At 67.6% G+C, this 206052-nt stretch carries 176 protein-coding genes and 2 pseudogenes; 70 read left to right on the top strand and 108 right to left on the bottom strand.

The annotated features are described in order from the left end of the window. Positions 1 to 307: 307 nt before the first annotated feature. On the top strand, positions 308 to 1276 hold the full coding sequence (locus AC07UK_RS16610; protein ID WP_494688339.1) for a chemotaxis protein: 969 nt from the start codon (positions 308 to 310) through the stop codon (positions 1274 to 1276). 278 nt (positions 1277 to 1554) lie between these two features. Here the strand turns inward: AC07UK_RS16610 and AC07UK_RS16605 are convergent, their stop codons facing one another. Both AC07UK_RS16605 and AC07UK_RS16600 read right to left on the bottom strand, forming a co-directional pair. After that, positions 1555 to 2211: a peroxiredoxin gene (locus AC07UK_RS16605; protein WP_432261260.1), complete on the bottom strand. Its 657-nt coding sequence runs from the start codon at positions 2209 to 2211 to the stop codon at positions 1555 to 1557. A 94-nt stretch (positions 2212 to 2305) separates the two neighbouring features. Further along, positions 2306 to 2743, bottom strand: coding sequence for a universal stress protein (locus AC07UK_RS16600; protein ID WP_436224748.1), 438 nt, complete (start codon positions 2741 to 2743; stop codon positions 2306 to 2308). Between the two features lie 212 nt (positions 2744 to 2955). Between AC07UK_RS16600 and AC07UK_RS16595 the strand changes: the two genes are divergently transcribed. Continuing rightward, entirely contained in the window at positions 2956 to 4629 is a 1674-nt protein-coding gene (locus AC07UK_RS16595) for a SulP family inorganic anion transporter (protein ID WP_494693885.1), read from the top strand. A 1-nt stretch (position 4630) separates the two neighbouring features. Here the strand turns inward: AC07UK_RS16595 and AC07UK_RS16590 are convergent, their stop codons facing one another. From AC07UK_RS16590 to AC07UK_RS16570, 5 genes are all read right to left on the bottom strand, one after another. Continuing rightward, positions 4631 to 4825 carry a hypothetical protein gene (locus tag AC07UK_RS16590; protein ID WP_018308668.1) on the bottom strand — a complete coding sequence of 65 codons (195 nt, stop codon included), beginning with the start codon at positions 4823 to 4825 and terminating at the stop codon, positions 4631 to 4633. Positions 4826 to 5007: 182 nt separating this feature from the next. Continuing rightward, positions 5008 to 6126, bottom strand: a complete 1119-nt coding sequence (locus tag AC07UK_RS16585) for a dihydrolipoamide acetyltransferase family protein (protein WP_436224750.1) — start codon at positions 6124 to 6126, stop codon at positions 5008 to 5010. Between the two features lie 34 nt (positions 6127 to 6160). After that, the gene (locus AC07UK_RS16580) at positions 6161 to 7138 is read right to left on the bottom strand and encodes an alpha-ketoacid dehydrogenase subunit beta (protein WP_114133110.1); all 978 of its coding nucleotides are present in this window, start codon (positions 7136 to 7138) and stop codon (positions 6161 to 6163) included. Between the two features lie 45 nt (positions 7139 to 7183). Beyond that, the gene (gene pdhA / locus AC07UK_RS16575) at positions 7184 to 8269 is read right to left on the bottom strand and encodes a pyruvate dehydrogenase (acetyl-transferring) E1 component subunit alpha (protein ID WP_436224751.1); all 1086 of its coding nucleotides are present in this window, start codon (positions 8267 to 8269) and stop codon (positions 7184 to 7186) included. Positions 8270 to 8524: 255 nt separating this feature from the next. Beyond that, positions 8525 to 9346 (bottom strand): MetQ/NlpA family ABC transporter substrate-binding protein, encoded by an 822-nt coding sequence (locus AC07UK_RS16570; RefSeq protein WP_436224752.1) that lies wholly within the window; start codon positions 9344 to 9346, stop codon positions 8525 to 8527. 184 nt (positions 9347 to 9530) lie between these two features. Here AC07UK_RS16570 and AC07UK_RS16565 point away from each other — a divergent pair, with 184 nt between their 5' ends. Together AC07UK_RS16565 and AC07UK_RS16560 are read left to right on the top strand one after the other, a co-directional pair. Next, the gene (locus AC07UK_RS16565) at positions 9531 to 9887 is read left to right on the top strand and encodes a hypothetical protein (protein ID WP_494687602.1); all 357 of its coding nucleotides are present in this window, start codon (positions 9531 to 9533) and stop codon (positions 9885 to 9887) included. 294 nt (positions 9888 to 10181) lie between these two features. Then, on the top strand, positions 10182 to 11141 hold the full coding sequence (locus tag AC07UK_RS16560; RefSeq protein WP_494687601.1) for a lysylphosphatidylglycerol synthase domain-containing protein: 960 nt from the start codon (positions 10182 to 10184) through the stop codon (positions 11139 to 11141). 105 nt (positions 11142 to 11246) lie between these two features. Here AC07UK_RS16560 and AC07UK_RS16555 read toward each other — a convergent pair whose 3' ends face one another. The 7 genes from AC07UK_RS16555 to AC07UK_RS16525 all read right to left on the bottom strand — a co-directional run bounded on the left by AC07UK_RS16555 (position 11247) and on the right by AC07UK_RS16525 (position 18757). Further along, positions 11247 to 12518, bottom strand: a complete 1272-nt coding sequence (locus AC07UK_RS16555; RefSeq protein WP_436224755.1) for an O-acetylhomoserine aminocarboxypropyltransferase/cysteine synthase family protein — start codon at positions 12516 to 12518, stop codon at positions 11247 to 11249. Between the two features lie 231 nt (positions 12519 to 12749). Then, on the bottom strand, positions 12750 to 14123 hold the full coding sequence (locus tag AC07UK_RS16550; RefSeq protein ID WP_436224756.1) for an LLM class flavin-dependent oxidoreductase: 1374 nt from the start codon (positions 14121 to 14123) through the stop codon (positions 12750 to 12752). A 31-nt stretch (positions 14124 to 14154) separates the two neighbouring features. Next, complete coding sequence (locus tag AC07UK_RS16545) at positions 14155 to 15117, bottom strand: TauD/TfdA dioxygenase family protein (RefSeq protein WP_436224757.1); 963 nt, start codon at positions 15115 to 15117, stop codon at positions 14155 to 14157. Between the two features lie 30 nt (positions 15118 to 15147). Next, positions 15148 to 15942 carry an ABC transporter ATP-binding protein gene (locus AC07UK_RS16540; protein ID WP_436224758.1) on the bottom strand — a complete coding sequence of 265 codons (795 nt, stop codon included), beginning with the start codon at positions 15940 to 15942 and terminating at the stop codon, positions 15148 to 15150. 33 nt (positions 15943 to 15975) lie between these two features. Further along, positions 15976 to 16773 carry an ABC transporter permease gene (locus AC07UK_RS16535; protein WP_494687600.1) on the bottom strand — a complete coding sequence of 266 codons (798 nt, stop codon included), beginning with the start codon at positions 16771 to 16773 and terminating at the stop codon, positions 15976 to 15978. A 12-nt stretch (positions 16774 to 16785) separates the two neighbouring features. Continuing rightward, the gene (locus AC07UK_RS16530; protein ID WP_436224759.1) at positions 16786 to 17622 is read right to left on the bottom strand and encodes an ABC transporter permease; all 837 of its coding nucleotides are present in this window, start codon (positions 17620 to 17622) and stop codon (positions 16786 to 16788) included. 4 nt (positions 17623 to 17626) lie between these two features. Beyond that, the gene (locus AC07UK_RS16525) at positions 17627 to 18757 is read right to left on the bottom strand and encodes an ABC transporter substrate-binding protein (protein WP_436224760.1); all 1131 of its coding nucleotides are present in this window, start codon (positions 18755 to 18757) and stop codon (positions 17627 to 17629) included. A gap of 215 nt (positions 18758 to 18972) precedes the next feature. Here AC07UK_RS16525 and soxC point away from each other — a divergent pair, with 215 nt between their 5' ends. The 7 genes from soxC to AC07UK_RS16490 all read left to right on the top strand — a co-directional run bounded on the left by soxC (position 18973) and on the right by AC07UK_RS16490 (position 25531). After that, complete coding sequence (gene soxC / locus AC07UK_RS16520) at positions 18973 to 20214, top strand: sulfite dehydrogenase (protein WP_436224761.1); 1242 nt, start codon at positions 18973 to 18975, stop codon at positions 20212 to 20214. Continuing rightward, positions 20201 to 20788 carry a c-type cytochrome gene (locus tag AC07UK_RS16515; RefSeq protein ID WP_436224762.1) on the top strand — a complete coding sequence of 196 codons (588 nt, stop codon included), beginning with the start codon at positions 20201 to 20203 and terminating at the stop codon, positions 20786 to 20788. The genes soxC and AC07UK_RS16515 overlap by 14 nt, the downstream gene beginning before the upstream one ends. 153 nt (positions 20789 to 20941) lie before the next feature. After that, entirely contained in the window at positions 20942 to 21871 is a 930-nt protein-coding gene (locus AC07UK_RS16510; RefSeq protein ID WP_436224763.1) for a TauD/TfdA dioxygenase family protein, read from the top strand. A gap of 81 nt (positions 21872 to 21952) precedes the next feature. Next, entirely contained in the window at positions 21953 to 22963 is a 1011-nt protein-coding gene (locus tag AC07UK_RS16505; protein WP_494687599.1) for an ABC transporter substrate-binding protein, read from the top strand. 2 nt (positions 22964 to 22965) lie between these two features. Continuing rightward, entirely contained in the window at positions 22966 to 23802 is an 837-nt protein-coding gene (locus tag AC07UK_RS16500; RefSeq protein ID WP_436224765.1) for an ABC transporter ATP-binding protein, read from the top strand. 16 nt (positions 23803 to 23818) lie between these two features. Continuing rightward, positions 23819 to 24700: an ABC transporter permease gene (locus AC07UK_RS16495; protein ID WP_436224766.1), complete on the top strand. Its 882-nt coding sequence runs from the start codon at positions 23819 to 23821 to the stop codon at positions 24698 to 24700. A gap of 60 nt (positions 24701 to 24760) precedes the next feature. After that, entirely contained in the window at positions 24761 to 25531 is a 771-nt protein-coding gene (locus AC07UK_RS16490; RefSeq protein ID WP_436224767.1) for a class I SAM-dependent methyltransferase, read from the top strand. A 2-nt stretch (positions 25532 to 25533) separates the two neighbouring features. Here the strand turns inward: AC07UK_RS16490 and AC07UK_RS16485 are convergent, their stop codons facing one another. Further along, complete coding sequence (locus tag AC07UK_RS16485) at positions 25534 to 25899, bottom strand: helix-turn-helix domain-containing protein (RefSeq protein ID WP_436224768.1); 366 nt, start codon at positions 25897 to 25899, stop codon at positions 25534 to 25536. 161 nt (positions 25900 to 26060) lie between these two features. Next, the gene (locus AC07UK_RS16480; RefSeq protein WP_010810922.1) at positions 26061 to 26294 is read right to left on the bottom strand and encodes a hypothetical protein; all 234 of its coding nucleotides are present in this window, start codon (positions 26292 to 26294) and stop codon (positions 26061 to 26063) included. Positions 26295 to 26741: 447 nt separating this feature from the next. Between AC07UK_RS16480 and AC07UK_RS16475 the strand changes: the two genes are divergently transcribed. Both AC07UK_RS16475 and AC07UK_RS16470 read left to right on the top strand, forming a co-directional pair. Then, entirely contained in the window at positions 26742 to 27491 is a 750-nt protein-coding gene (locus AC07UK_RS16475; protein ID WP_494687598.1) for an IclR family transcriptional regulator, read from the top strand. 204 nt (positions 27492 to 27695) lie between these two features. Further along, a complete protein-coding gene (locus tag AC07UK_RS16470) occupies positions 27696 to 28940 on the top strand; it encodes a GGDEF domain-containing protein (RefSeq protein WP_494687597.1) in 1245 nt (414 codons plus the stop codon). Positions 28941 to 28945: 5 nt separating this feature from the next. On the opposite strand, the gene AC07UK_RS16465 is transcribed toward AC07UK_RS16470, so the two are convergent. From AC07UK_RS16465 to nfsB, 3 genes are all read right to left on the bottom strand, one after another. Beyond that, positions 28946 to 29830, bottom strand: a complete 885-nt coding sequence (locus AC07UK_RS16465; protein ID WP_436224771.1) for a citryl-CoA lyase — start codon at positions 29828 to 29830, stop codon at positions 28946 to 28948. Beyond that, the gene (locus AC07UK_RS16460) at positions 29827 to 31026 is read right to left on the bottom strand and encodes a CaiB/BaiF CoA transferase family protein (protein WP_436224772.1); all 1200 of its coding nucleotides are present in this window, start codon (positions 31024 to 31026) and stop codon (positions 29827 to 29829) included. The genes AC07UK_RS16465 and AC07UK_RS16460 overlap by 4 nt, the downstream gene beginning before the upstream one ends. Before the next feature lie 146 nt (positions 31027 to 31172). Next, the gene (gene nfsB / locus AC07UK_RS16455) at positions 31173 to 31826 is read right to left on the bottom strand and encodes an oxygen-insensitive NAD(P)H nitroreductase (RefSeq protein ID WP_436224773.1); all 654 of its coding nucleotides are present in this window, start codon (positions 31824 to 31826) and stop codon (positions 31173 to 31175) included. Between the two features lie 251 nt (positions 31827 to 32077). On the opposite strand from nfsB, the gene AC07UK_RS16450 reads away from it, so the two are divergent. Further along, positions 32078 to 33337: an Hsp70 family protein gene (locus tag AC07UK_RS16450; RefSeq protein WP_436224774.1), complete on the top strand. Its 1260-nt coding sequence runs from the start codon at positions 32078 to 32080 to the stop codon at positions 33335 to 33337. 18 nt (positions 33338 to 33355) lie between these two features. On the opposite strand, the gene AC07UK_RS16445 is transcribed toward AC07UK_RS16450, so the two are convergent. From AC07UK_RS16445 to AC07UK_RS16430, 4 genes are all read right to left on the bottom strand, one after another. Beyond that, entirely contained in the window at positions 33356 to 34042 is a 687-nt protein-coding gene (locus AC07UK_RS16445) for a phosphorylase (RefSeq protein WP_494687596.1), read from the bottom strand. Continuing rightward, positions 34039 to 36057: a squalene--hopene cyclase gene (gene shc, locus AC07UK_RS16440; protein ID WP_494687595.1), complete on the bottom strand. Its 2019-nt coding sequence runs from the start codon at positions 36055 to 36057 to the stop codon at positions 34039 to 34041. Before shc ends, AC07UK_RS16445 begins: the two co-directional genes overlap by 4 nt. Before the next feature lie 59 nt (positions 36058 to 36116). Beyond that, positions 36117 to 36986, bottom strand: a complete 870-nt coding sequence (hpnD, locus tag AC07UK_RS16435; RefSeq protein WP_494687594.1) for a presqualene diphosphate synthase HpnD — start codon at positions 36984 to 36986, stop codon at positions 36117 to 36119. A gap of 227 nt (positions 36987 to 37213) precedes the next feature. After that, complete coding sequence (locus AC07UK_RS16430) at positions 37214 to 37417, bottom strand: cold-shock protein (protein ID WP_010810931.1); 204 nt, start codon at positions 37415 to 37417, stop codon at positions 37214 to 37216. A 1015-nt stretch (positions 37418 to 38432) separates the two neighbouring features. On the opposite strand from AC07UK_RS16430, the gene AC07UK_RS16425 reads away from it, so the two are divergent. The 10 genes from AC07UK_RS16425 to AC07UK_RS16380 all read left to right on the top strand — a co-directional run bounded on the left by AC07UK_RS16425 (position 38433) and on the right by AC07UK_RS16380 (position 56596). Beyond that, complete coding sequence (locus AC07UK_RS16425) at positions 38433 to 41339, top strand: bifunctional glycoside hydrolase/polysaccharide deacetylase family protein (protein WP_494687593.1); 2907 nt, start codon at positions 38433 to 38435, stop codon at positions 41337 to 41339. After that, on the top strand, positions 41302 to 45384 hold the full coding sequence (locus tag AC07UK_RS16420) for a tetratricopeptide repeat protein (protein WP_494687592.1): 4083 nt from the start codon (positions 41302 to 41304) through the stop codon (positions 45382 to 45384). The genes AC07UK_RS16425 and AC07UK_RS16420 overlap by 38 nt, the downstream gene beginning before the upstream one ends. Before the next feature lie 59 nt (positions 45385 to 45443). Beyond that, positions 45444 to 46010 (top strand): transporter, encoded by a 567-nt coding sequence (locus AC07UK_RS16415; RefSeq protein ID WP_041228943.1) that lies wholly within the window; start codon positions 45444 to 45446, stop codon positions 46008 to 46010. A gap of 66 nt (positions 46011 to 46076) precedes the next feature. Continuing rightward, positions 46077 to 47516 carry a PelD GGDEF domain-containing protein gene (locus AC07UK_RS16410; RefSeq protein ID WP_494687591.1) on the top strand — a complete coding sequence of 480 codons (1440 nt, stop codon included), beginning with the start codon at positions 46077 to 46079 and terminating at the stop codon, positions 47514 to 47516. Beyond that, the gene (locus AC07UK_RS16405) at positions 47509 to 48495 is read left to right on the top strand and encodes a tetratricopeptide repeat protein (RefSeq protein WP_436224780.1); all 987 of its coding nucleotides are present in this window, start codon (positions 47509 to 47511) and stop codon (positions 48493 to 48495) included. The genes AC07UK_RS16410 and AC07UK_RS16405 overlap by 8 nt, the downstream gene beginning before the upstream one ends. Further along, positions 48492 to 50090: a GT4 family glycosyltransferase PelF gene (gene pelF, locus AC07UK_RS16400; protein ID WP_436224781.1), complete on the top strand. Its 1599-nt coding sequence runs from the start codon at positions 48492 to 48494 to the stop codon at positions 50088 to 50090. The genes AC07UK_RS16405 and pelF overlap by 4 nt, the downstream gene beginning before the upstream one ends. A 2-nt stretch (positions 50091 to 50092) precedes the next feature. Next, positions 50093 to 51463: an exopolysaccharide Pel transporter PelG gene (pelG, locus tag AC07UK_RS16395; RefSeq protein ID WP_436224782.1), complete on the top strand. Its 1371-nt coding sequence runs from the start codon at positions 50093 to 50095 to the stop codon at positions 51461 to 51463. Positions 51464 to 51773: 310 nt separating this feature from the next. Continuing rightward, on the top strand, positions 51774 to 52502 hold the full coding sequence (locus AC07UK_RS16390) for a response regulator transcription factor (RefSeq protein WP_013953800.1): 729 nt from the start codon (positions 51774 to 51776) through the stop codon (positions 52500 to 52502). Then, the gene (locus tag AC07UK_RS16385) at positions 52495 to 54186 is read left to right on the top strand and encodes a FecR family protein (protein WP_494687590.1); all 1692 of its coding nucleotides are present in this window, start codon (positions 52495 to 52497) and stop codon (positions 54184 to 54186) included. The genes AC07UK_RS16390 and AC07UK_RS16385 overlap by 8 nt, the downstream gene beginning before the upstream one ends. Further along, positions 54161 to 56596 carry a CHASE2 domain-containing protein gene (locus AC07UK_RS16380; RefSeq protein ID WP_494687589.1) on the top strand — a complete coding sequence of 812 codons (2436 nt, stop codon included), beginning with the start codon at positions 54161 to 54163 and terminating at the stop codon, positions 56594 to 56596. The genes AC07UK_RS16385 and AC07UK_RS16380 overlap by 26 nt, the downstream gene beginning before the upstream one ends. A 180-nt stretch (positions 56597 to 56776) precedes the next feature. Here AC07UK_RS16380 and AC07UK_RS16375 read toward each other — a convergent pair whose 3' ends face one another. From AC07UK_RS16375 to glnT, 4 genes and pseudogenes are all read right to left on the bottom strand, one after another. Next, complete coding sequence (locus AC07UK_RS16375; protein ID WP_494687604.1) at positions 56777 to 58150, bottom strand: FMN-binding glutamate synthase family protein; 1374 nt, start codon at positions 58148 to 58150, stop codon at positions 56777 to 56779. Then, positions 58134 to 58826 (bottom strand): GltB/FmdC/FwdC-like GXGXG domain-containing protein, encoded by a 693-nt coding sequence (locus AC07UK_RS16370; protein WP_436224786.1) that lies wholly within the window; start codon positions 58824 to 58826, stop codon positions 58134 to 58136. Before AC07UK_RS16370 ends, AC07UK_RS16375 begins: the two co-directional genes overlap by 17 nt. Beyond that, positions 58814 to 59722 carry a class II glutamine amidotransferase domain-containing protein gene (locus tag AC07UK_RS16365; protein WP_494687588.1) on the bottom strand — a complete coding sequence of 303 codons (909 nt, stop codon included), beginning with the start codon at positions 59720 to 59722 and terminating at the stop codon, positions 58814 to 58816. Before AC07UK_RS16365 ends, AC07UK_RS16370 begins: the two co-directional genes overlap by 13 nt. 15 nt (positions 59723 to 59737) lie before the next feature. Next, a pseudogene (glnT, locus tag AC07UK_RS16360) lies at positions 59738 to 61139 on the bottom strand (type III glutamate--ammonia ligase). A 152-nt stretch (positions 61140 to 61291) separates the two neighbouring features. Here glnT and AC07UK_RS16355 point away from each other — a divergent pair. Then, entirely contained in the window at positions 61292 to 61906 is a 615-nt protein-coding gene (locus tag AC07UK_RS16355; protein WP_494687587.1) for a helix-turn-helix domain-containing protein, read from the top strand. A gap of 43 nt (positions 61907 to 61949) precedes the next feature. On the opposite strand, the gene AC07UK_RS16350 is transcribed toward AC07UK_RS16355, so the two are convergent. After that, on the bottom strand, positions 61950 to 63134 hold the full coding sequence (locus AC07UK_RS16350) for an NAD(P)/FAD-dependent oxidoreductase (RefSeq protein WP_494687586.1): 1185 nt from the start codon (positions 63132 to 63134) through the stop codon (positions 61950 to 61952). Between the two features lie 144 nt (positions 63135 to 63278). Here AC07UK_RS16350 and AC07UK_RS16345 point away from each other — a divergent pair, with 144 nt between their 5' ends. Then, the gene (locus tag AC07UK_RS16345; protein ID WP_494687585.1) at positions 63279 to 64325 is read left to right on the top strand and encodes a LysR family transcriptional regulator; all 1047 of its coding nucleotides are present in this window, start codon (positions 63279 to 63281) and stop codon (positions 64323 to 64325) included. Here AC07UK_RS16345 and AC07UK_RS16340 read toward each other — a convergent pair. Together AC07UK_RS16340 and AC07UK_RS16335 are read right to left on the bottom strand one after the other, a co-directional pair. Then, a complete protein-coding gene (locus AC07UK_RS16340) occupies positions 64315 to 65688 on the bottom strand; it encodes a heavy metal sensor histidine kinase (protein WP_436224793.1) in 1374 nt (457 codons plus the stop codon). The genes AC07UK_RS16345 and AC07UK_RS16340 overlap by 11 nt on opposite strands. Beyond that, complete coding sequence (locus AC07UK_RS16335) at positions 65685 to 66380, bottom strand: heavy metal response regulator transcription factor (protein WP_436224794.1); 696 nt, start codon at positions 66378 to 66380, stop codon at positions 65685 to 65687. Before AC07UK_RS16335 ends, AC07UK_RS16340 begins: the two co-directional genes overlap by 4 nt. A 165-nt stretch (positions 66381 to 66545) precedes the next feature. Between AC07UK_RS16335 and AC07UK_RS16330 the strand changes: the two genes are divergently transcribed. Genes AC07UK_RS16330 through copD form a run of 4 tightly spaced genes read left to right on the top strand, consistent with a single transcriptional unit; the run spans position 66546 to position 70760 of the window. Beyond that, a complete protein-coding gene (locus AC07UK_RS16330; RefSeq protein WP_436224795.1) occupies positions 66546 to 68381 on the top strand; it encodes a copper resistance system multicopper oxidase in 1836 nt (611 codons plus the stop codon). Positions 68382 to 68407: 26 nt separating this feature from the next. Continuing rightward, positions 68408 to 69406: a copper resistance protein B gene (locus tag AC07UK_RS16325; RefSeq protein ID WP_494687584.1), complete on the top strand. Its 999-nt coding sequence runs from the start codon at positions 68408 to 68410 to the stop codon at positions 69404 to 69406. A gap of 34 nt (positions 69407 to 69440) precedes the next feature. Continuing rightward, positions 69441 to 69827, top strand: coding sequence for a copper homeostasis periplasmic binding protein CopC (gene copC / locus AC07UK_RS16320; protein ID WP_013953793.1), 387 nt, complete (start codon positions 69441 to 69443; stop codon positions 69825 to 69827). After that, positions 69828 to 70760 (top strand): copper homeostasis membrane protein CopD, encoded by a 933-nt coding sequence (gene copD / locus AC07UK_RS16315; RefSeq protein WP_436224797.1) that lies wholly within the window; start codon positions 69828 to 69830, stop codon positions 70758 to 70760. An 11-nt stretch (positions 70761 to 70771) separates the two neighbouring features. Here copD and AC07UK_RS16310 read toward each other — a convergent pair whose 3' ends face one another. The 3 genes from AC07UK_RS16310 to AC07UK_RS16300 all read right to left on the bottom strand — a co-directional run bounded on the left by AC07UK_RS16310 (position 70772) and on the right by AC07UK_RS16300 (position 73061). Beyond that, the gene (locus AC07UK_RS16310) at positions 70772 to 71284 is read right to left on the bottom strand and encodes a DUF6644 family protein (RefSeq protein WP_436224798.1); all 513 of its coding nucleotides are present in this window, start codon (positions 71282 to 71284) and stop codon (positions 70772 to 70774) included. A 15-nt stretch (positions 71285 to 71299) separates the two neighbouring features. Next, positions 71300 to 71671, bottom strand: coding sequence for a DUF6152 family protein (locus AC07UK_RS16305; protein WP_436224799.1), 372 nt, complete (start codon positions 71669 to 71671; stop codon positions 71300 to 71302). Positions 71672 to 71732: 61 nt separating this feature from the next. Beyond that, on the bottom strand, positions 71733 to 73061 hold the full coding sequence (locus tag AC07UK_RS16300) for a tetratricopeptide repeat protein (RefSeq protein ID WP_494687583.1): 1329 nt from the start codon (positions 73059 to 73061) through the stop codon (positions 71733 to 71735). A gap of 217 nt (positions 73062 to 73278) precedes the next feature. Here AC07UK_RS16300 and AC07UK_RS16295 point away from each other — a divergent pair, with 217 nt between their 5' ends. After that, positions 73279 to 73731 (top strand): FKBP-type peptidyl-prolyl cis-trans isomerase, encoded by a 453-nt coding sequence (locus tag AC07UK_RS16295; protein WP_013953788.1) that lies wholly within the window; start codon positions 73279 to 73281, stop codon positions 73729 to 73731. A gap of 64 nt (positions 73732 to 73795) precedes the next feature. On the opposite strand, the gene AC07UK_RS16290 is transcribed toward AC07UK_RS16295, so the two are convergent. Then, positions 73796 to 74590: an MlaA family lipoprotein gene (locus AC07UK_RS16290; protein WP_436224801.1), complete on the bottom strand. Its 795-nt coding sequence runs from the start codon at positions 74588 to 74590 to the stop codon at positions 73796 to 73798. Between the two features lie 39 nt (positions 74591 to 74629). Next, positions 74630 to 77266 (bottom strand): hopanoid transporter HpnN, encoded by a 2637-nt coding sequence (hpnN, locus tag AC07UK_RS16285; protein ID WP_494687582.1) that lies wholly within the window; start codon positions 77264 to 77266, stop codon positions 74630 to 74632. Positions 77267 to 77435: 169 nt separating this feature from the next. On the opposite strand from hpnN, the gene AC07UK_RS16280 reads away from it, so the two are divergent. After that, on the top strand, positions 77436 to 78080 hold the full coding sequence (locus tag AC07UK_RS16280) for an MlaC/ttg2D family ABC transporter substrate-binding protein (RefSeq protein ID WP_436224803.1): 645 nt from the start codon (positions 77436 to 77438) through the stop codon (positions 78078 to 78080). 13 nt (positions 78081 to 78093) lie between these two features. Here AC07UK_RS16280 and AC07UK_RS16275 read toward each other — a convergent pair whose 3' ends face one another. The 6 genes from AC07UK_RS16275 to ispH are packed head-to-tail and all read right to left on the bottom strand — an operon-like array spanning position 78094 to position 84741. Then, entirely contained in the window at positions 78094 to 79098 is a 1005-nt protein-coding gene (locus AC07UK_RS16275; protein WP_436224804.1) for a lysylphosphatidylglycerol synthase domain-containing protein, read from the bottom strand. A 9-nt stretch (positions 79099 to 79107) separates the two neighbouring features. Continuing rightward, the gene (gene hpnK / locus AC07UK_RS16270) at positions 79108 to 79911 is read right to left on the bottom strand and encodes a hopanoid biosynthesis-associated protein HpnK (protein ID WP_153953300.1); all 804 of its coding nucleotides are present in this window, start codon (positions 79909 to 79911) and stop codon (positions 79108 to 79110) included. A 38-nt stretch (positions 79912 to 79949) separates the two neighbouring features. Continuing rightward, positions 79950 to 81374, bottom strand: a complete 1425-nt coding sequence (hpnJ, locus tag AC07UK_RS16265; RefSeq protein ID WP_114133167.1) for a hopanoid biosynthesis associated radical SAM protein HpnJ — start codon at positions 81372 to 81374, stop codon at positions 79950 to 79952. Continuing rightward, positions 81371 to 82525, bottom strand: coding sequence for a bacteriohopanetetrol glucosamine biosynthesis glycosyltransferase HpnI (gene hpnI, locus AC07UK_RS16260; protein ID WP_436224806.1), 1155 nt, complete (start codon positions 82523 to 82525; stop codon positions 81371 to 81373). The genes hpnJ and hpnI overlap by 4 nt, the downstream gene beginning before the upstream one ends. 11 nt (positions 82526 to 82536) lie before the next feature. After that, on the bottom strand, positions 82537 to 83706 hold the full coding sequence (hpnH, locus tag AC07UK_RS16255; RefSeq protein ID WP_436224807.1) for an adenosyl-hopene transferase HpnH: 1170 nt from the start codon (positions 83704 to 83706) through the stop codon (positions 82537 to 82539). A gap of 21 nt (positions 83707 to 83727) precedes the next feature. After that, positions 83728 to 84741 carry a 4-hydroxy-3-methylbut-2-enyl diphosphate reductase gene (gene ispH / locus AC07UK_RS16250; protein WP_114133171.1) on the bottom strand — a complete coding sequence of 338 codons (1014 nt, stop codon included), beginning with the start codon at positions 84739 to 84741 and terminating at the stop codon, positions 83728 to 83730. A 207-nt stretch (positions 84742 to 84948) separates the two neighbouring features. On the opposite strand from ispH, the gene hpnA reads away from it, so the two are divergent. Next, a complete protein-coding gene (hpnA, locus tag AC07UK_RS16245; RefSeq protein ID WP_436224808.1) occupies positions 84949 to 85956 on the top strand; it encodes a hopanoid-associated sugar epimerase in 1008 nt (335 codons plus the stop codon). 15 nt (positions 85957 to 85971) lie between these two features. Here the strand turns inward: hpnA and AC07UK_RS16240 are convergent, their stop codons facing one another. The 9 genes from AC07UK_RS16240 to gbd form a co-directional block, all read right to left on the bottom strand. Continuing rightward, entirely contained in the window at positions 85972 to 87114 is a 1143-nt protein-coding gene (locus tag AC07UK_RS16240) for a glycosyltransferase (protein WP_436224809.1), read from the bottom strand. Between the two features lie 10 nt (positions 87115 to 87124). Beyond that, entirely contained in the window at positions 87125 to 88114 is a 990-nt protein-coding gene (locus AC07UK_RS16235; RefSeq protein WP_436224810.1) for a ferritin-like domain-containing protein, read from the bottom strand. 80 nt (positions 88115 to 88194) lie between these two features. Then, positions 88195 to 89574 (bottom strand): amino acid permease, encoded by a 1380-nt coding sequence (locus tag AC07UK_RS16230; RefSeq protein ID WP_436224811.1) that lies wholly within the window; start codon positions 89572 to 89574, stop codon positions 88195 to 88197. A gap of 407 nt (positions 89575 to 89981) precedes the next feature. Further along, positions 89982 to 90590 carry a PPC domain-containing DNA-binding protein gene (locus tag AC07UK_RS16225; protein ID WP_436224812.1) on the bottom strand — a complete coding sequence of 203 codons (609 nt, stop codon included), beginning with the start codon at positions 90588 to 90590 and terminating at the stop codon, positions 89982 to 89984. A gap of 95 nt (positions 90591 to 90685) precedes the next feature. Then, positions 90686 to 91963 carry a TRAP transporter large permease gene (locus AC07UK_RS16220; protein ID WP_153953307.1) on the bottom strand — a complete coding sequence of 426 codons (1278 nt, stop codon included), beginning with the start codon at positions 91961 to 91963 and terminating at the stop codon, positions 90686 to 90688. A gap of 16 nt (positions 91964 to 91979) precedes the next feature. Then, complete coding sequence (locus AC07UK_RS16215; RefSeq protein ID WP_013953770.1) at positions 91980 to 92480, bottom strand: TRAP transporter small permease; 501 nt, start codon at positions 92478 to 92480, stop codon at positions 91980 to 91982. 27 nt (positions 92481 to 92507) lie between these two features. Further along, positions 92508 to 93440, bottom strand: a complete 933-nt coding sequence (locus AC07UK_RS16210) for an amidohydrolase family protein (RefSeq protein ID WP_436224814.1) — start codon at positions 93438 to 93440, stop codon at positions 92508 to 92510. Positions 93441 to 93452: 12 nt separating this feature from the next. Beyond that, positions 93453 to 94433 carry a DctP family TRAP transporter solute-binding subunit gene (locus AC07UK_RS16205; RefSeq protein ID WP_436224815.1) on the bottom strand — a complete coding sequence of 327 codons (981 nt, stop codon included), beginning with the start codon at positions 94431 to 94433 and terminating at the stop codon, positions 93453 to 93455. Positions 94434 to 94516: 83 nt separating this feature from the next. Beyond that, positions 94517 to 95656, bottom strand: coding sequence for a 4-hydroxybutyrate dehydrogenase (gene gbd / locus AC07UK_RS16200; protein ID WP_436224816.1), 1140 nt, complete (start codon positions 95654 to 95656; stop codon positions 94517 to 94519). 281 nt (positions 95657 to 95937) lie between these two features. On the opposite strand from gbd, the gene AC07UK_RS16195 reads away from it, so the two are divergent. The 5 genes from AC07UK_RS16195 (at position 95938) to AC07UK_RS16175 (ending at position 100474) form a co-directional block, all read left to right on the top strand. Further along, on the top strand, positions 95938 to 96717 hold the full coding sequence (locus tag AC07UK_RS16195; protein WP_494687581.1) for an enoyl-CoA hydratase-related protein: 780 nt from the start codon (positions 95938 to 95940) through the stop codon (positions 96715 to 96717). Between the two features lie 69 nt (positions 96718 to 96786). Then, on the top strand, positions 96787 to 98019 hold the full coding sequence (locus AC07UK_RS16190) for a CaiB/BaiF CoA transferase family protein (protein ID WP_436224818.1): 1233 nt from the start codon (positions 96787 to 96789) through the stop codon (positions 98017 to 98019). Positions 98020 to 98071: 52 nt separating this feature from the next. Continuing rightward, positions 98072 to 99046, top strand: a complete 975-nt coding sequence (locus AC07UK_RS16185; RefSeq protein ID WP_436225360.1) for a Bug family tripartite tricarboxylate transporter substrate binding protein — start codon at positions 98072 to 98074, stop codon at positions 99044 to 99046. A 4-nt stretch (positions 99047 to 99050) separates the two neighbouring features. After that, positions 99051 to 99977 (top strand): amidohydrolase family protein, encoded by a 927-nt coding sequence (locus AC07UK_RS16180; protein WP_436224819.1) that lies wholly within the window; start codon positions 99051 to 99053, stop codon positions 99975 to 99977. Between the two features lie 86 nt (positions 99978 to 100063). Further along, positions 100064 to 100474, top strand: a complete 411-nt coding sequence (locus AC07UK_RS16175; RefSeq protein ID WP_013953762.1) for a thioesterase family protein — start codon at positions 100064 to 100066, stop codon at positions 100472 to 100474. 9 nt (positions 100475 to 100483) lie between these two features. On the opposite strand, the gene AC07UK_RS16170 is transcribed toward AC07UK_RS16175, so the two are convergent. After that, complete coding sequence (locus AC07UK_RS16170) at positions 100484 to 101410, bottom strand: transcriptional regulator GcvA (RefSeq protein WP_041228714.1); 927 nt, start codon at positions 101408 to 101410, stop codon at positions 100484 to 100486. Positions 101411 to 101615: 205 nt separating this feature from the next. Continuing rightward, positions 101616 to 102542 (bottom strand): LysR substrate-binding domain-containing protein, encoded by a 927-nt coding sequence (locus AC07UK_RS16165; protein ID WP_436224820.1) that lies wholly within the window; start codon positions 102540 to 102542, stop codon positions 101616 to 101618. A gap of 104 nt (positions 102543 to 102646) precedes the next feature. Between AC07UK_RS16165 and AC07UK_RS16160 the strand changes: the two genes are divergently transcribed. Further along, complete coding sequence (locus AC07UK_RS16160; protein WP_436224821.1) at positions 102647 to 103666, top strand: aldo/keto reductase; 1020 nt, start codon at positions 102647 to 102649, stop codon at positions 103664 to 103666. A gap of 15 nt (positions 103667 to 103681) precedes the next feature. Here the strand turns inward: AC07UK_RS16160 and AC07UK_RS16155 are convergent, their stop codons facing one another. After that, positions 103682 to 104584 carry a LysR substrate-binding domain-containing protein gene (locus AC07UK_RS16155; RefSeq protein WP_436224822.1) on the bottom strand — a complete coding sequence of 301 codons (903 nt, stop codon included), beginning with the start codon at positions 104582 to 104584 and terminating at the stop codon, positions 103682 to 103684. Between the two features lie 103 nt (positions 104585 to 104687). Between AC07UK_RS16155 and dkgB the strand changes: the two genes are divergently transcribed. From dkgB to AC07UK_RS16140, 3 genes are all read left to right on the top strand, one after another. After that, entirely contained in the window at positions 104688 to 105491 is an 804-nt protein-coding gene (gene dkgB, locus AC07UK_RS16150; RefSeq protein WP_436224823.1) for a 2,5-didehydrogluconate reductase DkgB, read from the top strand. 7 nt (positions 105492 to 105498) lie between these two features. Further along, the gene (locus tag AC07UK_RS16145; RefSeq protein WP_494687580.1) at positions 105499 to 106620 is read left to right on the top strand and encodes an alkene reductase; all 1122 of its coding nucleotides are present in this window, start codon (positions 105499 to 105501) and stop codon (positions 106618 to 106620) included. Positions 106621 to 106721: 101 nt separating this feature from the next. Next, positions 106722 to 107075, top strand: coding sequence for a MoaF-related domain-containing protein (locus tag AC07UK_RS16140; RefSeq protein WP_436224825.1), 354 nt, complete (start codon positions 106722 to 106724; stop codon positions 107073 to 107075). A gap of 50 nt (positions 107076 to 107125) precedes the next feature. On the opposite strand, the gene AC07UK_RS16135 is transcribed toward AC07UK_RS16140, so the two are convergent. The 12 genes from AC07UK_RS16135 to AC07UK_RS16080 form a co-directional block, all read right to left on the bottom strand. Next, positions 107126 to 110539, bottom strand: coding sequence for an adenylate/guanylate cyclase domain-containing protein (locus tag AC07UK_RS16135; RefSeq protein WP_494687579.1), 3414 nt, complete (start codon positions 110537 to 110539; stop codon positions 107126 to 107128). 96 nt (positions 110540 to 110635) lie between these two features. Further along, a complete protein-coding gene (locus AC07UK_RS16130; RefSeq protein ID WP_436224827.1) occupies positions 110636 to 111637 on the bottom strand; it encodes a Bug family tripartite tricarboxylate transporter substrate binding protein in 1002 nt (333 codons plus the stop codon). Positions 111638 to 111761: 124 nt separating this feature from the next. Beyond that, positions 111762 to 112991, bottom strand: coding sequence for a Gfo/Idh/MocA family protein (locus tag AC07UK_RS16125; protein ID WP_436224828.1), 1230 nt, complete (start codon positions 112989 to 112991; stop codon positions 111762 to 111764). Then, positions 112988 to 113971, bottom strand: coding sequence for a PDR/VanB family oxidoreductase (locus AC07UK_RS16120; protein WP_494687578.1), 984 nt, complete (start codon positions 113969 to 113971; stop codon positions 112988 to 112990). Before AC07UK_RS16120 ends, AC07UK_RS16125 begins: the two co-directional genes overlap by 4 nt. Positions 113972 to 113985: 14 nt before the next feature. After that, positions 113986 to 114846: a carboxylating nicotinate-nucleotide diphosphorylase gene (gene nadC, locus AC07UK_RS16115; protein ID WP_436224830.1), complete on the bottom strand. Its 861-nt coding sequence runs from the start codon at positions 114844 to 114846 to the stop codon at positions 113986 to 113988. 50 nt (positions 114847 to 114896) lie between these two features. Next, positions 114897 to 115886, bottom strand: coding sequence for an ABC transporter substrate-binding protein (locus tag AC07UK_RS16110; protein WP_436224831.1), 990 nt, complete (start codon positions 115884 to 115886; stop codon positions 114897 to 114899). Positions 115887 to 115953: 67 nt separating this feature from the next. Beyond that, entirely contained in the window at positions 115954 to 117273 is a 1320-nt protein-coding gene (locus tag AC07UK_RS16105; protein ID WP_494687577.1) for a Rieske 2Fe-2S domain-containing protein, read from the bottom strand. A 368-nt stretch (positions 117274 to 117641) separates the two neighbouring features. Beyond that, on the bottom strand, positions 117642 to 118154 hold the full coding sequence (locus AC07UK_RS16100; RefSeq protein WP_436224833.1) for a MarR family winged helix-turn-helix transcriptional regulator: 513 nt from the start codon (positions 118152 to 118154) through the stop codon (positions 117642 to 117644). 49 nt (positions 118155 to 118203) lie between these two features. Further along, complete coding sequence (locus AC07UK_RS16095) at positions 118204 to 118665, bottom strand: bacteriohemerythrin (protein WP_494687576.1); 462 nt, start codon at positions 118663 to 118665, stop codon at positions 118204 to 118206. A gap of 219 nt (positions 118666 to 118884) precedes the next feature. After that, complete coding sequence (locus AC07UK_RS16090; RefSeq protein WP_436224835.1) at positions 118885 to 119505, bottom strand: hemerythrin domain-containing protein; 621 nt, start codon at positions 119503 to 119505, stop codon at positions 118885 to 118887. Positions 119506 to 119756: 251 nt separating this feature from the next. Beyond that, a complete protein-coding gene (locus AC07UK_RS16085) occupies positions 119757 to 120521 on the bottom strand; it encodes a helix-turn-helix domain-containing protein (RefSeq protein ID WP_436224836.1) in 765 nt (254 codons plus the stop codon). Beyond that, a complete protein-coding gene (locus AC07UK_RS16080) occupies positions 120505 to 121428 on the bottom strand; it encodes a DMT family transporter (protein ID WP_436224837.1) in 924 nt (307 codons plus the stop codon). Before AC07UK_RS16080 ends, AC07UK_RS16085 begins: the two co-directional genes overlap by 17 nt. A 198-nt stretch (positions 121429 to 121626) precedes the next feature. Here AC07UK_RS16080 and AC07UK_RS16075 point away from each other — a divergent pair, with 198 nt between their 5' ends. Genes AC07UK_RS16075 through AC07UK_RS16065 form a run of 3 tightly spaced genes read left to right on the top strand, consistent with a single transcriptional unit; the run spans position 121627 to position 124882 of the window. Next, positions 121627 to 123216, top strand: coding sequence for a DUF1800 domain-containing protein (locus AC07UK_RS16075; protein ID WP_494687575.1), 1590 nt, complete (start codon positions 121627 to 121629; stop codon positions 123214 to 123216). Positions 123217 to 123229: 13 nt separating this feature from the next. Continuing rightward, entirely contained in the window at positions 123230 to 124555 is a 1326-nt protein-coding gene (locus AC07UK_RS16070) for a DUF1501 domain-containing protein (RefSeq protein WP_436224839.1), read from the top strand. 57 nt (positions 124556 to 124612) lie between these two features. Further along, positions 124613 to 124882, top strand: a complete 270-nt coding sequence (locus AC07UK_RS16065) for an antitoxin (protein WP_436224840.1) — start codon at positions 124613 to 124615, stop codon at positions 124880 to 124882. Here AC07UK_RS16065 and AC07UK_RS16060 read toward each other — a convergent pair. Beyond that, entirely contained in the window at positions 124847 to 127459 is a 2613-nt protein-coding gene (locus AC07UK_RS16060; RefSeq protein WP_436224841.1) for a penicillin-binding protein 1A, read from the bottom strand. The genes AC07UK_RS16065 and AC07UK_RS16060 overlap by 36 nt on opposite strands. A 310-nt stretch (positions 127460 to 127769) precedes the next feature. Between AC07UK_RS16060 and AC07UK_RS16055 the strand changes: the two genes are divergently transcribed. Then, on the top strand, positions 127770 to 128840 hold the full coding sequence (locus AC07UK_RS16055) for a porin (RefSeq protein WP_041228713.1): 1071 nt from the start codon (positions 127770 to 127772) through the stop codon (positions 128838 to 128840). A gap of 768 nt (positions 128841 to 129608) precedes the next feature. On the opposite strand, the gene AC07UK_RS16050 is transcribed toward AC07UK_RS16055, so the two are convergent. Next, the gene (locus AC07UK_RS16050) at positions 129609 to 130094 is read right to left on the bottom strand and encodes a DM13 domain-containing protein (RefSeq protein ID WP_436224842.1); all 486 of its coding nucleotides are present in this window, start codon (positions 130092 to 130094) and stop codon (positions 129609 to 129611) included. 153 nt (positions 130095 to 130247) lie between these two features. Here AC07UK_RS16050 and AC07UK_RS16045 point away from each other — a divergent pair, with 153 nt between their 5' ends. Then, a complete protein-coding gene (locus tag AC07UK_RS16045; RefSeq protein ID WP_436224843.1) occupies positions 130248 to 130481 on the top strand; it encodes a CDP-diacylglycerol pyrophosphatase in 234 nt (77 codons plus the stop codon). Then, the gene (locus AC07UK_RS16040) at positions 130469 to 131278 is read left to right on the top strand and encodes a CDP-diacylglycerol diphosphatase (protein ID WP_436224844.1); all 810 of its coding nucleotides are present in this window, start codon (positions 130469 to 130471) and stop codon (positions 131276 to 131278) included. The genes AC07UK_RS16045 and AC07UK_RS16040 overlap by 13 nt, the downstream gene beginning before the upstream one ends. A 20-nt stretch (positions 131279 to 131298) precedes the next feature. Here the strand turns inward: AC07UK_RS16040 and AC07UK_RS16035 are convergent, their stop codons facing one another. From AC07UK_RS16035 to AC07UK_RS15965, 15 genes are all read right to left on the bottom strand, one after another. Further along, positions 131299 to 132882 carry a TAXI family TRAP transporter solute-binding subunit gene (locus AC07UK_RS16035; RefSeq protein ID WP_436224845.1) on the bottom strand — a complete coding sequence of 528 codons (1584 nt, stop codon included), beginning with the start codon at positions 132880 to 132882 and terminating at the stop codon, positions 131299 to 131301. 1 nt (position 132883) lies between these two features. Continuing rightward, the gene (gltS, locus tag AC07UK_RS16030; protein WP_494687574.1) at positions 132884 to 134074 is read right to left on the bottom strand and encodes a sodium/glutamate symporter; all 1191 of its coding nucleotides are present in this window, start codon (positions 134072 to 134074) and stop codon (positions 132884 to 132886) included. Between the two features lie 177 nt (positions 134075 to 134251). Continuing rightward, a complete protein-coding gene (locus AC07UK_RS16025; protein ID WP_494687573.1) occupies positions 134252 to 135418 on the bottom strand; it encodes an ABC transporter permease in 1167 nt (388 codons plus the stop codon). Between the two features lie 15 nt (positions 135419 to 135433). Next, positions 135434 to 136588: an ABC transporter permease gene (locus AC07UK_RS16020; RefSeq protein WP_013953730.1), complete on the bottom strand. Its 1155-nt coding sequence runs from the start codon at positions 136586 to 136588 to the stop codon at positions 135434 to 135436. A gap of 6 nt (positions 136589 to 136594) precedes the next feature. After that, the gene (locus AC07UK_RS16015) at positions 136595 to 137287 is read right to left on the bottom strand and encodes an ABC transporter ATP-binding protein (protein ID WP_494687572.1); all 693 of its coding nucleotides are present in this window, start codon (positions 137285 to 137287) and stop codon (positions 136595 to 136597) included. Between the two features lie 10 nt (positions 137288 to 137297). After that, the gene (locus tag AC07UK_RS16010) at positions 137298 to 138512 is read right to left on the bottom strand and encodes an efflux RND transporter periplasmic adaptor subunit (RefSeq protein ID WP_436224851.1); all 1215 of its coding nucleotides are present in this window, start codon (positions 138510 to 138512) and stop codon (positions 137298 to 137300) included. A gap of 99 nt (positions 138513 to 138611) precedes the next feature. Beyond that, positions 138612 to 138968, bottom strand: coding sequence for an ArsR/SmtB family transcription factor (locus tag AC07UK_RS16005; protein ID WP_436224852.1), 357 nt, complete (start codon positions 138966 to 138968; stop codon positions 138612 to 138614). Then, a complete protein-coding gene (locus tag AC07UK_RS16000) occupies positions 138949 to 139413 on the bottom strand; it encodes an SRPBCC family protein (RefSeq protein ID WP_436224853.1) in 465 nt (154 codons plus the stop codon). Before AC07UK_RS16000 ends, AC07UK_RS16005 begins: the two co-directional genes overlap by 20 nt. Positions 139414 to 139516: 103 nt before the next feature. After that, positions 139517 to 140470: a PDR/VanB family oxidoreductase gene (locus AC07UK_RS15995; protein ID WP_436224854.1), complete on the bottom strand. Its 954-nt coding sequence runs from the start codon at positions 140468 to 140470 to the stop codon at positions 139517 to 139519. An 81-nt stretch (positions 140471 to 140551) separates the two neighbouring features. Next, a complete protein-coding gene (locus AC07UK_RS15990; RefSeq protein WP_436225361.1) occupies positions 140552 to 142174 on the bottom strand; it encodes a trimethylamine N-oxide permease in 1623 nt (540 codons plus the stop codon). A 361-nt stretch (positions 142175 to 142535) separates the two neighbouring features. After that, a complete protein-coding gene (locus AC07UK_RS15985) occupies positions 142536 to 142838 on the bottom strand; it encodes a CBU_0592 family membrane protein (RefSeq protein ID WP_436224855.1) in 303 nt (100 codons plus the stop codon). A gap of 39 nt (positions 142839 to 142877) precedes the next feature. Next, positions 142878 to 143768 (bottom strand): TorF family putative porin, encoded by an 891-nt coding sequence (locus tag AC07UK_RS15980; protein ID WP_494687571.1) that lies wholly within the window; start codon positions 143766 to 143768, stop codon positions 142878 to 142880. 169 nt (positions 143769 to 143937) lie between these two features. Next, the gene (gene betA, locus AC07UK_RS15975; protein ID WP_494687570.1) at positions 143938 to 145674 is read right to left on the bottom strand and encodes a choline dehydrogenase; all 1737 of its coding nucleotides are present in this window, start codon (positions 145672 to 145674) and stop codon (positions 143938 to 143940) included. An 85-nt stretch (positions 145675 to 145759) separates the two neighbouring features. Next, positions 145760 to 147226, bottom strand: coding sequence for an aldehyde dehydrogenase family protein (locus AC07UK_RS15970; protein WP_494687569.1), 1467 nt, complete (start codon positions 147224 to 147226; stop codon positions 145760 to 145762). Between the two features lie 28 nt (positions 147227 to 147254). After that, complete coding sequence (locus AC07UK_RS15965; protein ID WP_479939546.1) at positions 147255 to 148376, bottom strand: aromatic ring-hydroxylating oxygenase subunit alpha; 1122 nt, start codon at positions 148374 to 148376, stop codon at positions 147255 to 147257. Between the two features lie 236 nt (positions 148377 to 148612). Here AC07UK_RS15965 and AC07UK_RS15960 point away from each other — a divergent pair, with 236 nt between their 5' ends. The 4 genes and pseudogenes from AC07UK_RS15960 to AC07UK_RS15945 all read left to right on the top strand — a co-directional run bounded on the left by AC07UK_RS15960 (position 148613) and on the right by AC07UK_RS15945 (position 152058). Continuing rightward, positions 148613 to 149701, top strand: coding sequence for a helix-turn-helix domain-containing protein (locus AC07UK_RS15960; RefSeq protein WP_494687568.1), 1089 nt, complete (start codon positions 148613 to 148615; stop codon positions 149699 to 149701). 276 nt (positions 149702 to 149977) lie between these two features. Beyond that, a complete protein-coding gene (locus tag AC07UK_RS15955) occupies positions 149978 to 150163 on the top strand; it encodes a hypothetical protein (RefSeq protein WP_436225377.1) in 186 nt (61 codons plus the stop codon). Next, positions 150151 to 150690: pseudogene (locus AC07UK_RS15950) on the top strand (amidohydrolase family protein); the annotation flags it as partial. The gene AC07UK_RS15955 and the pseudogene AC07UK_RS15950, both read left to right, overlap by 13 nt. Positions 150691 to 150720: 30 nt before the next feature. After that, the gene (locus AC07UK_RS15945; protein ID WP_494687567.1) at positions 150721 to 152058 is read left to right on the top strand and encodes an aspartate aminotransferase family protein; all 1338 of its coding nucleotides are present in this window, start codon (positions 150721 to 150723) and stop codon (positions 152056 to 152058) included. A 94-nt stretch (positions 152059 to 152152) separates the two neighbouring features. On the opposite strand, the gene AC07UK_RS15940 is transcribed toward AC07UK_RS15945, so the two are convergent. Both AC07UK_RS15940 and AC07UK_RS15935 read right to left on the bottom strand, forming a co-directional pair. Beyond that, positions 152153 to 153310: a methyl-accepting chemotaxis protein gene (locus tag AC07UK_RS15940; RefSeq protein ID WP_494687566.1), complete on the bottom strand. Its 1158-nt coding sequence runs from the start codon at positions 153308 to 153310 to the stop codon at positions 152153 to 152155. 135 nt (positions 153311 to 153445) lie between these two features. Beyond that, a complete protein-coding gene (locus AC07UK_RS15935) occupies positions 153446 to 154540 on the bottom strand; it encodes an alkene reductase (protein WP_494687565.1) in 1095 nt (364 codons plus the stop codon). A gap of 132 nt (positions 154541 to 154672) precedes the next feature. On the opposite strand from AC07UK_RS15935, the gene AC07UK_RS15930 reads away from it, so the two are divergent. Next, entirely contained in the window at positions 154673 to 155587 is a 915-nt protein-coding gene (locus AC07UK_RS15930) for a LysR family transcriptional regulator (protein ID WP_013953712.1), read from the top strand. A 111-nt stretch (positions 155588 to 155698) separates the two neighbouring features. Further along, positions 155699 to 156157, top strand: coding sequence for a MarR family winged helix-turn-helix transcriptional regulator (locus AC07UK_RS15925; protein ID WP_041228710.1), 459 nt, complete (start codon positions 155699 to 155701; stop codon positions 156155 to 156157). Between the two features lie 15 nt (positions 156158 to 156172). On the opposite strand, the gene AC07UK_RS15920 is transcribed toward AC07UK_RS15925, so the two are convergent. The 14 genes from AC07UK_RS15920 to AC07UK_RS15855 all read right to left on the bottom strand — a co-directional run bounded on the left by AC07UK_RS15920 (position 156173) and on the right by AC07UK_RS15855 (position 172679). Then, complete coding sequence (locus AC07UK_RS15920; protein WP_494687564.1) at positions 156173 to 156796, bottom strand: flavin reductase family protein; 624 nt, start codon at positions 156794 to 156796, stop codon at positions 156173 to 156175. Positions 156797 to 156849: 53 nt separating this feature from the next. Further along, a complete protein-coding gene (locus AC07UK_RS15915) occupies positions 156850 to 157620 on the bottom strand; it encodes a maleate cis-trans isomerase family protein (protein WP_269149084.1) in 771 nt (256 codons plus the stop codon). After that, a complete protein-coding gene (locus AC07UK_RS15910) occupies positions 157621 to 158655 on the bottom strand; it encodes a carbon-nitrogen hydrolase family protein (protein ID WP_436224864.1) in 1035 nt (344 codons plus the stop codon). A gap of 52 nt (positions 158656 to 158707) precedes the next feature. Beyond that, positions 158708 to 159619: a fumarylacetoacetate hydrolase family protein gene (locus AC07UK_RS15905; RefSeq protein ID WP_494687563.1), complete on the bottom strand. Its 912-nt coding sequence runs from the start codon at positions 159617 to 159619 to the stop codon at positions 158708 to 158710. Between the two features lie 69 nt (positions 159620 to 159688). After that, the gene (locus AC07UK_RS15900) at positions 159689 to 160813 is read right to left on the bottom strand and encodes a cupin domain-containing protein (RefSeq protein ID WP_436224866.1); all 1125 of its coding nucleotides are present in this window, start codon (positions 160811 to 160813) and stop codon (positions 159689 to 159691) included. Between the two features lie 60 nt (positions 160814 to 160873). Then, positions 160874 to 163195 (bottom strand): bifunctional salicylyl-CoA 5-hydroxylase/oxidoreductase, encoded by a 2322-nt coding sequence (locus AC07UK_RS15895; protein WP_494687562.1) that lies wholly within the window; start codon positions 163193 to 163195, stop codon positions 160874 to 160876. A 61-nt stretch (positions 163196 to 163256) separates the two neighbouring features. Next, positions 163257 to 163712: an acyl-CoA thioesterase gene (locus tag AC07UK_RS15890; protein ID WP_436224868.1), complete on the bottom strand. Its 456-nt coding sequence runs from the start codon at positions 163710 to 163712 to the stop codon at positions 163257 to 163259. Between the two features lie 28 nt (positions 163713 to 163740). After that, positions 163741 to 165201, bottom strand: coding sequence for an indolepyruvate oxidoreductase subunit beta family protein (locus tag AC07UK_RS15885; protein WP_436225362.1), 1461 nt, complete (start codon positions 165199 to 165201; stop codon positions 163741 to 163743). Positions 165202 to 165280: 79 nt separating this feature from the next. Next, entirely contained in the window at positions 165281 to 167476 is a 2196-nt protein-coding gene (locus AC07UK_RS15880) for a thiamine pyrophosphate-dependent enzyme (RefSeq protein WP_436224869.1), read from the bottom strand. A gap of 137 nt (positions 167477 to 167613) precedes the next feature. After that, entirely contained in the window at positions 167614 to 168951 is a 1338-nt protein-coding gene (locus tag AC07UK_RS15875; protein ID WP_494693884.1) for an MFS transporter, read from the bottom strand. A gap of 190 nt (positions 168952 to 169141) precedes the next feature. Continuing rightward, on the bottom strand, positions 169142 to 170194 hold the full coding sequence (locus AC07UK_RS15870; protein WP_436224870.1) for a porin: 1053 nt from the start codon (positions 170192 to 170194) through the stop codon (positions 169142 to 169144). Positions 170195 to 170240: 46 nt separating this feature from the next. Beyond that, the gene (locus tag AC07UK_RS15865; protein ID WP_436224871.1) at positions 170241 to 171020 is read right to left on the bottom strand and encodes a cyclase family protein; all 780 of its coding nucleotides are present in this window, start codon (positions 171018 to 171020) and stop codon (positions 170241 to 170243) included. A gap of 26 nt (positions 171021 to 171046) precedes the next feature. Next, positions 171047 to 171574, bottom strand: a complete 528-nt coding sequence (locus AC07UK_RS15860) for a flavin reductase family protein (protein WP_494688232.1) — start codon at positions 171572 to 171574, stop codon at positions 171047 to 171049. Further along, positions 171561 to 172679, bottom strand: coding sequence for an LLM class flavin-dependent oxidoreductase (locus AC07UK_RS15855; RefSeq protein ID WP_494688231.1), 1119 nt, complete (start codon positions 172677 to 172679; stop codon positions 171561 to 171563). Before AC07UK_RS15855 ends, AC07UK_RS15860 begins: the two co-directional genes overlap by 14 nt. A 108-nt stretch (positions 172680 to 172787) precedes the next feature. On the opposite strand from AC07UK_RS15855, the gene AC07UK_RS15850 reads away from it, so the two are divergent. Next, positions 172788 to 173351 carry a winged helix DNA-binding protein gene (locus AC07UK_RS15850; RefSeq protein WP_022533717.1) on the top strand — a complete coding sequence of 188 codons (564 nt, stop codon included), beginning with the start codon at positions 172788 to 172790 and terminating at the stop codon, positions 173349 to 173351. A gap of 383 nt (positions 173352 to 173734) precedes the next feature. On the opposite strand, the gene AC07UK_RS15845 is transcribed toward AC07UK_RS15850, so the two are convergent. Beyond that, a complete protein-coding gene (locus AC07UK_RS15845) occupies positions 173735 to 174718 on the bottom strand; it encodes a tripartite tricarboxylate transporter substrate binding protein (RefSeq protein ID WP_436224874.1) in 984 nt (327 codons plus the stop codon). Positions 174719 to 174826: 108 nt separating this feature from the next. Then, positions 174827 to 175807 carry a LysR substrate-binding domain-containing protein gene (locus AC07UK_RS15840; RefSeq protein WP_436224875.1) on the bottom strand — a complete coding sequence of 327 codons (981 nt, stop codon included), beginning with the start codon at positions 175805 to 175807 and terminating at the stop codon, positions 174827 to 174829. A gap of 125 nt (positions 175808 to 175932) precedes the next feature. On the opposite strand from AC07UK_RS15840, the gene AC07UK_RS15835 reads away from it, so the two are divergent. After that, a complete protein-coding gene (locus AC07UK_RS15835) occupies positions 175933 to 177105 on the top strand; it encodes a CaiB/BaiF CoA transferase family protein (RefSeq protein WP_436224876.1) in 1173 nt (390 codons plus the stop codon). A gap of 11 nt (positions 177106 to 177116) precedes the next feature. Further along, the gene (locus AC07UK_RS15830) at positions 177117 to 177938 is read left to right on the top strand and encodes an HpcH/HpaI aldolase/citrate lyase family protein (RefSeq protein WP_494688230.1); all 822 of its coding nucleotides are present in this window, start codon (positions 177117 to 177119) and stop codon (positions 177936 to 177938) included. Positions 177939 to 178110: 172 nt separating this feature from the next. Here AC07UK_RS15830 and AC07UK_RS15825 read toward each other — a convergent pair whose 3' ends face one another. Together AC07UK_RS15825 and AC07UK_RS15820 are read right to left on the bottom strand one after the other, a co-directional pair. Then, a complete protein-coding gene (locus AC07UK_RS15825; protein WP_436224878.1) occupies positions 178111 to 179436 on the bottom strand; it encodes an MFS transporter in 1326 nt (441 codons plus the stop codon). Positions 179437 to 179503: 67 nt separating this feature from the next. Continuing rightward, positions 179504 to 180673, bottom strand: a complete 1170-nt coding sequence (locus AC07UK_RS15820; protein WP_114133244.1) for a M20 aminoacylase family protein — start codon at positions 180671 to 180673, stop codon at positions 179504 to 179506. A 121-nt stretch (positions 180674 to 180794) separates the two neighbouring features. On the opposite strand from AC07UK_RS15820, the gene AC07UK_RS15815 reads away from it, so the two are divergent. After that, complete coding sequence (locus tag AC07UK_RS15815; RefSeq protein ID WP_494688229.1) at positions 180795 to 181754, top strand: LysR family transcriptional regulator; 960 nt, start codon at positions 180795 to 180797, stop codon at positions 181752 to 181754. Between the two features lie 74 nt (positions 181755 to 181828). Here AC07UK_RS15815 and AC07UK_RS15810 read toward each other — a convergent pair whose 3' ends face one another. Continuing rightward, positions 181829 to 182449, bottom strand: coding sequence for a flavodoxin family protein (locus AC07UK_RS15810; RefSeq protein WP_114133246.1), 621 nt, complete (start codon positions 182447 to 182449; stop codon positions 181829 to 181831). A gap of 313 nt (positions 182450 to 182762) precedes the next feature. Between AC07UK_RS15810 and AC07UK_RS15805 the strand changes: the two genes are divergently transcribed. Continuing rightward, positions 182763 to 184961 carry a TonB-dependent receptor family protein gene (locus AC07UK_RS15805; protein ID WP_494688228.1) on the top strand — a complete coding sequence of 733 codons (2199 nt, stop codon included), beginning with the start codon at positions 182763 to 182765 and terminating at the stop codon, positions 184959 to 184961. Positions 184962 to 184969: 8 nt separating this feature from the next. On the opposite strand, the gene AC07UK_RS15800 is transcribed toward AC07UK_RS15805, so the two are convergent. The 3 genes from AC07UK_RS15800 to AC07UK_RS15790 are packed head-to-tail and all read right to left on the bottom strand — an operon-like array spanning position 184970 to position 189332. After that, on the bottom strand, positions 184970 to 185395 hold the full coding sequence (locus tag AC07UK_RS15800) for a universal stress protein (protein WP_436224882.1): 426 nt from the start codon (positions 185393 to 185395) through the stop codon (positions 184970 to 184972). Between the two features lie 11 nt (positions 185396 to 185406). Beyond that, a complete protein-coding gene (locus tag AC07UK_RS15795; RefSeq protein ID WP_436224883.1) occupies positions 185407 to 186426 on the bottom strand; it encodes a TerC family protein in 1020 nt (339 codons plus the stop codon). A 59-nt stretch (positions 186427 to 186485) separates the two neighbouring features. After that, positions 186486 to 189332, bottom strand: coding sequence for an AMP-binding protein (locus AC07UK_RS15790; protein WP_494688227.1), 2847 nt, complete (start codon positions 189330 to 189332; stop codon positions 186486 to 186488). A gap of 278 nt (positions 189333 to 189610) precedes the next feature. Here AC07UK_RS15790 and AC07UK_RS15785 point away from each other — a divergent pair, with 278 nt between their 5' ends. Together AC07UK_RS15785 and AC07UK_RS15780 are read left to right on the top strand one after the other, a co-directional pair. After that, entirely contained in the window at positions 189611 to 190234 is a 624-nt protein-coding gene (locus AC07UK_RS15785) for a hypothetical protein (RefSeq protein WP_436224885.1), read from the top strand. Further along, positions 190210 to 191313 carry a metal-dependent hydrolase gene (locus AC07UK_RS15780; protein WP_436224886.1) on the top strand — a complete coding sequence of 368 codons (1104 nt, stop codon included), beginning with the start codon at positions 190210 to 190212 and terminating at the stop codon, positions 191311 to 191313. Before AC07UK_RS15785 ends, AC07UK_RS15780 begins: the two co-directional genes overlap by 25 nt. Before the next feature lie 30 nt (positions 191314 to 191343). On the opposite strand, the gene AC07UK_RS15775 is transcribed toward AC07UK_RS15780, so the two are convergent. Together AC07UK_RS15775 and AC07UK_RS15770 are read right to left on the bottom strand one after the other, a co-directional pair. After that, positions 191344 to 191748, bottom strand: coding sequence for a hypothetical protein (locus AC07UK_RS15775; protein WP_436224887.1), 405 nt, complete (start codon positions 191746 to 191748; stop codon positions 191344 to 191346). A 1320-nt stretch (positions 191749 to 193068) separates the two neighbouring features. Further along, complete coding sequence (locus AC07UK_RS15770) at positions 193069 to 193308, bottom strand: hypothetical protein (RefSeq protein WP_436224888.1); 240 nt, start codon at positions 193306 to 193308, stop codon at positions 193069 to 193071. Positions 193309 to 193663: 355 nt separating this feature from the next. Between AC07UK_RS15770 and mdtD the strand changes: the two genes are divergently transcribed. From mdtD to AC07UK_RS15725, 9 genes are all read left to right on the top strand, one after another. Beyond that, positions 193664 to 195049: a multidrug transporter subunit MdtD gene (mdtD, locus tag AC07UK_RS15765; protein ID WP_494688226.1), complete on the top strand. Its 1386-nt coding sequence runs from the start codon at positions 193664 to 193666 to the stop codon at positions 195047 to 195049. Positions 195050 to 195431: 382 nt separating this feature from the next. Further along, the gene (locus AC07UK_RS15760; RefSeq protein ID WP_435384825.1) at positions 195432 to 196586 is read left to right on the top strand and encodes an IS110 family RNA-guided transposase; all 1155 of its coding nucleotides are present in this window, start codon (positions 195432 to 195434) and stop codon (positions 196584 to 196586) included. Positions 196587 to 196778: 192 nt separating this feature from the next. Beyond that, complete coding sequence (gene treF / locus AC07UK_RS15755) at positions 196779 to 198566, top strand: alpha,alpha-trehalase TreF (protein ID WP_436224890.1); 1788 nt, start codon at positions 196779 to 196781, stop codon at positions 198564 to 198566. A gap of 747 nt (positions 198567 to 199313) precedes the next feature. Beyond that, positions 199314 to 199874, top strand: a complete 561-nt coding sequence (locus AC07UK_RS15750; RefSeq protein WP_436224891.1) for a fimbrial protein — start codon at positions 199314 to 199316, stop codon at positions 199872 to 199874. A 102-nt stretch (positions 199875 to 199976) separates the two neighbouring features. Next, positions 199977 to 200747, top strand: a complete 771-nt coding sequence (locus tag AC07UK_RS15745; RefSeq protein ID WP_436224892.1) for a fimbrial chaperone — start codon at positions 199977 to 199979, stop codon at positions 200745 to 200747. Positions 200748 to 200864: 117 nt separating this feature from the next. Then, positions 200865 to 201464 carry a FimD/PapC N-terminal domain-containing protein gene (locus AC07UK_RS15740; RefSeq protein WP_436224893.1) on the top strand — a complete coding sequence of 200 codons (600 nt, stop codon included), beginning with the start codon at positions 200865 to 200867 and terminating at the stop codon, positions 201462 to 201464. Between the two features lie 970 nt (positions 201465 to 202434). Continuing rightward, positions 202435 to 203868, top strand: coding sequence for a MocR-like pyridoxine biosynthesis transcription factor PdxR (pdxR, locus tag AC07UK_RS15735; RefSeq protein WP_436224895.1), 1434 nt, complete (start codon positions 202435 to 202437; stop codon positions 203866 to 203868). A gap of 314 nt (positions 203869 to 204182) precedes the next feature. After that, positions 204183 to 205172, top strand: a complete 990-nt coding sequence (locus AC07UK_RS15730; RefSeq protein WP_436224896.1) for an alpha/beta fold hydrolase — start codon at positions 204183 to 204185, stop codon at positions 205170 to 205172. Positions 205173 to 205240: 68 nt separating this feature from the next. Next, positions 205241 to 205966 (top strand): cysteine hydrolase family protein, encoded by a 726-nt coding sequence (locus AC07UK_RS15725; RefSeq protein ID WP_494688319.1) that lies wholly within the window; start codon positions 205241 to 205243, stop codon positions 205964 to 205966. Positions 205967 to 206052 lie beyond the last annotated feature (86 nt).

Raw genomic sequence — 206052 nt, 5'->3', positions numbered from 1 at the left:
CCTTTCGAAAAACGGGTTATCCGAATCCTCGTTTTACTCCAGGGGCTTACTTGGGCCAGCCCTTCCATAGTATCTAAAGCCGATCGCCGGCGACGCGGCATCACGCAGCTTCACGATGCCGCATCACGTCGGGCATCGAGCGATGCGCCTCATGCCCATCGCTGAGGACAGGCCATGCCGCGCTCTCAACTCCCAACGGCCCGCCGCCGATATCCAGTCATGAGCCCTGCCGTCCGCCATCCGCCGCGGCCGCAGGCAGACGACAACGACGGCGGCAAACACCACACGCACGGCACGGAAGCGAAGCATGAGCAGTTCCATGAGGGACATCGACGAACGGACCAACCTCACCAACAACAACCAGTTCGAACTGCTGCTGTTCCGGCTTGGCGATGCCGAGCACTCCGGCCAGACGGAGCTGTTCGGGATCAATGTCTTCAAGGTGCGCGAGATCCTGGTGATGCCGCGCGTGACGACCGTGGTGGGGGCCGACCCGTCGATCCTGGGCATGGCGGATATCCGCGGCCAGGTGATTCCGGTGATCGACCTGCCCAGGCTGGTCGGGTGCAAGCCGCGCAGCGGCCTGGGCATCCTGCTGGTGACGGAATATGCGCGTTCGAAGCAGGGCTTTGCAGTGGAGGCAGTGGAGGAAATCGTGCGCCTGGAGTGGAACCAGGTGCATTCGGCCGAGGCCAGCGTGCGGACCGGCCACGTCACCAGCATCGCCAAGCTGGACGGGGACACCGCGGGGGGCACGGACCCGTCGCGGCTGGTGCAGGTGCTGGACGTTGAGCAGATCCTGCGCGATGTGCTGCCGACGCGGCAGCCGGACGTGGACCCGGGCACGGTCGGCCCGCAGCTGAGCCTGCGCCCGGGCGCCAAGGTCATTGCCGCCGACGATTCGGCACTGGCGCGCGGCCTGATCGAACAGGGGCTGAAGGCGCTGGGCGCGCCGGTGGTGATGACCAAGTCCGGCAAGGAGGCGTGGGAGCTGCTTGACCGCATCGCCGCCGAGGCGGCCAGCCATGGCAAGTCGGTGCAGGATGAGGTGGCACTGGTGCTGACCGACCTGGAGATGCCGGAGATGGACGGTTTCACCTTGACCCGCAAGATCAAGGCGGACAGCCGGCTGAAGTCGCTGCCGGTGGTGATTCACTCGTCACTGTCGGGAGAGGCCAGCGAGGAGCATGTGCGCAAGGTGGGCGCGGACGCCTATGTGGCGAAGTTCGTGGCCAAGGAACTGGCTGACACCATCCGCGAGGTGCTGACGCGCTGAGCGCCTGCTGGCGGAAGAATCGCAACAGGCACAAAATTCAAACGCCCGCAACCATTCCCGTACCCCGGCCGGTTGCCTATAAAACGGGCACTCCAGTGAGTTCCAGCGCCGGCGCGCCCTTTGCGGTTGTCAAGAGGGGGGATATCCACTGAAGCTGTGGATAGTTCCTGTGGACAAGTCGGGCCTCCCGGCCGTGACTGACCGGAAGGCCCGGCGGCGGCCGGCGTGACCTCCACGCCTGGCCGCACTCCCCTGGTGCTGGCGCTCCTCGCTCCCCCTTATTTGGGTTGCTCCACCGTGCGCAGGTAGGGCTTCAGGGTCTTGAAGCCCTGCGGGTACTTCTTCCTTGCATCTTCGTCCGAAACCGATGTCGGGATGATGACATCCTCGCCCGGTTTCCAGTTCACTGGCGTGGCCACCGTGTGCTTGGCATTGAGCTGCAGCGAATCGAGCAGGCGCAGCACCTCGTCGAAATTGCGCCCGGCGCTCATCGGGTACACCAGCATTGCCTTGACCTTCTTGTCCGGGCCGATGATGAACACCGAGCGGATGGTGGCGTTGTCCACCGCGGTGCGCGGGCCGCTGCCGCTGGCCTCGGGGTGGATCATGTCGTAGAGCTTGGCCACGGTCAGGTCGGCATCGCCGATCATCGGATAGTTGATCGCATGGCCTTGCGTTTCCTCGATGTCCTTGGCCCAGCGCTGGTGGTCGCCGACCGGGTCGATGCTCAGGCCGATGATCTTGGTATTGCGCTTGTCGAACTCGGGCTTGAGCCCGGCCATATAGCCCAGTTCGGTGGTGCACACCGGCGTGAAGTCCTTGGGATGCGAGAACAGGATGGCCCAGCTGTCGCCGATCCACTCATGGAAGCTGATCTTGCCTTCCGTGGTGTCGGCGGTGAAATCAGGGGCTTGCTCGCCCAGTCGAATCGCCATGGTTGCGCTCCTTGCAGTTGGCGTGGTGTGGAAACGCGCGTCGCGCGCACTGTTGCCCGCTATCTCGCTATCTCATTCTTCGCCCGACCGCCGCCTAGCGGAAGACCAGCACCGGGATCGTGCTGTGGGTCAGGACCTTGTGGGTCTCGCTGCCGATCAGCAGCGCCTGCAGCCCGCGCTTGCCATGCGACGACATCACGATCAGGTCGCAGTCGCGCTGCTGTGCGCACTGGATGATGGCCTGCCAGGGATGGTCGTCGGTGGCGGTGACGGTCTCGCAGGCCACGCCGGCCTGCGCGGCGGCGTGGCTGAGCGAGGCCAGGAAGGTATCCGCGTGGCGCGCGGCCTCTGCGGCAAAGGTGTCCTTGGTGTCCTGCAGGCTGGTCAGCCGGTAGGTCAGTACGTGGTACTCGGGAATCACATGCAGCCCGGTCACGCGGGCGCCGATGCGGCTGGCGAAGGCCATGGCGCGGGCCGCCATCGCGTCGGCGCGTGCGGAGCCGTCGGTAGGCACAAGGAGGTGCTTGAACATGATGGGCCTCCGATTGCAGAAGATTGCCGCGTCCGCCTGGGCCCGTACCCCGTGCGCCCCGGGCGAGCCAATCCAGTATAGGAATTGAGTGGCATAAGCGACAGGGCAGACGTGGCGAATATCACGGCGCAAGCCGCAAGCCGGCGGGTATTAACATGCTGTTATCATCCAATGCACCATCATCATCCTGCACGAACCCGAGGGATTGACGCATGAGCGCGCTGCGCGAAGCTTGGCTGGCCGGACTGTTCCGAAGCGGCAACTGGCTGCCGAACATCGTGTCGGGCGTGATCGTCGGGGTGGTGGCGCTGCCGCTGGCCATGGCGTTTGCGATCGCGTCGGGCGCCAAGCCGGAGCAGGGCCTGTACACGGCCATCGTCGCCGGGCTGGCGGTGTCGCTGTTCGGCGGCAGCCGGCTGCAGATCGCGGGGCCCACCGGCGCGTTTATCGTGGTGTTGTCCGCCGTGACCGCGCGCCACGGCATCGACGGCCTGCAGATCGCCAGCCTGATGGCGGGCCTGATCCTGCTGGCAATGGGGCTGACGCGGCTGGGCAGCGTGATCCGGTTCATCCCCGCGCCGGTGATCGTCGGCTTCACGGCTGGCATCGGCGTGATCATCTTCGTCGGCCAGTGGCGCGACTTCTTCGGCCTGCCGCAGGTGGCAGGCGAGCATTTCCACGAAAAATTCTGGCACCTGCTGCAGGCGCTGCCGCAATGGCACCCGGCCACCACCGCGCTGGCGCTGGGCAGCCTGGCGCTGGTAGTAGGCGCGCCGCGCGTGCGCTGGCTGCGGCGCATCCCCGGGCCGCTGGTGGCGCTGCTGGCTGCCACCGCGGTGCAGGCGCTGTTCCGCTTTGACGGCGTCGCCACCATCGGCACCGCCTTCGGCGGCCTGCCGCGCGGGCTGCCCGTGCCAGCGCTGCCGGACATCACGCTGGCGCGCGTGCTGGAACTGGCCGGGCCGGCCTTCACCATCGCCATGCTGGGCGCGATCGAGTCATTGCTGTCCGCGGTGGTGGCCGACGGCATGGCGGGCACCCGGCACGATTCCAACCAGGAGCTGGTCGGCCAGGGCATCGCCAATATCCTGGCGCCGCTGTTCGGCGGGTTTGCCGCCACCGGCGCCATCGCCCGCACCGCCACCAATATCCGCAATGGCGGCAACAGCCCGCTGGCCGGCGTGGTGCATGCGCTCACGCTGGTGATGGTGCTGCTGTTCCTGGCGCCGCTCGCGGCCAGCGTGCCACTGGCGACGCTGGCCGCGATCCTGTTCGTGGTGGCCTACAACATGAGCGAGGGGCGCCAGTTCGCGCGCATGGTCCGCCGCGCGCCGCGCGCCGACGTGGCCATCCTGCTGATCACCTTCACCCTGACCGTGCTGACCGACCTGGTGGTGGCGGTCAATATCGGCGTGATCCTGGCCATGCTGCAGTTCCTGCGGCGCATGTCGGCGTCAGTGGAGGTGGCGCGCCAGGATGCCGTGGACGTAGAGCTCGAACTGGGCGACGCCGGCGCCGGATCGGCCACGCGCATGCCGCCGGGCGTGCTGGTCTATGTGATCGACGGACCGTTCTTCTTCGGTGCTGTGGAAGCCTGCGAGCGCGCTCTGGTGCAGACCCATACCGAGCCGCGCGTGCTGCTGATCCGCCTTGGCCGCGTGCCCTTCATGGACATGACCGGCCTGCAGACGCTGGAGGCCGTGATCGTGACGCTGCAGAAACGCGGCGTGGCGGTGGTGCTGGCCGAAGCCAACGAGCGGGTCAGGGAAAAGCTGGCGCGCGCGGGCGTGCTGGCGGCGCTGGGGGAGGGCAACTACGTGGATTCGCTGGCGCAGGCGGTGCAGCGCTGCAGCGAACTGGCAGGCGAAGGTAACGCCCCGCGCTGAGTTACTTCTTCTGCCGCGTGCTGCCCGCAGGCTTGGCCTTGGTGGCGTATTCCACGCCATGCTGGGCCAGGTATTCGCGGATCAGCTGGCGCACGACCTGCGACGGTGTCAGGTCCTGCGAGGCGCACAGGGTTTCAAAGGCCTTCTTCTTGACCGGATCGATCAGGATGGTAAGGCGGGCGGTCTTGGATTCCATGAGGGGTGTCCGGCTGTCCGGATAGGTCCGGCTTGACGGCAGCGGCGATCGGAAACGCATAATATACAGGGCCGCCGCAGCGCCCGATTGGTGCCAGCACACCGGCGGTCCCCCCGCTTACGGGCGAGGGGAGCGTTTCACGAGGGGCTGCGGTGTTCGCAGACGCCCTGATCCGGCCACCCCTACACCGCCATCTCCAGATCCCCAATCACCGCCGCCAAAAACCGCGCCGCCTCCCCACCCGTCACCACGCGATGGTCAAAGGTCAGGCTCAGCGGCATCACCCGGTGCACCGCCGGTACGCCGCCGGCCGCCACCACTTCTTCGCGCACGCGTCCCGCACCCAGGATCGCCACGGTCGGCGGCACCACGATGGGTGCGGCATAGCGCCCCGCGATCATGCCGAAGTTGGACAGCGTGATGGTGTTGCCGCGCATCTCCTCCGGCGCGATGGTGCGCGCGCGGATGTCGGCGCGCATGCGGTCCAGGCCGTGGCGCAGGTCTGCGGCATCGCGGTTGCCGACGTCGCGCAGCACCGGCACGAACAGGCCTTCGGGCAGGTCCGCCGCGATGCCGACGTCGATCTTCTTCAGCACGTGGCGGCGGGCGGTCTGGCCTTCGTACCAGGCATTGAGGCCGGGCTCGGCGCGGCAACCGGCCACCAGGGCGCGCACCAGCCGGATGGTGACATCGGCGCCGCGCTGCCAGGCGTGGATGTCGGCGTCGTCCATCACGGTGGCGGCGGCCACTTCGGCTTGTGCACGCGCCATGTTCTGCGCCATCGCCCGGCGTACGCCGCGCAGCTGTTCCGGCGCGCCCAGCTCGGCCAGCGTGCTGGCTACCCGCTCGACGTCGGCGGCGGTGACCACGCCCTCGGGGCCCGATGCCGTGGCCATTGCCAGGTCCACCCCAAGCCGGCGCGCCAGCGCGCGCACTGCCGGCGTGGCCTTGACGCGCGCGGCCATGGCCGCGGCGGGTGCCGCGGTGCCCGCAGGCGCGGCTTCATTGACCACGTGCGTGCCGACCTGGACCGAGCCCACCACGGTGCCGGCGTCGGCATCCTCGCCCGCGCCCTCGAAGCCGACCAGCGGCGCGCCCAGGTGGACGATATCGCCGGGCTGCGCAAACAGTTTGCCGATGGTGCCGGCATACGGCGACGGGATTTCCACGATGGCCTTGGCCGTCTCTACTGACAGCAGCGGCTGGTCAGCGGCCACGGTGTCGCCGGTCTTGACGTGCCAGGTCACGATTTCGGCCTCCTGCAGGCCTTCGCCCAGGTCGGGCAGCTTGAAGACTCTCATCGGCACTCCTTGCCTATCGTCGGCAATTCCCGCGTTATGCCGCCATCGCCTTGCGCGCCGCGTCGACGATGCGGGCGACGCCAGGCAGGTAGGTGTATTCCAGCCGCGCCAGCGGCACCACGGTGTCAAAGCCGGTCACGCGCTGCACCGGCGCGGCCAGTGAGTAGAGGCCCGCGTCGGCCAGCTGCGCCGCGATCTCGGCGCCGAAGCCGGCGGTGCGCGGGGCCTCGTGCACGATCACGCAGCGGCCCGTGCGTGTCACCGATTCCAGGATGGTCTGCATGTCCAGCGGCTTGAGCGTGGCCACGTCGATGACAGTGGCCGTCACGCCCTCGCCGGCCAATGCGTCCGCGGCGGCGAGCGTCTCCTGCACCATCGCGCCCCAGCTCACCAGCGTGATGTCGCTGCCTTCGCGCAGCGTGAAGCAGGTGTCCAGCGGCAGCGCCGCGCCGTCGTCGGCCACTTCCTGGCGGAACAGGCGGTACAGCCGCGTGGGTTCGAGGAAGATGACCGGGTCCGGATCGGCGATGGCCGCCAGCAGCAGCCCGTACGCGCGCGCGGGCGATGAGGGCACCACCACGCGGATGCCGGGCATATGCGCGAACATCGCTTCCGGGCTTTCAGAATGATGCTCGGGTGCATGGATGCCGGCACCGCACGGCGAGCGCACCACCATCGGACACGACAGGCGCCCGCGCGTGCGGTGCCGCATGCGTCCGGCGTGGTTGATGATGTGGTCGACCGCCGGGTAGATAAAGCCGGTGAACTGGATCTCGGCGACGGGTTTGAGCCCCATTGCCGCCATGCCGATCGCCGCGCCGACGATGCCGCCTTCGGCCAGCGGCGTATCCATGACGCGCGCCGCGCCAAAGCGCGCCTGCAGGCCCGCGGTGGCGCGGAACACGCCGCCATTGACGCCGATATCCTCGCCCAGCAGCAGCACATCGGGATCGTGATCCAGCGCATGGGCCAGCGCCAGGTTGACTGCTTCGACCAGATTGATTTCCGCCATGGTTCGCTCGCTGTGGTCGCTACGTGGAGGCACAGGGTTCGCTGCTTATCCGTGCGGCGCCGGGAAGCGCCGGGCAATCTCCAGCTGCGCCTGCAATTCGGCCGGCATGGCCGCGTACAGGCAGTCGAACATCGCGGCCGGATCCGGCGGCGGCATGGCCAGGTAAGTCTCGACGGCCTGCGCCACCTGCTGCGAGCAGGCCTTGACCAGCGCCTCCTCGCGCGCCGCGTCCCATGCGTGCAGCGCCAGCAGGTGCGTGCGCAGCCGCAGCAGCGGCTCTTCCTGCCAGTGCGCCTTGACGCTGGCCTCGTCGCGGTAGCGCGAGGCGTCGTCGGCGGTGGTGTGGTCGCCCAGGCGGTAGCTGATGGCCTCGATCAGCGCGGGGCCGCCGCCATCGCGCGCGCGCGCGATGGCCTCGCCGACGCGGTGCCGCACTGCGACCACGTCGTTGCCGTCGATCTGCTCGCCGGGGATGCCGGCGGCTATGGCCTTCTGCGCCAGCGTCTGCGCCGCGGTCTGGCCGCTGCGCGGCATCGAGATTGCCCACTGGTTGTTGTTGATCACGATCACCAGCGGCGCGTGCCACGCGCCGGCCATGTTCATGCCCTCATAGAAATCGCCCTTGGAGGTGCCGCCATCGCCCAGCAGGCAGACCGCCACGCGCGGCTCGCCGCGCAGCTGGAACGCATAGGCGGCGCCGGCCGCGTGGCAGACCTGGGTGCCGATCGGCACGCAGTTGGCAAAGTCATGCGGCGCCGCCGCAAAGCCGCTGCCGCGTTCGTCGCCGCCCCAGTACAGCAGGCTCTCGGTCATGGTGACACCGCGCACAAACTGCGCTGCGTGATCGCGGTACGAGGGCACCAGCACGTCTTCGGGCCGCATCGCAAAGGCCACGCCCACGCCGATGGCTTCCTGGCCGAGTGCCGAGGCAAAGGTGCCGATCTTGCCGGTGCGCTGCAGCGCAATCGCCTTCAGGTCGAACTGGCGCGTCAGCACCATCGCCTGGTACAGCGGCAGCAGTGCGTCGGGGTTGCTGGCAAGGGGTGGGGGAGGGGATGTGGGGGAGGAGGTGTCGCCCGGCGGGGCAAGGTAGCGCGTGTAGCCGATCTCGAAGCTCGCAACCGTGGACATGGCAGGTCTCTCGATGCTTGTCTCGACAGGATCCGCAGGGACGGCCGCGAGGATCTTCGCAGCGCTGTCCGCAGCAATGATCGCGTTGTGATCCCCGCCATGCTTTTTGGGCGCGGGGGGACTTGAGCTTGAGTGTAGGGCATTTGCGCGGCGGGCGCGGCGCAAAATCGTCTTGCTGTGCACAATGCGGGTGGTGCTCCCCACAACGCAAAAAAGCGCCTGGCGGCGCTTTTCTGCTGGCAATAGCGGTGTGCCTCAGCGCTGGTACGGCGGTTGCACGAAGCCCGCAAAACGCTGCTGCGTCACGGCCTTGAACTCCGCCGACTCGTAGGCTTCGCGGATGTCCTTGACGAAGGGCTTGTTCAGGTCCGCAGTCTTCACCGCGACCAGGTTCATGTAGTAATCGGGGATCTTTTCCAGCGCCAGCGCCGAGGTCAGCTTCAGGCCGGAGGCGAGCGCATAGTTGCCGTTGACGAAGGCGTAGTCCACGTCGTCGAGCGAGCGCGGCAGCTGGGCGGCTTCCAGCTGGATCAGCTTGAGCTTATGCGGGTTGGCGTCGATGTCGCGCTCGCTGGCGCGGATCGGGTCGGTGCCCGGCTTGAGCGTGACCCAGCCGATCTGCTGCAGGATGGCGATGGCGCGCGCAAGGTTGGTGGGATCGTTCGGCAGCGACACGGTATTGCCGGGCCTCACCTCGGCCAGGCCCTTGTGCTTGCGGCTGTAGATGCCGATCGGCGCGGTCGGCACCTGGATCACGTCGGTCAGCGCCAGCTTGCGGTCGGCCGAGAACTTCTTCAGGTAGGCCACGTGCTGGAACGCATTGGCGTCGATGGCGCCGTCGGCCAGCGCCAGGTTGGGCTGCACGTAGTCGCTGAACTCAATGATGGTGACCTTGTAGCCGCGCTTTTCCAGCACCGGCTTCACGCCATAGCGGATCTGGTCGGCGTAGGGGCCGGCGGTGGCGCCGAAGCGGATTTCCTTCTTGTCCGGATCGGCCGCGCCCGCACCCTGCATCACCCCCAGCGCCAGCACTGCCGCGGCCAGCCGTGCGACGAAGCCGAATTTCCCATATTGCATCTGATGCTCCCCGTCATGTTGTTGGAGGCCTGCAGCGTCCCGCTGCGGCGTCGGGTCATTGTATGGAAAGGCAGGCAATAGGCGAACGAGTTATTCCGCATGGTCATATGCCGCTGGTGAATAAGGGTGCCGGCAGCCTGGCTGCACTACGCTGAAGGGCAGCGTCACCCGTTTGGAGGCGGCCATGCCCGAACAACTTACCCGGCATCCCGAAGTCACGATCCAGGTCTTGCGCAGCGCCGGGGCCAACTGCGGCGAGGGCGCCCCGCAGGCCATCCTCAAGGCCTGCCCGCGCGAGCGCTTCTGCAAGCTGCCGGGCGGGGAGATCTGCGTGTATGGCCTGGACGGGGCGCAGGCGATGACGCAGTTCACGGCTGCCGACTGGCAGTCGCTCGCGCCCCTTGCGCGGGGCAGTGCGGATGTGGGCGCCGCGACGGGCTGGGAGGGGACCACTGCCGTGGCGTTCATTGCCGGGCTCGCCGCCGGTGCGCTGGCGGCCGCGGCCCTGGAACGCTGGCGGCGCAGCCGTGGCCGGGGTTGAGGGGGGTGACGCACCCGCGCTGGCACGTTGTTTGCGGCTTTCTCAGGTCATGACACCGATGCAGTCCGCCTCCAATCGTTTCCACCGGCCAGGGCACGGCGCGGAGCGCCGCCTGTCGTGCGGGTTCGGCGCGAACCCGTGCGCGCGCGAAAGCGCACTGCCGGAAACTTTTATCCTGTTTGAAGCCGGGGCAGGCCAGAAATTGCATGCCGGGCTGGCGGACGCAGGCCTGCATTCCTGCACATCCCTGCCGTGGCCGGCCTTGCGGCGCGCGGCGACGAGGGGAGGCGCGCAATGATGGGCGCGACGACCTTCTCGGCCATCCGCCAGCACGCGCACTGGCCCGCGTGGCGCCGTGCCATCGGCATCCTGTTCATTGCCGCGGTGCTGGCGCTGATCGCGCGCAAGCTGGGCACCATCGACTGGGACGCGGTGCTGGCCGCGCTGCGCGGCTTCAATGCCCGCACGCTGGTGCCGGCGGCGGCCTTCGTTGCGCTGAGCGGCTTGCTGTACAGCCAGTTCGACCGGCTTGGCTGCCACTATGCCGGACACCCGTTGCCGGCGCGGCGGGTGATGGCGATCGCTTATGTCAGCTACACGCTCAGCCTCAACCTTGGGGCCACGCTGGGCGGCGCGGGCGTGCGTTATCGCCTGTACATGCGCGCGGGACTTACGCTGCCGCAGATCTGGAGCCTGTTCGTGGTGGTGGTGAGCAGCAACTGGCTCGGCTATGCCTTGCTGGCGGGGGGCATCCTGGTGGCGCAGCAGGTGGTGCTGCCGCCGGAGTGGGGCGTTCCCGCGGCACTGACACGGGTGCTGGGCGCGCTGATGCTGGCGGTGCCGGCTGCCTACCTGGCTGCCTGTGCTATCTGGCACGGCCGGCACCGGACCGTGCGCGACCATGATATCTACGTTCCGTCGGTCGGCTTCGCCGCGCTGCAAATCCTATTGTCAGCGGCCCACTGGATGGCGATGGCGGCGATCCTGTATTCGCTGCTGCATACGCATGCGGGGTACTTCACGGTGCTTGGGGTATTGCTGGCGTCGGGGCTGGCGGGCGTGGTGGTGCGGATCCCCGGGGGCCTCGGCGTGATCGAGACCGTGTTCCTGACGATGCTGGGCGGCCAGGTGCCGCACGGGCTGCTGCTGGCGGCGCTGATTGCGTATCGCGCGATGTATTACCTGATTCCGCTGATGATCGGGTCGATCGGCTATTTTGTGCTGGAGGCGCACGGCAAGCGTGGTGGGGGGTAGGTTGTGCTGGCGGTATGCCACCGCCTGCCCTCACCCCCTGCCCCTCTCCCGCTTGCGGGAGAGGGGAGCAAGCCAGCGGGTCGCTCTGACGTCTGTGCCCTGGGTTCAGGCCGCGAGCGCGCGATCCAGGTCCTCGATCAGATCGTCGATATGCTCGATGCCGACCGACAGCCGCACCATGTCCTCACTGACGCCCGCTGCCCTCAGTTCATCCGCATTGAGTTGCCGATGCGTGGTCGACGCCGGATGCGTGGCCAGCGACTTGGCATCGCCGATATTGACCAGCCGCGTGAACAGCTGCAGCGCATCCAGGAAGCGCGCGCCGCCTTCGCGGCCGCCTTGCTTCAGGCCGAACGACAGGATGCCGGGACCGCGCCCGCCCAGGTACTTCTGCACCAGCGCGTGGTCGGCATGGTCGGGCAGGCCGGCAAAGTTGACCCAGTCCACCTTCGGGTGCTGCTGCAGGTGGCGGGCGATCGCCAGCGCGTTCTCGGTGATGCGGTCCAGCCGCAGCGCCAGGGTCTCGATGCCCTGCAGGATCAGGAAGGCATTGAACGGTGACAGCGCCGCGCCGGTATTGCGCAGCGGCACCACGCGCGCGCGGCCGATATAGGCGGCCGGGCCCAGCGCCTCGGTGTAGACCACGCCGTGGTAGGACACGTCGGGCTCGTTCAGGCGCTTGAAGCGTTCCTTGTGCTGGGCCCACGGGAACTTGCCGCTGTCGATGATGGCGCCGCCGACGCTGTTGCCGTGGCCGCCCAGGTACTTGGTCAGCGAATGCACGACGATGTCCGCGCCATGCTCGAACGGACGGCACAGGTAGGGCGACGGCACCGTGTTGTCGACGATCAGCGGCACGCCGTGGTTGTGCGCCACGCGCGCAATGGCTTCGATATCCACCACGTTGCCGAGCGGGTTGCCCACCGACTCCACGAAGATCGCCTTGGTGCGCGCGTCGATCAGGTCGCCGAAGCTGGCCGGGTTGCGGCCATCGGCAAAGCGGGTCTCGATGCCGGACTGCGGCAGCGTGTGCGCCAGCAGGTTGTAGGTGCCGCCATAGAGCTGGCTCGACGAGACGATGTTGTCTCCGGCCTCGGCAATGGTCTGGATCGCATACGTGATCGCCGCCATGCCGGACGCCAGCGCCAGCGCGCCCACGCCGCCCTCGAGCGCGGCCAGGCGCTGCTCGAGCACGTCGTTGGTCGGGTTCATGATCCGGCTGTAGATATTGCCGGCCACCTTCAGGTCGAACAGGTCGGCGCCGTGCTGGGCGCTGTCGAAGGCGTAGGCCACCGTCTGGTAGATGGGCACGGCCACCGCGCGCGTGGTGGGATCGGGCGAATAGCCGCCATGGACGGCCAGGGTTTCGAGTCTCATCTTTTTCTCTCTTCGTCTCGCTGTTGGGTGCCGGACCGGTGCGACGGGGCAAGGCCTGCCGTGGCGCCGGGCATGCCGGGCGGTGCGCCGCGCGGGCACACCAGGCCGTGCGATGGTACCAGCCGGCCCGCGCACGCCCCTGCGGCGTGGCTGCTATGGTTGCCGACGGCGCTCGCGCGAGGCAAGGAAACTTATTGCATTTGGATATGCGCGGCGCCGCTGCGAGAGGGGTCAGGCCCCGACCACGAGCGGCGGTTCGACCTGCTTCCAGCGCAGGTTCTCCGGCCGGCGCAGCCCCAGGTGCTCGCGCAGCGTGGTGCCCGTATAGCGCTCGCGGAACAGCCCGCGCCGGCGCAGCTCCGGCAGCACCAGTTCGATGAAATCATCGAGCCCGCCCGGCAGCCAGGGTGGCATCACGTTGAAGCCATCGGCGGCCTCGCCCTCGAACCACGCCTGCAACTGGTCGGCGACGGACTGCGGCGTGCCGTGGATCGACCAGTGGCCGCGCGCGGTGGCCACGCGCAGGCACAGCTGGCGGATGGTGAGCCTCTCGCGCCGGGCCAGGCCGGTAACCAGCTGGAAGCGGCTCTTGGCGCCGTTCGGCTCGGCCAGGTTGTCGGGCAGCGGGCCGTCCAGCGGATAGCCGCTCAGGTCGATCCCGCCCAGGTGCTGCGACAGCAGGGCCAGCCCCACCGACGGATGGATCAGGCTTTGCAGCGCTTCGAATTTCTCCTGCGCCTCGGCCTCGCTGCGGCCCACCACCGGGAATACGCCAGGCAGGATCTTGAGCTGGTCGGGCGTGCGGCCATAGCGCGCGAGCCGCGCTTTCAGGCCGCGATAGAAGGCCTGCGCATCGGCCAGCGACTGCTGCGCGGTGAAGATGACCTCGGCCGTGCGTGCCGCCAGCTCCTGCCCCGCCTCGGACGAGCCAGCCTGCACGATCAACGGATGGCCCTGCGGCGGGCGCGCGACGTTGAGCGGCCCGCGCACCTGGAAGTGCGCGCCGCGATGGTCCAGCGTGTGCAGCTTGTTCGCATCGAAATGCCGGCCGCTGTCCTTGTCATACAGGAAGGCATCGTCCTCCCAGGTGTCCCACAGCCCGGTCACCACGTCGACAAACTCTTCGGCACGGGCGTAGCGGTCAGCGTGCGCGGGATGACGTTCGAAGCTGAAGTTGCGCGCTTCGGCATCCGACCACGACGTCACCACGTTCCAGCCCGCGCGGCCGCCGCTGAGGTGGTCGAGCGAGGCGAATTTGCGCGCCACATGAAAGGGCTCGTTGTAGGTGGTGGAGACGGTTGCCACCAGGCCGATGCGCTGCGTCACCGCCGCCAGTGCCGACAGCAGCGTCAGCGGCTCGAAGGTGGCCGCGCGCGCGGTGCGCGGCAGGGTGGCATCGTCCATGCCGCGAATGGCGACGCCGTCCGCCAGGAACAGCGCATCGAACCCCGCGGCCTCGGCGCGCTGCGCCAGCGCGATGTAGTGCGCCAGGTTGCGCCCGGCATCGGCCTGCGCGCCCGGATGGCGCCACCCGGCGACATGGTGCCCGGTGGCCTGGAGAAAGGCGCCCAGATGCAGCTGGCGCGGCGGCTTTTGCTGTGACATCGATCGTGCTCCCCGGAAGACACTGGCTGGATCAGGCCGCTTGCCGTTGCGCGGCAGCGGCGGACTGGTTGGCCGGCGCCGCGCCCTCGCTGCGCCCGCCCGCCTTCACCGCCTTGCTGCGGCGGCCATCCACGCCGACCGGGATGTCGCCGGCCACGGTGGCGCGGCGCACCACGCGGTGCGCGTCGCCATAGTCGTTGATGGCGTAGTGCTGGGTGGCGCGGTTGTCCCAGATGGCGACGTCGCCCGCGCGCCAGCGCCAGCGCACGGTGTTCTCCAGCCGGTGCACATGGCCCTGCAGCACGGCAAGCAGGTGCGCCGAATCGGCCGACGCGTAGTCCAGCAGCTTCTTGACGAAGTGGCCCAGCACCAGCGTGCGTTCGCCGGTTTCCGGGTGCACGCGGACCACCGGGTGCTCGGTCTCGTAGAGCGCCGAGGTGAAGACTTCGCGGTAGCGCTTCAGCCCTTCGTCGCTGGGGTTGACGCGCGTGGCCGCGTAGTCGTAGTCGTTGGTGTGCAGCGCCCGCAGCTTGTCGGCCAGTTCGCGCAGCGGCTCGGGCAGGTCCTGGTACGCGGCGGCGGTGTTGGCCCACACCGTGTCGCCGCCGGCGGCGGGAACGGTCACGGCGCGCAGCACCGAGACCGCGGGGTAGGCCAGGTCGAAGGTCACGTCGGTATGCCAGGAATTGGCGCGGCCGCCATGCTGCGAATCCAGCTCAAGCAGCTGCGTGCCGTCGCGCGAGGGCACGGTCGGGTGCGGCACGGTGTCGCCGAACAGGCGCGCAAAGCCCTGCTGCGCGGCATCGTCCAGATGCACCTGGTCGCGGAAGAACAGCACCTTGTGCTTGAGCAAGGCTGCGCGGATGGCGGCGAAGGTGGCGGGCGGCAGGTCGCCGTGCAGCGCGACACCGCGGATCTCGGCGCCGATGCGGCCGGCAACCGGGTGGATGTCGAGCTGGACGGTCTGGTCTTGCGTAGCGTTGGCTTGGGTCATCACGAAGCTCCGGAGGGGATCGGGGTTGGGTCAGGCGAGTTCAGGTTCAGGCGCCCGCAGCACGACAGGCTCCTGCCCGGCGAATTCGCGCAGCACGGCATCGCGCACGCGCGCGAAGGGAAGTCCGGCGCGTTCGCGCGGATGCGGCAGGTCCACCGGCAGGACGCGGCGGATGCGGCCGGGCCGGGGTTCCATCACCACCACGCGGTCGCCCAGGAAGACGGCTTCCTCGACGTCGTGGGTGACCAGGATCATGGTGATGCCCTCTGCCTGCCAGATGCGCTGCAGTTCCTGCTGCAGGTAGGCCCGCGTCATCGCATCGAGCGCGCCGAAGGGCTCGTCGAGCAGCAGGATCTCCGGCCGCGTCACCAGTGCCCGCGCAATCGCCACGCGCTGCGACATGCCGCCAGAGAGCTGGTGCGGGTGGGCCTGCTCGAAGCCGCGCAGGCCCACCAGCGCGATATGCTCGGCAACGTTGCGGTCTTTCTCCGCGTCGCTGCCCGGCGTGTTGAGCAGCGCCAGCCGGATGTTCTGTTCCACCGTCAGCCACGGGAACAGGCGGTGCTCCTGGAACACGATGCCGCGCTGCAGGCTGGTGCCCGATACGCGCTTGCCGTCCAGCAGGATCTCGCCGCGGTAATCCTCTTCCAGGCCCACCACCAGCCGCAGCAGGGTGGACTTGCCGCAGCCGCTGGCGCCGACGATGCTGACGAACTCGCCAGGGGCGATGGTCAGGGTGATGTCCTCGAGCACGGGCAGCGCCCGGCCTTCGACTTCGTACTGCTTGTGCAGGTGCGCGATGCTTAGCGTGCCGGCATGTGGCATTTGTGGTCTCCGTTCAATCAGGGGCAACGTGGCTCAGTCCGCGGCTACCGAACGCCCGCGCCAGGCGAGCAGGCGGGATTCGATGCGGCTGGCGATCCAGTTCAGCGTGAAGCCGACCAGGCCGACCACGATCACGCCGAAAATCACCAGGTCCATCCAGAAGTTCTCGCGGCCGTCGGTCATGGTGTTGCCGATGCCCTTGCCGGATACCAGCAGGTACTCCGCGCCGAGCGTGGCCAGCCACGCATAGATCAGCCCCAGGTGGATGCCGGCGAAGATCGACGGGGCCGCCGACGGCAGCACCACGCGCCACAGCACCTGGGTGCGGTTGAATCGCAAGACGCGCGCAACCTCGAGCAGGTCGGCCGGCACGGCGCGGATGCCTTCGAAGGTGTTCAGCACCACCGGGAAGAATGCGGCCAGCGACAGGAACACCACCTTGGCGGCATCGCCCAGCCCGAACCAGACCGAGATCAGCGGGATCCATGCAAACAGCGAGATCTGCTTGACCGTGTGAAAGCTCGGACCGACCATGCGTTCGAACAGGCGCGACAGGCCCAGCGCCGTGCCGAACACCAGTCCGGCGCTGGCGCCGATGGCAAAGCCGGCCAGGTCGCGCCAAAGGCTGGCGGCCAATGCCGTGGCCAGCGCGCCGCTCTGCACCTGGCGCACCGCGGTGTCCCAGACGCTGGATACCGGCACCAGCAACGGCGAAGTGGTCCAGCCAAAGCGCACGGCGGCCCACCACAGCGCGAGCAACGCGAGCGGCAGCACCCAGCCGCGCAGGGCGCGGGGCAGGCGAATACGGGGGCGGATAGCAGAAGTGGTCATCGCGGCCCCGCCTCAGAAGCCCGGCTTGCGCCAGCGCAGCACTGCGCCTTCGGCAAGCGCCAGGGTCTTGTCCAGCGCAAAGCCCACCACGCCCACCACCACCACGGCGGCCAGCACCATGTCGAGCTGGAACAGCTGGCGCCCGTAGACGATCATGTAGCCCAGCCCCTCTGAAGAGGCCAGCAGCTCCACCACCACCAGCGCCAGCCACGCGTGCGTCAGGCCGTAGCGCACGCCGTTCCACACCGGCGCGGCCGCGGCGGGCAGCACCACGCGCGACAGCGTCTGCCAGCGCGTGAGCTGCAGCACCCGCGCCACTTCCAGGTAGCGGGTCGGCACGCTGCCGATGCCCTTGTACGTGTTCAGCGCCACCGGCACGAAGGCGGCCTTGGCGATCAGGATCACCTTGAGCGCTTCGTCGATGCCGACCAGCAGCATCAGCAGCGGCAGCCAGCCCAGCACCGGCACCTGGCTGAAGGCCTTGAAGGTCGGGTAGACGTAGTCGCGCAACGTCGGCGACAGGCCCATGGCCGCGCCCAGCGCCAGGCCGCCGGCCAGGCCCACGGCAAAGCCACCGGCCACGCGCAGCGCGCTGATGGCCAGGTTGGCCTGCAGTTCCCCGCTTTGCCAGAGGTCGGCCAGCGTGCGTGCGACGTCTTCGGGTGCGGGCAGCACCTGCGGCGGAATCCAGGCATTGCGGGCGGCCACGTACCAGAGCAGCAGTAGCGCCAGCGGCACCGGCCAGGCCAGCAGCCAGCGTGTGGCGTCTTGCCAGCGCAGTGGCTTGCGTGGAACAGCCACGCGCGGTGCTGCGGCGGCGGGCAGTGAAAGCGAATCGGCGACAGCCATGATGTCAGGCTCCCAGGATCTTGCCGTTGGGTTGGTAGACGGGCCAGTAGCTCTGCAGGCTCAGGTCGGTGAGCGCCGCCTTCAGGAAGCGCTGGTCGATCCACTGGTCCACGTCAAAGCGCGCACGGCTCAGCTTGAAGCGATAGGCCTGCTCGACCGCGTCCTTGTAGCGGCTGACCAGGAAGGGATCGAAATTCGGGTTCAGCCGCACCCGCAGCGGCTCGCCGTCAAAGTCTTCCTTCCAGTGGTCATAAGGCGTACCCGCGCGCGCCCAGGTGCGCAGCACCTCCTCGCGATGGCTCTCGTCCGAGGCCCACCGCGCCGCCTCGACCGCGGCCTTCACCAGGTGCTGCGTGGCCTCCGGATAGCGCCCGGCGAATTCGTCGCTCACCAGTACGTGGCTTTGCCGTGTGTAGATCGGCGACTGGTTCTTGCTGGAGTACAGGATGCGCACCGCGCCCTTGTCGCGCAGGCGCAGGATGTCCATGGCGCCGATGGCGGCGTCGATGTCGCGCGTGGACAGCGCCGCCAGGTAGCCGGCCGTGTCCAGGTTCAGCAGGCGCAGGTCCTTGTCCGACAGCCCGTTCGCTTCCAGCAGGCGCAGCGCGGGCAGATGCATATTGGTGCCCTTGAACAGCGACACGCGCTTGCCGCGCAGGTCGCTGACCGTCTTCAGCGGCGAATCGGGTGGCACGCCCACATAGATGTTGGCGCGCACGCCGGTGGCCAGCACCAGCCGCGTCTTCAGGCCCGCGGAGCGGGCCACGATGGACGGCAGGTCGCCCTGCAGCGCAAAGTCGAGCTGGCGGTTGGCCAGCGCCTCGTTGACGGCGGGGCCGGCGCCCTTGAAGAAGAACCACTCCACGCGCGTGCCGGTCGGCTTGAACGATTCCTCCAGCCAGCCGCGCGCATGGGCAATCGCCAGCGAGCTGCCGGCAAAGCTGGGCGGGGTGCCGGTGGCGGGCTGGGCCACGCCGACGCGGATCACGTCAGGCCGCGCGGCGGGGCTGGCGCTGAACGCGGACAGCGGCGACAGCGACGCCGCCATGCCCAGCCCGGACCAGGCCGCGCAGCGCAGCAGTTCGCGGCGGGTCAGCGTGGGTGCAGCAATGGCATCGGGGCGCGGGGTCGTCATCGTGCAGACCTTCTTGAAGTGGAGGACGGCTCCACGATAAGCGGCGCTGCGCGCGGACCTGAACGAATGATTCCGGCTTTGGTTATCGGCCCCGCGCATATGGCGCGCAGAGCGGCGTTAGCATATCGGCATGCATTCTTCTTCGTTGGCCGAGCGCCGGTGCTGTCCTACAGTCTGCGCATTTTGATCCCTGGCAGGCTGACCAAGCCCTCACGATGAGCAATGACCTGACTTCCGGCCGCCGGCGCTTCCTGCAGCGCGGGGCGGTGCTGGGCGCCGCCGCGGCTGGTGCCGCCACTGCGGCGCGCGCTGAACCCCTGACGGTTGCGCCGTGGACGCGCACGCCGGGTGAACCCGTGCTGTGGCATCCGTATGGCCAGCCATCCCCGTTCGAGAAAGACGTGGTGCGCCGCAGCCGCAGCGCGGCGCCGCTGCCCGGTGCCAACTCGTCGATGACGCCGCTGCAGGACCTGCGCGGCATCATCACGCCGACCGGGCTGGTGTTCGAGCGCCATCACGCCGGCATCCCGCAGATCGACCCGGCGCAGCACCGGCTGGCGGTGCACGGGCTGGTGGCGCGCCCGCGCATCTTCACCATGGACGACCTGGTGCGCCTGCCGTCGGTGTCGCGCATCCACTTCCTGGAGTGTTCGGGCAACACCGGGCGCGAGTGGAAGGCGCCCGGTGCGAAGTCGGTGCAGATCAGCCACGGCCTGCTGTCTTGCTGTGAGTGGACCGGCGTGCCGTTGTCCGCGGTGCTGGACGAAGTCGGCGTGGCGCCGGAAGCAGCGTGGGTGCTGGCCGAGGGCGCCGACGGCGCGGCCATGACGCGCAGCGTGCCGCTGGCCAAGGCGCTGGAGGACGCGCTGCTGGTCTATGCGCAGAACGGCGAGATGCTGCGCCCCGAGCACGGCTATCCGCTGCGGCTGTTCCTGCCGGGCTATGAGGGCAACATGAGCATCAAGTGGCTGCGGCGCCTGAAGCTGGGGCGCGCGCCGTTCATGTCGCGCGAAGAGACTTCGAAATACACGGATTCCCTGCCCGACGGCAGCGCTCGGCAGTTCACCTTCCTGATGGACGTGAAGTCCGTGATCACCTTCCCCGCGCCGGATCACAAGCTGCGTGAGCGCGGGTTCTATGAGATCTCGGGCCTGGCGTGGTCGGGTCACGGGCGCATCCGCCGCGTCGAGGTGTCGGTCGATGGCGGCCGCAGCTGGCGCGAGGCGCAGCTGCAGGAGCCGGTGCTGGACCGCGCCCTGGTGCGCTTCCGCCTGCCGTGGCGCTGGGATGGCGGGCCAGTTTCGCTGGAGAGCCGCGCCATCGACGAAGCCGGCAACGTCCAGCCCACGCCGGACCAGCTCGTGGCCGTGCGCGGCGTGGCATCCACCTATCACTACAACGCGATCCAGCGCTGGCGCGTGGCCGCGGACGGGAGTATTGCCAATGCGCGCGCTTGAACGAATCAGTGGTGCCGCCGCTGTGCTGGCGCTGGCTTGCGCTGCCCAAACGGTCCTTGCGCAGAGCTACGGCATAGGCCGTCCCGCCAGCGAGCGCGATCTTGCCGCGTGGAATATCGACGTGACCCCGGACGGCACTGGCCTGCCGCCAGGCAGCGGCACGGTCGCGCGGGGCCAGCAGGTCTATGCGCAGCACTGTGCCGCATGTCACGGCGTCAATGGCGAAGGCAAGCCGGCCGATGCGCTGGTGGGCGGGCAGGGCACGCTGAAGGACGCCGCCAGGGGCAAGGACCCCGTCAAGACCATCGGCAGCTTCTGGCCCTATGCGACCACCGTATTCGACTTCATCAACCGCGCCATGCCCTATAACGCGCCGCAGAGCCTGGCGCCGGACGAGGTCTATGCCGTCACCGCGTGGCTGCTGCACAAGAACGGCATCCTGCCCGCAGATGCGGCGCTGGACGCGCGCACGCTGCCGCAGGTGAAGATGCCGAACCGCGATGGCTTTGTCGCCGACGCGCGCCCGGATACGGCCAACGTGCCGTGCCGCAGCGGTTGCCCCGGCAAGCCCTGATGGCCCGCCAATGTCGAGACATGGATATGCGATAAGCGGATAAGGGCCAGCGATATGATTCGTTGACCGTGCAATGGCCGGCTCTCTACAGTGCAAGCTTGTACGCGGCATCCCGGATGCCGCATCGGCTTCCCCCGTATGCCAGAGCTTGCCATGACGACCGCAACCGCCCACGCCAGTGTTTCGCGCCAGCAGAGCGCGCCGCTTTCCACCGCATTTTCCGCAGACGCGGGCAACTTCGAGATCCGTGCGCTGGACGCGCCGCTGGGCGCGGAAGTGATCGGGCTCGACTTGTCGCAGCCGCTGTCCGACGCGGACTTTGCCCGCATCCACCGCGCCCACCTCGACTACCACGTGGTGGTGTTCCGCGACCAGCAGATCACGCCCGCGCAGCAGATCGGCTTCAGCCGACGCTTCGGGCCGCTGCAGATCCACGTGCTGCACCAGTTCCAGCTGCCGGGCCATGCGGAAGTGCTGGTGGTGTCCAACGTGGTCGAGAACGGCAAGCCGATCGGGCTGGGCGATGCCGGCCACTTCTGGCATTCGGACCTGTCGTACAAGGAAAAGCCCAGCCTCGGTTCGCTGCTGCATGCGCGCGAGCTGCCCGCCGAGGGAGGCGATACGCTGTTCGCCAACATGCACCTGGCCTGGGAAACGCTGCCGGCTGCGCTGCAGCGCGCCGTCGATGGCCTGCAGGCCGAGCACACCTACCTGGCGCGCTACGCCGAGCTGCAGCAGCGCAGCCCGTGGCGGCCCAACCTGACGCCGGAGCAGATCGCGCAGGTCAGGCCGGTGCTGCAGCCGGTGGTGCGCACCCACCCGGAAACGGGGCGCAAGGCGCTCTTCGTCAGCGAGCACTTCACCACCCGCATCGTCGGCCTGCCCGAAGATGAAAGCCGCGAACTGCTGGAGCAGTTGTTCGCGCACAGCGTCGAACCTGCCCATATCTACCGCCACCAGTGGCAGCCGCACGACCTGGTGTTCTGGGACAACCGCTCGCTGCTGCATCTTGCCGCGGGCTGTCCGCCGGAACTGCGGCGCGTGATGTACCGCACCACCATCGAAGGCGACGTGCCGCGCTGAAGGCGGCAGCGGTATCGCAAGTCATCCCAGGGCGCTCGCAGTGGCGTGCGCCAATCCACCGTATTCCCCGGAGTCTTGATCATGTTCTCTCGTTTCTCCCGCAGGCTCGGCCTGCTGGCGCTGAGCGCCGGCCTGGCCATCACCGGCACAGCGCACGCCGAAGGCAAGCTGCGCATCGCCGAGCAGTTCGGCGTGGTCTACCTGCTGCTCAACGTGGCGCGCGACCAGCAGCTGATCGAGAAGCACGGCAAGCAGCTGGGTGTCGATATCAAGGTCGAATGGACTCAACTGTCGGGCGGCGCCGCGGTCAATGACGCACTGCTGTCCGGTGCCATCGATATCGCCGGCGCCGGCGTGGGCCCGCTGCTGACGCTGTGGGACCGCACCCACGGCAAGCAGAACGTGCGCGGCGTGGCGTCGCTGGGCAACTTCCCGTACTACCTGGTCAGCAACAACCCCAAGGTGAAGTCGATTGCCGATTTCACCGAGAAGGACCGCATCGCGCTGCCGGCGGTGGGCGTGTCGGTGCAGTCGCGCGTGCTGCAACTGGCTGCGGCAAGGCAATGGGGCGACAAGGAATACAACCGCCTCGACAAGTGGACCGTGGCGGTGCCGCACCCGGATGCGGCCGCGGCGATCATTTCCGGCGGCACCGAGATCACCGGCCACTTCGGCAATCCGCCGTTCCAGGAGCAGGAACTGGCCGGCAACCCGAACGCGCGCATCGTGCTGAATTCGTATGACGTGCTAGGCGGCCCCAGCTCCTCCACGGTGCTGTACGCGACCGAGAAATTCCGCAGCGACAACCCCAAGACCTATCGCGCCTTCGTCGATGCGCTAGCCGAGGCCGCGGCGTTTGCCACCGCCAATCCGGAAGCCGCCGCCGATATCTACCTGCGCCAGAGCAAGGCCAAGACCGACCGCGCGCTGCTGCTGCGCGTGCTGAAGAACCCGCAGGTGCAGTTCCGCGTGGCGCCGCAGAACACCTTTGCGCTGGCCGCTTTCATGCACCGCGTGGGCGCGATCCGCAACCAGCCCAAGTCCTGGCAGGACTATTTCTTCCAGGACCCGGTCACCGCGCAGGGGAGCTGAGCATGGCCACCCACAACCTGCGCGTAGTGTCGGACCGCGCCACGCCTCTGCTGCAGGTGGATGGCGTGTCGCTGGAGTACCGCACGCCCGAGCGCATCGTGCGCGCCACCCATCGCGTCAGCTTCGACGTGCATGCCGGCGACCGCTTCGTGCTGCTGGGCCCGTCCGGCTGCGGCAAGTCCACGCTGCTGAAGGCGGTTGCCGGGTTCGTTCCGCCCAGCGAGGGCGAGATCCGGTTGGAAGGCCGGCGCGTGCTGCAGCCCGGCCCGGACCGCATCGTGGTGTTCCAGGAGTTCGACCAGCTGCCGCCGTGGAAGACGGTGGTGCAGAACGTGATGTTCCCGTTGCGGCAAGCGCGCAAGCTGTCGCGGGTAGAGGCGCGCGAGCTGGCGCTGGACAGCCTGCACAAGGTGGGGCTGGCCGATTTTGCCGATGCCTACCCGCATACGCTGTCGGGCGGCATGAAGCAGCGCGTGGCGATCGCGCGCGCACTGGCCATGCGCCCCAAGGTGCTGCTGATGGACGAGCCCTTTGCCGCGCTGGACGCGCTCACGCGCCGGCGCATGCAGGAAGAGCTGCTGGCGCTGTGGGACGACGCGGCCTTCACGCTGCTGTTCGTCACACATTCGATCGAAGAGGCGCTGGTGGTGGGCAGCCGCATCCTGCTGCTGTCGCCGCACCCGGGCCGCGTGCGCGCGGAGCTCAACAGCCACCAGTTCAGCCTGGCCAGTCAGGGCGGCGCCGAATTCCAGGCCGCCGCGCAACGCATCCATACCTTGCTGTTCGACGAGCCCGCCGCCGAGGCCGCGCCGCGTGCGCGCAGCGCAGCGGGCCGCTGAACCGGGACATCGCATCATGACGCAACCGACACTGACACTGGCCGACACGCTTCGGCCCGAATACGAACGCGAGCCTGAACCCTTCACCGAGGCCCCGCTTGCGCGCGCGCTGCCGTGGCACCAGCGCCTGTGGCAACACGGCTGGCTGCGCAAGGCGGTAATCCTGCTGGCGCTGGGGCTGATCTGGGAGCTGGTGGCGCGCGTGCAGGACAACGACCTGCTGCTGCCGTCATGCCTGGCCACGATGCGCGCCTTCGGCGACACGGTGGCCAGCGGCGAGCTGCCGGGCAAGGCGGCGATTTCGCTGTCGGTGCTGCTGCGCGGCTATGCGGCCGGGATCGTGCTGGCGTTCGTGCTGACCTCGCTGGCGGTGTCCACGCGCTTCGGGCGCGATGTGCTGGACACGCTCACCGCCATGTTCAACCCGCTGCCGGCGATCGCGCTATTGCCGCTGGCGCTGCTGTGGTTCGGGCTGGGCACCAAAAGCCTGGTCTTCGTGCTGGTCCATTCGGTGCTGTGGCCGCTGGCGCTGAACATGTACGCGGGCTTCCGGGCGGTGCCGCCGACGCTGCGCATGGCGGGCCGCAACTACGGCCTGCGCGGGTTGCGCTATGTCGCGCTGGTGCTGGTGCCGGCGGCGCTGCCAGCGATCCTGTCGGGCCTAAAGATCGGCTGGGCCTTTGCCTGGCGCACGCTGATCGCGGCCGAGCTGGTGTTCGGCGCGTCGTCGGGGCAGGGCGGGCTGGGCTGGTTTATCTTCCAGAACCGCAATGAGCTCTATACCGACCGCGTGTTCGCGGGCCTGGCGGCGGTGATCCTGATCGGGCTGCTGGTGGAGGGGCTGGTGTTCACCACGCTGGAACGGCTGACCGTGCGCCGCTGGGGCATGCAGCAATAGTCTTGCCCGACGCCGGTATGAAGCGTAGGCTACGGCACCGGTACCAACCGGAGCCCACCCATGACCGCCATCCACCAGGCCGCCGCACAGGGATTCGCCAGCCAGGCCGATACCTACGCGCGCGGACGTCCCGAATATCCCGCTGAAATCGACACCTGGCTGCGCGGCACGCTGGGCCTGCGCGCGGGCCGCACCGTGCTGGACTTGGGCGCGGGCACCGGCAAGTTCACGCGCCGGCTGGTGGAGACGGGGGCGACGGTGATCGCGGTCGAACCGGTGGCGCAGATGCGCGCGCAGCTGGCCACGGTGCTGCCGTCAGTGCAGGCGCTGGAAGGCAGTGCCGAGGTTATCCCGCTGCCCGATGCCAGCGTCGACGCCGTGGTCTGCGCGCAGGCCTTCCACTGGTTTGCCAATGCGCGCGCGATGGCGGAAATCGGCCGCGTGCTGCGCCCCGGCGGCCGGCTAGGGCTGGTATGGAACGTGCGCGATGAAAGCGTGGACTGGGTGGCGCAGCTGACGGCCATCATGACGCCGTATGAAGGCGACGCGCCGCGCTTCTACAAGGGCGACTGGAGGCGGGTCTTTCCCGCCGAGGGCTTCGGGCCGCTGGCGCTGCAGCGTCTGCCCTACACGCATGTAGGGGCGCCGCAGCAGGTGATCGTGGACCGGGTGATGTCGGTGAGCTTCATTGCCGCGCTGCCGGCGGCGGAGCAAGCCCGCGTGCGTGAACGGCTGCAGGCGGTTATCGACGGGCATCCCGCGCTGGCGGGTCGTGCCGAGGTTGCTTTCCCTTATCGCACCGAGGCCTATTGCTGCGAACGGCTGGCCTGACGCTACATCGTCGCCTGCCGCACCCAGAATGCGGCGCCGTGGCGCGCAACGGCGCCGGGTTCGGGTTCCCGGGCCGTCGCGGCAGGCTGGCTGGCACGGATGCCGGCCTCGATCTGTTCCCAGATGGCCAGCATGGCGACGACCTTGGGCAGTGCGGTCACGCCCGTGGGTGTCGGCAGCCAGTCCGGGCTACAAGTGAGGAACAGCGGCTTGCCGAGCGCGGCCTCGAGGCCGCGGATGTGGTAGTACAGCCTTTGCGGATGGATGCACAGCGCTTGCGCGGCGCGGACGGCATCACGGTGCCGCATCAGTGCGACAAAGGCGCGCAACGACAGGAAGCTGACGCGCCGGTTGTTTGGGTAAGCCATGCCTGGGCCATGGCCGGGGCATGCTTGGCGCTTGACTGAAAGCACGGTGCCCGGCGAATCGAAAGTGGATCGATCGTAGCGGGACGCAGGCTGGCTGGAGGGTGCGGCTTTCTGAAATGACCCCGGGAAATTTCTGCAATGTGGGGTGGCGCGCGCCGGGCTCAGTGCATCGGCAAATGGCCGATAGCGGTCAGCGCCTGCACCACTTCGGGCGACAGGCGGCGTTCCCTGCATGGCACGCCGGCGGTCTCGAGCGTGGTCCACAGGTCTGCGTCGCCGGTGACGATACGCTGCCGCAGGTGGGCCAGGTATGTGTACTCCGCGGAGGTCAGCGGGCGCGGAGCGCTACGCAGGTCATCCAGGATGGCGCCAAGCGAGAGGGCGGGAACGGTCATACCAGGGTCGGGAAAAGCAGGGCGGTGAGACATTGCAGCGAGGGTACGGAAAGCAGCGCAGGGATTGCGCAGAGGTCAGGCAACGCATGATTTTAGCCACGCCGTGCAGCGGCTGCTTAATCAAAAGCAGGTAACTTTCCCTCTAATTCCGCTTGCAAACCGGGGAGTGGCGAGTACGCGCACGCAATGTGGCGCATGCGGTAGCCGGGGGGCCGGCGAAGGCGCTTGGGCGGCCGCCTGGGCGGCAGCAGGCGCCGGCCACGTGTTGCAGAAAAACGCCAGCGCGCCGCCCGGATCCATGAATGCGTGCGGCGTTGTTTGCGCGGCTCCGCCGCACGTGTGCTGCTTCCTTGACTCGCAACAGCTCGGATTGACAAGCCGGGATGCGTTCTATACGTTGGTGCATCGTTCCGTCCTCCGGTCCACCCAGGATCGCCGTCGTCCGCCATGCCACGCAAAGCCGCACAGGTTTCAGAAGCCGACAAGCACGCCGCCGCAGGCGGCGCCATCGCCGTGGACCGGGCGCTGTTCGTGCTGTCGGTGTTCCGTCTTGGCGATACCGCGCTGGGGCTGGCCGAGCTGGCGCAGCGCAGCGGCCTGTACAAGAGCACGCTGCTGCGCTTGCTGGCCTCGCTCGAGCACGCCGGGCTGGTGCGGCGCCAGCCGGACGGGCGCTATGGCCTGGGTCCCGAGGTGGCGCGGCTCAATGCCGTCTACGCGGCGTCGTTCTCATTGGAGGCGGTGGTGATGCCGGCGCTGCGCGAGCTGGTGCGCATCACGCGTGAAAGCGCGGCCTTCCATGTCGAGCAGGGCGAGCACCGGCTGTGCCTGTACCGCGTCGATTCGCCGCAGCCGGTGCGCGACCATGTCCGCGCCGGCGAACTGCTGCCGCGCGACCGGGGCGCCGGCGCGCGCGTGCTGCGTGCCTTTGCCGGCGAGTCCGGCACGCTCTACGAGCGCATCCGGCACGAGGGCGTGGCGGCCCTGGTGGGCGACCGCAGCCCCGATCTTGCCGGGGTGTCGGCGCCGGTGTTCGGTCCCGGCGATGTGCTGTGTGGTGCACTGACGCTGACCTGCCCGGCCTCGCGCTACCGAGAGGACTTCCGCGTCGATGTGCTGCATGCGGCGCGTGTGCTGACCCAAGTGCTGGGCGGCTCCTTTCCAGGCAGCATTGCGGACAACACCACCCCGGACTAAGCTGCGTGTGCAGCCGGCCCGACCCGGCTTGTCGGGGGTGCCACGGCCCGGCATGCGCGGGCTATCATGCGGCTGGCATTGAAAACAACGCACGTCACATGTTGTGAAAACAAGTGCGGGAGATGCCTGCTTCGCGCCCCTGTGGCCTGATGCCCGCTGCTCGATATTGACGGTGCGGCAGACGGCATCCTTGAGGAAATCCCCGTGCACCTGGACCAGCAGACCATTGCGGTGGTGATGATGGTGTTTTTCTGCAGCACGCTGATTATTGCGGCGGGGCTAGTGTTCGCGCTGCGCGCGAGCGAGGCGGGGCGGCTGTGGGCGTTCGGGCACGTGCTGGTGTCGGCCGCGGGCCTGGCGCTGGCCATCAGCGCGGCCACCGGCACGGGCCAGCTGGGCACGCTGGGTGCGTTGGCGTTCGTGGCTGGCTGGCTGCTGATCTATCGCGGCGTGCGGGTCTATTATGGGGTGCCGGCCCATCCCGCGGCGCTGGCCGCCGCGGGCGTGATCGTGCTTGGCCTGATGGCGGCCACCAGCGGCATGCCCGCCGGGCAGCAGGTGGTGCTGCGCATCGTCTACGGCTTGCTGGCGCTGGTGTCGCTGGCCACCTTTGCCACGCTGGCGCGCGCCGGGCGCGGGCGCCGCAGCATCGGCGCGCCGCTGGTGCTGGTGGCCAGCCTGGTGCATCTGGCCACCCAACTGGCCGGCTTCAGCCATGCCATGTATCTGCCCGTGGCGGGCGCCGCACCGCTGACACTGTTCTTTGCCGGCCCGGCCGGCTCGGGCTGGCTGCTGGCGCCGCTGATCGCCACGCTGCTGGGCCTGTTCGGCTTCACCATGATGGCGATGGAGCAGATCGTCGCGCACAACGAAAGTGGCGCGCGCGTGGATGCCCTGACCGGGCTGCTCAACCGCGGGGCGCTGGAGATGTCGGCACTGTCGCTGGTGGCGCGCTGGCAGCGCGACGGGCAGGCGCTGTCCTGCCTGGTGATCGACATCGATTACTTCAAGCAGGTCAACGATACGTTCGGCCACCACGCCGGCGACGCCGTGCTGCGCGAGGTTGCGCATGCGCTGGACAATTCGCGCCGCGCCTCGGACGTGGCCGGGCGCTACGGTGGCGAAGAGTTCTGCATCCTGTGCCCGCATACCGACGAGCAGCAGGCCTCGGCGCTGGCCAACCGGATCCTGCGCAAGGTGCGCGCGATTGAACTGCCCGCCGGCCATGGCCATGCCAGCGTCAGCATTGGCGTGGCGCAGCTGCGCGGCGGCGCGGGCAGCAAGGAAGCGCTGTGGCGCCTGTTGTTCGCCGATGCCGACCGCGCCCTCTACCACGCCAAGGAACATGGGCGCGACCGCTACGTGCTGGCCTCGTCCATGGCGGCGCCGGCGGCCGCGAGCGCATCGCCGGCGTCGCTGCTGGCGCCAGAGCCCGACCTGGCCGGCTGACCCCGTTATGCCTGCCGGCCTGGCTCCGGCACATCGCGCTGCGGCGCGCCGTCATAGGTCCACAGGAACTGGCGCGGCATCGGGCCCTTGTTGCGGCCGCCCTCGCAGGTCTGTTCCCAGGCATGCGCCAGGATGCCGACTGAGCGCGACAGGCAGAACAGCCCCCGCGCCAGCGGTGCGGCAAAGCCCAGTTCGGCATAGATCACCGCGGTGGCGCCATCGATATTCATCGGGATGGGTTTGCCGCGGCCGGCACCCAGCGCCGCCTCGACCGCGCGCGCGATCCCCGCGTAGCGGCCGCTGACCACGCTGTTGGCCGCGGCCTGGTCGACCAGCGCCAGCAGCCGCGGCGCACGCGGGTCGACCGGATGGAAACGGTGGCCAAAGCCGGCAATGAACTTGCCGTGCAGGTCGCGGTAGTGCTGCAGCGCGGCGGCGACGGCGTCGTCCATGGCGCTGCCCGCATCGAGCCGCTGCGCCACGTCCTGGTACAGCGCCACCGCCTGTTCGCCGGCGCCGCCATGCACGTCGCCCAGCACGTTGACGGCGGAAGCCATGGCGTTGTTCAGCCCCACGCCGCAGGTGGCCGCCATGCGTGCGATGGCAATGCTGGGCGCCTGCGGGCCGTGGTCGACCGCGGCCATCAGCGCCGCGTCCAGCAGCTCGCCCTGCCCGGGGCCGGGCAGCTCGCCGCGCAGCATCAGCCAGATCATCTGCGCAAACGAGACCCGGCCGATCAGTTGTTCGATCGGGTAGCCGCGGTAGCGGATCTCGCCCGGGCGCATGTCGATGATGCCGGTGCGCCACCAGTCCTGCGACAGGCGCTGGCCCGGGTCCATGGCGTCATCGCGGGGGTGGCCGGGGTAGTGGTCGGTGTCGATGCCGCTCATATCGCGCGCTCCTCGCTCAGTTGGTCGATGTCCGCATCGCTGTAGCCCAGGCTGGCCAGCACCTGCCGCGTGTGCTGGCCCAGCTCCGGCGGCGGCGTGTCCACGGCCGGGGCCTCGCGGTTGAGCTTGAAGCCGGTGCGCACCACGCGGATATCGCGGCCCACGCCGGGCGCGTCGGCAAATTCGCCGATCATGCCGCGCTCGCGCACTTGCGGATGGGCCAGCGTCTGCGGCACGTCCAGCACCGGGCCGGTGGGCACGCCGGCCTCGGTCAGCATCGGCCACCATTCGGTGGCCGGCTTCCTGGCCAGCTCTGCTTCCAGCGCCTGTGTCAGCTCCCCCCGGTTGGCCAGCCGCGCCTGGCGCTGCGCGAAGCGCGGATCGGCGGCCAGCTCGGGACGGCCCAGCACGCGGCACACGGCTTCAAACTGTTCCTGCTTGTTGGCCGCGATATTGAGCAGCCCGTCTGCGGTGCGGAAAGTGCCCGAGGGGCTGGCGGTCATGTTCTCGTTGCCCATCGGCGCCGGCACCTTGCCGGCGATCAGGTGGTTGGACACCACCCAGCCCATGGTGGCCAGCGTGGCTTCCAGCATCGATACGTCGATGAAATAGCCTTCGGTGCGCTGGTGGTCCGCCAGCGCAGCCGATACCGCCAGCGCCGCGGTCAGCCCGCCGATGGTGTCCGAGACCGGATAGCCGACCCGCAACGGTGCGCTCTGCGCATCGCCGGTAATGCTCATCACGCCGGCCATGCCCTGGATGATCTGGTCATAGGCCGGCAGACCGGCCAGCGGCCCGTCCTGGCCGAAACCGGAAATCGCGCAGTAGATCAGGCGCGGGTTGTCCTGCTTCAGGGTCTCGTAGCCCAGCCCGAGCCGGTCCATCACGCCGGGGCGGAAGTTCTCCACCAGCACTTCGGCGCTTTGCACCAGCTTGCGGAACACCTCCTTGCCGCGCGCGTGCTTCAGGTTGAGCGTGAGCGACTGCTTGCCGGGATTCTGGGCCAGGAACGACACGCCCATCAGGCGCTGGTTCAGTTCGGCATCGGCGCCCAGCTGCCGGGCCAGGTCGCCGGTGCCGGGGGTTTCCACCTTGATGACTTCAGCGCCCAGGTGGGCAAGCTGGTGGCAGCAGAACGGCCCGGCCAGCACATTGGTGAGGTCGAGCACGCGGATATGGCGCAGGGGTTTTTGCATGGGCTACGTCCGGCCGTGCGTTCCTTGGTGTTCCGTAGAACAGAACGACGGTCTTTAATAAAGAACAGACGCAGCATAGGAGGGGCATGCGGGCGTGTCAAGGCACGCGCCGGCCCCTGCCGGGGCCGGACTTGCAGGAACGGGAATTACAGGAACGTGAACACTTCTTCCCGCGACAGCCGCGACTTCGGCAGCGCGGCATTGAAGTCCTGCGCGCTGCGATAGCCCAGGCTGACCAGCGCCACGCTGGTCAGTCCGCGCTCGCGCAGGCCCAGTTCGAGGTCGAGCGGGCCGGTATCGATGCCTTCCATCGGCGTGGCGTCCACGCCCAGCGCGGCCGCGGCCATCAGCAGGCCGCCCAGCGCCAGGTAGACCTGATGTGTCATCCAGTGCTGCAGGTCGCGCAGGTCATAGCGGTGCAGGTCGACAAAGCCGCGGCGGATCTTGTCCATGCCGGCGCGGGCCGCGTCATCGGCAAAACGCCCGTCGCGCTGCTCGGCCGCCAGGATGCCGGCCAGGTGGGCGGCATCCATTTCCGTGCGCACGCACAGCGCGATCACATGCGAGGCGTCCTGGATCTTCTGCGTGTTGTAGGGATGGCGGTCGACGGTGGCGCGCGTCATCCGGGCCCGGCCTTCGGGCGTGGCGGTAACCACGAAGTGCCACGGCTGGGAATTGACCGAGGACGGGCTCTTGTGCAGCACGGCGAGCAGCTGGTCCACGGTGGCCTGGGGCAGGGTGCGGCCTGCCTCGAAGGCTTTGGTGGCATAGCGGGTATCGACGATGTCGGAGAGATTCATGACCAGGCTCCAGTTGGAAAGTGGGTGATGCAGGGAGCACCACGCCGAGGTCGCCATGGTCCCAGTTGCCATGTCATTGAAAAAGAGACATTTGATTAGTACTGCCTTCAATGCATGTTTGAAAATAGCTTCCCGACAACATCGTCTGCCCCTCGGGCCTCCACGGTCCGCGCGACTGCCCTACAATGACGCCCCCGCCCGCGCCGGCCTTGCGCCGCGCGGGCCACTTTGTCTTGCAGGGAACGGAATCGATGATGTCAAACGCATGCGGCCTGGACTTCGGCACGTCCAATTCAACGGTCGGCTGGAGCCATCCGGCGCGGCCGGCGGCGCTGCTGCCGCTGGAGGACGGCAAGGTGACGCTGCCCTCGGTGATCTTCTTCCACGCGGAGGATCCGCTGGTCAGCTATGGCCGCGCCGCGCTGGGCGATTACCTGGCTGGCTATGAAGGCCGGCTGATGCGTTCGCTCAAGAGCCTGCTGGGCACCTCGATGATGGACGACAGCACCGAGGTGATGGGCCAGGCGATGCCGTTCCGCAAGCTGCTGGCGCACTTCATCCTCGAGCTGAAGACGCGTGCCGAGCAGGCTGCCGGCACGGAGTTTTCGCGCGCCGTGCTGGGCCGCCCGGTATTCTTCATCGACGAGAACCCGGCCGCCGACCAGCTCGCCGAAGACACCCTGGCCGAGATCGCGCGCGACGCGGGCTTCGGCGAGATCGCGTTCCAGTACGAGCCGATCGCCGCGGCCTTCGACTACGAGGCCCGGATCACGCGTGAGGAACTGGTGCTGGTGGCCGACATCGGCGGCGGCACCTCGGACTTCTCGCTGGTGCGCCTGTCGCCCGAGCGCGCCGCGCGCAGCGACCGGCGCGACGACATCCTGGCCAATGGCGGCGTGCATATCGGCGGCACTGACTTCGACCGTGCGCTCAGCCTGGCGCGCGCAATGCCGCTGCTGGGCCTGGGCAGCGCGCTGCGCAACGGCAAGGCGATGCCGTCCAGCCAGTATTTCGACCTGGCCAGCTGGCACACCATCAACCTGGTCTATACGCGCAAGGCGTGGTCGCTGGTGATGGACAACTACCGCGACGCGGCGGATACGGTCAAGCTCGACCGCCTGGTGCGGCTGATCCGCGAGCGTGCCGGGCACTGGCTGGCCATCCAGATGGAAGCCGCCAAGATCGCCTTGTCCGATGACGGCAGCACCGACGTGGACCTGCACCGGCTGGAGCAGGGGCTGACGCTGACCATCACGCGCGACGAGTTCGATGCGTCGATCGACAAGCTGGTGGTGAAGACCGAACAGACCGTGCAGAAGCTGCTGGTGGATGCCGGCGTGGATAGCGCCGCGGTCGATACCATCTTCTTCACCGGCGGCTCCAGCAGCGTGCCGCTGCTGCGGCAGCGGCTGGCGGCGCTGTTGCCGGAAGCGCGTTGCGTGGAAGGGGACCGGTTTGGCAGCATCGGCAGCGGGCTGGCGCTGGATGCGGTGCGGAAGTTTGGCGGCTGACGCCGTCAGGGGATCCCTTCAGCCGGCCAGCGTCCGCATATCGCGCAAGCCGTATTCATCCCCAAGCGCCAGCCGGGCTGCCCGCAGCGCGCCGCGCGCGGCCGCCGCATCGCCCGCCAGCCGCAGTAGCGCCGGCAGTTCCCACGGCGCGCGCAGCAGCCCGCCCAGCACCGCGCCCACATCGGTCTTGCCGTCTTCACCCATGCCCGCCGCCGCGGCAGCCGGGACCGCGCGACTGGCCGGGTCGATCACCACGCGGCAAGCCGCGAACGGCAGCCGGCAAGCCGCCGCCATGCGCGCGGCGAGGTGCGATTCCATGTCGACGCAGAGCGCCCCCGTGGCCCGGTGCAGCATCTGCTTGGCGGCAACCGAAAGCACCGGCTGGTCCGCGCCGGCAAGCATCCCGACCCTGGCATGCGGCAGTGCCGCGTGCATTGCCCGGGTCCAGGTCATGTCGGTGTCGTAGCGTTCGCCTGCCGCGCAGACCGAGTCCGCCAGCACGAGATCGCCCGGCGCCAGGGCGGGATCCAGCCCGCCCGCCACGCCAAAGCTGAGGATGCCCATGCAGTACCGGCTCGCCATCGCGGAAACGCCTTGTTCCAGCGCAAGGCCGCGCAGGCCGTGCACCACGCGGCAATGAGGGCCGGCGGCAATGCGCGCCTCGAACGCCATGCCGGTGACGACCAGCACGAACGGTGCCCTCATAGCCCCCACGACACCTGGTGCGCGCCGCCGCGCTGCAGGTTGCGGTAGCGCGCCAGCGCCCACAGCGGGAAGTAGCGCGCATAGCCGTGATAGCGCAGGTAGAACACGCGCGGAAAGCCCACGGCGGTAAAGCGCGGCTCATGCCACAGCCCGCCGGATTGCTGGGTGCGCAGCAGGTAGTCGATGCCGCGTGCCACCGCCGGATGCCGCGCGGCGCCGGCTGCCATCAGCGCCAGCAGCGCCCACGCTGTCTGCGAGGCCACGCTCGGCGCCGGCTCGTAGCGGCGGTAATCGAGCCGGTAGCTGCTGCCGTCCTCGCCCCATCCGCCGTCGGCGTTCTGGATCTGCTCGAGCCAGGCCACGGCGCGGCGCATCTCGGGCGCTTCCGGGGCCAGGCCCGCGGCGTTCAGCGCGCACAACGCGCTCCAGGTGCCGTAGATATAGTTGGTACCCCAGCGGCCGAACCAGCTGCCGTCGGGCATCTGCTCGGCCAGCAGGTAGCGCAGGGCGCGCGCGGCGGGTTCGCTCTTGGCCGGCGTGGCGCCGATCTGGCACAGCATCGACAGGCAGCGCGCGGACACGTCCGCGGTGGGCGGGTCCAGCAGCGCGCCATGGTCGGCAAAGGGGATGTTGTTCAGGTAGAGATGCGTGTTCTCGGGCTCGAACGCGCCCCAGCCGCCGTCGCTGCTTTGCATACCGACGATCCACTCGGCGGCGCGCGCCACGGCTTCGTCATAGCGGCCCGGCACATCGTGCGCGCGCATGTAGCGGTCCATCGCGGCGGCCACCACGGCGGTGTCGTCCACGTCCGGGTAATAGGGATTGGCGTACTGGAAGGCCCAGCCGCCGGGGCGCACCCGCGGGCGGCGCACGACCCAGTCGCCGCGCACGTCCAGCACCTGCAGCGGCCTGAGCCAGTCCAGGCCGCGCCCGGCCGCGGCCGTTGCGCGCGCCTCGCCGGTTTCCAGCAGGGCGTGCGCGGCCAGCGCGGTATCCCACACCGGCGACAGGCAGGGCTGGCAATAGGCTTCGTCGCCGTGCTCGACCAGCAGCCGCTCGATGGATTGCCGCGCCACCGCGCGCGCCGGGTCGTCGGGCGGCACGCCCAGCACGTCGAACATCATCACGCTGTTGGCCATTGCCGGAAAGATGGCGCCCAGGCCGTCCTCGCCGTTGAGCCGCTCACGCACGAAGGCCTGCGCCGCGGCAATGGCACGCCGGCGCAGCGTGCGCGGGACGAGCGGCTCGGCCACGCGCAGCAGCGCGTCCAGGCCGCGGAACACGGTGTACCAGCCGGCGTGCTGGTGCGCCGCGCGCGGCGGCAGGCGCACCGTATGGCAGTTGCCGACGAACAGCTCATTGATGCCGACCCCGCGCGGGTTGCGCGCCTGCGGGCGCAGGCTGTTCAGCACCAGCAGCGGCACGATCACCGTGCGCGCCCAGTACGAGACCTTGGACAGGTGGAACGGGAACCACTGCGGTAGCAGCATGATCTCGACCGGCATCATCGGCACCGCCGACCACGGCATCACGCCGTACAGGGCCAGCAGCGTGCGCGTGAATACATTGCTGGCCTCGGCGCCGCCCAGCGCGTGGATGGTCCGGCGCGCGCGCTGCATATGCGCGGCCTGGGGATCGTCGCCGGCCATCTTCAGCGCGAAATAGGCCTTCACGCTGGCGCTGACGTCGGAGCGGCCCTCATGGAACAGCGGCCAGCCGCCATCGGGATTCTGGATGCGGCGCAGGTAGCGGGCCAGGCGGGCTTCAAACTCCAGGTCAGGGGCTTCGCCGAGGTAATGCACCATCAGCACGTATTCGGCGGGAATGGTGGCGTCGGCTTCCAGTTCATAGACCCAGTGGCCGTCGGGGCGCTGCTGGTGCAGCAGCGCGTCGATCGCGCGGCCGATGCCGTGGTCCAGTGCCTGCACGGCGTCGCGCGGCGAGGGGCTCTCGCCCGCGCTGGCCGGCGCGATCCGGGGCACTGCCGTGGCAAAGGCGGTCTCATTCATCGACATGCAGACTCCTTATGCCGGTGCGCGGCGCGGCCGCGCCCGGCATGCATCGGGTGCAGCGCTCAGCCAATGGCGTGGCGCAGCACGATCCAGAGCAATTGGGCGCGCGGCAGGCGCACGCGCTGGCGCGGCACGCGCCAGCCCTGCGTGCGCAGCCGCGCCAGGATGCGGTGGTAGACCTCGGCCATGATGCGCGGCGAGCGCACCTGCCGGGACGGGCAGCGCGCCATGATGGCATAGGCCTGGTCATAGTGCGCCTGGGCCTCGCGCGCCACGGCCGCGCAGGCCTGGCCGACGGCGGGGTGGGCCACCACGGCCTGGGGCGTGTCCGCCCCGATGCCGGCCGCGGCCAGCGCTTCCGCCGGCAGATAGAGCCGGCCGATGGCAGCGTCTTCGTCGATATCGCGCAGGATATTCGTCAGCTGCAGCGCGCGGCCCAGGTGGTGCGCAAGCGCAATGCCGCACGCTTCTTCCAGGCCGAACACGCGCACCGCGAGCCGGCCGACAGCGCTGGCGACACGATCGCAATACAGGTCGAGGGTGGCCGCGTCGGGGGCACGGATGTCCTGCACCACGTCCATGGTCATGCCGTCGATCACGGCGAGGAAATCCTGCTGCTGCAGGTGGAAGGCCCGGATCTGCGCGCTCAGCGGCTGCAGGGCGCGAGGCGGATTGCCGGCGTAGCAGGCGGCGATGTCGTGGCGCCAGGCATCGAGCGCCGCAAGGCGCTCGGCGTGCGGTGCGTTGCCGTCGGCGATGTCGTCGACTGCGCGGCAGAACGCATAGATCTCGAACATGGCCTGGCGCTGCGCTGGCGGCAGGATGCGCAGCGCGGCATGGAAGGAACTGCCGGCCGAGGCCGCTGGGCCCGCCTGGCTGCCCTGGTCGGCGGCGACCGGGGCGTCTTGCGTTGCGATTTGAGTACCGGCCACGAAACTCCTCGACACGCTGCATACCGTCCCGCACTGACCGCGCAGCATCCGTGCGCACCCACTGGCGGGAGGGTGGTTGTGGGTCGGCCGATTATAGCAATTTCACCCGTTGCAGGACCGCAGTCTCCACGGCCCCGGTGCCGGCGCGCCAATAAAAAAGCCCCGCGCCGAAGCTGCGGGGCTTTCCTTCCGGCCGGCCCGCTGGACCGGCCCGGACTCCACCGGTATCAGAGGGCCTGAATCTTGGTGGCTTGCTCGCCCTTCTGGCCCATGGCCTTGACGTAGCGTACCTTCTGGCCTTCCTTCAACGACTTGAAGCCATTGCCTTCAATTGCGGAGAAGTGCGCGAACAGATCATTGCCACCTTCATCCGGCGTGATGAAGCCGAAGCCCTTTGCGTCGTTGAACCACTTAACGGTACCGGTTTCCATATCTATCTCAACCTTGAATTTCAAAATGAGCGAAAACGCTCGTTATACACCGTGTGCAACGCACCCAGCGGATCCTTTTTATGTTCCCCGCCAGCGCATTCCATATGACTTCGATATGTCGCTGTCGTGACAACCGAAAACGTCACGGAACGACAACACCAAAAGACACACCGCATGGGCGCTGCACAAGTGGGAATCATTCTGCCGAATTTTCCCGGCGTGTCAATCAGGCTAAGCGCCTAATCATGATGAGAGGTTCCGATAGGAGATGTTAGCGTTTTCTACTTCAGCTTCAGTTCAGTGAATTCCCTGATTTTCTATTGGCGGATTTGGTTGTGCGTGCACCGTCAGCGGGCGTGATGCCACGCTCCCGTGCATAATGGCTGCCGTCCGGTGCATGGGCGTACCATCTTTTTTACAAATTCTTACGGCGCCCAATGCCTACCGCGTTCGGGGGAAGCGGGCGCGGCCCGGATATACCATTATGCTGACAATAAAGGCCAGGCCGGTGGCCGCGCTCGCGTCATGTACAGACATACATGAGCGCGCCCACTGTATGCGGGCCCATACATAAAATATCGGAACGGGGAATCCATCATGGCGTTTCAAACCTAGCTGTCCGGCATTGCGGTTGCGGACAGCTCCACCACCCGTCGTGCACGGGACCTTGACTGTTTCCGTTGTTTGCATCTGAGCTGAACCACGCTCGCGGTACGCCTGTACCGCGAGCGTGGCTGGCGCGCGCCCTGCAGCGCCGCGGCGCGCGTTAACGCGCGAGCCGGCTCAATGTCTCAGTGTTGGGACAATTGTTGACAATGTGATCCATGCGTCTGTCCTAGCATTCGTTTGCCGGATACCATCGGATTTTTCCGATTCTGAGATCCACAGTCGGACACAAGGCGGCGACGACCGCATCAGGAAATGTTGTGCGTGAGGCACTTGCCGGCGTGCGCAGAGAAGAGGAAGCAAGCCTGTGAAGCAGCTGGAGGAAGCACAAGGGAGCCGGGGCGGCCGCATGCCGTTCCGATCGGGGTGGGTAGGGATGCGCATGGCGCAGCAGGTGCAAGGCATCGCGCTGGCGCTGGCCCTCGGGGCGGCGACGGCTGCGGCCGCGCCGCCGCCCGCGGCGCAGACGGCATCCATGCCGTCGATCGCCTTGCACTACGGCGCCAGGCCGCCGGTTGACGCCCTGCAGGCCTTCGACATCGCCGTGGTCGAGCCCGACAGCGGCTTCGACCCACGCCAGGCGGCGACGCCGGCCACCGCCTGGTTTGCCTATGTCAGCGTGGGCGAGGTGCTGGAGAGCCGCCCCTACTTCAAGGACATCCCCAAGGCCTGGTTCGTCGGGCGCAATGACGCCTGGAACGCCCCGGTCATCGACCAGGCAGCCGACGGCTGGCCCGCCTTCTATGTCGACAAGGTGATCGCGCCGCTGTGGCAGCGCGGCTTCCGCGGCTTCTTCCTCGATACCCTCGATTCCTACCAGCTTGCCGCCAGGACCGACGCCGAGCGCGCGCGGCAGGAAGCCGGGCTGGTGCGCGTGATCCGCGCCATCAAGGCGCGCTACCCCGAGGCGCGCCTGGTCTTCAACCGCGGCTTCGAGATCCTGCCGCAGGTGCATGACCTGGCCTATGCCTTTGCCTTCGAATCGCTGTTCCGCGGCTGGAACCAGGCCCAGGGCCGCTATGTCGACGTGCCGCAGGCGGACCGCGACTGGCTGCTGGCGCAGGCGCGCACCATCCGCGAGCAGTACCGCCTGCCGGTGATCTCCATCGACTATTGCCCGCCGGCGGACCGCCGCTGCGCACGCGAAACCGCGCAGCGCATCCGCGCGCTGGGGATCACGCCCTATGTGGCCGATCCCGGGCTGCAGACGGTTGGCATCGGCAAGGTCGAGGTGCTGCCCCGGCGCGTGCTGGTGGTGCAGGAGCGCCGCCCCGGGGTGTCGATCGATGATTCCGAGGGCGTGCGCTTTGTCTCGATGCCGCTCAACTACCTTGGCTATCGCGTGGATTTCGCCGAGACCCGCGAGGACCTGCCCGAGATCGGGCCGGACCGCTACGCCGGCGTGGTGGTGTACCTGTCAGGCAATGTCACGGCGCAGCCGGGACGCTTCTATACCTGGGTGCAGGCGCGCATGGCGCAGGGCATGCCGGTGGTGTTCCTCAACGACTTCGGCACCAATGTGAGCGGCGCGGTGGCGCGCAGCTTCGGGCTGAAGACCGTCAAGGGCCGCGTGTCGGGCCCGGTCGAGGTGCTGGCCAAGGACCGGATGATGGGCTTCGAGATGCCGGTGGCCCCCGACCGCACCCAGGCCGAAGCGATCCAGGTGCCGGACGGCGATGGCTACCGTTCGCTGCTGCGCCTGCGCTCGGGCACGCTGACCTATGACGCCGCCGCGATCACGCCGTGGGGCGGCTATGTGCTGGGGCCGTATGCGGTGCGCCAGAGCGGCAACGGCAACGCCCAGAGCCGCTGGGTGGTGCAGCCGCTGGACTTCCTGCGCGAGGCGCTGCGCCTGCCCGCCATGCCCGTGCCCGATGTCACCACCGAAAACGGCCGGCGCCTGCTGACCATCCATATCGACGGCGACGGCTTTGCCTCGCGCGCCGAGATTCCCGGCGGCGGTTTCTCCGGCGAGGTGCTGTTCCGCGAGATCTTCGACCGCTACCGGCTGCCGATGACGATGTCGGTGATCCAGGGCGAAGTCAGCAAGGACGGCATGTACCCCAGGCTCAGCGCCGAGCTTGAGCCGATCGCGCGCAAGATCTTCGCGCAGCCTTATGTCGAGGTGGCCAGCCATACCTTCTCGCATCCATTCGAATGGTCGCGCACGGTGCCGGCACCGCCAGGGCAGGCAGCGCAATCCAGCGGGGCCGCCGTGGTCGAGGGCGACGAGGCCTTCCACCTGAGCATCCCCGGCTACAGCATGGACCTGAACCGCGAGATCGGCGGCTCCATCGACTACATCAACCGCACGCTGGCGCCGGCCGGCAAGCCGGTCAGCATGCTGCTGTGGTCGGGCGACTGCCAGCCGCCGGCCGAGGCGCTGCGCCTGACCGACAAGGCGCGCGTGCTCAACATGAACGGCGGCGATACGCTGATTACGCGCAGCAATCCCAGCTGGACCGCGATTGCGCCGCTGGGCATCAACAAGCCCGGCGGCACCTTCCAGGTGTTTGCGCCCAACCAGAACGAGAACGTTTACACCAACCTCTGGCATGGCCCGTTCTACGGCTTCGAGCGCGTGATCGAGACCTACGAGCTGACCGACAAGCCTTACCGCTTCAAGCCGGTCAATATCTACTACCACAGCTATTCGGGCACCAAGGCCGCGTCGCTGAAGGCGCTGCGCAAGGTCTATGACTATGTGCTGGCGCAGCCGCTGCTGCCGCTGCACTCGACCGACTACGTGCGCAAGGTGCTCGACTGGCAGGACATGGCCGTGGCGCGGGACGTGGGCGACGGCCAGCCGGGCAGCACCGGTGCCGAATGGATCGTGCGCGGCGACGGCAACCTGCGCAACCTGCGCTGGAGCGGCGCGGGCATGCCCGACGTGGGCGCGGCGCACGGCGTGACCGGCACCTCGCCGGCACCGGGCGGCGGCGTCTACCTGCACCTGGATGGCGGCGATGCGCGCTTTGCCGTGCGCGACACCGTCACTGCCCCGGCCGCGCCGCAACTGGCCGAAGCCAACGGCATCGTGCGCGACTGGTCGCAGCGCGATGGCGTCACGCGCTTCGCCTTCAGCGGCTACTTCAAGCCATTCTTCCGTCTTGCCAATGCCGGCAACTGCCGTGTGAGCGTCGATGGCAAGCCCGTACAGGCCGTCCGCGAGCGCAATACGCTGCGCGTGGATACCGCACCCGTCACCGATCCGAACCATGCCAGGCAACAAGTCGAAGTCCGCTGCGCCGGTTGAGCGCGAGCGGCTGCTGCCGCCGGCGCTGGTGCTGACTTTCACCGCGATGGTGGGGATCGGCCTGGCGCTGATGTTCCCGCGCGAGACCCTGCGCGAACGCCTGCTGGGCCAGGGTCGCACCATCGACGGGCTGACCATGGCCTACCTGGAAGCCTGGTGGAAGGTCACGCCCGACGACCCCGCCTTCATGGGCGTGCTGGCCGAGCAATACGCGCGCACCGGCCGGCTGGAAGAGGCGCAGGCCATGCTGGCGCGCATGCAGGCGGTGCAGGGCACCGACCTGTCGGGCCAGATCCTGCGCACCCGCATCGAGATCGCGCAGCAGCGCGCCTGGGCCGCGCTGCCGGATACGCCTGAGCGCGAGCAGAACCTGGTGCAGCTGCGCAGCCTGCTGGACCAGGCTGCCGGGCGCAGCTGGGGTCTGGCCGACCTGCAAACGCTGGCCACGCAGTCCAGCCAGGCCGGCGCCCAGGACGCCATGCGCAAGTTCTATGCGGCGCTGGCCAGCCAGGACCGCAACAACGCGGCCTTCTGGAACCGCCAGCTGGCCGACTTGGCGATCGCGGGCGGCGATTATCGTGACGCCGCCAACGCCTTGTTCGCGCAGCAGGCGGCCGCCACCACGCTGGCCGAGCAGCGCGCGCTGTTCCTGAAGGCAGTGCAGACGCTGCAGTCAGGCAACCTGCTGGATGAAGCGCTGGCACAGGCCGAGCGCCACGGCGGCAAGCTGCTGGACGATCCGGAGGTGCTGCGCTACCTGACGAAGCTGGCGCTGGCGGCCAACAAGCCGGAGCAGGCCAGCCGCTATGTCGAGCGGCTGCTGAAGGTCTCGGCGCGCACGCGCGATGCCGGGGACATGGCGCTGGCCGCGCGCCAGGCCGAGGTGCGCCGCATCGCCGCCAGCCAGCCCTGGGCCGAGCGCGGCTTTGTCTTCCTCGACGGGCCGCGCGGCCTGGCCTTGCGTGAAGCGCTGGCCGCTTCCGGCCAGCTGGGTACGCGCAAGATTGCGGCGCCCGCGCAAGCACCGGCGGAGCCAGCCGACAAGCCGTTCAACGCCGACGACTACGACCTCGCCTATCGCGTGTTCCTGTCGGCCGGCAAGCTCGACCAGGCGCAGCGCGTGGCCGAGACCGCGGTGCGCCGGCTGCCGGGCGAGGCGATCTGGCGCGAACGGCTGGCCCAGGTGGCCGAATGGAACCGCCAGCCCGCCGTGGCCCTGAAGAGCTGGCTCGACTATGCGCGCGCCACCAACGACGAGCGCGCGTGGGATGCTGTGATGCGGCTCGCCCCCGGCCTGTCCGACGACCGCGCCTACCTGGCCGCGCTGCGCCACCGCGCGGGCGGCTCGAACCTGAAGACGGTGGATGAGGTGGTGGCCGCCTACGAACGCCTGGGCGAACCGGAAGAGGCCATGCGCTTCCTCGAAGGCCTGAGCCACGGCCCCAGGGCGCGCGACATCATGGAGCGCCACGCCGCGCTGGCCGAGCGCGCCGGCAAGGACGAGCGCGCGTTCCAGATCTATACGCAGTTGCAGCAGCGCTTTGGCCCACGCTCTGCCTATGCCCTCAAGCTCGCCAACCTGCTCTATGTGCGCGGCAAGCTGGCGCAGGCGCTGGACGCCATGCTGCCGGCGCGTGCCACGGCCGGGAAGGATGACATCCTTTACTGGCGCACCTTTACCGAGCTGGCGCGGCTGAACCAGCGCGACGACCTGCTCAAGGACGGCTATCGCCAGCTGATGCTGGCGGCGGCGCAGACGCAGGACGAACACTGCCTGCAGCTGCCGGCGGGCCCGGCGCGCAACGACTGCCTGGACGAGGTCCGCGACACGCAGGAGGCGGATTTCTCCAACCTGATCGCCTACTACGACAAGACCCCGATCGACGCCGGGCGCATCGCCGAGGCCGACTGGCGCCGCAGCGGCAAGCCGGCATCGCTGGAGCTGGCGCTGTACTACTACACGCGTGCCCATGCCTACCCGCGTATCGAACGCCTGCTGCGGGACATGACGCCCGGGCAGCGCCAGGCGGCAGCGCAGTCGAGCCGCTTCCTGATGCGGCGCGCGGAGTACTACCGCGTGACCGGCCAGCGCGACCTGGCCCTGGCCGACCTGCGCCACGCCGCGGGCCTGCGCGATGCCGACAGCGAAACCCTGGCGGCGCTGCTGTGGACGCTGGTCGACCAGGGCAGCGATACCGAGGTGCGCGCGGTGATGCGCCGGGTGAAGGACGACGCGGAAGACAACCCCGACCTGTGGGGCGCCTTTGCCGCGGGCCATATGCGCTTCCAGGACGGGCGCGCGGCCCTGCACTACCTGCGCAGGCTCAATGACGGCAAGAGCGCCGATCCGCTCTGGCTCAGCCTGATGGCCGATGCCTATGAAACCATCGGCCAGACCGACATGGCCTGGCGCATGCGCCGTCAGGCCTGGATCGACCTGCATCACGGCTGGTCCCAGGGCGGGGTGCGCTATGCCCGGCTGCGGCCCGACAACACCGACGGCGACGAGGAGTACGAGAACGATTCCGGCGCGCCTTCGCGCGCGGACCTGCGCCGCCAGACCGTGGCGCTGGGGCAGAGCTTTGCCTCGGGCGATGTCTCGCGCGCGCTGGTGATCCAGATGCTGCGCGCGGACCGCGCTTCCACCGCGGCGCGCGAACTGGTGCCGCCGATGGCGGGCGCGCCGTCGCAGCTGGGCGAGGTGGCCGGGCTGCCGCCGCTGCATGAGGCGGCAACTGCGCCCGCGCCCGCGGAGGTCGTGCGCAACGCGGCCCGCCGCGATGCCGCGCTGTCCGCTGCCGGTCGCGATGCCGCCCTGGCCTGGGCGATGTCCGCGGAATCCAACGAACTGGCGCGCGGCTGGCTGGCCCGCCAGTACGTCAACCGGCTGCAGCGCCCGGCCTATGCCGAGGTGGCGATTGCGCTGGACCAGCAGGACATGAACAGCCTGGACCGCATCCTGGAGCGCCAGGCCGGCCGCGTGCCGGTGGCTAACCAGATCGAGGCCAACCAGCAACTGAACCGCATCAGCGCCGCGCAGACGCTGGCCTTCGAGACCCAGGAGCGGGCCCGTTCCGATGACACGCTGCAGGACACCTTGCAGGAGACGCTGCTCTACAACGCCCAGGCGATCGAGCCGCGCGTGAGCTTCATGCACCAGAAGCCGCTGGAATATACCGAAGGCAGCCTCGCGGGTGGCGTGCGCCTGTGGGACGGGTATGACCTGAACCTGCGCGGCACCTGGCGCGACCAGCGCAGCACCGACCCCCAGCAGCTGGTGAACGTGCCGTCGTCCGACCGGCGCGCCGACCTGTCGCTGGGTTATCGCGACAACAGCAAGCGCTGGCGTGCCACGGCAGGCTACCGCGAGGGACTGGACACGATGGCGACCGCGCGCTTCTTCGGCGAGTGGAACCAGCAGGGCCGGCTGCAGTTCAGCACGCTGGCCGGGCTGAACCAGCCGGCCGATGAATCGGCGCCACTGCGCGTGGGCGGGGCCAAGGACGTCGTGGGGCTGGGCGCAACCTGGCGCTTCAGCCTGCGCGAGTTCGTCGGCGCGCGCATCGAGTACAGCAGCTTCCGCGGGCAGGACCGCAGCGCGCTGGGGCATGGCATGGTCTATGACGTCGAGGCCGGCTACAGGATCCGCACCTCGTATCCGGACTACACCGTGCGCGTGGTCGGCACGCATGCCAACTACAGCGCCAACGGCGGCAGCCTGACACCGCGCATGGCGTCGCTGGTGCCGGCCGGCGACGAAGCCACGCCGGCGTTCTACATGCCGCAGGGCTTTACGCAGGCCGGCGTGCTGTTCGGCTTCGGCACTGAGCTGCTGGATGAGTACACACGCAAGTGGCGGCCGTTCGGTGAAGTGGGGCTGCTGCGCGACACGCGCGCACGGCAGAACTTCCGCGTGCAGGGCGGGCTGGCCGGATCGGTGTTCGGCAACGACCACCTGGCGCTGTATATCTCGCATGAGACCGCGGCGCGCAACGGTGGCAAGCCGCTGACGGAACTGGGAATGCGCTATCGCTGGCTGTACTGAGCCGGCGGCAGCGGATGGCACGGATCGGGTAACAACAGGACATGGAAAAGGGGATGAAGATGAACAAGCAAACCACGGCAGTGACAGGCAAGACGGTGGCCAGGCGGCTGGCGGCATGGTGCGGCGCGCTGGGCGCGGCACTGTGGCTGGCGGGTTGCGCGGTGACGGATGTCGGCCGCGCGCCGGCGCTGGCCCGCGGCGAGACCATCGCGGTGCTGCCGATCGTGAACTACACCGAGACGCCGCAGGCCGGCCTGCGCGCCGAGGCGATTGCCGAGAGCCTGCTGAAGACCGGCGGCGTGGCCAGCCTGAAGCGCTATCCGGCCAGCCTGAACCCGGAAACGCTGTTCGAGCCGGCCGAGCGCGAGGCCGTGGGCAAGGCGCTGGAATGGGCGCGTGCCGAGAAGGCCCGCTACGCGCTGACCGGTGCGGTGCAGGAATGGCGCTACAAGGTGGGCGTGGACGGCGAGCCCGCGGTCGGCATCTCGCTGCAGCTGCTGGACGTGGCCAGCGGTGAAGTGGTGTGGTCGGCCACCGGCAGCGACAGCGGCTGGAGCCGCGCGTCGCTGTCGGGCACCGCGCAGAAGCTGCTGCGCCGCCTGCTGGCGCCGCTGATGCAGGGCTGAGGCGGCGGCAAGCCATCAGGACGAGGCTGCACACCGATGCGGCGATGGAATGGTTGAAGCAAGGGGATGAGCGTGGCCAATACGGCTGACAAGACATATCGCGCGCGGCAAGGTCAGGGCATCGGCCTGGGTGGGCGCTATGCGCGCCTGCTGGCGCCGGCGGTCAGCGGGCGCGCGGCCGTGGTGGAACTGGTGGTGGCCATGCTGGCGGCAATGGGGCTGGCGTGGCTGGCGCTGCCGCAGAACCCGCTGCTGCTCGGCATGGGCTTTCCGTGGGCCTGGCTGCTGCCGGTGATCCTGGCGCTGCGCTACGGCACGCTGATCGGCGTGGGCAGCGTGCTGATGCTGCTGGGCGGCTGGTACTTCTACCAGCAGACCGGCGTGATGGCAGGACCTTTCCCGCGCCTGTTCTTCCTCGGCGGGCTGCTGCTGGTGCTAGTAGCGGGGCAGTTCGGCGATATCTGGGGCACGCGCCTGGCGCGTGCCCGCGCCGTGAACCGCTACCTGGACGAACGCCTGGCGGCACTGACCAAGAACCACTACCTGCTGCGCATCTCGCATGCGCGGCTGGAAAACGACCTGCTGGCGCGGCCCACCACGCTGCGCGACACGCTGTCGCAGCTGCGCAGCGTGGCGCTGGACGAGGCGGCGCGCACCGGCCAGGTGCTGGCCGGCGCGCAGCCGATGCTGCAGGTGGTAGCGCAGGCCTGCCAGCTCGAGGCAGCCGAGCTCTATGCCTGCGATGGCGAGCACGTGGACGGTGCCCCTGTCGCCAGCGTCGGCCCGGAATTCACGCTCGATACCACCGACCCGCTGGTGCGCCACTGCCTGGACACGCGCCAGCTGGCGCACCTGCGCGCCGACGGCCTGCAGCATGGCGCGCAGACGCGCTACGTGGCGGTGGCGCCGGTGCTGGCCGGCTCCGACCACCTGATCGGCTTGCTGGTGGTCGAGCGCATGCCGTTCCTGTCGCTGACCTACGAGAACCTGCAGATGCTGATGGTGCTGCTGGGCTACTACGCTGACGGCGTGGAGCACGCCGGCGCCACCCGCACCATCCAGGCGGCGCTGCCGGCCTGCCCGTACCCGTTTGCGCTGGACTATGCGCGGCTGTCGCGGCTGCGGCGCGAGACCGGCATCGAAAGCTCGGTGGTGGCGCTGGTGTTCGACGCGGATCCGGAGCGCGATGCGCTGTTCGAGCAGGTGGTACGCAGCCGGCGCGCGCTGGATGTGGCGTGGCCGGTGGTCAACGCCCATCACCGTGCCATGCTGACGCTGATGCCGCTGTCCGATGCGCAGGCGGTGGCGGCCTACCTGGTGCGCATCGAAGACATGCTGCGCGCGCAGTTCGGCACCGACTTCACCAGTGCGGGCATCGGCGTCTATACGCTGGCGGTGCCCGGCGCCGGCTCGGAAGACGCGCTGGTCAAGCTGCTACGCCGGGCCCAGGTGGATGGCGCGATCGCCCCCGCCACGCTGCCGGCCGGGGAAGCGCCCCATGTTTAAGCTCGGCGCCAGCGGGCTCGCCGCCCAGATCGCCGCGCTGGCGCTGCTGGCGCGCGCCGGCAACAGCACCGCGCTGCTGCTGGCCTTCTTCGGCATGCAGGCGGTGGCTGCCGCGCTGACGGCGCTGCTGCTGTGGCGCCTGCTGCCGCGGCGCTTTCGCGTGCCGTTCCTGTGGAGCTATGGCTTTCTCGCGCTGTTCTGCTTCTTCGTGCCGCTGGGCGGCGCGCTGGTGTGCCTGGGCAGCTACCTGTTTTCGAAGCTGTTCCCGCGGCGCGTGGACACCAGCGGCATCGGCACCGTGGGCCTGCCCGAGTTCGTCACGCACCTGATGTCGCGCGTCACCCACGGCGGCGGCGCGCGCCTGCGTGCGCAGCTGGGCAATGCGCGCGCGCCCCTGACCGAGCGCATGACCGCGCTGGTGGCGATGCAGTCGATGCCGGCGCGCACCGCCAGCCCGGTGCTGCGCGAACTGCTGGCCGACAGCGTCGACGACGTGCGGCTGCTGGCCTACGGCATGCTGGACGGCGCCGAGAAGCAGCTGACCCAGCAGATCCTGGCCGAGCTGCCGCGGCTGGAGAGCGCCAACAGCGCCAGCGAGCGCGCCGAGATCAGCAAGCGGCTGGCCGACCTGTACTGGGAACTGATCTACCAGAACCTGGTGCAGGGCGATGTCTACCGCTACACCGCCAGCCAGGTCGAGCGCTACGCCAGCGCGGCGCTGGAGTACGACGACAACAATGCCTCGCTGTGGTACATGCGCGGGCGCCTGGCGCTGGCGCGCAATGCCCCGCGCGAGGCGCGCGACTGGCTGCAGCGCGCCGAATCCCTCGGCTTCGCGCGCGAGCGCGTGCTGCCGCACCTGGCCGAAGCCGCCTACCTGGAACGCGACTACGCCGCGGTGCGCCAGCTGATGGCATCGTTTGACAGCCCCTCGCCGCTCCCGCTGGTGCGGCCCCTGCTGCGGTACTGGCAATCATGAGCGAGATTCTGGTAAAAGGGACGTCGGCCGACGTCATGCTGCTACTCGAAGGCACCTTCCCGTATGTGAGCGGAGGGGTGTCGAGCTGGGTCAACCAGATGATCCGCGCGTTCCCGGACCTGCGCTTCGGCATCGTCTTTATCGGCAGCCGGCGCGAGGACTATGGCGACATGGCCTACCAGCTGCCGCCCAACGTGGTGCACCTGGAAACGCACTACCTGTACGACTTCCCGCCGCCGCCGCTGGTCCAGGGCAGCACCGGCGATGCCAGGGCGTTCGACGCCTCGGACCGCCTGCACGAGCTGCTGCGCGACCCGGGCCGCGAGGCCGAGGCCGGCGCCATGATCCGCGAGCTGATGCCGGCGCTGCGCGAGGGCGGGGCGCTGGGCGAGGACGCCTTCCTGTACAGCCGCCGCGCCTGGCAGACCATCACCGAGCAATACCGGCGCTTCTGCACGGACCCGTCGTTCACGGACTATTTCTGGACCGTGCGCATCATGCACAAGCCGCTGTGGCAGCTGGTGCGCATTGCCGACAACCTGATCCCGGCGCGCGTCTACCACACGGTTTCCACCGGCTATGCGGGCTTTCTCGGGGCGCTGCTGCGCCACCGCAACCAGCGCCCGCTGCTGGTGTCGGAGCACGGCATCTACACCAAGGAACGCAAGATCGACCTGTTCCAGAGCCAGTGGATCCGCGACAACCGCAATGTGTTCGAGCGCGACATCTCCCAGATCAGCTATTTCCGCGAACTGTGGGTGCGCTTCTTCGAGACCATTGGCCGGGTCTGCTACGACGCTGGCGACGACATCGTCGCGCTGTACGAGGGCAACCGCCGCCGCCAGGTGCAGGACGGCGCCCCTGAGGCGCGCACGCGCAGCATCCCCAACGGCATCGACCTGCCGCGCCTGGCGCCGCTGCGCGCGCGCCGCAAGCCGGGCGTGCCGCCGGTGCTGTGCCTGATCGGCCGGGTGGTGCCGATCAAGGACGTCAAGACCTTTATCCGCGCCATGCTGACGGTGGTGCGCGAGTACCCCGACGCCGAAGGCTGGATCGCCGGCCCGGAGGACGAGGATCCCGACTACGCGCGCGAATGCCGCAGCCTGGCCGAAAGCCTGGGCCTGGGCCAGAAGGTCAAGTTCCTGGGCTTCCAGCGCATCGACGCGCTGCTGCCGCAGGTGGGCGTGCTGGTGCTGAGCTCGATCAGCGAGGCGCTGCCGCTGGTGGTGCTGGAGGGCTTTGCCGCCGGCGTGCCGTGCGTGACCACCGACGTGGGCTCGTGCCGCGAGCTGCTGTTCGGCCTGCCCGGCGAGGACGCCGCGCTGGGCTCGGCCGGCGAGGTGGTGCGCATTGCCGACCCCGCGGCACTGGCCGCGGCGGCGCTCGGGCTGCTGCAGGACCCGGCGCGCTGGCAGGCGGCGCAGGCCGCCGGCGTGGCGCGCGTGGAGCGCTACTACACCCAGGACCGCATGGTGGGCAGCTACCGCGAACTGTATCAACGGCTGATGGCGCAACCAGACGGCGCCGGGCATGGCGGACCTGAGCGGCAGGGCGGCGGCAACCCCGCGCGCTGCCCGGTCCACGGAGGAGCCTGAGCATGGCTGGCATTGGATTCGAGCTGCGCAAGATGCTGCGGCGGGACAACCTGTCGGGCATGCTGAGCGCCTACGCGTATGCCGGCATCATCAGCTCCGGGCCGTGGATCCTGTCGATCGTCGGCATCCTGCTGATCGGCATGCTGAGCCTGCCCTTCGTGGTGCCGGGCTCGCTGATCACGCAGTTCCAGGTGTCGGTGACCTACCTGATCGCTGGCAGCCTGATCCTGACCGGGCCGATGCAGCTGGCGTTCACGCGCTTCACCTCGGACCGGCTGTTCGAGAAGCGCGACCACCTGGTCCTGAGCAACTATCACGCGGTGGCGCTGCTGGCGACGGTGCTGTCGGGCTGCATCGGCGTGGCGTGCGCGGTGTTCAGCTTCGGCGAGCAGTCGGTGCTGTACCGGCTGCTGATGGTGGCGGGGTTCGTGGTGCTGAGCAATATCTGGATTGCCGCGATCTTCCTGTCGAGCATGAAGCAGTACAAGGCGATCGTGTGGACCTTCCTGCTGGGCTACGCGATCTCGGTCGGGGCCGCGCTGGCGCTGCGCGGCCACGGGCTGGAAGGGCTGCTGGGCGGTTTCGCCGCCGGCCAGCTGTGCCTGCTGACCGGCATGGTGACGCTGATCTACCGCAACTACACCAGCCGCCAGTTCATGTCGTTCGAGGTGTTCCAGCGCCGCTATGCCTACCCCAGCCTGGTCGCGATCGGCCTGCTGTACAACCTGGGCATCTGGATCGACAAGTTCATGTTCTGGTACGCGCCCTCCACGGGGCAGCAGGTGATCGGGCCGCTGCATGCGTCGATCATCTACGACATCCCGGTGTTCCTGGCCTACCTGGCGATCATCCCCGGCATGGCGGTGTTCCTGGTGCGCATCGAGACCGATTTCGTCGAGTACTACGACGCGTTCTACAACGCGGTGCGCGGCGGCAGCTCGCTCGAGCATATCGAGGACATGCGCAACACCATGGTCCAGACCATCCGGCTGGGTTTGTACGAGATCGTCAAGGTGCAGGCCATCGCGGCGCTGCTGCTGTTCGCGGTGGGCGTGTGGGTGCTGCGGCTGCTGGGCATTTCCGAGCTGTACCTGCCGCTGCTTTACGTGGACGTGATCGGCGCCAGCCTGCAGGTGGTACTGCTGGGGGTGCTCAACATCTACTTCTACCTGGACCGCCGCCGCGAGGTGCTGCTGCTGACCGCGACCTTCGTGGTGCTGAACTTCGCGCTGACGCTGCTGACGCTGCACCTGGGGCCGGCCTGGTACGGCTACGGCTTTGCGGTGTCGCTGCTGGTGGTGGTGGCGCTGGCGCTGTACCTGCTGGACCGCAAGCTGGACCGGCTGGAGTACGAGACCTACATGCTGCAATAGGCCCTGCCGGGGCCGCGCCGCCTGGCTCCCCGGGCGGCGCGATGGCGGCAAGGACGGTGCAGATCGAAAGACGATCGCGGAAGGATCGGCGCAGTTGCCGCCGCCACCCCTCGTCGGGGCATCTCGACGAAAGGGCCCGCGATTGGGTAACATGGCGGCAGCCGGCGGGCTTCGGCCTGGCCCGTCGGATCAGATCGACGGCCGCGCCCCCCTGGGGGTGAATATGAGGAATGACTTGCCGGCCGAGCCGTCGACATGCCGTGGCAGAGACCGCAGTTGCAGTCGGAAGCTGGCAGAAGGATGTAGAGGTATGCGTATTGCCTCCGTGGAGGATGATCCGGATCAGGCCGAACTGATCCGGCAGATATTGAGCGAAGCCGGCTTCGAGTGTGAGTCCTTTGCCAACGGCGCGGACTTGCTGCGCGCGCTGCGCGAGCGCGCCTATGACCTGTTGCTGGTCGACTGGCAGCTGCCGGGCACCAGCGGCTATGAGCTGGTCAGCTGGGTGCGGCAGAAGTCCGGCAATATGCCGCCGATCCTGTTCGTCACCAGCCGCACCGCTGAATCCGACATCGTCGACGGCCTGACGGTGGGCGCCGACGACTACATGCTCAAGCCCATCCGCGCCGGCGAGCTGATCGCCCGCGTGCGCTCGCTGCTGCGCCGCGCCTACCCCGAGGCCGCGCAGGAAGTGGAGCTGATCCGGCGCGGCAACTACACCGTCGATACCCACGCGCGCACCATCACCGTCGGCGGCGAGCCGGCGCTGCTGTCGCCGCGCGAATATGAGCTGGCCCTGTTCCTGTTCCGCAATACCGGGCGCCTGCTGGCGCGCGAGGTGATGGAGCAGGCCGTCTGGGGCCGCGCCATGGGGGCGGGCTCGCGTACGCTGGATACGCATATCTCGCGGCTGCGCCTGAAGCTGGCGCTGCGGCCCGAGAACGGCGTGCGGCTGACCTCCGTGTATTCGCACGGCTATCGCTTTGAAGAGGCTTCCGCGGCTGACGCGGAAGCGGATGAGGCCGGGGCGGATGCGTAAGCGGATTGGATGGGCCGCGCTGGCCCTGCTGGCCGGCGTGGCAGTTCCGGCGCACGCCGGGCCCGCGGGCGCGGAAGGCGCCGATTTTATTTACCTGGTGGAGCCGGGCGATACGCTGATCGGCCTGGCCTCGCGCTACATGGCGTCCGAGGAAGGCTGGCGCACGCTGCAGCGCCTGAACGGCGTGGCCGATCCGTACCGGCTGTTGCCCGGCTCGCGCCTGCGCATCCCGCTCAGCCAGATTCCCGAGCAGGCCGCCTCGGCGCGCGTGGTCTATGTGGCCGGCGAGGTCCGCGCCAATGGCCGGCCGGTGCAAGCCGGCATGACGCTGGACGAAACCGCGCGCATCGAGACCCCCGCGGGCGGCTCGGTCACGCTGGAACTGCCGGACCGCAGCCGCGTCACGGTGCCGCCCGCCACCACGCTCTCGGTCAGCCGGCTGCGCACGTTCGCGCGCAGCGGCCTGACCGACACCGTAATCCGCATCGACAAGGGCGCCGCCGATACGCGCGTGGCGCCGCAGGGCGGCGGCGTCGGCCGCTTCGAGCTGCATACGCCGATGATGGTGACCGGCGTGCGCGGCACCCGATACCGGGTCTCGGCCGACACCGCGGGAAGCCGCAGCGAGGTGCTGGAAGGGCGCGTCGGCGTCAGCGCGGCGCGAGGCGCCCGCGCCCGGCCGGCACCGGAGCGCGCGATGACCGCGGCGGCGTCGGTCGGTGCCGGCTATGGCATCGGCGTGTCGGCCGGCGGCAAGCTGTCGCAGCCGGTGGCGCTGCTGCCGGCGCCGGCCCTGTTGCCCCCGGCCGATACCGTGCTGGGCCCGTCCTTCGAGGCCGCCTGGCAGCCGGTGCCGGGCGCCACCGCCTACCGCGTGCTGGTGGCGCGCGATGCGGCGCTGAGCGAACTGGCCTGGACCGGCATCGTCAGTGGCGCCAAGGCGACGACCGCCCGTGTAGACGGGCTGCCCGAGGGCACGCTGTACCTGAGCGTCAGCGCCATCGACAAGCACCAGTTGAGCGGGCACGGCGCCCAGGCGCCGGTGGCGGTGCGGCTGAACCCGCCGGCGCCGTTCACGCAGCAGCCTGCCGCGGATGCGGTGCGCTATGCCGACGCCGTCGCCTTCGAATGGGCCACCGTGCCGAGTGCTGCGCGCTACGAACTGGCGCTGGCCGCCGATCCCGCCTTTACGCGCGATGCCGTGGTGCAGGCGGCCTCCGCGCCCACCGCCGCGCAAGCGCTGGTGCCGGGCCGCTGGTGGTGGCGCGTGCGCAGCGTCGATGCGGCGAGCCGGCCGGGCCCGTGGTCGGACGCGGTCTCGTTCAGCGTCGAGCCCAAGCCGCCCGTGCCGACCCTGCAGGACGACGGCGGCGCGCTGCATATCGGCTGGCCCGAGGGCAGTGGTGCCGGCGCGGGCTACCGGGTCCAGGTGTCGGCCGATGCCGGCTTTGCCACGCTGCTGGCCGACGAGCACACCACCACCAACACCATTGACCTGCCGCGCCCCGCGCCCGGCTTCTATTTCATCCGCGTGGCACGTGCGGCGCCGGGGGTGACGCCGGATCCGGCGGCGTTCTCCGCGCCGCAGCGCATCGAGGTCTCTGCCTTCCTGCGCGACTCGCAGGGCGGCGCGATCGGGTCGGGCGACCGGCCAGACGGTGGTGGCCGCGTCCGGCTCAACTGACGCGCCAGGCCCGGCACCGGCCGCGCCTACGCGGGCAGGCGGGCGGGCTTTCGGGCGGCGCACGCGGATCGAATGGTGCCTGCTGCTTGCGGCCGTGCTGGCGCTGGTGGTGCTGGCCGCGCGCCAGGGCTGGACCGAGCGCGCCGACCTGGCCGCCTACGATATCGCCATCAGCGCCCAGCACCATCCGGCCCGCGACGACATCGTCATCGTCGGCATCGATGACGCCAGCATCACCGCCATCGGCCGCTGGCCCTGGCGCCGCGCGGTGCTGGCGCAGCTGGTCGAGCGCATCGCCGCCGGCCGGCCGCGCGTGATCGGCGTGGACGTGATCCTGGCCGAGCGCGATACCCGCTATCCGCAAGACGACGCCGTGCTGGCCCGCAGCCTGGCCCAGGCCGGCAACGTGGTGCTGCCGGTGGTGGCTGAATCCGGCCCCGCCGGCATGCTGGTGCGCTACCCGCTGGCCGGGCTGGGCGCCGCGGTGGGCCATATCAACATGGTGGTCGATATCGATGGCGTGGCGCGCCAGGTCTATCTGAGCGAGGGGCCCCATCCGGTGGCCGCCGCCGGCGTGCCGCACCTGGCCGCGGTGATGGCGGCGTTCGGGCGCGCCGGAGAGCCGCCCGGCATCGCGCGCCAGGAGCCGGCCCGGATCACCGAGGCCAACGGCTGGGAGCGCAGCGGCCGCCTGCGCATCCCGTATGCCGGCCCGCCCGGCACCTTTGCCCGCGTGTCGGCGCGCGACGTGCTGGACGGCCGCGCCAATCCCGCCATCTTCGCAGGCAAGGCCGTGCTGATCGGCGCGCTGGCCACCGGCATGGGCGACGTGCTGCCGACGCCGGTGTCGCGCGATGGCCGCGGCATGAGCGGGGTGGAGATCCTGGCCAATACCGTGCAGGCGCTGACCGACGGCGACGCCATCGTGGCGGTGCCGCGCGCGTGGCAGGTCGGCGGCACGCTGCTGGCGGTGCTGCTGGCCGCATTGGCCGCGCTGCGCCTGCCCCCGCGCGGCGCGCTGGTGGCCACCGGGCTGCTGCTGGCCGCCCTGCTGGGCGGCTCGCTGTTGCTGCTGGCGCTGGCGCGGCTGTGGTTCGCGCCCGCCGCCGCGGCGCTTGGCTGCGTGCTGTTCTACCCGCTGTGGAGCTGGCTGCGCCAGGAGGCGGCCCTGCGCTTCCTTTCTGACGAACTGGCGCGGCTGGAACGCGAGCCCGGCCTGATTGCCGCGCCACTCCATACCGGCGCCACGCTCGACAGCCGCATGCGCGCCGTCTACGGCATGAGCGCGCAGCTGCGCGGCACGCGCCGCTTCCTGTCCGATGGCCTGGAAAGCCTGCCCGATGCCACCGCGATCTGCGACCTGGATGGCGGTGTGATGCTGGCCAACCGGCGCTGCGTGGCGCTGGCGCCCGCCGTGCTGGACGGCGAGCCCGCGCGCGCGCCGGGCGAGGCCGGTCCGCCGCGGGCCGCCATCCGCGCACTGATCGAGGCAATTTTTCCCGCGCCGGCACCAGCCCTAGCGTACTGGCAGTCGCTGCATGACCGCTACGCCGATGCCGGCATCGCCCCGGCCCCGGTCCCCGACGGCGGCATCGAGGTAGCCGGGCGCGGCGACCGCCGCTACCTGCTGCACGGCGCGCCGCTGCATGCCGAGGCCGGTGCCGTAGCCGGCCTGATCGTCAGCGTGATCGACATCACCGCGATCCGCATCGCCGAGCGCCAGCGCGAGCAGATGCTGCGCTTCCTGTCGCACGACATGCGCTCGCCGCAGGCATCGATCCTGGCCCTGATCGATCTGCATGAGCGCCGCGCGCGGCGCGATGAGGCAGCCGCCGGCGATGTCGCCACGGACAGCGGCGTGCTGGCCCGCATCGCCGCGCATGCGCGCCGCACGATGACGCTGGCCGACGACTTCATCAGCGTCGCACGCGCGGAGTCGAATACCCTGGCGTTCATGGAAGTGGAACTGGGTGGCCTGGTGCTGGATGCGACGGACCAACTCTGGGCACTGGCCAAGTCCGGCGACGTGACGCTGCAGATCGACCTGCCTGACGACCCCGCGGTGCTGCAGGGTGAACCGACGCTGCTGGCACGCGCCATCGCCAACCTGGTCAGCAATGCAATCAAGTTCAGCCCGCAAGGGGAGACCGTGACGGTCTCGCTCACGCGTGAGCCGGGCAGCTTTGTCGTTGCCGTCCAGGACCACGGGCCGGGGATTGCCGAGGCCGACCAGGCTCGATTGTTCGAACCGTTCGCGCGCTTACATGAGGGACAGCGGGGCGCGCCGGAAGGCGCGGGCCTGGGACTGGTGCTGGTGCGGGCCGTGGCCGAGCGGCATGGCGGCAAGGCCAGCGTGCGGAGTGCGGCTGGCGCGGGGGCGGTGTTCCGCATCGAATTGCCTGTGGCCTGAGCGGCACAGCAATGGCCGCAAGCCACGTTACGGCTGCCGACACAATTGTTGGCAGTCGTCACGGGGGGATTTGCGTAGCATCGGATTGCCGCTGGAGCCGCATCCGGTGGTCTTCGCGCCCACGCCAGCTCCCCCAATGGCCGTAACTGGCGTGGGCGGCTTTTTTGGGTGCCCCTGAACTCAGTACCCACCTTGCCCAGGCACCCACGCGGTCCCGGCAAGCGGCACCTGTGTCATCGCCGCCGCCTCGACGGTCAGGGCAACGAGGTCTTCGGGCTCCAGGTTATGCAGGTGCGATTTGCCGCAGGCCCGCGCGATGATCTGCGCTTCCATCGTCATGACCGACAAGTAGTTTGCCAGGCGCCGCCCGGCCTGTACCGGATCCAGGCGAGAAGCCAGTTCCGGATCCTGCGTCGTAATGCCTGCGGGATCCTTGCCCTCATGCCAGTCGTCGTAAGCCCCCGGAACGGTCCCGAGCTTGTGGTACTCGCTGGCATGGCGCGGATCGTTGTCTCCCAGCGCGACCAGTGCTGCCGTGCCGATGGCAACGGCATCTGCCCCAAGAGCGAGGGCCTTGGCGACGTCGGCGCCGTTGCGAATGCCGCCCGAGACAATCAGCTGCACCTTGCGATGCATGCCCAGGTCCTGAAGCGCCTTCACCGCGGGCCGGATGGCCGCGAGGATGGGGATGCCCACATGTTCGATGAACACTTCCTGCGTCGCGGCCGTGCCACCCTGCATGCCATCGAGCACCACCACATCGGCGCCGGCTTTGACCGCCAGGGCCACGTCATAGTAGGGGCGGGTGGCGCCAACCTTGACGTAGATGGGCTTCTCCCAGTCGGTTATTTCCCGCAGTTCGAGGATCTTGATCTCGAGGTCGTCGGGGCCGGTCCAGTCCGGATGCCGGCAAGCCGAGCGTTGATCGATGCCTTCGGGAAGGCATCGCATCCTTGCCACGCGCGGGCTGATCTTCTGTCCCAGCAGCATGCCGCCGCCGCCGGGTTTTGCGCCCTGTCCGATCACCACTTCGATGGCGTCCGCCTTGCGCAGGTCGTCGGGGTTCATGCCGTAGCGCGAGGGCAGGTACTGGTACACCAGCGTCTGCGACTGGCCGCGCTCTTCCGGAGTCATGCCACCGTCGCCCGTCGTCGTGCTCGTGCCGGCGATGGTGGCGCCACGCCCCAGTGCTTCCTTGGCCTGGGCGGACAGCGCGCCGAAGCTCATGCCGGCAATGGTGACCGGCGTCTTCAGGTGAATCGGCTTTTTGGCGTAGCGCGTTCCCAGTACGACGTCGGTCCCGCACTTCTCCCGGTAGCCTTCCAGCGGATAGCGGCTGACCGAGGCACCAAGGAACAGCAGGTCATCGAAGTGCGGCAGCTTGCGCTTGGTGCCGCCGCCACGGATATCGTAGATGCCGGTGGCCGCGGCGCGACGGATTTCGGCCAGGGTGGCCGGGTCGAACGTCGCGGAATAGCGCGGGGGAGTCTGGGTGGAGCTCAATGCCAGCTCCTGCAGTTGGGTCGAGGCATTCACTTCAGTAGGCTCCTGCATTATCGACATGGAAGTTGTAGAGCGTGCGGGCAGACCCGTACAGCTTGAACGACGACGGGTCGACATCCACATGGCCGGCGCGGTGGAGCAGGTCGGCCAGCACCTCGCGTTCGCGCGGGCCCATGGTCTTCTCTTCGCAATCTGCGCCCAGGCTCTTCACCTTGCCGCGCACGTAGATGGCGGCTTCGTAGAGCGAGTCGCCCAGCGCTTCGCCGGCGTCGCCGAGCACCACCAGGTTGCCAGCTTGTGCCATGAACGCCGAGAAGCTGCCGACCGAGCCGCCGACGACGATATCGGCGCCCTTCAGCGAAATCGCGCAACGCAGGCCGGCATCCCCGTCGATCACCAGCAGCCCGCCGTGGGCGGTGGCGCCTGCGGCGTTGGAAGCGAAGCCCTTGACGTGGACCTTGCCGCTCATCATGTTCTCGGCGACGCCCGTTCCGGCGCTGCCGTTGATCGTCACGGTGGCGCCTTGATTCATCCCGGCGGCGTAGTAGCCGGCATGACCTTCGATGACCACGTCGACAGGCGCATTCAATCCGGCGGCGATGGCGTGCGCGCCGTTCGGGTTGTCGATCTGCACGCGCAGGCCGCCTTGCGCAGGCACGTCCTTGTGCAGGTACTGGTTGACTTCGCGCAGCGGCGTGACCGCGAGGTCAAACTTCACGCTTTCCATACGTACATCTCCTCGGGTGCGGGTTCGAAAACATGGGCGTGCCTGACGCCGGGCAGATGGGCCAGCGAGCGGAACTCCGACGCGATGGCGACATAGTCGTCGGTTTCGGCCACCACCGCGGGCTTGCAGGCAAAGGGGTCGCGGATCAGCGCCAGTTCCGTGGGCGTTCCCATCAGAAAGGTGTAGAAACCATCCAGGACCTCAAAGCCTGCCTGCAGCGCCTGCTCGAGCGTGTCGCCTTCGCGCAGCCGCCATTCCAGGAAACGCGTGGCCGCCTCGGTGTCGTTGTCGGTGTCGAAGTGGATGCCATGGGGCGCCAGCATGCGCCGGATGCCGTTGGGGTTCGACAGGGAGCCGTTATGCACCAGGCAGAAGTCCTCGCCGGCGGTGAACGGGTGTGCGCGATCGGGCGTGACGGCGGACTCGGTAGCCATGCGGGTATGGCCGACGAGGTGGCTGCCCTGGAGTTCGGCGAAGCGGTAGCGGGCCGCCACTTCAGCCGGGGTGCCGATGTCCTTGTAGAGGTCGATACTGCGACCCGTCGAGAACACATGCAGCTTCGGGTCGTTCGCGGCGATCCAGTCCTTGACGCGCTCTGGCTCGCCCCGGAAGGTCACGATGCCATGGTTTCCCCTTGCCTGCACGGTTGCGTGCACATCGAGCGCCGCATTCAATGCGTCGGCCAGGCGATTCCAGTCATAGCGCTCGGCGTCATCGGTGTATCCGGCATAGACGCTGAGCTTCCTGTGCCGTTCTTCCACCGGCGCCGAGAACACCGCCAATCCCGCTGAATCCGGGCTGCGCTCGGTCATCCCGATCAGCATGGGTACCATCAGCTCGCCAAGCTTTTCCCGCAGTGAAGATGTCTTGACTAACAATCCAACAATTCCGCACATAGCGTGATTCCTTCTTCAAAAGAATTCCAGGTACTGCTTCACTTCCCAGTCCGAGACATGCCGTTGATATTCGAGCCACTCCATGCGCTTGAGCTTCAGGAACTCTTGCGCAACGGGTCCCAGTGCCTCGGTTATCAGCGCATCGGCTTCGAGGGCATCCAGCGCGCTGCCAAGGTTCTGGGGTAGCAGACCGATGCCGGCTTCGGCCAGTTGCGCCTCGCTCCACTCATAGAGATTGGTGTTGCGCGGTGCGCCGGGATCGAGCTTCCGGTCGATGCCGTCAAGCCCCGCCGCAATCACGGCCGCTGTGGCGAGATACGGGTTGGCGGCGCCATCGGGCAGCCGGAGTTCCAGCCGGCCCTTGGGGATGCGGATCATGCTGGAGCGATTGTTGTCGCCATAGCTGATATACGCCGGAGCCCAGGTGGCGCCGGTGAGGGAACGGCCCACCACGAGCCGCTTGTAGGAATTGACGGTGGGCGCGCAAAGCGCCGTGAGGGCCGGCGCATGGGCCAGCAGCCCGCCGAGGAAGTGATAGGCCAGCGGGGACAGGTCCAGCCCGCGCGGGTCGCTCTTGTCAGCAAACAGGTTGCGCTGCCCGTCGCCGATCGACATGTGCATATGCATGCCGTTGCCAGGGCGGTTCGCAAAGGGCTTCGGCATGAAGGAGCACACCAGGCCCAGCTCGTTGGCGATTTCCGATGCCGCCATCTTGAAGAAGATGAAATGGTCGCAGGACGTCAGGCAGTCGGTGAAGGTGTAATTCAGCTCGAATTGCCCGTTGGCGTCTTCGTGGTCGATCTGGTAGACATCGATGCCCGCGGCCCGCGGCCCGCAGTCCGTTGGACAGACGCTCCAGGAAAGTACGCGTGCGCGACAGCCCCTTGTAGTCGTAACAAGGCTTGGCCAGCGTATCGCTCGGGTCGCACGGCGCGATGCCGCCTTTGTCGTCACGGCGCAGCAGCGAGAATTCAGGCTCGAGGCCGGTATAGAGCGTGTAGCCGCGTTGCGAGAGCCTGGCGATCTGCCGCTTCAGGACGACCCGGCTGTCGTACTGCCATGGCGCACCATCGACATGCCCTTCGCATACGATCCGGGCCAGGCCCGGTTGCCATGGCACCAGCCCGATGGTGTCGAGATCCCCGCGAGCCATGAAGTCCGGGCCATGCGGTTCAATGCCAACGCCCCAGATGGCAAAGCCGGCAAAGCCGGCACCCTCCGCCAGGACCGAACCAAGATGCGCCACGGGCACCGATTTGGCCTTGGCGACGCCGTGGATATCGACGAACTGCGCGAGGACGTAGCTGACGCCGCGCGCCAGGAGATAGTCCTGCGCTTCTTCGACGGTGTTGAACCGCGGAGCGGGGGTCAACGCCCCGGCTGGCGCGGCAAGATGCGCACTCAACTCTGACTTCATGGATCGGCTCCTTCCGACTTTGGAATGCGCCTCGCAGCGCCAGGCGCAAGATTTGCTCCATCGGGAAGCAAATCTGCGATGATTCCTGTGGAGCAACAAATGTGCCTATCAGGAATCTTGCTCCTGGTGCGTCAATGACTGAGAAACCCCACATGAAGACCCATGCCGAGCCCCCTTTTGAAGCCCACTTGCCCCACATTGAGGAATCGGTGGGCATGGTCATTCGCGAACTGCGACTGCGGGAGCGGCTGACGATTGCGCAGGTCGCGGAACAGGCGGGGCTGAGCCGCGGGATGTTGTCGAAGATCGAGACCGGCGGCACCATGGCAGGCATGGATACGCTTGCACGTATCGCCCGCGCGCTGGGCGTGCCAATGGCGGTGCTGTTCAGCAAGTACGATGGCGCGTCGGCCGCCGCGCAGCATGTCAGGCATGGGGCGGGGATGGAGGTAGTGCGACGCGGCACTAAGAGCGGCCATACCTATCATCTGCTGGCTTATGACCAGGGCCCCATGAAAGCCTTTGAGCCGTTCCTGATCACGATCGAGGACGGCACCGAGCGCTATCCGACCTTCCAGCACCCTGGCACCGAATTCCTGTACATGCTGGAGGGCGTGGTCGAGTATCGCTGCGGACAGCAAACCTATACGCTCGAACCCGGCGATGCCCTGACCTTCGCCGGCGAGATACCGCATGGCCCGGTAGGCCTGACCAGGTGTCCGATCAGGTTCCTGTCCATCACCATCTATCCGCGACAAGGGGAGTGATGGTGCCCTGCGATCAGGATCGGCAGCACAGCAAAGGCGGGGCTCAGGACACCGCGCCGAGACCGTACTTGCCAGTCAGCAGCGCACCATTGCGGAAGCGCTCCAGCGAATAAGGGGCGATGTCGATCTCGGTCTCCATGCCCAGGGCTGCCTGGGCCAGCACGCGTCCGACCGCTGGGGCCAGCTTGAAGCCGTGGCCCGAGAAGCCGTAACCCACCACGAGACCCGGTACATCGGGCAGACGCCCGAGCACTGGGTTCCAGTCGGGCGTCACGTCGTAGACGCCCGTCCAGGACGAAGCAATCCCGGCCTCCGCATAGGTGGGGAAGCGCTCGGCGACTTGCGCGCCGACTTCGACCATGTAATCCATGCTGATGTCGCCTTGCTCGTTGTCCGGCGACGACAGCGTCTCACCGACGGTGCCCTCGCTGACCAGCATCTGCCTGCCGCCGTAACTGCGGCAATACAGCATGCCGGGCGAGCCGAGGTCCTTGTACACCGGCATCTGGAACGTATAGGGCGATGCCGCTTCCAGTGCCAGCACGGCATGGCGCTCGGGGACGACCGGGCTGGCAATCCCGGTCCAGCGCTCGATTTCGGTCGCCCAGATATTCTGGGTGCTGATCACTGTGCCGGCGAGGAAGGTCCCTCGCGAGGTTTCAACGCCGGCGACTTTGCCGCCGTCGAGCAACAACCGTTCGACTCCGACGCCTTCGAGGATCCTGACCCCGAGGCGGCGCGCCGCCCGCGCAAAGCCGGTGGCGACCAGGTAAGCGTCGGCAAAGCCGGCTTCCGGCTCGTAGCCGATCAGCGCGGCGTCATCGAAGCGGGCAATCGGAAGCAGGCTTTGCGCTTCCTTTGCATCGAGCCAACGCACGTCGATCCCCTGTGCCTGCTGGGCCTCCAGCGAGGCACGCAGCGGGGCCAGCTTGGGACCATCCGGCGCGGCGATCAGGTAGCCGCACTTGACCATGCCCGCGGAGGCCTCTTCGTCGCCCAGGTAAGCGGCAAAGTCGTTGAACACCTGCCACGACGCTTGCGCCAGCCGGACGTTCTCGATGACCGAGTAGTGCGTCCGCAGGATGCCACTGGATTGGGAGGTGGTTCCTGTACCGATCTGCATGCGCTCGAGCACCAGCACGTTAGTGCAGCCCTGGCGGGCGAGATGACAGGCGACGGAACTGCCGATCACGCCGGCCCCGATTACGATCGCGTCATAGCTTTGCATGGAGATTTCCTGGTGGGATCAGAAACTGGATGCAAGCCTAGGAGCGACGGCAGCGTGGAGCCTTAAATGAAGAAATATTTATAGAAAAGTTTAGATTTTCTTAAGTTATAGTGGCCGTCACCGCTCACCGTTGCAGGCAAGCACATGGCCAAGTCCGCTCCCGTGCCCTCCGCGATTTCCCCGACCCGGCGCCGCGCGTGCGTGCCCGACCTCCACGCGCTACAGGTCTTTATGGCTGTCTGCGAATCCGGTTCCATGGCACTGGCCGCACAACGGCTCGGCGTCAGCCAAAGCGCGGTCAGCCAGATGATCCGCTCGCTCGAAGTCGAGTACGGGATCCAGCTGTTCGACAGGGAAGTGCGGCCTGCCAGGCCTACGCGCGCAGGGAACATCCTGCTGGAGATGGCGGACCGCCTGCTGGCCGAGGCCCGGCATGTGGATGAGGAGTTGCGCAAGCGCGTGCGGCTGGACCACGCCCAGATACGGCTCGGTTGTGTGGACTCTTTTGCAGCGACGTTGGGGCCGGCGTTGATTCGCGGACTGTCAGGGTCTGCCCGGCAAATGCAGCTATGGTCTGGCCTGACCCCGGGCCTGAATGCCCAGCTGCTGGGCCGGGAGCTGGACCTGGCGATCTGCACCGAAGTGCCGGAAGCCGACGCACGCATTGCACAGCGACTTCTGTTTTCCGAAAGCTGGGTGGCCGTATTTCCCAAAGGCAGCCATGTACTGCCGTTGTCCGAGGCGCGAGACCTCGCCGACCGTGTTGGCGATCTGCCGCTGATCCGGTACACGCAGCGCTCGGTCATCGGCCAGCAAGTCGAGCGATACCTGCGCCACATCGGCGTGGAAGCGGCACGTCGATTCGAGTTTGATGCGACCGACCCGCTGCTGAGCCTGGTGGCTGCGGGACTTGGGTGGGCCGTCAGCACGCCCCTTTGCCTCTGGCAATCGCGGGGGTGGCTGGATCAGGTCGAGCTGGTGCCGATCCCGCCATCCCGGCTCGGCCAGCGCGATTTTTACCTGCTTTGCCGAATGGCGGAATGGTCCGGCCTCGCCGAAGACATTGCCCGCATCACGCGGACGGTGCTCACGCGGGAGCTCGTCCCCGCGATACGCGCCATGCTGCCTGGCTTGCCGGCGGATGCGATCAGCGCTGGCACGGCGGAATCTTCCTCAGTCCCTACGCCTTGAACGTCAGGACAAAGCGCGTCCTCCCTCCTGCCGACTCCACTCCAATCCCCCCACCATGCGCGGCCACAATCGCCTGCGTGATCGCCAGCCCCAGCCCCGCACCATCGGATTCTGGCCGCGCCCGCGACTTGTCCGCACGGAAGAACCGGTCAAACAGCGAGGGCAGCAATTCCGGCCGGATGGTCTCGCCTTCGTTCTCGACAACCACCGTCACCCCTTCGGCAGAGGGCAAGATCTCCACCACGATGCCCTTGCCCGCCGGCGTATGCCGCAACGCATTCGACAGCAGGTTGCTCAGCGCCCGCCGCAGCATCAGCCGGTCGCCGGTGATGCGGCCACTGCCGCGCACGGCCATGCGCACACCCTTGTCCTCGGCCAGCGCATCGTAGAAATCGAACAGCGCAGCGACCTCATCAGCCACCTCGATCGCCTCCGCGTTCGGCAGGGTGATGCCGTGCTCCATCTTCGCCAGGTAGAGCATGTCCGACACCATGCGCGACAGCCGCTGCAGCTCTTCCACGTTGGACGCCAGCACGTCGCGGTACTTGTCCGCATCGCGCGGCTGCGACAGCACCACCTGGGTCTGCGTCATCAGGTTGGTGATCGGCGTGCGCAGCTCGTGCGCCAGGTCCGATGAGAACTCCGACAGGCGCGCGAAATCGCGCTGCAGGCGTTCCAGCATGGCGTTGAGCGTCGCCGCGAGGTCGGCCATTTCCACCGGCACGGCATCGACCGGCATGCGCTCGTCGAGCTTGTGCGCGGTGACGGCGCGTGCGCGCGAGGCCATGGTGCGCAGTGGCCAGAGTCCGCGGCGCGCGGCCCACCAGCCCAGCAGCCCGCTCGCCAGCGCGGCCAGCGCGGTGTAGAAGGCCAGCGACTGGCGGAAGGCGTGCATGAAGTGGGCATGCAGCGCCGTGTCCATGCCGACCACGACCTGCAGCGGCCCCGGCTGCCCGGGCGGCACCTGCGCCAGCGCACGCATGCCGCGGTAGGTCTGGCCACCCTGTTCCCAGGTGAAGGCATGCCGCTGCGCCGGCAGTTGCGCGGCAGCGGCCTGTGCGATGCCGAAGTCGAAGTCCTGCGTGGCATACAGGCGCCTGCCGTCGGCGGCGCGCACTTCGGCGACGAATCCGGCATGGTGTTCCAGCACCGGGCCCAGGCGCTGCGGCAGCGACGCCGCCGGGCCCTCGGCCGCGATCTTCCGGATCAGCCGCACGTTGTCACCCAGCACGGCGTAGTCCTCGTCGGCGAAATGATTGTCGATCGCCAGCCAGATCAGCACGCCCAGCCCCAGCAGCACCGCGGTCGACGACAGCGAGAACAGGATGGTGAGCCGTGCCGTCAGCGACATCCGGCCCTTCACTCAGCGTCCTCCGCTGCCTCGGGGGCTTCCAGCACATAGCCCATGCCGCGCACGGTCTGGATCAGCTTGGGCTCGAACTCATCGTCGATCTTTGCGCGCAGGCGCCGGATGGCGACGTCGATGACGTTGCTGTCGCTGTCGAAGTTCATGTCCCACACCTGCGAGGCGATCAGCGAGCGCGGCAGCACTTCGCCACGGCGGCGTGCCAGCAGTTCCAGCAAGGCGAACTCCTTGCTGGTCAGCGTGATGCGGCGCCCGGCGCGCGTGGCCCGCCGGCGGCCCAGGTCCAGCACCAGGTCGGCCACCTGGATGCGGTCCAGCGCCATCTGCGCCGTGCCCCGGCGCAGCAGCGTGCGCACCCGCGCGAGCAGCTCGGAAAAGGCGAAGGGTTTGACCAGGTAGTCGTCCGCACCCAGCTCAAGCCCCTTGACGCGGTCGGCCACGCTGTCGCGCGCGGTCAGGAACAGCACCGGCACGGCGATCTCCGCCGCGCGCAGCGCCTGCACGATGCGCCAGCCGTCGACGTCCGGCAGCATCACATCCAGGATGACCAGGTCGTAGGGCTCTGTCATCGCCATATGCTGGCCGTCCAGCCCGTTGGCCACCAGGTCGACGACAAAGCCCGCCTCGGTCAGCCCCTGGCGCAGGTATTCGCCGGTCTTGGACTCGTCCTCCACCACTAGCAGTTTCACAGCACTTTCCTTGATCGATCGGCCCTTTGGGCAGGATCCGGCAACTCTACGCCGGCAACGCGGGCGCCAACATGACCGGAAGATTACCGGAATGTCATGTTCCAGTCAGACGTGCGTAGGGTGGCCTTCGCTACGCTTGGCATGCCTTCAACCAGGACTGATGACATGCGACGCCACCCCAGTACCGGCCTTGTGCTGCCCGATTTACCCCGCCGCCGCTTCGTGCAAGGGCTGGTTGCCGGCGGCGTGGTGGCCAGCCTTGCCGGCGTTGGCGGCAGCGCGTGGGCGCAGCATGCGGGCCAGCGCGCCGGGCAGGCTGCCCCGGCCGGCTCCGGCTCGGCGCCGGTCCTGCGCGGCACCGAGTTCGACCTGGTGATCGGCGAGTCGCTGGTCAACTTTACCGGCAAGCCGGCCATCGCCACCACCATCAACGGCATGCTGCCCGGCCCGACGCTGCGCTGGCGCGAGGGCGACACGGTCACCATCCGCGTGACCAACCGCCTGCGCGAGGCCACCTCGATCCACTGGCACGGCATCATCCTGCCGTTCCAGATGGACGGCGTGCCGGGCATCAGCTTCGCCGGCATTCCGCCCGGCGAGACCTTCACCTACCGCTTCAAGGTCGCGCAGACCGGCAGCTACTGGTACCACTCGCATTCCGGCTTCCAGGAAATGACCGGCGTGTACGGCGGCATCGTCATCGATCCGGCCTCCGGGCAGGAAACCGTGCGGGCCGACCGCGACCACACCGTGTTGCTGTCGGACTGGACCGACGAAGACCCGATGCGGGTGCTGACCAAGCTCAAGATCCAGGGCGACTACTACAACTACAACCAGCCGACCGTGGTCGACTTCTTCCGCGACGTCTCGCGCGACGGGCTGAAGCAGGCGCTGGACAAGCGCAGCATGTGGAACCAGATGCGGATGAGCCCGACCGACCTGGCGGACCTGTCCAGCGCCACGCTGACGCACCTGGCCAACGGCGTCACTCCGGCCGGCAACTGGACCGGGCTGTTCCGGCGCGGCGAGTCCGTGCGCCTGCGCTTTATCAACGGCTCGGGCAACACCTTCTATGACGTGCGCATCCCCGGACTGAAGCTGCGGGTGGTGCAGGTGGACGGCCAGGATATCGAACCGGTCTCGGTCGATGAATTCCGCTTCGGCCCCGGCGAGACCTGCGACGCCATCGTCGAGCCGCGCGACGACGCCTACACCTTGTTCGCGCAGTCGATGGACCGTACCGGCTATGCGCGCGGCACGCTGGCGGTCAGGGAAGGGCTGGCGGCGCCGGTGCCCGCGCTCGACCAGGCCGAATGGCTGACCATGACCGACATGATGGGCGAGATGACAGGCCACGGCGGGCATGGCGGACACGGTGGCATGCAGCACGGCGCGATGCCGATGCAGGGCATGGACCACGCCGGCATGGATCACAGCCAGCACGCCATGGCCGCCGCCGATCCGCTCAAGGTCCCCAGCAAGACCGCCCGCCACGCCCGCACCGAATACGGTCCGGGCACCGACATGCGCGTCGACATGGCCCGCACCAACCTGGACGATCCCGGCATCGGCCTGCGCAACAACGGCAGGCGCGTGCTGACCCTGGCCGACCAGCACACCATCGGCGGCGCCATGGATGCGCGCGGCCCCGGGCGCGAGGTCGAGCTGCACCTGACTGGCAATATGGAGCGCTACACCTGGTCCTTCGACGGCGTCGAGTTCGGCAAGTCGACGCCGATCTACTTCAAGCACGGCGAGCGGCTGCGCGTGATCCTGCACAACGACACCATGATGACCCACCCCATGCACCTGCACGGCATGTGGAGCGAGCTGGAAGCGCCGGACGGCAGCTTCCAGGCGCGGCGCCACACCATCCCCGTGCAGCCGGCGCAGCGCATCAGCTTCCTGGTCACCGCCGATGCGCTCGGACGCTGGGCCTGGCATTGCCACCTGATGCTGCATATGGATGCGGGCATGTTCCGCGAAGTGGTGGTGGCATGATGGCTCAACCTGAATTCGCAATCTCCATGCACAGGCACACGAAGACGATACTGGCCGCGGCGCTGGCCTTGACCGCAATCGGCGCAGCCCAGGCGCAGGACCCGCATGCCGGCCATGCGCACAAGCACGATGCCCCGGTCGCCATGCAGGGCATGGACCATGGCCAGATGCAGGGCATGGAGCAGGACGGGATCCAGACCATGGACGGTGGCGGCGCGCCGATGCCGGACATGCAGGGCATGGCCGCCCCTGCCATGGACCATGGCGACATGAAGATGCAGGGCGGCAGCGCGCCGCCCGACGCCCGCGATCCGCATGCCTATTCCGGCGGCTACCAGCTGGGCGTCGGCAAGTACGCGCTCGGCGACAAGCGCCAGCTGGTGATGGCCGACGAGCATTTGTTCGCCTCGGTGCTGGTCGACCGCCTGGAGTGGGCCCACGCCAGCGGCAGCAATGCCGCCGACTACGAGATGCAGGCGTGGTTCGGCAACAGCTATGACAAGCTGGTGCTCAAGGCCGAGGGCGAAGCGTCGAAGGGCAAGATGCACGAGGCCCGCACCGAGCTGCTGTGGGGCCACGCCGTGGCCAGCTACTGGGATACCCAGCTGGGCCTGCGCAACGACGCCGGCAGTGGCCGCCCGGCCCGCAACTGGCTGGCCTTTGGCATGCAGGGGCTGGCGCCGTACTGGTTCGAGGTCGATGCCACGGCCTATGTCGGCACCAGCGGCCGCACCGCGCTGCGGCTGTCCGCCGAATACGAATTGCTGCTGACGCAGCGCCTGATCCTGCAACCACGCATCGAAGCCAACCTCTATGGCAAGAACGACCCGGAGGTGGGCATCGGCAGCGGCTTGTCCAACGGCACCGTGGGGCTGCGGCTGCGCTATGAGTTCAGCCGGCAGTTTGCGCCGTATATCGGCGTGGAGCGCTACCAGACCTTCGGCAATACCGCCGACATGATCCGGACCTCTGGCGGCAAGGCGGGCGAAACGCGTTTCGTCGCCGGTGTCCGGGTCTGGTTCTGACACCACAACTTCATCATCCCAAGCGGAGATAACCATGCATGCCAATCGCCCCCTGATCCAGACCCTGCTTGCCGCCAGCGCCGCGCTGGCCAGCAGCATCGCCTTCGCGCACCCGAAGCTGGTGTCGTCCACGCCGGCGGACAAGGCCGAAGTGGCGGCGCCGCAGAAGATCGAACTGCAGTTCTCCGAGACCCTGGTCACCCAGTTTTCCGGCGCCAGCCTGGTGATGACCGGCATGCCGGGCATGGCCAGTCATGCGCCGATGAAAATGGCCGCGAAAGTCTCCGGCAGCGACGACCCCAAGGCCATGGTGATCACGCCGGCGCAGCCGCTGCCGGCCGGCAGCTATCGGGTGGACTGGCGGGCGGTGTCATCCGATACCCATCCCGTCAACGGCAATATCGCCTTCACGGTGAAGTAATTGCCGCAACCGGACTGGGTGGCCGCCGGGCTGCGCCTGGCGCTCTATGTCGACCTGGCCTCGCTGTTCGGGCTGCCGCTGTTCTGCACCTATGCGCTGCATCGGGGTGAGCGGGCCTCACGCTTTGCCATGCGATGCCAGGCGCTTGCGCTGGGCTGTGCCGTAGCGGGCATCGTGCTCTCGCTGGGCGCCCTCGTCGTGATGGCCCGGGCGATGACGGGGGTGTCCGACTACGCTTCGTTGCAGGGCCACGTCTTCGCGATGATCGTCACGGGCACGGATTTCGGCTTGGCCTGGTCGGTGCGCCTGATGGCCCTGCTGCTTTGCGTGCTGGCCGGCGTGTCCTGGCGCAGGCGGCCGGGCGCGCGCTGCGCTGCGCTGGCCGGGTTCGGCGGGATTGCGCTGGCCACGCTGGCCTGGGGCGGCCACGGCGCGATGCATGAGGGCGCCTTGCGCTATGTCCACCTGAGCGCCGACGTGGCGCACCTGCTGGCCGCCGGCGCATGGGTTGGCGCGTTGGCCGCGTTCGTGCTGCTGTCGCTGGCGCGGCCGGGATCGGACCAGGCGGCCGTGGCGCTGCTGAGCCGCACCTCGAACGGGTTCGCCCGCGTCGGCACCATCATTGTTGCCACGCTGCTGCTGACCGGCGTGCTCAACTACTGGTTCATCGTGGGCCCGGCGCTGCCGGAGTTCGCGCCGATGTCCTATGGCGGGCTGCTGGCCGCCAAGCTCGCGCTGTTCGTGGCGATGCTTGGCATGGCTGCCGCGAACCGCTTCCGCCTGAGCCCGCGGCTGGCGCTGGCGGTGCAGGCCGGGGAGCATCGGATGGCGGCGCTGGCGTTGCGGCGCAGCCTGCTGGTGGAGGCCGGCGCCGCCGCGCTGGTGATGGCCCTGGTGGCCATGCTGGGGATGCTGTCTCCGGTGCCGATGTGAGGGCGGCGCGATCAGACATAGGCAATCAGACGCCCGGCACAGATCACCAGCGACCACGTCACCATCGAAACTATGGCGCTCACCCGCGCGCCGGTTGGCGGTGCGACGCCGCTGTCCCAGCCCCGTTGCCCGGCATGCAGGCTGCGATATGGCACCAGGTGGAACCACAGCACATTGGCCAGCGCCAGCGCGATCAGGCACAGCTTGGCCAGGAATGCGGGATTGACGGCCAGCTCATCGGCATGGGCCAGGAACAGCAGCACGCCGCTGGCCGCGACCGCGACGAAGGCGCCGGCGGTGAAGGGCAGCGCATGGCGCAACAGCAGGCTCACCGGCAGCTGCCGGCCGAGTCCGGCCAGGCGCATGTCGACCACGAAGATGGAGCCGAACAGCAGCGCCATGCCGGCCAGGTGGACGATCTCCACTGCGGGATAGGCCCAGGCCGAACTGCGCAGGGCCATCGGGAACGGCAGCCGCGCCAGCGCGCCGGCCCATTCCGTCCATTGCGCGAACAGCACCGACATGCGGCGCGCGCCGGCTCAGCGCAACTCGACGGTCTTGCCGCCCACGGTGATGCGCTCGGCGCGCAGCTCGTCGGCCTTTTCCTTGCTGGCGTACCCGACCAGCGTGACCTCGCGCCCCACGGCGACCTTGTCGGCGGTGGCGCCGCGCGCTTCCATCCGCGACACCGGTGCCAGCACGGCCAGCCAGCGCTTGCCGCCGGCGTCGATGCGGATATGCGCGTGGGGGTTCTCGTAGTGGCTCTCGACGATCTTGCCGGTCAGCGTCAGCGGCTTGGTCTCGTCATAGGTGGACCAGCCGTGATGGGCAATGGCCGGCACGGCGGCCAGCGCCAGCGCGGCGCTGGCGGCAAAGAGGGCGGGGCGGAACAGCGCGCGGATGCTGGGCATGGGTGGTCTCCGGTCAGGACAGGTGCAGTATAGGCGCCGATCCCGGCCGTGGCAGTGAGACTTATGCGCGGCACGAGTCTGCGCGCTGCACCAGCCGGTGCAGGCTAGGGCTCATGGGCTTGAGCGCGGCGCGTTCGGCCGTGAGCGCGATCGCCAGGTTGCTGCGGCCGCCGCGCAGCGCCGCCTCGAGCAGGGTCAGGCTGATGACGTCGCGCTGCGCGTGGCTGCCGCCGAAGCGGTGGGCGATCAGGCGCACCGGCGTCAGCAGGTCGATGGCGGTGGTGTAATCGCCCTGGTCGAACGCGACCAGGGCATCGGCCACCGGCAGCCCCACATCGCGCGACATCATGGCATTGGTGCCGTTGCCGAGGGCGGCGCGCTCCAGCGCGGCACGGACCTGGTCGGCGGCCGCGGGCCGGTGCGCGCCCAGGCTGGCCATCACGGCATGGACATCGTTGAATGCGTAGTAGCCGGCCGCGCCGCGGCCCAGCCAGTCGTCCGCCACCGGCTGCCAGCGCCGGCCCACGTCCACGCCGCGCAGGTGCAGCCGCCACAGCAGCGCGGAGGCATCCACCAGGTCCAGCGCGATCGCCGGCGCGGGGCGCTTGATATAGCGGTCGTACAGCGCCAGCACCTCGTCGGTCCTGCCGTCTTCCAGCTGGAACAATGCCAGGTGCCACCAGTTGTGCACGGCCAGCATATTGTCGTCGGACCAGTCGTCGCGGCGCCCGTCCAGCCAGGCGATGCCGTCGGCCAGGCGGCCCTGCATCTCCATCACGTGCGCCACCGCGTGCACGGCCCACGGGTCGCGCGGATTGAGCTCCAGCGCGCGCCTGCCGCTCTCCTCGGCGCGGCCGTAGAGCTGGGTTTCCTCCAGGCCGAAGGCATGCATGCCGAGCAGGTAGCCATAGCCCGGCATGCCGGCATCCCAGTGCGGCAGCGCCTGCGCCACGCGGTCGCGCAGCATCGATGACTGCCCCAGCAGGAAGTCTTCGAGATGCGCGGTCTGGATCGCCAGCAGGTCGCGTGGATAGTCGATCACGATATCCCCGTAGAGCCGGACCGAGCGCTCGAATTCGCCGTCCAGCCAGGCGCGTGCCGCGGCAATATGGCGGCGCTCGCGGTCGTTGGCGCGGGTGTGCAGGGCTTCGCCGGCTTCGACGCTCTGGCGCAGCATGGGCTCGGCGGTGCCGTCGCCAGAGGTGACCATCAGCGCGGCGCGCAGCGCGTGGCCCATGGCGAAGCCGGGGTCGGCGGCCAGCGCCGTGTCGATGGCGGCGAGCGGGTCGCCGTAATAGCCGTTCAGCAGTTGCAGGGCGGTCTCATACTGCTCGACCGAGCGGGCGTTCTGGGTCGAGACCGGAAGATCCCGTGAATCCGTGAGTGCCATGGCAATCTCCGTGCGCCCGCGGCAGCGGGGCTGTCACGAACCATCGTAGACGGCAAAACGCCCGGTGTAACGGATGCGGCGGGGTGCGCCGCACCATGCCCGCCACAAGGCGCATGGCCCGGGTGCGTTGTGCGCTATATGCCGCTGCCGCCATATCGTTGCCGTGTGTCGGTTAAACTGCCGCATCCCCAATCACGACCTCACCACCAGGTTTCCCATGAAAACACTTGCGCTTTTCCTCGGCACCCTGACCTTCGCCTGCGCCGCATCCGCGGCCGCCCCGGCTGCCTCGGCCCCGGCCGCTCCGGCCGCTCCGGCCGCACCCGCGGCGGCGCCGCAGACGCTGGCGTCGGGCATGACCATCCAGCACCTGATCAAGGGCAATGGCGCCTCGCCCAAGGCCACCGACTCGGTGCAGGTCCACTACCGCGGCACGCTGGCCGACGGCACCGAGTTTGACAGCTCGTACAAGCGCGGCCAGCCGATCTCGTTCCCGCTCAACCGCGTGATCCCGTGCTGGACCGAAGGGGTGCAGGCGATGCAGGTGGGCGGCAAGGCCAAGCTGACCTGCCCGCCGGCCACGGCCTACGGCGCGCGCGGCGTGCCGGGCACGATCCCGCCGAACGCCACGCTTACCTTCGAGGTGGTGCTGCTGGGGATCGGCGGCTAGTCCACTGAATCATTGACATGGCAGGCACCGACCAATTTCAGTGATTCAGTGGACTAGGACAGCATCAGCGCGGCGCTTGCGGCTGCGCGGGCGCAGGCGTGCCCGCCGGCGCCTCCGCGGCGGGCGCGGCGGCCGCGCCGCTGTCGTCGTTTTCGTCGTAGTCCGGCAGCGACGTGTTCTCTCCCAGCAGGTAGCGGCGCCGCTGCACGTAGGCATCGCGCACAAAGGTGTACTTGTCCAGCGCCGCCAGCTTCAGCAGGTCGGTGGCGCCCAGGAGGTTGGTGCGCACGTCCACCACGTTCATCCCGAACAGCGAATTGCGCACCGCCGGCTCGGCATAGGTGGTCGGGTCGAACTGGAAATTCACATACAGGCCCACGCCGTCGCGGAATGAGCTGGGGCCAAACAGCGGCAGCACCAGGTAGGGTCCCGACGGCACGCCCCACGTGCCCAGCGTCAGGCCGAAATCCTGCGAATGCTTCTGCAGACCGGCGGGCGTGGCGATGTCGATCAGTCCGCCGAGTCCCAGCACGGAATTGATCGCGACCCGCATGAGGCTCTCCGCTGCCTCAACGCCCTTGCCTTGCAGCAGGTTGTTGGCAAAGTTGCCGATGTCCGCGATGTTCGAATAGAAATTGGTGACCGCGGTGCGCACCGGCTCCGGCGTGACCGCCTTGTAGCCCTTGGCCACCGGCACGGCCACGTACTGGTCGAGCTTGTCGTTGACGGTGAAGACCGCGCGGTTCATCGGCTCGAGCGGATCGTCGGGATTGGCTTGCGGGCCGGTGGCGCAGCCGGCGAGCAGGGTGACGGCAATGGCGGTGGTGGCAACGGATGTAGCGCGCTGGCGTAAAGGCATCGTACGAAGGGGTTCGGGTCGGCCGCGTCGGGTTTGTGATTATGACCGGGCAGCTTTGTCATGTTTGTGATGGGCGCCTTCGCGCGGGCGGCCCATCAGGATCGGCTGGAAGAACACCGCGCCGACCAGCGTGCACGCCAGCGCCAGCGCCAGCAGCTTGCCCATGCTGGCGGTGCCGGGATGCTGCGACAGCCACAGGCTGCCGAAAGCGGTGGCGGTGGTGGCCGCGCTGTACAGCACGGCGTGCGTCAGGCTGGACTGCAGCAGCTGGGTCTTGCCGTGCCGCCAGGCAATCACGTAGTAGATCTTGAACGCGACGCCCACGCCCAGCAGCAGCGGCAGCGCGATCACGTTGGCAAAGTTCAGCGCAATGCCGAACAGCACGCACAACTCCAGCGTGACGATGGCCGAAACCAGCAGTGGTATCAGCGTGCGCAGCACGTCGCCGAAGCGGCGCAACGTGATCCACAGCAGGATGGTGATCGACACCACCGCCCACGCGCCTGCCTGAGTGAAGGCGGCCAGGATGGTATCGGCCGAGCCGCGGATCGCGATCGGCCCGCCGGTGGCGGTCGGTGCCACGCGCTGCACCGCGGCGATGAAGCGGTCCAGCGCGGCCTCGCGCTGCGCGCTGGCGGGCGGCGGCAGCTTCGGGCTGACGCTGACCAGCGCGCGCCCGTCCGGCGTGATCCAGTCGCGCACCAGTTCGGGCGGCAGCGTCTGCTGGCTGACGGGCTGCGGGTCCAGCGCCAGCTTCAGCCGTGCCAGCGCCAGCTGCAGCGGCATGGCGATGGCGCGCTCGGCGCGGTCGCGCGTGGCGGCGTCGGCGGAGGCCAGCTTCTTCAGCGCGGCGGACAGGTGCGCGGCTTCGGCCGCGCCCGGACCGGGATGCTCGTCGGCGGCGATGGCCAGCTGCCGCGCGGCATTGCGCAGCGCATTGACGCGCGCGCTGTCGGTGGCGGGCGTGGCGGTGGGCTGCGTCAGCGCCGGCATCAGCGCGGCCGAAGCCTGGCCGATGGCCTGCAGCTTGGGCGGCTGGTCGCCGGGGATAAAGGTCTGCAGCGTGACCGCGCGCGCCACCTCGGGCAGCGCCGCCAGCTTGCCGGCGAGATCGCGCGCGGCCGGCAGCGAAGGCGCCAGCACGCTGACATCGTCGGTGCCGGCCTGCGGCGCGTCCCTGAGCGCCAGCAGCGTGGCCATCGATTCAGATTTGGGGTCCTTCAGATGCAGCGGGTCGAAGTCAAAGCGCAGGTGCGGCAGCAGCGGCGCGCCTGCCAGGATCGCGAGCAGGGTGACCAGCAGCACCGGCTTGCGATAGCGGTCGAAGAACCGGTCCGCGGGCGCCAGCCATGCGAAGCCCGGCGCCTCGGGCTCGCCGCCGGGCTTGAGCACGCAGATCAGCGCCGGCAGCAGCGTGAAGGTGGTGGCGAATGCCACCATCATGCCCACGCCGGCGATCAGCCCCAGTTCGGCCACGCCGCGGTAGTCGGTGGGCAGGAAGCAGAAGAATGCCGCCGCCGTGGCCGCGGCGGCCAGGGCCAGCGGCGCGCCCACGCCGCGCGCGGACAGCCCCAGCGCTTCGACGATATGGTCGCGGTCATGGCGCTCGGCGCGGTAGCGCACGCCGAACTGGATACCGAAATCCACCCCCAGCCCGACAAACAGCACCGCGAACGCCACCGAAATCATGTTCAGCGAACCGACCATGGCCAGCCCCAGCGCGGCGGTGATCAGCAGCCCGGTAAACAGGCTGCTGATCACCGCCACGATCAGCCGCGCCGAGCGCAAGGCCAGCCACAGGATCAGGACCACCACCAGCACCGTCAGCACGCCGTTGAGCACGGCGCCCTCGCTGACCGAGGCGAATTCATCGTCGGCCAGCGCCTGCGGGCCGGTCAGGCGCACCGTGGCCTGGTAGCGCTGCGCCAGCTGCAGGTCGGCCGCTGCCTGCCGGATCGCGCGCGACGCGGCGGCCCCGGCCTGCAGGTCGCTGTAGTCCAGCACCGGGCTGAGCGCGAGGTAGCTGTAGACCTGGCCGTCGGGCCCGGGCTTGAGGCTGTTGTCGAGCAGCCCTGCCCAGGACAGCGCGGCGGGCTTGCCGGCCAGCACCTGGTCCAGTGTCTGGGCACTGCTGCCCAGCAGCCTGGCCATGTCGCCCAGCTTTACCTGCCCCATCTGCAGCGGCAGCGTCAGCGTGGTGGTGAGGAGATCGGACAGGCCGCGCAGTGTCGGGTCATGTGCGAGCGCGTTGACCAGCGGACGCGCCTGCACAAGCTGCTGCGTAAGCTGGCGCACTTCCTCCGTGCTGGCGAACAGTAAGCCGTTGCGCGCGAAGAACGGGCCGCCGCCGGGCTGGCTGACCGCGGTGAAGCGTGCCGGCTGGCGGCGCAGCGCCTCGGCCAGCGCGTCGGCGGCGGCGTCGGCCAGCTCTGTCGCGGGCGCCTGCACCACCGCCAGGATCAACTGGTTGCGCTGGGGAAAGGCGTCGCCGATGGCGGCGTCGCGCACCGCCCAGGGGGCGTCGGATTCCAGCAGGCGGCCGATGTCGGTGTTGATCGCAAAATTACGGGCCACGTAGACGCCGCTGGCGGCGGTCAGCAATGCCGCGAGGATGATGACGCGCCACGGCCAGGCGGTGGCAAGCCGGACAATGCGTGTCAGCAGCGAAGTCAGCATGGGCGGATCCAAGGAGCACGAACCGCGAGTATATCGGCTGGCAGCGTGGCGCATGCGGCATGCGCGGCCCAGGCATCCGCGATTCAGGCCGATCCGCTATAAACTGTCAGCCTGGCGCCTGTGCTGCAGCGGCGGCGCCGCTTCACATTCCTTCCTGGCTCTCACATCCATGACGATTCACGGTTTGCTTCCCCTGGCGCCGCTTGCAGCGGTAGCCATGGTTTCCGTAGCGCACGCCCAGGCTGTCCAGCCCGGCGACCTGCGCGCCAGCCCCGAGCGGCTGGTGCAGGCCGCGGTAGAGGGCGTGATCGGCACCATCCAGTCCAATCCCGACACCCGCGCCGGCGACCTCGGCAAGATCACCGCCGTCGTGCAGAAGCAGTTCCTGCCTTACACGGATTTCCAGCGCACCACGCGGCTGGCAGTGGGCAGTGCCTGGCGCACCGCCACGCCGGAGCAGCAGCAACAGCTCCATGAGCAGTTCCAGATGCTGCTGGTGCGCAGCTATGCGGTGTCGCTGGCGCAGCTGCGCGAGCAGAACGTCAAGTTCCGCTACCAGCCGGTCAAGTCCGGCAGCGGCGCCACCGACGTGGTGGTGCAGACGCGCGTGATCAACAATGCCGACGAGATGCAGATCGACTACCGGCTGCAGCGCACTCCCAACGGCTGGAAGATCTACGACATCAATATGATGGGGGCGTGGCTGATCGAGGTGTACCGCAAGCAGTTTGCGGACATCGTCGCGCGCAGCGGGGTCGACGGGCTGGTGAAGTACCTGACCACCCACAACGCGCGCCAGGCATCTGACGCCTGAGCGCCGCACGCCATCATGGGGCGGCGTGACCGGTGTCCCGGTTGCGCCGCCAGTGGCGCAACTCCACCCATTGCCATGACAGCAGCGCGGGCACGCCGAACAGGATCTCGCGCGCGCGCTTGACCAGCGCCAGCGCCAGCGAGACCTGCGCATCCATCCCCAGCACCTGCCCCAGCAGCATTACCACCGCTTCCTGCACGCCCAGCCCGGCGGGCACGAAGAAGGCCACCTGGCGCGCCGCCTGGGTCAGCGATTCGATCGCGAGCGCCTGCCAGACCGGCACCGGATGGCCCAGCAGCATCAGCGCCAGCCAGATCTCCAGCGTGCCGCTGACCAGCCCTGCCAGTTGCCAGCCCAGCGCCGCCAGCAGCTCGCGCCGGCGCCGGTTGAGCGCGCGGATATGGGCATCGAGCCGCGCGCCGTCGATCATCGCGACAATGCGGTGATCTTCGCCAAACAGCTTGCGCGCCGCGCCTTCCAGTTTCTCGAATATCGCGGTATGCCGCAGCGACAGCGCGAACAGCACCGGCACCGGCAATGACAGCAGCAGCCCGGCAAGGATGACCCAGGCCCCGCCGCTGTCCTGCAGCGCGGCCACCAGCAGCAGCACCCCCATGGCCGAGAACAGGTACTGCGAGAACAGCGTCAGCATCACTTCGACCACAATGCTGGCAGTCACCGCGGTGGTGTCGCGGATGCGCAGCCGCGTCAGGCGGATGCCGACCAGTTCACCGCCGACCCCCACCGTTGGCAGCAGGCGGTTGACCGCTTCGCGCACCGTGGCGACCCACCACAGGAAACCGAGCCCCGCCTTCTCTTCGGGGTCGGCCGAGGTCAGCAGGACGCGCCAGCCTTGCGCGTCGAGCAGCAGCGGCAGTGCGTGCAGGGGCACCAGCAACAGCAGCAGCCAGCCGCCCTGCGCCACGATCGCGGCGATATCGCTGGCGCCCTGGTGGATTACCAGCGCGGTGAGCGCCAGCAGCCCGATCAGGCCGGTCAGGTAAGCAATGCGTTTCATGTTGAAAAGTCAGGGCACCAGCACGTCGGCAAAGCCGCCGCGCCGGTTGGCCGCGCGCTCCAGCGCGGCGCGCACGCGCGGCGACAGCAGCGCGGCCAGTTCGTCGGCATGGCGGTAGCCGCGCATCGATGCGGTGATGGCCGCGCCCGACACCACGGCCGGGTGCAGGTAGATCTCGCCCACGCCAGCGGGCAGGCGCGCCAGCGCCTGCAGCAGTGCTGCCTCGTCCATCTGGCCGCTGCGCGCGATGCCAACCACGTAGTCATTGTGCGCAATGCCGGCGCGGTCCAGGCGCCGGCGCAGCAGCGCCAGCCAGGGGCGCAGCAGCAACGGTGCGCCATGCTCGCGCGGCAGGCGCATTGCGCGCAGGCCGTAGTCGCGCCCGATCGACAGGATCAGCGACAGCACCGTCGGGTGCAGGTGGAAATGCTTGTGCGTGTTGACGTGGTCCAGCGGCAGGCCGGTGGCGGCAAAGGCTTCGAACTGCGCGCGGATCTCAGCCGCCAGCTGGCGGCGCACGCGCGGAAGGAAGAAGAAGCGGCAGCCGTCCAGGGCCATGGCCGAGCCGAAGCGGCCTCCGGCGTCGACCAGGTCGGGGATCTGCGCGCGCGGCAGCGTGGCCGGGCCGTCGGCCAGCACCACGTGCAGCCCCACGCGCAACGACGGCAGCCGGCGCGCGCGCTCGACCGCGTCCGCCACGGCAGGCGCGCCCACCATCAGGCTGGCGGCGCTGAGCACGCCGTCGCGGTGGGCCAGCTCCACCGCCTCATTGACGGCGGGGTGCAGCCCGAAGTCGTCGGCGGTGACGATCAGCGCGCGTTGCGAGGCACAGGAAAGCGCGTGGGCCAGGATCAGGCCTCGTGCGAGCGCAGGAAGCGGAAGAACTCGACGCCTTCACGCAGGCGCCGCTTCATCATGTCCCAGCTGCCCAGCATCTCGCGCACGATTTCCCAGATCTTGCCGGGGCGGAAGTAGAAGCGCTTATAGAAGGTCTCCACGCCGTGGTAGATGTCTTCCTTGGACAAGTGCGGATAGCTGATCGCGGCCAGCTGCACGCCCTGGTCATTGACCAGGTTGATGACCTTGTTCTCCTCGAGCCAGCCGTTCTCCACCGCCTGCCGGTACAGCGTGGTGCCGGGGTAGGGCGCGGCCAGCGACACCTGGATGGTGTGCGGATTGATTTCCTTGGCGTACTCGATGGTCTTCTCGATGGTCTCGCGCGTCTCGCCCGGCAGGCCCAGGATAAAGGTGCCGTGGATCTGGATGCCCAGCTTGCGGCAGTCCTCGGTGAAGCGGCGCGCAATGTCGGTGCGCAGGCCCTTCTTGATGTTCAGCAGGATCTGGTCGTCGCCGGACTCATAGCCCACCAGCAGCAGGCGCAGGCCGTTCTCCTTCATGATCTTGAGCGTGCTGTACGGCACGTTGGCCTTGGCATTGCATGACCACGTCACCCCCAGCTGGCCCAGCCCGCGCGCGATCTCTTCCACGCGCGGCTTGAAGTCGGTGAAGGTGTCGTCGTCGAACATGATCTCCTTGACCTCGGGCATGTTCTCCTTGATCCATTTGACCTCGGCGATCACGCTTTCAGCCGAGCGCGTGCGGTAGCGGTGCCCGCCCACGGTCTGCGGCCACAGGCAGAAGGTGCAGCGCGAACGGCAGCCGCGGCCGGTGTAGATCGACACATAGGGGTGCTTCAGGTAGCCGATGAAGTAGTTGTCGATCTTCAGGTCGCGCTGGTAGACCGGCGCCACGAAGGGCAGCTCGTCCATGTTCTCGATCATCGGGCGCTGCCCGTTGTGTTCGAGCGAGCCGTCCGGCAGGCGGTAGGAGAGGCCCAGGATGTCCTTGAGCGGCTTGCCCGCGGCCACGTCCTGGCAGGTGTAGTCGAACTCCTCGCGGCAGACGAAGTCGATGGCATCGCTGGCGCCCAGCGTGCCGCCCGGATCGACCGCGGGCTTGGCGCCGACCATGCCGATCATCACATCCGGCTTGCGCTTCTTCAGTTCCTCGGCGAACTTGGCGTCGGTGGGGAACGAGGGCGTGCTGGTGTGGATGATGACCAGTTCATAGTCCGCGGCGATATCCAGCGACTGCTGCACGGTCAGGCCGTCGGCCGGTGCGTCCAGCACGCGGCTGCCCGGCACCAGCGCGGCGGGCTGCGCCAGCCAGGTCGGGTACCAGAACGACTTGATCTCGCGCTTGGCCTGGTAGCGCGAGCCCGCGCCGCCGTCGAAGCCGTCGAAGGAAGGGGCCTGGAGGAAAAGGGTTTTTTTCATAGCGGCCTCTGGGGATGGATGCCGGTGGATGAAGGTTGGTTCGGGGTCAGCGCAGGACTGGCGTGCAGGGCATCGCGCACCGACAGCACCTGCTCGCGCCACTGCACGCGCTTGCCTGCCAGCGCAAATGCCCAGCCGGCCAGTAGCAGCGCATCGCGCAACGGTGCGCGCAGCGCGGCGGCGACGCTGCCTGCCAGCACGCTGCGCGCCAGCGCGCCGACGGCCGCCACCGCAAGTACCAGCGGCAGCGGTGCCAGCAGCACACCCAGCGCCAGCATCGGCCAGGTGAAGGTGATGAACGTAAAGGCAAAACCCGGCGGATTCAGCGAGCGGATCGTGCGCAGCCAGCGCAGTTCATGCCGCCACAGGTCGGTGAAATGGTCCTCGGTGACATCGGTCGTGACCATCACCTCCGACAGCACCGTGCGCAAGCCTTGCAGCCGCGTCAGCTCGCCCAGCCAGTAGTCATCGGCCAGCCGGCCGGACAAGGCTGCGAAGCCGCCGATGGCTTCCAGCGCGTTGCGGCGCAGCGCAATGGTCGCGCCAAAGGCAAAGCGTTGCGAGCCGCCCGCGTGGGCGATGCGCACCGACGGCGCGAACCAGTCGTTGATGAACTGCGCGCCGATGCGCGACCACAGCCCGCCAGTCGGATTGCCGCGGTAGAGGCAGGTGACCACGCCCACGCCGGCGTCGGCCAGCGGCGCGGTCACGCGCGCCAGGTAGTCGGGCGGCACGGCGATATCGCTGTCGGCGATTACCAGCACATCGTGCTTCGCTTGCGCGAACAGGTTGATCAGGTTGCTGACTTTCAGGTTGGTGCCGTGCACTTGCGGATCGACCACCAGCGCGATGTCGCATGCCGGGAAGTCGCGGCGCAGCCGTTCAACCACGGCAATGGCGGGATCGTCCGCGGCACGCACGCCGAATACCAGCTGGAACGACGGATGCCGCTGCCGGCACAGCGTTGCCAGGTTCTCGTACAGGCGGGGCTCGGCGCCGCACAGCGGCTTGAGCACGCTGACCGGTGTCGTTGCCGTGCCGCCGCCTGCCGCGGGCGCGCGGCGCGACAGCCAGGCGGCGGCCAGCGCATAGCCCGCCGACACGCAGGTCAGCGCAGCGCCCGGGAGAGTGGCGGCAAGTTCGGCGGCCATCGGCAGTGCAGTCAGTGCGTGGCCGCGGCGTTGGCCTTCGCAGGCCGCGGCCGGTTGGACGGTGGTTTCGCGCGCTGGATTTCCTCGAGCTTGATCTCGACGTGGCGCGAGAACACGTAGTCGGCCGGCCGCTGCTTGTCCAGCGCAATATCGGGCGCCATCGGCCCGCTGGTGCGCACGCCGCGCAGGCTCACGCCCAGCGCCTTGAGCGGATGGGCAAAGGTGTCGGCGACGGCGGTGGCCTCATAGCCGCTGTGCACCATGCAGTCGGCGCACTTCTCGTAGTTGCCGGTGCCGTAGGCGTCCCAGTCGGTCTCCTCCATCAGCTCGCGGAAGGTGGCGGCATAGCCCTCGCCCACCAGGTAGCACGGACGCTGCCAGCCGAATACGGTGCGCGCCGGGTTGCCCCACGGGGTGCAGTGGTAGGTCTGGTTGCCGGCCAGGAAGTCCAGGAACAGCGTCGACTGGCTGAAGGCCCAGTTCTTGCCGGCGCGGCCGCGGCTCAGGATGTCGCGGAACAGCTGGCGGGTCTTGCCGCGGTTCAGGAAGTGCTGCTGGTCCGGCGCGCGTTCATAGGCATAGCCCGGCGACACGGTGATGCCGTCCACGCCCAGCGCCTTGACCGAGTCGAAGAACTTCGCCACGCGCTCGGGCTGGGCATCGTTGAACAGCGTGCAGTTGATATTGACGCGGAAACCCCGCTCCTTGGCCAGCCGGATCGCCTCGACGCAGCGGTCGTACACGCCTTCCTGGCACACCGAGCGGTCATGCATCTCGCGGTCGCCGTCCAGGTGCACCGACCAGATGAAATACGGGCTGGGCTGGTACTGGTCCAGCTTCTTTTCCATCAGCAGCGCATTGGTGCACAGGTAGACAAACTTGCGCCGCGCGATGATGCCTTGCACGATCTCCGGCATGTCCTTGTGCAGCAGCGGCTCGCCGCCGGCGATGGACACCACCGGGGCACCGCATTCATCCACCGCCCCCAGGCATTCCTGCACCGACAGGCGCTGGTTCAGGATGGGGTCCGGATAATCGATCTTGCCGCAGCCTGAACACGCCAGGTTGCAGCGGAACAGCGGTTCCAGCATCAGGGCAAGCGGATAGCGTTTCTGTCGCGACAGATGCTTGCCGACGATGTAGGCGCCCACGCGGGCGACCTGCAGTAGCGGAATAGCCAAGGCAACTTCCTCTGGTTGGGTTCAGCCGGCGATATTCTCGTTGGCGGTGGCAGGTACGGCCGCGGCTGCGGCGGTTTCCTTGCCGGCCTTGCGCGGGGCCGGTCTCGGCTTCACGTCGGCCAGCTCGGCCGGCAGCCGGAACTCGGCATGTTCCTCGCGCCCGGCCATGGTGGTGACATCCACCGGGCCCAGCCGGCGCAGGGCGTTGATCACGTCCTCGACCATTTCCTCGGGGGCGGAGGCGCCGGCGGTGATGCCCACCACGTTGGCGTTGCGCACCCAGGCGGGGTCCAGTTCGCTGCCCTCGGCGATCAGGTAGCTGGGCACGCCGCTTTCCGTGCCGATCTCGCGCAGGCGGTTGGAGTTGGAGCTGTTGGTCGCGCCGATCACCAGGATCACGTCAGCCAGCTTGCACAGGTCGCGCACCGCGCTCTGGCGGTTCTGAGTGGCGTAGCAGATGTCGCGCGTATCGGGACCGACCAGGTTGCTGAAGCGGCGCCCGAGCGCGGCGATGATATTGCGGGTGTCGTCCACGCTCAGCGTGGTCTGCGTGACGTAGGCGACGGGGGTGTCGGCGGGCAGGTCAAGCTGCGCGACCTCGGCTTCGTTCTGCACCAGGATCACCTTGCCCGGGATCTGGCCCATGGTGCCTTCCACCTCCGGGTGGCCGGCATGGCCGATCAGGATCACGGTGCGGCCGCTGGCCGCGTACTGGCGGCCCTGGGTATGGACCTTGATCACCAGCGGGCAGGTGGCGTCGATGGCATGCAGCTGGCGCTGGCTGGCATCGGCGATGACCTCGCGCGAGACCCCGTGCGCGCTGAAGATGGTCACGGCGCCGGTCGGGACTTCGTCCAGTTCTTCGACGAAGCGCGCCCCCTTGTCCTTCAGTCCCTCCACGACGTGCTTGTTGTGCACGATCTCATGTCGCACGAACACCGGGGCGCCATGCTTGACGAGGGCGCGGTCGACAATCTCGATCGCGCGCACCACGCCGGCGCAGAAGCCCCGGGGCTGAGCAAGAATCACCTGCATAGAGTAAGCCCCCCGACCCTTTTCAACGGGTGTCAGTGTTTGGGATGGCGGGACGGGAAATGCACCGGCAACCACCGGAGATCCACCGCAGATCACATTTCCGTCGCACGGTGGTTACTATATACCCGACACGCCGGCTTTGTCTGGAGTCGCCTTGGCCAGCGCGAGGCTGGCCAAGGCGACTCCGCCTCACGGGAAAACGGGTTTATGACGAAAAACGATGACGTGCTGGTGACAGGCGCCTCGGGCTTTCTGGGCTCGGCGGTGGCGCGCAGGGCGCTGGCACGCGGCTTCCGGGTGCGCGTGCTGGTGCGCCCGCAGAGCCCGCGGACCAACCTGGCCGGGCTGCCGGTGACCGTGGCGGAAGGCGACATGCGCGACGCCAGCGCGGTGGCCGCCGCGCTGCAGGGCGTGCGCTACCTGTTCCATGTGGCCGCCGACTACCGACTGTGGGCGCCGGACCCCGAGGACATCGTGCGCACCAACGTCGACGGCACCCTGGCCGTGATGGAGGCTGCGCAGCAGGCCGGCGTCGAGCGGGTGGTCTATACCAGCAGCGTGGCGACGCTGCGGGTGGCCGGCGCGCGGGCGCCGGTGGACGAGACCGCGGCGCTGCGCCCGCACGAGGCCATCGGCGCCTACAAGCGCAGCAAGGTGCTGGCCGAGCGCGTGGTCGAAAAGCTGGTGGCCGAGCGCGGCCTGCCGGCGGTCATCGTCAACCCGTCCACTCCGATCGGCCCGCGCGACGTGCGGCCGACGCCGACCGGGCGCATCATCGTCGAGGCGGCCACGGGCAAGATCCCCGCCTTTGTCGATACCGGCCTGAACCTGGCGCATGTGGATGACGTGGCCGAAGGGCATTTCCTGGCGCTGGAACGCGGCCAGGCCGGCGAGCGCTACATCCTGGGCGGCCAGGACGTGATGCTGCAGCAGATGCTGCGTGACATCGCGCAGCTCTGCGGCCGGCGCCCGCCGACCATGCAGCTGCCGCGCTGGCCGCTGTACCCGCTGGCGTACGGGGCGGAGGCGGCGGCGCGCTTTACCGGCAAGGAGCCCTTCATCACTGTAGATGGACTCAATATGTCCCGGTACCGGATGTTCTTTACATCAGACAAGGCGCGCAAGGTGCTGGGCTATCAGCCGCGGCCATACCAGGAGGGTTTGCGGGACGCGCTGGAGTGGTTCCGGGCGCAGGGGTATCTCGACAAGCGCTAAGCTGGCAGGGAGCGCTCAGGACCGCACCGGCGCCTGCGCCCGGCCCTTCCACTGCCCGCCGCGCCGCAGCCAGTAGCGCCGTGCCGAGTCGATGGTTGCCCCCAGGTAGAACAGCGCTGTGACCGGCAGCAGCGGCGCTAGCCACGCCGGCTGCCGGTATTCGCGCAGCATCGGCAGGTAGGCCAGGGTCATCGCGCCCCAGGCCAGCCATGCCGGCCACAGCCGCCAGCCGAGCGCCAGCACCGGCGGCACCAGGTAGGTCAGCACCATGCCCGCCACCGCGCCGGCCAGCAGCAGCGGCGAATAGCGCAGCTGGGTGTAGGCGCTGCGCGCGATCATGTCCCACAGGCTGCGCCAGTCGTTGTAGGGCCGCAACGACACGCTGTCGTCGGCCAGGTCCAGGCGGATCGCGCCGCCGGGCTTGATGCGCGCGGCCAGGCTGCAGTCGTCGATCAGCTCGCCGCGGATGGCGGCAAAGCCGCCAATGCGCGCCAGCGCCGCGCGGCTGGCCAGCATGCAGCCCCCGGCCGCGGCGGCTACGCAGCTGCGGGCATCGCGCACGCGGGCAAAGGGGTAGAGCTTGGCGAAGAAGAAGACAAAAGCCGGCACGATCAGCCGTTCCCACGCGGATTCGCAGCGCAGCCGGACCATCAGCGAGACCAGGTCGCGCCGTTCGTGCTCGGCGCGCGCCATCAGACCGGCCAGCACGCCGGGGCCGTGCCAGATATCGGCATCGGTCAGCCAGACGTAGCGGGCCTGCGGGGCGATGCGGTCGGCCGCGGCCAATCCTTCGGACTGCGCCCAGACCTTGCCGCTCCAGCCGGCCGGCAGCTCGCGAGCGCCGATCACGGTCAGCCCCCGCGGGCGCGCGGTGGCCGCGGCGGCGGCGCGGGCGATATCGGCGGTGCCGTCCTGGCTGTGGTCGTCCACCACCACCAGCGCCAGCCGGCCCGGGTAGCGCTGGCCCAGCACGCCGGCCACGGCGCGGCCGATCACCTCGGCCTCGTTGCGGGCGGGGATGACCGCGACCACGTCCGGCCAGGCCGCGGGATCCGGTGCGGCAGCCGGCTTGCGCACGCGCCAGAAGCCGGCACGGGCAAAGATCAGCACCAGCCAGACCGCCAGCGACAGCAGCGACAACGCCAACGCAAGGTGCATGGGCCGGCCCCTATTTGACGAAGCGCCGCGCCAGCCGGGCCAGCCGCGGCACGGTTTCCGGGCGCAGCAGGCGCGCGTCGTAGCCGGCCATGCGCCGGTCGTTCTCGGCCAGGCACAGGTCGATCATCGCGCCCGGCGTCAGGGCTTCGCCCAGCGCCGCGGAACCGTTCATGGTGAAGTTGGCGTCCTGGGCCACGCCGTCGGTGTCGATGCCGCGCGCGATGCCGATGCGCTCCCAGACCAGGAAGGCCCACACCCGCGCCACCTTCAGCGCAAACAGCGGACGGCGCCACCACGGCAGGTTGCGCCGGTACCAGGCGGCCCAGTTGACGAAGAACAGGATATGCCGGCCTTCCTCCTGGATCACCGGCTCGAAGGTCTCGACCAGTTCGGCGGGGAAGAAGCCGGAGCGCCTGGCCGCCGCGAACAGGCCAAAGGCGAAAAAGCTGTCGATGCACTCGCTGTAGCCGGTGACCAGCCAGCCCCATTCCGGATCGTCAGGGGGCGGGTAGTCAGGCTCGGGCGCGAGCGCGATGCCATAGGCCTCGACCAGCTTCGACAGTACCACCTTGTGGCGCGCCTCCTCGCCGCCGTCCATTTCCAGCGCGCTGCGCAGCAGCGGATCGCCGACGGTATCGGCAAAGGTCTTGACGCGGATCGAGGCGCGGCCCTCGGTCTGCACGGCGATGTCCCAGATCGGCAGCGAGGTGACGCGATGCAGGGCCTCCGGCGACAGCTTCGGCCAGTCGATGACTGCGGGTTTGTAGGGGTTGTGCGTCTGCAGCAGCATATTGCAGAACATCTGCAGCTGCTGCGCGGAGCCGATGCGCACCGGCCCCGGCGTGGGGTCGGTCCAGTGGCGCATGGCATGGTCGGCCTGCTCGACGGCAGTGCGAGCGACTGTATCGGCAACCGCGATGGCGCGGGCCTCGGCATCGGCGGCGCTGTTGCGCGGCGGCGCGGCCGCCGCGTTGCCAGCAACCTCAGTGGTCTCGGACATTCGGCCCCCTGGCGTTGGATTGCCCGGGAGCCATTGTAGCGAGGCGCGCCGGCCGGCGCACCCCGCTGGCTACGTCACGCTCAGGCGCGGTAGCTGACCGGCCCGCGCGAGCGCATGTCCAGCGCGTAGTAGCACACCGTCAGCAGGACCAGCCAGCCCGGGCCCACGTACAGCGCCACGCGGGTCTCCGGGAAATAGGCCATCAGCGCCACCACCAGCGCCAGGAAGGCCAGCGCGATGTAGGAGCCATACGGCCAGAACGGCATGCGGAAGGCCAGCGCCTTGCGCTCGGCCGCCGACAGGCTGCGGCGGAAGTTGATCTGCGTGACCAGGATGATGGCCCAGGTCCAGACCGCGCCGAAGGTGGAGATCGCCGTCACCCAGACGAAGACCTGCTCCGGCACCAGGTAATTGAGCAGCACGCCGCACAGCAGCGCGGCGATCGACACCAGCAGCGCGCGGCGCGGCACCCCATTGCGGTCGACCCTGGCAAAGGCCTTTGGCGCCTGGCCCTGCTGCGCCAGGTTGTACAGCATGCGCCCGGTGCTGAAGATGCCGCCATTGCACGACGACAGCGCCGCGGTCAGCACCACGAAGTTGATGATGCCGGCGGCGGTCTTGATGCCCAGCCGCTCGAAGGTCAGCACGAACGGGCTGCCCTGGGCGCCGATCTCGTTCCACGGGTACAGCGCCAGGATCACGAACAGCGCGCCCACGTAGAAGATCAGGATGCGCCAGAACACCGAGTTGATCGCGTCCGGGATCGACTTCTTCGGGTTGCGCGCCTCGCCGGCGGTCAGGCCGATCATCTCCACGCCCAGGTAGGCGAACATCACCATCTGCAGCGACATCAGCACGCCCGAGGCGCCGTTGGGCATGAAGCCGCCGTGCGACCACAGGTTGGAGATGCCGGTGGCGACACCGCCGTTGCCGAAGCCGAACACGATCATCGCGCCACCGCCGAACAGCATCAGCACGATGGTGACGATCTTGATCATGGCGAACCAGAACTCGAACTCGCCATAGGCCTTGACCGCCATCAGGTTGACCGAGCCCATCGCCGCCAGCGCGGCCAGTGCCCAGATCCAGCGCGGCACGTCGGGGAACCACATGCCCATGTAGATGGCCACGGCGGTGATCTCCGCCACGCACGTCACCAGCCACAGGAACCAGTAGTTCCAGCCGGTCAGGTAGCCCGCCAGCGGGCCCATGTGGTCCTGCGCGTAGCGGCAGAAGGAGCCGGCCACGGGGTTGTGCACGGCCATCTCGCCGAGCGCGCGCATGATCAGGAAGATCACCGCGCCGCCGATCAGGTAGCCCAGCATGATGGCGGGGCCGGCCATCTTGATGGCATTGCCGGCGCCCAGGAACAGGCCCACGCCGATGGCCGAACCCAGCGCCATCAGCCGGATATGGCGTTCGCCCAGGCCGCGTTGCAGATGTTCTGCGCTTGCACTCATGTGTCGTTGTCTCCGTGTCATCTGAAAGGCCGCGCCGGCCTTCGTGGGGCCGGCGGGAGCAGCTATTTTCTCGTCCGTGGCGGGCCGCAAACGGAAAATAGCGGGCAGGTTAATCAGATAACAGGGGTATTTGTTGCTGAATTCGTGGTGAAAATCAGGAAAGATTGCTGACGACGGGAGCGGCGACACCCCTCGCGCAATCGTGTGGCTCGATGGTCCTGCCGTACTGGCACGGGAGCAGACCCCCCTCCGGCTCAACATGCCCCCGGTGCGCGCAGGCATATGCGCAACGCCATTCGGCATGGCGCCACGCGGGAAGAAATTCTCGAGGTGCTGCAACTCACCGTGATGGGCATTCACTCCTGCAATATGGCCATCCCGATCCTGATGGAGGAGATCGAGGCCCGTCAGTGGCTATCGCGCAGCCCCAGTACGTTTGCGCCGATCTTCGGGTCGATGCCGCGTTCCAGTTGCTGCGGATAGGCCGTCACCGTCACTTCCAGCGATCCGGTGCCGACCTCCATCGACAGGATGTGGCCGCCGTACGTGTCGAAACTGCTGTCGCCGGCCACGCCGTGTGCATGGATCGACGGCTTGCCTTCTTTCCACGCCAGGCTGCCGACGATGCTGGCCATCTCCACGTTGTGGAAGGTGCGCGGGTTGAACTGCTTCTTCGCGGCATCCCAGAAGCCGAACGTGACGTTGGCGAAGCCGATCGCGGACAGGCTCGCGCTGGGCACCTTCTCGCAGATGGCAAAGGCTTCGATCTGCTCGAACACGTTGTCGCCCATGCGCAGCACCAGCAGGTAGCCGGTGGGGGTCTTGATGTAGCGCGGCACGCTGTCGCGCGGGTAGTTCGGGTTCTGGGCACGGGCGTCCAGTGCCGTCCTGCATTCGGCGGATGGCGCCGGCTGCGCCGCGGCTGGCGCGGGCATCAGGGCGAGGCCGCCAACGGCGGTGGCCGCTGCGAGGATGGCGAGCGCCTGGCGGGCGCGCAGGGTTTTGCGAAGGTTCATCTGTAGTCTCCTGTCTGGTTTGTTTGCGGTTGGGTTTGTGGCTACGGCAAGAAAATTACGGAGCAGGCGGATGCGGCGGCGGCGCGCGGTTGGCCTCAATGCAGCCATGCGGCCGGCACGAGAATTAGCTGCGGGAACAGCACGAACAGGAACATCAGCGCGGTCAGGCTCAGCAGGAACGGCCAGACGCCGCTGATCACGCTGTCCAGGCTGCACCGGGAAGTGCCGGCCACCACATTGAGCACCGTACCGACCGGCGGCGTCAGCAAGCCGATGGCATTGTTGAGTACGAACATCACGCCGAAGTACACCGGGTCGATGCCCGCCTTGGTGATCACCGGCATCAGGATCGGGGTCATGATCAGCACGGTTGGCATCAGGTCGAGCGCGGTGCCGACCACGATCACCAGGACCATGATCACGAACATCAGCAGGATCTTGTTGTCGATGAACGGCTCGAGCAGGTCGGTCACCTGTGCCGGGATGTTGGCGATGGTGATCAGCCACGCCGAGACCAGCGCGCACGCCACCAGGAACAGCACCGTGCTGGAAGTCTTGGCCGCGGTGACGATCAGGTCCGGCAGCGCGCGCAGCTTCAGCTCGCCGTAGACGAAGCGGCCGACCGCCATGGCGTAGACCACCGCCACCACGGCAGCTTCGGTCGGCGTGAAGGCGCCGATCTTCATGCCGCCGATGATCACCACCGGCAGCACCAGCGCCCACACGCCGTCGAGCGCGGCCTTGGCCAGGCGGCGCGCACTGAACGGTTCCACCGGCGCCAGCTTCTCCTTGCGCGCGCAGAAGTGCCAGGTGACGGCGAGCGTCAGCGCCATCATGGCGCCGGGCGCGATGCCGGCCAGGAACAGCTTGGTGATCGAGACCTGCGCGACCACGCCGAACACGACGATGGCGATCGACGGCGGGATCACCGGCGCAATGATGCCGCCCGCTGCGATCAGGCCCGCGGCGCGCGGCACGTTGTAGCCGGCGTTGCGCATCATCGGGATCAGCAGCGCGGCGACGGCGGCGGTATCGGCCACCGCCGAGCCGGAGATGCTGGCCACCACCGTGGCCGCGATGATCGCCACGTAGCCCAGCCCGCCGCGCACGTGCCCGACCGCCGCATTCGCCACGCGCACGATCCGTTGCGACAGCCCGCCGGCGTTCATCAGTTCGCCGGCCAGCATGAAGAACGGCACCGCCATCAGCGGATAGTTGTTGACGCCCTCCAGCATGTTCTGCGCGAGGATCTGCGTATCGAAGTTGCCCAGGTGCAGCATCAGCGCGACACCAGAAGCGAGCAGCGCAAAGGCGATGGGCATGCCGAGCGACATCGCGCCCAGCAGCGAGCCGACAAAGACAAAGATGGTCATGATGGGCTCCTCGCGGTCATTCGCCGGTGGCGCCGGACTGCGGCACCAGTTCGTGCTGCGGCATGCGGCCGCTGACCAGCCGCCACAGCCCGTGCAGAAGAATCGCCGCCATGCCGACGCTGCATACCAGCAGGCAGGCATAGACCACGCCCAGCGGCACGCCGGTGACGGGGGCACGGTCGTCCATGCCGATCGCCACCAGCTGCCAGGCGCCGTGCGCCAGCAGCAGGCAGCAGCCCAGCGCGCCTGCATCGGCCAGCAGGCGGCAGGCGCGCTGGCCGTTTTCCCCCAGTCGCGAGACCACCGTGGACATGCCGAGGTGAGCCTTGTCGTGCATCACCAGCAGCGCGCCGGTCAGCGTCAGCCACATGAAGATGAAGCGCGAGGCTTCCTCAGAGAAGGCAATGCCGGAATTGAAGACGTAGCGCAGGACCACGTTGCCGAAGACCAGCACGATCATGGTGGCCATCATGGCGACCATGGCGCCCTGGGCCAGGCGGAGCGTAATGCGGTTCATGATGAAAAACTCCTGGTTGGACGGGCGTCAGCGCAAGCTCGCTGCGGGCGCCTCGATCCGGTAAAAGCGCATGGCGTTGTCGTGCCACACCGCTTGCGCGGCGGCGTCGGGCAGGCCTTCCAGGCCCGCGGCCACGGTGTTGACGATTTCGTGCAGCGATGCGCGCAGCCCGGAGACCGGCAGGTTGCTGGCGAACATGCAGCGCTGCCAGCCCAAGATCTCCAGCGCCTGGCGGATCACGCCGACATTGCCGGCGCGATCCCACGCCGCACCGGGCAGGCCGAACTCGGACAGCTTCAGGTGCACGCCGGGCAGGCAGGCCAGCGCCGTGAGTCCGCGCCGCCAGGCGGCCAGCCCGGCTTCCGAGCGGTCCCATGGCAGGCCGGTGTGCTCGACCACCACAGCCAGCCCCGGCACGGCCGCGATCGCCTCGGCGGCTTCCTCAAGGTGCCACCAGGGCACGCGCAGGTCCCACGCCAGGCCATGCTCGGCCAACCGCTGCAGGCCAGACAGCCAGCGCGGATCCTGCAGCGTGCCGGGCTGCCCGCGCACGCTGCCATCGGCGCTGCGGCTGGTGCGCGGCTTGCACCGCACGCCCCGCACCAGCGAAAAGGCCTGGTGCGCGCGCAACTGCGCCGCGAGCGTGTCGCTGTTGAAATCGGCATGCACCACCACGGCATTGGGAAAGCCGTGGCGCGCGTGGATCTGATGCAGCCACGCGGTCTCGGCCACCGACTCGTCGGCGTGCCGTTCGGCTTCGACATGCACGCTGGCGGCCAGGTGCAGCCCTTCCCACTGCCGCAGGTAGTCTCGCGGATCGAAGTCCTGTCGCAGCGTGGCGTAATCGCCGAGAAAGAAGGCGGCAGGGTCGTACCCTTCCTGCAGCCAGGGATGGCGCGCCGGGCCGAGGTGCCACAGGTGGTGGTGGGCATCGACGATGGCGGTGGGCATGGCGGGCATGGTGTGGCTCTCCTACCGCTGGGCGTCCATGGCGCGCAGCACGGCGTCGCCATTCTTCTGCACGAACAGCTGACGCGTTTCCTCGCGCACCACCTTGCGGATGCCGGCGTTGTCGGGATGCTCGTTGACCTGTACGCCCTTGGCGCGCAGCGTGGCGATCGCGGCCGCTTCGTTGTCGGCGTTGAGCCTGCGCTGGTAGGTGGCGGCCGCCGCGGCTTCTTCCAGCAGCACCTTCTGGTACTCCGGCTTGAGCGCATCGAACCTGGCCTTGTTCATCAGCACCACCAGCGCGGTATAGGCGTGGCGCGTCATCGACACGTACTTCTGCACCTCGTACATCTTGGCTGAGACCATCAGCGTGGGCGGATTCTCCTGGCCGTCGACCGCACCGGATTCCAACGCGCCGAAGACCTCGGCGAACGGCATCGGCTGCGGGCTCGCGCCCAGCAGCTGGAAGGCCTTGATATGCGAAGGGTTGGGCGTGGTGCGGATCTTCAGGCCGCGGATGTCCTCGGCCTTGTTGATGGGCCGTTTGTTGTTGCCCAGGCTACGGAAGCCGATTTCCCAGAAGGCCAGGCCCTTGATGCGGTGCGCGCCCAGCTCGTCGAGCAGCGAGCGGCCCACCGCGCCGTCCAGCACCTTGTAGGCCGACGGGCCATCCTCGAACTGGTAGGGCAGGTCGAGTACGTTCAGGCGCGGCACCAGACCGGTGACAAAGGGATTGCCGGTGGCACCGATGTCGATGGTGCCGCTGCGCACGCCCGTGACCAGCGTGGTGTCGTTGCCGAGCTGGCTGTTGGCAAAGACCTGGATCTCGACACCGCCCTGCGTGCGCTCCTTGACCTTCTTGCTGAAGGCGAGCGCGGCCTGATGCTGCGAATCGGTTTCCGGAACGGTATGGGCAAAGCGCAGCTTGACGGGCGTCTGCGCGGCGACCACGCCGGCGACGGACAATAGCGCCGCCAGCACGATATGCGGGATAACGTGTTTCATGGTGTCTCCTGGGTTGTCATGCGGCCCGGTCGGGTATGCCGGGCTCTGTGCTGCCCCGTGCGGGGGCGGGTGTTTCGCGCGATCTACAGAGAGGCCTGCAGCATTGCCGTGTAGTCTTCGGCGCTGGCCACGCGCGGGTTGGTCTTGTGGCAATGGTCGGCCAGCGCGTAGTTGATCGCGCGGGGGAACAGGGCAGGGTCCACACCCATCTGCCGCAAGCCTGCCGGCAGGCCCAGGCGCTGGTTCATGTCCGTGATGGCCGCGCCGATGGCGTCGGCGTCGGGCAGGCCCATGGCCTGCGCGATGCGCTCCAGCTTGGCCTCTTCCTGCATCGACGGCGCATCCGCATTGAAGCGGATTACCGCGGGCAGCAGCACCGCGTTCAGGGTGCCGTGGTGCAGCGTTGGCATCAGCCCGCCGAGCGCATGGCTCAGGCTGTGCACGCAACCCAGGCCTTTCTGGAACGCCAACGCGCCCTGCATCGATGCGCTCATCATCGCCAGCCTTGCGTCACGATCCTGCGGATCGCGGCGGGCGCGCTCGATATGCAGCCACGCGCGGCGCAGGCCATCCAGCGCGATGCCGTCCGCGGGCGGGTTGAAGGCCGGCGCCATGAAGGTCTCCAGGCAATGCGCGATGGCATCCATGCCGGTGGCCGCGGTCAGCATCGGCGGCAGGCCCAGGGTCAACTCGGGATCGCAGATCGCCACGCGCGGCACCAGGTAAGGCGACAGCACGCCCACTTTGCGGCCGTCGTCGAGGATCAGCACCGCGCCGCGGCCGACTTCGCTGCCGGTGCCGGCGGTGGTGGGAATGGCGATGACCGGAGCGGTGGCGGCGGTGATGCGCGCCACGCCGCCCTCGATCGCGGCGAACTGGCGCAGCGGGCCGTCGTGCGTGGCGCACACCGCCACGCCCTTGGCCAGGTCGATCGGCGAGCCGCCGCCCACCGCGATGATGCCGTCGCAGCGGTACTCGCCATAGAGGCGCACGGCCTCGCGCATGGCGGCTTCGGTCGGGTTGGACGGCGTGCCGTCGTAGATCACGGCTTCGCAGCCGGGGCGCAGCTGTTCCAGCACAAGCTGGACGATGCCCGCGGCCTTGACGCCGGCGTCGGTGACCACCAGCGGGCGCGTGATGCCGATGCGTTCGCATTCCTGGGCCAGCAGCCCGATCGCGCCGAAGTCGATCTGGATCTGGGTGATGTAGTTGATGAGGGCCATCTTGTCTCCGTGCTGTGTGCTGTGTGCGGTGTGCCGGGCGCCGCAGGCGGGCCGGCTGCATTGGTGACGAAGTCTAGAAACAAGGCCCGCAGGTCACAACGTGGATTTACTTGAAGGGAGCCCAAGAAAAATTCACAGCAACGAATGCCTAGTTTTTCTTGAAACGGCGCTGAGATTTTCTCGTTTTGCGGCGCGCGACGCGGGCCCTAGACTGGCGCAGACCAGCCGGATTCCGGACCACCGCCCGCACATGCCGGGCCTCCTCCACACCAACGACAACCATGAGACAACCGATCCTGATCGAGCGCGACGCGCAGGTCGCCACCATCACGCTGAATAACCCGGACAAGCTCAATGCCATGGACCTATCCATGTGGCAGGGCCTGACCGAAGCCATTCAGGGCCTGTCTGCCGACGACACGCTGCGCTGCGTGGTGCTGCGCGGCGCCGGCGACAAGGCCTTCGCCGCCGGCGCGGACATCGCCGAGTTCGACACCATGCGCGCCAACGCGGCGCAGGCGCAGCAGTATGGCGAGATCACCAACGCCACCATGCGCGCCATCGCCGAATGCCGGCACCCGACCATCGCGCTGATCCAGGGCGCGTGCGTCGGCGGCGGGCTGGAGATCGCCTCGATGTGCGACCTGCGCATCTGCGGCAAGTCAAGCCGCTTCGGCGTGCCGGTCAACCGGCTCGGACTGGTGATGTCGTATGGCGAACTGGGCGGGCTGGTGGCACTTGCGGGGCCGGCGACCGCGCTGGAGATCGTGCTGGAAGGCCGCGTGTTCGACGCTGCGGAGGCACTGGAAAAGCGCCTCGTCAACCGAGTGGTGGCGGATGAGGCGGTGCCTGACGAAGCCTACGCGACGGCACGCCGCATTGCCGCCGGCGCGCCGCTGGTGGCGCGCTGGCACAAACAGTTCGTGCGCCGGCTGTTGGACCCCACGCCGCTGCGTCCGGAAGAGCATGCCGAGTCCTATGCCTGCTTCGATACCAAGGATTTCCGTATCGGCCACCGCGCCTTTATCGACAAGACCCGGCCGCAATTCGTGGGCCGTTGAAAGCACCTTTTTTCCAAGCACCGTGGCACCGTCATTCCCATGCGGCTGCCTCAACCTCAGGTGGTATCCATGAATTTGCCGTTATCGAAAATCAAGGTCCTGGACGTCAGCCAGATCATGGCGGGTCCGTTCTGCTGCATGCTGCTGGGCGACATGGGCGCCGATGTTATCAAGGTCGAAGCGCCGGGGGCCGGCGACCAGACCCGCAAGTCAATGGGTTTCCGGCTCAAGGGCGATGACAGCGGCGGCTTCCTGGCGCTGAACCGTAACAAGCGCAGCGTCGAGATTGACCTGAAGAACCCGGCCGGCCTGGAGGCTTTCTATGAATTGGTGCGCGGCGCCGACGTGCTGGTGGAAAACAACCGCCCGGGCGTGGCCGCTCGTTTGAAGATCGACTATGCGGTGCTGCGCGAGATTAACCCGCGCCTGGTCTACGCGAGCATCTCCGGCTTCGGCCAGACCGGACCGTGGTCGCGACGCCCGGGGCTGGACCTGATCGCGCAGGCCATGTCGGGCGTGATGAGCGTGATGGGCCATCCGGACGCGCCGCCGGTCAAGGCCAGCGTGCCGATCGCCGACCTGGGGGCCGGGCTGTTCACCGCCTATGGCGTCCTGAGCGCGCTGATGGGGCGCGAGCACACCGGACAAGGGCAGTATGTGGATGCCTCGCTGTTCGAGACGGCGCTCGGCCTGTCGGTGTGGGAGTCGGCGGAGTACTGGGGCACGGGCGAAGTGCCGGTGCCGATCGGCAGCGCCAACCGCATGAGTGCGCCGTACCAGGCGGTGCGCGCCGCCGACCGGCACTTTGTCATCGGCGCGGCCAACCCCAAGCTGTGGGCCGCGCTGTGCGAGGTCATCGAGCGGCCCGACCTGCTTGCCGATCCGCGCTTTACCGACAACGCCGCCCGCATCCGCAACCGCGCCGCGCTGATTCCTGAAATTGAGGCAGAATTCGCGCGCAAGCCGGCGACGGAGTGGGTCGATGCGCTGCTGGCGGCTGGTGTGCCGGCGGCACCGATCTTCACCTACGACGAAGCGCTGGCCAGCGAACAGGCGGTGGCGCGGGACATGGTGCTGGAGATCGATCACCCGGTCGAAGGGCGGGTCAAGGCGCTGGGGTTCCCGGTCAAGCTGAGCGGCACGCCGCAGCAGGTGCGCTATCCGGCGCCGTTGCTGGGCCAGCATACCGATGAGGTGCTGGGCGAGTTCGGCCTGGACGCGGCCACCGTCACGCGGCTGCGTGCGCAGGGGGCGTTCGGCGCACCGGCCCGCGCACAGGAACTGGAACGCGGTGCCGCCTGAGCGCACCGCGGTCATCATCTATACCGATAAAAGACAGGAGACAACCATGACGATGTCAGGTTCGCTAATGCGGCGCTGGGCGATGCCGGCGGCCGTGGTACTGGGGCTGCTGGGCGGTACAGCCACGGCGAGTGCGCAAACATACCCTAGCCGGCGCATCGAACTGATTGTGCCGTGGCAGGCAGGCGGCGGGGCGGACGTGGTGGCGCGCGCGCTGTCCGCCGCGGCCGCCAGGCACCTGCCGCAGCCGATCGTCGTCATCAACAAGCCGGGCGCCACCGGCGCGGTAGGCCTGGGCGAAGTGGTTCACGCGAAGCCGGACGGCTACAAGCTGGTGCTGTCGTCCAGCGAGCTGACCTTCCTGAACTACCTCGGGCTGGCCAAGTTCACTTACCAGGACCTGATCCCCGTCGCGCGCCTGAACGCGGACCCGGCCACCGTGGCGGTACGGGCCGATGCGCCGTGGACCACGATCGAGCAGTTTGTCGCCGATGCGCGCAAGCCGGACGCCAATATCCGCGTGGGTAACGCAGGGCAGGGCTCCGCGTGGCATATGGCAGCCGCCGCGCTGGCGGACAAGACCGGCGCGAAATTCAACCACATTCCCTATGCCGGCGGCGCTCCCGCCACGCTCGCGCTGCTGGGCGGGCATATCGATGCGGTCACGGTCAGTACGGCGGAGGTCTTCACGCATGTGGCCGCGGGCAAGCTCAAGGTGCTGGCGGTGATGGCCGACAAGCGGGTCAGCGGCTTCGAGAACGTGCCAACGCTGAAGGAGCGCAATATCGACCTGTCGATGGGGATCTGGCGCGGCATCTCGGCGCCGAAGGGCACGCCGCCCGAGGTGATCGCGGTACTGAAGACGGCGATTGCGAAATCCGTGCAGGAGCCGGTGATGCGCCAGACGCTGGAGAAGCTGCACTTCAGCACCGACACCTATGCCGATGACGTGACGCTGCAGGCCGCCATGGTGAAGGAGTCGGCGCAGTTCAAGCAGCTCGCCAGCCGCATCAGCGTCAAGGAGTAGGCCCATGCGCGACACACCTGCGGAGAGCGCGGCGCCCGTCGAGCCTTTTATCGATGCGCACCAGCATTTCTGGAACCTGGCGCGCAACCCGTACCCGTGGCTGCAGGACGAAACCGTGCCGAACTTCCGCTATGGCGATTACTCGGCGCTGCGCAGGAACTATCTTCCCGAGGATCTTGCCCGTGACACGGCTGGCTGCGCGCCGGTGAAGACGGTGCACGTGGAAGCCGAATGGGCGCGCGCCAATCCTGGCGACGAGACCGCATGGCTGGCGCAGCTCGCCGCGCAGACGGGCCGGCCAACGGTGATCGTCGGCCATGCCCAGCTTGACCGAGGCGATGTCGATGAAGTGCTGGCGGGGCATGCCGCCTACGCCATGATGCGCGGCATCCGCAACAAGCCCGTGACCGCGGCGCGGCGCGAGGACGCGCGGCGCGGCGTGCCGGGCTCGATGGACGATGAGCGCTGGCAGCGAGGCTATGCCTTGCTTGCTCGCCACGGCATGTCCTTCGACCTGCAGGCGCCGTGGTGGAACCTGGATCAGGCGGCAGCACTGGCACGGGATTTCCCGGGCACGCAGCTGATCCTGAACCATACCGGGTTGCCGGCTGACCGCAGTGAAGCCGGCCTGGCCGGCTGGCGCGCCGCGATGGCCGAGCTGGCCAGGCAACCCAATGTGGCCGTGAAGATCTCTGGCCTGGGATTGCCGGGCAAGCTGTGGACGCAGGCCGACAACGTGCCCGTGATCCGCGATGCCATCGCCATCTTCGGCACGGAGCGCTGCATGTTCGCCAGCAACTATCCGGTGGACAGTCTCGTGGCGAGCTACGACACCATCGTCGCAGGCTTCCGCGCCGCCATCGCCGTCTATTCGCCAGAACAGCAGCGCGCGCTGTGGCACGACAACGCCGCGCGCTTCTATCGCCTGTAGCAGTGCATCACAAGGATCCGCCACCCGCCCGGCTTGCGCTGCGGCGGGCCGGGCGGCTTCGTCCATAAACCTGAAAGGAACCCCTGATGAAGAACGGATTGCAACCGGGCGCGACCTGCGCGCGCACGCTGACGGTCGACCGCCAGCGCACCATAGATTTTCTCGGCGAAAGCCTGCGCATCTACGCCACGCCCGAGCTGGTACGCGACATTGAACAGACTTGCCTCGACTTCGTGCAAGGCTTTCTCGATGACGGTGAAAGCTCGGTGGGCGCGGAGGTCTCGGTGCAACACACCGGTGCCACGCCGCTGGGCGGCGAGGTGCGCATCCATGCCGAGATCACGGCCGTCGACGGCCGCAGTGTCACATTCAGCGTGACCGCCGACGATGCGGTGGAGCGGGTTTGCAGCGGCACGCATCGCCGCTTCATTGTCGATGTCGAGCGTTTGCGCGCACGCGTGCAGAAGAAGACGGCGTCAATGCCGGCCGTGGCCTGAAGCCGGCGCTCAGACGGGGGCCGGCTGCTGCTGGTCCGCCGACACTTCCGCGCGGATCCAGTCAGTGAAGCTGCGGATGCGACGATCCTCCAGCCGCTCTTTCGGGAAGACCACGAAGTAAGAGAATTCGACCGGCAGCCGGATCGCTTCGAACAATCGCACCAGCCGGCCTTCCGCCAGGTCCTGCTCGATCCAGTTCTTCTTGACCAGCGCCACGCCCAGGCCATTAAGCGCGGCGTTGATGACCAGGTGGCTTGGCCAGAACGACGGCCCGCGGCTGGCATCGACATCGGTCACGCCGGCGTGCTCAAGCCACATTGCCCAGTCGGGGTTGCTCACGTCCGTGTACGTGCTGTCGTCGTGCAGCAGCGTATGGTGCTTCAGGTCGGACGGTGTTTCGAGCGGCAGAGAACCTTGCAGCAGCGCCGGGCTGCACACGGGGATGACTTCGACCGCCATGCAAAGCTCGCAGTGCAGGCCGGGGTAATCGCCGCGGCCATAGCGGATCGCCATGTCGAAATCGTCGCGCTCGAAGTCGATGCGATGGTTCGAGGTGGACACCTTCAGGTCGATATCCGGGTGCGCCTTCATGAAGCGGTCCATGCGCGGGATCAGCCATTTGACCGCGAACGTGGGCGGCATGTTGACCTTCAGCGCGGGGCGGTCCTTGCTATGCAGGCGGTGCGTGGCATCGGCGAGCTGCTTGAAGGCCAGCTGCACGCTGGGCAGGTAGGCGGTGCCGGCCGGTGTCAGGACCAGCGCCTTGGCCTCGCGGATAAACAACTGCACGCCAAGGCTTTCTTCCAGTGCCTTGATCTGGTGGCTGACCGCCGACGGCGTGACGAATAATTCCTCCGCGGCCCGCGTGAAGCTCAGATGCCGGGCAGCCACTTCGAACGCCCTGAGCGGGTTGAGTGGGGGAATCTGTCTCGACATATCGGGGGTACGCAATCCTGTAGACGCCTTGCCGGCATGCGGGGTGCTGTGGCACCGGCAAGCCGCTGCACGATAGCATTCGTGCCGGGCCATGGGAATAGGGCCTGTCCCCATGTAGGTGAATTCACGGCCGCTCCGCTTGCGGCCCGCCGGGCGGCTCGAAAAGCCCGGGCCAGCATGACAGTGCGCATGTTTAGAGGGAGCGTCAGCCCGCCTCCTGCGGCACGAGATCGGGTATCTCGCCGCTTGCCGGTACCAGCGTCTTGCGAAAGATCTCCACCAGGGGCCTCAGGTTGATCTTGTGCCAGGCCGCCCATAAAGGCGTCCGATAGTTGAGCCACGACAAATCGTGCAGTACCACACCCGCCGGCGCCTGGTGGCGCAGGCTCTGCTGGATCGTGGTGACGCCGAGTCCCGCGGCGACCAGGCCAAGGGCCGCCAGCGGTTCCGTGGCCTCCATCGTTATCGTCGGCGTGAAGCCGGCCTTCGCACAAGCCGCGATGAACGTGTCATGCCGTAGCGCGCTTTCCTTGTGCATGACACCGATCCACTTCTGCGCAGCGAGATCTTCCGGGGTGATCCGTTGCGCCACTGCCAGCGGATGCCCCTCGGGCAGCGCCAGCAGCATCGGATCATTGAGCACCTGGGCAGCCTCGAGGTCTGGATCGTCAGGTGGCGGCGGCTCGCAGACGAGCGCGATGTCGAGGCTGCGCTGGCGCAGCCCCTCCAGTTGAACGTCCGACTGCTGGTTGTACAGCGCGATATGCACCGCAGGCCGGCTGTCGCGCAGTTCGCGCAAGGCATTCGGCAGCACGCCCGAATGCATCGCATATTCCAGGTAGCCGATGCACAGCCCGCCTTCGTCGCCGCGGCCAAGCCGTCGCGCCAGCGATTCGAGCCGGTTGGCATGCGTCAGGAATGCGCGGGTCTCGGCCAGGAACGTGCGGCCGTCGCGGGTCAGGCGGATTCGTTGCTGCGAGCGCTCGAACAGCGTCAGCCCAAGTTTCTCTTCAAGCTGGGCGATCTGCCGGCTAAGTGGCGATTGGGAGATATGCAGCCGCTCGGCGGCGCGTCCGACGTGCTCATCCTCGGCGACGGCCACGAAGTAGTGAAGTTGGCGGATATCTAACATTTAAGACCTGCTCGGACTCAAGTTCTGCAAATTCTGTCTTGGACAGACTTAATTGGCAACCCTAGACTGCCTTCACCCCAACTTATTCTGCAATCGGAGCAGTCATGAGCATCAAGGACAAACTGGCCGGCAGCGTGCTCGGCTTTGGTACGGCGCCGCTGGGCAACATGTTCCGCGACATCCCGGAAGCGGAGGCGCAGGCCACCGTGGACGCGGCCTGGGCGCAAGGCGTGCGCTACTACGACACGGCGCCGTTCTATGGCGCGGGCCTGGCCGAAATCCGCCTGGGTGAGGCACTGTCCCGACACAAGCGCGACGAATTCGTGCTCAGCACCAAGGTCGGCCGCCTGATCCTGGACGAAGTCGAGGACGCCAGTGGGCGGGCCTTGGGCGAAAAAAGCGGACTGTTTGCGGCTGGCCGCCCGAACAAGCTCGTCGTCGACTACACTGCCGACGGCACGCTGCGCTCCATCGAGGACAGCCTCAAGCGCATGAAGACTGACCGCTTTGATTTTGTGTGGGTCCACGACATTGCCCAGGACTTCTATGGCGATGAATGGCTGTCGTACTTTGAGACCGCGCGCAAGGGTGCCTTCCGCGAGCTGACCCGCCTGCGCGAGGAGGGCGTGATCAAGGCCTGGGGCCTGGGCGTGAACCGGGTCGAGCCGATCGAACTGACGCTGGATCTCGCCGAAGCGCAGCCGGACGGATTCCTGCTCGCGGGCCGATATTCGCTGCTCGACCACGAGCGCGCATTGCAGCGCCTGATGCCGAAGGCGGCGGAACGCAAGACCGAGATTGTCGTCGGTGGTCCATACAGTTCCGGCATCCTGGCCGGAGGCGCGCACTTCGAATATCAGAAGGCTCCGCCCGAGATCATCGCCAGGGTAGAGCGCATCAAGGCGGTCGCTCAGCGCCACGGCGTCAGCATCAAGGCGGCGGCCCTGCAGTTCGTGCTGGCGAACCCGGTGGTGGCGGCCGTGATCCCGGGCGCGAGCCGACCGGAGCGCATCGCCGAGGACGTCGCCGCGCTGAAGGAAGTCATTCCCGCCGATTTCTGGCGCGAACTGCGTGAGCAGCACCTGGTGGCCGCGAACGCGCCGCTGCCTGTCGATCGCGTCTGATACGGACCGGTGCCACTAGCTCTCGAACGGCTTCTGGCCGAGCACCTTGACCACATATTCGACGAAGCAGGTGATGCGGGACGCCAACGCGGTGTTGCGATAGTAGACCGCGTTGATCGACTGGCGCACATCGAGGGTCTGTTTCGCAAACAGCTGCACCAGTCGCCCGTCCCGCCGATCGTCGCGCGTCATGAAGTCCGACAGGCAGACAATGCCCTGGCCGTTCAGGGCCAGGCTCCTGAGGGTCTCGCCGCTGGACGAGGCGATGGTTGGCTTGATATGCAGCACGCCGCCGTCGTCGTCGCGCAGCGGCCAGTCGTTCAGTGATTCCGGCTGGGTGAAGCCCAGCAGCGCATGCTGCGCGAGCTGCGCCGGTTTGGTGGGCGTGCCGTGGCGCTTCAGGTAGTCGGGACTGGCAAGGATGCGGATTCGGCTGGTGCCGATGGCGCGCGCGTGCAGCGTGGAGTCTTTCAGCTGGCCGATGCGGAACGCCACATCGGTCCGCTTTTCGATCAGGTCGATGATGCCTTCGTTCGAGTTGAGTTCCAGTTCAACTTCCGGGTAGCTGGCGCGAAAGCCCTCCAGTAGCGGCACGATCACATGCAGCATGAACGGCGTTGCCGCATCCACCCGCAAGCGCCCAACCGGCCGCATGCGACGCGCCGCGATCTGCTCTTCCGCTTCGTCAACCATCGCCACGATTGCGCGGGCGTGTTCCAGGAATGCCGCCCCTTCCTCGGTCAACTCCAGCCGCCGCGTGGTTCGCCGCAGCAGCGTGGTCTGCAGCTTTTCCTCCAGCCGGCCCAGGGTGCGGCTGGTGGCGGAGACCGTCAGCTTGAGCTGCTCGGCGGCCGCCGTGATCGAGCCGCTGTCCACCACGGCAGCAAAGGCCAGCAGTTCATCGATGGTCGTCTTCATTGTTGATTTCAAATCAAATGAATTTCCCTTATACACGGCTTTATCCGCAAAGGTAAGGGCGGCAAACTGCGTGCATTCGAGTTTCCTTCATAGGAGTTGCACCATGAGCGTTCCTTCATTTGGCGTTGGTACTTTCCGCCTGACCGGCCAGGCCGTGATCGATTCGGTGCGCAATGCGCTGGACCTGGGCTATCGCGCCGTCGATACGGCACAGATCTATGGCAACGAGGCCGACGTCGGCCAGGCGATCGCCGAGGCCGGTGTGAAGCGCGATGAACTGTTTGTGACCACCAAGATCTGGACGGCGAACTACGCCGCCGACAAGCTTGTGCCAAGCCTGCGTGAAAGCCTGGACAAGCTGCGCACCGACTACGTCGACCTGACCCTGATCCACTGGCCGGCGCCGGGCAACGGCGTGGAGCTGCCCGAGTACATGGCGGCGCTGGCCGAAGCCAAGGCGCTGGGCCTGACGCGGCAGATCGGTGTTTCCAACTTCAATATCGCGCTGACGAAGCAGGCGATCGATGCGGTTGGCAAGGGCGAAATCGCCACCAACCAGATCGAACTGAGCCCCTATCTGCAGAACCACAAGCTCACCGCGTTCCTGAAGGAGCAGGGCATCGCCGTGACGTCGTACATGACGCTGGCCTACGGCAAGGTGCTGAAGGACCCGGTGCTGGCGCAGATCGCGGACAAGCACCACGCCACCGTCGCGCAGGTTGCGCTGGCATGGGCGCTGCAACTCGGCTATGCGGTGATTCCGTCGTCGACCAGGCGCGAGAACCTGGCCAGCAACCTGCTGGCGCGCGACCTGAAGCTCGACGCCGACGACATGACGCAGATCGCCGCGCTGGAGCGCAACGGCCGCGAGGTCAGCCCCGAGGGCCTGGCCCCGGCCTGGGACTGAGGAGGCCATGATGTCCGATACACGCAATCCGCTGTTCCAGCCGCATGCGCTGGGTGCTCTCATGCTGCCCAACCGCATCGTGATGCCGCCGATGACGCGCTCGCGCGCAAGCCAGCCCGACGACGTGCCGAACGAACTGATGGCCGAGTACTATGCGCAACGCGCCAGCGCCGGCCTGATCGTCAGCGAGGGCACCTGGATTTCGCCGCTCGGCAGGGGCTATGCGTGGACGCCCGGCATCCACACGCCGGCGCAGGTCGCCGGTTGGCGCAAGGTCACCACTGCCGTGCATGAAGCGGGCGGGCGCATCTTCGCGCAGCTCTGGCACGTGGGCCGCCTGAGCCATATCAGTCTGCTCGATGGCCACGCGCCGGTGTCGTCGTCCGCCATCCAGGCGCACGGTGTGAACGTGTTCGTTGCCGAACAGGATGGCAAGCCGGGCTTCGTGCAGGCCTCCCAGCCGCGCGCGCTCAAGGTGGAAGAGATCCACGCCATCGTCGACGAATTCCGCCAGGCCGCGCGCAACGCGATGGCGGCTGGCTTCGACGGTGTGGAACTGCACGCGGCCAACGGCTATCTGGTCAACCAGTTCATCGACTCGGAAGCCAACAACCGTTTCGACGAATATGGCGGCCAGCTCGAAAACCGCCTGCGTTTCCTGGGCGAGGTGACGCAGGCGCTGATCGAGGGCACGGGCAGCAAGGACCGGGTCGGTATCCGCCTGGCGCCGCTGACCACGCTCAATGGCTGCGTCGACGCCGATCCGGAAACCACCTATACGGCCGCGGCAAAGCTGCTTGGCGAGCTAGGCGTGGGCTACATCCATATCGCCGAGGCCGACTGGGACGATGCACCGCATATGCCCGCCGCATTCAAGCAGCGGCTGCGCGAGGTGTATCGGGGCACGCTGATCTACGCCGGCAAGTACACCGCGGAACGTGCGCAAGCCGCGCTGAACGAGGGATGGGCCGATCTGATTGCCTTCGGCCGGCCGTTCGTGGCCAACCCCGACCTGCCGGAGCGCCTGCGCGCTGGCGCGACGCTCAACCCCCACGACCGCGACTCGCTGTTTGGTGGTGGCGCACGCGGGCTGACCGACTATCCCGCACTTGCAGCCAAGGCGGCCTGAGTGGAGGTCAGGAGATTCAGAATGAAAACACTGGCGCAAATCGCCCTGGCGGCGACCCTGCCGTTCGCCATGCAGGTCAACATCAATCCGGTAGCCATCCGATGAACACGAATACCACTCCCCAGAAGCCGCTCTTCGCCGGGCGCAGCTTCCGCGTCGACTATGACGGCCTGTCGGCGCACAACATCTACTCCGAGGATGGCGAGTCGGTCCACTACGCGATCGTCGCCGGCCCCTACGTCGGAGCGACTGGCGAGGCCCGTTGCGCGTGGCAGGAGATCTCGGAGGGCGTGTATGCGATCTCGTGGCAGGAAGCTGATGGCGCGACCGTGGTGCATGTCGACGACTTCGTGCGCGGCCGCTCCATGGCATTCTTCACCGCCGCGGACAAGGCGTTCTACCGGATGCAGGGCCCGTTGACGGCGCTGGCCGACCCGTCGGCTACCCAGCGCTGAGTGTCCTGGCGGCGGCGGTACCGTTGCCGCAGCAGTCGCAGTCATGGTCATCAACGGCATGCCGCCACGACGTCGCGCATGTCCGCGCTGTCCAGCCCCTCGGTAAACGCGCTGCGGATCTGGTCCAGCAGTTGCCTGGCCGGCTCCGGCCGGCCTTGGTGTTGCCAGAGCCGCGCAAGGCTCAGTGAGGCCCGCAACTCCAGCGACCTGGCATGCTGCCTGCGGGCTACCGCGATCGCCTGGTGAAAACACGCTTGCGCGTCATCTTCAGACAGAAGGCCATCAGAACGGCAGCCGTGAAGGATCATCTCGCCCTTGATCCGATGCCACTCAGCTTCGCAATAGTGCTCACCGGTCCTTTGCACCGCGTCTTCCGCTTCGGCTAGCGCGTCCAGAGCTGAATCGACCTGTCCCAGGCGTGCGTAGATCTGTGCCAACAGTTCCTGGAAGTGCGAATGCCCCAGCGCCGCGCCGGTGGCGTGGTACGCCGCCAGCCCCTGGCGCATCTGCGCGATGCCTTCCTCATGCTGCCCTTGCTCGGCCAGCGCCCAACCGCGCAGGACGGTCGACCAGGCAAGCCACACGGGGAAGCCCTGCTCGCTTGAGAGCGCGATGGCCGCGTCGGCGCACTCCAGCGTGAGCCTTGGGTCGCAGCGGAACTGGTGCAGCTCGGCCGCCAGGCAGAGGCCATGCGCGAGACTAAAGGGATGGGACAGCTGCCGGGCCAGCGTGAGCGAATTCTGTGCTCGCTTGCAGGCCTGGTCCGGATAGCCGAGATTCCACAGGACCAATGCCGAAAAGGATAGCGCCCGTGACTCCGGATCGACGCCATGCATATTCACGTGGACATGATCCGGTTCGGCGCCGTAGAGGGCGAGCGCATCTCGCAGGTGGCCATCGGAGGTCCTGAATTTTCCGCAGTAATACAAGGTCGTGGCGAGCGAGACATGGGCCTCGCCCAAGAGCTCCGGGTCCTGCGTCTTCCTGGCCTGCGCAAGCAGTTGTTTGCCCAGCTTGTAAGCCTTGCGATGCTCGGCGCGCAGGGAGAAATACGTGCGCAGGCCGACTAGCGTGGGAAAGAGCTGTGGGGTCTCCCCGACCTCGCCGCACAGCGCCAGGGCACGGCTGTAAGTGGCTTCGACCTCGGACGAGGCAAAGCCCCTGGCGGCGATCAGCGCCGGCCCGATGGCAAGGCGCAGCGTGAGTTCCTGGCGTGCGCGTTCGGGCGAATCGGGCTGGCGCTGGAGCAATTCCAGAGCGGCATTCAGGTGGCGGATCGCTTCGTGGTACGCGGAGCGCTGTACTGACTGCTGGCCGGTGCACTGCAGGTACTCGACGGCCTTCGGTTCGTTGCCGCTCAGGCTGTAGTGCCGGGCCAGCTCGCTGTAGTGATCCTTCAGCTGATGCCGGAACAGGGCTTCGATCGCCTGCGCCGTGCGTTGGTGCAGCGCGGTGCGCTCTTCGGTTAGCAGCGAGCTGCCGGCGACTTCCTGGGTCAGCGCATGCTTGAACATGTACTCCGTATCCGGGAATGCGGGCCGCTCGTAGATGAATTCGCCGGCCTCCAACCTGGCCAGCAGCGGCTGCAACTGTTCCTCCGGCTGGGAGACCACGCGCTGGATCAGGCTCAGGGAAAACTCCTTGCCAATCACGGCAAGGCTCTGCAGCAAGTCTTTCTCGGCGCGGGGCAGCCGGTCGATGCGCGCGGCCAGCACGCCCTGGACCGTGGTGGGAATATGCAGCGCGATAGGGGTCTGCTCGATGCGGTAGTGGCCAGGTTCGCCGAGCAGGACCTTCTCCTCGGACAAGGTCTGCACCACTTCCTCCATGAAGAAGGGATTGCCCTCGGTCTTGTCCAGGATGAGCCGCTTGAGCGGCGTCAGCGCGGGATCGTCGCCAAGCAGCGCGGCGAGCAGTTCCTGGGCCTCGGCCTGGCCCAACGGATCGAGCCGGAGCTCGGTATAGGCGTCCTGCTGGTGCCGGCCATGCTGGTACTCGGGCCGATAGTTGAGCAGCAGCAGGATCCTGGCACCTGGCAGGTGGCTGGCGAGGACATCCAGGAACGCCTCGGTCTCGCTGTCCAGCCATTGCAGGTCCTCGAAGATCAACTCGAGCGGCTGGTTGTGGCTCTCGCGGACCAGCAGGCGCGTGATCGCGTCGAACGTGCGCTGGCGCCGGATGCGGGGATCCATGTTGGGCAGTGCCGAACCCGGCTCGCTGATGCCCAGCAGGAAGAGCAGGTAAGGCAGCAGCTCTTCCAGTGTGCGGTCCAGCATCAGCATCCTGCCAGCGACCTTCTCGCGGCACCTGCGCTCATCATCGAGCGGCTCGATCTGGAAATAATTCTTCACCAGGTCGATCAGCGGCAGGTACGCGAACGACTTGCCGTGCGACACCGAGAAGGTCTCCAGCACCATGCAGCCTCGCTGCGACAGCATCTTGAACTCATGGAACAGCCGTGACTTGCCGACCCCGGCCTCGCCGACCACGCCCACGATCTGCCCGTGTCCCGCCTTGGCCCGCTCCAGCGCGTCACGCAATTGCGCCAGCTCACCGTCGCGGCCTACAAAGCGCGCCAGGCCGCGGTGTTGCGCCACCTGCAGGCGCGTGCGCAACACGCCCAGGCGCACCACCTCATACACGGCAAGCGGCTCCCGAACGCCCTTCACCTGGGTCGCGCCCAGGGCCTTGAAGTCGAAATACCCCTCGGTCAGCTTGCAGGTCGCCTCGCTGACCAGAATGGAAGACGGCGTGGCGATGCTTTCCATCCGCGAGGCGATATTGATCGTGTGTCCTACCGGATCGTAGTCGGTATGCAGGTCGTCCCGGCGGATGGACCGCACCACCACCTCACCGGTGTGGATGCCCACCCGGATCTGGAGCGGTATGCCTTGCTCCAGGCGGATGCGGTCGCTGTGGCGGCGCATCGCTTCCTGCATCCGCAGCGCCGCATACAGCGCGCGCTGCGGGTGATCTTCATGCGCGATGGGCGCACCGAACAGGGCCAGTATGCCGTCGCCCAGCGACTTGGCGACATAGCCTTCGTAGTGGTGCACGGCCTCCATCATCAGGGCGATCACGGGATCGATCAGGCGGCGCGCTTCTTCCGGGTCCAGGTCGTGGATCAGCGCCGTGGAGCCCGCCATGTCGGCGAACAGCGCCGTGATGGTCTTGCGCTCGCCGGCGGTCGCGCCCCTGGCTTCCATCGCCGCCTGCTGCGCCAGGATGCGTTCGACCAGGTGGCGTGGGGTGTAGTCGATGGGAGCGGGCGCCGCCGTCGGCTGATTTCCATCAGAAGGGCCGACAGTCAGTAAGACCAGCGATGCGCCGCATGCGGTACAAAACCTGTCGGCCGAACCCGAGTCGTGGCCACACTGCGGGCAGCGTCGGCCCAGGCGCGCTCCGCAATCCTTGCAGAACCTGGCGTCAGGAGGGTTCTCGGAACCGCAGTTTGTGCAATGCATACAGACCTCGTCACTTCAGGTCCCTTCTCTGGATGATTAGACGCTTTCTCCACTTTGGGATCAATGGGCGCCACAGCGGCGGATGGAGTGTGCTACTTACTCGGCCACGACATGCGCAACCTTGATGGCCTGCGCATAGCGAGCCGCCTCGTCGGCAATGACCTTCGCGTAGTCCGCGCTGGATCCTCCCACGGGTTCGATACCGGCAACGTGGAGCTGCGAAATCACCTCGGGCATTTTGACTGCCTCGGAAACCGCGTCGGCCATTTTCTTGACCACGGCGTCCGAGGTTCCCTTTGCGGCAAGCAAGCCGACCGTCACAGCGAAGTCGTATCCTGGCACCACCTCGGAGATTGCCGGAATCTTAGGCGCAAGAGCGGAGCGCTGCAGGGAGTTGGTGCCGAGAATCTTGACCTGGCCCGATTTGACGAAGCCTGACAGCGACGGCAAGGCAGCAAACACCACCTGGACCTGGTCCCCGATCAAAGCCGGAACGGACTGGCCGGAGCCACGAAACGGTACGTGCTTGATATCCAGCTTGAGCGCGGTTTTCAGTGCTTCCATCGACAGGTGATGGGTGCTGCCGATGCCGGAAGATCCATAGTTGAGCGTGCCAGATTTGGATTTCGCCAGCGCGACGAAATCGTTGAGTGAGTTGGCTGGAACGCGTGCATTGACGGCGAGGAAGAGCGGAGACCTGGCGGCAAGCGAGACGGGCACGAAATCGCGCTTGGGTTCATACGACAGGTTCTTGTAAATCGCCGGATTGATGGACATCATCGAGCCGTCGGTCACCAGGAACGTGTGGCCGTCGGCAGGGCTCGTCATGAGCGCCTGGGCGGCGACCACGCCATTGGCGCCGGGCCGGTTGTCAACGACGACCGGCTTGCCCAGGCGCTGGGTGAGTTGCTGGGACAAAACGCGCGCAACGGTGTCAGGCAAGCCTCCGGGCGCGTACGGAACGATAAAGCGGATGGGCTTGGTGGGCCAGGCATCGGCGCTGGCCATGGCCAATGCGGGAACGAATGCCGCGGTGAGGCCGAGGCCCAGGCTGAGGCAAAGCCTGCGTCGTGCAAGCCGGATTTGGGGGCGGTTCATGTGTTGTCTCCATTTTACGATCGTAGTGCATGCGGCGGCCCTTGACGATGCCGTTCTGACGACGGCATTCGTGGACTCGCTGCGCGGGGGTTATCCGGAAGGTGGTCTTGGGTGAGCCATGAGTTCAGGCGACCGGTGATACGTCGACCGGATGTGGCGAAGCCCTCGCCTGGCGCGTGAGCGTTACGTCCCGATCCTCGTGCGCCGAGGTCAGCATCGCCAGGCAGACCTCGAGCGTGGACCGCGCCCACGCGCCGTCATGGAGCGGGTCGAGTCCATGGACGACGGCATCGACCAGTTCGTCGATGACCTCGAAGCGGGGCACCGCCGGTGCCGGCAGGGGGATGTGCTCACGCTGCGTGTCGGCGTAGACCCAGATGCCGTCCGGCATCGGCCGGATATCGGCATGCTCGCAACTCACGATGACCGGCCCGAAGTGCTGGTTGGCGAGCGCGCGTTCCGTGCCGGCCGGGGCCTGCCACGACGGGCCGCCGTAGGTGCCATCCGTCTTCAGGCACGCCTCCGCCTGCGCCGAGCCGATCGACGCCAGCTTGCGCCGTGCGCGGCCGTAGTCCTCCTCGCGCGTGGCGAATCCCATTTCGCTGAAGCCGCCGTTCCACGGGTCCGTGTCGAAACGGCCATAGCCGCTGTAGGTCAGCGACGCGTAGGCACCGTCCTCGAACCAGAGCATGGCGCTATAGGCGCCCTCGGTCGGCCGGGCCGGGTCCCAGCTCCCCAGTGTCGCCCGCACACGTGTGGCGGGCGCGCCTGCCAGCAAGCGCACCACGTCGACCTGGTGCGCGGCCTGGCTGAACACCACGCCGCCGCCGGCCTCCGTCTGCAATTCCTCGGGGCGCCGCGGGCGATACAGGAAGTCGGTGTAGTTCAGCGCGTTGATCATGCGCACTGCGCCGAAGCGCCCTGACGCGATCAGTTGCCGCGCGTGCAGGTATGGCGAATCGAAGCTGTGGCAATGCCCCACGATTATCCGTACGCCGCCGCGCTCGCAAGCCGCGATGATCCGGTCGCACTCCGCGAGCGAGATCGCCATCGGCTTCTCCACGAGCAGGTGCTTGCCGCTTTCCGCCGCCAGGCACGCATGCGCTGCATGGTACTGATGCGGGCTCGCGATGTAGATGGCGTCAAGGTCTGGCGACGCCGCCATGGCCGCCAGGTCCTCATAGACGGGCGCATTGAAATCGCGCGCGAACTGCTGGCGTGCCGCCTCGCGGGGATCGCAGGCGGCGGCGAGGCGCACGCGCTGATCCGCGAGGAACGTAGGCAGCATCAGCGAGAAGGCCCGGCCGAGCCCGACCACGCCCAGGCGCACTTGCCGGGTTGCGTTGGCGCTCATAGGTCGATCACCAGTTCGGCGCACTTTGCCCGCGAGACGCAGATCATCACCTGGTGGTCCATCTCCTCCGGCATCAGCACCATGTCGCGATGGTCTGCCTCGCCCGACACCAGCCCGGTACGGCATGTGCCGCAGGTGCCGCTCTCGCAGGACGATGGCACATTGCAGCCATGCTGGCGCAGCACGTTCAGGATGCTCGCGCCGACCGGCACTTGGTAGCGTTGCCCGCTGCGGCTGAGCACTACGTCGAACGGCTTGTCGTCGGCATGCACGCCGCCGCCCTCGTTGAAGCTTTCGAAGTGGATCCGGGTGGCCGGCCAGTGCCCGGACATGTCGCGCACCGCCTCCATCAGGCCGCGCGGACCGCAGCAGTAGATGTGGGTGTCGCACGGACGCTCGAGCACCGGCCACAGATCGAAGGCCTTGCCAGGATCGCCGAAATCGTGGTGGATCTTCACCTTTCCCTTGAGCTCGGGCGCCTGCAGCTCGTCCAGGAAGGCGGTGCTCTCGGGCGAGCGCGTGAAGTAATAGAGCCGCCATTTTGCGGTGGAAAGCTCGCCAAAGCTGCGGATCATCGACAGAATCGGCGTGATGCCGATGCCGCCGGCGATGAAGACGAACGCCTTGGCATCCTCCAGCAGCGGGAAGGCATTGTCGGGCAAGCCGACCGGGATCAGGTCGCCTTCGCTGGCATCGTCGCACAGGCTCTTCGAGCCACCCTGTCCCTGTTCGTCGCGCTTCACGGTGATCATGTAGCGGTGAAGCTCGGCGGGGTCGTTGCACAGCGAGTACTTGCGCAGCATGCCGTTGGGCACCTGCACCTTGATGTGAGAGCCCGGCGTGAACGGAGGCAGTTCGGTGCCGTCCGCCTGCACGAACTCAAAGCTGCGGATGCCTTGCGCGGCGTCTTGGATGCGCGCGATGCGCAGCAGCATCGGCGTGTCTGCGTGGGGCTCGGGATGGAGCGGTGTGGTAGTCATGATGCGCATTCCTGTCAGTCGACGATGCGCATCGACAGGTCGATCGCGCGCACGTCCTTGGTCAGCTTGCCGCTGGAGATCCGGTCCACGCCGGTGGCGGCGATGGCCTGCAGCGATTCGAGGTCGACGCCACCGGAGACCTCCAGCAGCGCACGCCCGGCGTTCAGCGCGCAGGCGCGACGCATGTCGTCGAGGCTGAAGTCGTCCAGCAGGATGCTGGTGGCCCCGGCGGCCAGTGCCGCCGCCAGCTCCTCCAGGTCTTCCACTTCGATCTGCACCGGCACCTCGGCGCCGAGCTGCGCTGCGCGTTCGAGCGCCGCGCGCACGCCGCCGGCCGCGGCGATATGGTTCTCCTTGATCAGGATGCCGTCCCACAGCCCCAGGCGATGGTTGGCGCCGCCGCCCACGCGGACGGCGTACTTCTGCGCCATGCGCAGGCCGGGCAGCGTCTTGCGCGTGTCGAGCATCGCGCAGCCGTTCGGATTGGGCGACACCCCGGCGATCTGCTCGACGTAGCGGCGCGTCACGGTGGCGACGCCGGACAGCGTCTGCAGGAAATTCAGCGCCGGGCGCTCGGCGGACAGCAGCGCCCGTGCGTCACCGGTGATGCGGCAGACCTCGGAGCCGGCCAGCACGGTCTCGCCCTCGGCAATCCGCCACGCAATCGACGCGTCCGGATCGAGCCGCGCCACGCATGCGTCGAACCACGGCTGGCCCGCGATCACAGCGTTTTCCTTCGCCACCACGCGCGCCTGCACGCGCTTGGCCGCCGGCACGAGCTGCGCCGTCCAGTCGGCGCGCCCGATGTCCTCGCGCAGCGCGTCGTCGACGTTGCGTCGCAGCGCCTGCTCAAGGGTTTCGTTGTACTCGAACATCTTTGCTCCTGGAGGTGCGCGGGCGCGGCATGGCCCCGCCCGCGCGTTTGTCAGATGCTGTAGGACTCGTAGGTGGAGGGGTGGAACATCTCCTCCACCGGCACCAGCCGCTCGGACAGGCCCTGGCCATGGTGATGGCGGGAGAACGTCTCCAGTGTGCGCTGGTTTGCCTGCACGCCGTACGACCAGTAGTCCTCGCCCAGCGTCTCGCGCGCGGCCTTCAGCATCTCTTCCACGAACGGCATCGTCACCTTGGTCGCGGACGTATCGGACAGCTGCGCCAGCGCGTGGGCCTTGGACTGGCTGAACGCCTTGAAGACGGCGCCCGGCAACCACGGCTGCGCCTCGGCGAGGGTCTTGCGGATGCCCACCACATGCATGATGGGAAACACGCCAGTGCGCCGGAAGTAGTCTTTCGCCTCGGCGGTCGGATCGTCGAAGAGCCAGCCCACGTTCTCGTTGCGCAGCGCCGCGGCGCCCGGGGGCCGCGGCGCGATGAAGCCGTCGATCTCACCGCTGTCCAGCAGCTCGGAGATCGTGCGGCCTTCGGGCGCGGCCTCCACGCGGACATCGGCGGGAAGCTGCAGCTTCACCTTTTCCGGACGCCCCGGCGTATCGATGCCGCCGCGTACCCAGGTCACATCGGACGGGTGGATGCCAAAGTCGTCCTGCAGGACCGCGCGCGCCCACACGATCGCGGTGAGCTGGTACTCCGGAATGCCGATGCGGCAGCCCTTCAGGTCCTGGGGGCGCCCGATACGATCCTTGCGCACGTAGATGGAGGTGTGGCGGAACGCCCGCGAGAGAAAGACAGGCACCGCGATGTACGGACAGTCGCCGCGCGCATGCTTGACCAGGTAGCTCGAGAAAGACAGCTCACTGATATCGAAGTCCTGGCTGCGCATGGCGCGGAAGAACATTTCCTCCGGGTTGAGCGTCATGTAGACGGGATCGACGCCGTCGATCTGGACGCGGCCATCGAGCAGCGCGCGGGTACGGTCATAGTCGCCCATGGCGACGGAGAGGCGGAGTTTGGTCATCGGTGATGGAGTGGGGGCTCGGGGGAATGCGGGTGGCGGTCAGCGGGGGATGTGGGGGCTGTGCTCCTCATGCCGTGACGGAGTACGACGGCTCCAGCTCGGGCAGTTCCGGTCCGCCGGCCCAGACGTATTGCACGTTGAACGTACGCCAATCATCCGACTTCGGCACCACCGCCTGGAACGCGCAGACGTCGGCGGGAATCGCATTGGCACCCGTGCCGATCGCCTCGCCGCCCTGCTGGAACGCCCGGACGGCATCCAGCATCTGCTTGCGGAACTCGACGATGGCGAGGTCGCTCGCGCCCAGCCGGTCATGGCTGCGGTCGGCGATCGGGCCCATCGTCAGCCACATCGCGACGTCCTGGTTCGGGAAGCCGGCAATCCCGGTGAAGTTGCCCGCCTTCATCGCCTGGCGGTCCTGCCAGAAGCGGTTGTCGATGTTGCGCAGCGGGCGGTAGTACGCGTCCAGGTCCACGCCGACGGTCTGGCGCAGGAACTTGCGCCACGTCTCCGTTTCAGGAGTTTGCGCCGGATGGCCCCAGGCGATGAAGTAGAACGCCGTGTTGGTGTCGTCCATCGGCACGTTGATGTTGGCGACGTTGTAGAGGTTGTTCGGCGGGATCAGCGCGGTTGCCGGCGCGACGAAGACCGTGGAGCGCACGTAGTCATGCGTCTGCGCCTGCTGGATCGGCCTGCGGATGGCGGCGTAGCGGAAGCCGTAGCCGCCGCGCTGCACCTGGAGCCGCGGCGCCTTGTCGGTCGAAGGGCGCAGCCACAGGCTGTCGGTTGCCTTGGCGCAGTCCACGCGCGCCGGCACCATGTCCGAGCTGTGCAGGCTCGAGCTGTGCGCGGAATCGATCGCGCCCTCCAGCACCTGGGCCCAGTTGCAAGGCAGCAGCACCTTGGCGATGCTGACGCGGGTGTCCTCGGTCGGCGCCCAGCGTGGTGGCACGAATTCCGGCACCGCGTCCGCCGGTCCCATGTATGCCCAGACCATGCCGCCCCATTCCTTGACCGGATAGGCCTTGTGCTTGACTTTCTCTGCCATGCCGCTGGATGCGGGCTCGGAGACCATCTCCAGCACGTTCCCCTCCACATCCATCTTCCAGCCGTGATAAAGGCAGCGCAGGCCGCCTTCCTCGTTGCGGCCGAAGACCAGTGACGCCCTGCGGTGCGGGCAGTACTCGTCCATCACCCCGACGCGGCCGTCGCTGTCGCGGAACACGACCAGGTCTTCGCCGAACACGCGCGCTTTCACCGGCGCGCCATCGGGCTCCGTCACCTCCTCGAGCAGGCAGACCGGCGTCCAATGCCGGCGCATCAGCTGCCCCATCGGCGCATCGCCTTCTACACGGCACAACAGGTCGTTTTCTTCCTTCGTCATCATTTGGGGGCTCCTGGCCAGCGCATCTCCGGCGCTGGCCGGTCTGGCGTTCTGGCTTTGCTTGAAAAATACTTAGTGGCCTAAGAATAATCAGAGCAAACATCGATGGCAAGGCGGGATTGGGAAACCAAGGGAAAATACTTAGGAGGCTAATGATAAAGGGCGTGCGCCGTCACAGTCACGTGCGCAATGCGCGGACGGACGGGAAGCAAGACATCGGCTTGCCAGATGCTCGGCGGAAAGGCGAATACGTGCCGGCTGCGAAGCAGGTCGCAGCCTGGAAGATTGAGAGCGGGAAGGAGGAGGGGGGGCGGTTGGAGATGTGTTGGGGAAAACAGGACTGCCAGCCGCAGTCCTCCCCGTGCAGTCGCTTACGCTTGCTCGATACCTTGCTGGTCGCGGGTCAGGTTGTCGATCATCACCAGCAGGGCGCGGCGCGTGGTGGCGACTTCTTCCGTGGCGAGATGCTGGACCGCCACCGCATTGACCTCTTCGGCCAACGGTACCAGCGTCTTGCGCAGCCGCTTGCCCAATGGCGTGAGGAACACATAGATGTTCTTGCGATTGGTCGGCCGGCGCTCCAGCGTGACATAGCCGAGCGCCTCCATGGCTTGCAAGGCCGCGAATGTGGTCGGCTCCATCACGCCCGCTTCAATGCTGAGCTCACGCTTGGTGATGCCGTCGCGTTCCCAGAGAATGCGCAGGAAGGTCCAGTGGCCAAGCTGCACGTCATGCTGGGCGAGCCGGTGCTGCAGCGCGCGCAGGAAGACCCGCGTCGCGTCTTTCACAAGGTGCGCAAGGCGATCATTGGGCACGTCGTCGTGCCAGCGGCGCAGGACGCGCTGGGCGATTTCCTGTTCTCTGAGTGCAGAGGCTTTCGACATAGGGGGGAAGCAAGGGCAAAGGCGTATTCTGCCACGGCTTGTCTGTGCCTTACGCAGGCTCCGCGGCGGGACGGGCTTCCAGGTTCCTGCGCAGGACGACCGGCTTGGCGCCGGCGTGCTGCTTGCAGATCCAGTGCGCCAGCGCCGAATCCAGGTGCTGGACATGCGCGGGAAACCAGTGCTCCAGTTCTTCTGCCAGTCGGCGCGCAACCGCCACCTCCCCGCGTACGAGCCTTGCCTGCACGCCGGATATCGAGGCCAGCACGGCTGCATGTTCGCCGATGTGGCACTTGCGCGGCGGAAAGGCCGTTGCCTCCATAAGGCTGTCCTCATGCAGGAAATGCGTTCGTGCCAGTTGCAGCAGTTCCTCCAGCGTCTGCGCCAGGCGCTCAACAGGCGCTACGCGCAACGACTGGATGAGTGCCGCAAACCGTCGATGTTCGTCGTCAATAGCGGAATGACCGATCAGTAGCCCGTCATGCCAGTACATTGGATTGTGCGCTGCCATCATGCCTCCGGTCATATTGTTAGGAGCCTAAGTATTGTAGGATAGACCGGTTCCGTAGGCAACGACAATGAGCATGGCGAGGAGTGCTGTTGGCTGCACGGCTTGGCGAAGACGCCCGGATACCGTTCGCCGATCGCTTGCTGACGGCGGCCGGCATGTGCCCTCGCGCCGCAGGCATAAGTTCCGAGCCGAGGCCCGGCAGTGCCGCGCAGCCACCGACGTTCAGCGCATGGACGCGCTCGCTTCGCTGTCGATCTGCTTGCGCAAGGTCGCGAAGCGCTTCTCCACATTGGCGCCGAATAACGGATCGGCACTGGCCGGGTCGATGGCGGCGACCTCCGCCCAGTCCGCTTCGGTCAGGAACCGGGCGGCGCGCGGCATGACCTGTTTCTCCTCGGTGGACAGATGGTTGCGGTAGTACACCAGGTACATGGCGGCGGCCGCTTCCAGTGCCGCTCGCGAGGTGACCACCTCGCTCTGGGCTTCACGCAGGCGGTCGAGCAATTCCGCGCCGACCGTGGCGATCACGCGATGTTCCTGCAGTAACCGGCTGATGATGATCCGCGTGCCGGGATCCCGGTCCACGAGCAGCGCGTAGGCAACATCCTCACGGGGGTGGTGCACGCAATCGCCATAGTTGCGCATGTAGTGGATGATCGTGGCCATCAGGCCGTAGTCGGGCTGCTCGCCCTGATGGAAGGTGCTGACCTGCTTTTCCAGCAGGTCGAGCATTGAGGCGAAATGGATATGGTCGGTATGCCAGGCGGCAAGCGGTGTCGGGCCCGGGGTGGAAAGCGCGGCGGAAGGTGAAGTCGGAAGCGAGTTGACGAGTGTGGTGGCCATGGCGCCCTCCTGGGAAAATGGGCAAGCTGACCGTTGAGTCCCGATACGATATCGGGACTCGCGGGGCCCTCATTGACACAATAGCTTCCCTGCATGATCTAAGTCTGACGCAGATCAATGCGGCGCTGATCACGCAAGGGGCGGAAGCCTTATACGCCGCACGTTCAACCTGCGCCGCCCTCTAACTCGCCTCGAGGCGAGCGGGTCACCACGGTTAGCCCGGTGCCAGGATCGGCTACCGCGCAGGCAGGCTAGCCGCGTGCGGCCGCCCGCCACGCCCCGGGCGGCTGCCCGAAGCGCCGCGTGAAGCTGCGCGTGAAGGTGGTCTGGTCCGGGTAGCCTGACGCCAGCGCGATCTCGGCCAGCGGTAGCGTGGATTGCGTCAGCAGCTGCAGCGCGCGGTCCAGCCGCAGCCGGGTCTGGTAGCGGTGCGGGGTATCGCCGAAGGCCTCGGCAAACAGGGTCTGGAAGCGCCGCACGCTCCAGCCGAAATGCCCGGCGACTTCCGCCACGCGCAGGGGCGAGGCCAGGTTGGCGCGCAGGTAGGCATCCACGGCCATCAGCGGGAATACCTGTTCGTCGCCGGGCATGCCGAGGCAGTCTGCCAGCGCCGCGGCCAGCGTGGCCGCCAGTTGCCAGTCGGTCTGCGGCCCGCGCGCTGCCGCAGCGGCGCGCCACGCCGCCAGCGCGCGCACGCGGCTGCCGAAGGCGCCGTCCAGCGAAAACGTGCGCGGGCGCGCCATCAGCCGCGCGGGCAGCGCCACCGAACGCGCCGGGAAGTCCGCCACCAGCTGCAGGTTGCCGTCGAAGCCCAGGAATTCATGATGGCTGCCGGCCGGCACGATCAGGCCGGTGTGGTCATCCACGCGATAGACGTGGCCGTCGATCTCCAACTCGGTGGCACCGGCCAGGCCGAACAGCAACTGGTGGTAGCCGTGCTGGTGGCCGTCCGGCTGCGGGCGGTAGCGCCGGTGCTCGACCAGCGGCGAGGCGTGGGGTTCAGCGGGCTTGGGCATGCCGAAACCTGCCAGGGGTCTGGCACAGCCAGACGCCCGCCCCGGCCACCGCCATGCCCAGCGCCTGCACCGCATCCAGCCGTTCGCCGAACAGCAGCCAGGCCTGCAGCGCGGCCAGCGGCGGCGCCAGGAACATCAGCGCCGCGGCATTGGCGGCCTGGCCGCGCCGCACCAGGCTGACCAGCAGCCAGGTGCCGGCGCCCGACAGGCCGATCGCCGCCCACGCCAGCGTGGCCCACAGCGCCACGCCGCCATGCCAGTGTACCGGCGTGTCGGCGGACTGGATCGCCACCATCGCGGCGGCTACCAGCATGGCGCCCAGGTTCTGCCACGCGGAGCTGGCGCGCAGGTCACAGGCGGCGATGGCGGACTTCTGCAAGAGGGTTCCCATGGTGATGGAGACAATGGCCAGCACGCCTAGCAGCACGATCCAGGGCGACAGGGCCGGCGCGGCCGCGCGCATGCCGGCCTGCATCGCCGGGGCGACCACCAGCGCGACGCCGAGCGCACCCAGCGCCAGGCCCTGCCACGTCCGCCTGGAAGGTAGCTCTTTCAGCAGGGGGATGGCAAGCAGCGCGGTCAACAGCGGCTGCAGCGCGCCCAGCAGGGCCATGATCGCCGGCGGCAAGCCCCTGGCCACGGCGCCGTAGCCGGCGCACAGGTAGATGCCCTGCATCAGCGCGCCGGCCAGCAGGTGGCGCGGCGCCTCGCGCAACGGCGGCCAGGCCGCGCGCGCGGCCAGCGACCACGCCACGAACATCAGCCCCGCCACGGCAAAGCGGCCCAGCAGGAACAGGCTGGTATCGGCCAGCGGCACGATGGCCTTGCCGACGATAAAGCCGGTGGACCAGATCAGGACAAAGGCAACAGTGGGCAGCCAGGCGGCAGCGGACAGGGGGCGTGACATGCAAGCAGGCGTTTCCGCCGGGCGGGATCGGATGGGCAAAGCGCAAGGCTAGCCAGGCCGCGCGCCGCTGTCTTGGCAAATCCGGCAATCGGCATGCTGAAAGCATTGGTAACACTCCCGCAGCGCCTCCGGGTCAACGGATGTGCGCTTGCCACGTAACATAGTGATGGTCTGATCGAAAAAGGCGAGGAGGCGGGCATGAATCCGGCGCAGCATTCGAGACAACCCCGCCGTGGCGGGCTCGCGCCCTGGCGCGCCGCCGCGGCACTGGCACTGGCCGCATGCCTGGCCGCCTGCGCACAGATGCCGGCCGAGGCTGGCGGCAGTACCGCCGCCACCGACCTGCGCTGGCTCAACACCATCACCTACGGCGCTGACCAGGCCACCCTTGGCGACCTGCGCAGGCTGGGCCGCAAGGGCTTCCTCGACCAGCAACTGACGCTGCCGATGGCCGATCCGCCCGAACTGGCGGCCGCCATCGCAGCCTTGCCCAAGCTGCAGGCCGATGCCGCCGCGCAGGTCCAGGCCGCGCGAGACGCCCGCCAGCGCATCGACGCGCTGCCCGACGACGACAGCAAGCAGCAGGCCCGCCAGGCGCTGAACGAGCAGGGCCGCGAGATCGTGGCCGATGCCACGCGGCGTCACCTGCTGCGCGCGCTGTATTCTCCGGCGCAACTGCGCGAGCAGATGACGTGGTTCTGGATGAACCATTTCAACATCTACTCGGGCAAGGGCCAGGTCCGGCTGCTGCTGCCCGACTACGAAGAGCGCGCCATCCGTCCGCACGCGCTGGGCCGCTTCCGCGACCTGCTGATGGCCAATGTGACCGCGCCGGCCATGCTGGTCTACCTCGACAACGACCAGAGCAGCGCCAACCGCATCAACGAGAACTACGCGCGCGAGCTGATGGAGCTGCATACCATGGGCGTCGCCGGCGGCCCCAGCGGCTCCCGCTACACTCAGCAGGACGTGCAGGAGCTGGCGCGCGTGCTGACCGGCGTGGGCGTCAACCTGCGCGGCACGCCGCCGCCGCGGCTGCCGCCGGCGCGCGCGGGGCTGTATCGCAGTGAGGGCCTGTTCGAATTCAACCCCGCGCGCCACGACTTCGGCGCGAAGACGTTGCTGGGCCAGCGCATCGAGCCGGCCGGCTTCGATGAAGTGGTGCGAGCGGTGTCGATCCTGGCGCGCGAGCCGGCCACCGCGCGCTTTATCAGCGCCAAGCTGGCGGCCTATTTCATCGCCGACAACCCGCCGCCGGCGCTGGTCGAGCGCATGGCGCAGACCTTCACGCGCACAGATGGCGATATCGCCGCGGTGCTGCGCACCTTGTTCCTGGCGCCGGAACTGGGCCGGCAACTGGCCGCGCCAACGCGCAAGTTCAAGGATCCGATGGTCTATGTGGTGTCGTCGATGCGGCTCGCCTATGAAGGCCGTCCCGTGGCCAACCTGCGTCCGGTGATGAACTGGCTGAACCAGCTTGGCGAGCCGCTCTACGGCCATGTGGCGCCGGACGGCTATCCGTCGTCGGAAAGCGCGTGGGCCAGCTCGGGCCAGATGGTGCGGCGCTTCGAGATTGCGCGCGCGATCGGCTCGGGGCCGGCGGGACTGTTTGCCGGCGATGGCGCGAGGCCGCGCGGCGCGCGCTTCCCGATGATCGGCAACAAGCTGTACTACGACACCATCGAAGCCACGCTTGGCCCCGCCACGCGCGCCGCGCTGGCCCAGGCCGAATCGCAGGCCGAATGGAATACCGTGCTGCTCGGCTCGCCCGAGTGGATGCAGCGCTGACAGGGAGCAGACCATGCAACGCCGACAATGGTTGAAAACGATGGGCGGCGCCACGCTGGGCCTGGCGCTGCCCGCCATCGCCTCGCGCGTCTATGCGCTGCCGGCGCAGGCCGATGCGCGCTTCCTGCTGGTGTTCCTGCGCGGCGGCTATGACGCCGCCAGCGTGCTGGTGCCGGCCGGCAGCGATTTCTACTATGCCGCGCGGCCCAATATCGCCATCCGGCGCCCGCCCGCGGCCGGTGCGGACGCTGACCCCAACGCGGCGGTGGCGCTGGCGCCGGCCTTTGCCGCCGACAGCGCCGCGCGCGGCATCGGCGACTGGGCGCTGCACCCAGCATTGGCCGCGACCATGCTGCCGTTGTGGCAGCGCGGCCAGCTGGCCTTCGTGCCGTTCGCCGGTACGCACGACCTGTCGCGCAGCCACTTCGAGACCCAGGACGGGATCGAGGCCGGCTTGCCCGGCGAGGGCGAGGACCGCAAGGCCGTGGCCTCGCTGCGCGGCAGCGGCTTCCTGAACCGCCTGGCGCAGGCCATGGGCGGGCAGGCTGCGCCAGTGGCCTTCACCGACGGCCTGCCGATGGTGCTGTCCGGCCCGCGCGACGTGCCCAATGTCTCGCTCAAGGGCAGCGGCCGCACCCCGTTCGATGCGCGCCAGGCGAAGCTGCTGGCGCAGATGTACAGCGGAACCCGCTTTGAGTCGCTGATCGATGAGGGCTTCGAGCTGCGCGAAACCGTGGCGCGCCAGGCGCAGCCGCAGCCCGGCATGTCAGGCAGCGACGCCGGCACCATGGCAGCCACGCGCATGCAGGAAATGCAGGCCGCCAACCGCCGCTCGCTCAGCGCGCGCGGTTTCGAGGTCGAGGCCCGGCGCATGGCCGGGCTGATGCGCGAGCGCTTCAACCTGGGCTTTATCGACGTGGGCGGCTGGGACACTCACGTCAACCAGGGCGGCGCGCAGGGGCAACTGGCCGGCCTGCTCGACAACCTCGGCCATGGCCTGTCTGCCTTTGCCGCCGAGATGGGGCCCGCCTGGGACAAGACCACCGTGGTGGTGCTGTCCGAATTCGGCCGCACCTTCCGCGAGAACGGCACGCGCGGCACCGACCACGGCCACGGCACGGTCTACTGGGCCGCGGGCGGCGCGGTGCGCGGCGGCCGCATGGCCGGCGAGCAGGTGGCGGTGGAACAGGCTACGCTCAACCAGAACCGCGACTGGCCTGTGCGCAATGAGTACCGGGCGGTGCTGGGCGGGGTGTTCCGCAGGTTGTACGGGCTGGATGAGGCGCGGTTGGCGCAGGTGTTTCCGGGGGTGCGGGGGCGGGATATCGGGTTGGTGTAAGGCATTGCGATGGCAGCAGGTTTCGCGGATGCTCTAGGGCATACCAGAGAGTGCTCCATGACGATTACCGATGAGATACGCCGTGTCAGGCTGATTCGCCGTCGCGGCAATCAGACAATCCTGATCCCACCTGAGTTCGAACTGCAGGGGAGTGAAGCCGTTTTGCGGCGTGAAAAGAACCGCCTCATCATTGAGCCGGTTGTGACGATGCCATTGCGTTCGCTGCTTGCGCAATGGGAACCCATTGACGTGGACTGGCCAGATATCGAAGACCCGCCCGCTGAGGGCGAATCAGCCGGGCGCGTAGCCGTTCGGTGGCGTATTTGACGGTGTAGGGGGAACTGCCGGCGCCGCCGGCGCCTGTGGGGAAGGTGGTGTTGCGGGAAAAGTAGGTGCAGTTGGGACCGAAGGCGCCGGCGTCCCCGGCGACACCGAAGGCGCGGATCCTGCCGGTACATCCGCAGCGCTGGCAGCAGCGGTGTCCGCGGCCGAGCCCTGCGGCACCGCAATCACCGTCTCCCCCCGGTCCAGCGCCAGGCTGGAATCGTCCGGGCCGACATCCGCCGCGGCAGACGATGCCGTGCCGGCCGGCGGCGCAACCTCAGCCTCTGGCGCAGGCAAGGCCGGACGGCGCGGTGCCGGGCGCGGCGCCGGGGTCTCGCTGGCCTTGTCGCGCGTGAACAGCTGGTTGAACCAGCCGCGCAGCTGCGTGCCCAGCGATGCGAACAGGCTGGTCTCTTCGTGCTCGGCAAAGCGCGCGCGGCCGTCGACGATGCGTGAGCGCAGCGCGCGCTGGTAGAAGTCGCCCACCATCGGCAGCGCGCTGTGCGCGCCCTGGCCCCAGTAGTCGCTGCGCAGCGTGACGCGGCTGTCGTTGAAGCCGACCCAGGCGCCCGCCACCAGTTCCGGATGCATCAGGATGAACCAGCCGTCGGCGTTGTCCTGGGTGGTGCCGGTCTTGCCGGCCACGTCGGCGCGGATGCCGAAGCGCGAGCGGATGCTGGCGCCGGTGCCGCGGTCGATCACGTCGCGCATGACGTCGAGCAGGGTTTGCGTGGTGGCGGCGGGCAGCGCGTGCTCGGCGCGGGCCGGCCGGAACACCTGCAGCACATTGCCCTGTCGGTCTTCGATGCGCGTCACCATGGTGGGCGCGATGTAGTCGCCGGCGTTGGCGATGGTGCCGTAGGCGGCCACCATCTCCTTGAGCGTGACCGGGCTGGTGCCCAGCGCCAGCGACGGCACCAGGTCGAGCTGGCTGTCGCGCACGCCCATGTCGCGCGCCAGCCGCGCCACGCGGGACGGCCCCACTTCGTGCATGAGCTGCGCGGTGATGGTGTTGCGCGAATAGACCAGGCCGTCGCGCAGTGACATGGCGCGGCCGGTGGGGCGGCCTTCATCGGTGGGGCGCCAGACCTCGCCGCCGGCCAGTTCGATTTCCACCGGCTGGTCCATCAGCGTGTCGTCGGGGGTCTTGCCTTCTTCAAAGGCCGCGCCGTAGACAAAGGGCTTGAAGGTCGAGCCCGGCTGGCGGCGCGCCTGCTGCACGTGGTCGAACGCGTCCTGGGTGTAGTCGCGGCTGCCGACCCAGGCGCGGATCTCGCCGTTGCGCGGGTCGATAGCCAGGAAGCCGGCCTGGATGCGCGTCTTCTGCTGGTGCAGCGCGCGCATGAAGGCATGGTCGGACATCAGATGGCGCAGCGCCTCTTCCGGCGCGGTGCCGGCGGCGATGGCGGCACGGTATTCCGGGGTCTCGCGCACGAAGGCCTGCACCAGCGGCATGTTGGCGGCCCAGCCCGCGCGCGGCGCCCAGGCCGCGTTGGCGATGGCCTGCAGCCGGTTGCCCTGCTGCACCACGGCCTGCGTGGCCATGGCCTGCAGGCGGGCGTCGATGGTGGTATGCACCACCAGGCCATCGGCGTAGATGTCGTAGCCATTGCGGTCGGCCCAGCCGATCAGCCACTTGCGCAGCTGCTGCGCGAAGTGCGGCGCGGGACCGGGCGGCTCGGTCTGGCGTTCGAAGTCGATGCGCAGCGGGCGCTTCTTCAGCTGCTCGTAGCGCGCCGCATCCAGCTTGCCGCGCTTGACCATCTGGCCCAGCACGATATTGCGCCGGTCCAGCGCGCGCTCGGGGTTGAGCACCGGGTTGTAGTAGCTGTTGCCCTTGAGCATGCCGATCAGCGTGGCGCTCTGCAGCACGTCCAGCGAGCGGGCCGGGCGGTCGAAGTACGTGCGCGCCGCCATCTCGATGCCGAACGCGTTGTACAGGAACGGCACGGTATTGAGATAGGTCTCGAGGATCTCGTCCTTGGTATAGAGCGCCTCGATCTTCAGCGCGGTGATGGCTTCCTTGAGCTTGCGCGTCAGCGTGGGCGCGCGGCCGATTTCATCGGGATACAGGTTGCGTGCCAGCTGCTGGGTGATGGTGGACCCGCCTTGGCGGTCGCCGGAAAAGGTATGCACCGCGGCCGAGGCCAGCCGGCGCCAGTCCAGCCCGTGGTGCTGGTAGAAGCGATGGTCTTCGGTGGCGATCAGCGCAGCCACCACATTGGGCGAGATTTGCGACAGCGGCACCCAGTCGCGGTTGGCCCACTTGAACACTGCCAGTTCCTTGCCGTCGGCGGACAGCACCTGGGCCGGCTGCTCGGACTTGGCCTTGCGGATATCGCTGATGCCCGGCGTGAACGGGATCAGGACCAGCACATAGAGCAGGAAGGCGGCCGGGATGGCGGCCAGCCCCACCAGCACGCCGCGCCGCGTGGGGCGCAGCGACCCGGGCCGGGTCAGGCCGGCGCGTGCAAGGCGCGCGGCCATGCCTGACAGGCGTTGCTGGAGGGGGGCAGGCAATGAAGCCTGCAGCGAGGCGAGCAGCGGGGCAAGCCGGGTCTTGATCTCAGCCAGCCTCATGAGGCGAAGCGGTCGAGGCACAGGCACATGGCGGCACGGGGCACTGGCATTACCGTCGTCGGAAAAGCATGCATCGTACCAAAACGTTCCCCTTGGTTACAGGGAAAACCCCCATTCTCGGCTATCCGCCACTTCCTGCTGCAAAGCATGGGTCACAAAGGTTTCATATTGCGCCGCGACAATGCCGGGTCCGCAACTTGTGCGGACGATGCGCCGTTGCCGGGTTGCCCGGCTGGACCGGGTTGGCCTTGCCGACCCGGCCTGGGTCCGGCGCGGTGTCGTGCCTCAAACAGAACACAGAGAAATTACAGTGAAGAAAGCTCTCCTTGCAATGACGGCAGCAGCGGCTGCGTCGGCCGTATCCGGGGTGGCGTCGGCCCAGTCCGCGTCGAACGTTACGCTTTACGGCATCGTCGATGCCGGTGTCGAAGTGATCAGCCACGTGCCGGGCAGCAACGGCGCCCAGGGTACGGCAACGCGCCTGAACTCTGGCAACTTGTCCGGCTCGCGCTGGGGCCTGCGCGGCACCGAAGACTTGGGCGGCGACCTGAAGGGTATCTTCGTGCTGGAGAGCGGGTTCGACATCGATACCGGCACCTCGGGCCAGGGCAACCGCCTGTTCGGCCGCCAGGCCTACGTCGGCCTGCAGGGCGGCTGGGGCGCGGTCACGCTGGGCCGCCAGCAGAATTCGCTGTACGACCTGTTCGGCGCCTTCGACCCGATGGGCGTGGGCCCGCGCTACTCGCTGAACAGCGTTGACTCGGCCTTCAACGGCCGCGCCGACAACGCCATCAAGTACACCGGCAAGTTCGGCGGCCTGACCGCCACCGGCTTCTACAGCTTCGGCCGCGACAACAACGGCGAAGTCCCGGGCGAGCCCAAGGTCGCGCGCAACTTCGGCGGCGGCCTGTCGTACGCCGCGGGCGGCTTCTCGGTCGGCGCGGCTTACGACCAGTACCAGGGCGCCACCGTGGCGCTGCAGGACCGTGCCGCCAAGCGCGCCGCGGTGGGTACCGCCTATGCCTTCGGCGACGCCAAGGTGTTTGCCGGCTACCGCTGGCTGAAGGACGACGGCGTGTCGAGCGCCAGCGCCGCTTCGACCCGCAGCAACGTGTACTGGGCTGGCGCGCAGTACCGCTTCACGCCTGCCTTCCAGTTGACCGGCGCGGCCTACTACAACGACACCCGCAATAGCGATGCGGATCCGTGGATGTTCGTGCTGTCGGCGGACTACTCGCTGTCCAAGCGTACGGATGTGTACCTGAATGTTGGCTACTCGAAGAATAAGTCGGGTTCGGCGCTGGGGCTAAATGGGGTTGGTACGGTGGTGGCCGGTGAGAACCAGACTGGTGCTACCGTTGGCCTGCGTCATCGCTTCTGAGCGTAATCGCCTGATGCCCGCCTTGCAGGTTGTGATGCCTGCATGGGTGGGTGATTAACTGTCATATCGACACCTGCGGATTGCATTGCGGGGTTCGTTGGGCCGGTTGGTTTGATCGGCCCTTTTTTCCTGATCCTCGCGCTGGTTGCGGGGTGTTCTTGTTGTTGCCATGCGATCGATTGTTGCTCTTGGCGGGCGTGGGCGAGAAACGCGTCGCCTATGCGGCTGGCAATCAATTACGCGGCGTTGGTCATATAGGCGGCGGTGCTTGCCGTTTGGATGTGGTCGCGGTTCGACCCTGCTAACGCCATGTGAGTGTGTGCCAGTGCCTTCGATAACCGGCTTTTGAACAATCCCCAAGTCGGGCGGTGGCCCGCGCTCTCCAGCGATATCGCATCAACGCCTTCGGCTGCGCTCCGCGCAAGCGCCCAATGACCGTCAACGCATATTGAGCCTGCGCAGCAGCCGTAGGCGTCCCCGCGATGCCGTCGGCAGCAGGCGGCCTACGCCCTGCATGGGGATCGTCCAATAGTGGGTTATCGCAGGCACTGCCACACACTCACATGGCGTTAGCAGGGTCGAACGGGCAACCACGCCCAAACGGCAAGCACCGCCGTGCGAACCACCAACGCCGTGCAATTGATTGCCAGCCGCATAGGCGACGCGTTTTTTGGTTACTTTTTGTCGCTCGGACAAAAAGTGACTCGCCAGCTACGCCGGCGAAACAGCCACGCCTGCCAAGAGCGACAAGTAATCGCACGACGATGACTACCGATACCCCGCCGCCCCAATAAACTGCCCAAACCTCTCACACCAAATCACCACCGCCCCATACCGCGCCGGATCCACGCCAGCCGGCAACGCCACGGTGAAATTGCCAAAGGTCTTCAGCTCACCAACCTGCAGCGACCGATCCTTGATCCGAAGAAAGGCCTCCTTGTTGTCGACAAACTCCGGCGCCAGGTAAATCCGATAGTCCGGCCCCGGCGCAACGCTGCCTTCAAACGCAAGCGCGTGCGGCGAAACATGGAGCTGGCCGCTGGCCCAGTGCAGGGCGTCGCTCCCCGCTAAGTCCTTGCGGAAGGTGCCCGTATAGCGTGATTGTTGTGACACAGCCTGCACTTGCTCGGCACTGGCCCCGGCCTGCTCCGTCAGGATCGGCAGGACATAGATGCCCGCAGCGAAGCCCACGGCCAGCGCGGCAAGGTGGGTCAGCACAAGGATGGCGGGCTTGCGGAGCGGGTTGGCCGGCATGTTTTTCTCCCGAAGGCATGAGGATGCGGGTAAGTCGATGCCGGGGCGGGATCCTGACAGATCTGTGGTGCCTTAGCACATTCGCAACGGTTTCACCAATCCAACACACGGAAGTGGTTATGATTTGGTAGTCGCCTAGTCGAGAAGCTGCCTATGACCCTCCACGTCACGATCCGCACCATCCGTACCGGCACGCTGCAATCCGCCCGCTATCAGGCGCGCGTCTATCTCACCACCGATGCCGAGGCCCTGCCGTTGCTTGCAACGGATTGGAGCGAGCGCGAGGCCGATGCCTTCCGTACCGCGCAGTTCTGGGCGCAGCGCCACGCCTATGTGGTGTCTAATCCACGCGCCGGGACTTTCTACGGAGTTTCGTGCCGGCGCTGAAGCCGGCCCGCGGTTGGCGCGGTGCCCCCGCGTTGTGGCTGGCGGCCATCCTGGCCCTGGCCGGCTGCACCGCCGAAAACGTCGTCGGCTTCCTGTCGGGCGGCCGCGATGGCTTGTGGCGCAACGTGCAGCAGCGCTGCCTTGGCAGTACAGCGGCGGCGCATCCCGATTGCGCGCAAGTGGACCGGTCCCAGGGACTGGTGCTCTACAAGGACGCGATCGGCAAGTCGCATTACCTGGTGATCCCGGCACGGACGGTGACCGGCATCGACGATGCCAAAGCCTGGGACGGCACAGACGCCAACCCCTGGGCCTTCGGCTGGGCCGCGCGCGGCATCGTTGGCCGCTCGCTTGGCAAGGCCGTGCCTGACGACATGCTGGGCCTGGCGATCAATTCCCGCGCCTCGCGCAGCCAGGACCAGCTGCATATCCATCTCGATTGCATCAGCGCGGCCGCGCGCGCCGTGGTCAATGGCGCGGCCGGTCCGATCGGCACCGGCTGGACCACGCTGCGGCTCGAAGGCAAGCCGGTGCGCGCGATCTTTGTGCCGGCCGGCGCGCCGCTGCTGGCGGTCGACCCTTTCCAGCTTGTGCGTGACAGCACCAGGGGGAGCGCCGCCGCGGCGCCGCCGGACCGCGGCATCTTTGTCACCTATGTGCAGGAACGGCAGGGCGGGGCAGGCTTTGTCGTGATCGACCAGCCCGTCGACACGGCGGCTGGCAGCAACGGCCACGCCAGCGATTTCCTGGACCGGCGCTGCCGGCTGGCCGAAGGCTTGTCGAGCGCGCCGGGCTGATCGGCGGCCAGCGCCGGGCCTCACTGCGCCCGGGTGCCCGAAGCCGCAGGCGTTTCAACGGGCTTCGCAGGCGTTTCAACGGGCTTCGCGGGCATTCCGCCGGGCTTGGCGGGCGTCCCGCCGGGTGTCGCCAGCGCGTCCAGCGCCTTGGCCGCCGCAAGGTGCTGCGGGATCATCAGCCCTTCACGCGCCGTTGCCACGGCGATCTGCGCGCCCTGGGCGCTGCCGCGGGCGACAAAGTCGCGCCCGTGGCGGTAGACCAGCCGCGTCAGCTCGGCCACTTCGGTATCGGACAGGTCCGGCCCGGTCACCAGGATCGCCGCCGTGGCGATGGTGCGCACCGGCGTGTGCAGGCCGGGATAGGTGCCCGGCGCGATGGTGGCGCGGAAATAGCCCGCTTTCTGCCCGACCATCGCGGTGATGACCCGTTCATCCAGCGGCAGCAGCCGCAGCGGCATTTCGCCCAGCGCGTCGCGGATGCTGTCGGCCGGCACGCCGATCACCTGGATCACCGCGTCGACCTGGTTCTGGCGCAGCGCCACCAGCCCGGTGCCCAGCCCTACTTCCTCGGCCTTGAAGTCCTTGTCGGTCAGGCCGTGCGCTGCCAGCACGCGCAGCGCGGTCACGCGCGAGGCTGAGCCGCGCTCGCCCACGGCGATGCGCTTGCCGCGCAGCTCGGACACCGAACGGGCGGGATCGGCGTCGCGCACCAGCACGTGCACGGGCTCGGGGTAGAGGCTGCCGATGGCGCGCAGCGAGGCTTGCGGGCCGTCGGCGGCAAACGCGCCCTTGCCCTCGTAGGCTTCCAGCGCCGCATCGCCCTGCGCCAGCGCCACCGACACCTTGCCCTCGCGCAGCAGCCGCAGATTTTCTTCTCCGCCGTGCGTGACCAGCGGGATCGCGCGCACGCGCGCCCCGTCCACCAGCGCCTTCGCAAAGCGCAGGTACTGGCCGTGTTCGGCGCCGGCGGCAATGGCATAGCCCTCGTTGACCCGTGCCAGCCGCGCGCGGATGTTGGCGTGCGCGGTGGTCAGCTCCTGCTCGATCACGGCGCGCTGTGCCGGCGAGGCATCCTTCTGCACGGACTCGATCACCTTGCGCATCGCGTCCAGGATCGCCGCCGGACCCCTTTGCGCATCGGCGGCGACGGCCGGGGCTTCAGCGGGGCGGTAGCCGGCCGGCAGCACGCCGACCCAGCGCTCGCCGTCGCGCCGGTACAGCGCCGTGCCATGCGCGCGGATGATGTCGCCGGCCTTGTTGCCGCCGCTGGTGATGCCGGTGATGCCGCGCGGGCCCGCGCCCAGCGCCGACACCAACCCGGCCACGCCGGGCGAGTCCCACGCGCCGAAGTCGTAGTCGCGCAGCAGCTTCAGTTCCGCGTCGAAATACACCACCCGGCGGGTCTCGCCGGCCGGGGCCTTGGTGTCGGCCTGCGAGCCGCGCCGGTCCAGACCGGCCAGTTCCACCGTGCCCGGCGGCAGCGCCTGCGCCAGCCGCTCGTTGATGCCGGTGCGGATGCCGTCGGCGGGCGGGCCGCCGCCGCAGCCTGCCAGCCAGGCGCTGGCCAGCAAGGCAAAGAGAAGGGTGAGGAAGGCGCGGCGCATGTCAGCCTCCGATCAGCGGCAACGCCAGCAGCATGGTCAGCACGAAGGCGTTCATCAGGTCGACGAAGAACGCGCCGGCCAGCGGCGTGATCAGGTAGCTGGTGGGTGCCGGTCCGTAGCGGGACGTGATGGCGCGCATATTGGCCATGGCGGTGGCGGTCGATCCCATGTTGAAGCCGATAAAGGCGGCCGAGGTGACCGCGGCCTCGTAGTCGCGCCCCATGAAGCGGAAGCACACCAGCACCACATAGAGGATGATGAAGACCACCTGCATGGCGATGATCAGCAGGAAGGGGCCGGCGGACAGCGCCACCTCGGCCAGGTCCAGCGCCATCATGGTCATCACCAGGAACAGCGACAGGCAGACATTGGTAATCAGGTCGGTGGCGCGGTCGTCAAAGCGCAGCCCGATAAAGGGCAGCAGGTTGCGGATGGCGATGCCGAGCATCATGCACCACAGGAAGCCGGGGATGGTGATGGGACCAGCGGGCATATGCGCGGCGATCCAGCGCCCGCCGATCACCGCGGCCAGCATGCCGGCCAGCGCCGCCAGCGCGCCGACGGTGGTGATGGGCGAGATGGCGGCGGCTTCTTCCTCGGTGTCGCCCGCTTCGCGCGCGGTCGAGCGCAGCTTGTAGTGCGAGATCAGGTATTGCGCCACCGGGCCGCCGATGATGCCGCCCACGATCAGGCCGATGGTGGCCACCGTCATCGACAGGTCCATCACCGCCTGCAGGTTGTTGACCTCGGCAAAGCGCTCGGCATAGGCCGCGCCGGTGCCGTGGCCGCCCACCAGCGTGATCGAGCCGCTCACCAGCCCGAAGATGGGATGCAGGTCCAGCGTCCGGGCCATGGCCACGCCTACCACGTTCTGCACCAAGATATAGGGCAGCAGGATGATCAGGAAGATCACCAGCGCCTTGCCGCCGCGCTTGAGCATGCGCAGGTCGGCGCAGAGCCCGACGCCGCCGAAGAACATCAGCAGCAGCACCGGCTTCATGCCGGGATCGATCACCACGCGGAAGTCCGCTGCCGCCAGCGCCACCGAGGCGATGATCGCGAACAGCAGCCCGCCGGTGACAGGGTCGGGAATGTTGTAGCGCGCCAGCACGCCGACGCTGCGGTTGACCAGCGTGCCGATCAGCAGCACCACGACGGCAGTCAGCAGCGAACTCAGCAGGTCGAGGTTCATTGGGGGCGTCCTGGCGGAGAGGGTTGCGGGGTAATGCCATCGGGCGCCGCTGGCCGTGCCGGGGGTGCACTGGCCGCCGGCAGTGCCTGACGGGGAGCATGCATCACTACGGGTTGTAGACGCGCGGGTGGAATAAGGCAAGGAAAGGATGGGACGGGGGCCGCCCCGGGCGCCGGCTCAGCGCGCCCGCAACGCGTCCACGATATTCATCCGCGCCGCGCGCACCGCCGGCAGGAAGCCGCCTGCCAGCCCCATCACCATCGAGAACGCCAGCGTTTGCAGCGCGATGGCAGGGGTCAGGATGAAGCGGAACGAAAGATCCGCGAAGGTCTGGAAGTTGGTGGTCGAGAACGAGGCGAACTGCATCAGCGCGGCGCATGCGAGGCCCGCAATGCCGCCCACCAGCCCCAACAGCGCGGCTTCGATCAGGAAGGCGGCCAGCACGTTGACGCGCTTGAAACCCAGCGCGCGCAGCGTGCCGATCTCCGCCACGCGGTTGGCCACCGAGGCGTACATGGTGATCATGGCACCGATCATCGCCGCGACCGAGAAGATGGTGGACAGCGTGAAGCCCAGGATATTGATAAAGCTGGACAGCGCCTTGGACTGGTCGCTGTAGAAGGTCTGCTCGCGCTTGGCCTCGTCCGCCAGCCGCGGGTCGACGTCGATATCGGCGCGAAAGCGGTCGAACAGCGCCGTATCCGCCAGCCGCACCACCATCGACGAATACGCATTGCGCCGGAACGACTGCATCAGCTGGTCCACGTCGCCCCAGATCTCGGAGTCGAAGCCGCTGCCGCCGGCGTCGAAGTGGCCGACCACGGTCCAGTCGCGCTGGGCAAAGCGCAGGTGCTCGCCGATCTGCACCCCGGCAAAGCCGCCGGCGATGCTGCTGCCGACGATGATCTCGGACGAGCCCGGCCGGAACATGCGCCCGGCCACCAGCCGCACCTGCGGGCGCAGGTCCATGCCCGGCGCCGAGATACCGCGGATCACCACGTTGGACGGCTGCCCGGTGCTGGTCTTGGTGAGCGAGATCAGCACCACCGCCTCGCGCGAGGCCAGCGGCCGGCCCGCGCCGCTCATGGCCACGGCCGGGTGCATCTCCATGATGCTGGCCTGGTCGCGGGCGACCGCGCTCTGGATCTCGGTCTCGGCGCCCTTGCGGATCAGCACCACGTTGTTCTGCTCGCCGGTGGTGACCAGGGTCTTCTTCAGGCCGGCGTCCAGCATCAGCATGGTGGCAAAGACAAAGACCACCAGCGCCAGCCCGCCCGCGGTCAGGGCGGTGGTCAGGCGCCTGGCCCACAGGTTGCGCGCGATATAGGTCAGCGGGATCGCCACGTCAGCCTCCGTCCGCTAGCCGATGGCCCGCAGGCCCTCGACGATGCGCACGCGCGCAGCCTGCACCGCCGGCACGATGCCGGCAAAGACGCCCACCGCCAGCGCGCAGGCCGCCTGCAGCTGCATGGTCTGGGGCGACACGGTGAAGACCGGGAACACGCCGCCCACCGCCTGCTTGAAGGCGCTCGCCACCGGCGGCGTCGCCAGCATGCCGAGCGCGCCGCCGGCCACGCAGATCGCCAGCGACTCGCCGAACACCAGCAGCGCCAGGAAGCCGGGGCCGAAGCCCAGCGCCTTGAGCGTGGCGTATTCCACGGTGCGCTCGCGTGCGCTCATCGCCATGGCGTTGGCCATCACCGCCATGATGATCACGATCACCACGTAGGACACCACGCGGATCGCCGCGATGATCTGGTTGGACATGGCGACAAAGCCCAGCTGGAAGGCCTGCTCGGTCTCGGTCAGCGTTTCTGCCAGCGAATTGCGGAACACCGCATCGACATTGCGCGAGATCGCGGCGGTGTTGTCGGGGTTGTCCACGCCCAGCACGAAGACGCCGACCTGGTCGGCCTGGCGCGGGGTGCGCTTGCGCACGGTCTCGTTCAGGTATTCCCAGTGGAACACCATCTGGCGCGTGATGGTGCTCTCGTCGCGCCCCTCCATGATGCCGCGCACCACGAACTCCCAGGTGCCGGGGTAGATGGTGCCCTTGATCGGGACCACGTCACCGAGCTTGAAGCCGAACTGGTCGGCCAGCTGGCGCCCGACCAGCGCGCCCTTGCGGTCGCGCTGGTAGTCGGCGCGCTGCTGGTCGGGCACGATGAATTCCGGGTAGAGGTCGAGGTAGTTGTCGGATACCGCGAACTGCGCGAAGAAGTTCTTGGGATCACGATAGACGCCGCCGAACCAGTTGGAGCGCGCCACCGAGGCCACGCCGTCGACGCCCTTGATGCGGCTTTCATAGCTTAGCGGCAGCGGAAACACCAGCGAGATCGCATTGCGCGTCACCAGCCGCGCGCTGGATGCCGCAGACGCGCCCGCATACCAGGCGTCGATCACCGTCTGCAGCAGTCCGAACGCCAGCACCGCGATCACCAGCCCGAACACCGTCAGCGCGGTGCGCAGCTTGTGGCGCAATGCATTGCGGGTGATCAGCTTGAGCGCGTACATGACGACTTAGGCAATTTCGCCACGGATCAGCTCTCCCTTCTCCAGATGCACCAGCGACCCTGCCGCGGCCGCGGCGTGCGCATCGTGCGTGACCATGATGATGGTCTTGCCGGCATCGGCATTGAGCCGCTGCATCATTGCCAGGATCTCGGCGGCGGAGGTGCGGTCGAGGTCGCCGGTGGGCTCGTCGGCAACGATCAGCGCGGGGTCGGTGATCAGCGCGCGCGCAATGGCCACGCGCTGCTGCTGGCCGCCCGACAGCTCCGACGGGTAGTGGCTCATGCGGTCGGCCAGGTTGACCATGTCCAGCACCAGTTCCACGCGCGCGCGCCGCTCCGCGCGCGGCAGGCTGGTCAGCATCAGCGGCAGCTCCACGTTCTCGAACGCGGTCAGCACCGGCATCAGGTTGTAGAACTGGAAGATAAAGCCGACGTTGGCGGCGCGCCAGTCGGCCAGCTCGGCTTCCGGCAGCCGCGTGATGTCCAGCCCCGTTACGTGCAGCGTGCCGCTGTCGGGCCGGTCGATGCCGGCGATCAGGTTCAGCAGCGTGCTCTTGCCCGAGCCGGACGGCCCCATCAGCGCAACAAATTCGCCTTCGCCGATATCGAGCGAAATATCGGTCAGCACCGGCACGGTCTGCACGCCGCGCCGGTAGGATTTGGCGACGTGGCTGATCTGCACCAGCGGTGCGGCGTTCATGCGGTCCTCTCTACGGCTTGGCCACGGTGATGCGGTCGCCGTCGCCGAGATTGTCGGCCGGCGACAGCACCAGCACGTCGCCGGGCTTGACGCCCTGCACGGCCACCAGTTCGCCCAGCTTGGCGCCGGTCTTGACCTGCACCTCATGCGCACGGCCGTCCTTCACCACATAGGCCAGCTCCCGGCCCTGGCGCGTGACCACGGCGGCGGGCTGCACCGCCACCACCGGCTGGCGGTCCTGCGCCGAGGCTGCGCGCGACAGGAAGGCGATCTTGGCGCTCATGTCCGGCAGCACGCGCGCATCGCGGTCGACAAAGCGCACCTTGACCAGCACGGTGGCCTTGGAGCGGTCCACCGTCGGCACGATGCGCGACACCTGCCCCGCCAGCCGCAATCCCGGCAGCGCATCCAGCAGCAGTTCGCACGGCTGGGCGGCGCGGATCTTGCCGATATTGGCTTCGGCGACATCGGCTTCCACCTCCAGCGTCTCCATGTCCGCGATGGTCACGATCGCGCCCTTGGTGTCGGCGGCGGCCGAGAAGGGGGTGATGTTGTCGCCCACGTTGGCATGCTTGACCAGCACCACGCCATCGAAGGGCGCGCGCACCACGGTCTGCTCCACCGCGACCTCGGCCGCGCGGGCATTGGCCTGGGCCGAGGCGATCGACGCGCGCGAACTGTTGACCGAGGCCCGCGCCTTGTCAAAGCGCGCCACGTCGGCGTCGTACTGGGTGCGAGAGATGGCGTTCGGCACGATCAGGATCTTCGAACGGCGCAGGTTCACCTCGGCGTCCTTCAGCTCGGCCTGCTGCAGTGCCAGGTTGGCCTGCGCCACCTGGACCTGTGCCTGCGCCTGCGCGAACGAGGCGGAGACGTCCTTGCTCTCCAGCCGCGCGATGATCTCGTCCTTCTTCACATGCGAGCCCTCCAGCACGCCCAGCCATTCCAGCCGGCCCTGCGCCTTGGACGCGACCGCCGCCTTGCGCTGCGGCACGACATAGCCGGTGGCATTGAGCACGGTGAAATTCTGCGTGGGATAGGCGGAGGTGACGGTGACGGTCTGCACCGCCCGCGGCCCGGCCAGCTTCATGGCGATGCCGGCCAGGGCCAGCACGGCCAGCGCGATCACTGCGTAGCGCAGCCACCTGCGCCGGGGGCGGATGCTGGCGCCGGCCGCGGCGGCGCCGCGGTCGATTTTCAGCCTGGACAGATCATGGTCAGCCACTGCGCGCTTCCTCTCGCTGTGATGGGCGGGGCTCCCAGTATAGCGGCGAGTGAAAGGGTGTCCATTGCCCGCGAGCAACGGTGAAAACTGCCTGGGCGGCTAGTGACTGGTCTCCACCGCCAGCTTCAGCTTCGCCAGCGCGAAATCCCATTGCCGCCCGATCGCTTCCAGCGACCGGCGCGCGGCTTCGACCTGGCCGGGCTCGAACTGCCACAGGCGCTCGCGGCCGGCGCGGCTGTCGCGCACCAGCCCGGCCTGCGCCAGCACCTGCAGGTGCTTGGTGACCGCCTGGCGCGTCATGGCGCTGCCCGCGGTCAGCTGCGCGATCGACATCGCGCCGCCCGCGCACAGCGCTGCCACCAGCCGCAGCCGGGTTTCGTCGCCAAGCGCGGCGAAGACGGTCGCCGCATCGCGCAGTTCCAGCGCGGGCGGGGTTTCAGGCTGCGCCGCTGACATGCTTCCGGATATTTTCTATCTGCCCGTCCCAGCCGCCGCTGTTCATGCGGAAGGCCTCCATGCGCCGTTCGGGCGGGATCTGGTCGAAGCCGGATTCGACCACGGTCAGCAGCGTGCCGCCTTCGGCTTCCTTCAGCTCAAACACCACCAGCGTGGGCGGTTCTGCCGAATAGTCGCGGCCGCGCTCCATTGGCGCCGGATGCCAGCGCCAGGACAGCAGCCGGGGCGGCTCCATGCGTTCGACCTCTACGTCGAACTTCAGGTATTCATAGCCGGGATAGGTGATGCTGCCCACGGCCCGCTGGCCGGGCGCGAAGGTCACGCCGTCGAATTTCACGCCAAACCAGCTGCCGAAGGTGTCGGCGTCGGCCAGCGCGTGCCAGACGCGTTCGATGGGGGCGGCCAGCAGGACGCTGCGCTCAATGCGGTCGGTGGATGAAGCCATGTCCGGTCTCCTTGTTCAGGCATGAATAGGCAACTTCGTGGTGGCATGTTAGGAGACCGGACGGGGAAATGCAACCAAAAGGTTGCTAATGACCGCGGTATGGTCAGAGATCCAGCACCAGCCGCTGGCCCTTGCAGCGCGACACGCACAGCATCATCGTCTTCTGCGCGGCCTTTTCGGCATCCGACAGGTACTGGTCGCGGTGATCGGCCTGCCCTTCGACGATGGCGGTCTCGCAGGAGCCGCAGATGCCTTCGCGGCACATGCAGTCCACCTTGATACCCGCCTTCTCGATGGCGCGCAGCAGCGGTTCGTCGGCGCCGACCTGCAGCGTCAGCCCGCTTTTCTGCAACACGGCCTCGAAGGCGCCGCCGGTGGCGTCGACCTCGTTGCGGAATTGCTCGAAGTGGATGCGGCCCGCGTCCCAGCCCGCGGCGCGCGCGGCGTTGACCACGGCGTCGTTCAGCGGCGCCGGGCCGCAGACATAGACGTGCGTGTCGGCAGGCTGCGCGGCGATCAGCGCGGCGAGGTCGAGCATGGTGCCGCTGTCGCTCTCGTACAGGTGAAGCTGGCCGGGCTGCAGCGTGGCGGGCAGCAGGTCCAGGAAGGCGGCGGACTGGGCGTTGCGGAAGCAGTAGTGCAGTTCGAACGCCGCGCCGCGCGCGGCCAGCGCCTGGATATGCGTCATGAAGGGCGTGATGCCGATGCCGCCGGCGATCAGCAGGTGGCGGCGGGCGGCGTGGTCCAGGCTGAACAGGTTGCCGGGCGCGCCGATATGCAGTTCGTCGCCTTCGCTGACCTGCTCGTGCATATAGCGCGAGCCGCCGCGCGAAGCCTCTTCCAGCCGCACCGCGATCTGGTAGTGGCCGGGCTCGCCCAGCGTGCTGGTCAGCGAATAGGCGTTGCGCAGCCGGCCGCCGTCCATATGGACGACCACGTGGCTGCCGCTGTCGAAGGCGGGCAGCGCGCCGCCGTCGCAGGGTTGCAGGGTGAAGCGCTTGATGCCGGCGGCCAGCGGCTCGACGCGGCCGACGCGCACGCGGAGCGTGTCAATCATGGCGGTACCTCGGAATTCAGGGAAAGCAGGGAAATCGGGAAGGGGGGCAGGCCGGGCACCGGGCCGGCCTGCCGAAGGCCGTCAGGTGATCACCGTCAGCCTGGCGGCAATCCATACCACCAGCCCGCCGACGATCAGCGCCACGTAGGGCAGCACGCCGGCGCGCGCATTGGGCAGCTCCATGTCGCGGCGCATCGACTCGGGGAAGCGGCCCTTGTCCTGGATGTAGTGGCGGTAGACGAATACCGGCACGATCAGCAGCGCGGCGATCAGCCCGTTGCGCAGCGTGTGCTCGCCCTGGAAGTTGGCGCCGGCGCCGACGAAGGCCAGGTCGAAGAAGCCGAAGAACGCGCCCAGCGCCAGCAGCCAGTTCTTGCACTTGTAGGGCCGGGCCCAGTCCGGGCGGTCCATGCGGTGGATCCAGCCCGACTGCAGGTTCAGGAACACGAAGATCATGTAGCAGACGTTGCTGATCGACAGCACTGCCATGTAGTTCGACATCAGCAGCAGGAACAGGTTGAACACCAGGTCCGTCCACATGGCGCGCGTGGGCGAGCCGTGCTCGTTCACGTGCGAGAGGTAGCGCGGCAGCCAGCCGTCGAGCGAGGCCTGGTACAGCGTGCGCGACGAACCCATCATCGAGGTCATCACGATCAGCAGGATCGCCAGCACCAGCATCACCACGATCACGTTGAACACCACCGCGCCGCCGCCGACGAACCTGGCCATGGCCGCGCCCACGCCGGAGCCGTCGACGATGGCCGGTTCCAGCATGCCCGACAGGCCCAGCGAGCCCTGGAAGGCGATCGGCACCGCAATGAACATGAACAGGCACAGCACGCCGGACCAGAAGATCGCCTTGAAGGTGTCCTTCTGCGGATCCTTGAACTCACGCGTGTAGCACACCGCGGTCTCGAAGCCGAAGGTCGACCAGCAGGCCAGGAACATCGCGCCCATGGCGGTGCTGATGCCGGCGGCGTTCCAGCCGCCCAGCACCGGGGCCCCGGCGGCGTCATGGGTCAGCGGCAGCAGCGGCAGGAAGCTGGTGGACGGCATGTCGCCGGTGAACATCGGCACCAGCGCGATCAGCACCAGCGGCGTCAGCGAGGCAATGCCCAGGATGCGCTGCGTGGTGGCCGCGGCAGAGGCGCCGCTGTGCTGCAGCTTGAAGGTGATCAGCAGGAAGGCGGTGGCCAGGATGAAGGTGGAGTTCACCCGCAGCGTCAGGCCCTTGCTGACAACGCCCAGGTCCACCAGCGTCAGCTGCCAGGTGTTGATCACCGAGTCGGGCGGGAACAGCGCGCTCAGCATGTAGCCGGCGGCGAGGCTGGTGCCCAGCGCCAGCATCGGCGACCAGGCCACCCAGTTGCACCACACCGAGACCGGTGCAACGAACTTGCTGTAGCGCACCCAGCCGAGCGCGCCGTACACCGAGGCGCCGCCGGACTTGTGCGGATACAGACCCGAGATCTCGGCATAGACGAAGCACTGCGCAAAGCCGACCAGGATGGCGAGGATCCAGATCACCCAGGCCGGGTTGCCGATGGTGGCGGACACGCCGCCGATGGTGAAGAGCACCCCCGCGGGCACGCCGCTGGTGACCCAGAAGGCGTCCTTCCAGGTCAGGGTGCGCTGCAGTTCATGCGATTGGGTTTGCTGCTGTGGTTGGGCGGGGGCGAGCGGCGCCTGCGCGCCGATCGACAGCACGTCTTTCTGTGAATACACGATGTCTCCTTGCTTCCCGGGTTGCCGTTTATCTGGAGCTGCGCTCCGTCACGGTCTGCCGTCTGCGGTCTGGGTGGGTACGTTGCGGTACTGCCTGCCGGGGTTACGACGGTCGGGAATGTCTGGCGGGGATTCTGGGGGCGTTTCTCATCCTTGTCTCCTGTTGTCATCCCGGGTTGCCATGCGGCCCGTTACGGGTCTCAGGCTTTCCGGTATCTTGTCGATTCACCATTAGTTAATTACGTTACCAATGGTATTTCGAGGTGAGTATAGAAACGGCTGGGAGCCAAGGCAACGGAAGATTTGTATCGCGTTGCAAAGCTTCCCGGCCGCCTCTTCGTTACTGCTGCACAGGCTGTCCCGGGCGCGGCCCGCCCAGCGTTTCCACCACCGCACGCCCCGCCCGCCGGTTGCGCCACCAGCCCACCAGCGTCAGCCCCAGCCAGAAGCACTGGGTCAGGAACGAGGCCAGGTTGAAGGCGCCGGCCAGCGAGACCAGGATGCAGCTCGGCCCGATCACGTTGAGGACGACGGCCAGCCTGCCGGTCGGGGATTTGTGCAGGACCTGCACGGCAAAATGCGCGGCAACGTAGGCGGCAACGCCGACAAGTCCGGTCGCGTCGGTAAGACCCAGGGAGGCCATGGTGGTAGGAAGCGGTAAAACAGCGGTTGAAGATTGCCGTCAGAACGTCTTGGTCAGCGAGACCAGGAACGTGCTTTTCAGCGGGTTGGAAACGGACGGGTTGCCGGACGAATCCAGCGCCCCGGTGGTGTAGTTGTCGTAGACGTCGGTACGCCCCCAGCCGCGCGTATAGGCGCCGGTCAGCGTCCAGCCGCCTTCAAAGGCCTTGGACACTGCCACGCGCACGTCGCGGAAGCTGTAGGCGGCGAAGTTGCGCACGCGCTCCTGGCCGTAGTGCAGCAGCAGTGAGACCCCGTGGCCGAGGTCGAAGGTGCCGTTGATGTCCAGGTAGCCCGAGCCGCGGCTGTGCAGGTCGTTGCCGCTCAGTAGCGAGGCGCTGTTATACCCGAAGTAGTCGCGGGTATAGGTCAGCCAGTACTTGACGTTGAACCACTTGTACGTCAGCGACGCGACGGCCTCGCCGTAGTTGTACCTGGTCTGCGCGTACTGCAGCTTCGCGCCCGGGTACAGGTAGTAGTAGACCTGCCCGGCATAGGTGAAATCGCCGACGGTGCCGGTGTAGCCGGCATACAGATCCCATTCGACGGTGCCGCCCTCGATGAACTTGTCGCTGATGCTCGACATCCACGTACCCGCGGAGAAGCCGCTCGGGTGGGCGTAGTCGATGCCGCCCTGCACCGCAGGCTTGCCCCAGGTCTGGCGGAAGCCGCGCGATACGTATTGCGATGTCAGGGTCAGGTTGGCGCTCAGCGGCGCGGGCGATGCGGCCTCGGCCGGCGGCACGGTAGCCGTAACCTGTGGCACCGGCGCCACGGCCAGCGTGGTTTCGGCCTCGGCACTCGTCTGCGCCTGCGCGCTCAGCGCCTGGCACAGCAGCAGGGGCAGGGCGCCTTGCAGGGCCCGTTTTGAAGCAAAGCATTTGCGCAGCATGGAAGTCTCCTCCTTGCAGCCGGTCTGGGTTTGTTCTGGGTAGCCGGCTTCGTAGTGTGGGTGCGCGGCGCGCCGACCGGACGCACGCTGCCCGCCGGGGACCGAAGTCCCGGCAGCACATGCGTCGGTCAGGGGTTCTGGCGGGAAGCCCGCGCGCCGCGCCGCCTGGTCAGGCGGGCATCGGCATCGGCATTCGCGCAGTGGCCAACGGATGCCGCACCGCGTCTGCCTGCGACCCGCCGCGCGCGGTGGCGGCCTTGTAGTAAGGCGCCGTCGAGCGTTGCAGCGGTGCGCGGCCGCGGATCACGTCGGCCAGCTTCTCGGCCATCATGATGGTGGGCGCGTTCAGGTTGCCGGTGATGATCTTCGGCATGATCGAGGCATCGACCACGCGCAGACCCGACAGCCCGTGCACGCGGCCCTGGTTGTCGACCACCGCCATCGGGTCCGAGGCATCGCCCATCTTGCAGGTGCAGGACGGATGCAGCGCGGTCTCGGCATGCTCGCGCACGAAGGCGTCGATCTCGGCATCGCTCTGCACCATCATGCCGGGCTTGATCTCGCGGCCGCGGAACTGGTCCAGCGCCTGCTGGCCGATGATCTCGCGCGTCAGGCGCACTGCGGCGCGGAATTCGCGCCAGTCGACGTCATGCGCCATGTAGTTGAACAGCAGCCGCGGCTTCACGCGCGGGTCGCGGCTGGCCAGCTTGACAAAGCCGGTGCTGGGCGAGCGCATCGAGCCCACATGGCACTGGAAGCCATGCGACTGCACCGGGTTGCTGCCGTCGTAGTTCATCGCCAGCGGGATGAAGTGGTACTGCAGGTTGGGCCAGGCAAAGTCATCGCTGCTGCGGATAAAGCCGCCCGCCTCGAAGTGGTTGGAGGCTGCGGTGCCGGTGCCGCGCAGATACCATTCGATGCCGATCGCGGGCTTGTTCCACCATTTCAGCGCCGGGTACAGCGATACGGGCTTGGTGCATTCGTACTGCAGGTACATCTCGAGGTGGTCCTGCAGGTTCTCGCCGACGCCCTTCAGGTCTGCCACCGACTCGATGCCAAATACGCGCAGCTCGTCCGCATTGCCCACGCCGGAGCGCAACAGCAGTTGCGGCGAGGCGATGGCGCCATTGCTGACGATGACTTCGCGGCGCGCACGGGCTTCACGCACGTGGTCGCCCTGGATGTATGAGATGCCAGTGGCGCGCTGCCCCGAGAACAGGATGCGGTCCGCCAGCGCGCGCGTATGAACGGTCAGGTTGGGCCGGTCCTTGGCCTGGTCGAGATAGGCGAGCGAGGTGCTGCAGCGGCGCCCGCGCGCGGTGGTGGTGCGGTCCATCGGACCGAAACCTTCTTGGCGATAGCCGTTCAGGTCCTCGGTCTGGCCATAGCCGGCCTGCTCGCCGGCCTTGATAAAGGCGCGGAACAGCGGGCTGATATCGGGCTTGGGCGTGGTCACGTGCAGCGGGCCGTTGCCGCCATGGTAGTCGTTGGCGCCCTTGTCGTAGGTCTCGGCCTTGCGGAAGTAGGGCAGGCAGTCGGCGTAGCTCCAGTTCTCCAGCGACTCGTTCTCTGCCCAGCCGTCGTAGTCCATCGCGTTGCCGCGGATATAGACCATGCCGTTGATCAGCGACGAACCACCCAGCCCCTTGCCGCGGCCCTGCGTCATGCGGCGGTTGTTCATGTGCGGCTCGGGCTCGGTCACGTAAGCCCAGTTATAAGTCGTGCCCTGCAGCGGATACGCCAGCGCGGCCGGCATCTGGGTGCGCCAGTCCAGGCGCCAGTCGGGGCCGCCAGCTTCCAGCAGCAGCACCGAGACATCGGCATCCTCGGTCAGCCGCGCGGCCAGCACGCAGCCGGCCGAGCCTGCGCCGACGATGATGTAGTCGTACTCATGGATTGCCTGCATGGTGCAATCTCCTTGTTTGCTTGACGCCGTGCGTGGCAGCCCGGGGGTGGGTCCGCCGCACACGCGATTGCGAAGTCAGCTGCGCTCAGGCGCCAAACCAGCCCATTGCCTTGGGGGCCAGGTTGATATAGCTGTGCTTGAGTTCGGTGTACTCGTCCAGGCCGACGCGGGCCAGTTCGCGGCCGATGCCGCTCGCCTTGTAGCCGCCCCACGGCGCTTCCGGGAAGTACGGGTGGTAGTCGTTGACCCACACCGTGCCGAAGCGCAGGCCGCGCGACATCCGGTTGGCCTTGTCCAGGTCGCGGGTCCAGACCGCGCCGGCCAGGCCGTACGGGGTGTCGTTGGCGGCACGCAGCACTTCTTCCTCGGAGCGGAAGCGCTCGGCCGTGATCACCGGCCCGAAAATCTCCTCCTTCGCAATCTTCATGTCGGCCGTCACGTCGGCCAGCAGCGTCGGCTCCAGCCAGTAGCCCTTCTTGAATACGTCGCCCGCCGGCCGCTTGCCGCCGTGGACCAGGCGCGCGCCCTCGGCGATGCCAGCCTGCACCATGCCCAGGATCTTCTCGTGCTGTTGCGCCGACTGCACCGGGCCCATCTGGGTCTCGCCGTGGAAGCCGTTGCCGATCACGATGCGCGGCAGGCGCTCGGCCAGCCGGCTGATGAATGCATCATAGATGCTGTCTTCGATCATCAGGCGCGAGCCGGCGGAGCAGACCTGCCCGGCGTGGAAAAACGCGGCGTTGAGCGCGTAATCGACCGCGGCGTCCAGGTCGGCATCGGCGAACACGATGTTCGGGTTCTTGCCGCCCAGTTCCAGGCCGATGCGCTTGAAGTTGCCGGTGGCGGCCTTCATGATGCTTTCGCCGGCGAAGGCGCCGCCGGTGAAGGATACCAGGTCCACGTCGAGGCTTTCGGCCAGTTCCGCGCCGACTTCGGCGCCTCCGGTCACGAGGTTGAACACGCCCGGCGGCAGGTCCAGCTCGGCCACCAGTTGCGTGAAGTGGTGCGTGGTCAGCGGCGTCAGGTTGCTGGGCTTGATCACCACGGTATTGCCGGCGCCCAGCGCGGGCGCGATCTTCCACGCCGCCTGCAGCAGCGGGTAATTCCACGGCGTGATCAGGCCGCACACGCCAACCGGCTCGCGCAGGGTGCGGCTGATCACATGGTGCGGCGCTTCGTTGACGGCGCCCGACTCGGATGCGACCAGCCCCGCGAAGTAGCGGAAGGTGGCGGCGATATCGCCCATGTCGGTGCGGCTCTCGGTCAGCGTCTTGCCGGTGTTGAGCGACTCCAGGTGGGCGAGCTTCTCTGCGTCGCGGTCGATCAGTTCGGCAATCTTGTTCAGCAGCTTCGCGCGGTCACGGATCGTCGTCTGGCGCCACGGGCCGTCGAAGGCCTTGCGCGCAGCGGCGATGGCCAGGCGCGCGTCGGCGCGGGTGGCTTCGGCGGCCTGGGCGATCACGGACTCGTCGGCCGGGCTGAGGATGGCGCGCGTGCCTTGGTCGATGGGCGACTGCCACTGGCCGTCGATATAGAGCTGGGTCTGGATCATTGCTGCGGTTCCGGTTCGGTGGTTCGTTTCAGGCGGCCAGGGCGTCGAGCACCATTTGCTGGAAGTGCTGCACGCCGTGCTCGCCGATGGCGGAGGTCTTGTCGTCGGTGACCAGCAACGGGCCCTGCCCGTTGCGGTAGCCGCGCGACTTCAGGCCGCGCTGCACCGATTCGACGATGCTCAGGTCTTCGGGCTTGAGCACGTTCTTGTAGTACTCGATCAGCTGTTCCTGCTCGGCCGTGGGCGTGCTGTCGCGGAAGTAGAACTCGAAGTGCTGGATGGTGGTGTCGGCATCCACCGGGAACATGTAGAAGACGCCGTAGTTGCCGTCGCCCGGCAGCACGTTCAGCGTGACGTTGGGCCACAGCCAGTACGCGGCGAAGTCGGTGTTGGGGGCGTCGCTGTCATAGGTGAAGGCGTCGCTGCCCGAGCGGGTCTGGCCCACCTGGCTGGTGTAGAGGCCGCGCACTTCGTGCTTGTAGGTCTCCATGTGGATCGACTCGACCAGCACCGGGTGCGCGGTCTGGCAGTGCAGGCATTCCAGGTAGTTGTCGACCACCACCTTCCAGTTGGCCTTCATCTCATAGGTGAGCTTGTACGCGGGCACCAGCTTGTCGACGTCCGGGCAGCGCGCGCGGATTTCGTCGTTCAGGCCGGCGGCCTGCTCGGCCAGCGGCTTCGCGTCCATGTCCAGGTTGACGAAGACCAGGCCGCAGAACTCTTCCACGCGCACCGGCGTCAGGCCCGCGTTGTCCTTGCAGAAGCCCGGCACGTTCTCGGCGTTGCGCACATGGATCAGCTTGCCGTCCAGGCCGAACGACCAGGCGTGGTAGGGGCAGGTGATCACGTTCTTGGCCTTGCCGGCGCCATCCGCAAACAGCTCATGGGCGCGGTGCGGGCAGACGTTGTAGAACGCGCGCAGCACGCCGTCGCGGCCGCGCACGACGAACACGTTCTCGCCGGCCACCTTCACCGTGGCGTACTGGTTGTTCTCGGCCACCTGGCTCTTGTGCATCACGCACACCCAGCTGCGCGCGAAGATCGTCTTCTTCTCCTGCTCGAAGACTTCCTGCGAGGTGTAGTAGTGGGCCGGCAGCGTGTAGGCCAGCGGTGGGGTGGTGCCGCAGACGGGGGCGGTGGTCTCTTGCACGGGGTTGTCTCCTCGTTGGTCTCGGTGCTTTATCGATTCACTAACAGTTAATTAAATTACTGTTGGTGATGTGAGATGAAGTCTAGTAAGGAGCGCAGGGGTGCTGCAATTCAAAAAATCGATGGAAATGATCTGCTCGATGGTCCATGGCTATCAATTCGCGCGATTTGCGGTGATGGTGTAAGGTTCGAGTTACTCAATTCACCATCGGTTGAAAAAAAGCGGAGGGGATGCCCATGACGGAAGACACTTTTGCCACGCGCCTGAAGGGGGTGCTGGAAGGCAAAAGGATCATGCTCAAGCAGGTGGCAGAGGCGCTGTCGGTGTCGCCGTCGGCCGTGCACAAGTGGACCCGCGGCGGCGAGATCGAGTACGAGCGGCTGCTCGCGCTGGCGCGCTTCCTGAGCGTCAACTGGCTGTGGCTGCGCTACGGCGAGCAGGCCATCGCCGACCTTGAGACCAGCATCGCCTCTGACCCGCACATCAAGGAACTGCGCCAGAAGCACCTGGCGGAGATCATGGAGAGCGAGGCGCGCATGAAGTTCGCGCAGGAAGTCTCGGGCATCGTCACCTGGGAATGGAACGTGCTGACCGATGGCCTGACCTACTCGTCCAACGATGTCACGCTGTTCGGCCGCCATATCCGCAACATGGACGACTTCTGGGCCTGCGTGCACCCGGCCGACGTGGCGCGCCTGCGCGAGGTGCTGGCCCGCACGCTGGGCGCGCAGGAGATGCACGAGTGGGAGTTCCGTGTCGTGCACGAGGACACCACGCGCTGGATCTCGTCGCGGGCCACGCTGGTGCGCGATTTCGACCAGCGCCCGGTCAAGATGATCGGCGTCAGCCTGGACATCACCGAGCGGCGCCGCGCCGAGGCCGCGCTGCGCCAGAACGAGGCGCTGCTGGCCAAGGCGCAGGAGATTGCCCACCTGGGCGGCTGGTACTGGAATATCCAGACCGACGACTGCGCCTGGACCGATGAGGCCTACCGCATCTTCGGCTGGGCCCCGCAGGCGTTCAAGGTGACCATGGAGCGCTACCTGGCGTCGATCGTCGAGGAAGACCGCGCCCGCGTGCAGGCCGCCATCCGCGCGGCCATCGTCGACAAGGCGCCGTACAGTGTCGACTACCGCATCCAGCTGCCCGACGGCAGCCATCGCGACATCCATGAGGAAGGCGAGGTCACGCTGGACGAGCATGGCAACGCCTTGACCATGGTCGGCGCCTCGCAGGATGTCACCGGGCCGGCAGCGCCGCCGGCAAGCGGCGGCGGCAGGACCCCGCGCAAGCGTGCGGCGGACAAGCCACGCGCACCAGCCTGACAGCGCCACAGGGCGGCATGCATTGCCGCCCTTTTTTCATTGTGGCGGGGCGCCCCGACAGCTGCAACGACTGTTTCATTGGGGTTCGGGGCCGTTGCGGCAAGGGCTTTCGTGCCTGCGCTGCATGGTGAATGTTTCATCTATGCGCTTTAAGAAACAACTGTTGCATTGACTCGGACCATGCCCCTATACTGCAAACGCGTAGCTGGGTCCAACCCAGGCACTAAACGGGATATCGAGATGCAAGAGCAAAGGCAGCAGCAAAAGCGACGGTTCATGGCCACGCTGTTATGGCTGGGCGCCGCGGGCCTGGCTGGCCCGGCAGTGGCGGACAGCTATCCGTCGCGCCCGATCCGCCTGGTGGTGCCGTCCGCGGCCGGCGGCAGTCCCGACGTGCTGATGCGCGCACTGGGCGCCGAAGTCGGCAAGTCGCTGGGCCAGTCGTTCGCTTCCACGAGCTGATGCAGGAGCTTGGCCTGGACGAGGACGCGCTCTTGGCAAAGCTGCGTCCCGCGGCGGCGATCTACTTCATCATGGATGAGCGCGACGTCGAGCGCATTGCGCAGTTCCCGCTGACCATCTTCGGCTCCGACGGCCTGCCGTTCGATCCGCGCCCGCATCCGCGCCAGTGGGGGACCTTCCCGCGCATCCTGGCGCGCATGGTGCGCGAGGACCAGCTGATGACGTTGGAGGCCGCAATCCACAAGATGTCCGGACTGGCCGCGCAGCAATACGGGCTGGCAGACCGCGGCCAGATCGCGCCGGGCGCGTTTGCCGACCTGGTGCTGTTCGATGCGGACCGCGTGCAGGACCGCGCCACCTTTGAAGACCCGCTGCAACTGAGCACCGGCATCCACGGCGTCTGGGTCAATGGCGCCCGGGTCTGGGAACAGTCCGCGCAGGCGGACAGCGAAGGCAGCGCACTGCCCGCCTTCTCCGGCCGCGTGCTGCAGCGCCGCCCATCCGAAAACACTTCCGTGCGCCGCTGACGCGCGGCCAGGCAACACCACCACAACATCATGACCCACGTATTCCATCGCAATCCGCGCCAGAAGCTGCCCGTTGCCGTTGCCGGGCAGGGCATCGAGCTGATCGACAGCGAAGGCCGGCGCTATCTGGACGCTTCCGGCGGTGCCGCCGTGTCGTGCCTGGGGCACGGCCATCCGCGCGTGATCGAGGCGATCAAGGCGCAGCTCGACACCATCGCCTACGCGCATACCTCGTTCTTCACCACCGAGGTGTCGGAGACCCTGGCTGACACGCTCGTGCAAGCGGCGCCGGGCGACCTGGACCATGTTTACTTCGTCTCGGGCGGCTCCGAAGCGGTGGAGGCGGCGCTGAAGCTGGCGCGCCAGTATTTCGTCGAAGTAGGGCAGCCCAGCCGCCGCCACTTCATCGCGCGCCGCCAGAGCTACCACGGCAACACCCTGGGCGCGCTGGCCATCGGCGGCAACGCCTGGCGGCGCGAGCCCTTCCTGCCGCTGCTGGTGCCGGCGCACCACGTGTCGCCGTGCTATGCCTACCGCGACCAGCAGGCCGGCGAAACCGACGCGCAGTACGCACAGCGCCTGGCCGACGAGCTGGAAGCCAGGATCCTGGACCTGGGCCCCGACACCGTGGCCGCCTTCGTCGCCGAAACCGTGGTGGGCGCCACCGCCGGCGCGGTGCCGCCGGTGGGTGACTACCTGAAGCGCATCCGCGCCGTGTGCGACAAGTACGGCGTGCTGCTGATCCTGGATGAAGTGATGTCAGGCATGGGCCGTACCGGCTACCTGTTCGCGTGCGAAGAGGATGGCGTGGTGCCCGATATCGTCACCATTGCCAAGGGCCTGGGCGCCGGCTACCAGCCGATCGGCGCGATGCTGTCGACGCGCCGGATCTATGACGCCATCGTCGGCGGCAGCGGCTTCTTCCAGCATGGCCACACCTATATCGGCCATGCCACGGCCTGTGCCGCGGCGCTGGCGGTGCAGCGCACTATCGCCGAAGACAACTTGCTGGCCAACGTACTGGCCCGCGGCGAGCAACTGCGGGCACGGCTGCGCGAGGCGCTGGGCGATCATCCCAACCTGGGCGATATCCGTGGACGCGGCTTGTTCGTCGGCGTGGAATTCGTGGCCGACTGCGACAGCAAGGCCACGCTTGATCCGGCGCTGAAGACGCATGCACGCCTGAAAGCCGCCGCCGTGCAGAACGGCCTGCTGGTCTATCCGATGGGGGGGACGGTCGATGGCGTGCATGGCGACCACGTGCTGTTCGCACCACCGTTTATTTGCACGCCGCAGGATATCGACAGGATTGTCGAGCGCTTTGCGGCGGCGGTGCAGGCGGTGCTGCCGGCTAGCGTGACGGCTTGAGTTGCTGAAGACGTCGGCTCGCTGCCGGTTTGCTCCCCTCTCCCGCAAGCGGGAGAGGGGGCGCGCAATCAGTCAGCAATCCGCGCTGCCCGCATCAGCCGAACGCAGCAACCTGCCTGAATGCGCCATGCCCCGGCGCTTGTGCTGACGCCGGTTCCGCATCCAGCTTGAACTCGCCCACCACGCGCTGCAGCTCGGTGGCCTGGCCCGCCAGTTCGTGCGACGCACTGGCCGCCTGCTCCACCAGCGCCGCATTCTGCTGCGTCACAGTATCCATCTGCGCCACCGCCTCGTTGACCTGCGCGATGCCGGCGCTTTGCTGTTCAGATGCCGCTGTAATCTCGCCCAGCAGCCGGGTCACGCTGGCCACCGCCTGAACGATCTCCTGCATGGTCTCCCCGGCCTGGCCCACCAGCGCCGAGCCGCTGTCCACCTGCTGCACCGAATCGTCGATCAGCTGCTTGATCTCCCGCGCCGCCGACGCACTGCGTTGCGCCAGCGTGCGCACTTCGCCCGCCACCACGGCAAAGCCGCGACCCTGCTCGCCCGCGCGCGCCGCTTCCACCGCCGCGTTCAGCGCCAGGATATTGGTCTGGAAGGCAATGCCTTCGATCACTTCGATGATGTCCGTGACCTTGCGCGAGCTGGCGCTGATCGCCGACATGGTCTGCACCACATTGCCCACTACTTCGCCACCGCGCGCGGCGATGCCCGATGCGGTTGCCGCCAGCCCGTTGGCGGCGCGGGCGCGTTCGGTGTTCTGCTGCACCATCGAGGTCAGCTCGCCCATGCTGGACGCCGTCTCTTCCAGTGCCGCCGCCTGCTCTTCCGTGCGCTGCGACAGGTCGGTATTGCCCGCGGCAATCTGGTGCGAAGCGGTGGTGATCGAATCAGTGGAAGCGCGGATGCGTGTCACCAGGTCGGTCAGCATGTCTTCCATTTCGCCCAGGCCCCCCAGCAGCCGGCCAAACTCGCCGCCGCGCTCGGTGTCGAACTCCTGGCTGAGGTCGCCCGCCGCCACGGTTTCGGCAATGTAGACGGCTTCGGACAACGGCGCCTCGATGCTGCGCGCCAGCGCCCAGACCGCGCCCACCGCCAGGCATAGCCCACCCACGCCCAACGCGATCAGCAGTTGCCGCGCATCGGCCGCATCCTGCATCCGCGGCAAGGCCACCGCGATCCCGATCGCCATCAGCGACCACATGGCGCCAAACGCCGCGCCCAGGCGTATGCGAATCCCCAGGTTCTGCATGTCTCTCTCCCGTTTCCACCCCAGAAGTGCAGGCTCCGGCGTGCCGGCTGCCTGCCTTGCCAATGTCTTCGCTGGCCAACTCTTGTTTAACGGCCGGGACGGTGCGGTCTTTAGCAGATTCCTGGATAAGCCGGCCTATGCCGCCGCCGCGTAGTCCGTATACCCCCGCGCATCTCCGCCAAACAAACGCTGGCTGTCAAAACCAGCCAGCGGCAGGCCGGCTGCAAAGCGTGCCGGCAGATCCGGGTTGGCGACAAAGGGGCGCCCGAACGCGACCAGGTCGGCCAGCCCCCGGCCCAGGATGCGTTCGGCGCGGGCCTGGTCATACTTGCCGGCCACGATCACGCGTCCCTTGTAGGCGGCGCGCAGCGCATGGCGGAAGTCTTCGGGGATGTGCGGCGCGTCGTCCCAGTCCGCTTCCGCCAGGTGGATATAGGCCACGCCGGCGGCGTCGAGCCGCTGCGCCAGCTGCAGGATGGTCGGAATGATCTCCGGGCAGTCCATGTTGCGCTGGGTGATGAAGGGCGCAAGGCGGATGCCGGTGCGGTCGGCGCCGGCTGCGCCGGCCACGGCGGCGACCACTTCCTCGGCAAAGCGGATGCGGTTGGCGATGGCGCCGCCGTAGCCGTCGCTGCGGTGGTTGGAGGTGGTGCGCAGGAACTGGTCGACCAGGTAGCCGTTGGCACCGTGGATTTCCACGCCGTCAAAGCCGGCGCGCATGGCGTTGGCGGCGCCGCGGCGGAAGTCTTCGATCACGGCGCGGATATCGGCCCCGGTCATGGCGCGCGGCACCGGGCAGTCGACCATGCGGCCGACGCCGTCTTCGCCGACGACCCAGACCTGCGCATCGGGCGACAGGGACGACGGCGCCACCGGCAGTCCGTCGGCATGGAAGCTGGCATGCGACATCCGGCCGACATGCCACAACTGCAGCACGATGCGTCCGCCGGCACGGTGCACCGCATCGGTGACGCCGCGCCAGCCCTGCACCTGCGCTTCGCTATGGATGCCGGGCGTAAAGCTGTAGCCCTGGCCCTGGGGCGAGACCTGGGTGGCCTCGGTGACGATCAGGCCGGCGCTGGCGCGCTGGGCGTAGTAGGACGCCATCAGCGCATTGGGCACGTTGCCGGGCTGGCTGGTGCGGGCACGGGTCATCGGGGCCATGACCATGCGGTTGGGCAGCGAGAGCGGGCCGAGGGGCAGGGGGCTGAACAGCTGCGGGGCGGTCATGGTTGGGTTCCTCGTGGGTGCAGTGTGTCGATGCGCCATCGTCGCACCGGCCTTTCCTTTGAAAAACCCCGCATCGTTTGCTGCGGCTATCAATTAAAATTTGAAGATCACAGCCAGCCCCGGGAACAACCGATGAAGGCCCTGCAAGACCTGGATATCTTCGTGCGCACCGCCGACAGCGGCAGCCTGTCGGCCGCCGCGCGGGCGCTGGACCTGACCCCGGCCGCCGCCAGCGCCGCGCTCAAGCGGCTGGAGGCGGAACTGGGCGTCCAGCTGTTCGTGCGCTCCACCCGCACCATGCGCCTGACGCAGGCCGGTGAACTGCTGCTGGCACAAGGCCGGCCGGCGCTGGACGCGTTGCAGCAGGTCGGCCAGCAGCTGGCCACCGGCGTGCAGGCCTTTCGTGGGGCGCTGAAGCTGTCGGCAACCTCGGATTTCGGCCGCAACCTGCTGCTGCCGTGGCTCGATGCCTTCCAGGCCCGGCACCCGCAGGTGGAGATCCGACTGCACCTGACTGACCGCATCGCCAATATCTACAGCGATCCGGTGGACGCGGCGTTCCGCTATGGCGAGCCGCCGGACTCCAACCTGGTCGCCTTGCCGGTGGCGCCCGACAACCGCCGCGTGCTGTGCGCGTCGCCGCAATACCTGGCGCAGCACGGCACCCCCGACACGCCGCAGGCGCTGTCGGAGCACAACTGCCTGTGCTACATGCTCGGCGACGAGGTGCATGACCGCTGGCGCTTCTGGCGCCATGGCACCGATGCCGTCACGGTGCGCGTGCGGGCCTTCAATGTTTCCAACGACGGTGACGCGGTGCACCGCTGGGCGCTGCTCGGCAAGGGGATCGCGTACAAAGCCTATTTCGATATGGCCGAGGACCTGGCCGAAGGGCGCTTGCAGGCGCTGTGCACGGACTGGGGCACCGAGGCGTCGCCGCTGTACATGGTGGTGCCGGGGCGGCGGCAGGTGACGCCGCTGCTGAGGGCGCTGCGGGATTTCGTGGCGGAGCGGACGGCGGAGCTGGCGGCGCTCGTTGCCCGATAGGGTGGGGGTGTGCGGGAGTGGCGGCCTGCCTTGCCCTGGACGAACGCTCCCGCCGTGGTATGTTCTGCCCGTCGCGCGGCCGTCGAGGCCGCAACCCGCCCACCGGACCGCATGAACCAACCCATCGACACCGCCGACGACGATTTCGTCGACAACTACACCCCGGCCCTGCTGGCCCAGGCCAGCCAGCTGATCTCGGGGGAATTCCACGTGATCGTGCAGGCCAATGGTTTCACCATCTCAGACTGGCGCGTCCTGTCCACGCTGTCCGGCGGCAAGCCAATCAGCATCGGGGAACTGGCGCAGGTCTCGGTGACCAAGCAGCCCACCGTGACGCGCCTGCTCGACCGCATGGAGGCGCAGGGCTACGTCAAGCGCATCCCGCACGAGACCGACCGGCGCATCACGCTGGTGCGCATCACGCCGCGCGGGCAGAAGCTGACCTCCACCCTGATCGCACAGGCCCGGGCCCACGAGGACCATGTGCTGGCGCCACTCGGCAAGAAGAAGGCCGATGAGCTGCGCGCCACGCTGAAGCTGCTGATCCACCTGCACCGCCCTGCCAACTGAGGGCAGGGCCGCGCCTCAGGCCGGCCGGCGCATCTGGAACAGCGTCGACCTGCTGACCTCGTAGTAGTCGGCCGGGCCGCCACCGCGCAGGATGGGGCGTGCGGCGGCGGTGTCATAGACTCCGTCCGGCAGGAAGGCCCGGTCGATATGCACGCCGACGACCTCGCCCAGCACCATCCAGGTATCGAGCATGGCGCCGTCGGCCTGGTTCAGCTGCATGACCCTGGTTGCGCGGCACTCGAACGATACCGGGCTCTCCTGCACGCGAGGCGCCGACACCAGGCGCGACGGCATCGGCGTCAGGCCCGCCAGGCCAAACTCATCGACTTCCGGCGCCACGCCCGCGCTGGTGGCGTTCATGCGCTCGGCCAGCGGGCGCGTCACCAGGTTCCAGACAAAGTCGCCGATGTCCTCGACGTTGCGCACGGTGTCCTTGTAGCCGACGCTGGAGAACGCCACCACTGGCGGCGTGTAGTTGAAGACGTTGAAGAAGGCGTAGGGCGCCAGGTTGGCGCGCCCGGCCTTGTTCACCGTCGAAATCCAGCCAATCGGGCGTGGGCCGACAATGGCGGCCAGCGGATCGTGCCGCAGCCCGTGACCGCGCGTGGGCTCGTAGAAGTGAATGTCGTCCATGTGCATGTGCGAAGCGTCGTCCCCGCGGGAGCAGGGACGACGAAAGCGTGGGATGGCGCTCAGTACTTGCCGCTCAGCAGCTCACCGCAGCCGGCCACCTCGGCGCGCAGGTTCAGCTTGCGCAGCATCTGCCAGGTGGTGGCCACCGCCGCCGACACCGTCGGGATGCCCGACTCGTCCTGCACCTTCTGGATCGACGGAAGCGACTGCATCTGCACGCAGGCCGACAGCACGATGGCGTCGACGCCGGTGGTGTCGATGCGCTTGTAGATCTCCAGCAGGTTGGCCGGATCCTGCGCGGCGACCTGCAGGTTGTCGGGGATCTCCAGCGCGGTGTAGTCCTTGACCTCGATGCCTTCGCTCTCGATGTAGTCGACCACCATCTTCGTCAGCGGCTTCATGTACGGGCACACCACCGAGACACGCTTCGCGCCCATGGCATGCAGGCCGTCCACCAGTGCGCCGGCGCTGGTCACCACCGGCGCGGGGTTGCCGTTGTCGACGGTGCGCTGGGTCAGGCGTGCCTCGGAGACGCGGTGATAGCCCTTGCCCATGCTCATGATGGCCACCAGGCAGGCGTAGCCCAGCACGTCGACGCGCGCGTCGGAGAGCTCGATGGCGCAGCGGTCGCTGTCACGGTCCATCGCCTCCAGCTCCTCCTTCACCACCTTCTTCATGCGCATGCGGCTGGAGTGGAAGGTGAAGCGCTCGGCGAAGTCCTTCTCGCGCTCGCGCAACATGGCGGGGATTTCCGTCTCCATGGTGGTATTGGAGGACGGTACGATCTGCCCGATGCGCAGCGGCTTCTGGGGCGTCAGCAGGAAAGACATTTACTTGCTCTCGGAAAGGTCGAATGCGTTGAGTTCCGCTTCCTCGGCGTCGAGGTCGAAGGCCTGGCTGGCGCCGTCCAGGAACTGGGCGGGCTGCAGCGGGCGGCGGTCGACGCGCAGGTCGAAGATGTCGAAGCGGTTGTAGTGGCCGGTGATGTCGTGCATCTGGCGCGGCTGGATGCAGCGCGACAGGTCGATGTCGGCGTAGACGATGCCTTCCGCGTCGATCAGCGGCTCGCCGATGACGCGGCCATCGGGCCCCAGGAAGCCGGAGAAGGCGCTGTTGCGGCGCGACAGCAGTTCGCGTGCCTTGGGATTCAGCGGGCTCATCGCTTCGATGATCTCTTCCGAAACCGTCGAGCACGACACCGCGGTGAACACTTTGCCCTCGAAGCAGTGGGCGGCGGCGCGTACCTTGATGGCCTCGGCCATGTCGTAGTCGGCCGGTGCCACCGGCAGCGCAATGTAGCTGGCCACGTGCATCAGCTCGCCCTGCGACAGCAGCGAGAAGCGCGCCAGCGTGTTGGTGTTCTCGCCGCAGGCCAGCGAGCCGAGCGGGCCGACGCTGGTCTGGTGCACACGCAGTGCCGAGGCGTCGCCGTTGGCCCAGGTCAGCTTCTCGGCCCAGGTGGGCACCAGCTTGCGGTGGCGGCCCAGGATGCGGCCTTCATCGCTGATGGTCACCAGCGTATTGAAGAGGGTGCCGACGCCGGTGCGGCTGCGTTCGTTCACGCCAACGATCACGTTGATGTGGTTGGCCTGCGCCGCCTGCGCGATCTTGCGGATCTCCGGGCCGGGGATCTCGATGGAAGCCTTGACCAGCTTCTCGAACCAGGGGCTGGCGTCGACCGGGTTGGTCAGCCAGCTCCAGTACGGGTAGCCGGCCACGAACACTTCCGGAAAGGCGACCAGCTTCGCGCCGTTGTCGGCGGCTTCCCTGATCAGCCGGCAGACCTTGTCGACCGTGGCATCGGCATCGAGGAAGACGGGGGCGGCCTGTACGGCCGCGGCCCTGAACTTGGGCAGGTTGAGCATATGTGTGCCTCGCTTGCAGCGGTCATCCCCGCTTGCGCGGGGATGACGGGGTTTAGACAGCCACCACCGGGTGGCGCAGTTCGCCGATGCCTTCCACTGTGGCTACCACGGTGTCGCCGGGCCACAGCCACTCCTGCGGGGTGCGGCCCGCGCCCACGCCGTCCGGCGTGCCGGTGGCGATGATGTCGCCGGGCTCCAGCGCCATGCCCTTGCTGATGTCCGCGATCAGCGCCGGCACCTTGAACAGCATGTGGCGGGTGTTGGAGCTCTGCTTGGTCACGCCGTTGACGGTCAGCGACAGGTCCAGCGTGTGCGGGTCGGGGATCTCGTCGGCGGTGACGATGACCGGGCCGAACGGGGCATAGGTGTCCTGGCCCTTGGAGTAGATCCACTGGCCGGCGCGGCGGCAGTCGCGCGCCGAGATGTCGATCATCACGCTGTAGCCGAACACGTAGTTGAGCGCGTCGGCTTCCTTCACGCCCTTGCCGCGCGTGCCGATGATGACGGCCAGCTCGACTTCCCAGTCCATCTGCTGGGTGATTTCCTTGTTGTGCTCGATGGCATCGCCCGGGCCGATCACGGTGGTGGGCGGCTTGGAGAAGATCACTGGCTCCTTGGGCAGCTCTTTCGAGGTGTCCAGGCTGCGGCTGGATTCGGCGACGTGCTCGACGTAGTTCAGGCCGATGCCCCAGATGTTCTTGCGCGGGCGCGGGATCGGCGCCAGCAGCTTGACGTTGGAAGCCGGCACGGCCACGCCGAACGGCAGCCTGCCGCGATATTCGTTCAGCAGCGCGCTGGTCGAGCGGACTGCCTCGGGGCCCAGGTCGATGAAATCGAGCATGGTGGAGGGAATGCTCACGCCGACGGCGGCGCCGAAACGGGCGAGGTCAACGACATTGCCGTCGACGATGGCGCCCAGGCGGGCGGCGGCAGCGACTTCAGCGCGATAGGTTACGAGACGCATGGTTTGATAACTCCGGAAAAGGCCGCAATCAGTGCGGCTGCACAATTTGGAAACAGATACTGCTGAGGTTCAAAGGACCACCTGATGCCCGCCGTTCTCCGCCAGCGCCTGCTCGCGGTACAGCCCCAGCGAATGCATCACCGGCAGGTCGTTGAAGCAGAACAGCACGGCGTCATCGCTGGCCGACGCGTTCGCGTGCTCATGGAAGGCCCACGACGGCACGCAGAAGATGTCGCGCTCGGTCCAGTCGAAGCGCTGGCCGTTGATGACCGAGTAGCCACTGCCCTTAGCTACCTGGTAGATGAAGCTGCCGGTGTGGCGGTGGGCCTTGGTGGCTTCGCCCGGACGCAGCAACTGCATGCTGGCGCCGATGGTCGGCATCACCGGGCCGCCAGTGACCGGATTGACGTAGTGCATCAGCACGCCGTCGAACGGGCTGCCGTCGGTGACCTTGCTGTGGCGTACCAGCGCCTCGTAGGTCGGCGCCCATTCGTACTTGTAGAGCGGCGAATACGGCTTGGTCCAGTTGCCTTCGTGCGGGCGCAGGCCCTTGCCGCCCCAGATCGCCGGCATGTCGTCGACCGGGTGAGTCACAGCTTGCTGCAGGTCCGGATGCACGGCGTAGAAGCCGGCTTCCATGGCGTTGACCAGCGGAATGTCCAGGCCGTCCTGCCAGATGCAGGTGGTGCCTTCGGCCGCCACGCCATGCTCGTGCCAGGTGCCGTTGGGCGTGAGCACGAAGTCGTTGGCGTTCAGCGTCATCTTGTGGCCGTCGACGATGGTGTAGGCGCCGCTGCCTTCCATGATGAAGCGCAGCGCCGACGACGAGTGCGCGTGTGCCGAGGCGGCCTCGCCGGGATGCATCACCTGCAGGCCCGAATAGAGCCAGCCCACCGCCGCCGAAACGTCCTGGCGGCCCGGGTTGTTCAGGTAGATCACGCGGCGGCCGGCCTTCTCCGGCGTTACCAGGTCGACCGAGCGCAGCACGTGATCACGCAGGTCGCGGTAGCGCCACAGCACCGGCACCGATTCTGACTTTGGCTGCCACGGCTCGATCTTGTTGGCCACGGTCCAGAGCGCGCCGGTCTTGAGCGCATCGAGCTCCTTGTAGTAGGCGACCAGCTCGGGCGTGTCTTCCACGTCGGCGCGGCCGGCTACATTCTCGCGGTAGGTGTCATAGGAGGTATTCGACATCGTCTTCCTCTTTGGTCTGGTTTCTCCCTCTCCGGCGGACGAGAGAGGGGTGAGCCATCGTCAGGCCGCCGCGCGCTTGATACTGCGCTCCAGCTGATCCTTGGCGAACAGGTACTGCTTTGGCCATTCCACGCGCCGGTAGCCCAGTTGCGCGGTTTCGCGCAGCAGCCAGGCCGGATCGGCCAGGTACGGGCGCGACAGCGCGCACAGGTCGGCGCGGCCCGAGGCGATGATCCCGTTGACATGGTCGGCTTCGGTGATCGCGCCCACGGCGATGGTCGGCACGCCTGCCTCGTTGCGCACGCGGTCGGCGAACGGGGTCTGGAACATGCGGCCGTAGACCGGCTTCTGCGCCGGCGTGACTTCGCCGGAAGAGCAGTCGATCATGTCGGCGCCGGCCTCCTTGAACAGGCGCGCCATGGCCACCGCGTCGTCGGCGCTGTTGCCGCCTTCGACCCAGTCAGTCGCGGAAATGCGCACCGACACCGGCTTGTCCTGCGGCCATGCCGCGCGCACCGCGCGCAGCACTTCCAGCGGGAAGGCCATGCGGTTTTCCAGCGAGCCGCCGTATTCGTCGCTGCGCTGGTTGGTCACAGGCGAGAGGAAGTTCGACAGCAGGTAGCCGTGGCCGGCCTGCAGCTCCAGCCAGTCAAAGCCCGCGGCGGCGGCACGCCGGGTGGCGGCAACGAAGTCATCGCGCACGCGGTCCATGTCTGCGCGGGTCATGGCGCGCGGCGCCTGCGAAACGCCCGGCAGGTACGGCAGCGCGGAGGCAGAGATCAGCGGCCAGTTGCCCTCGGCCAGCGGGTGGTCCATCTGCTCCCAGCCCAGCTGGGTCGAGCCGCGGCGGCCGGCGTGGCCGATCTGCACGCCGATGCGCGCGCTGGTGTGCTCATGCACGAAGCCGACGATGCCGGCGAATGCCGCCGCCTGCTGGTCATTCCACAGGCCCGGGCAACCCTCAGTGATGCGGCCGTCCGGCGACACCGCCGTCATTTCCACCATCACCAGGCCGGCACCGCCCAGTGCGCGGCTGCCAAGGTGCACCATGTGGAAATTGCCGGGCACGCCGTCCTGGCAGGAATACATGGCGGTGGGCGACACCACCACGCGGTTCTTCAGTTCCACGCCGCGCACGGTGTACGGCGTCAGCATCGGCGGCACGGCGGTGGCATCCGTGCCGGCGCGTTCGGCCAGCCATGACTCGTAGCCTTCCAGCCAGGCCTTGTCACGCACGCGCAGGTTCTCGTGCGAAATGCGCTGCGAGCGGGTCAGCAGCGAGTAGGCGAACTGCTCGGGCTCCAGGTCTTCATAGCGCCTGACGTTCTCGAACCATTCGGTCGAGTTGCGCGCGGCGTTCTGGATCTTGAGCACTTCCACCGACCGCACGGCTTCGTAGTGCTTCAGTGCATCTTCCAGCGGGCCGTCGGTGTTGCGGAGGGTGCGCGCCAGCTCGATGGCATCTTCCAGCGCCAGCTTGGTGCCGGAGCCGATCGAGAAGTGCGCGGTGTGGGCGGCGTCGCCCATCAACACCACGGGCACCTTCTTCTCCAGGCCGCTGTCGTCGGCCAGTTTGTTCCAGTGCACCCACTTCTCGCAGATCACGCGCGGGAACTGGATCCAGATCGCCGAGCCGCGCAGGTGGCCGGCGTTGCTGATCAGCGGGTTGCCGTCCAGGTACGGGGCGAACAGCTTCTCGCAGTACGCGATGCCCTCTTCCTGGCTCATCTGGTCGATGCCGGCGGCCTTCCAGGTTTCTTCCGGGGTCTCGACGATAAAGGTCGAGGTACCGTCCTCGAAGCGATAGGCATGCGCCTGGAACCAGCCATGCTCGGTCGGCACGAAGATGAAGTTGAAGGCGTCGAACACCTTCTTCGTGCCCAGCCAGACAAAGCGGCAGTTGCGCGTGTCGATGTCGGGGCGGAAGGTGTCGGCATAGCGCTTGCGCACCACGCTGTTGAGGCCGTCGGAAGCCAGCACCAGGTCGGCGTTGTACTTGCGCGCAATGGCCTGGTCGTCCTCGACGTAGTTCTCGAATACCAGTTCCACACCGACTTCCTCGCAGCGCGCCTGCAGGATGTTCAGCAGCTTCTTGCGGCCGATGCCGATGAAGCCGTGGCCGCCGCTGCGCACCGCGCGGCCCTTGAAGTGGACTTCGACATCGTCCCAGCGGTTGAACGCATCGCCGATGGTCTCGGCCGAGACCGGGTCGGCCTCGCGCAGGTTGTCCATGGTGGCGTCGGAGAACACCACGCCCCAACCGAAGGTGTCATAGGGACGGTTGCGCTCCACCACCATGACCTTGGTGGCGGGATCCTGGAGCTTCATCAACAGGCCGAAATACAGGCCGGCGGGGCCACCGCCGATACATACAATGTTCATGGCTGTTCCAATTTGGTTACTACCGGAGCCTGCGGCACCCCCGCAGCGGGTACGTCGGCATTCAGACGGTGGTTTCGGGAATAGGCCGGCCTGCGGGCGCAGTGCCGTGTTCGATTGCGGCCCGCAGGTCATCGGGCACCGGGATCGCCAGGTGCGTGTCCAGCGAGGTCATCACGATGGTCTGCGTGGCCGCCATGCGCAGCTCGCCGTCCGCGCCAGTGCAGCGCCAGGCCAGCGCGATCGACTTGCCCCCCAGGCGCACCACATCCAGTTCCAGCCAGACCTGGTCGCCAAAGCGGCTGATCGCCTTGAAGTCCACCTCCAGGTGCACGGTGGGCATGCCCAGCCGGCGCGCGCCGATCACGCCGTGGTAGCCGTCCGGCAACAGGGTGTCGACCCAGCGTTCGATCAGGTCGTTGAACAGCACGAAGTACTGCGGGTAGAAGACGATGCCGGCCGGGTCGCATTCCGAGAAATGGATCTTGTGCTGGCGCCGGAAGGTATGCGTAGTGCTCATGGTCTGCGGTTCCTGGGTTTGCGAGTGATCACGCCAGCGCGTGGCGGGCGAGGGCTTCCTTCAACTTCTTGCCGTGCTCGTCGGCCAGCGCGGCTTCGCGCAACTCGCGCAGCGTGGCCGGGGCCAGGCGGGCACCCGCGCGCACCACGGCGTTCATCAGGATCTGGTAGTTGGTCAGGCCGCGCACATGGGTGTCGCTGTAACCCTTCACCAGCCGCTGGCACTGCACCACTTCCAGCGCCAGCGCAGGGTTAAGGCGGGCGGCGGCCAGCACCTGGGCCAGCCAGCCTTCGATACGCTCGGTTTCCAGCGCATAGCGCAGCGTGCTGCGGCGGATGCCGCGCAGGCGCGACACCGCCCACAGCATCAGGTAGCCCCGCAGCGAACTGGTCGTGACCACGCGGCCCGAGGTGGTGAAGCGGCGCACCAGTCTGTGCACGAAATGCGGCTGCATCAGCCAGCGGCCGAGCCCGGCCGGCAGCGTCTCGCAGATTTCTTCCAGGCGCGGGTGCATGAACTCGTTGATCGCCAGCAGCTGCTTGTCGCCGGCGCGCACCTCGCCCCGTACCCGCGCGAAGCGCGAGTCGCGGGTCTTCAGGTCGGCCACGCGAATGGTGTCTTCGTACGACATCCACAGCGCCAGGTGGCGCGCGGTTTCGCGCAGCAGCGCAGTATCGCCGTTGCCAACGGCCCGGCGCACGGCCGCCAGCCGATCCAGGTACAGGCCGGCGTAGGCCACGTCCTGGTAGTCGATCATGCGGCGCACGCCTTCGACCACGACGGGCCAGTTCTCGGCCGGTTGTTCGGCGCGGGCGCGCTGCAGCAACTGCGCAACCCCGGGATCCCGCGGCTTGAGTTCGCCCAGCGGCTTTGCAGCTTCCGCGGCGGGCGTCTCGGCGGCCTCGGCTGTGGCGAACGCCGCGCCAAAAGCGCGCAGGCTGGGCTTCACGCCCACGCCGCCGCGCTCGATCGTGGCTTCAAACTGCGCGCGGCTGAACGGCAGCACGCCGGTGCCAGCCAGCGCGCCAAGCAGCACGGCGCTGATGACGCTGCCGCTGGCTTCGGCGGCCTGCGCCATGTCGAAGCGTACAAAGCGTTTGGCGGCCTTGCCGGCATGGGCGATCAGCTCGTTGCTGTCGACCCGCCCGTCGCCCATCGCGGATTTCTCCGCGATGGAATACACGCGGTGGGTGGAAGACACCAGCGTGGTGCGCTCCGGCGTCACCAGTCCGCGCTGCACGGCGCGGCCGGCTTCCATCAGTTCCGAGGCGAGTACCACATCGACATCGCCAGGGGTGGGCATCAGCGCCAGCACCGGCTGGCGGCCGGCCTGTTCGGCCAGGTCGCGCGGGAACAGCTCGACGTAATAGATGGTGGCGCCGGTGCGCTGCGCCACGCCGGGCACCGACGTGGTTTGCGCGATATAGCCGTTGTGCTCGCCCAGATCCACGATCCAGTCGGCCAGCACGCCGCCGCCTTCGCCGCCCATGGCGAGGATGGCGACCTTGATCGGCTTGGCGCTGAGGTTGTTGGGTGCGTTCACGATTGAACCTCTCGAAGCTTGGTGTTCAGAATGCAAGGCGGGTGCGGCGCGCGGCATCGCGGCGCTGCAGGAAGCCGATCACGCCGTCGCGCAGGCGCTGGCGCAGCTTGTCGATGCGGGTCGGGTTGGTGACGATCTGCGCACGGTAAAAGGACGGGCACAGCACCGCCGCGTGCGAGACCTCGCCGCACAGGCCGCAGCCCACGCAGCTGTCCAGCACGGAGGCGACCGGATCGGTGCGCAGTGGGTCCGGGTTGGGCTTGATCGTCAGCGAAGGGCAGCCGGACAGCCGGATGCACGAGTGATCGCCGGTGCAGGTGTCCGAATCCACCCCAAAGCGCTCGCGCACCACGCGCTGGCCGTCGGCGATCGCCTTGCGCGTCTTCGGCTTCTCGCGGCGCTGCTTGTTCAGCATGCATTCGCTCTGGGCGATCAGTACCTTGGGGCCCTTGGCGCCAGTGGTCAGCGCTTCCTTGAGGGTGGCCTTCATCGCCTTCAGGTCATAGGTGCGGCGGATGGTGCGCACCCACTTGACGCCCACGCCCTTGACCGCGTCCTCGATGGCGTGGCCGGTGCTGCGGGTGTCGTTCAGCGCGGTCGAGGACAGGATGTCCTGCCCACCGGTGGCGGACGTGTAGCTGTTGTCGACCACGATGGTCAGGTTGTCGCTCTTGTTGAACACCGCGTTGGCGATGCCGCTGGTCAGGCCGTTGTGCCAGAAGCCGCCGTCGCCCATCACGGAGATGGCGCGCTTGCCGCCGGGCGCGTTCAGGGCCGCGGCGCTGGCGCTTCCCAGGCCGTAGCCCATGGTGGTGTTGCCCAGGTTGAACGGCGGCAGGATCGAGAACAGGTGGCAGCCGATGTCGGCGCTCACATGGTGCTCGCCGATCTCGCGCTCGACCAGCTTCATCGCGGTGAAGATCGGGCGCTCCGGGCAGCCGGTGCAGAAGCCGGGCGGGCGCGCATGCACGCTCTCGTCGACCAGCTTCTGCGGTTCCAGCACTTCGGCTGCCACGGCGTCGACGGTGGCGGCGGGCGCCTGCACCAGGGGGATCACCTTACGTGCAGGCTTAGGTTCCGGCAGCGGTTCGATCTTGCCGTACTGCTCCAGGAAGGCGCGCAACCCCTTGAGCACGGTCGCAGTGTTGTATTCGCCAGCGAGCGGCAGCAGGTCCTTGCCATGCAGCGCCGCGGTGGCACCGGCCATGCGCAGGATGTTGGCGGCGTTCTGCTCGACAAAGTTGGGCTGGCCTTCTTCCAGCACCAGCACCGCGCGCTTGCCCGCGCAGAAGCGTTCCCACTCCGAATCGATCAGCGGGTAGGCCACGTTCGTCACGTACAGGGGGATCTTCGACTCGCCGAACACGTCGGCCAGGCCGAGCTGCTCCAGTGCGCGGATCAGCGTGTTGTAGCTGCCGCCCTGCACGGCGATGCCGATGTCGTCCATCTCGCCCTGGAAGAACTCATTGAGCTGGCGTTCCTCGATGAACTTCACGGCGGCGGGCCAGCGCTGCTTGATCTTCTCGTGCTCGTGCACGAAGCTCGCCGGGGGCAGCACGATGCGGCTGAGGTCGCGCGTGGGATTGTCCAGCGCGTCCTGGATGGAGAACTTGGAGCGGCGGTTGTCGGAAGCGACGAACTGGCCATGTACGTGGCATGAGCGCACACGCAGCTGGAGCATCACCGGTGTATTGGACGCTTCGGACAAGTCGAAGCCGTCCTTCACCGCCTGCACGATGCACGGCAGGTTGGGGCGCGGATCGAGCAGCCACATCTGCGACTTCATCGCAAACGCGTGGCTGCGCTCCTGCATGATCGAGGAGCCTTCGCCGTAGTCTTCGCCGACGATGATCAGCGCGCCGCCGGTGACCCCGCCCGAAGCCAGGTTGGCCAGCGCGTCCGATGCCACGTTGGTGCCCACGGTGGCCTTGAACGTGACCGCGCCGCGCAGCGGGTAGTTGACCGAGGCCGCCAGCGATGCAGCCGCGGTGGCTTCGCTCGCGCTGTTCTCGAAGCGGATGCCATGCTCGGCAAGGATGTCCTGCGCATCGGCCAGCACGTCCATCAGGTGCGAGATCGGCGAGCCCTGGTAGCCGGCCACGTAGGCGACGCCGGATTCCAGCAGCGCCTTGGTGACCGCGAGGATGCCCTCGCCGCTGAATACCTCGCCGGAACCCAGGCGCAATTTCTTGACTTCTTCGGCAAACGAACGCTCAGCCATGGCTTTTCTTCCTGACGCTCACGTTGGGGTGAGACGAATATAGTTTAAGCAGAAACATTTCCATAATCATATATATGCACGGAGCTCGAGGTCACGGGGACGGCTTCCGTGGAAGCCGAAGTCCCTCCTCAGGCGATCTATGCGTTGCTTTGCTGGCCGGCGCGGGCCACGACGACTGGTTGCCGTGCCGATGGCAGCAGCGCCACAGCCAGCGCAGCGGCAAGGCCGGCAATTGAGAACGTGATGAAGTTCCAGCCGAAACTCAGGCCTGAGCCGGCCACGTAGCCGCCGACGAGCGGGCCGCTCATGGCGCCGAAGCGCGCGAAGCTCAGGGCCCATCCTGTTGCCGCGGCCCGTGCGTGTGCCGGGTAGTAACCGGCCAGATAGCCGGTAAGGATCAGGGATGCCGAGACGCTCCCCACGCCTGCCAGTGCGACCAGCAGGTAGTTGACGGCAATGGAGTTGCGGAACATCAGCGCGCCGATGGCGAGAGCGCCGATCAGGTAGAAAACCGCAACGGTGCCACGTGCGCCTATCCTGTCGGCCGCGCTTCCCAGGAAGAGGCCGCCTACCGCGGAAGCAAGGCTGAAGATAACCAGGAAGGAAAGGCTGGAGCCGAGGTCGTAGCCATTCTTGCGCATGATGGTCGGCAACCACGTATTGAGGCCATAGACCAGCAGCAAGCCGAAGAACAGTGCGATCCAGAAGCACGCCGTCGCACGTAGCTGCTTGCGCGCGAACATGCTCGACATCACGTCGCGCCAGGTGGCGCGGGCGGCGCTGTTGGCGGGCCGGGCTTGTGACGGCAGCTGGCCATTGCCAGTGCGATCGGCCAATGCCTGCGCTTCAGCGATCCGCCCTTGCCCCACCAGGTACTCCAGCGACTCAGGCAACATCCACGCCATCAGCGGTATCAACACCATGGGCACGGCACCCAGGCCAATCACGCCACGCCAGCCAAGACTGGGCAACAGCCACATCGCAACGAGCGCGGCGCAAAGGATGCCCACGGAATACCCCGAGTACATCAGCCCATAGTTGAAGCTGCGGCGGTGCGGCGACGAGTACTCGATGGTCAGGGCGGCGGCGACGGGAATGACGCCACCGAGGCCGAGCCCGCCGATGAATCGCAGGATGCCGAAGATGGCGGGCGTCGGCGCATAGGACGCGCCCAGCATGGTCAGCGAGAACAGGGAAACGCAGAGCAGCAGCATGCGGCGGCGGCCGATCATCTCGCTCAGCGTGCCGATCAGGAAGGCGCCAAAGAACATGCCGACCAGGGCATAGCTGCTGAGGGCACCGAGTTCCAGCGGCGTCAGGTTCCAGTTGCGGTCGTCGGCAAGTGTGGGCAGTACCGCTCCCATGACGCCGACGTCATAGCCTTCAAAGAGAATCGCAAGGAAGCATACGAAAAGTACGGTATAGGTCGCGCGAGAAGCGGGGCGCCAGGGCTGAGCGGTGCCAGCTGGGGTCATTGTCTGTCTCCTGATGGGTGGCGGATGGTGAACCGGAGAAGCCGCCAGGGAACCTGTTTCGCGCGATCGTCGCCACGCGCTCGTTGTCGTTCCACATAGTTTAGGCATAAACATATGATTGTGGAAATATTTTTTTTGGGGCGACCAAGAAAATCTGATCGGCGCCTCGAAGTGAGGCGCCGGGCTCCTGCTAGAACTTGTGGCGCAGGCCCAGCCCGAAGGTGTTGCCCGGATTCAGGTCGGTCACCTTGTCATAGCGCCAGGCGGCGTAAAGATCAGTGCGCTTGGAGAACGGGTAGTCGTAGGCCAGCGTGGTCGTGTCGCGGCGGGCCGAGCCCAGCGTTTCGCTGCCGCCCTGCCAGGTACGCACCCACGTTGCCATCAGCGAGCCCGGTCCCAGCGGCGCGCTCGCGCCCACCTGCATGGTGCGGTTGCGCTGGCGGCTCAGCGCGCTGAAGCTGTTGTCCGACTGCGCGTACTGGCCGAACAGCTTGACCACCTTGAAGTCATAGGACAGGCCGGCCAGGTAGGCCATCTGGTAGCTGGCGCCGCTGGCCGCGAATTCCGGCGCATTGACCCCCACGCGCTGCACCGCCAGCGTGGCGCCAAAGTTGCCGTTGAAGTAGGTGGCATTGCCGCCGTAGTTCTGCTTGCCCTGGTGGCCGGCGCTCTCGCCGGTCGAGTAGATCGCATTGAAGCGCAGCCCGCCGAAACCGGGGCTCTGGTACAGCACCGAGTTGTCCCAGGCGGTGTCACCCGCGACCGAGTTGCCGACCGGCGAGCCAGGCGGCGTGGTGTAGGCATGCAGGAACATCGGCGAGAACACGGCCGAATCCGCCAGCGGGTTGAACAGCAACATCGACACGAACCACGGCGTGGTGTTGCGGCCGAGCTTGATCGCGCCAAAACCTCCGTTCAGGCCAACATAGGCATTGCGCCCGAACATGACGTCGCCGTCGAAGCGGCCGACCTTGCCATTGTCCGTACGGAAAAAGCTCTCCAGCGTGAACTCGGCGTTCAGGCCGTTGCCGAGCGCTTCCTGCCCGCCAATGCCCCAGTAGGAGGTGGTCAGGCCGGAGCTGTCGACGACCGCGGTGCTGTGCGCGTCGCCACTGGCGCGCACGGAGCCGGCAAAGGCGTCGATCGTCCCGTAGAGCTGCACGGCGCTCTGGGGCTGTGCGGCGCCGGAGGCGAGGCTGCCGGCGGCCGCCACGGCGGCCAGGATCCTGCGTTGGTGCTTCATTTGTCTTCCCTTCCTCTCTCTTCTTTTGTGGACGTCCTCGGCCCTGTCAGGTGGCCGCGATCGCCAGTACCCGCAACGGACTGCCCGACCCGTTCTGGATCTTCAGCGGTGCCGCCACGATCAGCGTGCCGGTAGGCGGCAGCCGGTCCAGGTTCTTCAGGCATTGCAGGCCGTACTTGTTCGCGCCGTGCATCAGCGTGTGGCACGGGTAGGGCAGCGGCCAGGCGTAGGACTGGCCGGCATCGGTGTTGATGGTTTCGACGCCGAAGCCGTGGACGTTGCGTTCATGGATCAGCCATTCGACCGCAGCCTGTTCCGGGCCGGGAGTATGGGCACCGTCCTCGCGCAGGCCGAGGAACTCGGCGGGGTCGGTCTTCTTGCTCCAGTCGGTGCGCAGCATCACCCAGGCGCCGGCGGGAATGCGGCCGTGTTCAGCTTCCCAGCGTTGCAGGTGCGCCACCGTCAGCACCCAGTCGGGGTTCTCCGCCACTTCGGCGCTGGCATCGACTACTACCGCGGGGGCAATGAAGTTGGCCGGGTCGATGGTGTCCACGGTGTTGTTGGCGTGGTCCTTGCCCGAGATCCAGTGCACCGGCGCGTCGAAATGCGTGCCGGTATGCTCGCCGCAGGAGAAGTTGTTCCAGTACCAGCCCGGTCCCTTGTCGTCATACTGGCTGATGCGTTCCATCTTGAACGCCCACACCTGCCCGAATTCGGGGGGCAGCACCAGCGCGGGGAAGTCCGGCGACAGGGTCTGCGTCAGGTCGATAATCCTTGCCTTGCCGCTGGAAAGGTCCGCGGCAAGCTGTTGCACGGTGTTGCTCATGGTGTCTCCTTGTTGTGTGCGCCGTGTCAGGCCGACGCGTGTGTCAGCCGCGTGTACCGCCCCTGCCAGTAGAGCAGCGGCGCCGGGGCCTGCTCGGCCACGTGTACCGCCCGCACCCGCCCGATGATCAGGATGTGCCCGTGGCGCTCCAGTAGTTCCTCCGCTTCGCAATCCATGGCCACCACGGCATCGGCCAGCACCGGGGCGCCGTCGCGGGTGAGCTGGGTCCAGGCGTCGCTGCCGTAGCGCGCGGCGCCGGCCTCGCCGCCAAAGCCGGTGAAGCGCTGCGCGATCGCCTGCTGCTCCACGCGCAGCAGGTTCACGCCGAAGCGCCGCGTGCTCTGCAGCAGCCCGGCCGACGAGCTGGTCGCCTTCATCGACGCCACCACCATCGGCGGCTCGGCCGAGAACGACGACACCGAGGTCGCGGTGAAGCCGCTGCGCTCTTCGCCTTCGGCCACCGTCACCACGGTCACCGCGCCGGCGAAGCCGCGCATCGCCTGCTTGAACTGCTGCTGCAGCGCCGCCATCGGGTCGTGCTTACTGGCCGCCATTTTTCGACCCTCCGGGCTGGCGCAGGCCGCGTGCCTCCAGGATCGGCAGCACCGTGTCGCGGAAGTACGGGAACTCCTTCACGTAGTCGACGAACGACAGCGTGGTGCCCTTGAAGCCGGCTTCGGCCAGCGCACAGATGCCGTCGGCCACCTGCTCGGGCGTGCCCACCAGCGGGAAGCCGCCGTGGCCGGCCGCCATGCGGTCGCGGATCAGTGCCAGCAGGTCGTGCGGGAACGACTGCGCGTTGGCAAACTGCAGCGCTACCAGGTTGTCCACCGCGGCCCAGTCGGCGTTGTCCTGCGCAAAGTGGCGCAGGTAGTCGCGCGCTTCCCGCTCGGTCGGGCGGCACACCACGTGCGAGAAGGTCAGCACTTGCACCGGCTTGTCTGCCGCACGGGCCTTGGCTTTCAGCTCGGCCACTTCCACTTTGGAACGCGCCAGGTCGATCGCCGGCGTGAACAGGAAGTTGGCGTTCTGGATGGCGAAGTCGCGGCCTTCGCCGGAACCCGCGGCGTTCAGGACCGGCGGGCGCTCGCCGTGCCACGGCTTGGGCAGGCCGTAGATGCCCTTCAGGTGGAAGTTCTCGCCGTCATAGTTGAAGGCGCCGTCGCGCTCCCAGATCTGCTTGATGACGTCGAACCACTCCTGCGCATAGCTGTAGCGCTTGTCGTGGCCGGCGGCCAGCGGCAGGCCCAGGGCTTCGTACTCGGGGCGGTTCCAGCCCGCCACGATATTCAGGCCCGCGCGGCCCTGGCCGATCTGGTCCAGCGTCGCGATCTGCTTGGCCACCACCGCCGGGTGGTTGGCCGCGGTGTGGATGGTCGCGAATACCGTCAGGTTCTTGGTCTGCGCCAGCAACCCGGCAGCCCACGTGATCGTTTCCAGCACCGAGCCGTGGAAGTCGGTCTCGCCGCCGTAGCCGATCCAGCGCGCGATCGGCAGCATGAAGTCGATGCCGGCGTCGTCCAGCATCCGGGCCAGCTTCGCGTTGTTTTCCCACGAGTTGTCCCAGCGCTCGCCGATCTTGGTCACCGACATGCCACCCGAGCAATTGGTCGCAAACGTGCCCAGTACAAAGTCCTTCGTGTTCAGAATTTTTCTCATGCGTATCTCCCGGCCAAGTAGAATCCCTGAAGCAGGCGCCGCACGCGGATAATGCGGCGCCCGTACTGCCCTGATAAACCCACGCACGCAACGTGCGTCGAGCTGACAATGCCCAAGACCTCGAGTAACTCCACGCCATCCGCGAAAATCGACCGCACTGCCGAGCAACATCGCTGGCACCTGGCGACGGATGATTTCAGCGTCGAGATCACCGACCTCGAATACGCCGTGATGCGGGCTTATCAGTCGTTCCTGCGGTGGCAGTCCGAATGCCTGGCTGCCGTGACCGGGATTACGCTGAGCGGGCAGGAAAATACCCTGCTGCACATCATCCGGATGCACGAACGGCCCAAGACCATCAAGGACCTGCTGCACATGACCAATCGCCAGGACGTGCCCAACATGCAATATGAGTTGCGCAAGCTGCTCAAGGCCGAACTGGTCGACAAATACGGCAGCGCACGCACGGGCATTTACTACTTCGCCACTGACGAAGGCATAAGGGTGTGCGACGAATTCGCCCGCTTGCGGCGCGAGACACTGCTCGAGACCGCGCAAGGCGAATTCGGCCCTAAATCCGGCGCCCTGAAGGCGGCCGGACAGCTGGAACAACTGGAAAAGGTCTACGAGATCGCGACGCGCGAAATCGCAACCTATCACCGCCGTCGCTAGAGAGAGTGGTTTTGGAAACTCATCGGGGGCGCTGTCTCCTGGTGGCGCGTGACGTATCGCGCGCATCGAATAAATAATCAAATAAAAGATTTATTTGATTCGAATGTAGCGCACTGTCGCGGGCTTCGCCAAGGCTTTTTGCCCTAGGGAAAACACCAAGTGGGATGGCCCTGGCGGCTCGCCGTCATGGGGGCTGTCTGGCCCGACGATTAGCCGAAGGCAGGAACTACCTGTTGAGGAAAGCTGCTGGAAGGGGTCTTGTCGCAATAATTTCGCGACCGGCGGGTGCTGGAGCTGGCGGCGCTCGTTGCCCGATAGGGTGGGGGTGTGTGCGGGAGTGGCGGCATGCCCGCTGGCGTGCCGCCTGGGTGCCTGTTTTGCGCTTAGTCCACCTGCGCGCCCGATGCCTTCACGATGCGGGCCCACTTGTCCATGTCGGACGCCAGCATCTTGCTGAACTGCTGCGGCGTGCCCGTCATGACTTCGGCGCCCTGTGCCGCCAGCTTGTCGCGCAGGGTCTTGTCCGCCAGGATCTCCTGCATGGCCTGGCCGAGCTTTTGCGTCACGTCCTTCGGCGTGCCCTTGACCGCGAACAGGCCGACCCAGAGGTCGCCGCTATAGCCGGGCACGGTTTCGCTGATCGCGGGAATGTCCGGCGCGAACGGCGAGCGCTTGGCAGAGCTGACGCCTAGCGCGCGCACCTTGCCCGCCTTGATATGGGCCAGCACTGACGGCAGGCTGGCGAAGGCCAGCGGCACCTGGTTGCCCAGCACATCGTTCAGCGCCGGCGCGACGCCCTTGTAGGGCACGTGTTCGAGCTTGATGCCGGCCATGCTGTTGAGCATCTCGCCCAGCAGGTGGTTCAGCGTGCCATTGCCGGCGGAGGCATAACGGTAGTAGTCCGGCCTGGCCTTGGCCATCGCGATCAGCTCGGGCAGCGACTTGGCGGGGAAGGCGGGGTTGGCCACCAGCACGTTCGGCACGCTTGCCACCGGGGCGATCGGCTCGAAATCCTTGACCGGGTCGAACGGGATACTGCGGTACAGCGACGGGTTGATGGCCTGCGTGCTGCTGATGGTCATCAGCAGCGTGTAGCCGTCCGGGGTGGCGCGGGCCGCTGCCTGGGTGCCGATATTGCCGCCGGCGCCCGGGCGGTTTTCCACCACCACCTGCTGGCCGAGCCGTTGCGACAGGGTCGCGGCGACCAGGCGCGCGACGATATCGTTGGTGCCGCCCGGCGCCTGCGGCACGATCATCTGGATGGGCTTGGACGGATAGGGGTCGGCGGCAAGGGCCCTGGCGCTGAACAGCGGCAGGCAGGCGGCCAGGGCAGTGGCGGCTGCCAGGGCGCGGCGGGTGCGTTGCATGGTGTCTCCTGGAGTTGCGGGGCCGTGAATGGCCGGCCCAGGCTGCTGGCAACTCTAGCCGACTGCCGCGCCGGCGTGAAATTCAATCGCCGACTACGGGCATAAGTTTTATTGATCGGCCGCAGGCGGCGGAATGAGCGGCGGCTTGAGCGACCCGCCCGCCGCAATGCGTTCGGCCACCAGTTCACGCAGCACCTCCGCCACGGCCTCGGCCGCGCTGGTGCGCGGCAGCGCGCGTGGCCAGCACAGCGACAGCGTGCGGCGCAGTTCCGGCACGATCAGGTGCCGCGGCACTTCGCTGTCCGCGTCGGACAGCGACGACGCGGGCAGGATGGTGCAGGCCAGGCCCTCGCGCGCGGTCGCCAGCAGGAAGGGCAGCGAATCCAGGTCGGCCACCACGTTCAGCGGCACGCCGGCCTGCGCGAAGGCAAGCTCGACCACTTCGCGCAGGCCCTGCGAGCCGCTTGGCAGCACGAGTGGCAGCTCGCCCAGTGCCTTGATCGCGACCGTAGCGCCTTCCGCACCGGCCTGCGCCCGAGGCTTCGCTTTCGCCTTTGCGCGCCCGCGCGTCACCGGAAGCGTCCCGACCAGGTATAGCGATTCGCTCGCCAGCCGCTCCAGTTCCACCGCGCGCGACGGCACATCGCGGAACAGGATGGCAAAGTCCAGCCGGTTGTGGTCCAGCAGCTCCGAGATATATCCGCTCATGCTCTCGAACAGCTGCAGCCGGATCTGCGGATAGCGGGCGCGCACGGCGCGGATCAGCGGCATGCCGAATGCCGCCGCCGCCGTGGTGGGCAGGCCGATGGCAACCATGCCGGTGACATCCGTGCCCGCCACCCGGGCCTCGGCGCCTGCGATCTCCACCTGCCGCAGGATATTGCGGGCGTGGCGATAGAGCGTGCGGCCGGCTTCGGTGGGCCTGACGCCCTTGGCGCCGCGGTGGACCAGCGGCACGCCCAGCTCTTTTTCCAGCGCCGCCAGTTGCTGGCTGAGTGCGGGCTGCGCCACGCAGACCACTTCGGCTGCCCGCGTCAGGCTGCCCTGGTCGACGATGGCGATGAAATAGCGCATGGCGCGCAGGTCCATGACAGGCTCCGGGAAAATTCCAAAGTATTCATTTTACTTATGATCCCCTCGGCAATCGGTATTTCCCAGGTGCGGCGCGCTCCGGTAGATTGCCGTCAGGACATTGCGCCAAACCGGATACCACCATGCCCCATCCCCTCGAAGGCATCACCGTCGTTTCCCTGGAGCAGGCGATCGCGGCCCCGTTCTGCACCCGCCAGCTGGCGGACCTGGGCGCGCGCATCATCAAGATCGAGCGGCCTGGCAGCGGCGACTTTGCCCGCGCCTACGATACGCGCGTGCGCGGCTTGTCTTCGCACTTCGTCTGGACCAACCGCTCCAAGGAGAGCCTCACGCTCGACGTCAAGCACGCCGCGGCCGGCCCCGTGCTGGCCGGACTGCTCGAGCGCGCGGACGTGCTGGTGCAGAACCTCGCGCCCGGCGCGGCCGCGCGCCTGGGCCTGGACTTCGACAGCCTGAGCGAAAAGTACCCGCGCCTGATCGTGTGCGATATCTCGGGCTATGGCAGCGACGGCCCGTACCGCGATAAGAAGGCCTACGACCTGCTGGTCCAGAGCGAGTCCGGCTTTGTCTCCGTGACCGGCACGCCGGAGGATGGCGTCAAGGCCGGTGCCTCGGTGGCTGACATTGCGGCCGGCATGTATGCCTATACCAATATTCTGGCCGCGCTGCTGGAGCGCGGCAAGACCGGGCGCGGCAAGCGCATCGACATCTCGATGCTGGAATCGATGGTGGAGTGGATGGGCTTCCCGCTCTACTACGCCTTCGATGGCGCCGAGCCGCCGCCGCGCGCGGGCGCGGCACATGCCACCATCTATCCCTATGGCCCGTTTCCGACCGGCGATGGCAAGACCGTGATGCTGGGACTGCAGAACGAGCGCGAGTGGGTTGTGTTCTGCGAGGCAGTGCTGGGCGAACCCGATCTCGCCACGCATCCCGACTTTGCCAGCAACAGCCTGCGCAACCAGAACCGCGCGGCGCTGCGCGCGCGCATCGTCGAAAGCTTCTCGGGCCTGACCGCGACCGAAGCGGTCGACCGGCTGGAGGCCGCCAGGATCGCCAATGCGCGCGTCAACACCATCGCTGACGTATGGGATCACCCCCAGCTGGCGGCGCGCCAGCGCTGGCGCCAGGTCGACACGCCGGTGGGTCCCGTGCCGGCGTTGCTGCCCCCGGGTATGACCGAGGCACGCATGGACCCGATTCCGTCGCTCGGCGCAAACACCGATGCCATCCTCGCCGAGCTGGGCCAGACCGCGGCGCAGATCGCCGCGTTGCGCTCGGCCGGCGCAGTCTGAAAGGAGCAGCCATGCCGATCGCCAATCCGCGCAGCTACCTGTTTGTCCCGGCCTCGCGTCCGGAGCGCATCGCCAAGGCGATAGTCTCCGGTGCCGATGCCGTCATTGTCGATTTCGAGGATGCGGTCGCGCCCGCCGACAAGGGGCAGGCCCGCGACGGGCTTGGCGCCCCATGGGCGGGGCTGGGCGCGCAGGCAGCGGCGGCTGGCGTCGCCATGCTGGTGCGCATCAACGGCGCCGATACCGCGTACTACGAAGACGATCTCGCCTGGTGCCGCGCACAGGGTGTCTCGGAAATCGTACTGCCGAAGGCCGATCCGGCCGGCGTCGATGCGCTTGCTGCGGCATTGCCCGGCGTGCGCTGTTTCCCGCTGGTCGAGAACGCCACCGGCTTCGCCGGCTTGCGCGAGCTGGCTCGTGCCGGCGGCGTGGTCCGGCTGCTGTTCGGCAGCATCGACCTGATGTTCGATCTCGATGTGCAGGACGACGGTGAAGCGTTGCACTACTTTCGCAGCCGGCTGGTGCTTCATTCCCGCGCGGCGGGTTTGCCCGCGCCAGTGGATGGCGTCTGCACCGCAATCGGCGATGATGCCGCACTTGCCGCGGAAACGCGCCGCGCCCGGGCCTTCGGCTTTGGCGCCAAGCTGCTGATCCACCCGGGCCAGGTCCGCGGCGTGCACGACGGCCTGGCGCCGTCGGCCGATGAACGGCACTGGGCCGCGCGCGTCATGGCCGCGGCCGCCGCTGCCGATGGCGCCGCGGTGGCGGTGGACGGCAAGATGGTGGACCGTCCGGTGCTGGAGCGCGCGCGCCGGATCTTGTCCTGCGCTTAGTGTCCTGTTCCGCAGATACCTTGCCATGAAATCGCCCAGTTGGCCGCCATGCGTCGTTGCTCGTCGTTACCATAGCTATGGCTATGGCGCCTCCTCGCGCCTAGCCTGACAGCTAACTGGACGATTTCATTTTGGCAAGCTATCTGCGGAACAGGACACTAGTCCGCCACCGTCAGTCCAGCCGCTTGCCCGCCGTCTCCGGCACCATCGCCAGCCCGACCAGCGAAATCAGCCCGCAGCCGATCACATACAGCGCTGGCGCGCTGGCATTGCCGGTCAGCTCGATCAGCCAGGTGGCGATCAGCTGCGCGAAGCCGCCGAACACCAGCACGCCGATGCAATAGACCACCGACAGCCCGCTGGCGCGGATGCGGCGCGGGAACAGCTCGGTGATCAGTACCACGGACGGCACCACGTTCAGCACCAGCGGCAGGGCCAGCATCGCGACCACGGCCAGCAGCGTGCCGAGCGACGGCCGTGCGTTGAGCAGCAGGAAGGCGGGGTAGACCAGCACCAGCATCGCCACGCGCGACCACAGGATGGCGGGCTTGCGGCCGATCCGGTCGGACAGCCTGCCGGCATACGCGGACAGGGCCACCTGCACCAGCGCGGCGACGCAGCCGGCGGCCATGCTGAGCCCGAGCGGGATCTTCAGCACCGTCACCGCGTAGCTGGTCATGTAGTGCAGCACGATATAGGTCGCGGAGGTGCCGCCGATGGTCACCAGCACGCCGGCCACCACCACGTGGCCGTGTCCGCGGAAGATTTCAGTCAGGCCTGCACGTTCATGGCCCGGCGCGCCGGCGGCCGGCGTTTCGGCGGTTTCTTCCAGGTGGCGGCGGATATAGAGGCCGAGCGGGATCACCAGGATGCCGATGGCGAACGGCACGCGCCAGCCCCAGCTGTGAAGGGCGTCAGGCGACAGCCCGTTGGTCAGCGACAGCCCGACCACCGCCCCCAGCAGCACGCTCACGCCCTGGCTGAACAGCTGCCAGCTGCCGTAGTAGCCGCGGGAATGGTCGTCGGCATACTCCATCAGCAGCGCCGTGGAGGCCCCGACTTCGCCGCCCAGCGCAAAGCCCTGCAGCAGCCGCGCCAGCACGATCAGCAGCGGCGCGGCCAGCCCGGCCTGCGCATAGGTGGGCGTGACCACGAACAGCAGCGAGCCCAGCCCCATCAGCCACAGCGTCAGCGCCATCGCCGGCTTGCGCCCCACGCGGTCGGCATAGACCCCGATCAGCAGGCCGCCGAGCGGGCGCGCGACAAAGCCCACGCCAAACGTGGCCAGCGACAGCATCAGCTGGCCGAAGCTGCCGGTCACGGGAAAGAACAGCTTGCCGATCAGTACCGCGAAGAAGCTATAGACGGTGAAATCGTAGAACTCCAGGCCGTTGCCAATGGTGATGGCTGCGATCACGCGACGGCGCGGTGCGGCGCGGCTGGCCGGGGGCGCGGCATAAGCGCCGTCCAGCGGCTGCGCGGGCAGGGAAGTGGGCATTCGGTGTCTCCGTGGGTGGGGGGGGCGCCGGCCTTGGGGCCAGTCATTGTCGATGGCGGAGCGTGGCTCAGCGCAGGTAGCGCTCGACCAGCTTGACCCAGTAGGTGGCCGCAAGCGGCAGGCAGGCGTCGTTGAAGTCGTAGCCGGGGTTGTGCACCATGCAGCCGCCCTCGCCATCGCCATTGCCGACGATCAGGTAGCAGCCCGGGCATTCCTCCAGCATGAAAGAGAAATCCTCGCTGCCGGTCAGCGGCACCATGTTGTCGATCAGGCCGTCCTCGCCCAGCCATTCACGCGCGACCTCGCGCGCCATCCCGGTGGTGGCCGGGTCGTTGACCAGCACCGGGTAGCGGCGGTCGTAGTGCACCTCGGCGCTGGCGCCGAAGCTCTCGGCCTGGGCATGCGCCAGCGCGGTGATGCGTGCCTGCAGCAGGTCGCGCACCTCGGCCTTCAGCGCGCGCACCGACAGGCGCAGCTCGGCGCTCTCGGGGATCACGTTGGGCGCCTTGCCGGCTTCGATCGCGCCGACGGTCACGATGGCCATGTCGAGCGGGTTCACATTGCGCGCCACTACCGACTGCAAGGCCATCACCATCGACGCGCAGGCCACCACCGGATCGACCGCCCGGTGCGGCACCGCGCCGTGGCCGCCGCGGCCGGTGACGCGGATCGTGACGGTATCGGACGAGGCCATGAACGGCCCGCCCAGGAAGCCGAACTTGCCGGTCGGGTGGCCGGGCATGTTGTGCAGCGCGAACACCGCGTCGCAGGGAAACAGGCGGAACAGGCCGTCCCGGATCATCTCGCGCGCGCCGCCCATGCCTTCCTCGGCCGGCTGGAAGATGACATGCAGCGTGCCGCGGAAAGGCTTGTGCTCGGCCAGGTAGCGGGCCGCGGCCAGCAGCGTGGCGGTGTGGCCGTCATGGCCGCACGCATGCATCTTGCCGTCGATCTTGCTGGCATACGGCAGGCCCGTGGCTTCGCGGATCGGCAGCGCATCCATGTCGGCGCGCAGGCCGATGGCGCGGCCTTCGCCGTGACGCAGCGTGCCCACCACGCCGGTGCCGCCCAGGCCGCGATGCACGGCATAGCCCCAGGCCTGCAGGCACTCCGCCACCAGGTCGCTGGTGGCGAATTCCTCGAAGCCGAGTTCGGGATGGGCGTGGATGCGGTGACGCAGGTCCACCATCTCGGCTTCGATGGCGCGGATGCCGGGCAGGACGGGATCTGGGTGCATGGGGTCTCCGGGGGCTTGGTCGGGGGGATTGCGTGGGGCGATCTTATGCAGGGCCCGCGCGTGCCGATAGCCGCAATACTGTTATCCTGACAACCACTGGTTGTCACCATCCCGAATCGCCATGACGATGAAACTCCACCAGATCCAGGCGCTGGTCGCCGTTGCCGATGCCGGCAGCATCCGCGCCGCCGCCCGGCTGGTCGGGCTGTCGCAGGCGGCGGTCACCAAGGCGCTGCGCGAGCTGGAAAGCGAGGCGCGGCTGCCCTTGCTGTCGCGTACCGCCAGCGGCGTGGCGCTGACCGAGGCGGGGCAGCGCATGCTGGGCCACGCCCGGCTGGTGGTCGGGCAGCTCGCCCGCGCCAGTGAAGAACTGGCCACGCTGCGCGGCGAAGGGGTGGGGCGGCTGAGCATCAGCGTCACGCCCTGGGTCATGCTGACTTTCCTGCCGCGGGTGCTGCTGCGCTTTCGCGAACGCATGCCGGGCGTGCAGGTGGAGATCTTCGAAGGCCTGACCGCGGTGGCCTTGCCCCGCTTGCGCGAAGGCACACTGGACTTTGCCGTGGGGCCGTTCACGGCGGCGATGTCCACGCAGGAATTCGAGTGCGAGCCGCTGCTTGCCTACACCTCGTGCGTGATCGCGCGGCGCGGGCACCCGTGCGCGGATGCGCGGTCGCTGCACGGGCTGCTGGAGCAGGACTGGGTCGTCAACTACACCGCGGCCAGCTACGAGTCCTTTATGCGCAACCTGTTCTGGCAGCATGAAGCGCGCATCGACCCGGCGCGGCTGCATTGCGCGCACTCCACCGCGCTGCTGCTGGAGTTGATCCGCAATGCCGGCATGATCAGCTATTGCCCGCGGCCGCTGTTGCTGACCGAGTCGATGCGCGGCTGGGTCCACGTCTTTGCGCTGGCCGAGCAGTTCGAGACCAGCCGGCTCGGCATCATCACGCGCCACAACGCGGTGCGCAGTCCCGCGGCGCAGTGCTTCACCGACTGCCTGCTGCAGGAAATCCGGCGCCGCGCGCGCTCGGCGGCGCAGAAGGACAGCGAGTTGTTCGACGAGCTGGAAGTCTTGTACTGACCGCCCAGGCTCGCGACTGCCCCGGAAAAGAAAATCGGCCCCCATGGGGGCCGATCAGTCAGGGTGCGACGGGATCAGGCAGCTTCTTTCAGTTCAGCCAGCGCGCGACGGCCCGCGACCAGTTGCTGCGCCACTTCGGCCACGCGGGCACCCAGGTGCTCGGCGGTGCGCAGGTCGGCCAGCGGCGGCACCACGTCGGCGCTTTCATCGGCGTTGGACTGCGCGGCGGCGCCCAGGAAGAAGCCGTGGCGGTTCAGCGAGTCCTCGGTCGACTTGGAGTTGTTGTGGCCCGGGGGCAGGCCCAGGTTGACCCAGTGCATGCCGTGCTGCGCCGCGAAGATCGCGATCTGTTGCAGCGTGGCCAGCTTGTCGCCGGAGCGCGAGGCCGCGTTGGTGAAGCCGGCCGCGACCTTGTTGGCCCACTTGCCGCCCTTGGCAAAGACATTGCGCGAGGTGGCGTCCATAAAGCCCTTGAACTGTGCCGAGGCGCTGCCCATGTAGGTCGGCGCGCCGAAGATGATGGCGTCCACCTGTTCCAGCGTGTCCCAGTGCTGGTCGATGTCCTCGACCGGGATCAGCAGGCTTTCAGCGCCTGCGACATTGCCGGCGCCGCGCGCAACGGCCTGGGCCTGCTTGGCGGTGTGGCCGTAGCCGCTGTGGTAGACGATGGCGACGCGGGTTTGTGCGGTGGTCATGATGGCGGATCCCTTGGTAGTTGCGGAAATCTGAATACCCTTATGCTGCATCGCGTGATGGACTGGTGCGGTTGCGGCGGGTGGTGAAAGCAGTGTAGGGAGCCGTGGGCTTGGTTGCGTGAGCGTCCATGCAATCAGTTGTTGAATTTTTCTGAACATCCGGAATTCGGTGCCGGCATGGTCTCCTCCGCGGGTTTTCCCTGCAGCCATGCGCGTGGCAATAGTGCTGTGGACACGATAAAGTTGCGACACATTCACCTGTGCCCGGCGCCCCATCCTCTGCGCCAGAACCCGCAACCGCTTCCGATCCCCCATGAAACCAGGCGGCAGGCAGATTTCGGCGGTCCGGCAGCAGCGCCGTTCCGGCATCCCCCGCATCCCGTTCGCGAACCGCTCCGCGCTGGCATTCGCCGCGCTGGTCCTGGCCAGCACCGGCACGCGTGCCGCCGACCCGCCCGGCACGGCAGTGGCCGCTGCCACCGCCGAAACGCTGCCCGACGTGGTGGTCAGCGCCACCCGCAGCGAGCAGCGCCGCTTTGACGCGCCGGCGGCGGTGGACAGCGTGCCGGTCGATCCGCTGCGCAGCGCCACGCCGCTGGTGAATCTGTCCGAGGTGCTGGCCGGCGTGCCGGGCGTGGCGGTGCGCGACCGGCAGAACTACTCGCAGGATCTGCAACTGGCGGTGCGTGGCTTTGGCACGCGCTCCACCTTCGGTGTGCGCGGCGTGCGCCTGTATGTCGACGGCATCCCGGCCACCATGCCGGACGGGCAGGGCCAGGCTTCCACTGCCGACCTTGCCAACGCCAGCCGGGTCGAGGTGCTGCGCGGCCCGTTTGCGCAGATGTATGGCAATGCGTCGGGCGGCGTGGTGCAGGTGTTCACGCCCGATCCGCCCAAGGATGGCTTCAGCGGGCGCGCGTCGACGGGCTTCGGCTCGGATGGCCAGTGGCAGGCGGGCATCGCGCTGGCCGGCGGCAACGACCGGCTCGGCGGCTCACTCGATGCCTGGACCTACCAGACCGACGGCTACCGCGACCACAGCGCGGCGCGCCGCTACCAGCTCAATGCCAAGGTGGTGGCGCAGCCGGCTAGTGGCACGCGCGTGACCGGCCAGTTCAACTACTTCAACCAGCCGCTGGCGCAGGACCCGCTGGGGCTCACGCGTGCGCAGGCCGATGCCAACCCGCGCCAGGCGGTGTCCGCCGCGACCCAGTTCGATACCGGCAAGAACGTCGAGCAGACCCAGGCCGGCGTGGTGGTGGACCACCAGCTGACCGGGACCGACAGCTTGTCGGCACGCCTGTACGGCGGCACGCGCAACCTGTACCAGCGGCTGGGCTTCAGCGGTGCCGCGCCGAATTCGGCCGGCGGCATCGTCGACCTGGACCGCAGCTACGGCGGCGCCGCGCTGTCCTGGAGCCGGCGCACCACCACCGCCGCCGGCCTGCCGCTGCTGTGGAGCGCCGGGCTCGAAGCCAACGGCATGCGCGATGGCCGCAACGGCTACGTCAACCAGAACGGCACGCAGGGCGCGCTGCGCCGCGACGAGACCAATACCGCGACCGACCTCGGCGCCTTTGCGCAGTTCGACTGGAGCTTCCACCCGGCGTGGCAACTGGTGGGCGGCGTGCGCGCCAGCCGGGTGCGGCTTGGCATTGACGACCATTTCATCAATGCGGCCAGCCCCGATGACAGTGGCAGCGCGACCTACAGCAACGTCAGCCCCGTGCTTGGCGTGGTGTGGCACGCGCTCGATTCGCTCAACGTCTACGCCAACCTCGGCCGCGGCTTCGAGACACCGACGCTGACCGAAGTCGCCTACGGCCCCGGCGGCGTCGGCAGCAACCTGGGGCTGCAGGCCTCCACCAGCCGCCAGGGCGAGATCGGCATCAAGTGGCAGGCGGCGGGGCAGCGGCTGGAGGCGGCGCTGTTCGATGCCGACAGCCACGACGAAGTGGTGCCCCAATCGAACAACGCCGGGCGCACCGTCTACCAGAATGTCAGCGGCGTGCACCGGCGCGGCTTCGAACTGGGCTGGCGCGGCGGCTTCCTCGGTGAGGTGGGCACGCCGGGCAAGGGCGGCGGCAGCCGTATCGAGGCAGGACTGGCCTATACCTGGCTCGATGCTTACTTCGGCGACAGCTTCGTCAACGCGCAGGGCCAGACCGTGGCAGCCGGCAACCGCCTGCCCGGCACCGCGCGCCACAGCCTGGGCGCCGACCTGTCATGGCGGCCGGCAGCGCCGCTGACGCTGGGGGCCGAGATGCGCGTGGACAGCCGCGTCTACGCCGACGACCTCAACACGCAGACCGCGCCAGGCTATGCGGTATTCAACCTGCGTGCCGGCTACGAGTTCCGCATCGGCCCGACCCGGCTCTACGTCTTCGGCCGCATCGACAATCTCACCGACCGGCGCTATATCGGCTCGGTGATCGTCAATGAGGCCAACGGGCGGTATTTCGAACCCGCGCCCGGGCGCCGCTTCTTCGTGGGCCTGCGCGCTGCCCTTTGATCCTGTGGCTAGCTCCTGACCAGCAGCACCGGGCAGTGCGCGTGGGCAAGGACTCGCCTGGCCACTGAGCCGATGATGGCATCCAGGAAGCTGCCGCGGCCGTGCGAACCCATCACGATCAGGCTGGCGCCGATGCTGCCCGCGTACTCGACGATGCGCGCCGGCGCGAAGCCGACGACGCCATGGCACTCGAAAGCGATGCCGGCCTCGCCCAGGATGCTGGCCACGGATTGCATCGCCTTGTCGTTCTGTTCGCGATGCCAGGTATCGAGGGTGTGCCGGTCGATGAAGGTCTTGATGTCGCCAGCCACGTCCGGCTCGCAGTGCATCACGTGCACCACGAAGTCGCGGCTGAACAGGGGATTCTGTATCAGGTAGCGCGCGGCCGCGTCGCTATAGGCCGACCCGTCGGTCGCAAGCAGGATCTTGTTCATGGCATTGCTCCTTATGTGCGCCTGTTCCCCGCCCTGCGCTCGCGCGACGCGCAGTGGCTACGCAGCTCGTCGCCGGCGTGCGCAAGCGTGCGCCGGGCCCTGGCCTGGCTGACCAGGACCGACACCAGCAACGTCATGGCGACGGCGCCGAGAGACCAGTGCACCGGCACATGGAACCACGGCTCGGCCAGCATCTTGGCGCCGATAAAGGCCAGCACGATGGCCAGGCCGTACTTCAGGTGTTGGAAATGCTGCGCCAGGTTGGCCAGCAGGAAGTACAGCGCCCGCAGCCCCATGATGGCGAAGATGTTGGAGGTGAAGACGATGAAGGGGTCGGTGGTGACGGCGAAGATGGCCGGAATGCTGTCGACGGCAAACACCAGGTCGGTCGCCTCGACCAGCAGCACCACCAGGAACATCGGCGTCGCATGGCGCAGGCCGTCCATGCGCACGAAGAAGCGCTCGCCGTGATAGTCCGCGGTGACCCGCATATGCGCGCACAAGAAGCGAACGATGGGATTGCGCGAGAGATCGGGGGCACGCCTGGAGACGAACAGCATCTTGATGCCGGTGAACAGCAGGAACACGCCGAACACATAGAGGATCCACGAGAATTCGCTGATCAGCCACACGCCGGCCAGGATCATGGCGGCACGCATCACGATGGCGCCGACCACGCCGAACAGCAGCACCCTGCGCTGCAACTCCGGCGGCACCGCGAAATAGCCGAAGACCATCGCGAACACAAACATGTTGTCGACCGACAGCGACAGCTCGATCAGGTAGCCGGTATAGAACTCCAGCACCTTGCGGTCCGCGGTCTCGCGGCCGGCGCTCCCGGCCAGCAGCCACCAGAGTGCGATGCCGAAGAGCAGGGCCAGGGTCGACCAGGTCAGGGTCCAGCCCAGCGCTTCACGTGTCGAAACACGGTGCGCGCGCCGGCCGCCGAGGACGAACACGTCCACCACCAGCGTCCCCAGCACCAGGACCAGAAAGCCGGCCCACATCGGGGCGGTGGCAAAGGTATCCATGCCGCTAGTGTCCTGCTCCGTCATCAGATGTCATGGAAAGTTCCTCGCGGCGCAGCGCACTAGGCCCGCCTCCCGTCCCGATGTGTCGTGCGCCGCGCATCCGGCTCGCCGCAGTAATGCAGGATCTCGGCGCGGGCGGTGTTGCGCAGGCGCATGGCGGCGGGCCAGTCTGCGCCGTCCGGCCAGAGCGGGCTGCCGAATACCACGCCGATCGGCCCCCGGCGCGGCAGCCACTGGCCGTCGCGCAGCACCGAGCGGGTGCCGCGGATGGCGACCGGCACCACCGGCGCGCCGGCCCGCGCGGCCGCCAGGAACGCGCCCGAGCGGAAGGCCTGCAGCCCCGGCGCGCGCCCGAAGGTGCCTTCGGGGAAGAACAGCGCCGAATGCCCGGCGCGCACCGCCGCTACCACGCGCTCCACGTCCTCGTGTTCGCGCACGTTATCGAAGCGGTCGATGAAATCGGCGCCGATGCTGGCCAGGTAGGTGCCGGGAATGCGCTGGCCCTGCAGCTCGCGCTTGGCGACCATGCATACCGGCGCGGGCAGCGCCGCCACCAGCACGATGCCGTCCAGGTAGCTGGCGTGGTTCGAGACCAGGATGCAGGGCCGGTCGCGCGGCAGGTGCTCAAGCCCTTGCACGAACCAGGGCACCGCGCCCAGCCTGAGAAACAGCCGGGCAGCGTGGTGGCTGAGCGCCCAGCCCAGTGCCGGCCGGTGCAGCGCAACCGATGCCAGCCAGGTTGCCGGCGCCAGCGCGGCGAACAGGAGCCAGGCATAGAGGGCGTAGGACAGGCCCGCGGCGGTCTGCCGGCCGCGCCGCAGCTCCGGCCGCAGCGCGCGCCAGCCAAAGCGCGCGATCTGCAGCCAGGGCGCTTCCACGCCGCGGCCGGGGCGTCCGTGCTCGAAGCGCTCGCGGCAGGCGGCGCGCCGGATCTTGCCGCTCGATGTCTTCAGGATGCTGTGCGGCGGCACCAGCGCGATATGGTCGGGCGGCATGCCCAGCACGTCGAGGGCGGTCTTCAGCGCCTGCCGGTGCAGCGCGCGGCGCGCCTGCACATCCCTCTCGGCGGTTTCCGCCATCACCACGATGCGTTCGGTGCCGCTCTCCGGATCGGGACTGCCGAACACGGCCACGCAGCCCTTGCGTATGCCCGGGATGGCGCCGACCGCCTGCTCCAGTTCATAGGGATAGATATTGCGGCCGCCGCGCACGATGGTTTCCTTGGCGCGCCCGGTGATATAGACCTCATCGGCGGCGATATAGGCATAGTCGCCGGTGTTCAGCCAGCCGCGGTCGAACAGCTGGCGGGTCTGCACGGGATTGCGGAAATAGCCGCTGGTGGCCGAAGGGCCGCGGAACTGCAGCAGGCCCTCATGCCGCTCACCCAGTTCGCAGCCGGTGGCGTCGACGATGCGGACTTCGTGGCCGGACAGCGGCCGGCCGCAGGACGGGAATTCCAGGGTCTTGCGCTCGCCATTGGGCTCGCGTTCGCCGGCGGGCACGGCCACGGCAGTGCGCGTGAATTCGGCGCGGTCGATGCGGTCGGCGGCCAGCCCGCGGCCCAGCGGCGGAAAGGTCAGGCCCAGCGAGGCCTCGGCCAGCCCGTACACCGGCGCGGCGGCCTGCGGGTGCAGGCCGTAGCGGGCAAAGCGCTCCATGAAGGCGCGCATGGTCTGCAGGCTCACCGGCTCCGCGCCATTGAAGACGAAGCGCCAGCTGGAAAGGTCCAGGCCGGCCAGGTCGGCATTGGCCAGCTTGCGCAGGCACAGCTCGAAGGCAAAGTTGGGCCCGCCCGAGAGCGTGCCGCGGTACTTGTGGATCGCCCAGAGCCAGCGCTCGGGCCGCGCCAGGAAGGCAAGCGGCGACATCACCACCAGCGGGTAGGCGTAGTACAGGCTGCCCAGCCAGGCGCCGATCAGGCCCATGTCGTGATAGAGCGGCAGCCAGCTGACAAAGACGTCCTGCGAGCCGACGGCCAGGGTCTTGCCCATGGCGCGCAGGTTGGCCAGCAGGTTGGCATGGCTGAGCACGACCCCCTTGGGCGAGCCGGTGCTGCCCGAGGTGTATTGCAGCAGGGCGATGTCGTGCGTGCGCAGCATCGGATGGACCGGGGCGCCGCCGCCATCCTCCAGTTCCTGCGGCGTGAGCACGCTATGCAGCGTTCCTGTGCTGGCCTTGAGCAGGGCCGCCAGCGGCCGCGCCTGGGCCACCGTGATCAGGATCGGCGCCTGCGCGTTGGCCAGGATGCCGGCGTGGCGCTGCAGGTGGTCGCCGATCTGCGCCAGCCGCGCCGGCGGGTAGAGCGGTACCGGAATCCCGCCCGCCAGCAGCACGCCGCAGAAGCTGTAGAAGTACTCGGGGCTGGTGGGCAGCATGATGGCCACGGCCGTGCCCGCGCTCACGCCGCGGGACACCAGCCCGGCGGCGATGGCCGCGGCGCGGCGGTGCAGCTGCGCAAAGCTGATCGGCGTGTCTGCGCCGTCGCCGTCATGCAGGATGATGTGGGTGCGCTCCGGGTGGCTGCGCAAGTGCCAGCGCAGCACGTCCGGCAAGGTGGCGGCGCCGTCGGGCGCCTGTGCCGCCGGGGCAGGGCGGGCCTGGCGCAGGTGCGTGTCGCTTGCGCCGGGCGGGAGGTCCTGGGCGGCGAGCAAGGCACGCAGCAGCGCGCGCGGGGTGTCGGCCTGGGCCAGCACCTGCTCTGGCAGGCTGACGCCGAAGCGGTGTTCAAGGCGGGTCAGCAGCTCGGCACGCGTCAGGCTGTCGAAGCCCAGTTCGCCTTCGAGCGTGCTGTCCAGCGCGACCGTCACTTCAGACTCTGCCGGCGGGCGCATGGCCGAAGACATCTCCCGCACGATGCCGAGCAGGGCATCCTCGTAGTTCTGCCTCGGGGGAGAATCCGCTTTCATGCGCGTACGGCCTCTGTCCACGCAACGCCGCGGCCGCTGCCGAATTCTGCCTGGCGCGGCGGCCGTTCCGGATGGCGCCTGGACTGACACCCTAAAGATAGCCCGCGTGCGGAAATTGTCGAGGCAGGTGCCGAACCGGGTACAGGCCGGCAAGCCCCCGACTGCACGCCGATCCGGCAGCATCGTGCACATGGCAAAGAAATCCGCGCTCGCACGCGGGCTGCCTCTCTATGCTGGAAGGTAGAGCGCTGACGCGCATTCCCGAGGATGGCAACGCCATGAACGACGATGCAGCCCTGGCCGGCCGGATCTTGGAGGTCGCCCTGATGCTGGGCGAGCGCAGCGGTTGGGACGCCCTGCACCTGCATGACGTCGCCGACGACATGGGCATCGGCCTGGACCAGATCCATCGGCATTACCGGCAGAAAGACGACCTGGCTGAGGCCTGGTTCGAACGGGCCGACCTTGCGCTCGTGCGCGCTGCCACGCGTGAAGGTTGGGCCGCCCTGTCCCACCGCGAGCGCCTGGAGCAGGCCATCCTCGCCTGGCTCGAGGCGCTGGCCCCGCACCGGCAACTCACCGCCCAGATGCTGCGCTACAAGCTGCAGCCGGAGCACGTGCATCTGCAGGTGCAGGGCCTGCTGCATATCAGCCGCACCGTGCAGTGGCTGCGGGAATCGGCCCGCCTGCCCGAATCCGGCTGGCGCCGCGAAGTGGGGGAGGTCGTGCTGACCGGCATCTTCCTCTCCACCTTCGGCTACTGGCTGCGCGACCGTTCGCCGGATACCGGGCGCACGCAAGCCTGGCTCGAACGGCAACTGGGCTGCGCCGAGCGCCTGGCCTGGCGCCACCCTGGCGACAAGGGGGGCCGGTCGGGATGGACACGATCACGCATGCCTTGATGGGAGCGCAGGCCGCGCTTGCCATCCCCATGGCCGAGGCCCCCGGCCGGCGACTCAGCACGCGCGAGCGCCTGCTGCTGGGCGCTGCCGCCGGTGCCTTTCCGGATATTGATTTCCTGGGCTTCCTGGTCCATCCGCTGCGCTTCCTGGCGCAGTGGCACCAGGGGCCGACCCATTCGCTGCTGTTGCTGCCTGCATGGGGCGCGCTGCTTGCTGGCCTGTTCTGCCTGGTGGCCCGCCGGCGCGAGGCGTGGAGAGAAGCGCTGGCGGTCAGTTGCCTCGGCGTGGCCAGCCATATCGCGCTGGACCTGATCACCGTCTATGGCACCCGCATCTTCTATCCCGGCTCCGAGCGGCGCTTCAGCCTTGGCACCAGCTTCCTGGTCGATCCGTTGCTGAGCGGCATCGTCGTGTCCGGCCTGGTCCTGGCACTGTTCCTGGCGCTGCAGTGGCGCAGTCGGGCCGCCCTGGCGGGGATCGCGCTGCTGTGCGCCTATGTCGGCGCCCAGGCCGTGCTCAGACAACGGGCGCTGGAACTGGGCAACGAATCCTTGCGCGCTGCCGGCATCCAGGCGCAGGGCGTGGACGCGCTGCCCCAGCCGTTTTCTCCGTTCAACTGGAAACTGATCGCCCGCGCGGAGACAGACTACCGCGTCGCCCACGTCAACCTGGCCGGGCATCCGGCCTGGGTGCCGCAATGGCAGGTGCTGGGGCGCCTGCCGGCCATGGCCAGGGCCTACGAGCCGCCCGCGCGCATGGCCTGGACCCAGCGGCCGCGGCTGCCGGAGGCGCCGGCTGAGCAGGCGCTGGCATGGCAGCTCTGGGTGCGGCCGGACTTTGCCGATTTCAGGCAATTCGCGGTCTATCCGGCCTTGTCCGCCATCACGGCGATGCGGGCATCGCCATCCGAGCCGCCGGGCGAAACGGTCGCCTGCGTCTGGTTCACCGACCTGCGTTATGACCTGCCCGCGCTGGAAGACACCTTCCGCTATGGCTATTGCCGCGACAGTGCGCAGGCACCGTGGCGGCTGTACCGGCTTGCCTATTTCAGCCAGGACCAGCGCCAGCGCCTCGACTAGCATGACAGCGAAGCTTCTGTCGGAAAGCGGTCATTGACGCTGACTTACCGTGACCGGGACGATTTTTTCCAGTTGGTCCAGCAACAGCTCCTTTTGCTGGGCCGGCAGCTTGACCAGACTGGGATACATGTTAATCAATGCCAGCCGTTGCGAAGACGATTTGGATGGCAGCAGCATCAGCAACCCCGCCTTCTCACGGTCGGACAGCGATGACAGCTGCGGTAGCGCGCTGAGTTGCACCATGCTGGCGGACCCGGCCGAAGGCACGGCAGCTTCGTCCGTCACGGCCGACGGTGCCGATTTTGCCCCTCCTGGCGACGTGCTTTGCGCGGCCAATGGGCCCGGTCCCGACGAAGCTTGCTGCGGGGCTGTCATTGATGCGGGGCCGGGATCCCCTCCGCCGCATCCGGCAAGCAGCAGACTGAACAGCAGCATCCACCGAGCATGCAAACAATGGCGCGGTGCATGCCACCCGTGGCAATTAAGGTGAACGTGTTGTTGCATGGTCAATCATCCGATGATTCAGGAAAAAGGGGGCGTGGCACCGCATGAAATGCTGGTACCAGCCGCCACCGGTTGCAGGCGTGCCAGCGGATGCTGGCACGCCTGTCCCTATGGCTCAGGACGCCCTCGCGTTTCAGTCGAATGTGCCGAAGCCTGTGCTAAGTCAATCAAGGACCCACGATGCTGATATAAGGCTGGGTGAAGCCCGCGAAGGTGACCGTGTACACGAAACCCGTAAGGGTCGGGCCCGCGATCAGCTGCTTGGACCAGTTCCCGTTGGGGCAGGTGGCCGCGCTCAGTAACTCCTGGGTGGTCGGCGCCGTCGTACTGAGCGGCGGTACTGCCAGCTGCCCGTTCCTGGAAGGTCTCAGGGTCCCCGAGGAAGTAGCTTCCGTGGACTTCGTCTTCACCTCGACGATCTGGCCGCCATGGTTTGTGCACTGCACGGTGCCTGAGTAAGTCGCTGACAGAATCGCTGTCGCATTAGTCTTGCCGACCCCCCCCGATGGTGGTCCCGGTACAGCTGACATCCTGGCTGGAATCTACGGTGCATTGCGGCTCGGCAGAGCCGTTTGCATAATGTGCTCCGCTGGGCCCATTGGCGGGAAATGTTTCCGCCCAGGCTGCGGGAGCGACCAGCACCGCAGCCAATGTAACTAAAGCTAGATTCCTCATATTTTTCTCCAAGGATCTAATGAGCCCCCAGATGAGAAAAATTGGCTTGCTGTTTACTTTCTTCTTCGCCCCGCAGTAGTCAGCAGATCCTTAAAGCTATGATGGTTACCTCCTCGCTTCGCATTAAGAATATGCGCTTCAGCATTGCTGCAACATTTACATTTTGGTCTGTTATGACTTTCTCGAAAGTATAGTTAAAGCAAGACCGCGAACTGGCGAACTGGAAATTTCTTTTGTTCGGTGGCAGTTGTGCGATGTAACGACAAAGCGTCCTGCGATTTCAGCGTGCGCTCCAGACTCGTCGAAGCGGAAGGGCGCGGACCTTGTGGCCTGCTGCGTGATGAAGATCACGCGTCCCGGCGCCGCGCCGCCGCAGAGAGGCACCCGCTGATCACGTCTCAATAGGCAAGTAATTGCCCTATTCGCCGTTGAAACACACTTAATGGTGCGATGGTTTAGATACTCTGGCGGATGCCGATTCAACGACCATCATTCAGCATGGAATGCGCGGGGCTGCTGTTTTGCCTCGCATTTAAGGCTCTCGGGGAACCCCCCGGTCCCCGGGGGCTCTTTTTTTTACTGGATGCCCGACATCAGTGAATGATGCATTGGCATATTCTGTTTCCGCCAAGTTTCAAGTGAAACAGTGTCGAAGTCACGCGCTGATGCTTCGCGCTGACGGTGAGTAGTCGCAAAGCGCGCGCCGGGTTTGCGCGCTAGTACGCAGCCAACGCCGTTCAGCCCTTGGGCGGGATGATGGTCTTCGACGCCCGAAAGTTTGGGGGCGATCATGTATTGGAAGGCGCGCATCATCATTAAGCGCGCGAGCGTTTCCCGATTCGCGTTAGAAGCCGGGAAGCTGCCCTGATAGGGGTTTCACCCTCGCTGATCCGCATCTCGGTTTTCCGCGCCCCAATCGCGCGGCCTTCTCGCTGTGGAAAGTAGCGCTGATGCGCTGTCCCTTCATGCGAAGCAGGGCACGAACCATGTGCCCCCGTTGCCCGAAATCAGCCACTTTGGTGCACGCCCATATGTGTGCTTTTTGAGGCGGATATACTAGCTCCGCAGTGCCCCAAAGCGTCGGTTTGGGGCACATTCGTTTTCCACCTACCCACACTGAAACCCCATGTTTCCCAGCCGTTTTCGTACTGATAACCGAGATTCCAATATCATGCTGTGGGTGGTAGCGGTCGGCTTCTTCATGCAGACGCTGGACTCGACCATCGTCAACACCGCGCTGCCGTCGATGGCGCACAGCCTGGGCGAGAGTCCGCTGCGGATGCAGTCGGTGGTGATTGCCTACTCGCTGACCATGGCGGTGATCATCCCGGCCTCAGGCTGGCTGGCTGACCGTTTCGGCACCCGCACCATCTTCCAGACCGCCATCGGGCTGTTTGTGGCGGGCTCGCTGCTGTGCGCCTATGCGCCGACGCTGAACTTCCTGATCGGCGCGCGCGTGGTGCAGGGCGTGGGCGGGGCCATGCTGCTGCCGGTGGGGCGGCTCTCGGTGCTGCGCACCTTCCCGCGCGAGCAGTACCTGCAGGCGCTGAGCTTCGTCGCCATCCCCGGCATGATCGGCCCGCTGATCGGGCCGACGCTGGGCGGCTGGCTGACGCAGGTGCTGTCGTGGCACTGGATCTTCCTGATCAACGTGCCGGTCGGCCTGCCGGGCGCACTGGCCACGGTGCGCTATATGCCCAACGCGCGGCTGACCGGCATCGGGTCCTTTGACATCGCCGGCTACCTGCTGCTGGCCATCGCCATGCTGGCGCTGTCATTCTCGCTCGACGGGCTGGCCGGGCTGGGCTTCCAGCACGCCACCGTGCTGATGCTGCTGATCGCCAGCATGGCCGCGCTGACTGCCTACGGGCTGCACGCCAACCGGCGCAAGCAGCCGCTGTTCCCGCTGCGGCTGTTCCGCATCCACAGCTTCAGCGTAGGGCTGCTGGGCAACCTGTTCGCACGGATCGGCAACGGCTCGATGCCGTTCCTGATTCCGCTGACGCTGCAGGTCAGCCTGGGATATTCGCCGTTCAATGCGGGCCTGATGATGCTGCCCGTCACCGCGGCCGGCATGGCCTCCAAGCGCCTGGCCACGCGCCTGATCCAGCGCTACGGCTACCGCCACGTGCTGGTGGCCAATACCTTCGTGGTGGGGCTGGTGATGGCAGCCTTTGCGCTGATCACGCCGCAGCTGCCGCTGTGGCTGCTGGTTCCGCTGCTGGCGTTGTTCGGCATGGTCAATTCGATCCAGTTCACGGCAATGAACACGGTCACGCTGAAGGACCTGAGCGGGGCCGGCGCCAGCAGCGGCAACAGCATGTTGTCGATGGTGCAGATGCTGTCGATGAGCCTGGCGGTGACCTCGGCGGGCGCCTTGCTGGCGACCTTCCAGCACCGCTTTGGCGGCGATACCGCGGCGGTGCTGCCAGCGTTTCATGCCACCTTTGTCTGCATGGGGCTGATCACGTGCGCGTCGGCCTGGATCTTCATGCAGCTGGGCGTGCGGGAGGCTGCGCCGGTGATACCGGTGCAGCATGGCGAAAAGGAGGTGTGAACGCCTGCGTGACACATGGGCCGCTTTAGAACCCATTTCATAATGAAGAAGGGGACGCGTTCAAGCCAGGCGCGGCGCAGGCTAGGCGCGCCCGCCGGCCTTGGTCATTCCAAGGTCAAGGCCCGTAACAACGCATGCGCCGCGCCTGGCTTGAACCCGAAGGGAAGGCTGCTGCCGGGCCGCATGGCGTTGTTGCGGCCCCCTTGCGTGGAATAACCACGCGGCGTCGGCCACGCCTAGCCCTGCGGCCCGGCAGCAGCCTTCGCGCCCCTTCTTCATTATGAAATGGGTTCTTAGATCCTATGTAGCGTGAGAGTGAGAGTCGTCAAGGTCTGAGTCGTAAGATTGACGTGAGCCAAGGCTTGCTCAATGGAGGGGCATCATGGACGCAATTCACGTTACCGAACCGCATGCTGAAGACGTCATACTGGCGGTGTCGCTCGAACTGGCCATTGGGAAGTGGAAGGTGGCGCTGCACGATGGCCAGCGGGAGCGGCCGGCCGTGCACACGGTCGCGCAGCCCCAGGCCGCCGCTCGCCTGCAGGCCGTGCTTGACGTGATCGAACAGCAGAAGCTGAAGTGGTCGCTACCCGCCTGCGTGCGCATCGTCGTCTGCTACGAAGCTGGCCAAGACGCGTTCTGGATCTGTCGTGCGCTAATTGCGCGCGGCATCGAGTGCTACGTCATCGATCCGGCCAGCATTCCGGTCGAACGCCACAAGCGGCGCGCGAAGACCGACCGGCTCGACGCCATCAAGCTGGTGATCAATCTCCGTGCGTGGCTGCGCGGCGAGCGCGACCGCATGCATATGGTGCACGTACCTTCACCACAGGACGAGGCGTCACGCCAGCTGATGCGCGATCGCGGTCAACTGCAAAAGGAAGTGCTGCAGCACCGCGACCGGATGCGCAAACTGCTGGCCACGCTCGGCTGTTGGGATGAGGTGGACCACCGCGCCTTCGCCGGCCGGCTCGCCCGCGACGAGGTGCGGTGTCATGACGGCACGCCGCTGCCGCTCGAGCTGCGTGAGCGGCTGCTGCGCGAGTGCGAACGCCTCGCGCTGGCGCAGCAGCAACTCACCGCGCTTGAGAAGGCGCGACAGGCGAGCGTGCCAGCGCCTGCGCGCAAGCGAAGCGATGACCTGGCGCGCCTGAAGGGCATTGGCGAAGTTGGCGCGTCGCGCCTCGCGCTCGAGCTGTTCTGGCGGGAGTTCAGCAATCGGCGTCAGGTGGCCGCCTGCGTCGGGCTGGTGCCGCAGCCCTATGACAGCGGCGAGAGCCAGGTCGACCAGGGGATCAGCAAACAGGGCAACCGGCGAGTGCGCGCGCTGCTGATCGAGATGGCGTGGACCTGGCTGCGCTACCAACCCGACAGTGCACTGACACAGTGGTTCAACCAGCGCACGCAGGGCACGGGGCCGAACCGCCGCGCGCGGCGCATCGCCATCGTCGCTGTCGCACGGCGACTGGCGATTGCACTATGGCGCTACCTGAAAGACGGCGTGATTCCTGATGGAGCACAGATGAAACCAGTTTGAGACGTATTGCACGATAGTGATGCCACGACAGTCGAAGATCACTTGTTGTTCCCATGGTTGAAGTGGACATACCCGTCCGCCCCCTTGGTTGCCAACGCAACCGATTCTTAGAAGGGGGCGGTCGCGAACTTACCCGGCACTTCGCGGCTCCTATCCACATGAGCCGGCAGCGCCCGGTGCAAGGAGGCATCCATGCAGCCGACAGGCAAGCCCGGGTCCGAACCCGCCATCCCGCCGTCGCCAGGCCCCGCTGCCGGCGGCAGCACGGTGCCGCGCACGGCCCCGGCCACCCCTGACGGCGCCGGCGCGGTGCCGGGGCCAGTGGCGGCGCCCGGCAAGGTCCATGCGGCGGCGCGGCCAGCGCTGGTCACGCACCGGGACTGCCCGCCGCCGCACACGTTGCCCGGCTGCGCCTGCGCCGACATGCTGTCGCCCGCGGCGCGCTACTGCGAACTGTTCGTCGATGTCCAGCACAGCGGCCTGTTTGCCGACAGCAAGACCTTCCCTGACTGCATTCCCAACTGCGACCCGGACCTGATCGTGGCGCGCTACCGCGAAACGCGCGACACGCCGGGCTTCTCGCTGGCCGATTTCGTGCAGGCGCATTTCACGCGCGCCATCGTGCCGGAGAGCCACTACGTGTCAGAACCGGCCAGCACCCTGCGCGAACATATCGATGGCCTGTGGCCGGTGCTGACGCGCGAGCCCGTGGCCCATCCGCCGCTGTCGTCGCTGCTGCCGCTGCCGCACCGCTACGTGGTGCCGGGTGGGCGCTTCGGCGAGCTGTATTACTGGGATTCCTACTTCACCATGGAGGGCCTGGCCGGCAGCGGGTGCGGCGAGCTGATGGTGGAGATGGCGCGGAACTTTGCCTACCTGATCGACACGTATGGCCTGGTGCCGAACGGCACGCGCAACTACTACCTGAGCCGCTCGCAGCCGCCGGTGTTTGCGCTGATGGTGGACCTGCTCGAGCGCGAGCAGTTAGCCAGCGCCATCGACTTCCTGCCGCAGCTGCGCCGCGAATACGCCTTCTGGATGGACGGTGCCGACTGCGTGCGGCCCGGCCACGCGCACCGGCGGGTGGTCTGCCTGCCCGACGGCGCGGTGCTGAACCGCTACTGGGACGACCGCCCGTGGCCGCGCGAGGAAGCCTTCCTGGAGGACATGGAGACCGCGATGCGCAGCGGCCGGCCGCATCACCTGGTGTTCCGCGACCTGCGCGCCGCGGCGGAATCGGGGTGGGACTTCAGTTCACGCTGGCTCGATTCGCCATCCACGCCGCCCGGCCAGACCGCGGACCTTGCCACCATCCGGACCACGGCAATGTTGCCGGTCGACCTCAACGCACTGCTCTGGCACCTGGAAACGCGCCTCGCCGCGCTGTGCGAGCAGGCCGGCGATGCCGCGGCAGAGGCTTACCGCGCGGCAGCGCAGCGGCGCGAGGCAGCCATCCTGCAATACATGTGGGACGACCCAGCGGGCGCCTTTGTCGACTACGACTGGTGCCGCGGCGCGCCGCGGCTGTGCCTGACCGCGGCAACGGTGATGCCGCTCTATCTCGGTCTTGCGCGGCCGCCGCAGGCGCAAGCCGTGGCGCAGGCGGTGAAGGACCGGCTGCTGGTCGACGGCGGGCTGGCCACCACGGAATGCGCCTCTGGCCAGCAATGGGACCAGCCCAACGGCTGGGCGCCGCTGCAATGGCTGGCCGTGCGCGGGCTGGCACGCTATGGTCACGACGACCTGGCGCGTGAGATCGCGCAGCGCTGGCTGGCGACCGTGGCCAGTCTCTACATCCATGAATGCAAGCTGGTGGAGAAATACCGCATCCGGAATATCGGCGGGCGGGCCTTGGGCGGGGGTGGGGGCGAGTATCCGTTGCAGGATGGCTTTGGTTGGACCAATGCGATTGCGGGCGCGTTGATGGCTCTCTATGGAGAGGTGCCGGCAACGTGCCGGGCGGATGATGTGGCGAGCTGAGGTGGGCTCACTGCACGTCCCGCTCGCTTATCGGCGGGGGGATTTGGTATTGCTGCCAATGCGGTCGGTTGTCGCTCTTGACTAGCGTGGGCTGTTTCGCCGGCGTAGCCGGCGAGTCACTTTCTGTCCGAGCGACAGAAAGTAACCAAAGAACGCGTCGCCTATGCGGCTGGCAATCAATTCCACGGGCGTTGGTGGTTCGCACGGTGGTGCTTGCCGTTTGGGCGTGGTTGCCCGTTTGACCCTGCTACGCCATGTGAGTGTGGAACAGTGCCTCCGATAACCCACTATTGAACGATCCCCATGCAGGGCGTAGGCCGCCTGCTGCAAACGGCATCGCGGGGACGCCTACGGCTGCTGCGCAGGCCCGAAGTGGCGCGTACCCGTTGGCCAGATGCCGTGCTTCAAGGTGGCTGTGATGATGCAGATCAATCCGGCGCCTGTCTTCTCACCGTCCAAGCTCGTCGCAGGCACATCTGCCCTGCGCCGGCAAGTCAGACTTACGCGTCATGACGCATAAAACCACGGCGACGCCGCTTCGCAGCAAGGGAAAAAATTCCGAGCAAGATCTAAGGCTTGCCTGATTGGTGGCATTAAGTGCCATACATATAGTTCAGCTGTCCCCGGGGCAACCGGCAACCGGCAGCTGCGACACAAATCTGGCGGTTCAATGGCGGCACGGGGCAGGGCGGGATCCGTCGGGATCCGAAAGCCATCAACCTATCCACTTATTTGAATCACCCCATCATGACCCATACCAAGCTCCTCGCTGCTCTGATCGTCGCCGGTACCGCCATGGGCGCGCAGTTTGCACACGCTGCCACCAATGCCGACGGCCAGATCACCTTCAACGGCCAGATCACCGCCCAGACCTGCACGATCAACGGCAACGGCACGGGCAGCAAGAACTTTACCGTGACGCTGCCGACCGTTTCGGCCTCCACCCTGGCCCAGGCTGGTGACACCGCTGGCCAGACGGCGTTCTTTATCGCCCTGACCAACTGCACGCCGAACTCAGGCAACGTGCATACCTTCTTCGAGGCTGGCCCGACCACCGACAGCACCACCGGTAACCTGATCGTGGACGCCGGCGGCGCCAGCAACGTGCAGATCCGCCTGCTGAACGGCGGCAGCGGTCCCGCCAACCCCATCAAGGCCGGCTTTACCGACGCTGCGCAGAACTCCACCGTCTACCCCATCAACAGCGGCTCGGCCACGCTGCCGTACTACGCACAGTACTACGCAACTGGCGCAGCAACGGCCGGTGCCGCCAACTCGACCGTGATGTACTCGATCTCCTACGAGTAAGCCGTAGTACCCCCGGGCGCGGAGCGTGTTACCGGCGCGCTCCGCGCTTTCCGAACATTGAAGTGTGTGCCGCTTCACCCGGTCAAGTCCGCCGCAACCAACATGAAAACGTCCATCAAGTCCCTGATTTCCGCCGGCGTGATTGCGCTGGGGCTCATGAGCGCGCTGCACGCGCAAGCTTCCGTGGTCATAGCGGGGACGCGGGTCATCTACAACGCAAAAGACTCCGAGACCACGATCAAGCTGACCAACGAAGGCCAGTCGCCGGCGTTGACGCAGGCGTGGATCGACAAGGGCGACCCGAAGGCTGCCCCATCATCCATCGAAGTACCGTTCACCGTGACGCCGCCGGTGTCGCGCATCGACCCGAAAAAGGGCCAGACGCTGCGCATCCTCTACACCGGCGAGCCACTGCCGCAGGACCGCGAATCCGTGTTCTGGCTCAATGTGCTGGAGATTCCGCCAAAGCCCACCGCCGAAGAAGCCGATGTCAACAAGCTGCAGCTGGCTTTCCGCTCGCGCATCAAGCTGTTCTTCCGCCCCGCGGGCCTGAAGGGCAACGCCGACGACGCCCCCGGCAGCATCCGCTGGCGCGTTACCCAGGCAGGCGGCAAGCCGGCACTTGAAGCGAGCAACCCCAGCAAGTATCACGTTTCTTTCGCCAGGCTTGAACTGGTTGGCGGTGGCAAGACCGCGAAGTTTGAAGAAGGCGGCATGGTCGGCCCGGGCGAAACCAGGGCGTTCCCGCTGACCGGCGATGTTGCGCAAGGCACCGAGGCCAAGGTTCGCTACCACGCCATCAATGACTACGGCGGCGCCGTAAGCGGCGAAGCCGCACTGGGCAGCAGCGCCGCCCAGGCCGCTTCGCGCTGACCACACGCCGGGCCGCGCCCGGCGTATTTCCAGGCTGATTTCTCCGATTGACGATGCCGCAACAAGCGGCAGGGGGCAAGTCTTGCCCGCGCATGGCCAGATATCCGGCATAAACCCATGAAAACCCAGAAGACCTCTTCCTTCCCGTCCCGGCTGCGTCCGGCCAGTGCGGTGGTATTGTCCTTGTTCGCCGGCGTTGGTGCGTGGGCCGCGCCCGGTGGTACCGGCGCGCCGAAGCTGGTGGCGGAAGTGGAATTCAACGACACCTTCCTGCAGCAGCCCGGCGGCAGCCGCATCGATGTGAGCCGCTTCAACAAGGGCAACGTGGCCTTGCCGGGCAACTATCGCGCAGAACTGTACGTCAACGAAGTCTGGTTGGGCCGTGCCGAAGTGACGATGCGCCAGGTGGGCGAAGACAGCCGCAACGTGCAGCCGTGCTTTGACCGTGCCGCGGTCGAGCGCATGGGCGTGGACCTGGCCAGGTTGTCACCGCAGGCATCGGGGATCAGGTCGGGCTGCGTATCGCTGCCCGACCTGATCCCCGATGCGCACGGTATTGTTCGAGAAGCAGTTGCCGTACCGTTCGAACGATATGATGATCCTCGGTTCAATGGGGCCGGATGGCCTTGTTCCGGCCGAGCACTACCATCCGCCCTATGTCCGACTGCGGTTGCTGGCAGGCCGGGAAGTGGGGCGGGAATTTGTCAGCGGCTATAGCGGGCGCACTTCGGTGGAGACCGAAGGCTTTGATCCCTGCGCGGTCCCGTTGCTTGTGGACTACAAGGCTGGCCGTGTCATTGCCGATTCCAGGCGGATCTGCTGCTATCTCGATGCGGTGTCGCGCGATCCCATTCATCTCGTGCCGGAAGATGCCGATGCGCGTGCCCGGGTGATGCAACAGGTGAGCATCGTTGATCAGCTCCCGAACGGCACCTTGCTCTATGGCTTTCATCCCGATGCCGACCTGCGGCCTGAAGCGCTCAAGACGGCCATGGAAACGGTCTACGACTACAAGATCCAGGCACTCGAAGCCATGATTGACGCCAATGCCGACGATGCGGAGCTGGTTGCGGCCTATCGCGCGAAGATCGCGAAGGAGCGGGGCGGCAAGTCGGTCTGCCGCGATGCGGCATTTCAGCGCGCCGCACGTCAGCACGTCGCGGGCCTCTTGACGGACCTCGACCATGCGCTTGGTCCGTCGTCACCGTACCTCAGGGGGGAATCATTCTCGCTTGGCGATGTGCTGTGGGGTGTCAACCTGGTCCGGATGGCCTATCTGGGGCTTGCGTCGATGTGGGAAAACCTGCCCAACGTCGAGCGATATGTGGATGCGCTGGCCAAGCGTCCATCCCTGTGCAAAGAAGCGGTCCGGGCTACCGTCGATTCCATGCCGCCTTCGCGCTATATGCATGTCATTGCCGGCTGCGGGGAGGCGGTGCCGGTGTAGTCCTCCAGCCCGATGGCACCGGCCAATGCCGGTGCCTGTGGCAGAAGGGGAATGGGCGGAGACTCTGAATCTCCCCATTTGCTTTCTCAGGCTCTCACGGGCCGGATCCGGCAGATGCGCGCCCTGGGGTATGATCCGAGGTCAAGATCACACCCACATCCGATCCGTTGCCACCGCCGGCAATGATTCGCGTTCCCATGCATCGGCGTTGCGGCACTGCCCGGATACGTCTGCCAGGCTATGACGAAGTCACCGGCTCAGGACCCATCCAATGCTGCGCCGCTGCATGAGCAGATCTACGCACGGATTCGTGCCTCGATCCAGCAAGGGCAACTGAAACCCGGGCAGCGGGTGCCATCCTTGCGTGCCTTTGCGGGCGAGCTCGGCGTGGCGCGCGGGACCGTTCAGGTCGCCTATGAGCGGCTCCTGGGCGAAGGTTACCTGATCGCCAGAGGCCCTGCGGGGACGTTCGTTTCCGAGCAAATTGCGCCATCGCGCCCCCACCGCGTGGCCGCAGCGGCTGGGTCCAGCCGCACGCCACCGAACCAGGAACTTACCGAGTTTTCGCTCGAAACGGAGGGTGGAATCCCCGTGCCGTTGCAACTGGGGCTTCCCGCGCTGGATGAGTTCCCGCGAAAACTATGGACGAGGTTGATGGCGCGGCAAATACGCAGCGCCGGCTCGCTGACCAGGCCGGCGTCAGCCGGATTCGGCCCGCTGCGAGAAGCGTTGGCCGCTTACCTGCAGCGCTCACGGGGCATCGACGCCCAGCCGCACCAGGTGTTCATCGTGCCGGCATATACGGCCAGCCTTGCGCTGATTGTGGATGCGCTCAGGCTGGCGGGCGAAAGCGCCTGGGTTGAGGATCCCAGCTATCCTCCGACAGCCCAGTCACTGAGGCGCCTGAACCTGCAGGTCCGGAATGTGCCAGTGGATGATCACGGCCTCGACGTCGAATTTGGGCGCCAGCATTTTCCAGGGGCGCGCCTGGCCGTAGTGACGCCATCGCACCAGAGCCCGACTGGCGTGGCACTGACACTGCAACGTCGCGTCGAACTGCTCGACTGGGCCGGTGAGCGGGGCGCATGGATCATCGAGGACGACTACGACGGCGAGTTTCGTTACCGCGGCCACCCGTTGCCGGCCTTGAAGAGCCTGGACACATGCGACCGGGTGATTTATTGCGGCACGCTTAGCAAGGTGCTGTACCCGGGGCTACGGCTCGCTTACGTGGTCGTGCCACAAAGTCTGGTACCGACCATGGATCTGGCCTGCAGGCGCACGGTGCATGGCGGCTGCCCCGAACTCTTGCAAGCCGTGGCGGCGGAGTTTATTGCGCATGGGCACTTCGCCCGGCACATCAAACGCATGCGCACGCTTTACGCGCGACGACGCGCAATGCTGGCCGAGGCGCTGGCTCCATACAAAACGGACGGCTTCACTGTTTGCCTGCAGGATGGCGGCATGCACCTTCTGGTCGACGTCAGGGACGATCTTGACGATCTGGCGATGGCCCGTCGTGCGCGCAAGGCAGGATTCGCCGTCCATTCGCTGACCGCCTGGCGGCGGGGCGCGCCAGGGCGGCGTGGCTTGATGATGGGCTTTACCAATCTGCGCAGTCAGGCTGAAGCCGATCGCCTGGTTACTGAGCTGATGCGCGCGCTCAAAGCATAGACGTTCGTCACGGGACGCTTGACCGTTGATTCCGCGCGGCTCGCGTCCATCATTATCGAAGCCTGGGAAGGGGCGGTTCAGCGCAGCAAGGTCGAGCGCAATGGCGACGCCTGCCGACGCGCTACCAACCATCGGTCATACCGCCCCATGTCGATGGCCCAGTCGAAAACAATAAACATGTGCCTGTTGACTGAGTCGTCGTCCATTTACATTGAAGCCTGCACAAGCCAGCACGCATCGGCACCATGACCAGGAACCTGATGCCCAGACATATTCAAGGCAACGCGCGCACGCGTTAATAAAGGAGTCTCACCATGTCTTCAGATCGCAGCCTCGATCAAGGCCTATCGCGACGTAACCTGCTGTTGGGCGGCGCGGCCGCAGCCAGCGCGCTGGTGGCTTCCGGCTTGCCCGGACCTGCGGCGGCGGCACCGTCGGCAGAAAAGGTGAATACCGCGAAGGCAAGCGGCAAGGCTTCAGGCAGCTACATCACGGCAAAGGACGGCACCCAGCTCTATTTCAAGGACTGGGGCGCCGGTCGCCCCGTTGTATTCAGTCATGGCTGGCCACTGAGCTCGGACAGTTGGGAATCCCAGATGATCCTCGTTGCTTCGCAAGGGTACCGTGCCGTTGCACATGACCGTCGTGGCCACGGCCGTTCAAGCCAGCCATGGAATGGCAATGAGATGAACACCTATGCCGACGATCTGGCCACGGTGTTCGAGACGCTCGACCTGCGGGACGCTATCCTGGTGGGCTTCTCCACGGGTGGTGGCGAGGTGGCCCGATACATCGGCCGGCACGGTACGCGACGCGTTTCAAAGGTGGTGCTGGTTTCAGCCGTACCGCCTTTGATGGTGAAGACCGCCGCCAATCCGCGCGGACTGCCAATCGAAGTATTCGACGGCCTGCGTGCCGCTCAACTTGCCAATCGGTCCCAGTTCTACAAGGACGTGCCGGCGGGGCCGTTCTATGGCTTCAACCGACCCGGTGCAAAGCCGTCGCAGGGGTTGATCGACGCATGGTGGGCGCAGGGCATGCAGGGTGGACACAAGAGTACGTACGACTCGATCAAGGCATTCTCTGAGACCGATTTCACCGAGGATCTCAGGAAGATCGATGTGCCGACCCTGATCATCCACGGCGACGACGATCAGATCGTGCCGATCGACGCCGCTGGACGCGCATCGGCAAAGCTCGTCAGGAACGCGAAGCTGATCGTCTACCCCGGTGCGCCGCATGGGCTCACCGACACCCACAAGGACCGGTTCAACGCCGACCTGTTGGCATTCATCCGTAGTTGAAACGACGCCGCATCTGCCGGGCCCCACGAAGGCGCCGGCAGACCGGCTCACCATAAGAGGTACTTCCCATGTGCAACCACCATGGACCCTATGCAGACCCCGTTGATCCGGCTCTGCCGAAGTCCGGCATTACGCTGGACCTGCCACGCACCGCGCTCGTCGTGATTGACCCGCAGATCGACTTCATGAGCCCCGAAGGCCGCAGCTGGGGCGTGGTCGGAGAAAGCGTGACGGAGCAGGACCTCGTGGCCAACCTGGTCCGTCTGTTCGAGGCAGCAAAACAGGCGGGCATCACGGTCGCCATCTCTCCCCACTATTACTTTCCCCATGATCACACATGGAAAGTGCAGGGCCCCGCCGAAATGTTCCAGCATGCCATCGGCATGTTCGACCGTCCGGGCGCGCTGAACCTGGACGGATTCCGTGACTCGGGCGCGGACTTCATGCCGGAACTCAAGCCGTATATCGAGGATGGCAAGACCATCATCTGCTCCACGCACAAGCTGTACGGCCCGCAGGCCAACGACCTTGTCCTGCAGTTGCGCAAGCAGCGCGTCGACCAGGTGATCCTTGCGGGCATGGCCGCCAATCTGTGCGTCGAATCCCATCTGCGTGATCTGCTGGAGCAAGGTTTCGAAGTTGCTGTCGTGCGCGACGCCGTAGCAGGGCCGAAGCTACCCGAAGGGGATGGGTATCACGCGGCACTGGTCAACTTCCGCTTCATCGCAAACGCGCTGTGGGATACCAACGAAACCGTGTGGCGGTTGGCAGGAAAGGTTGGAGCAGTCGCGTAGCGACCTGTCGTGGGGGGGGGGGGGGGGGGGGGGGGGGGGGGGGGGGGGGGGGGGGGGGGGGGGGGGGGGGGGGGGGGGGGGGGGGG

The organism is Cupriavidus sp. GW821-FHT07C08, assembly GCF_059419025.1.
Note: the sequence above shows the minus strand (reverse complement) of the source record. Positions and strands in the feature narration are given on the sequence as shown.

What these genes read in the sequence shown, in the direction of transcription:
- pelF (WP_436224781.1), top strand. Translation starts at nt 48,492, where the DNA reads ATGAGCGAGATTCTGGTAAAAGGGACGTCGGCCGACGTCATGCTGCTA.
- AC07UK_RS16325 (WP_494687584.1), top strand. Translation starts at nt 68,408, where the DNA reads ATGCACAGGCACACGAAGACGATACTGGCCGCGGCGCTGGCCTTGACC.
- AC07UK_RS16590 (WP_018308668.1), bottom strand. Translation starts at nt 4,825, where the DNA reads ATGGAATCCAAGACCGCCCGCCTTACCATCCTGATCGATCCGGTCAAG.
- AC07UK_RS15920 (WP_494687564.1), bottom strand. Translation starts at nt 156,796, where the DNA reads ATGCACATGGACGACATTCACTTCTACGAGCCCACGCGCGGTCACGGG.
- AC07UK_RS16185 (WP_436225360.1), top strand. Translation starts at nt 98,072, where the DNA reads ATGTCAGGTTCGCTAATGCGGCGCTGGGCGATGCCGGCGGCCGTGGTA.
- AC07UK_RS16485 (WP_436224768.1), bottom strand. Translation starts at nt 25,899, where the DNA reads ATGGCTTACCCAAACAACCGGCGCGTCAGCTTCCTGTCGTTGCGCGCC.
- AC07UK_RS16410 (WP_494687591.1), top strand. Translation starts at nt 46,077, where the DNA reads ATGAGCGTGGCCAATACGGCTGACAAGACATATCGCGCGCGGCAAGGT.
- AC07UK_RS15870 (WP_436224870.1), bottom strand. Translation starts at nt 170,194, where the DNA reads ATGAAGCACCAACGCAGGATCCTGGCCGCCGTGGCGGCCGCCGGCAGC.
- AC07UK_RS16065 (WP_436224840.1), top strand. Translation starts at nt 124,613, where the DNA reads ATGACGATTACCGATGAGATACGCCGTGTCAGGCTGATTCGCCGTCGC.
- AC07UK_RS16090 (WP_436224835.1), bottom strand. Translation starts at nt 119,505, where the DNA reads ATGGCCACCACACTCGTCAACTCGCTTCCGACTTCACCTTCCGCCGCG.
- AC07UK_RS16600 (WP_436224748.1), bottom strand. Translation starts at nt 2,743, where the DNA reads ATGTTCAAGCACCTCCTTGTGCCTACCGACGGCTCCGCACGCGCCGAC.
- nfsB (WP_436224773.1), bottom strand. Translation starts at nt 31,826, where the DNA reads ATGAATCTCTCCGACATCGTCGATACCCGCTATGCCACCAAAGCCTTC.
- AC07UK_RS16060 (WP_436224841.1), bottom strand. Translation starts at nt 127,459, where the DNA reads ATGAGGCTGGCTGAGATCAAGACCCGGCTTGCCCCGCTGCTCGCCTCG.
- AC07UK_RS16355 (WP_494687587.1), top strand. Translation starts at nt 61,292, where the DNA reads ATGAAGACCCATGCCGAGCCCCCTTTTGAAGCCCACTTGCCCCACATT.
- AC07UK_RS16415 (WP_041228943.1), top strand. Translation starts at nt 45,444, where the DNA reads ATGAACAAGCAAACCACGGCAGTGACAGGCAAGACGGTGGCCAGGCGG.
- soxC (WP_436224761.1), top strand. Translation starts at nt 18,973, where the DNA reads ATGAGCAATGACCTGACTTCCGGCCGCCGGCGCTTCCTGCAGCGCGGG.
- gbd (WP_436224816.1), bottom strand. Translation starts at nt 95,656, where the DNA reads ATGGCCCTCATCAACTACATCACCCAGATCCAGATCGACTTCGGCGCG.
- AC07UK_RS16515 (WP_436224762.1), top strand. Translation starts at nt 20,201, where the DNA reads ATGCGCGCGCTTGAACGAATCAGTGGTGCCGCCGCTGTGCTGGCGCTG.
- AC07UK_RS15980 (WP_494687571.1), bottom strand. Translation starts at nt 143,768, where the DNA reads ATGCTGCGCAAATGCTTTGCTTCAAAACGGGCCCTGCAAGGCGCCCTG.
- AC07UK_RS16390 (WP_013953800.1), top strand. Translation starts at nt 51,774, where the DNA reads ATGCGTATTGCCTCCGTGGAGGATGATCCGGATCAGGCCGAACTGATC.
- AC07UK_RS16370 (WP_436224786.1), bottom strand. Translation starts at nt 58,826, where the DNA reads ATGGAAAGCGTGAAGTTTGACCTCGCGGTCACGCCGCTGCGCGAAGTC.
- AC07UK_RS16540 (WP_436224758.1), bottom strand. Translation starts at nt 15,942, where the DNA reads ATGCCACATGCCGGCACGCTAAGCATCGCGCACCTGCACAAGCAGTAC.
- AC07UK_RS15775 (WP_436224887.1), bottom strand. Translation starts at nt 191,748, where the DNA reads ATGCTGCTGTTCAGTCTGCTGCTTGCCGGATGCGGCGGAGGGGATCCC.
- AC07UK_RS16130 (WP_436224827.1), bottom strand. Translation starts at nt 111,637, where the DNA reads ATGAACCGCCCCCAAATCCGGCTTGCACGACGCAGGCTTTGCCTCAGC.
- AC07UK_RS16135 (WP_494687579.1), bottom strand. Translation starts at nt 110,539, where the DNA reads ATGCATTGCACAAACTGCGGTTCCGAGAACCCTCCTGACGCCAGGTTC.
- AC07UK_RS15760 (WP_435384825.1), top strand. Translation starts at nt 195,432, where the DNA reads ATGGACGCAATTCACGTTACCGAACCGCATGCTGAAGACGTCATACTG.
- AC07UK_RS16365 (WP_494687588.1), bottom strand. Translation starts at nt 59,722, where the DNA reads ATGTGCGGAATTGTTGGATTGTTAGTCAAGACATCTTCACTGCGGGAA.
- AC07UK_RS16275 (WP_436224804.1), bottom strand. Translation starts at nt 79,098, where the DNA reads ATGAAACGCATTGCTTACCTGACCGGCCTGATCGGGCTGCTGGCGCTC.
- AC07UK_RS15800 (WP_436224882.1), bottom strand. Translation starts at nt 185,395, where the DNA reads ATGAACAAGATCCTGCTTGCGACCGACGGGTCGGCCTATAGCGACGCG.
- AC07UK_RS15940 (WP_494687566.1), bottom strand. Translation starts at nt 153,310, where the DNA reads ATGCAGAACCTGGGGATTCGCATACGCCTGGGCGCGGCGTTTGGCGCC.
- AC07UK_RS15900 (WP_436224866.1), bottom strand. Translation starts at nt 160,813, where the DNA reads ATGTCGAATACCTCCTATGACACCTACCGCGAGAATGTAGCCGGCCGC.
- AC07UK_RS15930 (WP_013953712.1), top strand. Translation starts at nt 154,673, where the DNA reads ATGAAGGCCCTGCAAGACCTGGATATCTTCGTGCGCACCGCCGACAGC.
- AC07UK_RS16095 (WP_494687576.1), bottom strand. Translation starts at nt 118,665, where the DNA reads ATGATGGCAGCGCACAATCCAATGTACTGGCATGACGGGCTACTGATC.
- AC07UK_RS15935 (WP_494687565.1), bottom strand. Translation starts at nt 154,540, where the DNA reads ATGACCGCCCCGCAGCTGTTCAGCCCCCTGCCCCTCGGCCCGCTCTCG.
- AC07UK_RS16280 (WP_436224803.1), top strand. Translation starts at nt 77,436, where the DNA reads ATGACGATTCACGGTTTGCTTCCCCTGGCGCCGCTTGCAGCGGTAGCC.
- AC07UK_RS16610 (WP_494688339.1), top strand. Translation starts at nt 308, where the DNA reads ATGAGCAGTTCCATGAGGGACATCGACGAACGGACCAACCTCACCAAC.
- AC07UK_RS16070 (WP_436224839.1), top strand. Translation starts at nt 123,230, where the DNA reads ATGCAACGCCGACAATGGTTGAAAACGATGGGCGGCGCCACGCTGGGC.
- AC07UK_RS16225 (WP_436224812.1), bottom strand. Translation starts at nt 90,590, where the DNA reads ATGAACCTTCGCAAAACCCTGCGCGCCCGCCAGGCGCTCGCCATCCTC.
- AC07UK_RS16175 (WP_013953762.1), top strand. Translation starts at nt 100,064, where the DNA reads ATGAAGAACGGATTGCAACCGGGCGCGACCTGCGCGCGCACGCTGACG.
- AC07UK_RS16425 (WP_494687593.1), top strand. Translation starts at nt 38,433, where the DNA reads ATGCCGTTCCGATCGGGGTGGGTAGGGATGCGCATGGCGCAGCAGGTG.
- AC07UK_RS16045 (WP_436224843.1), top strand. Translation starts at nt 130,248, where the DNA reads ATGACCCTCCACGTCACGATCCGCACCATCCGTACCGGCACGCTGCAA.
- AC07UK_RS16580 (WP_114133110.1), bottom strand. Translation starts at nt 7,138, where the DNA reads ATGGCGGAAATCAATCTGGTCGAAGCAGTCAACCTGGCGCTGGCCCAT.
- AC07UK_RS15985 (WP_436224855.1), bottom strand. Translation starts at nt 142,838, where the DNA reads ATGGCCTCCCTGGGTCTTACCGACGCGACCGGACTTGTCGGCGTTGCC.
- AC07UK_RS15835 (WP_436224876.1), top strand. Translation starts at nt 175,933, where the DNA reads ATGCCCCATCCCCTCGAAGGCATCACCGTCGTTTCCCTGGAGCAGGCG.
- AC07UK_RS16605 (WP_432261260.1), bottom strand. Translation starts at nt 2,211, where the DNA reads ATGGCGATTCGACTGGGCGAGCAAGCCCCTGATTTCACCGCCGACACC.
- mdtD (WP_494688226.1), top strand. Translation starts at nt 193,664, where the DNA reads ATGCTGTGGGTGGTAGCGGTCGGCTTCTTCATGCAGACGCTGGACTCG.
- AC07UK_RS16000 (WP_436224853.1), bottom strand. Translation starts at nt 139,413, where the DNA reads ATGGCTTCATCCACCGACCGCATTGAGCGCAGCGTCCTGCTGGCCGCC.
- treF (WP_436224890.1), top strand. Translation starts at nt 196,779, where the DNA reads ATGCAGCCGACAGGCAAGCCCGGGTCCGAACCCGCCATCCCGCCGTCG.
- AC07UK_RS16005 (WP_436224852.1), bottom strand. Translation starts at nt 138,968, where the DNA reads ATGTCAGCGGCGCAGCCTGAAACCCCGCCCGCGCTGGAACTGCGCGAT.
- AC07UK_RS15925 (WP_041228710.1), top strand. Translation starts at nt 155,699, where the DNA reads ATGAACCAACCCATCGACACCGCCGACGACGATTTCGTCGACAACTAC.
- AC07UK_RS16240 (WP_436224809.1), bottom strand. Translation starts at nt 87,114, where the DNA reads ATGCACCTTGCGTTGGCGTTGTCGCTGCTGTCGCTGGCGGTCTGGCTG.
- hpnN (WP_494687582.1), bottom strand. Translation starts at nt 77,266, where the DNA reads ATGCTGACTTCGCTGCTGACACGCATTGTCCGGCTTGCCACCGCCTGG.
- AC07UK_RS16075 (WP_494687575.1), top strand. Translation starts at nt 121,627, where the DNA reads ATGAATCCGGCGCAGCATTCGAGACAACCCCGCCGTGGCGGGCTCGCG.
- AC07UK_RS16015 (WP_494687572.1), bottom strand. Translation starts at nt 137,287, where the DNA reads ATGAACGCCGCACCGCTGGTGCAGATCAGCCACGTCGCCAAATCCTAC.
- AC07UK_RS16350 (WP_494687586.1), bottom strand. Translation starts at nt 63,134, where the DNA reads ATGCAAAGCTATGACGCGATCGTAATCGGGGCCGGCGTGATCGGCAGT.
- AC07UK_RS15750 (WP_436224891.1), top strand. Translation starts at nt 199,314, where the DNA reads ATGACCCATACCAAGCTCCTCGCTGCTCTGATCGTCGCCGGTACCGCC.
- AC07UK_RS15955 (WP_436225377.1), top strand. Translation starts at nt 149,978, where the DNA reads ATGGCCACGCTGTTATGGCTGGGCGCCGCGGGCCTGGCTGGCCCGGCA.
- AC07UK_RS15780 (WP_436224886.1), top strand. Translation starts at nt 190,210, where the DNA reads ATGGACACGATCACGCATGCCTTGATGGGAGCGCAGGCCGCGCTTGCC.
- AC07UK_RS16140 (WP_436224825.1), top strand. Translation starts at nt 106,722, where the DNA reads ATGAACACGAATACCACTCCCCAGAAGCCGCTCTTCGCCGGGCGCAGC.
- AC07UK_RS16565 (WP_494687602.1), top strand. Translation starts at nt 9,531, where the DNA reads ATGCCCGAACAACTTACCCGGCATCCCGAAGTCACGATCCAGGTCTTG.
- AC07UK_RS15960 (WP_494687568.1), top strand. Translation starts at nt 148,613, where the DNA reads ATGACGGAAGACACTTTTGCCACGCGCCTGAAGGGGGTGCTGGAAGGC.
- pelG (WP_436224782.1), top strand. Translation starts at nt 50,093, where the DNA reads ATGGCTGGCATTGGATTCGAGCTGCGCAAGATGCTGCGGCGGGACAAC.
- AC07UK_RS16215 (WP_013953770.1), bottom strand. Translation starts at nt 92,480, where the DNA reads ATGAACCGCATTACGCTCCGCCTGGCCCAGGGCGCCATGGTCGCCATG.
- AC07UK_RS16490 (WP_436224767.1), top strand. Translation starts at nt 24,761, where the DNA reads ATGACCGCCATCCACCAGGCCGCCGCACAGGGATTCGCCAGCCAGGCC.
- AC07UK_RS15740 (WP_436224893.1), top strand. Translation starts at nt 200,865, where the DNA reads ATGAAAACCCAGAAGACCTCTTCCTTCCCGTCCCGGCTGCGTCCGGCC.
- shc (WP_494687595.1), bottom strand. Translation starts at nt 36,057, where the DNA reads ATGTCGATGAATGAGACCGCCTTTGCCACGGCAGTGCCCCGGATCGCG.
- AC07UK_RS16570 (WP_436224752.1), bottom strand. Translation starts at nt 9,346, where the DNA reads ATGCAATATGGGAAATTCGGCTTCGTCGCACGGCTGGCCGCGGCAGTG.
- AC07UK_RS15865 (WP_436224871.1), bottom strand. Translation starts at nt 171,020, where the DNA reads ATGAGCAACACCGTGCAACAGCTTGCCGCGGACCTTTCCAGCGGCAAG.
- AC07UK_RS15730 (WP_436224896.1), top strand. Translation starts at nt 204,183, where the DNA reads ATGTCTTCAGATCGCAGCCTCGATCAAGGCCTATCGCGACGTAACCTG.
- AC07UK_RS16190 (WP_436224818.1), top strand. Translation starts at nt 96,787, where the DNA reads ATGAATTTGCCGTTATCGAAAATCAAGGTCCTGGACGTCAGCCAGATC.
- AC07UK_RS15850 (WP_022533717.1), top strand. Translation starts at nt 172,788, where the DNA reads ATGCCCAAGACCTCGAGTAACTCCACGCCATCCGCGAAAATCGACCGC.
- hpnI (WP_436224806.1), bottom strand. Translation starts at nt 82,525, where the DNA reads ATGGCCGCCGAACTTGCCGCCACTCTCCCGGGCGCTGCGCTGACCTGC.
- AC07UK_RS15895 (WP_494687562.1), bottom strand. Translation starts at nt 163,195, where the DNA reads ATGAACATTGTATGTATCGGCGGTGGCCCCGCCGGCCTGTATTTCGGC.
- AC07UK_RS16180 (WP_436224819.1), top strand. Translation starts at nt 99,051, where the DNA reads ATGCGCGACACACCTGCGGAGAGCGCGGCGCCCGTCGAGCCTTTTATC.
- AC07UK_RS16165 (WP_436224820.1), bottom strand. Translation starts at nt 102,542, where the DNA reads ATGTTAGATATCCGCCAACTTCACTACTTCGTGGCCGTCGCCGAGGAT.
- AC07UK_RS15810 (WP_114133246.1), bottom strand. Translation starts at nt 182,449, where the DNA reads ATGACCACCGCACAAACCCGCGTCGCCATCGTCTACCACAGCGGCTAC.
- AC07UK_RS16375 (WP_494687604.1), bottom strand. Translation starts at nt 58,150, where the DNA reads ATGCAGGAGCCTACTGAAGTGAATGCCTCGACCCAACTGCAGGAGCTG.
- AC07UK_RS16035 (WP_436224845.1), bottom strand. Translation starts at nt 132,882, where the DNA reads ATGCGCCGCGCCTTCCTCACCCTTCTCTTTGCCTTGCTGGCCAGCGCC.
- AC07UK_RS16295 (WP_013953788.1), top strand. Translation starts at nt 73,279, where the DNA reads ATGAAAACACTTGCGCTTTTCCTCGGCACCCTGACCTTCGCCTGCGCC.
- AC07UK_RS16595 (WP_494693885.1), top strand. Translation starts at nt 2,956, where the DNA reads ATGAGCGCGCTGCGCGAAGCTTGGCTGGCCGGACTGTTCCGAAGCGGC.
- AC07UK_RS15880 (WP_436224869.1), bottom strand. Translation starts at nt 167,476, where the DNA reads ATGGCTGAGCGTTCGTTTGCCGAAGAAGTCAAGAAATTGCGCCTGGGT.
- AC07UK_RS16345 (WP_494687585.1), top strand. Translation starts at nt 63,279, where the DNA reads ATGGCCAAGTCCGCTCCCGTGCCCTCCGCGATTTCCCCGACCCGGCGC.
- AC07UK_RS16220 (WP_153953307.1), bottom strand. Translation starts at nt 91,963, where the DNA reads ATGACCATCTTTGTCTTTGTCGGCTCGCTGCTGGGCGCGATGTCGCTC.
- AC07UK_RS16525 (WP_436224760.1), bottom strand. Translation starts at nt 18,757, where the DNA reads ATGACGACCCCGCGCCCCGATGCCATTGCTGCACCCACGCTGACCCGC.
- hpnA (WP_436224808.1), top strand. Translation starts at nt 84,949, where the DNA reads ATGACGAAAAACGATGACGTGCTGGTGACAGGCGCCTCGGGCTTTCTG.
- AC07UK_RS16210 (WP_436224814.1), bottom strand. Translation starts at nt 93,440, where the DNA reads ATGCCCGCCATGCCCACCGCCATCGTCGATGCCCACCACCACCTGTGG.
- AC07UK_RS16420 (WP_494687592.1), top strand. Translation starts at nt 41,302, where the DNA reads ATGCCAGGCAACAAGTCGAAGTCCGCTGCGCCGGTTGAGCGCGAGCGG.
- betA (WP_494687570.1), bottom strand. Translation starts at nt 145,674, where the DNA reads ATGCAGGCAATCCATGAGTACGACTACATCATCGTCGGCGCAGGCTCG.
- AC07UK_RS16450 (WP_436224774.1), top strand. Translation starts at nt 32,078, where the DNA reads ATGATGTCAAACGCATGCGGCCTGGACTTCGGCACGTCCAATTCAACG.
- AC07UK_RS16475 (WP_494687598.1), top strand. Translation starts at nt 26,742, where the DNA reads ATGCCACGCAAAGCCGCACAGGTTTCAGAAGCCGACAAGCACGCCGCC.
- dkgB (WP_436224823.1), top strand. Translation starts at nt 104,688, where the DNA reads ATGAGCGTTCCTTCATTTGGCGTTGGTACTTTCCGCCTGACCGGCCAG.
- AC07UK_RS16290 (WP_436224801.1), bottom strand. Translation starts at nt 74,590, where the DNA reads ATGCCTTTACGCCAGCGCGCTACATCCGTTGCCACCACCGCCATTGCC.
- AC07UK_RS16305 (WP_436224799.1), bottom strand. Translation starts at nt 71,671, where the DNA reads ATGCCCAGCATCCGCGCGCTGTTCCGCCCCGCCCTCTTTGCCGCCAGC.
- AC07UK_RS16230 (WP_436224811.1), bottom strand. Translation starts at nt 89,574, where the DNA reads ATGAGTGCAAGCGCAGAACATCTGCAACGCGGCCTGGGCGAACGCCAT.
- AC07UK_RS16535 (WP_494687600.1), bottom strand. Translation starts at nt 16,773, where the DNA reads ATGACCACTTCTGCTATCCGCCCCCGTATTCGCCTGCCCCGCGCCCTG.
- AC07UK_RS16235 (WP_436224810.1), bottom strand. Translation starts at nt 88,114, where the DNA reads ATGTCCGAGACCACTGAGGTTGCTGGCAACGCGGCGGCCGCGCCGCCG.
- AC07UK_RS16500 (WP_436224765.1), top strand. Translation starts at nt 22,966, where the DNA reads ATGGCCACCCACAACCTGCGCGTAGTGTCGGACCGCGCCACGCCTCTG.
- AC07UK_RS16205 (WP_436224815.1), bottom strand. Translation starts at nt 94,433, where the DNA reads ATGAAACACGTTATCCCGCATATCGTGCTGGCGGCGCTATTGTCCGTC.
- pdxR (WP_436224895.1), top strand. Translation starts at nt 202,435, where the DNA reads ATGACGAAGTCACCGGCTCAGGACCCATCCAATGCTGCGCCGCTGCAT.
- AC07UK_RS16405 (WP_436224780.1), top strand. Translation starts at nt 47,509, where the DNA reads ATGTTTAAGCTCGGCGCCAGCGGGCTCGCCGCCCAGATCGCCGCGCTG.
- AC07UK_RS15830 (WP_494688230.1), top strand. Translation starts at nt 177,117, where the DNA reads ATGCCGATCGCCAATCCGCGCAGCTACCTGTTTGTCCCGGCCTCGCGT.
- hpnJ (WP_114133167.1), bottom strand. Translation starts at nt 81,374, where the DNA reads ATGAAAAAAACCCTTTTCCTCCAGGCCCCTTCCTTCGACGGCTTCGAC.
- AC07UK_RS16480 (WP_010810922.1), bottom strand. Translation starts at nt 26,294, where the DNA reads ATGACCGTTCCCGCCCTCTCGCTTGGCGCCATCCTGGATGACCTGCGT.
- AC07UK_RS15745 (WP_436224892.1), top strand. Translation starts at nt 199,977, where the DNA reads ATGAAAACGTCCATCAAGTCCCTGATTTCCGCCGGCGTGATTGCGCTG.
- AC07UK_RS16445 (WP_494687596.1), bottom strand. Translation starts at nt 34,042, where the DNA reads ATGAGGGCACCGTTCGTGCTGGTCGTCACCGGCATGGCGTTCGAGGCG.
- AC07UK_RS16170 (WP_041228714.1), bottom strand. Translation starts at nt 101,410, where the DNA reads ATGTCGAGACAGATTCCCCCACTCAACCCGCTCAGGGCGTTCGAAGTG.
- AC07UK_RS15875 (WP_494693884.1), bottom strand. Translation starts at nt 168,951, where the DNA reads ATGACCCCAGCTGGCACCGCTCAGCCCTGGCGCCCCGCTTCTCGCGCG.
- AC07UK_RS16310 (WP_436224798.1), bottom strand. Translation starts at nt 71,284, where the DNA reads ATGTCGGTGCTGTTCGCGCAATGGACGGAATGGGCCGGCGCGCTGGCG.
- AC07UK_RS15845 (WP_436224874.1), bottom strand. Translation starts at nt 174,718, where the DNA reads ATGCAACGCACCCGCCGCGCCCTGGCAGCCGCCACTGCCCTGGCCGCC.
- AC07UK_RS15770 (WP_436224888.1), bottom strand. Translation starts at nt 193,308, where the DNA reads ATGATGATGCGCGCCTTCCAATACATGATCGCCCCCAAACTTTCGGGC.
- AC07UK_RS15910 (WP_436224864.1), bottom strand. Translation starts at nt 158,655, where the DNA reads ATGCTCAACCTGCCCAAGTTCAGGGCCGCGGCCGTACAGGCCGCCCCC.
- AC07UK_RS16465 (WP_436224771.1), bottom strand. Translation starts at nt 29,830, where the DNA reads ATGAGCGGCATCGACACCGACCACTACCCCGGCCACCCCCGCGATGAC.
- AC07UK_RS16020 (WP_013953730.1), bottom strand. Translation starts at nt 136,588, where the DNA reads ATGTACGCGCTCAAGCTGATCACCCGCAATGCATTGCGCCACAAGCTG.
- AC07UK_RS16560 (WP_494687601.1), top strand. Translation starts at nt 10,182, where the DNA reads ATGATGGGCGCGACGACCTTCTCGGCCATCCGCCAGCACGCGCACTGG.
- ispH (WP_114133171.1), bottom strand. Translation starts at nt 84,741, where the DNA reads ATGCAGGTGATTCTTGCTCAGCCCCGGGGCTTCTGCGCCGGCGTGGTG.
- AC07UK_RS15860 (WP_494688232.1), bottom strand. Translation starts at nt 171,574, where the DNA reads ATGGCGGCCAGTAAGCACGACCCGATGGCGGCGCTGCAGCAGCAGTTC.
- AC07UK_RS15795 (WP_436224883.1), bottom strand. Translation starts at nt 186,426, where the DNA reads ATGGATACCTTTGCCACCGCCCCGATGTGGGCCGGCTTTCTGGTCCTG.
- AC07UK_RS15855 (WP_494688231.1), bottom strand. Translation starts at nt 172,679, where the DNA reads ATGAGAAAAATTCTGAACACGAAGGACTTTGTACTGGGCACGTTTGCG.
- AC07UK_RS15885 (WP_436225362.1), bottom strand. Translation starts at nt 165,201, where the DNA reads ATGGGCGGCGAAGGCGGCGGCGTGCTGGCCGACTGGATCGTGGATCTG.
- AC07UK_RS15915 (WP_269149084.1), bottom strand. Translation starts at nt 157,620, where the DNA reads ATGTCTTTCCTGCTGACGCCCCAGAAGCCGCTGCGCATCGGGCAGATC.
- AC07UK_RS15785 (WP_436224885.1), top strand. Translation starts at nt 189,611, where the DNA reads ATGAACGACGATGCAGCCCTGGCCGGCCGGATCTTGGAGGTCGCCCTG.
- AC07UK_RS16555 (WP_436224755.1), bottom strand. Translation starts at nt 12,518, where the DNA reads ATGAGACTCGAAACCCTGGCCGTCCATGGCGGCTATTCGCCCGATCCC.
- AC07UK_RS16495 (WP_436224766.1), top strand. Translation starts at nt 23,819, where the DNA reads ATGACGCAACCGACACTGACACTGGCCGACACGCTTCGGCCCGAATAC.
- AC07UK_RS16145 (WP_494687580.1), top strand. Translation starts at nt 105,499, where the DNA reads ATGATGTCCGATACACGCAATCCGCTGTTCCAGCCGCATGCGCTGGGT.
- AC07UK_RS15790 (WP_494688227.1), bottom strand. Translation starts at nt 189,332, where the DNA reads ATGAAAGCGGATTCTCCCCCGAGGCAGAACTACGAGGATGCCCTGCTC.
- AC07UK_RS16585 (WP_436224750.1), bottom strand. Translation starts at nt 6,126, where the DNA reads ATGAGAGTCTTCAAGCTGCCCGACCTGGGCGAAGGCCTGCAGGAGGCC.
- AC07UK_RS15825 (WP_436224878.1), bottom strand. Translation starts at nt 179,436, where the DNA reads ATGCCCACTTCCCTGCCCGCGCAGCCGCTGGACGGCGCTTATGCCGCG.
- AC07UK_RS15945 (WP_494687567.1), top strand. Translation starts at nt 150,721, where the DNA reads ATGACCCACGTATTCCATCGCAATCCGCGCCAGAAGCTGCCCGTTGCC.
- AC07UK_RS16195 (WP_494687581.1), top strand. Translation starts at nt 95,938, where the DNA reads ATGAGACAACCGATCCTGATCGAGCGCGACGCGCAGGTCGCCACCATC.
- AC07UK_RS16430 (WP_010810931.1), bottom strand. Translation starts at nt 37,417, where the DNA reads ATGGAAACCGGTACCGTTAAGTGGTTCAACGACGCAAAGGGCTTCGGC.
- AC07UK_RS16155 (WP_436224822.1), bottom strand. Translation starts at nt 104,584, where the DNA reads ATGAAGACGACCATCGATGAACTGCTGGCCTTTGCTGCCGTGGTGGAC.
- AC07UK_RS16385 (WP_494687590.1), top strand. Translation starts at nt 52,495, where the DNA reads ATGCGTAAGCGGATTGGATGGGCCGCGCTGGCCCTGCTGGCCGGCGTG.
- AC07UK_RS16120 (WP_494687578.1), bottom strand. Translation starts at nt 113,971, where the DNA reads ATGACTACCACACCGCTCCATCCCGAGCCCCACGCAGACACGCCGATG.
- AC07UK_RS15725 (WP_494688319.1), top strand. Translation starts at nt 205,241, where the DNA reads ATGTGCAACCACCATGGACCCTATGCAGACCCCGTTGATCCGGCTCTG.
- AC07UK_RS16300 (WP_494687583.1), bottom strand. Translation starts at nt 73,061, where the DNA reads ATGGCACTCACGGATTCACGGGATCTTCCGGTCTCGACCCAGAACGCC.
- AC07UK_RS16545 (WP_436224757.1), bottom strand. Translation starts at nt 15,117, where the DNA reads ATGACCCAAGCCAACGCTACGCAAGACCAGACCGTCCAGCTCGACATC.
- nadC (WP_436224830.1), bottom strand. Translation starts at nt 114,846, where the DNA reads ATGTTCGAGTACAACGAAACCCTTGAGCAGGCGCTGCGACGCAACGTC.
- AC07UK_RS15905 (WP_494687563.1), bottom strand. Translation starts at nt 159,619, where the DNA reads ATGCGTCTCGTAACCTATCGCGCTGAAGTCGCTGCCGCCGCCCGCCTG.
- pdhA (WP_436224751.1), bottom strand. Translation starts at nt 8,269, where the DNA reads ATGTCCACGGTTGCGAGCTTCGAGATCGGCTACACGCGCTACCTTGCC.
- AC07UK_RS16080 (WP_436224837.1), bottom strand. Translation starts at nt 121,428, where the DNA reads ATGTCACGCCCCCTGTCCGCTGCCGCCTGGCTGCCCACTGTTGCCTTT.
- AC07UK_RS16505 (WP_494687599.1), top strand. Translation starts at nt 21,953, where the DNA reads ATGTTCTCTCGTTTCTCCCGCAGGCTCGGCCTGCTGGCGCTGAGCGCC.
- AC07UK_RS16105 (WP_494687577.1), bottom strand. Translation starts at nt 117,273, where the DNA reads ATGATGACGAAGGAAGAAAACGACCTGTTGTGCCGTGTAGAAGGCGAT.
- AC07UK_RS15970 (WP_494687569.1), bottom strand. Translation starts at nt 147,226, where the DNA reads ATGATCCAGACCCAGCTCTATATCGACGGCCAGTGGCAGTCGCCCATC.
- AC07UK_RS15805 (WP_494688228.1), top strand. Translation starts at nt 182,763, where the DNA reads ATGAAACCAGGCGGCAGGCAGATTTCGGCGGTCCGGCAGCAGCGCCGT.
- AC07UK_RS15995 (WP_436224854.1), bottom strand. Translation starts at nt 140,470, where the DNA reads ATGATTGACACGCTCCGCGTGCGCGTCGGCCGCGTCGAGCCGCTGGCC.
- AC07UK_RS16330 (WP_436224795.1), top strand. Translation starts at nt 66,546, where the DNA reads ATGCGACGCCACCCCAGTACCGGCCTTGTGCTGCCCGATTTACCCCGC.
- AC07UK_RS15890 (WP_436224868.1), bottom strand. Translation starts at nt 163,712, where the DNA reads ATGAGCACTACGCATACCTTCCGGCGCCAGCACAAGATCCATTTCTCG.
- AC07UK_RS15815 (WP_494688229.1), top strand. Translation starts at nt 180,795, where the DNA reads ATGACGATGAAACTCCACCAGATCCAGGCGCTGGTCGCCGTTGCCGAT.
- AC07UK_RS16085 (WP_436224836.1), bottom strand. Translation starts at nt 120,521, where the DNA reads ATGCCCAAGCCCGCTGAACCCCACGCCTCGCCGCTGGTCGAGCACCGG.
- AC07UK_RS16160 (WP_436224821.1), top strand. Translation starts at nt 102,647, where the DNA reads ATGAGCATCAAGGACAAACTGGCCGGCAGCGTGCTCGGCTTTGGTACG.
- AC07UK_RS16510 (WP_436224763.1), top strand. Translation starts at nt 20,942, where the DNA reads ATGACGACCGCAACCGCCCACGCCAGTGTTTCGCGCCAGCAGAGCGCG.
- AC07UK_RS16125 (WP_436224828.1), bottom strand. Translation starts at nt 112,991, where the DNA reads ATGAGCGCCAACGCAACCCGGCAAGTGCGCCTGGGCGTGGTCGGGCTC.
- gltS (WP_494687574.1), bottom strand. Translation starts at nt 134,074, where the DNA reads ATGAACCTCGACCTGCTGAGTTCGCTGCTGACTGCCGTCGTGGTGCTG.
- copC (WP_013953793.1), top strand. Translation starts at nt 69,441, where the DNA reads ATGCATGCCAATCGCCCCCTGATCCAGACCCTGCTTGCCGCCAGCGCC.
- AC07UK_RS16460 (WP_436224772.1), bottom strand. Translation starts at nt 31,026, where the DNA reads ATGCAAAAACCCCTGCGCCATATCCGCGTGCTCGACCTCACCAATGTG.
- AC07UK_RS16100 (WP_436224833.1), bottom strand. Translation starts at nt 118,154, where the DNA reads ATGTCGAAAGCCTCTGCACTCAGAGAACAGGAAATCGCCCAGCGCGTC.
- AC07UK_RS16550 (WP_436224756.1), bottom strand. Translation starts at nt 14,123, where the DNA reads ATGTCACAGCAAAAGCCGCCGCGCCAGCTGCATCTGGGCGCCTTTCTC.
- AC07UK_RS16110 (WP_436224831.1), bottom strand. Translation starts at nt 115,886, where the DNA reads ATGACCAAACTCCGCCTCTCCGTCGCCATGGGCGACTATGACCGTACC.
- AC07UK_RS16530 (WP_436224759.1), bottom strand. Translation starts at nt 17,622, where the DNA reads ATGGCTGTCGCCGATTCGCTTTCACTGCCCGCCGCCGCAGCACCGCGC.
- AC07UK_RS15840 (WP_436224875.1), bottom strand. Translation starts at nt 175,807, where the DNA reads ATGGACCTGCGCGCCATGCGCTATTTCATCGCCATCGTCGACCAGGGC.
- AC07UK_RS15820 (WP_114133244.1), bottom strand. Translation starts at nt 180,673, where the DNA reads ATGCACCCAGATCCCGTCCTGCCCGGCATCCGCGCCATCGAAGCCGAG.
- AC07UK_RS16050 (WP_436224842.1), bottom strand. Translation starts at nt 130,094, where the DNA reads ATGCCGGCCAACCCGCTCCGCAAGCCCGCCATCCTTGTGCTGACCCAC.